198 protein-coding genes, 1 other RNA gene and 2 pseudogenes (2 of these 201 cut by a window edge) are annotated in these 230,686 nt (G+C 36.0%); 121 read left to right on the top strand and 80 right to left on the bottom strand.

The window, feature by feature from the left end; translation table 11 throughout:
• From rplO to BW936_RS06270, 18 genes are all read left to right on the top strand, one after another.
• Positions 1 to 223 carry the final stretch of a 50S ribosomal protein L15 gene (gene rplO, locus BW936_RS06185; protein WP_076547395.1) on the top strand. Its footprint begins 230 nt before the window's first position, so the window shows 223 of its 453 coding nt (coding positions 231–453); its start codon lies off the left edge, out of view; its stop codon occupies positions 221 to 223.
• A 14-nt stretch (positions 224 to 237) separates the two neighbouring features.
• Positions 238 to 1,581 carry a preprotein translocase subunit SecY gene (secY, locus tag BW936_RS06190; protein ID WP_076547396.1) on the top strand — a complete coding sequence of 448 codons (1,344 nt, stop codon included), beginning with the start codon at positions 238 to 240 and terminating at the stop codon, positions 1,579 to 1,581.
• A 3-nt stretch (positions 1,582 to 1,584) separates the two neighbouring features.
• Positions 1,585 to 1,800 (top strand): translation initiation factor IF-1, encoded by a 216-nt coding sequence (gene infA / locus BW936_RS06195; RefSeq protein WP_013305172.1) that lies wholly within the window; start codon positions 1,585 to 1,587, stop codon positions 1,798 to 1,800.
• A gap of 8 nt (positions 1,801 to 1,808) precedes the next feature.
• Positions 1,809 to 1,925: a type B 50S ribosomal protein L36 gene (ykgO, locus tag BW936_RS06200; protein WP_013305171.1), complete on the top strand. Its 117-nt coding sequence runs from the start codon at positions 1,809 to 1,811 to the stop codon at positions 1,923 to 1,925.
• A gap of 2 nt (positions 1,926 to 1,927) precedes the next feature.
• Positions 1,928 to 2,302 (top strand): 30S ribosomal protein S13, encoded by a 375-nt coding sequence (rpsM, locus tag BW936_RS06205; protein ID WP_036152167.1) that lies wholly within the window; start codon positions 1,928 to 1,930, stop codon positions 2,300 to 2,302.
• 9 nt (positions 2,303 to 2,311) lie between these two features.
• The gene (gene rpsK / locus BW936_RS06210; protein WP_027064807.1) at positions 2,312 to 2,704 is read left to right on the top strand and encodes a 30S ribosomal protein S11; all 393 of its coding nucleotides are present in this window, start codon (positions 2,312 to 2,314) and stop codon (positions 2,702 to 2,704) included.
• A gap of 85 nt (positions 2,705 to 2,789) precedes the next feature.
• A complete protein-coding gene (gene rpsD / locus BW936_RS06215; protein ID WP_076547397.1) occupies positions 2,790 to 3,395 on the top strand; it encodes a 30S ribosomal protein S4 in 606 nt (201 codons plus the stop codon).
• A gap of 17 nt (positions 3,396 to 3,412) precedes the next feature.
• Positions 3,413 to 4,405, top strand: coding sequence for a DNA-directed RNA polymerase subunit alpha (locus tag BW936_RS06220; protein WP_076547398.1), 993 nt, complete (start codon positions 3,413 to 3,415; stop codon positions 4,403 to 4,405).
• A 59-nt stretch (positions 4,406 to 4,464) separates the two neighbouring features.
• The gene (gene rplQ, locus BW936_RS06225) at positions 4,465 to 4,998 is read left to right on the top strand and encodes a 50S ribosomal protein L17 (RefSeq protein ID WP_076547399.1); all 534 of its coding nucleotides are present in this window, start codon (positions 4,465 to 4,467) and stop codon (positions 4,996 to 4,998) included.
• Between the two features lie 95 nt (positions 4,999 to 5,093).
• On the top strand, positions 5,094 to 6,221 hold the full coding sequence (carA, locus tag BW936_RS06230; protein WP_076547400.1) for a glutamine-hydrolyzing carbamoyl-phosphate synthase small subunit: 1,128 nt from the start codon (positions 5,094 to 5,096) through the stop codon (positions 6,219 to 6,221).
• 104 nt (positions 6,222 to 6,325) lie between these two features.
• Positions 6,326 to 7,618 carry a phosphopyruvate hydratase gene (gene eno, locus BW936_RS06235; protein WP_076547401.1) on the top strand — a complete coding sequence of 431 codons (1,293 nt, stop codon included), beginning with the start codon at positions 6,326 to 6,328 and terminating at the stop codon, positions 7,616 to 7,618.
• Between the two features lie 119 nt (positions 7,619 to 7,737).
• Positions 7,738 to 9,273 carry a glycogen synthase gene (locus tag BW936_RS06240; protein ID WP_076547402.1) on the top strand — a complete coding sequence of 512 codons (1,536 nt, stop codon included), beginning with the start codon at positions 7,738 to 7,740 and terminating at the stop codon, positions 9,271 to 9,273.
• A 114-nt stretch (positions 9,274 to 9,387) separates the two neighbouring features.
• Positions 9,388 to 10,674, top strand: coding sequence for a citrate synthase (locus BW936_RS06245; protein WP_076547403.1), 1,287 nt, complete (start codon positions 9,388 to 9,390; stop codon positions 10,672 to 10,674).
• Positions 10,675 to 10,769: 95 nt separating this feature from the next.
• Positions 10,770 to 11,684: a dimethylarginine dimethylaminohydrolase family protein gene (locus tag BW936_RS06250; RefSeq protein WP_076547404.1), complete on the top strand. Its 915-nt coding sequence runs from the start codon at positions 10,770 to 10,772 to the stop codon at positions 11,682 to 11,684.
• A 38-nt stretch (positions 11,685 to 11,722) separates the two neighbouring features.
• Positions 11,723 to 12,652, top strand: coding sequence for a citrulline utilization hydrolase CtlX (gene ctlX, locus BW936_RS06255; RefSeq protein ID WP_076547405.1), 930 nt, complete (start codon positions 11,723 to 11,725; stop codon positions 12,650 to 12,652).
• 107 nt (positions 12,653 to 12,759) lie between these two features.
• The gene (locus tag BW936_RS06260; RefSeq protein WP_076547406.1) at positions 12,760 to 13,362 is read left to right on the top strand and encodes a hypothetical protein; all 603 of its coding nucleotides are present in this window, start codon (positions 12,760 to 12,762) and stop codon (positions 13,360 to 13,362) included.
• Between the two features lie 9 nt (positions 13,363 to 13,371).
• Positions 13,372 to 13,863: a (2Fe-2S)-binding protein gene (locus BW936_RS06265; RefSeq protein WP_076547407.1), complete on the top strand. Its 492-nt coding sequence runs from the start codon at positions 13,372 to 13,374 to the stop codon at positions 13,861 to 13,863.
• Between the two features lie 3 nt (positions 13,864 to 13,866).
• The gene (locus BW936_RS06270; protein WP_076547408.1) at positions 13,867 to 16,047 is read left to right on the top strand and encodes a xanthine dehydrogenase family protein molybdopterin-binding subunit; all 2,181 of its coding nucleotides are present in this window, start codon (positions 13,867 to 13,869) and stop codon (positions 16,045 to 16,047) included.
• Here the strand turns inward: BW936_RS06270 and BW936_RS06275 are convergent.
• The 3 genes from BW936_RS06275 to BW936_RS06285 all read right to left on the bottom strand — a co-directional run bounded on the left by BW936_RS06275 (position 16,044) and on the right by BW936_RS06285 (position 18,885).
• Positions 16,044 to 16,910: a lysophospholipid acyltransferase family protein gene (locus BW936_RS06275; protein ID WP_159439002.1), complete on the bottom strand. Its 867-nt coding sequence runs from the start codon at positions 16,908 to 16,910 to the stop codon at positions 16,044 to 16,046. The genes BW936_RS06270 and BW936_RS06275 overlap by 4 nt on opposite strands.
• Before the next feature lie 119 nt (positions 16,911 to 17,029).
• Positions 17,030 to 18,463, bottom strand: a complete 1,434-nt coding sequence (locus tag BW936_RS06280; RefSeq protein ID WP_076547410.1) for an SDR family oxidoreductase — start codon at positions 18,461 to 18,463, stop codon at positions 17,030 to 17,032.
• Positions 18,460 to 18,885 (bottom strand): hypothetical protein, encoded by a 426-nt coding sequence (locus BW936_RS06285; protein WP_076547411.1) that lies wholly within the window; start codon positions 18,883 to 18,885, stop codon positions 18,460 to 18,462. The genes BW936_RS06280 and BW936_RS06285 overlap by 4 nt, the downstream gene beginning before the upstream one ends.
• 116 nt (positions 18,886 to 19,001) lie before the next feature.
• Between BW936_RS06285 and argS the strand changes: the two genes are divergently transcribed.
• Complete coding sequence (argS, locus tag BW936_RS06290; RefSeq protein WP_076547412.1) at positions 19,002 to 20,783, top strand: arginine--tRNA ligase; 1,782 nt, start codon at positions 19,002 to 19,004, stop codon at positions 20,781 to 20,783.
• 2 nt (positions 20,784 to 20,785) lie between these two features.
• On the opposite strand, the gene BW936_RS06295 is transcribed toward argS, so the two are convergent.
• From BW936_RS06295 to BW936_RS06305, 3 genes are all read right to left on the bottom strand, one after another.
• The gene (locus BW936_RS06295; RefSeq protein WP_076547413.1) at positions 20,786 to 23,305 is read right to left on the bottom strand and encodes a TonB-dependent receptor; all 2,520 of its coding nucleotides are present in this window, start codon (positions 23,303 to 23,305) and stop codon (positions 20,786 to 20,788) included.
• A complete protein-coding gene (locus BW936_RS06300; protein ID WP_076547414.1) occupies positions 23,286 to 24,197 on the bottom strand; it encodes a FecR family protein in 912 nt (303 codons plus the stop codon). The genes BW936_RS06295 and BW936_RS06300 overlap by 20 nt, the downstream gene beginning before the upstream one ends.
• Before the next feature lie 128 nt (positions 24,198 to 24,325).
• The gene (locus BW936_RS06305; RefSeq protein ID WP_076547415.1) at positions 24,326 to 24,838 is read right to left on the bottom strand and encodes an RNA polymerase sigma factor; all 513 of its coding nucleotides are present in this window, start codon (positions 24,836 to 24,838) and stop codon (positions 24,326 to 24,328) included.
• A 106-nt stretch (positions 24,839 to 24,944) separates the two neighbouring features.
• Here BW936_RS06305 and BW936_RS06310 point away from each other — a divergent pair, with 106 nt between their 5' ends.
• The 3 genes from BW936_RS06310 to BW936_RS06320 all read left to right on the top strand — a co-directional run bounded on the left by BW936_RS06310 (position 24,945) and on the right by BW936_RS06320 (position 29,204).
• Entirely contained in the window at positions 24,945 to 26,717 is a 1,773-nt protein-coding gene (locus tag BW936_RS06310) for a hypothetical protein (RefSeq protein ID WP_076547416.1), read from the top strand.
• 232 nt (positions 26,718 to 26,949) lie between these two features.
• Positions 26,950 to 28,287, top strand: a complete 1,338-nt coding sequence (gene ffh, locus BW936_RS06315) for a signal recognition particle protein (RefSeq protein WP_076547417.1) — start codon at positions 26,950 to 26,952, stop codon at positions 28,285 to 28,287.
• Between the two features lie 32 nt (positions 28,288 to 28,319).
• The gene (locus tag BW936_RS06320; protein WP_076547418.1) at positions 28,320 to 29,204 is read left to right on the top strand and encodes a bifunctional 5,10-methylenetetrahydrofolate dehydrogenase/5,10-methenyltetrahydrofolate cyclohydrolase; all 885 of its coding nucleotides are present in this window, start codon (positions 28,320 to 28,322) and stop codon (positions 29,202 to 29,204) included.
• A gap of 50 nt (positions 29,205 to 29,254) precedes the next feature.
• On the opposite strand, the gene BW936_RS19605 is transcribed toward BW936_RS06320, so the two are convergent.
• Positions 29,255 to 29,401 (bottom strand): hypothetical protein, encoded by a 147-nt coding sequence (locus BW936_RS19605; protein WP_159439003.1) that lies wholly within the window; start codon positions 29,399 to 29,401, stop codon positions 29,255 to 29,257.
• A 114-nt stretch (positions 29,402 to 29,515) separates the two neighbouring features.
• Here BW936_RS19605 and BW936_RS06325 point away from each other — a divergent pair, with 114 nt between their 5' ends.
• Both BW936_RS06325 and BW936_RS06330 read left to right on the top strand, forming a co-directional pair.
• Positions 29,516 to 31,246: an alpha/beta hydrolase-fold protein gene (locus BW936_RS06325; RefSeq protein WP_076547419.1), complete on the top strand. Its 1,731-nt coding sequence runs from the start codon at positions 29,516 to 29,518 to the stop codon at positions 31,244 to 31,246.
• Positions 31,247 to 31,383: 137 nt separating this feature from the next.
• Positions 31,384 to 32,355 (top strand): aldo/keto reductase, encoded by a 972-nt coding sequence (locus BW936_RS06330; protein ID WP_076547420.1) that lies wholly within the window; start codon positions 31,384 to 31,386, stop codon positions 32,353 to 32,355.
• 87 nt (positions 32,356 to 32,442) lie between these two features.
• On the opposite strand, the gene BW936_RS06335 is transcribed toward BW936_RS06330, so the two are convergent.
• From BW936_RS06335 to BW936_RS06355, 5 genes are all read right to left on the bottom strand, one after another.
• Positions 32,443 to 32,868: a VOC family protein gene (locus BW936_RS06335; RefSeq protein ID WP_076547421.1), complete on the bottom strand. Its 426-nt coding sequence runs from the start codon at positions 32,866 to 32,868 to the stop codon at positions 32,443 to 32,445.
• A gap of 2 nt (positions 32,869 to 32,870) precedes the next feature.
• On the bottom strand, positions 32,871 to 33,122 hold the full coding sequence (locus BW936_RS06340; RefSeq protein ID WP_076547422.1) for a DUF7218 family protein: 252 nt from the start codon (positions 33,120 to 33,122) through the stop codon (positions 32,871 to 32,873).
• A gap of 57 nt (positions 33,123 to 33,179) precedes the next feature.
• On the bottom strand, positions 33,180 to 34,019 hold the full coding sequence (locus BW936_RS06345) for an alpha/beta fold hydrolase (protein WP_076547423.1): 840 nt from the start codon (positions 34,017 to 34,019) through the stop codon (positions 33,180 to 33,182).
• A gap of 66 nt (positions 34,020 to 34,085) precedes the next feature.
• Positions 34,086 to 34,643: a hypothetical protein gene (locus BW936_RS06350; RefSeq protein WP_076547424.1), complete on the bottom strand. Its 558-nt coding sequence runs from the start codon at positions 34,641 to 34,643 to the stop codon at positions 34,086 to 34,088.
• A gap of 4 nt (positions 34,644 to 34,647) precedes the next feature.
• Complete coding sequence (locus tag BW936_RS06355) at positions 34,648 to 36,153, bottom strand: helicase HerA-like domain-containing protein (RefSeq protein ID WP_076547425.1); 1,506 nt, start codon at positions 36,151 to 36,153, stop codon at positions 34,648 to 34,650.
• A 171-nt stretch (positions 36,154 to 36,324) separates the two neighbouring features.
• Here BW936_RS06355 and BW936_RS06360 point away from each other — a divergent pair, with 171 nt between their 5' ends.
• Positions 36,325 to 36,957 carry a 7-carboxy-7-deazaguanine synthase QueE gene (locus tag BW936_RS06360; RefSeq protein ID WP_076547426.1) on the top strand — a complete coding sequence of 211 codons (633 nt, stop codon included), beginning with the start codon at positions 36,325 to 36,327 and terminating at the stop codon, positions 36,955 to 36,957.
• A 12-nt stretch (positions 36,958 to 36,969) separates the two neighbouring features.
• Here BW936_RS06360 and BW936_RS06365 read toward each other — a convergent pair whose 3' ends face one another.
• Complete coding sequence (locus tag BW936_RS06365; RefSeq protein WP_076547427.1) at positions 36,970 to 37,881, bottom strand: hypothetical protein; 912 nt, start codon at positions 37,879 to 37,881, stop codon at positions 36,970 to 36,972.
• Positions 37,882 to 37,926: 45 nt separating this feature from the next.
• Positions 37,927 to 38,640 (bottom strand): class I SAM-dependent methyltransferase, encoded by a 714-nt coding sequence (locus BW936_RS06370; protein WP_076547428.1) that lies wholly within the window; start codon positions 38,638 to 38,640, stop codon positions 37,927 to 37,929.
• A 75-nt stretch (positions 38,641 to 38,715) separates the two neighbouring features.
• On the opposite strand from BW936_RS06370, the gene BW936_RS06375 reads away from it, so the two are divergent.
• The 4 genes from BW936_RS06375 to BW936_RS06390 all read left to right on the top strand — a co-directional run bounded on the left by BW936_RS06375 (position 38,716) and on the right by BW936_RS06390 (position 42,076).
• A complete protein-coding gene (locus BW936_RS06375) occupies positions 38,716 to 39,207 on the top strand; it encodes a YkgJ family cysteine cluster protein (RefSeq protein WP_076547429.1) in 492 nt (163 codons plus the stop codon).
• A gap of 24 nt (positions 39,208 to 39,231) precedes the next feature.
• Entirely contained in the window at positions 39,232 to 39,957 is a 726-nt protein-coding gene (locus BW936_RS06380; RefSeq protein WP_262493992.1) for a tRNA-uridine aminocarboxypropyltransferase, read from the top strand.
• A 387-nt stretch (positions 39,958 to 40,344) separates the two neighbouring features.
• Positions 40,345 to 40,899, top strand: coding sequence for an ASCH domain-containing protein (locus BW936_RS06385; RefSeq protein WP_084181990.1), 555 nt, complete (start codon positions 40,345 to 40,347; stop codon positions 40,897 to 40,899).
• Positions 40,900 to 41,203: 304 nt separating this feature from the next.
• Positions 41,204 to 42,076: a sterol desaturase family protein gene (locus BW936_RS06390; RefSeq protein ID WP_076547431.1), complete on the top strand. Its 873-nt coding sequence runs from the start codon at positions 41,204 to 41,206 to the stop codon at positions 42,074 to 42,076.
• Here the strand turns inward: BW936_RS06390 and BW936_RS06395 are convergent.
• Positions 42,065 to 43,300 (bottom strand): exo-beta-N-acetylmuramidase NamZ family protein, encoded by a 1,236-nt coding sequence (locus BW936_RS06395; RefSeq protein ID WP_076547974.1) that lies wholly within the window; start codon positions 43,298 to 43,300, stop codon positions 42,065 to 42,067. The two genes, BW936_RS06390 and BW936_RS06395, sit on opposite strands and share 12 nt — an antisense overlap.
• A 3-nt stretch (positions 43,301 to 43,303) precedes the next feature.
• On the opposite strand from BW936_RS06395, the gene BW936_RS06400 reads away from it, so the two are divergent.
• Positions 43,304 to 44,545 carry an ABC transporter permease gene (locus tag BW936_RS06400; protein ID WP_076547432.1) on the top strand — a complete coding sequence of 414 codons (1,242 nt, stop codon included), beginning with the start codon at positions 43,304 to 43,306 and terminating at the stop codon, positions 44,543 to 44,545.
• Positions 44,546 to 44,562: 17 nt separating this feature from the next.
• On the opposite strand, the gene BW936_RS06405 is transcribed toward BW936_RS06400, so the two are convergent.
• Positions 44,563 to 44,856 carry a type II toxin-antitoxin system RelE/ParE family toxin gene (locus tag BW936_RS06405; RefSeq protein ID WP_076547433.1) on the bottom strand — a complete coding sequence of 98 codons (294 nt, stop codon included), beginning with the start codon at positions 44,854 to 44,856 and terminating at the stop codon, positions 44,563 to 44,565.
• On the bottom strand, positions 44,843 to 45,085 hold the full coding sequence (locus BW936_RS06410) for a type II toxin-antitoxin system ParD family antitoxin (RefSeq protein ID WP_076547975.1): 243 nt from the start codon (positions 45,083 to 45,085) through the stop codon (positions 44,843 to 44,845). The genes BW936_RS06405 and BW936_RS06410 overlap by 14 nt, the downstream gene beginning before the upstream one ends.
• A 132-nt stretch (positions 45,086 to 45,217) precedes the next feature.
• Between BW936_RS06410 and BW936_RS06415 the strand changes: the two genes are divergently transcribed.
• From BW936_RS06415 to BW936_RS06440, 6 genes are all read left to right on the top strand, one after another.
• Complete coding sequence (locus BW936_RS06415) at positions 45,218 to 46,513, top strand: M20/M25/M40 family metallo-hydrolase (RefSeq protein ID WP_076547434.1); 1,296 nt, start codon at positions 45,218 to 45,220, stop codon at positions 46,511 to 46,513.
• Complete coding sequence (locus BW936_RS06420; protein WP_076547435.1) at positions 46,506 to 47,291, top strand: aldose epimerase family protein; 786 nt, start codon at positions 46,506 to 46,508, stop codon at positions 47,289 to 47,291. Before BW936_RS06415 ends, BW936_RS06420 begins: the two co-directional genes overlap by 8 nt.
• 27 nt (positions 47,292 to 47,318) lie before the next feature.
• On the top strand, positions 47,319 to 48,092 hold the full coding sequence (locus tag BW936_RS06425; RefSeq protein ID WP_076547436.1) for an SOS response-associated peptidase: 774 nt from the start codon (positions 47,319 to 47,321) through the stop codon (positions 48,090 to 48,092).
• A 3-nt stretch (positions 48,093 to 48,095) separates the two neighbouring features.
• On the top strand, positions 48,096 to 48,440 hold the full coding sequence (locus tag BW936_RS06430) for a TfoX/Sxy family protein (RefSeq protein WP_076547437.1): 345 nt from the start codon (positions 48,096 to 48,098) through the stop codon (positions 48,438 to 48,440).
• A gap of 55 nt (positions 48,441 to 48,495) precedes the next feature.
• Positions 48,496 to 50,232: a SulP family inorganic anion transporter gene (locus BW936_RS06435; RefSeq protein WP_076547438.1), complete on the top strand. Its 1,737-nt coding sequence runs from the start codon at positions 48,496 to 48,498 to the stop codon at positions 50,230 to 50,232.
• Between the two features lie 71 nt (positions 50,233 to 50,303).
• Positions 50,304 to 51,713: an MBL fold metallo-hydrolase gene (locus BW936_RS06440; protein ID WP_076547439.1), complete on the top strand. Its 1,410-nt coding sequence runs from the start codon at positions 50,304 to 50,306 to the stop codon at positions 51,711 to 51,713.
• A gap of 9 nt (positions 51,714 to 51,722) precedes the next feature.
• Here BW936_RS06440 and BW936_RS06445 read toward each other — a convergent pair whose 3' ends face one another.
• Both BW936_RS06445 and BW936_RS06455 read right to left on the bottom strand, forming a co-directional pair.
• Positions 51,723 to 53,087 (bottom strand): exonuclease domain-containing protein, encoded by a 1,365-nt coding sequence (locus BW936_RS06445; protein WP_076547440.1) that lies wholly within the window; start codon positions 53,085 to 53,087, stop codon positions 51,723 to 51,725.
• A 1,139-nt stretch (positions 53,088 to 54,226) separates the two neighbouring features.
• The gene (locus BW936_RS06455) at positions 54,227 to 54,457 is read right to left on the bottom strand and encodes a hypothetical protein (RefSeq protein ID WP_076547444.1); all 231 of its coding nucleotides are present in this window, start codon (positions 54,455 to 54,457) and stop codon (positions 54,227 to 54,229) included.
• A 225-nt stretch (positions 54,458 to 54,682) separates the two neighbouring features.
• Between BW936_RS06455 and BW936_RS06460 the strand changes: the two genes are divergently transcribed.
• From BW936_RS06460 to BW936_RS06495, 8 genes are all read left to right on the top strand, one after another.
• Positions 54,683 to 56,476 (top strand): alkaline phosphatase, encoded by a 1,794-nt coding sequence (locus BW936_RS06460; RefSeq protein ID WP_076547445.1) that lies wholly within the window; start codon positions 54,683 to 54,685, stop codon positions 56,474 to 56,476.
• Between the two features lie 100 nt (positions 56,477 to 56,576).
• Positions 56,577 to 57,140, top strand: a complete 564-nt coding sequence (locus tag BW936_RS06465) for an RNA polymerase sigma-70 factor (RefSeq protein WP_076547447.1) — start codon at positions 56,577 to 56,579, stop codon at positions 57,138 to 57,140.
• Positions 57,141 to 57,241: 101 nt separating this feature from the next.
• Positions 57,242 to 58,207 (top strand): FecR family protein, encoded by a 966-nt coding sequence (locus BW936_RS06470; protein ID WP_076547448.1) that lies wholly within the window; start codon positions 57,242 to 57,244, stop codon positions 58,205 to 58,207.
• A 204-nt stretch (positions 58,208 to 58,411) separates the two neighbouring features.
• Positions 58,412 to 61,633, top strand: coding sequence for a SusC/RagA family TonB-linked outer membrane protein (locus BW936_RS06475; RefSeq protein ID WP_244156170.1), 3,222 nt, complete (start codon positions 58,412 to 58,414; stop codon positions 61,631 to 61,633).
• A gap of 17 nt (positions 61,634 to 61,650) precedes the next feature.
• Positions 61,651 to 63,408: a RagB/SusD family nutrient uptake outer membrane protein gene (locus BW936_RS06480; protein ID WP_076547452.1), complete on the top strand. Its 1,758-nt coding sequence runs from the start codon at positions 61,651 to 61,653 to the stop codon at positions 63,406 to 63,408.
• Positions 63,409 to 63,935: 527 nt separating this feature from the next.
• Positions 63,936 to 65,228: a DUF5690 family protein gene (locus BW936_RS06485; protein WP_244156171.1), complete on the top strand. Its 1,293-nt coding sequence runs from the start codon at positions 63,936 to 63,938 to the stop codon at positions 65,226 to 65,228.
• Positions 65,221 to 66,378, top strand: coding sequence for a TIGR03364 family FAD-dependent oxidoreductase (locus BW936_RS06490; protein WP_076547454.1), 1,158 nt, complete (start codon positions 65,221 to 65,223; stop codon positions 66,376 to 66,378). Before BW936_RS06485 ends, BW936_RS06490 begins: the two co-directional genes overlap by 8 nt.
• Before the next feature lies 1 nt (position 66,379).
• The gene (locus BW936_RS06495; protein WP_076547455.1) at positions 66,380 to 67,063 is read left to right on the top strand and encodes a phosphonatase-like hydrolase; all 684 of its coding nucleotides are present in this window, start codon (positions 66,380 to 66,382) and stop codon (positions 67,061 to 67,063) included.
• A 91-nt stretch (positions 67,064 to 67,154) separates the two neighbouring features.
• On the opposite strand, the gene BW936_RS06500 is transcribed toward BW936_RS06495, so the two are convergent.
• On the bottom strand, positions 67,155 to 67,721 hold the full coding sequence (locus BW936_RS06500) for a helix-turn-helix domain-containing protein (RefSeq protein ID WP_076547457.1): 567 nt from the start codon (positions 67,719 to 67,721) through the stop codon (positions 67,155 to 67,157).
• A 258-nt stretch (positions 67,722 to 67,979) separates the two neighbouring features.
• Between BW936_RS06500 and BW936_RS06505 the strand changes: the two genes are divergently transcribed.
• Genes BW936_RS06505 through BW936_RS06530 form a run of 6 tightly spaced genes read left to right on the top strand, consistent with a single transcriptional unit; the run spans position 67,980 to position 78,467 of the window.
• Positions 67,980 to 71,159, top strand: coding sequence for a SusC/RagA family TonB-linked outer membrane protein (locus tag BW936_RS06505; protein ID WP_076547459.1), 3,180 nt, complete (start codon positions 67,980 to 67,982; stop codon positions 71,157 to 71,159).
• 30 nt (positions 71,160 to 71,189) lie between these two features.
• On the top strand, positions 71,190 to 72,743 hold the full coding sequence (locus BW936_RS06510; RefSeq protein ID WP_076547461.1) for a SusD/RagB family nutrient-binding outer membrane lipoprotein: 1,554 nt from the start codon (positions 71,190 to 71,192) through the stop codon (positions 72,741 to 72,743).
• Positions 72,706 to 74,400 (top strand): alkaline phosphatase family protein, encoded by a 1,695-nt coding sequence (locus BW936_RS06515; RefSeq protein WP_159439004.1) that lies wholly within the window; start codon positions 72,706 to 72,708, stop codon positions 74,398 to 74,400. Before BW936_RS06510 ends, BW936_RS06515 begins: the two co-directional genes overlap by 38 nt.
• A 22-nt stretch (positions 74,401 to 74,422) precedes the next feature.
• Complete coding sequence (gene pbfA, locus BW936_RS06520; protein ID WP_076547977.1) at positions 74,423 to 75,781, top strand: (R)-1-hydroxy-2-aminoethylphosphonate ammonia-lyase; 1,359 nt, start codon at positions 74,423 to 74,425, stop codon at positions 75,779 to 75,781.
• 6 nt (positions 75,782 to 75,787) lie between these two features.
• A complete protein-coding gene (locus BW936_RS06525; protein ID WP_076547464.1) occupies positions 75,788 to 77,374 on the top strand; it encodes a purple acid phosphatase family protein in 1,587 nt (528 codons plus the stop codon).
• Positions 77,375 to 77,381: 7 nt separating this feature from the next.
• On the top strand, positions 77,382 to 78,467 hold the full coding sequence (locus tag BW936_RS06530; RefSeq protein ID WP_076547465.1) for an alkaline phosphatase family protein: 1,086 nt from the start codon (positions 77,382 to 77,384) through the stop codon (positions 78,465 to 78,467).
• 188 nt (positions 78,468 to 78,655) lie between these two features.
• Here BW936_RS06530 and BW936_RS06535 read toward each other — a convergent pair whose 3' ends face one another.
• A complete protein-coding gene (locus tag BW936_RS06535) occupies positions 78,656 to 79,267 on the bottom strand; it encodes an SIMPL domain-containing protein (RefSeq protein WP_076547467.1) in 612 nt (203 codons plus the stop codon).
• A 441-nt stretch (positions 79,268 to 79,708) separates the two neighbouring features.
• Between BW936_RS06535 and BW936_RS06540 the strand changes: the two genes are divergently transcribed.
• Complete coding sequence (locus tag BW936_RS06540) at positions 79,709 to 80,113, top strand: response regulator (protein ID WP_076547469.1); 405 nt, start codon at positions 79,709 to 79,711, stop codon at positions 80,111 to 80,113.
• Between the two features lie 62 nt (positions 80,114 to 80,175).
• On the opposite strand, the gene BW936_RS06545 is transcribed toward BW936_RS06540, so the two are convergent.
• Together BW936_RS06545 and BW936_RS06550 are read right to left on the bottom strand one after the other, a co-directional pair.
• Complete coding sequence (locus BW936_RS06545; RefSeq protein ID WP_076547471.1) at positions 80,176 to 80,568, bottom strand: hypothetical protein; 393 nt, start codon at positions 80,566 to 80,568, stop codon at positions 80,176 to 80,178.
• Between the two features lie 117 nt (positions 80,569 to 80,685).
• Complete coding sequence (locus tag BW936_RS06550) at positions 80,686 to 83,199, bottom strand: leucine-rich repeat domain-containing protein (protein WP_076547472.1); 2,514 nt, start codon at positions 83,197 to 83,199, stop codon at positions 80,686 to 80,688.
• Between the two features lie 258 nt (positions 83,200 to 83,457).
• Between BW936_RS06550 and BW936_RS06555 the strand changes: the two genes are divergently transcribed.
• The 5 genes from BW936_RS06555 to BW936_RS06575 all read left to right on the top strand — a co-directional run bounded on the left by BW936_RS06555 (position 83,458) and on the right by BW936_RS06575 (position 92,679).
• Positions 83,458 to 88,452, top strand: a complete 4,995-nt coding sequence (locus BW936_RS06555) for a DUF4132 domain-containing protein (RefSeq protein WP_076547474.1) — start codon at positions 83,458 to 83,460, stop codon at positions 88,450 to 88,452.
• A 120-nt stretch (positions 88,453 to 88,572) separates the two neighbouring features.
• Positions 88,573 to 88,986: a hypothetical protein gene (locus BW936_RS06560; protein ID WP_084181992.1), complete on the top strand. Its 414-nt coding sequence runs from the start codon at positions 88,573 to 88,575 to the stop codon at positions 88,984 to 88,986.
• Positions 88,987 to 89,055: 69 nt separating this feature from the next.
• The gene (locus tag BW936_RS06565; protein ID WP_244156172.1) at positions 89,056 to 89,418 is read left to right on the top strand and encodes a hypothetical protein; all 363 of its coding nucleotides are present in this window, start codon (positions 89,056 to 89,058) and stop codon (positions 89,416 to 89,418) included.
• Between the two features lie 93 nt (positions 89,419 to 89,511).
• On the top strand, positions 89,512 to 91,902 hold the full coding sequence (locus BW936_RS06570; protein ID WP_076547475.1) for a leucine-rich repeat domain-containing protein: 2,391 nt from the start codon (positions 89,512 to 89,514) through the stop codon (positions 91,900 to 91,902).
• Positions 91,903 to 91,989: 87 nt separating this feature from the next.
• Positions 91,990 to 92,679, top strand: coding sequence for a hypothetical protein (locus BW936_RS06575; protein WP_076547477.1), 690 nt, complete (start codon positions 91,990 to 91,992; stop codon positions 92,677 to 92,679).
• Positions 92,680 to 92,750: 71 nt separating this feature from the next.
• Here the strand turns inward: BW936_RS06575 and BW936_RS06580 are convergent, their stop codons facing one another.
• Complete coding sequence (locus tag BW936_RS06580; RefSeq protein WP_076547478.1) at positions 92,751 to 93,146, bottom strand: hypothetical protein; 396 nt, start codon at positions 93,144 to 93,146, stop codon at positions 92,751 to 92,753.
• A gap of 153 nt (positions 93,147 to 93,299) precedes the next feature.
• Here BW936_RS06580 and BW936_RS06585 point away from each other — a divergent pair, with 153 nt between their 5' ends.
• Positions 93,300 to 94,292 (top strand): hypothetical protein, encoded by a 993-nt coding sequence (locus BW936_RS06585; protein ID WP_076547480.1) that lies wholly within the window; start codon positions 93,300 to 93,302, stop codon positions 94,290 to 94,292.
• 12 nt (positions 94,293 to 94,304) lie between these two features.
• On the opposite strand, the gene BW936_RS06590 is transcribed toward BW936_RS06585, so the two are convergent.
• The 9 genes from BW936_RS06590 to BW936_RS06630 form a co-directional block, all read right to left on the bottom strand.
• Positions 94,305 to 94,940 (bottom strand): response regulator transcription factor, encoded by a 636-nt coding sequence (locus tag BW936_RS06590; protein WP_076547482.1) that lies wholly within the window; start codon positions 94,938 to 94,940, stop codon positions 94,305 to 94,307.
• Between the two features lie 5 nt (positions 94,941 to 94,945).
• Positions 94,946 to 96,913, bottom strand: a complete 1,968-nt coding sequence (locus BW936_RS06595) for a tetratricopeptide repeat-containing sensor histidine kinase (protein ID WP_076547483.1) — start codon at positions 96,911 to 96,913, stop codon at positions 94,946 to 94,948.
• 25 nt (positions 96,914 to 96,938) lie between these two features.
• Complete coding sequence (locus tag BW936_RS06600; protein WP_143744058.1) at positions 96,939 to 99,188, bottom strand: tetratricopeptide repeat protein; 2,250 nt, start codon at positions 99,186 to 99,188, stop codon at positions 96,939 to 96,941.
• Positions 99,185 to 99,844, bottom strand: coding sequence for a DUF1266 domain-containing protein (locus BW936_RS06605; RefSeq protein WP_076547486.1), 660 nt, complete (start codon positions 99,842 to 99,844; stop codon positions 99,185 to 99,187). Before BW936_RS06605 ends, BW936_RS06600 begins: the two co-directional genes overlap by 4 nt.
• 3 nt (positions 99,845 to 99,847) lie before the next feature.
• Positions 99,848 to 102,322, bottom strand: a complete 2,475-nt coding sequence (locus BW936_RS06610; protein WP_076547488.1) for a hypothetical protein — start codon at positions 102,320 to 102,322, stop codon at positions 99,848 to 99,850.
• A 68-nt stretch (positions 102,323 to 102,390) separates the two neighbouring features.
• The gene (locus tag BW936_RS06615; RefSeq protein WP_076547490.1) at positions 102,391 to 103,446 is read right to left on the bottom strand and encodes an SMI1/KNR4 family protein; all 1,056 of its coding nucleotides are present in this window, start codon (positions 103,444 to 103,446) and stop codon (positions 102,391 to 102,393) included.
• Between the two features lie 114 nt (positions 103,447 to 103,560).
• On the bottom strand, positions 103,561 to 104,694 hold the full coding sequence (locus BW936_RS06620; protein WP_076547491.1) for an adenylosuccinate synthetase: 1,134 nt from the start codon (positions 104,692 to 104,694) through the stop codon (positions 103,561 to 103,563).
• Positions 104,695 to 105,552 carry a hypothetical protein gene (locus tag BW936_RS06625; RefSeq protein WP_076547492.1) on the bottom strand — a complete coding sequence of 286 codons (858 nt, stop codon included), beginning with the start codon at positions 105,550 to 105,552 and terminating at the stop codon, positions 104,695 to 104,697.
• Positions 105,553 to 105,554: 2 nt separating this feature from the next.
• Positions 105,555 to 105,905, bottom strand: a complete 351-nt coding sequence (locus tag BW936_RS06630) for a hypothetical protein (RefSeq protein WP_076547494.1) — start codon at positions 105,903 to 105,905, stop codon at positions 105,555 to 105,557.
• Positions 105,906 to 106,121: 216 nt separating this feature from the next.
• On the opposite strand from BW936_RS06630, the gene BW936_RS06635 reads away from it, so the two are divergent.
• The 6 genes from BW936_RS06635 to BW936_RS06660 all read left to right on the top strand — a co-directional run bounded on the left by BW936_RS06635 (position 106,122) and on the right by BW936_RS06660 (position 112,727).
• Complete coding sequence (locus BW936_RS06635) at positions 106,122 to 106,565, top strand: SMI1/KNR4 family protein (RefSeq protein WP_076547495.1); 444 nt, start codon at positions 106,122 to 106,124, stop codon at positions 106,563 to 106,565.
• 20 nt (positions 106,566 to 106,585) lie between these two features.
• The gene (locus tag BW936_RS06640) at positions 106,586 to 107,491 is read left to right on the top strand and encodes a DUF6892 domain-containing protein (protein WP_076547497.1); all 906 of its coding nucleotides are present in this window, start codon (positions 106,586 to 106,588) and stop codon (positions 107,489 to 107,491) included.
• Between the two features lie 391 nt (positions 107,492 to 107,882).
• Positions 107,883 to 109,709 carry a hypothetical protein gene (locus BW936_RS06645; RefSeq protein ID WP_244156173.1) on the top strand — a complete coding sequence of 609 codons (1,827 nt, stop codon included), beginning with the start codon at positions 107,883 to 107,885 and terminating at the stop codon, positions 109,707 to 109,709.
• Between the two features lie 335 nt (positions 109,710 to 110,044).
• On the top strand, positions 110,045 to 110,686 hold the full coding sequence (locus BW936_RS06650) for a hypothetical protein (RefSeq protein WP_076547980.1): 642 nt from the start codon (positions 110,045 to 110,047) through the stop codon (positions 110,684 to 110,686).
• Positions 110,687 to 110,735: 49 nt separating this feature from the next.
• Entirely contained in the window at positions 110,736 to 111,977 is a 1,242-nt protein-coding gene (locus tag BW936_RS06655; RefSeq protein WP_076547501.1) for a hypothetical protein, read from the top strand.
• Between the two features lie 9 nt (positions 111,978 to 111,986).
• Positions 111,987 to 112,727: a DUF1963 domain-containing protein gene (locus tag BW936_RS06660; RefSeq protein WP_076547513.1), complete on the top strand. Its 741-nt coding sequence runs from the start codon at positions 111,987 to 111,989 to the stop codon at positions 112,725 to 112,727.
• Between the two features lie 537 nt (positions 112,728 to 113,264).
• Here BW936_RS06660 and BW936_RS06665 read toward each other — a convergent pair.
• The 10 genes from BW936_RS06665 to BW936_RS06710 form a co-directional block, all read right to left on the bottom strand.
• On the bottom strand, positions 113,265 to 114,347 hold the full coding sequence (locus BW936_RS06665; RefSeq protein ID WP_076547518.1) for a Gfo/Idh/MocA family protein: 1,083 nt from the start codon (positions 114,345 to 114,347) through the stop codon (positions 113,265 to 113,267).
• Between the two features lie 52 nt (positions 114,348 to 114,399).
• Positions 114,400 to 115,620, bottom strand: a complete 1,221-nt coding sequence (locus BW936_RS06670) for a nucleoside permease (protein WP_076547520.1) — start codon at positions 115,618 to 115,620, stop codon at positions 114,400 to 114,402.
• A gap of 156 nt (positions 115,621 to 115,776) precedes the next feature.
• A complete protein-coding gene (locus BW936_RS06675; RefSeq protein ID WP_076547521.1) occupies positions 115,777 to 116,130 on the bottom strand; it encodes an MlrC C-terminal domain-containing protein in 354 nt (117 codons plus the stop codon).
• Positions 116,131 to 116,161: 31 nt separating this feature from the next.
• A complete protein-coding gene (locus BW936_RS06680; RefSeq protein ID WP_076547522.1) occupies positions 116,162 to 116,641 on the bottom strand; it encodes a 3-keto-disaccharide hydrolase in 480 nt (159 codons plus the stop codon).
• Positions 116,642 to 116,673: 32 nt separating this feature from the next.
• Entirely contained in the window at positions 116,674 to 117,609 is a 936-nt protein-coding gene (locus BW936_RS06685) for a formylglycine-generating enzyme family protein (protein ID WP_159439005.1), read from the bottom strand.
• 186 nt (positions 117,610 to 117,795) lie between these two features.
• Complete coding sequence (locus BW936_RS06690) at positions 117,796 to 118,566, bottom strand: 3-keto-disaccharide hydrolase (RefSeq protein ID WP_076547526.1); 771 nt, start codon at positions 118,564 to 118,566, stop codon at positions 117,796 to 117,798.
• Positions 118,567 to 118,724: 158 nt separating this feature from the next.
• Entirely contained in the window at positions 118,725 to 120,029 is a 1,305-nt protein-coding gene (locus tag BW936_RS06695) for a Gfo/Idh/MocA family protein (RefSeq protein ID WP_076547528.1), read from the bottom strand.
• A 5-nt stretch (positions 120,030 to 120,034) separates the two neighbouring features.
• Positions 120,035 to 121,606, bottom strand: coding sequence for a RagB/SusD family nutrient uptake outer membrane protein (locus BW936_RS06700; RefSeq protein WP_076547530.1), 1,572 nt, complete (start codon positions 121,604 to 121,606; stop codon positions 120,035 to 120,037).
• A 17-nt stretch (positions 121,607 to 121,623) separates the two neighbouring features.
• Complete coding sequence (locus BW936_RS06705) at positions 121,624 to 125,001, bottom strand: SusC/RagA family TonB-linked outer membrane protein (protein WP_208611109.1); 3,378 nt, start codon at positions 124,999 to 125,001, stop codon at positions 121,624 to 121,626.
• Between the two features lie 103 nt (positions 125,002 to 125,104).
• The gene (locus tag BW936_RS06710) at positions 125,105 to 126,244 is read right to left on the bottom strand and encodes a FecR family protein (RefSeq protein WP_076547531.1); all 1,140 of its coding nucleotides are present in this window, start codon (positions 126,242 to 126,244) and stop codon (positions 125,105 to 125,107) included.
• Between the two features lie 182 nt (positions 126,245 to 126,426).
• Here BW936_RS06710 and BW936_RS06715 point away from each other — a divergent pair, with 182 nt between their 5' ends.
• Together BW936_RS06715 and BW936_RS06720 are read left to right on the top strand one after the other, a co-directional pair.
• Entirely contained in the window at positions 126,427 to 126,975 is a 549-nt protein-coding gene (locus BW936_RS06715; protein WP_076547533.1) for a sigma-70 family RNA polymerase sigma factor, read from the top strand.
• Between the two features lie 959 nt (positions 126,976 to 127,934).
• Positions 127,935 to 129,197, top strand: coding sequence for a sulfatase family protein (locus BW936_RS06720; protein ID WP_076547535.1), 1,263 nt, complete (start codon positions 127,935 to 127,937; stop codon positions 129,195 to 129,197).
• Positions 129,198 to 129,763: 566 nt separating this feature from the next.
• Here the strand turns inward: BW936_RS06720 and ssrA are convergent.
• Positions 129,764 to 130,163: a transfer-messenger RNA gene (gene ssrA / locus BW936_RS06725) on the bottom strand.
• Positions 130,164 to 130,327: 164 nt separating this feature from the next.
• Between ssrA and BW936_RS06730 the strand changes: the two genes are divergently transcribed.
• The gene (locus tag BW936_RS06730) at positions 130,328 to 131,533 is read left to right on the top strand and encodes an NAD(P)-dependent oxidoreductase (RefSeq protein ID WP_076547537.1); all 1,206 of its coding nucleotides are present in this window, start codon (positions 130,328 to 130,330) and stop codon (positions 131,531 to 131,533) included.
• 14 nt (positions 131,534 to 131,547) lie between these two features.
• On the opposite strand, the gene BW936_RS06735 is transcribed toward BW936_RS06730, so the two are convergent.
• The 10 genes from BW936_RS06735 to BW936_RS06780 form a co-directional block, all read right to left on the bottom strand.
• Entirely contained in the window at positions 131,548 to 131,940 is a 393-nt protein-coding gene (locus tag BW936_RS06735) for a ribosomal maturation YjgA family protein (RefSeq protein WP_076547539.1), read from the bottom strand.
• An 11-nt stretch (positions 131,941 to 131,951) separates the two neighbouring features.
• The gene (locus BW936_RS19445) at positions 131,952 to 132,248 is read right to left on the bottom strand and encodes a hypothetical protein (protein WP_143744061.1); all 297 of its coding nucleotides are present in this window, start codon (positions 132,246 to 132,248) and stop codon (positions 131,952 to 131,954) included.
• Entirely contained in the window at positions 132,245 to 133,645 is a 1,401-nt protein-coding gene (locus BW936_RS06740) for a DUF4153 domain-containing protein (RefSeq protein WP_084181995.1), read from the bottom strand. Before BW936_RS06740 ends, BW936_RS19445 begins: the two co-directional genes overlap by 4 nt.
• Before the next feature lie 127 nt (positions 133,646 to 133,772).
• On the bottom strand, positions 133,773 to 134,225 hold the full coding sequence (locus BW936_RS06745; protein WP_076547543.1) for a hypothetical protein: 453 nt from the start codon (positions 134,223 to 134,225) through the stop codon (positions 133,773 to 133,775).
• A gap of 54 nt (positions 134,226 to 134,279) precedes the next feature.
• Positions 134,280 to 134,570, bottom strand: coding sequence for a winged helix-turn-helix domain-containing protein (locus BW936_RS06750; RefSeq protein ID WP_058103726.1), 291 nt, complete (start codon positions 134,568 to 134,570; stop codon positions 134,280 to 134,282).
• A 21-nt stretch (positions 134,571 to 134,591) separates the two neighbouring features.
• Positions 134,592 to 135,227, bottom strand: a complete 636-nt coding sequence (locus BW936_RS06755; RefSeq protein WP_076547545.1) for a hypothetical protein — start codon at positions 135,225 to 135,227, stop codon at positions 134,592 to 134,594.
• 225 nt (positions 135,228 to 135,452) lie between these two features.
• Positions 135,453 to 137,015: a PepSY-associated TM helix domain-containing protein gene (locus BW936_RS06760; protein ID WP_076547549.1), complete on the bottom strand. Its 1,563-nt coding sequence runs from the start codon at positions 137,013 to 137,015 to the stop codon at positions 135,453 to 135,455.
• Positions 137,015 to 137,314: a hypothetical protein gene (locus tag BW936_RS06765; RefSeq protein ID WP_076547550.1), complete on the bottom strand. Its 300-nt coding sequence runs from the start codon at positions 137,312 to 137,314 to the stop codon at positions 137,015 to 137,017. Before BW936_RS06765 ends, BW936_RS06760 begins: the two co-directional genes overlap by 1 nt.
• A gap of 343 nt (positions 137,315 to 137,657) precedes the next feature.
• A complete protein-coding gene (locus BW936_RS06775; RefSeq protein WP_076547554.1) occupies positions 137,658 to 138,377 on the bottom strand; it encodes a DUF4198 domain-containing protein in 720 nt (239 codons plus the stop codon).
• Positions 138,378 to 138,463: 86 nt separating this feature from the next.
• On the bottom strand, positions 138,464 to 140,797 hold the full coding sequence (locus BW936_RS06780; protein ID WP_076547556.1) for a TonB-dependent receptor: 2,334 nt from the start codon (positions 140,795 to 140,797) through the stop codon (positions 138,464 to 138,466).
• Positions 140,798 to 140,877: 80 nt separating this feature from the next.
• On the opposite strand from BW936_RS06780, the gene BW936_RS06785 reads away from it, so the two are divergent.
• The gene (locus tag BW936_RS06785) at positions 140,878 to 141,870 is read left to right on the top strand and encodes a helix-turn-helix domain-containing protein (protein ID WP_076547558.1); all 993 of its coding nucleotides are present in this window, start codon (positions 140,878 to 140,880) and stop codon (positions 141,868 to 141,870) included.
• Between the two features lie 5 nt (positions 141,871 to 141,875).
• Here the strand turns inward: BW936_RS06785 and BW936_RS06790 are convergent, their stop codons facing one another.
• Positions 141,876 to 142,790 (bottom strand): phospholipase A, encoded by a 915-nt coding sequence (locus BW936_RS06790; RefSeq protein ID WP_076547560.1) that lies wholly within the window; start codon positions 142,788 to 142,790, stop codon positions 141,876 to 141,878.
• A gap of 86 nt (positions 142,791 to 142,876) precedes the next feature.
• Here BW936_RS06790 and BW936_RS06795 point away from each other — a divergent pair, with 86 nt between their 5' ends.
• On the top strand, positions 142,877 to 143,257 hold the full coding sequence (locus tag BW936_RS06795) for a DUF1801 domain-containing protein (RefSeq protein WP_076547562.1): 381 nt from the start codon (positions 142,877 to 142,879) through the stop codon (positions 143,255 to 143,257).
• Here the strand turns inward: BW936_RS06795 and kdsA are convergent.
• The gene (gene kdsA, locus BW936_RS06800; RefSeq protein ID WP_076547566.1) at positions 143,254 to 144,072 is read right to left on the bottom strand and encodes a 3-deoxy-8-phosphooctulonate synthase; all 819 of its coding nucleotides are present in this window, start codon (positions 144,070 to 144,072) and stop codon (positions 143,254 to 143,256) included. The genes BW936_RS06795 and kdsA overlap by 4 nt on opposite strands.
• An 83-nt stretch (positions 144,073 to 144,155) precedes the next feature.
• Between kdsA and BW936_RS06805 the strand changes: the two genes are divergently transcribed.
• The 7 genes from BW936_RS06805 (at position 144,156) to BW936_RS06835 (ending at position 150,008) form a co-directional block, all read left to right on the top strand.
• Complete coding sequence (locus tag BW936_RS06805; RefSeq protein WP_076547568.1) at positions 144,156 to 144,722, top strand: hypothetical protein; 567 nt, start codon at positions 144,156 to 144,158, stop codon at positions 144,720 to 144,722.
• Between the two features lie 89 nt (positions 144,723 to 144,811).
• Positions 144,812 to 145,396 carry a hypothetical protein gene (locus BW936_RS06810; protein WP_076547569.1) on the top strand — a complete coding sequence of 195 codons (585 nt, stop codon included), beginning with the start codon at positions 144,812 to 144,814 and terminating at the stop codon, positions 145,394 to 145,396.
• A gap of 49 nt (positions 145,397 to 145,445) precedes the next feature.
• Positions 145,446 to 145,691 carry a hypothetical protein gene (locus BW936_RS06815; protein ID WP_076547571.1) on the top strand — a complete coding sequence of 82 codons (246 nt, stop codon included), beginning with the start codon at positions 145,446 to 145,448 and terminating at the stop codon, positions 145,689 to 145,691.
• Between the two features lie 114 nt (positions 145,692 to 145,805).
• Positions 145,806 to 145,994 carry a hypothetical protein gene (locus tag BW936_RS06820; protein ID WP_076547573.1) on the top strand — a complete coding sequence of 63 codons (189 nt, stop codon included), beginning with the start codon at positions 145,806 to 145,808 and terminating at the stop codon, positions 145,992 to 145,994.
• Between the two features lie 104 nt (positions 145,995 to 146,098).
• The gene (gene typA, locus BW936_RS06825; RefSeq protein WP_076547576.1) at positions 146,099 to 147,901 is read left to right on the top strand and encodes a translational GTPase TypA; all 1,803 of its coding nucleotides are present in this window, start codon (positions 146,099 to 146,101) and stop codon (positions 147,899 to 147,901) included.
• Positions 147,902 to 148,285: 384 nt separating this feature from the next.
• Positions 148,286 to 149,074 (top strand): SDR family NAD(P)-dependent oxidoreductase, encoded by a 789-nt coding sequence (locus tag BW936_RS06830; protein ID WP_076547578.1) that lies wholly within the window; start codon positions 148,286 to 148,288, stop codon positions 149,072 to 149,074.
• Between the two features lie 34 nt (positions 149,075 to 149,108).
• On the top strand, positions 149,109 to 150,008 hold the full coding sequence (locus BW936_RS06835; RefSeq protein WP_076547579.1) for a DUF6503 family protein: 900 nt from the start codon (positions 149,109 to 149,111) through the stop codon (positions 150,006 to 150,008).
• A gap of 74 nt (positions 150,009 to 150,082) precedes the next feature.
• Here BW936_RS06835 and ppgK read toward each other — a convergent pair whose 3' ends face one another.
• Positions 150,083 to 150,832 (bottom strand): polyphosphate--glucose phosphotransferase, encoded by a 750-nt coding sequence (gene ppgK, locus BW936_RS06840; RefSeq protein ID WP_076547580.1) that lies wholly within the window; start codon positions 150,830 to 150,832, stop codon positions 150,083 to 150,085.
• Positions 150,833 to 150,975: 143 nt separating this feature from the next.
• On the bottom strand, positions 150,976 to 151,281 hold the full coding sequence (locus tag BW936_RS06845; protein WP_076547583.1) for a hypothetical protein: 306 nt from the start codon (positions 151,279 to 151,281) through the stop codon (positions 150,976 to 150,978).
• Positions 151,282 to 151,891: 610 nt separating this feature from the next.
• Between BW936_RS06845 and BW936_RS20110 the strand changes: the two genes are divergently transcribed.
• The 11 genes from BW936_RS20110 (at position 151,892) to BW936_RS06900 (ending at position 159,683) form a co-directional block, all read left to right on the top strand.
• Complete coding sequence (locus BW936_RS20110) at positions 151,892 to 152,098, top strand: hypothetical protein (RefSeq protein ID WP_076547585.1); 207 nt, start codon at positions 151,892 to 151,894, stop codon at positions 152,096 to 152,098.
• A 90-nt stretch (positions 152,099 to 152,188) separates the two neighbouring features.
• On the top strand, positions 152,189 to 152,752 hold the full coding sequence (locus BW936_RS06855; RefSeq protein ID WP_076547587.1) for a TetR/AcrR family transcriptional regulator: 564 nt from the start codon (positions 152,189 to 152,191) through the stop codon (positions 152,750 to 152,752).
• Positions 152,753 to 152,827: 75 nt separating this feature from the next.
• Positions 152,828 to 153,376 carry a carboxymuconolactone decarboxylase family protein gene (locus BW936_RS06860; protein ID WP_076547589.1) on the top strand — a complete coding sequence of 183 codons (549 nt, stop codon included), beginning with the start codon at positions 152,828 to 152,830 and terminating at the stop codon, positions 153,374 to 153,376.
• 217 nt (positions 153,377 to 153,593) lie between these two features.
• On the top strand, positions 153,594 to 154,586 hold the full coding sequence (gap, locus tag BW936_RS06865; RefSeq protein ID WP_076547591.1) for a type I glyceraldehyde-3-phosphate dehydrogenase: 993 nt from the start codon (positions 153,594 to 153,596) through the stop codon (positions 154,584 to 154,586).
• A 71-nt stretch (positions 154,587 to 154,657) separates the two neighbouring features.
• Positions 154,658 to 154,972, top strand: coding sequence for an EthD family reductase (locus tag BW936_RS06870; RefSeq protein WP_076547594.1), 315 nt, complete (start codon positions 154,658 to 154,660; stop codon positions 154,970 to 154,972).
• A gap of 67 nt (positions 154,973 to 155,039) precedes the next feature.
• Complete coding sequence (locus tag BW936_RS06875; RefSeq protein ID WP_076547982.1) at positions 155,040 to 155,708, top strand: hypothetical protein; 669 nt, start codon at positions 155,040 to 155,042, stop codon at positions 155,706 to 155,708.
• A gap of 54 nt (positions 155,709 to 155,762) precedes the next feature.
• Positions 155,763 to 156,410 carry a DsbA family oxidoreductase gene (locus BW936_RS06880; protein ID WP_076547596.1) on the top strand — a complete coding sequence of 216 codons (648 nt, stop codon included), beginning with the start codon at positions 155,763 to 155,765 and terminating at the stop codon, positions 156,408 to 156,410.
• A gap of 18 nt (positions 156,411 to 156,428) precedes the next feature.
• A complete protein-coding gene (locus BW936_RS06885) occupies positions 156,429 to 157,091 on the top strand; it encodes a peroxiredoxin-like family protein (protein ID WP_076547598.1) in 663 nt (220 codons plus the stop codon).
• A 31-nt stretch (positions 157,092 to 157,122) separates the two neighbouring features.
• Positions 157,123 to 157,473, top strand: a complete 351-nt coding sequence (locus BW936_RS06890; RefSeq protein WP_076547600.1) for a DoxX family protein — start codon at positions 157,123 to 157,125, stop codon at positions 157,471 to 157,473.
• Between the two features lie 24 nt (positions 157,474 to 157,497).
• Complete coding sequence (locus BW936_RS06895) at positions 157,498 to 158,211, top strand: haloacid dehalogenase type II (RefSeq protein WP_076547602.1); 714 nt, start codon at positions 157,498 to 157,500, stop codon at positions 158,209 to 158,211.
• 719 nt (positions 158,212 to 158,930) lie between these two features.
• Positions 158,931 to 159,683 carry a DUF4184 family protein gene (locus BW936_RS06900; RefSeq protein WP_076547603.1) on the top strand — a complete coding sequence of 251 codons (753 nt, stop codon included), beginning with the start codon at positions 158,931 to 158,933 and terminating at the stop codon, positions 159,681 to 159,683.
• A gap of 90 nt (positions 159,684 to 159,773) precedes the next feature.
• Here the strand turns inward: BW936_RS06900 and BW936_RS20220 are convergent.
• Positions 159,774 to 160,058: pseudogene (locus BW936_RS20220) on the bottom strand (IS1182 family transposase); the annotation flags it as partial.
• 198 nt (positions 160,059 to 160,256) lie between these two features.
• Between BW936_RS20220 and BW936_RS06910 the strand changes: the two are divergent.
• The 13 genes from BW936_RS06910 to BW936_RS06975 all read left to right on the top strand — a co-directional run bounded on the left by BW936_RS06910 (position 160,257) and on the right by BW936_RS06975 (position 174,114).
• Positions 160,257 to 161,015: a glycoside hydrolase family 16 protein gene (locus tag BW936_RS06910; RefSeq protein ID WP_076547604.1), complete on the top strand. Its 759-nt coding sequence runs from the start codon at positions 160,257 to 160,259 to the stop codon at positions 161,013 to 161,015.
• An 844-nt stretch (positions 161,016 to 161,859) separates the two neighbouring features.
• Positions 161,860 to 162,846: a phosphotransferase gene (locus BW936_RS06915; protein ID WP_076547605.1), complete on the top strand. Its 987-nt coding sequence runs from the start codon at positions 161,860 to 161,862 to the stop codon at positions 162,844 to 162,846.
• A 281-nt stretch (positions 162,847 to 163,127) separates the two neighbouring features.
• A complete protein-coding gene (locus BW936_RS06920; RefSeq protein WP_076547607.1) occupies positions 163,128 to 164,012 on the top strand; it encodes a LysR substrate-binding domain-containing protein in 885 nt (294 codons plus the stop codon).
• Between the two features lie 76 nt (positions 164,013 to 164,088).
• A complete protein-coding gene (locus BW936_RS06925; RefSeq protein ID WP_076547609.1) occupies positions 164,089 to 165,009 on the top strand; it encodes a YeiH family protein in 921 nt (306 codons plus the stop codon).
• A 358-nt stretch (positions 165,010 to 165,367) separates the two neighbouring features.
• Positions 165,368 to 165,799, top strand: coding sequence for a response regulator transcription factor (locus BW936_RS06930; protein ID WP_076547611.1), 432 nt, complete (start codon positions 165,368 to 165,370; stop codon positions 165,797 to 165,799).
• 111 nt (positions 165,800 to 165,910) lie between these two features.
• Positions 165,911 to 166,441, top strand: a complete 531-nt coding sequence (locus BW936_RS06935; RefSeq protein WP_076547612.1) for a DUF4199 domain-containing protein — start codon at positions 165,911 to 165,913, stop codon at positions 166,439 to 166,441.
• A 3-nt stretch (positions 166,442 to 166,444) separates the two neighbouring features.
• Complete coding sequence (locus tag BW936_RS06940) at positions 166,445 to 166,777, top strand: DUF1801 domain-containing protein (RefSeq protein ID WP_076547613.1); 333 nt, start codon at positions 166,445 to 166,447, stop codon at positions 166,775 to 166,777.
• Between the two features lie 428 nt (positions 166,778 to 167,205).
• Positions 167,206 to 167,889, top strand: coding sequence for a leucine-rich repeat domain-containing protein (locus tag BW936_RS06945; protein WP_143744062.1), 684 nt, complete (start codon positions 167,206 to 167,208; stop codon positions 167,887 to 167,889).
• A gap of 233 nt (positions 167,890 to 168,122) precedes the next feature.
• Positions 168,123 to 168,623, top strand: a complete 501-nt coding sequence (locus BW936_RS06950) for a hypothetical protein (protein ID WP_076547615.1) — start codon at positions 168,123 to 168,125, stop codon at positions 168,621 to 168,623.
• Positions 168,624 to 168,808: 185 nt separating this feature from the next.
• Positions 168,809 to 169,264: a PaaI family thioesterase gene (locus tag BW936_RS06955; protein WP_394333573.1), complete on the top strand. Its 456-nt coding sequence runs from the start codon at positions 168,809 to 168,811 to the stop codon at positions 169,262 to 169,264.
• A gap of 319 nt (positions 169,265 to 169,583) precedes the next feature.
• Entirely contained in the window at positions 169,584 to 171,854 is a 2,271-nt protein-coding gene (locus tag BW936_RS06960; protein ID WP_159439006.1) for an ATP-binding protein, read from the top strand.
• 111 nt (positions 171,855 to 171,965) lie between these two features.
• Positions 171,966 to 172,514 (top strand): GNAT family N-acetyltransferase, encoded by a 549-nt coding sequence (locus BW936_RS06965; protein WP_076547618.1) that lies wholly within the window; start codon positions 171,966 to 171,968, stop codon positions 172,512 to 172,514.
• A 691-nt stretch (positions 172,515 to 173,205) separates the two neighbouring features.
• Positions 173,206 to 174,114: an NAD(P)/FAD-dependent oxidoreductase gene (locus tag BW936_RS06975; protein WP_076547619.1), complete on the top strand. Its 909-nt coding sequence runs from the start codon at positions 173,206 to 173,208 to the stop codon at positions 174,112 to 174,114.
• A 14-nt stretch (positions 174,115 to 174,128) separates the two neighbouring features.
• Here the strand turns inward: BW936_RS06975 and BW936_RS06980 are convergent, their stop codons facing one another.
• The gene (locus BW936_RS06980) at positions 174,129 to 174,593 is read right to left on the bottom strand and encodes an Lrp/AsnC family transcriptional regulator (RefSeq protein ID WP_076547983.1); all 465 of its coding nucleotides are present in this window, start codon (positions 174,591 to 174,593) and stop codon (positions 174,129 to 174,131) included.
• A gap of 154 nt (positions 174,594 to 174,747) precedes the next feature.
• Here BW936_RS06980 and metE point away from each other — a divergent pair.
• Together metE and BW936_RS06990 are read left to right on the top strand one after the other, a co-directional pair.
• Positions 174,748 to 177,052 (top strand): annotated as a pseudogene (metE, locus tag BW936_RS06985) (5-methyltetrahydropteroyltriglutamate--homocysteine S-methyltransferase).
• 234 nt (positions 177,053 to 177,286) lie between these two features.
• Entirely contained in the window at positions 177,287 to 177,670 is a 384-nt protein-coding gene (locus tag BW936_RS06990; RefSeq protein ID WP_076547620.1) for a VOC family protein, read from the top strand.
• Between the two features lie 60 nt (positions 177,671 to 177,730).
• Here the strand turns inward: BW936_RS06990 and BW936_RS06995 are convergent, their stop codons facing one another.
• Together BW936_RS06995 and BW936_RS07000 are read right to left on the bottom strand one after the other, a co-directional pair.
• A complete protein-coding gene (locus BW936_RS06995; RefSeq protein WP_076547621.1) occupies positions 177,731 to 179,077 on the bottom strand; it encodes a Gfo/Idh/MocA family protein in 1,347 nt (448 codons plus the stop codon).
• A 25-nt stretch (positions 179,078 to 179,102) separates the two neighbouring features.
• Positions 179,103 to 180,077, bottom strand: coding sequence for a formylglycine-generating enzyme family protein (locus BW936_RS07000; RefSeq protein ID WP_076547622.1), 975 nt, complete (start codon positions 180,075 to 180,077; stop codon positions 179,103 to 179,105).
• A 460-nt stretch (positions 180,078 to 180,537) separates the two neighbouring features.
• Here BW936_RS07000 and BW936_RS07005 point away from each other — a divergent pair, with 460 nt between their 5' ends.
• From BW936_RS07005 to BW936_RS07020, 4 genes are all read left to right on the top strand, one after another.
• Complete coding sequence (locus BW936_RS07005; RefSeq protein ID WP_076547984.1) at positions 180,538 to 183,165, top strand: MGH1-like glycoside hydrolase domain-containing protein; 2,628 nt, start codon at positions 180,538 to 180,540, stop codon at positions 183,163 to 183,165.
• A gap of 427 nt (positions 183,166 to 183,592) precedes the next feature.
• Entirely contained in the window at positions 183,593 to 184,654 is a 1,062-nt protein-coding gene (locus BW936_RS07010) for a pyridoxal-phosphate dependent enzyme (RefSeq protein WP_076547623.1), read from the top strand.
• A gap of 7 nt (positions 184,655 to 184,661) precedes the next feature.
• Complete coding sequence (locus tag BW936_RS07015) at positions 184,662 to 185,735, top strand: N-acetyltransferase DgcN family protein (RefSeq protein WP_076547624.1); 1,074 nt, start codon at positions 184,662 to 184,664, stop codon at positions 185,733 to 185,735.
• A complete protein-coding gene (locus BW936_RS07020) occupies positions 185,732 to 186,799 on the top strand; it encodes a mandelate racemase/muconate lactonizing enzyme family protein (RefSeq protein ID WP_076547625.1) in 1,068 nt (355 codons plus the stop codon). Before BW936_RS07015 ends, BW936_RS07020 begins: the two co-directional genes overlap by 4 nt.
• A 10-nt stretch (positions 186,800 to 186,809) precedes the next feature.
• On the opposite strand, the gene BW936_RS07025 is transcribed toward BW936_RS07020, so the two are convergent.
• The 3 genes from BW936_RS07025 to BW936_RS07035 all read right to left on the bottom strand — a co-directional run bounded on the left by BW936_RS07025 (position 186,810) and on the right by BW936_RS07035 (position 190,697).
• Positions 186,810 to 189,437, bottom strand: coding sequence for an MGH1-like glycoside hydrolase domain-containing protein (locus BW936_RS07025; RefSeq protein ID WP_076547626.1), 2,628 nt, complete (start codon positions 189,435 to 189,437; stop codon positions 186,810 to 186,812).
• 87 nt (positions 189,438 to 189,524) lie between these two features.
• Entirely contained in the window at positions 189,525 to 189,887 is a 363-nt protein-coding gene (locus tag BW936_RS07030; protein ID WP_317042883.1) for an SRPBCC family protein, read from the bottom strand.
• Between the two features lie 126 nt (positions 189,888 to 190,013).
• The gene (locus tag BW936_RS07035) at positions 190,014 to 190,697 is read right to left on the bottom strand and encodes a cell division ATP-binding protein FtsE (RefSeq protein WP_076547628.1); all 684 of its coding nucleotides are present in this window, start codon (positions 190,695 to 190,697) and stop codon (positions 190,014 to 190,016) included.
• A gap of 154 nt (positions 190,698 to 190,851) precedes the next feature.
• Here BW936_RS07035 and BW936_RS07040 point away from each other — a divergent pair, with 154 nt between their 5' ends.
• The 3 genes from BW936_RS07040 to BW936_RS07050 all read left to right on the top strand — a co-directional run bounded on the left by BW936_RS07040 (position 190,852) and on the right by BW936_RS07050 (position 196,883).
• The gene (locus tag BW936_RS07040; RefSeq protein ID WP_076547629.1) at positions 190,852 to 193,869 is read left to right on the top strand and encodes a tetratricopeptide repeat protein; all 3,018 of its coding nucleotides are present in this window, start codon (positions 190,852 to 190,854) and stop codon (positions 193,867 to 193,869) included.
• Positions 193,870 to 193,899: 30 nt separating this feature from the next.
• Positions 193,900 to 195,654 (top strand): TonB-dependent receptor, encoded by a 1,755-nt coding sequence (locus BW936_RS07045; RefSeq protein ID WP_076547630.1) that lies wholly within the window; start codon positions 193,900 to 193,902, stop codon positions 195,652 to 195,654.
• A gap of 122 nt (positions 195,655 to 195,776) precedes the next feature.
• The gene (locus BW936_RS07050) at positions 195,777 to 196,883 is read left to right on the top strand and encodes an OmpA family protein (RefSeq protein WP_084181998.1); all 1,107 of its coding nucleotides are present in this window, start codon (positions 195,777 to 195,779) and stop codon (positions 196,881 to 196,883) included.
• Here the strand turns inward: BW936_RS07050 and BW936_RS07055 are convergent.
• Positions 196,880 to 197,662 (bottom strand): NIPSNAP family protein, encoded by a 783-nt coding sequence (locus BW936_RS07055; RefSeq protein ID WP_076547632.1) that lies wholly within the window; start codon positions 197,660 to 197,662, stop codon positions 196,880 to 196,882. The two genes, BW936_RS07050 and BW936_RS07055, sit on opposite strands and share 4 nt — an antisense overlap.
• Before the next feature lie 84 nt (positions 197,663 to 197,746).
• On the opposite strand from BW936_RS07055, the gene BW936_RS07060 reads away from it, so the two are divergent.
• The 4 genes from BW936_RS07060 (at position 197,747) to BW936_RS07075 (ending at position 203,539) form a co-directional block, all read left to right on the top strand.
• Positions 197,747 to 199,048 (top strand): MFS transporter, encoded by a 1,302-nt coding sequence (locus BW936_RS07060; protein ID WP_076547633.1) that lies wholly within the window; start codon positions 197,747 to 197,749, stop codon positions 199,046 to 199,048.
• A gap of 79 nt (positions 199,049 to 199,127) precedes the next feature.
• Positions 199,128 to 199,889, top strand: coding sequence for an NYN domain-containing protein (locus BW936_RS07065; protein ID WP_076547634.1), 762 nt, complete (start codon positions 199,128 to 199,130; stop codon positions 199,887 to 199,889).
• 76 nt (positions 199,890 to 199,965) lie between these two features.
• Positions 199,966 to 201,783, top strand: a complete 1,818-nt coding sequence (locus BW936_RS07070; RefSeq protein ID WP_076547635.1) for a DUF885 domain-containing protein — start codon at positions 199,966 to 199,968, stop codon at positions 201,781 to 201,783.
• Between the two features lie 130 nt (positions 201,784 to 201,913).
• Complete coding sequence (locus BW936_RS07075; protein WP_394333574.1) at positions 201,914 to 203,539, top strand: amidohydrolase; 1,626 nt, start codon at positions 201,914 to 201,916, stop codon at positions 203,537 to 203,539.
• Between the two features lie 61 nt (positions 203,540 to 203,600).
• On the opposite strand, the gene BW936_RS07080 is transcribed toward BW936_RS07075, so the two are convergent.
• Positions 203,601 to 204,140: a DUF2911 domain-containing protein gene (locus BW936_RS07080; protein ID WP_076547637.1), complete on the bottom strand. Its 540-nt coding sequence runs from the start codon at positions 204,138 to 204,140 to the stop codon at positions 203,601 to 203,603.
• Positions 204,141 to 204,388: 248 nt separating this feature from the next.
• On the opposite strand from BW936_RS07080, the gene asnB reads away from it, so the two are divergent.
• The gene (asnB, locus tag BW936_RS07085; protein WP_076547638.1) at positions 204,389 to 206,062 is read left to right on the top strand and encodes an asparagine synthase B; all 1,674 of its coding nucleotides are present in this window, start codon (positions 204,389 to 204,391) and stop codon (positions 206,060 to 206,062) included.
• A gap of 79 nt (positions 206,063 to 206,141) precedes the next feature.
• Here the strand turns inward: asnB and BW936_RS07090 are convergent, their stop codons facing one another.
• Complete coding sequence (locus tag BW936_RS07090) at positions 206,142 to 206,327, bottom strand: CsbD family protein (RefSeq protein ID WP_076547639.1); 186 nt, start codon at positions 206,325 to 206,327, stop codon at positions 206,142 to 206,144.
• 386 nt (positions 206,328 to 206,713) lie between these two features.
• Between BW936_RS07090 and gyrB the strand changes: the two genes are divergently transcribed.
• Entirely contained in the window at positions 206,714 to 208,654 is a 1,941-nt protein-coding gene (gyrB, locus tag BW936_RS07095) for a DNA topoisomerase (ATP-hydrolyzing) subunit B (protein ID WP_076547640.1), read from the top strand.
• Between the two features lie 399 nt (positions 208,655 to 209,053).
• On the opposite strand, the gene BW936_RS07100 is transcribed toward gyrB, so the two are convergent.
• On the bottom strand, positions 209,054 to 209,431 hold the full coding sequence (locus BW936_RS07100; protein ID WP_076547641.1) for a hypothetical protein: 378 nt from the start codon (positions 209,429 to 209,431) through the stop codon (positions 209,054 to 209,056).
• 290 nt (positions 209,432 to 209,721) lie between these two features.
• Between BW936_RS07100 and BW936_RS07105 the strand changes: the two genes are divergently transcribed.
• The 3 genes from BW936_RS07105 to secDF all read left to right on the top strand — a co-directional run bounded on the left by BW936_RS07105 (position 209,722) and on the right by secDF (position 214,499).
• Positions 209,722 to 210,648 (top strand): malate dehydrogenase, encoded by a 927-nt coding sequence (locus BW936_RS07105; RefSeq protein ID WP_076547642.1) that lies wholly within the window; start codon positions 209,722 to 209,724, stop codon positions 210,646 to 210,648.
• Between the two features lie 136 nt (positions 210,649 to 210,784).
• The gene (locus BW936_RS07110; RefSeq protein WP_076547643.1) at positions 210,785 to 211,402 is read left to right on the top strand and encodes a hypothetical protein; all 618 of its coding nucleotides are present in this window, start codon (positions 210,785 to 210,787) and stop codon (positions 211,400 to 211,402) included.
• A gap of 109 nt (positions 211,403 to 211,511) precedes the next feature.
• Complete coding sequence (secDF, locus tag BW936_RS07115) at positions 211,512 to 214,499, top strand: protein translocase subunit SecDF (RefSeq protein ID WP_076547644.1); 2,988 nt, start codon at positions 211,512 to 211,514, stop codon at positions 214,497 to 214,499.
• Positions 214,500 to 214,569: 70 nt separating this feature from the next.
• Here secDF and BW936_RS07120 read toward each other — a convergent pair whose 3' ends face one another.
• From BW936_RS07120 to exaC, 7 genes are all read right to left on the bottom strand, one after another.
• Positions 214,570 to 215,796, bottom strand: coding sequence for an ATP-binding cassette domain-containing protein (locus BW936_RS07120; protein WP_076547645.1), 1,227 nt, complete (start codon positions 215,794 to 215,796; stop codon positions 214,570 to 214,572).
• Positions 215,797 to 216,318, bottom strand: coding sequence for a GNAT family N-acetyltransferase (locus tag BW936_RS07125; protein WP_076547646.1), 522 nt, complete (start codon positions 216,316 to 216,318; stop codon positions 215,797 to 215,799).
• Between the two features lie 30 nt (positions 216,319 to 216,348).
• Positions 216,349 to 216,840, bottom strand: a complete 492-nt coding sequence (locus tag BW936_RS07130) for a DUF192 domain-containing protein (RefSeq protein WP_317042879.1) — start codon at positions 216,838 to 216,840, stop codon at positions 216,349 to 216,351.
• A gap of 2 nt (positions 216,841 to 216,842) precedes the next feature.
• Positions 216,843 to 217,805, bottom strand: a complete 963-nt coding sequence (gene lgt, locus BW936_RS07135) for a prolipoprotein diacylglyceryl transferase (RefSeq protein ID WP_076547648.1) — start codon at positions 217,803 to 217,805, stop codon at positions 216,843 to 216,845.
• Between the two features lie 270 nt (positions 217,806 to 218,075).
• Positions 218,076 to 218,309, bottom strand: a complete 234-nt coding sequence (gene yidD, locus BW936_RS07140; RefSeq protein WP_394333575.1) for a membrane protein insertion efficiency factor YidD — start codon at positions 218,307 to 218,309, stop codon at positions 218,076 to 218,078.
• A 101-nt stretch (positions 218,310 to 218,410) separates the two neighbouring features.
• On the bottom strand, positions 218,411 to 218,785 hold the full coding sequence (locus BW936_RS07145; RefSeq protein WP_076547650.1) for a DUF779 domain-containing protein: 375 nt from the start codon (positions 218,783 to 218,785) through the stop codon (positions 218,411 to 218,413).
• Between the two features lie 12 nt (positions 218,786 to 218,797).
• Positions 218,798 to 220,321, bottom strand: coding sequence for an acetaldehyde dehydrogenase ExaC (gene exaC, locus BW936_RS07150; RefSeq protein ID WP_076547651.1), 1,524 nt, complete (start codon positions 220,319 to 220,321; stop codon positions 218,798 to 218,800).
• 193 nt (positions 220,322 to 220,514) lie between these two features.
• Between exaC and BW936_RS07155 the strand changes: the two genes are divergently transcribed.
• Positions 220,515 to 221,438: an AraC family transcriptional regulator gene (locus BW936_RS07155; protein WP_244156176.1), complete on the top strand. Its 924-nt coding sequence runs from the start codon at positions 220,515 to 220,517 to the stop codon at positions 221,436 to 221,438.
• Here BW936_RS07155 and cysS read toward each other — a convergent pair.
• Positions 221,435 to 222,913: a cysteine--tRNA ligase gene (cysS, locus tag BW936_RS07160; RefSeq protein ID WP_076547652.1), complete on the bottom strand. Its 1,479-nt coding sequence runs from the start codon at positions 222,911 to 222,913 to the stop codon at positions 221,435 to 221,437. The genes BW936_RS07155 and cysS overlap by 4 nt on opposite strands.
• A gap of 14 nt (positions 222,914 to 222,927) precedes the next feature.
• Positions 222,928 to 223,608 (bottom strand): GTP cyclohydrolase I FolE, encoded by a 681-nt coding sequence (folE, locus tag BW936_RS07165; protein WP_076547653.1) that lies wholly within the window; start codon positions 223,606 to 223,608, stop codon positions 222,928 to 222,930.
• Between the two features lie 134 nt (positions 223,609 to 223,742).
• Here folE and BW936_RS07170 point away from each other — a divergent pair, with 134 nt between their 5' ends.
• Both BW936_RS07170 and BW936_RS07175 read left to right on the top strand, forming a co-directional pair.
• Positions 223,743 to 225,545: a T9SS type B sorting domain-containing protein gene (locus tag BW936_RS07170; RefSeq protein ID WP_076547654.1), complete on the top strand. Its 1,803-nt coding sequence runs from the start codon at positions 223,743 to 223,745 to the stop codon at positions 225,543 to 225,545.
• Positions 225,546 to 225,668: 123 nt separating this feature from the next.
• Entirely contained in the window at positions 225,669 to 227,105 is a 1,437-nt protein-coding gene (locus BW936_RS07175; RefSeq protein WP_076547655.1) for a T9SS type B sorting domain-containing protein, read from the top strand.
• A 56-nt stretch (positions 227,106 to 227,161) separates the two neighbouring features.
• Here BW936_RS07175 and BW936_RS07180 read toward each other — a convergent pair whose 3' ends face one another.
• Positions 227,162 to 228,667: an OmpP1/FadL family transporter gene (locus BW936_RS07180; RefSeq protein WP_076547656.1), complete on the bottom strand. Its 1,506-nt coding sequence runs from the start codon at positions 228,665 to 228,667 to the stop codon at positions 227,162 to 227,164.
• Between the two features lie 32 nt (positions 228,668 to 228,699).
• Positions 228,700 to 229,995: a hypothetical protein gene (locus BW936_RS19455; RefSeq protein WP_143744063.1), complete on the bottom strand. Its 1,296-nt coding sequence runs from the start codon at positions 229,993 to 229,995 to the stop codon at positions 228,700 to 228,702.
• A 96-nt stretch (positions 229,996 to 230,091) separates the two neighbouring features.
• Here BW936_RS19455 and proS point away from each other — a divergent pair, with 96 nt between their 5' ends.
• A protein-coding gene (gene proS / locus BW936_RS07195; protein ID WP_076547659.1) for a proline--tRNA ligase crosses the window boundary here: on the top strand, positions 230,092 to 230,686 show its beginning. 881 nt of this gene lie beyond the right edge of the window; the window shows 595 of its 1,476 coding nt (coding positions 1–595); the start codon lies at positions 230,092 to 230,094; its stop codon lies off the right edge, out of view.

Consider the following 230,686-nt stretch of genomic DNA (forward strand, 5'->3'; position numbering starts at 1 on the left):
TATCAATTTAGAGAAGTTACAAGAACTTGTGGATAATAAAGTTGTAACCAATGAAGTGTCTTTGGATCTTTTGATTGAAAATGGTTTAGTTGGTAAAAACGATTTAGTGAAAATTTTAGGAAATGGCGAATTAAAAGCAGCTCTTAAAATATCAGTACATAAATTTACAGCATCAGCCAAAGCAGCTATTGAAGCGGCAGGTGGAGAAGCAATAAGTTTGTAAGCATAAACAACAGCATGAAGAATTTTATTGATACAATATCCAATATTTGGAAGATAGAAGAACTAAGAAATAGAATTCTTATTACATTAGGTCTTTTATTGGTTTACCGTTTTGGTTGTCAAATTGTACTTCCGGGTATAGATTCAACACAATTAGGTGGGTTAACAGATAGTACAGATCAAGGTATTTTTGGTCTTTTAAATGCATTTACAGGAGGGGCGTTTGCTAATGCTTCTGTTTTTGCATTAGGTATCATGCCTTATATATCTGCATCTATTGTAGTTCAGTTAATGGGTATTGCAATTCCTTATCTTCAGAAGTTACAAAAAGAAGGAGAAAGCGGTCGTAAGACTATCAATCAAATTACTAGATGGTTGACCATTGGTATTTGTATTGTTCAGGCACCTGCTTATTTGTATGGGTTAGAGGCGTTTGGTGTTAGAGATAGTGCTTTCTTATTAGGAAAAGGTTTGGACTTCATGGTTCCTGCAGTTATTATACTGGTTACAGGTACTGTGTTTGCTATGTGGTTGGGTGAAAAAATTACTGATAAAGGTATTGGTAACGGTATTTCACTTTTAATCATGATTGGTATAATTGCGACAATGCCTCAATCTTTTGTTCAAGAATTTATATCTAGAACTACGGATAATAATGGTGGTCTAATGTTTATTTTAATAGAAGTTATTGTTTGGTTCTTGGTGATATTGGCTTGTATACTGTTGGTAATGGCTACAAGACAAATTCCTGTGCAATATGCTAGAAGAACCGCTTCTGGTGGGTATGAGAAAAACATCATGGGGTCAAGACAATATATTCCATTAAAGTTAAACGCTTCTGGGGTTATGCCAATAATCTTTGCGCAAGCTATTATGTTTGTACCAGGGATGATAGGTGGTGCTTTTGATGATACTGCATTTGGACAATGGATGCAAGTTCAGTTTAGTGACATCTTTGGATGGGCATATAATTTATTGTTTGCATTATTGATTATAATATTCACCTATTTTTATACTGCCATAACGGTACCTACCAATAAGATGGCAGATGACCTTAAAAGAAGTGGTGGTTTTATCCCTGGAATTCGTCCAGGAAAAGAAACTGGAGATTATTTAGATAAGATTATGTCTTTAATAACGTTACCTGGATCTATTTTCTTAGCTTTGCTGGCTATTTTACCGGCAATAGTGGTAAAGTTGATGGATGTTCAAGCTGGATGGGCGTTATTTTATGGTGGTACTTCCCTTTTAATTATGGTTGGTGTTGCTATTGATACAGTGCAACAAGTTAATTCCTATTTGTTGAATAGACATTATGATGGTTTAATGAAAACCGGTAAAAATAGAAAAGTAGCATAATTTATGGCTAAGCAGGCAGCAATAGAACAAGATGGATCTATCATTGAAGCATTATCAAATGCAATGTTTCGTGTAGAGTTGGAGAACGGACATGTGGTAACAGCGCATATATCAGGTAAGATGCGTATGCACTATATTAAACTATTACCTGGAGATAAGGTTAAATTGGAGATGAGTCCTTATGACCTTACTAAAGCAAGAATTACATATAGATACTAAGATACAAGATGAAAGTAAGAGCATCAGTTAAGAAGAGAAGTGCCGACTGCAAGATTGTTCGCAGAAAAGGCAGGTTGTACGTAATCAACAAAAAGAATCCTAGATTTAAACAAAGACAAGGGTAATTATGGCAAGAATCGCAGGTATAGATATACCAAAACAAAAGAGAGGTGTAATCGCCTTGACCTATATTTTCGGAATAGGAAGAAGTAGGTCACAAGAAATATTAAGTAAAGCCCAAGTTAGCGAAGATACTAAGGTTTCTGATTGGAACGATGATGAAATAGGTCGTATCAGGGAAGCTGTTTCTGAATTTACCATTGAAGGTGAATTACGTTCAGAGACTCAGTTGAACATTAAGCGTTTGATGGATATAGGCTGTTATAGAGGTATTCGTCATAGGTCAGGTTTGCCTTTAAGAGGTCAACGTACCAAGAACAACTCTAGAACTAGAAAAGGAAAGCGTAAAACAGTTGCTAACAAGAAGAAAGCAACTAAATAATAATTAGGTATGGCAAAGGCAAGTACTAAAGTTACCAAGAAACGTAAGGTTATAGTTGATTCTGTTGGTGAGGCGCACATCAGTGCATCTTTCAACAACATCATTATCTCTTTGACAAATAAAAAAGGAGATGTTATTTCTTGGTCATCAGCCGGTAAATTAGGTTTTAGAGGTTCTAAGAAAAATACACCTTATGCTGCGCAAGTTGCTGCAGAAGATTGTTCTAAAGTTGCGCATGAAGCAGGTTTAAGAAAAGTTAAGGTTTATGTAAAAGGTCCAGGTAACGGAAGAGAATCTGCAATCAGATCTTTACACAATGCGGGTATCGAAGTAACAGAGATTATCGATGTTACTCCAATGCCACATAATGGATGTAGACCTCCTAAAAGAAGAAGAGTTTAATTAATATTATATTTCACCGAAAGTGTAGTTACGATTATCGAAGGATAAGCCTTAATTCATAATCTCACTTTCAAATTAAAAGAAAATGGCAAGATATACAGGACCAAAATCAAAAATCGCACGTAAATTCGGCGAAGCAATTTTCGGAGATGATAAATCTTTCGAAAAAAAGAATTACCCTCCAGGGCAACACGGTAACAACAGAAGAAGAGGTAAGAAATCAGAGTATTCTGTTCAGTTGATGGAGAAGCAAAAGGCTAAATATACTTACGGTATTCTAGAAAAGCAATTTAGAAACTTATTTCAAACTGCGAAAAGAAAAGAAGGTGTTGCTGGTGAGATCTTACTTCAATTATGTGAATCTCGTTTAGATAACGTTGTTTTTAGAATGGGTATTTCTCCAACTAGAAGCGGTGCAAGACAGTTAGTATCTCACAGACACATTACGGTTAATGGAGAGTTGGTAAATATACCTTCTTACTCATTAAAAGCAGGAGATGTTGTTGGTGTTAGAGAGAAATCTAAATCATTACAAAGTATACAAGATTCATTAGCTGCTAGTAGTGCAGTTTATGAATGGATTTCTTGGAACAGTGAAAAGAAGGAAGGTACTTATGTTACTATTCCAGAAAGATTGCAGATTCCAGAAAATATCAAAGAACAATTAATCGTGGAGTTATACTCTAAATAAACAATACCGATCCAATTATGGCATTATTTAATTTTCAGAAACCCGATAAAGTAATAATGATCGATTCCTCTGATTTCGAAGGGAAGTTCGAATTTCGCCCTTTGGAACCTGGTTATGGATTAACTGTTGGGAATGCATTAAGAAGAGTATTGCTTTCTTCTTTAGAAGGTCATGCAATAACTTCGGTTAGGATTGATAAAGTAGAGCATGAATTTTCTACTATACCTGGCGTTGTTGAAGATGTAACAGAGATTATATTAAACTTGAAACAAGTACGTTTCAAAAAGCAAATAGAAGATTCTGAAGCGGAAGTTGTTTCAATTTCTGTAAGTGGTAAGAATCAGTTGACTGCTGGTGATTTTCAAAAGTTTATTTCTGGATATCAAGTTTTGAATCCAGATTTAGTTCTTTGTAATATGGATGCTAAAGTTAGCATCAATATGGAGATAACTATTGAAAAAGGTAGGGGTTATGTTCCTGCAGAGGAAAATAGAAAATCTGGTGCGCCATTAGGTACAATAGCTGTTGATTCTATTTTTACACCTATTAAGAATGTAAAATATAGTATTGAAAACTTTCGTGTAGAGCAAAAAACTGATTATGAAAAATTAGTTTTTGAAATATCTTCAGATGGTTCAATCCATCCAAAAGATGCTTTGACTGAAGCAGCAAAAGTTCTTATTCATCACTTTATGTTATTCTCTGATGAGCGTATAACACTAGAAGCTGATGAGATTGCTCAAACAGAGACTTATGATGAAGAGTCTTTACATATGAGACAATTATTGAAAACTAAATTAGTTGATATGGACCTTTCTGTTCGTGCACTAAACTGTTTAAAAGCTGCTGAAGTGGATACTTTAGGAGATTTGGTTTCTTTCAATAAGAACGATTTAATGAAGTTTAGAAACTTTGGTAAAAAATCTTTAACTGAACTTGAAGAACTTGTAATTAACAAAGGATTAAGTTTTGGTATGGATTTATCAAAATACAAATTAGATAAAGATTAAATAATCATATTTTGCTCCTCGTTCTAACGAGTTTGGTAGCAAGATGATAAAATTAAAATATGAGACACGGTAAAAAAATTAATCATTTAGGTAGAAAGACTGCCCATAGAAAAGCAATGTTAGCAAACATGGCTTGTTCTTTGATTGAGCACAAAAGAATCAATACAACAGTTGCAAAAGCTAAAGCTTTAAAGCAATTTATTGAGCCTTTGATTACGAAATCAAAAGCAGAAAATAATGTTAGTGCTGAAAAAGGTACTCATAACAGACGTATTGTTTTTAAAAACCTTCGTGATAAATATGCTGTAACAGAATTGTTTAGTGTTGTATCTGAAAAAGTTGCAGATAGACCAGGTGGTTATACTAGAATTATCAAATTAGGTAATCGTTTAGGTGATAATGCTGATATGGCAATGATAGAATTGGTTGATTTCAACGAATTGTACAATGCTGGGAAGCCTAAGAAAAAATCTACGAGAAGAAGTAGAAGGTCAGGTGGTGGTGATGCAACTGCAGTTTCTGCTGAGAAAGAAACTAAAGTTGAAGAGGCTCAACCAGAAACAGAAGCTAAGATTGATGATTCTAAGGAATAACATTGTCAATAAATATTAATAATGAAAAAGGATAAGCTTTGTAGCTTATCCTTTTTTTTATGTTTTTTTGTGAACGAATAAATTATAAGACTAAAATGAAATATCAGGCAAAGAGAAAAGCTATAATATTACTTGCAGACGGTACTATCTTTTATGGGAAATCTGTAGGGGATAAAGAAGGTACCGCCTTTGGAGAGGTATGCTTCAATACTGGGATGACGGGTTATCAAGAGATATTTACAGATCCATCTTATTTTGGACAAATAATGGTGACCACTAATGCACATATTGGTAACTACGGTGTTAATAAAGGTGAAATTGAATCTGAATCAATAAAAATTTCTGGGTTGGTCTGTAGAAATTTTAGTTATGAGTATTCTAGACCTTTGGCAGATGATAGTTTGCAAGGGTTTTTAGATAAGAATGATTTGTTTGCAATTTCTGATGTGGATACACGTGCCTTGGTAAGTTATATTAGGGATAATGGAGCAATGAATGCTGTAATTTCTACGGATATTGAAGATATTGAGGGGTTAAAAAAGAAACTAAGTGAAGTGCCAAGCATGAAAGGGTTAGAGCTGGCATCAAAAGTGTCTACAAATGAACCATATTTTGCTGGAGATAAAACTGCTACTTATAAAATAGCAGCACTTGATATTGGTATAAAAAAGAATATTTTAAGAAATTTGGTAAAACGTGGAGCATACGTAAAAGTCTTTCCTTATAACAGTAGTTTTGAGGAAATGTCTTCTTGGGAGCCTGATGCATTCTTTATATCAAATGGTCCAGGTGATCCAGAACCATTGATTGATGCCATTTCTGCGGTTAAGAAAATGATACGAACAGATAAGCCTCTTTTTGGAATTTGCTTAGGACATCAAGTTTTAGCATTGGCTAACGGTGTATCAACCTATAAAATGCATAACGGTCATAGAGGTATAAATCATCCTGTATTAAATTTAATAACGGGTAAAGGAGAAATTACCTCTCAAAACCATGGTTTTGCTATTAATAGGGAAGAAGCAGAGGCTAATAGTACCTTAGAGATTACGCATACACATCTTAATGATAAGACCGTAGCTGGTATTCGTATGAAAGATAAAAATGTGTTTTCTGTACAATATCATCCAGAAGCAAGTCCTGGTCCACATGATGCAGATTATCTTTTTGATGATTTTTTCAATTTAATTGAAAAAAGTTCGAAACTTAACGAAATAGTTTAAATAAACATTATTTAATATGGAAATGTAGGTATTGAAAGAGGTAGTTAAAAGCCTGCTTTTGTATCTTTACTTTTTAAACAAACAACTAATAAAAAAGAATTAAAATGAGTATTATATTAAATGTTCACGCAAGGCAAATATTAGATTCTAGAGGAAACCCAACTGTTGAAGTAGATGTAGTTACAGAGAATGGTGTTATGGGTAGAGCTGCTGTTCCTTCTGGAGCTTCTACTGGTGAGCATGAAGCTGTTGAATTACGTGATGGTGGTAAGACTTTCATGGGTAAAGGCGTAAGTAAAGCTGTTGATAACGTAAACAGCATTATTGCAGAGGAAATTTTAGGAATGAGTGTATTTGATCAAAATCTTTTAGATCAAACCATGATAGATTTAGATGGTACGCCAAACAAATCTAAATTAGGGGCTAATGCTATATTAGGTGTTTCTTTAGCTGCTGCAAAGGCCGCTGCGAATGAATTAGGTCTTTCTTTGTTTAGATATATTGGTGGTGTTAGTGCAAATACCTTACCTGTTCCAATGATGAATATTATTAATGGTGGTTCTCATTCAGATGCGCCAATCGCATTTCAGGAATTCATGGTAATGCCCGTTAAAGCAAAAAGCTTTACACACGCTATGCAAATGGGGACAGAGATTTTCCATAACCTTAAAAAAGTATTGCATGATCGTGGTCTTAGTACCGCGGTTGGTGATGAAGGTGGATTTGCACCAAACCTTGCCGGTGGTACTGAGGATGCTTTAGATACTATTGCAAAAGCGGTTAAAAACGCAGGTTATACTTTAGGGGATGATGTCATGATTGCATTGGACTGTGCTGCTGCTGAATTTTTTGTTGATGGTAAATATGACTATACGAAGTTTGAAGGTGAATCTGGTGTAATTAGAACATCTGAAGAGCAAGCTCAATATTTAGCTGATTTAAGTGCAAAATACCCTATTATCTCTATAGAAGACGGTATGGATGAAAACGATTGGGATGGTTGGAAATCTTTGACCGATAAAATTGGAGATAAAGTGCAATTGGTAGGTGATGATTTGTTTGTTACAAACGTTGAACGTCTTTCTACAGGTATTGAAAAAGGTATCGCAAATTCAATTTTGATCAAGGTAAATCAAATTGGTACTTTGACAGAGACAATTGCAGCTGTTAATATGGCTAAAAATGCAGGTTATACATCAGTAATGTCTCACCGTTCTGGAGAGACGGAAGATAATACTATTGCTGATTTAGCCGTAGCTTTAAATACCGGTCAAATTAAAACTGGTTCCGCTTCACGATCAGATCGTATGGCTAAATACAACCAATTACTTCGTATAGAAGAAGAATTAGGAAGTACAGCTTACTATCCACAAGAAAAAGCTTTTAAATTAGGTTAATTCTTAACTAGAATAATTGATTAAGCCTTTCTTTCAAGAAAGGCTTTTTTTTTTGGCACACTTCAAAACTTTAACTATCTTTTAGGAATAAACCAACACTAAATTCTCGTTGTTAGCATATGAATAATTTCCTTTTTGTTTCCGCAGAGAATGACGCCATTCCTGATTGTAAAGCTGGTGGCATGGGTGACGTGGTCAGAGACGTACCTAGAGAGATATCGAAACGAGAAGATAGAGTGCACGTCATTGTGCCTTCGTATAATAGACTTCATAAAAACGGAATCTTTAAAACCAAACTTGAATTTAGCCTTAGAGGTATACCATATACAGCAGAATTATATGAAGTGATACCTAAGAGAGTTGATAAGAACATAACCCATTATGTAATTCATCATCCGGAAATTACCGAAGGAGGTATAGCGCATATTTATCACGATGACCCTACAGAACCATTTTATAATGATTTTGTAAAATTTATTATTTTTTGCACGGCTACAGCAGAGGCTATTAAGGTTGGTGCTTTTGGCGATTTAGATATTGTGCATATGCATGATTGGCACTCAGCAGCGCTGTTATTCATTAAAACATATCATCCAAGTTATCAAGATTTGAAAAAGATGCGCTACGTGTATACTATTCATAATCTGGCCATACAGGGCATTCGACCTTTCTATAATAACTATGCTTCTGTCAATCATTGGTTTCCAGAAATACAATTGGATCACAACGCTTTAATGGACTCTCGATATCAAGACTGTATTAATTTAATGGCTGTAGGTATTAGATTTGCAGATGCAGTTCATACGGTTTCTCCATCTTACAAAGAAGATGTCCTTTTACCTAGTAGAAGACCAGAGTTTATAGGAGGAGAAAGTTTAGAAGAAGACCTCATTAGGGCAAATAATGAAGGTAGGCTTTTCGGTATTTTAAATGCCAGTAACTATGGCAATGTGAGAGAGGCGGAAAAAGGATATTTATATAGGAATACCGTTAAAGCTATTTTTAGATGGCTTCAAGAAAATTCAAAGAAGTATAAGGCTGATTTTCTTGCCCATACAGGTGAGAAGATTATGCAGTTTGTAGGTAACAGACCAAAATTTATAGTGTCTAGTGTAGCTAGGCTAACAGAACAGAAATTCTATTTCCTAAAACGATCTCCTGAAGCTTTTGAAGAAATGTTGGCTAGATTAAATGAGATAGACGGTATATTTATTCTATTAGGAACCGGAGATCCTGATTATGAGGAATTTTTTCGTCATATGAGCTATCATCATAAAAACTTTGTGTTCACTAACGGGCAATCAGAAGATCTGATAGATTCTATGTATTTAGAAACAGATTTGTATTTTATGCCTAGCTTATTTGAGCCGTGTGGTATTAGTCAAATGTTGGCTATGAGAAATGGTAATCCATGTTTGGTTCATCATACAGGAGGTTTAAAAGATACTGTTAAACATTTGAAAACTGGTTTTGCTTTTAGTGGAGATACTTATGATGAACAAATAAAAAATATGGTCAAAAGTTTTGATGAAGCTTTGACAATTTGGGAAACGGATAAACCTACTTGGAAAAAGATAAAGGCAAATGCAAAAAAGGCTCGTTTTACTTGGGAAAAATCTCTAGACGCGTATTATGAGTCATTATATCTGTTGTAATGAGCCTATTTCATGGTACTTATTGTTAATTTTACCCCAAACAGATTTTTGAAATTGTTAAAACAATACTGTTTTGTTAACTTTACGAGAAGTATTTAAAACGTAAACATAAAAATGTCAGATAAAGCTATTTTAGAATATAATGGTGAAAAATATGAGTTTCCTGTAATTAAGGGAACCGAAAATGAACTTGCAATCGATATCAAATCTTTGCGTTCAGTTACCAAAGGGATAATTACTATTGATCCAGGTTTTAAGAACACAGGCTCATGTGAGAGTGCTATTACTTTTTTAGATGGCGAGAAAGGTATTTTACGTTATAGAGGTTATTCAATAGAAGAGTTAGCAGAGAAAGCAGATTTCTTAGAAGTAGCTTATGCATTGATATTTGGAGACTTACCGAACGAAGAACAGTTAGCAAAGTTCCATAAAGATATAAAAGATGAATCTCATGTAGATGAGGAGATGAAAAAGATTTTGGACGGATTTCCAAAGTCAGCACACCCAATGGGCGTATTGTCTTCTTTGACCAGTGCGTTGATCGCTTTTAACCCCTCAACTGTCGATGTTGGTTCAGAAGAAGCAATGTACAAAGCAATTGTGCGTATTTTAGCTAAATTTCCAGTGCTTGTTGCTTGGACGTTAAGAAAAAAGAAAGGTCTTCCGTTAGATTATGGTGATGATAATTTGGGGTATGTAGAGAATATTCATAAAATGATGTTCAAACGTCCTAATCAAGATTATAAAAAGAACAAAGTTGTTATTGAGGCGCTAGATAAATTATTGATTCTACACGCTGATCATGAGCAAAATTGTTCTACCAGTACTGTTCGTATAGTAGGATCTTCTCATGCTGGATTATTTGCATCTTTATCTGCGGGTATTTCTGCACTTTGGGGACCACTACATGGTGGTGCTAACCAAGCCGTATTAGAAATGCTTGAAGCCATTGAAGCGGATGGTGGAGATACTAAAAAATACATGGCAAAAGCTAAAGACAAGTCAGATCCTTTTAGATTAATGGGCTTCGGACATAGAGTTTATAAAAACTTTGATCCACGTGCCAAGATTATCAAAGTAGCTGCTGATGAAGTACTGGCAGATTTAGGTATAGACGATCCTATTTTGGAAATTGCAAAGGGACTAGAGAAAGAAGCACTAGAGGATCCTTACTTTGTGGATAGAAAATTATATCCTAATGTAGATTTCTATTCTGGTATTATTTATAGAGCTTTAGGTATACCTACAGAAATGTTTACAGTAATGTTTGCTTTAGGAAGATTACCTGGGTGGATAGCACAATGGAGAGAAATGAGATTAAATGGAGAGCCAATTGGTAGACCTAGACAGGTTTATGTTGGTGAAAATTTAAGGTCTTTTGTCGAACTGGACAAAAGGTAGATTGCTACCATTAATAAAAAAACAAAAAAGCTCTTTTAATTTTAAAGGAGCTTTTTTTTTGTGCCAAATTTAAATGCAGATTTTAAAACATACATATGTTACAATTAAATGTTAATGATGAAATTTCACCTTTAAAAGCAGTTGTTTTGGGTATAGCCAAAAGTTCTGGGCCAACACCTACGCTAGAAGAGGCTTATGATCCCAAATCAAAGGAACATATTAAAGCTGGTACATACCCTACCGAAGCTGATATGATTGCTGAAATGGAGGCTTTTAGGAAAGTCTTTGAAAAGTATAATGTTAAAGTTTTCAGACCCGAAGTTCTTGAAGATTGTAATCAGATTTTTACTAGGGATATTGCTTTTGTAATTGAAGATAAATTGATCAAAGCCAATATATTGCCTGATCGTGAGAAAGAAGTGGAAGCAATTTTGCATGTGTTGGATAAAATAGATGATGGTAACATTCTAACTCCGCCTGAAGATGTTCATGTAGAAGGTGGTGATGTGATGCCTTGGAACGATTATATTTTTGTAGGCACATATTCCGCAGCAGATTACCCAACATATATTACGGCAAGAACTAACAAAGCTGCTGTTGAATATTTAACAAAACAATTTCCACAAAAAACCATTAAGTCTTTTGAGTTACGCAAGTCTAACACTGTGGCTCAGGACAATGCCTTACATTTAGATTGCTGTTTTCAACCTTTAGGAAAAGGAAAAGCAATCATACATAAAAACGGATTTTTAGTAGCCGAAGAATACCAATGGTTGGTAGATTTTTTCGGGAAGGAAAATGTTTTCGAAATTGATGCGCAAGAAATGTATCACATGTACAGTAATGTTTTTTCCATTTCACCAGATGTAGTAGTTTCTGAAAAAAGCTTTACACGTTTAAATAATTGGTTGCGAGAACAAGGGTTTACGGTAGAAGAAATTCCGTATGCTGAAATATCAAAACAAGAAGGTTTACTGCGCTGTAGTACGTTACCCTTGATCAGGGCATAATTTATAAATCAACTAACCACAATTTAATTAGTACCCCTATGCAAATAACAAATACAATACTGATGATTCGCCCGGTGTCATTTAGAATGAATGAACAGACCGCTGTCAATAACTACTTTATGGAAGATATTGATATGAAGAATCAAGAAATAAATCAGAAAGCTCAAGAGGAGTTCGATGCATTTGTATCCGTATTGAAAAATAAAGGAGTAAATGTTATTGTTGTTCAGGATACCAAAGAACCTGATACGCCAGATAGTATTTTTCCTAATAATTGGATTTCTTTTCACGCCAATGGTACGGTAGGTGTTTACCCAATGTTTGCAGAGAATAGAAGAAATGAGCGTAGAGAAGATATCTTGGACGTCTTAGAAAAGAATAATTTTAAAATAAAAGATGTTATTGACTATACGTCTGCTGAAGATGAAGAATTGTACCTAGAAGGTACAGGTAGTATTCTTATAGATAGGGTAAATAAGAAAGCCTATTGCGCTCTTTCTGAACGCGCAGCAGAAGATTTGTTTATCGAGTTTTGTGAAGATTTCGATTTCTTTCCCGTAATCTTTACGGCAAACCAATCTGTAGATGGTAAAAGGCTACCTATTTATCATACTAATGTAATGATGGCTCTGGCAGAAACTTTTGTGGTGATTTGTACAGATGCTATCGATGATAAAAAGGAAAGAAAAAATGTTTTAGACCATCTTAAAAAAGATGGGAAAGAAATAATAGCCATTACAGAGCAACAAATGCATCATTTTGCAGGCAATATGCTTCAAGTCTTGGGTGGTGCTGATAAGAGGTATATGGTAATGAGCTCAGCGGCCTACGGTAGTTTAACTCCAAAACAGATTGCCCAAATTGAAAATCACTGTGCTATTCTACATAGCTCATTACATACTATAGAAACTTGCGGTGGTGGTAGTGCTCGCTGTATGATGGCAGAAGTGTTTCTTCCAAAGAGCTGAATAAATAACTACCCTGTTAGGATAATATATGTTAATGGGATACCATTTTTGTGAAGTATTCGCTATCTTCAAAGAGCTTAGGTGTTTTTATACCTTTTAAAATCTCAATGAAGTTACAACCAATTTATATTTTTTTAGCAATATCTGTTGTGGGCTTGCTGTTTGCATGGGCAAATACTCCTAAGATTTCAACTTATGAAATTGTAGCAAAGGAATCTCAAAATTCTAATGATGATTATGATAAGATGATGGATGTACTTACCCATCCACGTTGTATGAATTGTCATCCTAGTGATCACATTCCTAAACAAGGTGATGATAGTCATCCCCATTATTTTGGTATGGCAAGGGGAGAAGATGACCACGGGTTTGAGGCAACTAATTGTAATACCTGTCATCAATCTGAAAATAATTTAAATTCAGGTGTTCCCGGTGCACCGCATTGGGCTTTGGCACCTGCCTCTATGGCTTGGGAGGGATTAACAAGAGCAGAAATCGCAGAACGCCTATTGGACAAAAGTACAAATGGTAACAGAAGCCACAAAGAACTGGTAGAGCATATGACCGAAGATGACCTGGTGCTATGGGCTTGGGAACCGGGTATTCATGCAAATGGAGAACAACGAACGTTGCCTCCGGTTTCAAAAGAAGATTTCAAGAAAGCTGTTGAAAATTGGTTTGCTAACGGAGCGGTTATCCCTTCTAAATAATAAAACTATATGGAAATTTCTTTAACTGTAAACGGTGTTCTTAAAACCGTTGCTGTAACAGATGTAAACACACCCTTACTATGGATTGTTAGAGATACTTTAGGCCTAAAGGGGACCAAATTTGGTTGCGGGAAAGCGGCTTGCGGGGCATGTACGTTGCATGTAGATGGTGAAGCGGTACGCTCATGTTCCTTCCCTGTGAAATTTGCAGAAGGTAAGGAAGTGACTACAATTGAAGGTTTGGGAAATAGAGATAACCCGCATCCTGTTCAGCAAGCATGGATAGCGGAAATTGTACCACAATGTGGCTATTGTCAACCTGGTTTTATGATGGCAACCGCTGCACTTTTAAATAAAGTGCCTAACCCTACAGATGAAGATATTGATAAGAATATTATTAATGTATGTCGGTGCGGTACGTATTACCGTATGAGAAAAGCCATACATAAAGCAGCTGATTTGCAATTAAATAGAGAAAGTAACGAATCAAAAGAATTGTAGATCATGGCTGATAAAGAGAATGGTTCAAAAAAGGTATCTAGACGTAAGTTTCTAGTAAGAGGTGGTTTGGGTACTATAGGTGTAGTTGCTATTGGTGCGTATATTTTTAGAAACCCAATTCGTAGAGAATTGTTGGGTTTTGCAAATTCGGTTGAAGCACCATTTACGGATAATACCGATAGACCCATGGTGTGGTTTGAGGTGACTGCTAACAATGAGATACTATTGCATTCTCCTAAAATGGAAATGGGACAGGGGACATTTACCGGAATTGCTCAAATGGCTGCAGATGAATTGTCTGTTTCTATGAGCCAGATTAAAGTTGTACATGCCGCTTCATCTACCGGTAACGTTGATAGTTTTGCCACGGGAGGTAGTACTTCAATTTCTGGATTATGGAAACCGCTTAGAGAACTCGCCGCAATGCTTAGGGTAATGTTAATTAAAGAAGCTGCTCTTAAAATGGATATTGGTAGCGATGAACTTTTAGTTAAAGACGGAGTTATATCCGGCAATGGAAAAATGCTGACTTATGCGCAAGCTGCTGAGGGAGTTGAGAATTGGGAAGTGCCAGATGTTCCTGCTTTAAAGGATAAAAAAGATTATAAATATATTGGTCAACCAGTACCTAGAGTAGATTTAGATGCTAAGGTTTATGGTGATCCAATTTTTGGCATGGATGCAGAAATGTCGGATATGCTTTATGGTGCGGTGGTAAGACCTACTAAAATTGGTTCAACTTTTGTCAGCGCAGATACTTCTGCAGCAGAAAATATGCCCGGTGTAGTTAAAATTATAGTCGAGGAAGATTTTGTAGGTGTGGTTGCAAGCTCAATGTTAGAAGCAGAGAAAGCAAAAGATGCTATAGTTGTTACTTGGGATAGTTACAATAGTTTAGATACATCTACCATTAAAAAAATGATGACCGTTGGTAACGGAAATTCTACAACAATACAGAAAAACGGTGAAGCCTTCAGGGAAGATGATGATTTTGAAAGCCTAGAGTTTAGAAGTCCTATTGGGGCACATGCTCAAATTGAACCTAATGGTGTAGTGGCTTCTGTAGAAGGTGACAGTGCCATCATAAAAATTTCAACACAAGTTGTAAGCATTACTAGAAAAGAGGTTGCAAAACGTTTAAATTTAGATACTGAAAAAGTGAATATTGTACCAACTTACTTAGGCGGTGGTTTTGGTAGAAGGTTACATACTCCCCATGCCGTACAAGCAGCTGTGATGTCTAAAGCAGTGGGTAAACCAGTAAAATATTTTTTTAGTAGAAAAGAAGAATTTCAGCATGATATGTTTCGCCCGCCAACACATCATGTTATTAAAGGTAAATTGAATAGTGAGGGGTATTTAGATACGCTAGAACATGAATTTGTGAGTGGTGATGTTGCTACTGATTCGGCATTAATACCTAATGCGTTGACTAACGTTTTAGGTGCAGATGTAGGTGCTATTCGGGGTGGATTTATTCAATACACGGCTATTCCAAATTTTAAAACGGTGTATTGGCATGTAGTTTTGCCTTTTGCAACCAGTTGGTGGCGTAGTTTGGGTTTGTTGGCAAACACATTTGTTATGGAAAGTTTTATAGATGAAATGGCGATAAAGGCTAGTAAAAATGCGGTAGATTTTAGATTGCAACAAATAGGAGAGGAGCCAATTGATATACGCTTAAAAAATGTGATTAAGGCTGCAGCCAAAAAAGCAAATTACCATGAAGAAGTCGTTAATGGTCGTGCTATGGGTTTTGCTGCTTCTATAGATGCGAATACACCTTGTGCACAGGTGGCTGAGGTTTCCATCGTTGCCAATGAGATTAAAGTACATAAAGTTACGGTTGCCTTAGATCCTGGTTTGGCGGTTAATCCTGATCAGATTCGTGCGCAATGCGAAGGTTGTGTGATCATGGGAATGAGTGCTGTACTCTACGAACAGATGTTCGTGGAAGACGGTGAATTAATACCAACCATATACGGCCCTTACCAAATGGCTTTGATGAAGAACGCTCCTAAAGTAATTGATGTGGTGTTACTGCAAGGTAAAGATACTCCCGGAGCAGTAGGAGAACCTCCGTTAGGACCTATTGGCGCAGCAATAGCAAATGCAGTTAGAAGATTGACAGGTGAACGTCTCACGGAACTACCTTTGAAAATATCAAGAGCGAGTAAACTTTAATAAGTGATGCCATCTCTTTTCCACCTTTTATGGGTCCATAAGTATAGTTCAGGATACTTTTCAATGATTTCCTCTAGTTTATGGGCATACATATCAATAATATGCTGTTCGTTCAATGTAGCGGTTTGGTTCACAATTTTTTCAAAGAAAAGTTCATAAGTACCTCTTTTAATTTTCTTTAAATATGGGAGGAATATTACTGAATCTGTCTTTTTCGCTATTTTAGCGGCACCAGTGAAAAATGAGGTTTGTTGATTAAAAAAAACTGTTTGCTGCTTACCTGATTTTCCTAACGGACTTTGGTCACCAATAACACAGTTCATTGATACAATGTTGTTATTTTTAAGATGAAGTAAATGACGATAACCTTCATTGCTTGGTATACAATGTACATTAAAACGTTCTCGCATTAAAATGAACAAGTCATTGAAATAGCTGTTGGATAATGGTTTGTATAAAGTGTTGCAGTTTACATCTAAAAAAAGAGGCACAGTAGTTAACCATTCCCAATTGCCTTGATGCGCCGTATAGAGCATTACATTCTCATGATTTTTTAAATGATTCGTTAATTTGGATAAATTATTGATTTTAAACCTGTTTTGAATTTCACTTGGTTTTATGGTCAATAATTTAATAGCCTCAAAAAACATGTCGCAAAAATGCTTGTAAAATTTTTTGGAAATGGTATTGATTTCTTTTTTGGTCTTATTTGGGAAAGCAACATTTAAATTTTTACGAACCACCTTTTTTCGGTAACCAAGTATGTAATAAGTTAAATAGAAAGTTAGGTCAGATATAATATATAAGAGCCAAAAAGGCAGCACTGACAATACATAGAAAGGGAAAAAACGTAAATACTTCATAATCATCATTTTTAGGAATCGGAGTTAGATTGTGCCTAAATAATTTCACAATAGTAGTCGTGAAAATGAAATGATGATTACTCTAAAAAATAAAAAAATGGCTTTTTACCAAATAGTGTTTAATTGGTAATGGTTTTAGCAATATTCTTGATCATGCCGCCAAAAATGAAATAGTGGAACGGCACAATGCTATACCAATATAACCTACCTCGTAATCCACGTGGTCTAAAAGTTGCAGTTTGGTGTAACACATTGTTCTCATCAATTTTAAATTCTAACCAAGCCTCGCCCGGTAGTTTCATTTCAGCAAATAGCAGTAGTCGTTTTGCTTTTTTATCTGCCAATAGCACGCGCCAAAAATCTAAAGAGTCGCCTGCGTTTATTTTATGAGCATGTGTTCTTCCGCGTCGTAAGCCAACACCGCCAGAAAGCTTATCTAAAAACCCGCGTATTTTCCAGAGCCAATTGCCGTAATACCATCCGGTTTCACCGCCAATGCTCCAAATGCGTTCTAATACCTCATTAGGATTCGAGATTTTAAGTTGTTTGTAATCTTTCAGAATACCATATTTAGGTACTTGTATATGTTTTTCTAGGTTGTCAACAAACCTACCGCTGATCATACTGTCTTTCCAGCTACTGACCACTAAATTTTGTTCAATCTTTTTAAAGGCTAAATCAATGGCTTCTTTATAGGTGTGTGGTTCAATACCCAGTATTTCTTGTAATCTAGTATCCTTGGCAATTACTTCGATCTTCATACTGTCTACCAGATTCAATGCCAACTTGTATGATGTAGAAGTAACAAAATAAAGCCAATAGGAGGATAATTTCGGAGTCATAACGGGTACGGTCCAAATCCAGTTTTTAAATCCTCTGACTTCGGCATACTTATGCAGCATTTCTTTATAAGTGAGTACATTTGGTCCGGCAATATCGAAAGAATCGTTATACGTTTTATCGTTCCCTAATACTCCAGTTAAAAATGTAATGACATCACGTATGGCAATAGGTTGCGTTTTGGTCAATACCCATTTAGGTGTAATCATCACAGGTAGTTTTTCACACAAGTCGCGAATAATTTCAAATGATGAACTACCGGAGCCTACAATGATTCCGGCTCTTAAAACCGACAAGTTAAAATTACCTTGGTAAAGAATATCCTCCACATTTTTACGGGACTGTAAATGCTTTGAAAGATTTTCATCATTGACGATTCCGCTTAAATATACCACTTGCTTAATCTGAGTTTTGGAAACATAGGTATTGAAATTCTCAGCGGTTTTCGCCTCCATGTTATCAAAGTCCTGCGTTGATGAACTCATGGAGTGAATTAGAAAATAAGCGGCATCAATATCTTTGGGAACCACATTTTCTTTGGGTTCTTCTAGAAAGTCAATTTCAATGACTTCTATTTGTTGCCTGGTTTCTTTATCTACTGACAGTCGGGTTTCATCACGTACTGTGCAAACTATCTCATGCCCCATTTTTAAAAGCTGCGGTAAAAGTCTCATACCTATATAACCATTGGCACCTGTGAGCAGTATTTTCATAGATCTTCAATTGATGTTGGTGCATTATCTGCTTTATAGCTAAGTATTTTTTTAAAGAATTTTTGCACTGCTTTGGTATCAGATTCCACTTTTATAAAATGATGGTCTTTATAAATAGAATATACAGATGCTTCGCCTTTATACATAGAAAGTTTGTAGTAGGGTATTACCAAAGCGTATGATTCTAACAAAGACCTAAACCCAACTATGATTCCCTTTGGGCGCATTTCAATATTGCAAGTGTCCCTATTATTGTCTAAAATCAGCAAATTTCTTATTTCAATACTTGTTTCGGTAATCATAAGTTTTGGAGAGCCAATACCGTTTAAAGCCCATCTTTCCTTTAAAGCAAAAGGCTTACCTACTTCGGCGTCAATTTTTCTTGAAACCTCCTTGTTATTATACGATACGTTTACAAGCATGATAAAATTTGTTGCGCAGTTTTTATTAAAGTTAACGAAATGCTGAATGAATGCCGCATCTGTTCACCTTAAAGCATAAAAAATGATTAATTTTGCAGCCTTAATTAAACATTTTGGTGAATATTCAAGAGGTACTATCAGATAAAGTAAAAGAAGCGGTAAAATCTATTTTTGACAAGGAATTGCCAATTGTAGAATTTCAGCCTACACGTAAAGATTTTGAAGGGGATATCACGATTGTGGTTTTTCCAATGTTGCGTGTTGTTAAGGGGAACCCTGTTCAAATTGGTGAGCAAATTGGTGCATACCTGGAAGCCCATGTAGATGCTGTTGCTGGCTTTAATGTAATCAAAGGATTCTTGAATATCGTTATCAACGATGGGTTCTATTTAGATTTTTTCAATTCAATTTCTTCAGTAAAAAATTATGGATTTGTAAAGGAGTCTGATGATGCCGTAATGGTAGAGTATTCTTCACCAAATACGAACAAACCATTGCACTTAGGTCATATTCGTAATAACTTATTAGGTTATTCTGTAGCTGAAATTTTAAAGGCATCAGGTAAAAAAGTCTACAAGACCCAGATTATTAATGACCGTGGAATTCATATTTGTAAAAGTATGGTGGCTTGGCAGAAATTTGGAAACGGAGAAACGCCAGGATCTACAGGGTTAAAAGGAGATAAGCTAGTTGGTAATTATTATGTTGCTTTTGATAAGGCATATAAAGAGCAAATAGCGGAATTGGTTGCCAAGGGTACAGAACAGAAAGTTGCTGAAAAAGAAGCGCCACTTTTATTGGAAGCACAAGAAATGCTTTTGAAATGGGAGTCTGGTGATGAAGAGACTGTAGCGCTTTGGAAAACCATGAACGGATGGGTGTATAAAGGTTTTGAAGTGACTTATAAAAATTTAGGAGTTGATTTTGATACCCTGTACTATGAAAGTGATACTTACCTTTTAGGGAAAGATGTTGTTGCGGAAGGATTAAAAAAAGGTGTTTTCTTTAAAAAAGAAGACGGCAGTGTTTGGATAGATTTAACCGAAGACGGATTGGATGAGAAAATTGTGCTTCGTTCAGACGGTACTGCGGTTTATATGACCCAAGATATTGGTACTGCCATACAACGTGTAAAAGACCACCCAGATGTCAGCGGAATGGTGTACACGGTTGGTAATGAGCAAGATTACCACTTTAAAGTATTGTTCTTAATACTACAAAAACTTGGTTTTTCTTGGTCTAACAAACTACACCACCTAAGTTATGGTATGGTAGATTTGCCTAGCGGAAAAATGAAAAGTAGAGAAGGTACTGTGGTAGACGCCGATGATCTTATGGCTGATATGACACAAACTGCTGCAAATATCTCAGAAGAGTTAGGTAAGCTTGATGATTATAATGAAGAAGAAAAGCAATCGCTTTATCAAATGATCGGTTTAGGGGCTTTAAAATATTACATATTAAAAGTAGATCCTAAAAAACGAATTTTGTTCGATCCTGAAGAATCTGTGGATTTTCAAGGAAATACGGGTCCGTTTATTCAATATACCTATGCACGTATTCAGTCTATCTTAAGAAAGGCAGAAAGTATGGGGATTGATACTTCTAACGATGCCAAGGTTACGGAATTACACGCGAAAGAAAAGGAATTGATCAAGCAACTACAGTTGTTCCCAGATACCATTCAATTGGCTGCGGATAATTATAGTCCGGCATTGATTGCGAATTATACTTATGATTTGGTGAAGGAATTTAATTCGTTCTACCAACAAGTCTCTATTTTAGGTGAGGCAGATGATGAGAAGAAAGTTCTACGTGTGTTGTTGTCTAGGAAAGTAGCTGAGGTTATACAAGATGCCTTCAAATTATTAGGTGTTGAGGTGCCTGAACGTATGTAATTCTAAAAATTGATTCGTACGCTGGCATTGGGCGTAATACCTAATGATAAGCGTTCAATAGTTTTAATGGTATTATCATTTTGTAACCTGTAATAGGTATTTAAAGTGTTGCGTCTATTGGTGAAATTCAATATTGATACTCCAAAAACAGCGTTCATGGTATCGCCCATTTTCAGCGTGTAATTTGCAGATGCATCTGCCCTAAAATATTCTGGTAGTCTACTGCTATTTGGGTTTTCGTAATTTATTTCAGTAGGGAAAACAGTTTCATTTATAGGATCATTTTCATCTGGTCGGGTAAATGGTTTTCCAGATTTGTAATTTATACCCATTCCTATTTTAAGGTCTCCAACGGTATAGTTTCCCGCAAGGGTCATAGCATGTCTAACATCTAAGTTGTTCGGAAATATGGCTGGATCTAAAACATCAAATGTATAGTCATTTTTGTTGAAGGTATAACTCAGCCAAGCACTATAGTCGTTATTCTTTGTATTAATTAAAAACTCGGCTCCCTTAACTGCGTAAGATCCGATTTCACCATCAAATTGATTCTGATTTTGGAAACCTTGGGTGTATACATTGATTCCATTTACTTCTTTGTAAAAAGCATCTATGCCTACATATAATCTATTGGTATCATAATTAAAACCAATAGATCCCTGCTTGCTTTTTGTAATGGGTAGCGCATCGCCATCAGAAAGTATCCATCGTCTTTTTTCAATGCCTAGAAAGTTCTGTTCCAAATCTATAATCTGATTGGTAACCTGACTTTTAAATTCCCCCAATACTTCGGTTTTAAAATTAGACAGCAGTTCATAGCTGATGTTCATACGAGGTTCAAAAATGTACTCTTGAAATGTATCTAGATTTTCTATATAGTTCAAACGACCACCAATAAACCCATTTAGTTTCTCATCTTTTGAGCTATAGGCAATCTCACTAAATAAACCATGTTTACGTATAACTCCTTTTATATTACTGACAAATGGTGGCTGATTGACATTTGTTGTATTTTGAATTCCTGTTTCGGTAAATTCATAACCGTTCATCCAATCAAGGTTCTGTCTTAATGTGTAGTTTGTGGTTAATTTTAAATTTGATTCTTTAACTAGGTTGTTTTGTTCTAGCTGCTGAGCATCATTGTTAGATATAGATAATGCATCCAAATCGTACTGGGTGTAGTAGAAGCTTAGTTGAGATGTCAGGTCATCTGTCCATTCGCTTTGTAATTCTCCACCAATTGAAAAATTATCTTGATTCAGATTACTTCTATTTGGAGCAAGGGTGTCATTGGTAGTTTCCAAATAATTAAGGTTATTGCTCATGTTAATTAAGCTAACACTCGCTTTCTGATATGGATTAATTTCATACATATACTTTGCTGTGAAATCATAGAAATAGAATTCACTCTCGCTATTTACTTCGGTATCTTGAAATGCCTTTTCTGAGAAGGTAGTGTACGTGGGCGTGTTTAAAAAATCGGTGTATGATCTACGGGCAGATACTTGCAATGCCATGTTTGCTTGAATAGGAATTTCACCAAAAACATCGCCTGAGATTAAATTGAATCCGCCACCGCCATTAAAATTTAGTGGTAAATCCTTGGAGGTTTGCATACTTAATGTGCCACTAACACCACCACTATACATAGCAGATGTGCCGTTTTTTATGATGGTTACTTTTTCTGTTACATACGGATTGAATGCTGATATTAACCCGAAGAAATGTCCGGTTTGGTACATTTTAATACCGTCCCATAGAATTAGGTTTTGGTCATTTGTGCCACCTCGTATATTGATGTCAGATACCGTTTCATCAACACTCTTAATTCCCGGCAAAGCCTGTACAGTCTGCAGAATATCTGGTTCGCTTACTCCAGGAAGAATTCCGAATTCCGCGGGACTCAATTCAAAACCTGCGTTGTTAAGTTTATTTAATCCTGTGGTTAGAAACTGCGTTACAATTACTTCATCTAACTCTTGGTAGCTGAGCGCCATGGCAATGGTTTGGCATTCGGAAGTTTTTGAAAGTTTTTTTGCTTCAATAAAAATGGCCTTATACCCAAGGTGTTTTATGTATACTAATGAATTTATGGGGACATTATTAAAGTTGAAAGAACCGTTTTCATCTGTAATTCCAGAAAGGTTAGATTCATATATTTCAACAGTAGCGCCGGGTATATTGTTTTCTTCAAAGTTATCAAGCACATTACCACAGATAGAGATAGTGGTGGTTTTGGTTAGGGTGTAGTAACGATCATTCAATTTGTCAATGGTAATACCTGCAATATTGCCTAGTTCGTTCAGAATATCGTTAAGAACATTGGATGTTGGTTTTGTGATGTAGACCAAATCAACATCGGCATCGGCATAAGAGAATTTTACATCAAATTTAGATTCTAGTTCAGATAAGAAATCGCGAAGCAAAGTACTGTCTTTTGCTGTGGTTTGGGCATAGCTATCCCCACTGAAAATCAGTATAAAACATATAGTGATAAAAGTATTAAGGTGCTTTTTCAGCATAGAACAGCACTTTGTTCCCATCTAAGTTAAACTTAATTTGTAAAGGGACGCTTATACTTTTAAGGGCAAGATCTAAATTTTCATTACTGAATGATCCTGTAAAAAGTTGCGCGGTATCAATATCTTTTGCGGTAACGGCAACATTGAATTGTCGTTGCAATTCATCTAAGACATAATGTAGTGGAATACTTGTAAAAGAACTCTCTTTAGACAACCAAGAAGGTTTGCCATCTACGATAGCTTTAGATACGGTGCTTTTTCCATTCATTGCAAGCAATGAATTCCCTGCAGGTAGTTTGGTTTCTTCACCGTTGATAGTGACACTTACCAAACCTTCAAAACAGGTGACTTCAAAATAATCTTTCCTTGTTTCTACATTAAACTGAGTTCCTAATACGGTAACCCATCCTTCGGCTGTTTCTACGGTGAATTTTTTTCCTTTGGCTACTTTAAAATAAGCTTCTCCTTTAAGATCTACATTTCTATTGGAGTCCCATTTTTTCTTCTTAAATGCCAGTTCAGATTCGGCATTCAAGATAACTTCTGAGGTATCTGGTAGGGTGATTGATTTGTTCTCGGCGTACTCTGTTGTATAAGATTCGTTCAATGTATTCAAATAAAAGAACGAGGCGGTAAGCAATACGGCAATTACTGCAGCCACGCGAAGAAACTTCTTGAACGGTGAAAGTATAAATACCTTTGTGTCGTCTACGGTCTTCGTTTGCTCAATAGATTCCCATGCTTTATCCATATCAAACTCAGGAGATTCTAACTGTGCCGCTGACTCCTTAATTTTCTGATATGTTTCATAAGCTTCCGATTTCTTGAACTCCGCCAATTCAGCTTCCGTCAATTCATCATTAAGCCATTTTGCTAAGTAATTGTCTTGCATGTTTTTAGCTTTGTATTAGTATAACAACTATGTAGAGGAATACCCTACTTTATTATTTAAGTATTAAGTATTATTTTAATTTCCAACAACCAACAACCAACAACCAACAACCAACAACCAACAACCAACTATATCCCATCAATCTGCTCTCTTAAACTTTTCAGTGCCAAATGCATCCTTTTTTCTATAGCTTTTACGCTTACACCTTCCATTTCTGCGATTTCGGCATATTTTTTTCCATCGATTCTATTTAATAGAAAAGTAGTGCGCTGATTTTCTGGTAAACTGTTTAATGCGTTATCTAATTTTTCCTTGAACTGATTTTCCTCCATGATAAATTCTGGAGACTCATTTGTAGTTTTTAAAGTACTATCTGCATATTTTAATCGTACTTTTTCCGCCTTAATAACATTCAGGTATAGGTTATTGGCAACCGTATATAAATAGGACTTTGCTTTTTCTGGTTGCACCTTGGCGCAATTCTCCCATAGCTTCACAAATGCTTCTTGTACGGCATCGTTTGCTTTTTCTTCATTACCAAATTTGTAATAAATATAATTGAAGATGGTTTTAGACGTTTCGTTAAAAACCCCTTTATATACCTGCTCTTCGCATACATTTATTTGAAGGTCATCTTTCAATAGATTGCTTTTTGTCAAAGATATTTGAAAAAAAATAAAAAAGAAGGTAGGGTATTTTTAAAGTGAGTTGTTTTAGGATTGTAATAACAAACGATACCAGGTCATTATGAAAAATTTTTTTAAAAATGTAATGTATGTTAGCCTATTAACTGTTGCGCTGAGTTTTACAGCTTGCCAAGATGAGATCGAGGAAATTAATAATGGTGAAGAGCCTACGGCAATTGCAGCTAATTCTACAACCGTAGATTTAATACAACGAACAAGTTCTAATGATGGTTCTTGTGATAATATCGTTGATGGTACCAGTTGTTATCAAATTAACTTTCCATACACGGTTAAGGTAAACGGAATAACGCTTACCATTGAATCTGAAGATGATATTGATGAAATAGAAGCTATTTTTGATAGTGTAGAGGAAGATGAAAATCTATTGGATATTATTTTTCCTATAACTATTACCGCAGGAGATTTTTCTGAAGTTACTATAAACGGAATGGATGAATTACGCTCCTTGGCTGCAGATTGTAAAGAAGGTGGAGAGGATGATGATATAGAATGTATAGATTTTGTATATCCTATGACGATATTCACCTTTAATGTGAACTTGGAGCAGACCAGTACTGTTAAGGTAACAAGTGATCGAGAGCTACGTTTGTTTTTTAAAGATTTAGGAGATGATGGTTTAATAAGTTTTGATTTTCCAGTGACTTTAGAATTGCATGATCAAACTACCATCGAAGTAGAAAGCAATCAAGAATTGGCAATTGCTATTGAGAACGCTAAAGATGATTGTGATGAAGATGACGACGACGATTATAATGATGATGATTTTGACCAAGATGAGTTAAATGAAGAATTGATCGCGTGTGTATGGTTTGTTACAGAACTTAAAAGAGAAAATAAAGACCAGACTCCTCAATTCGTAAACTATATTCTAAACTTTAAAGAAGATGGTACCGTAGTAACTGGTTTTGCAGGAGCTACAACGGTTGAAGGTACGTGGAGTACTACCGTTGGTGATGATGGTGCGCAACTTACCATGGAATTTGATGCATCTACCGAGTTTAACCTAGAGTGGAACGTAAATGACCTAGGAGATGATAAAATTAAATTATACAATGGCAATGGTAACCGTATAGTAATGAAGCAATTATGTGATGAAGATTTACCGGAGTTAACCATAGAAAGTATAGGTGATATTTTAAGAGATTGTTCTTGGGTCATTAAAAGGGTGAAGAATAGCGGAGAGCAAATCAATAGATTGTTAGGTGATGAGTTCCAGTTTCAGGAGGGTGGCGTAATAACACTTACCAACAGTGCTTCGGTTTCTGAAGGCACATGGGAAATTACATCCAATACACAAGGTCGTTTTGTGGTAGTCATTACCATAGGTGATGAAGATGCCGTAAGTTTTGAGTGGTTGTTGAGCGATTTAAAGGATAACATTGTAAGGCTCAATGTAGAAGAATCCTTCTATGAATTAGTAATCGTTAAACAATGTAATGATGATGACGATGAAGAGGAGGATATCACATTCCTTAAAAACATTTTTAATAATACGGTATGGAATGTTGCTTTGTTCTCGGAGAACGATGATGAGTCTACAGACCTGTATGTGAACGATACTTTTTATTTGGCAAATGACGGTACTTTAGAAATAAGAAATCCTAATGGAGCGGTGTTAAGTAATGGCGCTTGGTTGGTATATAGAAATGTATTTAGTGGAAAATTAGAAATGCTTATTTCTTTGGAGTTAGGTAGTAACTATTACCCATTTGCAAATGATTATCAGATTTTAGAGATAGATGAAACAAGAATAGCGCTTAAACACGAAAACGACACGGGTTTATATGATCATTTGGTTTTAGAAAGAGCGTAAAAGTAAAACATCCAGAAATATACCGTTGACAGTAAAGAGTTGGGCCTCGTTGGCGGTATTGATGGAGGTTTTAGTTCAGGAGTTTATGAAAATATAATTCCTTTTTTGCCCCACAAGCATCATTAGAGCATCCATTTTTAGTGGATGCTCTTTTGTTTTGTTTATTTTCTAGCACTTGCTACGAATTTTACATTGATATTATTAAATTTGTAACCCCTTAAAAAAGAAAAGAATGTTCGATAATTTAAGCGATAAGCTAGATAAGGCTTTACATGTACTAAAAGGACATGGTCAGATTACAGAAATTAATGTTGCAGAGACTACCAAAGAAGTACGCCGAGCCTTGTTGGATGCGGATGTTAACTTTAAGATAGCCAAAGAATTTACCAATAGGGTAAAAGAAAAGGCGCTGGGGCAAGATGTATTAACAACGTTACAACCTGGTCAGTTAATGGTCAAGATTGTAAAAGATGAGCTTACCCAATTAATGGGTGGTGAATCTGAAGGTATTAATCTATCCGGTAATCCATCGGTGATATTAATGTCCGGTTTACAGGGGTCTGGTAAAACTACCTTTTCTGGTAAGCTTGCTAATTTTCTAAAAACAAAAAAAACTAAGAAACCGTTACTGGTTGCCTGTGATGTATATCGCCCGGCGGCAATAGATCAATTACACGTAGTTGGTGATCAAATAGGGGTTGAAGTTTTTTCAGATAGGGGAAACACCGATCCAGTAGCTATTTCTAAAGCTGGTATAGCACATGCAAAGGCAAACGGACATAATGTGGTCATCATTGATACCGCTGGTCGTTTAGCTGTTGACGAGGCTATGATGGATGAAATTTCTGATATCCATAAAGCTATTCAACCACAAGAAACCTTGTTCGTAGTGGATTCTATGACAGGTCAAGATGCTGTGAATACGGCAAAAGCCTTTAACGATATCTTGAATTTTGATGGGGTAATCTTAACCAAATTAGATGGTGATACCCGTGGTGGTGCCGCTATTTCTATTAAATCTGTGGTAGATAAACCCATTAAATTTATTGGTACCGGTGAGAAGATGGAAGCTATCGATGTTTTCTATCCGTCACGTATGGCAGACCGTATTTTGGGTATGGGTGATGTAATCTCACTTGTTGAAAGAGCTCAAGAGCAGTTTGATGAAGAGGAAGCAAGAAAGATACAAAAGAAGATAGCCAAGAATAAATTCGGATTCGATGATTTCCTGAGTCAAATTCAGCAGATCAAGAAGATGGGTAATATGAAAGACCTTATGGGGATGATTCCTGGCGCAGGAAAAGCTTTAAAAGGTTTGGATATTGATGATGATGCCTTTAAGCATATTGAAGCGATTATCTATTCAATGACCCCAGAAGAACGTTCTACGCCTTCTAAATTAAATGCAAGTAGAAAAAAACGTATTGCAAAAGGTTCTGGTAGGGAAGTTCAAGAAATCAATCAGCTTTTAAAGCAGTTTGATCAAATGAGCAAAATGATGAAAATGATGCAAGGCGGTGGCGGTAAGAAGATGATGCAGATGATGGGCGCCATGAAAGGAATGAAATAACAAGCCAACAACACAACTTAAAAAGAAGCGGTATGGAATTATTGGATGGTAAAAAAGTGTCCAACGAAATAAAAGAAGAAATCAAGGCAGAGGTTGCCAAGATGAAAGAACGAGGAGAAAAAGTACCACACTTGGCAGCAATTATTGTTGGTAGTGATGGTGCTAGTTTAACCTATGTAGGTAGTAAGGTGCGTTCTTGTGAACGTGTAGGTTTTGAATCTAGTCTAATTCAAATGCCTAGTACCACTTCTGAACAAGAATTATTGAAGAAGATCAAAGAGTTGAACGTTGATGATGATATTGACGGTTTCATTGTTCAATTGCCGTTACCTGAGCAAATAGATACCCAAAAGGTGATTATGGCCGTAGACCCAGATAAGGATGTGGACGGATTTCACCCTACCAACTTCGGTAAAATGGCTTTGGATATGAGTACCTTTATTCCTGCTACACCGTTTGGTATTCTTGAATTATTGGAGCGTTATAAGGTAGACACAAAAGGTAAACATACCGTAGTTATTGGTCGTAGTCATATTGTGGGTAGGCCCATGAGTATTTTAATGGGAAGAAGAGGTTGGCCAGGTAACTCTACCGTAACTTTGACCCATAGTCAAACTAAAAACATTACACAGATTATATCACAAGCAGATATTGTGATTTCTGCATTGGGAGTGCCAAAATTCTTAAAAGCGGAAATGGTAAAAGATGATGCCGTTGTTATAGATGTGGGTATTACTAGAGTACCAGACGAGACTAGAGAAAAAGGATATTATATTACCGGTGATGTTGATTTTGAAAATGTAAGCAAAAAAGCATCATACATTACCCCCGTTCCTGGTGGGGTAGGTCCTATGACCATTGCAATGTTATTGAAAAATACATTGTTGGCTCGTGAGAGACATAGAAGTAGAAACTAGTATATTATAAAATTTATGAAAAGCCTTGCAATAGTATTGCGGGGCTTTTTTTATGCTGGTAGTTTTTTAATTGCTACTCCGGTTTCGGTAGTGTCATTAGGTGTTAAGATGTCTATGTCATTGCTGTCGTCATAATCGCAACTTGTTATTGCCGTTATAAAACTCCCTATTAAAAAAGCGTATAATAATTTTTTCATAACATTGGTTTTACAGTCTGTTCTAGATGGACGTGTATATAAAACGTTGAAATTATAGTCTTGGTATTTGATGTGATTATAGAATACTGTACCTTTTGTGAAAGATTTATTCTTATGAGAAAAATTCTATGTGTTCTGGTGTGTGTAGTTTTTGTAGTAGGTTGTGAACAGCCCAAGCTAGAGCATAAGTTTACAATTGGTGTAAGCTATTCCGCTGAGGTAGATTCTTTAGCTAAAGATGGTCGTTTGCTGCTTATGCTTTCTACTGATGATAGTGATGAACCAAGGTTTCAGATTAATGACGGACTCAATACCCAACTAATATTTGGTATGAATGTGGAGAATTGGGCTAAAGATTCTATAATCACTTTTGTTGATTCCGTTTTTGGCTATCCATATGAAAGCTTAAAAAATGTACCACCGGGAGAATATAATGTTCAGGCGCTTTTAAATGTGTATGAAACTTTTAATTTGTCTACCGGGCATACGGTAAAGCTACCTATGGATAATGGCGAGGGACAGCAATGGCAAAAATCACCGGGTAATTTATATAGCAAACCATTTAAAATTAGAGTAGCCAGTAACGGATTTGAAAATGTGTCGGTTAATTTAGATCAAGTAATTCCGCCAATTGAGGAACCAAAAGATACGGAATGGATAAAACATGTAAAGGTAAAGTCTGAAAAGCTCTCTGAGTTCTGGGGAAGAGATATTTACTTGGGCGCTCATGTGTTATTACCAAAAGGATTTGAAGAACATCCGGAAGCTAAGTATCCGCTGATGGTTTTTCACGGACATTTTCCTTCTAATTTTGGCGGATTTAGAACTACACCGCCAGATCCTAATATGAAACCGGAGTATTCTGAACGTTTTAGTTTAGAAGGTTATAATGTTATGGAACAACAAGAAGCTTATGACTTTTATAAACGATGGAACGAACCGGATTTTCCTCGTTTCATTATAATTGAAATTCAGCATCCAACACCCTATTATGATGATTCTTATGCAGTGAATTCCGCTAGTCAAGGTCCGTATGGTGATGCTATTACCTATGAACTGATACCTAAAATAGAAAAACAGTTCAGAGGAATGGGAGAGGGGTGGTCTCGTTTTCTTTACGGCGGATCAACCGGTGGTTGGGAAGCTCTGGCAGTACAAGTGAAATACCCAGATGAATACAATGGTTGCTTTGCGGCATGCCCAGACCCTATAGATTTTAGAGTATATACCTTAACGAATATCTACGAAGATGAAAATGCTTACTTCTATAAGAGTGCGCATAAAACATTAGAAGTGCCATCGCATCGAAATTACCTAGGTCAAATACAATCTACCTTAAAACAAGGAAATCATTTAGAATTGGTGTTGGGAGATAAATCTAGGTCAGGGCAACAATGGGATATTTGGGAAGCGACTTATTCGCCACAAGGCGATGATGGTTATCCCGTAAGAATTTGGGATAAAAAGACAGGAGATATTGATCATGAGGTGGCAGAGTATTGGAAAGAGAATTTTGATTTAAGACATATTCTTGAACGCGATTGGGATAAGTTGGGTGATAATCTAAAAGGTAAAATTCATATTTATTGCGGTGATATGGATAATTACTATTTAAATAATGCTGTCTACCTGATGGAAGATTTCTTGGAAAGTACGACAGATCCTTATTATGAGGGAGAAGTGAAATATGGAGATAGAGACGAACATTGTTGGAACGGAGATCCAGATCAACCCAACGCCATTACACGTTTAAGATACAATAGTATGTACGTGCCTAAGATTATGGAACGTATAGAAAAAAGTGCACCTAAAGGGGCAGATTTAACGAGTTGGAGGTATAAGTAATACTAATTGTTTAGTCAAAAGATGAGTGTCACTTCGAGCGAATTTTGAGGTGTAAAAATTAGTGTCGAGAAGGGTCTAAGTATACAATGCTGCTTGTCGCTATTAAAATATATATAATAATTATAGGATAAAATTTAATGAAATACAGAAGATTTGGAAGAACAGATTGGCAAGTAAGTGAAGTAGGATACGGAATGTGGGGAATGGCTGGTTGGACGGCTAGTGACGATGCCCAATCTGCAAAATCATTAGACTTGGCAGTTGAAAACGGAGTCAATTTTTTTGATACCGCTTGGGGTTATGGAGAAGGTCATAGTGAAGAGTTGCTTGGAGAGTTGGTGAAAAGACATCCTTCTAAAAAGTTGTATACGGCTAGTAAAATTCCGCCAAAAAACTTTCAATGGCCGGCAAAGCCAGAGTATGCTTTTGAGGACTCTTATCCTACAGAACATATTATGGAATACACCCATAAGACACTAAAGAATTTAGGGTTGGAGCAAATTGACCTCATGCAATTTCATACATGGGATGATGTTTGGAGCGGCAGAGAAGAATGGCAACGCGCTATTGAAGATTTAAAGACTTCAGGTAAAGTAGCTGCAATGGGCATTAGCATGAACCGTTGGGAGCCTGAAAATGGAATCAAAGCCCTAAAAACAGGATTGCTAGATGCTGTACAGGTCATTTACAACATATTTGACCAAGCGCCAGTAGATAACTTGTTTCCGCTTTGTAATGAGCTGGATATTGCAACCATAGCTCGTGTGCCTTTTGATGAAGGTACATTGACAGGAACTATGACGAAAGAAACTACCTTCCCCGAAGGCGATTGGCGTGGTACTTATTTTGTGCCAGAAAATTTAATTTCTTCGGTAGAACATGCCGATGCTTTAAGACCGTTAATTCCTGAAGGAATGACCATGGCAGAAATGGCACTTCGTTTTATTCTAATGAATGATAATGTAGCAACAACAATACCTGGTATGCGTAAGCAACGTAATGTATTGGCAAATACTGCCACCAGTGATGGTAAATTATTATCTAATGAACTGTATGAAGAATTGAAAAAGCACCGTTGGGATAGAGTGCCAACTTCTTGGTCGCAGTAATTGTATTTTTAATAGAAATTAATTTAATTAAAAACCATCAGTATACATTTTTGTTGATGGTTTTTACATATACAGTGTTGAGCATAGTTACTTCGCAAACAACTGACCCATATCTTTAAAAGCTTTAAACTCTAGAGCATTCCCGGCGGGATCATAGAAAAACATGGTAGCTTGTTCGCCCACTTTACCTTCAAAACGTACATAGGGTTCAATAGCGAATTTGACACCTTTCGATTTCAGCTCCTCTGAAAAACTTTGAAAAACATCCCAAGTTAAAACTACTCCGTAATGCGGTACGGGAACATCATGACCATCAACGGGATTATGGTGCACACTTTCGGTCTCCGATTTAGGTTTGTAATGTATCACCAATTGATGTCCGAATAAATTGAAATCTACCCAGTGGTCACTACTACGACCTTCTTCACAGTTTAAAATATCTCTGTAAAAAGTTCTGCATTCCGCTAAATTATGAACAGGAATGGCAATGTGGAAAGGTGTTATGTTTTGCATAATCAGTTATTTCTTAATGCTGAAATTAACTCTTTTTTGTTCATTTTAGAACGGCCGTCTATGCCAATTTCCTTAGCTTGGTCATAAAGTTCTTTTTTGGTTCTTTCTTCATAGGTAGAAGCTTTACCGCCTTTCTTTCCCGCATCTTTAGTATTTGCAATACGTGCAGCTTTTTCCTTACTGTAACCTTTGTCTACTAAGGCTTCGTATTGTTCTTCATTCTCTATTTGTGGTATATTATTTGACTTTGCCATTTTTATTTTAAAATTAAATAAAAAGTGACCTTTGGACGTGCTGTATGCAATTAGAAATTATCCTTCTAAAAAAGAAATGATCTTGTCATTTACGTCATCTTGGTGCATGGAGTGTCCTAGCCCTTCCGTACTTACAAATTCGCTTCCTTTCCAATGTTTATGTACATCAACCGAGGCATGATACGGAGCAATCTGATCATATTTGTCATGAAAGAGCAATCCTTTTTTCAGGTTGGTCTGAACAAATTTGGAACTCGAAAATTCTTCTACCGTGAATTGAAATTTGTTGTACACTAAGTTTTGTAGCGCTGTTAAAACTTTGTCATTGAAGCCTAGCAAGTTCTTATAATGGGTAAGTATTTCATGAAACTCTGAAGGTGAACCTATAGTCACTATTCTATCTATAGTTTTGTTAGGGTGAATAGATTCGTTATACAAAACGGTCATACCACCCATTGAATGTCCTATAACAGTTGTGGGTCTGTATTTAGTCAATATTTGATCTACAGTTTTTGCATATAGTGGCACATGTAGCATTTCGCCGGTAGAATAACCGTGAGCAGGGGCATCAAAGGCAATAATATTGTAATCTGCCTCTTGTAATTTTTCTATGAGTTTATGCCAACGCCAAGTATTACTCTCCCAACCGTGAACAAGTAATATGGTTTCTTTATTTCCAGGCCAGTGGTATACTTGAATATCATTTTCATCCATAGATAAAACCTCTAATTTGGCATTATCTAAAAAGGTCTTTTGATTAGATAGCACACGACCTTTTCTAACCTTTGTAAAGACTAAAAAAGCTTTTTTGGCAGCTTTCCCTGGTGAAAACCACACAAGAAAGTTGAGATAGCGTCCAATTAATTTAGGGATGAGTTTTTGAAGGAATACCGGCACCTGCTAAAATTTATAGTGTATAAAGATGTTGTCTTTAGGAAATGTATTTTAAAGTGTTTAAAAATATTAATCCCAACCGATCATCATATATTTCACTTTTGCCGCATCTGGTATCTGAACTTCTTCAATTTTATTATTGGCATTATACCTAAGACTTTCAGGTAGCTCCTTTTTATCTATAGTAAAATATATGTCGCTGTCTTTTAATAGTACCACCACATTGTTCAATGAGGTAATGATCTTTTTAATAGGGTAGTTTTCGCGAATATCTTTAAAAGTACTCATTGTAGAAATACCCTTGTCGGTCACAAATCTATCATCGTTGATCAATATGTTCTGTATGGTGGCAATGCTATCGTTATTAGGAGTTAGCGTTAAAAGTAAATTGCCGGCTCCTTTTTCAAAAATTCTGATTTTACTGGCTCCATTTCCAATTTTAAGTTTAACGGTATCTTGAACTACGGAATCTTTTGCAAAAATTAATTCTATATCTCGGGCTAAACTTTCTTTGGATAATTTGCCAATTTGATCACCGGATATTTCAAAACCTTCGTTTGTCTCGCCAGCACAATTAATTAGTAATCCGCAACATAAAATCAGTAAAAGGGTGTATTTTAATTTCATAATCCTATCTCATCACTTTTTTTAATACTCCAAGTACTCCCCGTATAAAAGTAGCACTCGTTAACACTTTAATTACCGGGTTTTGTCTAGTACTTGCTCTGCTAGATGTTTTTCTTGCAGCCGGTTTACTTTTTTCTTTTTCAGCTAATTTCTCTGCCGTCTCTATTTTCTCGGTTAAAATTTCATAGGCACTTTCCCTATCTATGATTTCACCATATTTCTTTACCAATGAAGAATTGTTAATGACTTCGGCCAGTTCTTTTTGGGTCAGTACATCCATGCGGCTCATTGGTGCACGTAACAATGTAGCGGCTAAGGGTGTGGGTCTTCCTTTTTCATCTAAGGCAGATATTAAAGCCTCACCAATACCTAAAGATGTAAGTACTTCTTTAGTGTCATAGTATTTAGATTCAGGATAGTTTTCGGCAGTTAATTTAATTGCTTTTCTATCTCTGGCGGTAAAAGCCCTTAGCGCATGTTGTACTTTTAAGCCTAATTGTGATAAAACGTCATTTGGTACATCTGTTGGATTTTGGGTTACAAAATACAAACCTATACCTTTTGAACGAATCAGTTTAACAATACTTTCTATTTGATCTAATAATGCTCTTGAAGCTTCTTTAAAAATAAGGTGTGCTTCATCTATAAATAATATCAATTCTGGCTGGTCACTATCACCCTGTTCTGGGAAGGTGTCATATATTTCTGCTAACAAGCTTAACATAAATGTAGAAAATAATTTAGGTCTGTCTTGAATATCTGTCAATCGTAAAATATTAATATAACCTCTACCTTTTTCATCGATACGGGTGAGATCGTTAACATCAAAAGACTTTTCTCCAAAGAACAACTCCGCACCCTGTTGTTCCAGTTCTATAATTTTTCTAAGAATCGCACCGGTAGAGCTTGTAGAGATTCTACCATATTCTTTAGTGAATTCCGCTTTGCCTGTTCCGGTAGCGTATTGTAGTACTTTTTTGAAATCTTTTAAATCTAGCAAAGGCATTTTTTGGTCATCGCAGTATTTGAATATTACAGATACAATACCAGATTGTGTGTTTGAAAGATCAAGAATACGTGACAATAAAACAGGACCAAATTCAGAGACCGTAGCTCTCAACTTTACACCATCTTGTTCAGATAATGAAAGTATTTCTACAGGAAAGCTACTTGCCTTAAAAGGGAAACCAATTTTTGCATGACGTTCATCAATTTTTACGTGACCGGGGCTAGGTTGTGCCAGACCGCTTAAATCACCCTTTAAATCCATCAACAGAACAGGAATACCTTTGTCAGATAGATTTTCTGCCAATACCTGTAGTGTCTTTGTTTTACCCGTACCTGTAGCACCCGCAATGAGTCCGTGTCTGTTTAATGTTTTTAGAGGAATTTTTACAAAAGCATCTTTTACGGCTTCGCCATTAAGCATTGCTGCCCCCATATTTATATAGTCTCCTTTCGTGGAATATCCTTTTTCTATATGGTCAAAAAAATCTTCTGTAGCGGACATTTAATGTATTTTCGATAAAAATAGGGGATTTTTAAGCAAACCAAAAGACTAGGCCAGCTTTAAATATCACTATTTTTTAACATTTAATGTGCGAACAGTGTTGGCTTGAATACAGAATTTACCGCTATGTACTTCTTATAGAATTTGTGAACTAAAACGTATCTTTGCCAAATGAAAAATGAGGAGGTATTGGAGAAAGTAAATAAAGGGACGTATTTACCCTTAATGGAAGAGTTCTACACCATACAGGGTGAAGGCTTTCATAAAGGAACTGCAGCTTACTTTATTCGTGTTGGTGGGTGTGACGTTGGTTGCCATTGGTGCGATGTTAAAGAGAGTTGGAATGCAGAAACGCATCCGCCTACTGCAATTGAACAAATTGTAGATAATGCAGCCAAGTATTCTGATACTATTGTTATTACCGGTGGTGAGCCTTTAATGTGGGATATGAACCCCATTACAAAAGCCTTAAAGGATAAAGGCTTAAAAACCCATATAGAAACTTCAGGAGCCTATACGCTTTCTGGAGATTGGGATTGGATCTGTCTTTCCCCTAAAAAGAACAAATTACCTGAAGGCCGTATCTACGATGAAGCACATGAGCTTAAAGTTATTGTTTATAACAAACACGATTTAATTTTTGCAGAGGAACAAGCTGCAAAAACTAATGCTGATTGTATTTTATATTTACAACCAGAATGGAGTGTTAGCGATAAGGTAGTGCCTATGATCGTAGATTATGTAATGAACAACCCTAAATGGAAAGTATCATTACAAACGCATAAGTATTTGAATATTCCTTAAGATATTTAAATATTAGTTTCTTCCGCCGTTTGCGCGGATATCCAATAAACATTCTGCATCAAGACGTACTGTTGTTCCGCCTTTTGCCGTATTTTTCTGTAGTAGTTTTAAAACTGTTGCACCAGAAAGTGTGCAACCAGAGGTTATACCGGCTTCATATTGGGCAAGGGAATTTGAACGAATAGATTTTCCTGAAGAACCGCCAAACTGTAATTCTGCACGCATTAAGCAGCCAGCTTGGTTGCAATGATTATCAGGAACTAATTTTCCGTCTTCGTTTTCAGATTCAGACTGGTGGTCGTTGACCATTTCAGTGCCTAAATCTACAAGACCAAATAGGTGGCCAAATTCATGATTTAAAGTTGTTGTTTCTACATCTTCTACAGCAACAGATGAACTTAGGTCTGCTAGTTCCCTAATCGTTACTTCATGAATAACCATTGATGTGTTTCGGTAAACTGCACCTAAAGTAACCAAGCCGCCATCAAGATCGTCGCCTTCCGCTGGTGCATCTGAAAAATATATGTAAATCGCCAAGGTACTACCAGAATTAAAAACAGTTCTGTTTTTGGTTTCTAGGTCGGCAATTTCCTCCAGAGTCAATTCATCTTCAGAAGGGCTGGATAATTCGTTATACACCAATTCAATCTCTTCCTTAAACGTAAGTTCTTTAAGGTAGTCTGTAAATTGAACCATAGCAGATTCCGTAGGTTTAAAGCCGTTTACATAGGCAATTTCTATCAAAAGCTTATCATAAGTCTCATTAGAAAGGAGGTCTTTGGCTGAGTCTCCGGTAGCCAGTAAATTGGCACTTTTGTCAATCTTTGTTTCTGAGTTTTCATTGTCAGAATCAGAAGAACTTTTGGAGCAAGAAATGGCAAATGCCATCATTCCTAATAACAATAAACTTTTAAAATTATGCATATTATATATTTTGTCTAGATGGATAACGCAAAAAAAGTGGACCTATTACTTCATATGGGTCAATCTTGCTAAATAGTCGTAATGTTCGCCTTCCATTACAAGCTCACATGTTAAATTACTGTAGTTTGCTGCCCTTTGCAAGGTATTGTAATCTACGTACAACCATGGAAAAGTTTTGCTTTTTTCTTTTTTATATACCATGCTAAAGCTAACCTCTCCATAATAATTTACGTTATCTGGAATCCAATAACCACCATCTTCGTCATCTTCGAACATGTAAATAATATCGCTAGAATCAAGAAGTATTTGGCCGCTGTCTTTTAAGAGCGATTTTAATTTGGTAAAGAATGGTTCTAATCCGTCTAGCGTGCCTGCCAATCCTACACCGTTCATTAAAATTAGAATAGTATCAAATTGTTCCCCTTCGTAATCAAGGAGCTCAGAGTGTACGGTGTTTTTGAGTCCGCGTAACGAACTGACTTCAATAGCACCTTTTGATGCATCTAAAGCAGTGACCATAAGACCTTTTTCTTGTAAGTACAGCCCATGGCTACCAGCACCACAACCAACATCTAGTACGTTGTCTTTACACAATTGTAACGCTTTTTGCTCTAGTTTGGGCATTTCTTTAAAACTCCTGAACATATAGGGTAACGGTAAAACATCATCTTCTTGAAGTGATGAATGCGTAGTGATATCTTCGGTGTAATTTCCGTTTTGATAATCTATAAGTGCCGTACCTAAAATGTCCTTGTTCAAAATTCTTGTATTTCTAGTTGCAAAAGTCTCGCTTTTTGGTGCTACTTCGCTAGTTTTGAAGAATTAATTTTACACATGGAAGAGGTTTTACGAGAATTGCCACAAAAGGCAAAGGAAAAACATAACGAGAATAAAAAGTTCTTTGTCAAGCTACGTAAGAAGCCGCCAAAGAATCTGGACTATATTATGCAAGAACTCCATGAAGCGGAATTTGAACGTACTGATTGTTTAACCTGTGCCAATTGCTGCAAAACTACAGGGCCGCTTTTTACCAATGCAGATGTGGAGCGTATTTCAAAGTCGTTTCGAATGAAACCACAGAAATTCATTGAAAATTATTTACGTATTGATGAGGAGAACGATTATGTGTTGCAGCAGACGCCATGTACTTTTTTAGGAACCGATAATTACTGTTCTATCTATGACGTACGCCCAAAAGCGTGTCGCGAGTTTCCGCATACAGACCGAAAGAAATTTCAACAAATTAGTAACCTTACCTTAAAAAATGTAGCTATTTGCCCAGCTGCTTTTAATATTGTGGAGGAAATGAAGAAGTTGATAAAGTAGATAGGAAAATAAAAGTAATTCATAGTGCAAGTCGAAATAAATAATCCAAGAGTACAATGTTACAAATGCATGCGGCCTTCAAGTACCTGTATTTGTAAACACATTAGTACCGTTATGACCAATATGCGTTTCAACATTTTGATGCACCCAAAAGAATACAAGAAAGAAAGGAATGGGACTGGATATATGACGAATCTTCAGCTTGAAAATTCAGAGATAATAGTGGGTGTCGATTTTAGTAATAATGAGCGCGTCAATGAAATATTGAACGATGAGAAAAGTAATTCTTTCTTACTCTATCCTGGTAAAACTAGTTTTAATCTATCTCAGAGAAAAGGGTATGAAATGGAAGCTTTTCTGGGAAAGCAGGCTAACATTTTCATTCTTGATGGTACATGGCCTTGCGCCCGTAAGATGCTTAAGCTAAGTGCGAACTTGCAAAAATTAAGTAGAATAAGTTTTGATAATAGTATAGCATCAAAATTTATAATCAAGCAGCAACCAGTAGCGCTATGCCTTAGTACTATTGAATCTGTTTATACAGTATTGAACTTGTTGAATAATGGTGGATTAGAAAATTGTAATACGACGGACTTCCTAGTCCCTTTTGAAAAGATGATTGAACATCAACTCGATTATATTTTAAATCCCAATAGTAAAAACTACAACTCAACTGCGAGCAAAGAAATTCTTCCCAAGAAAATGTATAAAACGAATACAGAGAGAAATGTTGTTTTTGAATTGGAATAGGCGGGAGTGATGAGGTGAAAGTTTATATTGTCAATATTGCTTTCCATCTGACTTTGTTTTCAGGAATGAATTCATTTTTGGATACTATTTTATTTGCTTTTGTTGTGATATTATTCGTATTAAATTTGTTTTTTATTTTTTTAAAAAAAACCGAATAAACATAATGAAGTTTATTAATTCTTGTTCTGGTGATATTAGTAGCATTCTTTACAGAAAAGATAAAGTTAGGCTCACTTGCGGTAAAACCCCAAGAACATACTGCAAAAGGGAGACTGAAATGAAGAATTGAAAAATGGAAATAGAAGTTGGATGTATAAGTAATTAAGTTTTCATATTAATCAATGTATTTTTATATAGGTCAAAAACGATTTTTAATCACAATTTATCATGAGATACCTATCCATTTTACTTATTTTAATATTCATTAGCTGCCAGAACGAACCTAAGAAAGAAGTAGTGACAGAAAATGACATTGACACATCGGTCTATGAAATTTGGGATGGGTATATAAAATCTAATCCTGACATTAAAAATAAGGACTTGCCAGAATCTTGGTTTTTTCATGATAATAAAGCAGATGCGGATAGGTTGGCAGAATTGACTGTTAGGGGCAAAAAGAAAGGAACCACTTCTGGTTTGTATAAGTGGTATATTGAAGCAGAAGCAGATTTGCCCCATGTAGGCACCAATCATATAATTACGGATTTTGAAGGTAAAGCAAAGGCAATAATCAAAATCACAAATGTAGATACTATTCCTTTCAATCAAATGACAGAATCTTTGGCGATATTAGATATGGGAGTGGATGATGACCCTCTTCAAAAATGGCGAAAAGCACATTGGAACTTCTTTAAAAGAGTAATGACGGAGAATGGTGAAGAGCCTTCGGAAGAGATGCTTGTTGTTTTTGAGAGGTTTGAAACTGTTTGGATAGTAAAATAAGTATAATTTTCGTTCAAGAGTTTATAAAAATCTAAATTCTATAGAAGTAAACCCGGTATCCTTATGACTAAAAACCAGAGATTACCTATCCTTAAATTTATACATAGTAAGCAATAAATTCCAGGTTTATTTTTTTAAAAGCAGTTTATGTAGGTTTTAGAATGATAAAAATTTACTACATTAGTTAATTAATTGTTAAATTAATAAAATTATCTTTTTTTTCTATAAATATATTATAATGTGATGTGTAAGGCGTTTTTTTTTTTTTTTTTCACAGTTTAAACTTGCTTAATTCAAATTATTGATGGAACAGATCATAACATATTTTGAATCGATCCCTGCAACGCACAGATCGGTGATTTTAGTTGGTGGAATTACATTTTTTTGGATATTGGAAGGTATCGTTCCTCTGTTTAACGGTAGCTATAATAAATGGAAACACTCGGTTCCTAATTTCTTTTTTACCCTTACTACCATTGTTATTAATTTTCCATTAGCATTTTTGTTATTAAAAACATCTGATTGGGCGGTGGCCAATGATTTTGGTATCATTAATTGGTTGCCGGAAATGCCATTATGGGCTTATGTGTTTTTGGGAGTAGCGCTATTAGATCTAATAGGAGCTTATTTGGCGCATTTGGTAGAGCACCGTGTAAAGCCATTGTGGATGGTGCATTTGGTACACCATACCGATCATAACGTAGATACTACTACTGCAAATAGGCATCATCCGTTAGAAAGCATCATCCGCTATATATTTACCTTGGTAGGTGTTATTGTGGTAGGTGCGCCTGTGGGTATAATTATGTTGTACCAAAGCGTATCGGTAGTATTATCGCAATTTAATCATGCCAATATTAAATTACCTAAAGAAGTAGATAAGGCTATTAGCTATGTGCTAATTTCTCCGGATATGCATAAAGTGCATCACCATTATGTATTACCATATACAGATAGTAATTACGGAAATATCTTCTCTTGGTGGGATCGTATATTTGGCACGTATATGCATTTAGATAGAGATAAAATAGTTTACGGTGTAGACACTTTCCCTGATGAGGTGGCGAATGGTCAAATAAGTTCTCTTTTAAAATATCCTTTCGTGGGCTATAGAAAACCAACAACCAATGGAAGTGATCTTACGGATATTGTAAATGATCAACCTTTAGTAAAGTAGGTACTTTGCTCTAATTTTTTTGAATTTTTCAATGTCTTCTTGCCAAGTCGCTTTTATTTCGGCATTGGTGGCGCCGGCTTCAATTTGCTTTTGAAGTCGATTATTGCCTGCATGCTTGGTAAACCCGCTAGTTAAAAAGAATTTACTTTTATCTACTGAATTGGTATAGGCATCTATAATATAGTCCATAGTAACCTCATTCATTCTTTCCATTTTAGTTAAGTCTTTTCCATAGCACAATTTCCCTTCTTCCTTTGGGTGTTTAGAACCAAAATTGGGTTCAGGTGTATAGGTGAAGTCATACACGTTTGAATCTAAAAATGAAGCCCCATAGCGTTGAAACTGAAATTCAGTACCACGACCGGCGTTGATGTTCGTGCCTTCAAACATTCCTAAGCTAGGGTATAGCGTAATTGAAGTGTCATTTGGTAAATTTGGTGAAGGACGAATGGGTAGGCTATAAAACATTTCATGTGTCCAGTTTTCTAAAGGAATTACGGTCAAATCTACCTTTTTGGCACCTTCTAGCCATAGTTCATCATTGATCATATTGGCATATTCACCAATGGTCATTCCGTATACTAGAGGAATTTCGGTCATCCCTAGAAAAGAAGTGTTTGAAGGTTCCATAGTAGGCCCGTCAATATAGTGTCCGTTTGGGTTTGGTCTGTCTAAAAGGATAACAGGAATTCCTTTTTCGGCACAGGCTTCCATCACCAATTGCATGGTAGAGATATAGGTGTAAAAACGAACGCCCACATCTTGTATATCGAACAACACCAAATCTAAACCTTCTAATTGCTCTTGACTGGGTTTTCTGTTTTTACCGTGTAACGATATAAGGTCTAATCCTGTTTTTATATCAGTACTGTTTTTTACATGCTCACCTGCATCAAAATCACCTCTAAAGCCATGTTCTGGTGCAAATACCTGCTTAATGTCTATGTCTAATGATAACAATGAATCTACCAAATGTGTATGTCCTTCTGTTTTAAAAATGACACTGGTTTGGTTGGCGACAACGGCTATTTTCTTTCCTTTTAAAAGAGGTAGATAAACTTCCGTTTGGTTAGCGGCAACTATAATCTCTTTTGTTATTTGCGCTATTTGAGGTTTTTTGGTCGGTGTTGTAGCAATAGCTTCCGCTTTGGTTTTGTTTCCGCAGGTAGCCAATACCAAAAACCATAATAAAACTGTACTTTTGAAATAGGATAAAAATAACATCATTTGAATCTAGAATATTTTATCGCCAAACGGCTTATAAAGGGTAAGGAGCATAAAATTAGTATATCCGCACCAATAATAAAAATAGCTATTGCAGCAATTGCGATCGGTGTGGTCATGATGTTGATTGCCATTGCTACGGGTTTGGGCCTTAAAGAGAAAATCCGTGAAAAGATTACCGCTTTTAATGGTCATGTACAAATCTATAATTACGATAATAATAATTCTGAAGTATCTGTAGTGCCGGTGAGCACGCAGCAAGAATTTTATCCAGATTTTAATATGGTCGATGGTATTGTGCATATACAAGCTGTGGCCACCAAGGCAGGTATTATACGTACCGAAGAAACTTTTGAGGGCATTATTGCCAAGGGTGTTGGCGAAGAATATAATTGGGAGCCTTTCAAGGAATTTTTAATAGATGGCGTTTTACCTGATTATACAGGAGAGTTAAATTCTGAAGTGCTTATTTCTAGAATAATGGCAAACCGTCTCAACTTAAAAGTGGGAGATTCTTTCTTTACCTTTTTCTTGCGGGATGCTGCCGCGGATAAAATCCCTAACCAAAGGAAATTTAACATTACCGGTATTTATGATAGTGGGTTCGAAGAAATTGACGGGCTCTATATATTCACAGACATACGCCACATTCAGCGTATGAATAAATGGAAAGATACCGAAGTGGGTAATTTTGAAATCTTCTTGAACAGTTTTGATGATATTGATCAAAAAGCGAATGAAATTTATGGTGAAACGGTAGCTAGTTTAGATACCAAAACCATAAAAGACAAGTACTACAAGATCTTTGAGTGGGTAGGTTTGTTCGATTTTAATATTGCCCTGATCATAGGTATTATGATTATCGTAGGTGGTATTAATATGATTACCGCTTTGCTGGTTTTAATTTTAGAACGTACTCCAATGATCGGTATTTTAAAAGCACTGGGCAGTACCAATTGGAGTATTAGAAAAGTGTTTTTGTACAACGCAGCTTATCTAATTGCAGTTGGGTTGTTCTGGGGAAATCTTATTGGACTTGGTATTATTTTTATTCAGGAGAAGTTTCGGGTATTTAAATTCCCGAACCCTAAGGAATATTATATTGAATACATACCCGTAAGCATCGATCTTTGGACCATTCTACTATTAAATGCGGGTGTATTGTTACTATGTTTATTGATGTTGTTGATTCCGTCATATATAATTACGAGAATAACACCGGTAAAAGCTATTCGGTTCGAGTAGTGAAATAAGTGGTTTAATTATAGGTGCTCGATAAAATTCATTCGCTTTCCAAGAACTCTTAATACATAGATTTCATTTCCATTTTCGAAATGATAAAAGATGACATGGGCTTTATAATTATAAAATTTTAACCCGTTGGCTATGGTAGAAGCATCTTTTGCCAATGTAGGTCTGTCGGATAATTCAATTAAAAAGTTTTCTAATTCTTGCAAGTAAGAGGTTGCAGGCGATTGCCCGAAAAATTTAATTCCATATTTATAGATGGCAATTAAATCATGTTGCGCTTTTGTAGATAAATTATAGTTTGCCATTATCTACTTGCTCAATAATATTACTGATTTTTAATGAACTTCTTCCGCTTTGTAAGCCTTCATCAATGGCACTTTTTAGTTCGGCTAATTTCATATTTTCCTGTTGATCTTTTCTAACTAAATCACGAATATATTCGCTGTCATTGGTGTAATCGCCACTTTCAACTTTTAACTTTATCCAATTGTCTTGCTGGTCGGTAAAGGTTATAGATTTTCGTATCGTTGCCATAATCATTGCTTTTGGTGCAATATAGTAATTATTAGCACCACATTTTATATTGCTCTTGAGCTTAACATAGTAAGTGGTTTATTCTGGTTATAAATTAAGTGTTTTTGGTAAATTTGATGTAAAACAGACCACATGCATCAAAAGTTACTACTTGCCCTTATGGCTGTGTTTTTATTGACCGGTGTCAATGCACAGAGACTTTCAAGAAATGAGAAAAAGATGGTAAAATCCATCGAAAATAATAATGCCGAAGCGATAACTTTTTTAGAAAAAGTAGTAAATATCAATAGCGGTACTTTAAATCTAAAAGGTGTTGAAATGGTAGGAAAAGAATTTGCTACTGCTTTTGGAGATATTGGTTTTGAAACCACATGGATTCCCATGCCCGAAGAAATGAATAGAGCGGGACATTTATTTGCAGAAATAAAAGGCACAAAGGGTAAGAGGTTATTATTGATCGGTCATTTAGATACGGTTTTTGAAGAGGATAGTCCATTTCAAACTTTTGAGATGGTCAACGATTCTATTGCTCACGCGCCCGGTGGCAATGATATGAAAGGTGGAGATGTAATTGTACTTTATGCGTTGAAGGCATTACGAGAAAACGGATTGTTAGATGATGCTCAAATTATTGTTGCCTATACTGGAGACGAAGAAAGTGCTGGTAGTCCTTTATCAAAAAGTAGATATGATTTAATCGAGGCGGCAAAACGCAGCGATATTGGTTTGGGCTTTGAAAACTCAACCGGCTTCAATTATGCCACCGTTGCCCGTAGAGGTTCCTCTGGTTGGAAAGTAGAGGTAGCGGGCAAAAGAGCGCACTCTTCCGGTATATTTAGCGAAGACACTGGTGCAGGTGCCATTTTTGAAATGTCCAGAATCTTAAACGGATTTTATACAGATGTAAAAGGAGAAGATTTATTGACCTTTAATCCCGGTACTTTAGTGGGGGGAACTTTTGTTGAATTTGATGAAATGACCAGTAAGGGAAGTGTGTTTGGCAAGACCAATGTAGTAGCGCAAAAAGCTGAGGTTCGTGGCGGATTACGATTTATATCTGAAGAACAAAAAGAACGCGCTCGTGATAATATGAGGAACATCGTTGCAGATAATTTACCACATACATCTGCTGTGGTTACTTTTAGGGATAGTTACCCTGCCATGCAACCTACAGAAGGCAACAAGGCATTGCTGACAAAACTGAATAAGGTAAGTTTAGATTTAAGTCAAGGTGAAGTTATAGCTTATGATCCTGGTAAAAGAGGTGCGGCAGATACTTCTTTTGTGGCGGAATATGTAGATTGTCTAGATGGTTTAGGTACTATGGGATCTAACGCTCACACACCTGAAGAAACGGTAAATCTAAATACCATAGAAGCATTGACGAAAAGAACGGCACTATTAATTTATAGATTGATAAATGAGTAATATAAAAACATTAAAAGCAGGAGACCATCAAGTTAAAATAGAAGCAGGCGAGCTAGTAGGGTACCAAGTTTCTGGTCATGAGTATATGCATAAAAAGGGGAACCCTGGCTGGCGTAACGTAGATACGGAAATGTTTCCGTTGATAGGGCCAACCAACGAAGCGGATTTTAAAGTGAACACCCCAAAAGGATTTGCAACGCAAGATCAACATGGTCTTTTACGTGAAATGGATTATGTGTTGGCGGATAGCAGTAAAAGTAAAGCGGTTTTTTCTAAAAAATACCTTGCAAATACAGAAGTGCTGAATTCCAAGTTTCCGGCCAAATCTACTGCTGAAAAATTAAGTTGGCCCTACGATTTCGAGTTTGTAAAAACTTTTGAATTGATAGATAACTCATTAGAAATTACATTTTCCATTTCTGGTGAAGAAGGTATGCCGTTTATGTTAGGCTATCATCCTGCATTTATGCTACACACCAAAGATGCTGTGATATCAACAGGCAATCAAGATATAACCATTCCTGAAGTAATGGCAGTAGGTAATAGAGCATTGCAAATACCAAAAACAGATAGTATTACGTTAAAGGATGAAAAATCAATTCAAATAACCTCTGAAGGTTTTAGTCACTTTATGCTTTGGACAGAGGTGCCAAATATGGTCTGTATAGAACCAATCACTTTTTATCCGTATGCCGTAGCACAAGAAAATTTGGCGGAAGGTTTTACGGTTTTAAAAGATGAACCTGCAATATTTAAGGTGGTGTTAAAGTCTTTGTAAGTAAGGTTTATAGCCAAAATAGGGTGTATGTGTTATGATGTAAAAACCAGCTTAGAGGCGCAGTTGAAAAGGGCAAAACGGAATCAAGATTTAAAAGCGATCGAAGAGATTGTTGAAAAATTGGGGCCGTTGACCAATTTACCGCTTCACCATGCGTCTGGGTTTTCGCATCCAGAAGTGTTGGTGTATACCAATGAAGACCCATTTTATCCTATTGTCGCCACTTGGGGGTTGATTCCCTATTGGGTGAATACGGTTGAGCAACAAAAGAAAATTTGGAACAGTACCTTAAACGCACGGGTAGAAACTATTTTTGAGAAACCCGCTTTTAGAGCTGCCGCCAATGAGAGACGTTGCATTCTTTATGTGGACGGTTTTTACGAGCATCATCATTTTAATAAGAATACCTATCCATTTTTTATTCATCGAAAAGATAAACAACCTTTAGCGTTGGCTGCATTATGGTCTAAATGGATACACCCTGAACATGGCGGTACCATGAATTCTTTTTCAATTGTAACCACTACAGGTAATGGTATGATGGCTAAAATTCATAACAATCCTAAATTGCAAGAACCGCGTATGCCATTAATGCTCTCTAAAGATATGGAAGAGCAGTGGTTATCTCAAAACGTCGACTTTGAAAAGGAATTGCCTGCGCTGTTCAATACAGATAATAATGTAGAATTACAGGCACATACGGTGGGTAAACTACGCGGTAAAACCTATGGGGGCAATATCGCTTCAATTTCAGATGAAGTAGTTTATACAGAATTGGAGTCAGAAGAACTTAATTTTTGATCTATGGCATATAGCGAGTATTTAGTAGATAGGGTAAGACTTCGCTTAAAAGGCAAAGGCGAATTGGAGGAGAAGAAAATGATGGGCGGACTCATTTTTATGGTCAATGGTAAAATGTGCATTGGTATCATGTTCAATAAAAAAAGCAAAGAAGATAAATTGATGGTACGCGTCGGTCAACTCAACTATGAAGAACTGCTAAATAAGCCAGGTAGCAAACCAATGGACTTTACGGGTAAACCTTTACGTGGTTTTTTGTTTGTTGGTCCTGACGGATTTGACACTGAAGATGATCTAGATTTTTGGGTAAACAAAGCTTTGGAATTCAACCAACTGATAAATGCATAAAGTAATGATTTTAAAATCTGCTTTCCATGCCCTTTAGAATGATTAAATTTACCAAGTGAAAAACATATTCCCTTTTTTGATATGGGTTTCAACCTATAAAAAAGCTTACTTCATAAAAGATTTGTTAGCTGGTCTTACCGTGGGTATAGTATTGGTGCCACAAGGCATGGCGTATGCAATGATTGCGGGGCTTCCGCCGGTTCACGGACTTTACGCCTCATTATTACCTATACTTATATATGCCTTTTTAGGTACCTCAAGGATAATAGCTGTTGGTCCTGTTGCAATGGATTCGCTATTGGTAGCTGTTGGTTTAGGAACGTTGACAATTACAGGTGTAGAAAATTACATTGCAATGGTTGTTTTACTCACCTTAATGGTGGGTGTAATTCAGTTTATTCTAGGTGTGTTTCGCATGGGGTTTTTGGTCAATTTTCTTTCTAAACCGGTCATTAGTGGTTTTACCTCAGCGGCAGCGATAATTATTGTTCTAAGTCAGCTGAAGCATCTGTTAGGTGTTTCTGTAGCAGGAAGTAATAAAATCTACGAGACCGTATTTAACCTCTTTGCTAAACTAGGCGAAATCAATGGGGTAGATTTTAGTATTGGTTTGGTTGGTATAGGTTTATTATTGGGTTTTAAAAAATGGAGCAGAAATATACCCGGAATTTTGATAATAGTAGTGTTGGGAATATTGGCTGTATATTTATTTCAGCTAGATGTTTATGGCATTAAACTGGTAGGTGAGGTTTCTAGCGGATTTCCGTCTTTTATAATGCCAACATTAGAAGTTCAAGACCTGAAGTTATTGGCGCCAATTGCCATTGCATTAGCATTGGTGGGGTATTTAGAAGCTATTTCTATTGGTAAGGCTATTGAAGATAAAACGGGTGAAGATACTATAGATGCCAATCAAGAATTAATAGCTATCGGTTCTTCAAATATTGTAGGGTCTTTTTTTCAAGGCTATCCGGTAACGGCAAGTTTTTCTAGATCGGCAATTAGTTATGAAGCTGGTACCAAAACCAATTTATCGGCAATTTTCAGTGTTATTCTCGTTGTATTGACCTTATTGTTTTTAACCCCCTTATTTCAATATTTGCCCAATGCTATTTTAGCAAGCATCATTATGGTATCAGTGGTGAAACTTATAGATATAGCGTACTTTAAATATCTATGGCTTAATCGAAAAGATGAGTTCGTTATTATGCTGATTACGTTTGTAATAACGCTGTTTGTAGGTATTACGTTAGGTATTCTAATAGGTGTTTTGTGTTCTTTATTGTTGATGGTGTATAGAACATCCAAACCACATTTTGTAGAGATAGGCAATATAGGGAACTCTGATTATTACAAAAATGTTATTCGTTTTGCAGATGAGGTGGTGGTGCGTAAGGATCTATTGATCGTTAGATTTGATTCGCAATTGTATTTTGGTAATTCTGCTTTTTTTAAAAAGCAGTTATTAAAGCATATTAGGTCAAAAGGACCTCAGTTAAAAGGTATTATTTTGAATGCGGAATCTATCAATTATATAGATGCTACTGCGGCAGATATGCTGACAAAATTAATACATGATATCCGTGAAAGAGGGCTTCAGTTCTACATTGCAGGAGCTATTGGTCCTACGCGAGATATCATTTTTAATACGGGAATCATTAAAGAATTGCAGCGAGAATTTTTGTTTGTAAAAACGAAAGAAGCCGTAGATTTTTTTGATGACCCTAATGAGGTATCATTACTAGCGGCAAAAGTAGCTTACGAAAATAGTAGAATGGCAAAAATGAAATAAAGCCAATAAGAAATAATTCTTGTATCTTAAAGGTACATAAGCAGATTAAAATAAGTATTAAATAGAGACGTATGAACATAGAACAGATATATACAGGTTGTTTGGCTCAAGGAGCATATTATATTGAGAGTGATGGTGAAGTGGCAATAATTGATCCGTTAAGAGAGGTGAGTCCGTATGTGAAAAGAGCTGAAAACGATAATGCCAAAATCAAGTATATATTTGAAACCCATTTTCATGCAGATTTTGTTAGTGGTCATGTAACCCTATCAAAAGAAACCGGAGCTCCTATTATCTACGGTCCAACAGCAAACCCAACTTTTGATGCTATTATAGCCCAGGACGGACAAGAATTTAAATTGGGTAAAATTACTTTTAAAGTGCTTCATACACCTGGGCATACTATGGAAAGTACAACTTATTTATTGCGTGATGAAAATGGTAAAGACCATGCAATTTTCTCTGGTGACACCTTGTTTTTAGGTGATGTAGGTAGACCGGATCTAGCACAGAAATCTGCAGATATGACCCAAGAGCAATTAGCAGGTACTTTGTTTGATAGTTTACGTACTAAAATAATGCCTCTGGCTGATGATATTACCGTATACCCAGCGCATGGTGCCGGTTCTGCATGTGGTAAGAATATGATGAAGGAAACAGTGGATACCTTAGGCAATCAGAAAAATATGAATTATGCTCTTAGGGCAGATATGACCAAAGAGGAGTTTGTAAAAGAGGTAACCGATGGTTTATTACCACCACCAAAATATTTTCCTTTAAACGTAAAGATGAATAAGGAGGGGTATGAGGATATTGACGATGTGCTTAGTCGTGGTAATGTTGAATTATCTCCAGATGAATTTGAAAAAGCGGCAAATGATACCGAAGCTTTGGTATTGGATGTAAGACACCAAGATGAATTTGTAAAAGGTCATATTCCGAGATCAATTTTTATAGGTCTTAATGGTGATTTTGCTCCTTGGGTGGGCGATTTAATTGCCGATACCAAACAACCATTATTATTGGTAATTCCAGAAGGTAAAGAGGAGGAAGCCGTTACCAGATTGTCTCGGGTAGGTTTTGATGCCGCCATAGGATATTTAAAAGGCGGAATTGATGCTTGGAAGGCGGCAGGCAAAGAGATAGATCAAATAGCTTCTATTACTTCATCTGAAGCCAAAGACCTAATCGATAAAGGTAATGTTGGTATTTTTGATGTTCGTAAAGATGGAGAATACCAAAGTGAACATTTGGTAGGTGCCGTTCATACTCCTTTGAGCGAACTGAATAAACATTTGTCTGAATTTCCTGATAAGGGAGAATTTTTAGTGCATTGTGCTGGCGGATATCGTTCTGTAATAGCATCGTCAATTTTGAAAAGTAGAGGAATTCACAATCTAATTGATGTAAAAGGCGGATATGGAGCACTTAAAAATGAAGATTTAGAGAAGACAGATTTCGTTTGTCCTACAACCTTATAACCACTTCAATTATAATGCAAATATAGCTGTAGGATTTTTTCTTATATAGCTTTCTACAATACGCTGGGTTTCCAGCGTATTTTTTTGTGGTGTAATGAACATCTCTAAGTCCGCCATATCTTCAATGGCTACTTCGGTAGGAGCAAATCCGTAACCGGCATAATTATTCTCTCTAATAACCACAAATCCGTTTTCATCTAAAGTTCTTCCATTGGTTTTTATAACCATAGTAGCGGCAACGTCTTTTATACTTTGTAATGCTTCTTGAACCCGTTGGTTGTATGCTGCTACCATTTCTAGGTCAGAACAAATACCAATACATTGTTTTATTTTATAGTGAGAACAAACGGCCACATTTTCTTGTAGATGGCAATACTTGGGGCAAAGCTCAAAAGTGCTGCAAAGGGTTTCTAAATATTGTCGGGCTTCGGTAGGACTATAGCAAATAGCAACCGGATTAGGTGTAGCCTTTATTTTATTGAACGCAAGGTGTATAATGCCGTTGCGGTCTTCATAAGTGAAAATTCCGTATTGCTGAATAGATCGTTTTTGTGCACTATTGTATTTAGGGTAGTGGTGTTTAATTTCTGCGGATTCTTTTAGTAAGGCAATAAGCTCATTACCGGTTTCCTCAAAATCTAGAGATGCCGTTTCGGCACAAAGGGTGATTTCTTTTGTTTTTTTATCATAAAAATGACCTAGCACTCTTTTTTTAATGTTCTTGGCTTTTCCCACATAAATAATTTTCCCTTTCTGATCTTTAAAATAATAAACGCCTGCTGTGGTAGGGAGTTTTAGATATTCCTCTTTTGGTAATCCAGGAGGTAAGGTAGCTTCTTGAGATTTTGAATTCAAGAACTGTTTAAAAACGGTATCGGCATTTTCAGCCCTCAATAATTTATGAAATAATAGAACGGTAGCGTGGGCATCGCCTCTGGCACGGTGTCTGTCGGTTAAGGGTATACCTAATGCGGCGGTTAATTTTCCTAAACTGTAAGAATTATAGCCAGGTAATAACTTTCTTGATAAACGTACGGTGCATAATTTCTTTCTAGAGAAATCATGGCCTAGTAGTTTAAACTCGTTTTTGATGACATTGTAGTCAAAATTAACACTGTGCGCTACAAATATGGTGTCTTTGGTAATCTCTATAATCTGCGGAATCAGTTCTTCTAGTAGTGGAGCATCCCGTACCATATCATTGTCTATTCCTGTGAGACCGGTAATAAAAGCTGGTATTTCACATTCCGGATTTACTAAAGATGTAAACTCATCTATGACTTCATGACCGTTATATTTGAATACGGAAATTTCAGTAATACGATTACCTTTTATGCCGTTTCCGGTAGTTTCTATGTCAATTATCGTGTACAAAAAGAGAAGAATATAATTAGAGCTGCAAAGTTAGTAGAAAATGCAATACTAAATGGGTGTCCTCTTTGGGTTTAGGTTTTAAGAAGAAAGAATTGTTATTGAAGAGTATGTTAATAAAAAAAAGAAGTTATTCTTAATAAAAAATGGTAATAAAAGAAGAGTGTTCTATTTCAATGTTGAAAGGAACTGATTATGGTTTCAAACGCTTAATTAATAATAAGCGAATGTATTGATGAATTGTTGAAAATAACAATCAGGTCTAGAAAAATTAGAGGAAAGATGTCTTATTTGTGTTCAGTGGGGTCGATATTGTTCTTGGTAGTTGTGTTAAAATTATTGTCAGGTAATGTATTGTTGTTTAGCATGTTGTGTGTTATTGTTTTTGATGTATTATTACGTACAACATAGTCTGAAACAAGATCACAGTCCTTCCCGCAAGAAGATAAACTAAATAAAAAAATAATTGCAGATGCAGAGGCGAAAAAGGCTTTGGTAAGGTGAATTTTCATGTAGAGGTCAATAAATATTATCTGGCTGTTTTGTTAGCGCTTTTCGAAAATATTTAAACTTTATTCGTTAACGATGAAAAGTTTATTTTATTCGATGAAATGCATCAAAATGTTATCAACATGTAGTGTTGATAACAAATGCAATTATGTTGATTAATATATGAACTTATGTAGTATATAATGATGTTTGAATTTATATAGAATAAAGAAAATTAAGCGCTTTATTTTCGTTGCTATTTTATTTTCGTTAATTCTAATTGAGAATTTCTATTATAAGATTGGTCAATGCATATAAGGTTTGGTCATTACCTAAATCTCTTTGACTTTGGTATGTATGATGAAATTTTTAATTGCCTAGCATCTAAACAATACCCGATTATGCTTGTTTGTTACTTGGTGAATGTGGGTGTGGTGTGCGATACGTATTTACAAAAAAATAATTTTCGAAATATTACAATGAATTTAAAGTTACCTTGATGTTAGGGTAAACTTGAACTGCATAAAAGAATGCATCTTTGTAGCGAGTTTAGAGTAAGTTTGAGTTAGTTGAATAACCGATATATTGTTAAAATGTATCGGTTTTTTTAATCCAAGTATTTGGCAAAAAGTAGTTGTAGGTATGACGAAATTCTAAAGCGTTACTTTAATTTCGTTGATCTTAAAAACTTGAATCCTCAAAAGGTTTTGAAAAATACGAACTATTTTTTCTTGGTTGTTTTCAGGTATACGACCTCCTATAATCCAATTTTTCTTAGCGAACTTAGTGCTTTCCAAATTAAACTCAGACATTAATAGCTGTAATGCTTCTTCTCGAGTTTCGTCGTTCATTTTACTGAACATTTGTTTGATATTTTCGGTCATTGGTGGTTATGGTAGATGATCAAAAATAAATAAAAAAGTGTTTCAATCAGATAAAATTTGTAAATAGATATCAGTAAATTGACAACAACTTAATCTTTAATTCACTTTAATTTAAATTTAAATTGATTTTTAGATAGCATATTTGTGGTCCGTAGAAACCTTTAATAGTAAAATAATACTTGAAGCTTTTTACACTTAATTTTCCATTTTTAAAATAATTAATTTATGAGATTTTCAAAATTTACAATAGCTTGTTTGCTGGTTATTGGAGTCTATTCAGGTTTTTCGCAAGAGTATAAAGTACATTCTCATAATGATTACCAGCAAAATATTCCATTATGGAAAGCACTGGGTGCTGAGGTGAATTCTATTGAAGTAGATGTTTTTTACGAAAACGGAAAATTAATGGTAGCTCACGAATTAGATGAAATTCAAGAATATAGAACATTAGAACGTTTGTATTTGGATCCCTTGAAAGAAGTGTTGCAGTTAGATTTAATTGCTAATAGATCTTTGCAATTAATGATAGATGTAAAGACAAATGCCTATACAACAATTGATGCTATCGTTGAGGTCTTGAAGAAATACCCTTTAATAACCAATAGTACTAATGTTAGAATTGTGGTCTCCGGTAATAGACCTAAGGTTGAAGAGTATGTTAATTATCCTGATTATATATTTTTTGACTATCAAAGTTTGCAACCAGTTACCGATACTAAATCGTTGGACAAAATTGCAATGGTTAGCCTGAGTTTTAAAAAATATTCGCAGTGGAACGGAAAGGGAAGATTGACTGCCAAGGATTATAAAAATGTTGCTGAGGTTATAGAGAAGGCGCACGAACTTAATAAACCTTTTCGTTTTTGGGCAACCCCAGACTCTAAATCAGCTTGGAAAGCTTTTGCAAATATGGGTGTAGATTATATTAATACAGATATGCCCAATAAATGTGTAACTTATCTTTCTTCGTTAAAGGATAGGGTGGTAAGCAATACTGTTTTTTCAGAAGTATATACCCCAACTTTTAAATCTGATCAGACACAACGTACTCCAAAAAACATAATTTTAATGATCGGTGATGGTAACGGTTTAACACAGATGTCATCGGCAATTTTGGCAAATAATGGAGCATTATCCTTGACCCAGCTTAAAAGTATAGGGTTAATTAAAACGCAATCTGCCGACGACTTCACAACCGATTCGGCCGGTGCGGGAACGGCGATCGCTACGGGAGAAAAAACCAATAATAGGGCAATTGGTACAGATATAAACGGTGAAGCAATTCCAAATTTAACAGAAATACTTACTGAAAATGGTTTTAATACGGGGATCGTTACCACTGATGAAATCACTGGAGCTACACCTTCTTCTTTTTTTGCACACCAAACAGATAGAGGTATGGTAAAAGAGATTGCTTTAGATTTGCATGATGCTGCATTAAAACTATTTATCTCGCAACCTACTCATACGGTCCATAGAATTGAAGATGCAGGTTTTGTTATGAAATCTGATATCAGTACTGTAGGTTCTAGCACAGATAAAAAAGTAGGAGCGTGGTTTCATAAATCTACAGAGAAGAAAGCGGAATTAAATGTTTCCAAATTGGCTATAGCTTCTAAAAACGCAATATCCTTTTTAGATAAAAAAGAAAAACCTTTTTTCTTGCTGTTAGAAGGGGCTAAAATTGACAGTTATGGTCATGCAAACGATATTAAAGGTGTTGTACAAGAAAGTATATCTTTTGACAAAGCAATTACCGAAGTATTAAAATTCGCCGATGCTGATAAAAATACACTAGTCATAATTACAGCAGATCATGAAACAGGTGGGTTGACCATACCACAAGGTAATGTAGGAAATCACGAAATTGAGGCAGACTTTACTACCCATGACCACACCGGTGTCATGGTTCCTGTTTTTGCATATGGACCAATGTCACAAGAGTTTCAGGGGGTTTATGAGAACAATGAAATATTCTTAAAATTACTGAACATAATGAAGATATCTACAAAAAAATAAAGACAAAACTATTAAATTGATAATTTTTTATAAGTATATTTTGTCATATGTTTATAGAACTGTAAAACTTCTATAATTAATTTATATGTTTTTGTAGTAGATGAATAAGAAAAATATAGACAATAGTGTTATTGGAGATCTGGTTGTTCGTGTTAAGGAATCAGATCAGAAGGCTTTTAATACATTGTTTGAAATTTTGTGGGAGCCAATGTATTCATATGCATGTTCTATACTCATGAATAACAATCTTGCTAAAGATATAGTACAGGACATCTGGATTGATTTTTGGCAGCGAAGAAACCAACATGATATTAAATATCTGAAGTCCTATCTATTCAAGGCAGTTCGCTATCGCTGTTACAATCATTTAAGAGACAATAAATTCAATAAAATACAATTAGAAGTAGCTTATAAGGTATCAATTGCCTCGGCAATTGATCAAAACAATGATGCTATTGAATTGTCTGGTAAGATTAATACAATTATTTCCAAGCTTCCCAGAAGGTGCCAAGTCATATTTAGGTTAAGTCGTATTAATAATATAGATAATAAGGAGATAGCCAATAGACTTGACATATCTCAACGTTCCGTAGAAAACCAAATATCTGTTGCTTTACGAAAACTCCGTAAAGAATTGGCATTGGCTCGAACGCTCTTTTTTTAAAGTTAATACTAAGGGTATTTTTTGTTAAGAAATCATTAATAGCACATTTTTTATGTGCGTACCACATCATTTTTGGTACTTAAAATTGTAATGAAACTATAATGACCGAAAAAGAAGTAAAAATACTAATGGCGAAGTACCTAAAAGGTACAATTACTGTCAAAGAGGAAAAACTCTTAGAAAAGTTCGATGCTTCTTTAATTCTTGAAAACGAGAAAAGTGTATTTAAAGGCGATGCACATAAAAAACAATTGAGTCAAAAAATGTTGAGTCGAATTAAAAATCAACAACATAAGAAGTCTGTAAGACCTTGGCTTAGAATTGCAGCATCTGTAGCAATTGTTATAAATATAGGTGCATTGGTATATTACACGTTGGCTAGCGACGACAAAAATCCCCAAACCATGTCTTACATTGTAAAAAGTACGGATTGGGGAAAACGGATGGACTTTATCTTGGCAGATGGTACCGAGGTAAAATTAAATTCAGGTAGTACCATATCTTTCCCTGAATCATTTGAGGGTAATACTAGAGAGGTGAAACTTGTTGGGGAGGCTTTTTTCAATGTTGCTAAAAATACTAAGAAACCCTTTATAATCAAGTCTGGAAATTTAAGTACAACAGTGTTAGGTACTTCTTTTAATATAAACGCTTACCCTACTAGTGATAATATATCGGTTACCGTTGCAACGGGTAAAGTACAGATAGGAGCAAAGAGTACCACCGTTTTACTACACCCAAATGAACAAGGTGTCTTTCATAAAAAATCTGACAGTATCTCAAAAAAAGAAGTCAACAGTGATGATTTAATTAACTGGAAAAAAGGTATTCTAAAGTTTGATGATATAGGAATAAAAGATGCGCTAACGGTGATTGAGAAATGGTACGGAGTCACTTTTACTTTTAAAGATGATCAGCGTTTAGATTGTCATATTACCGCTTCTTTCGATAGTGCCACATTATCTAATGTTTTGGAAAGTATAAGCTATGTGAAAAAAGGATTGTCCTTTGAATATTTAGAGGATAACGACATCTTGATCAAAGGTAAATGTATAGATAAGAACTAATTAAACTGAGATGAATAAATGATGTAAAAACTTAAAAAAAGAGACAGCCTGTAACACTTTGGCGAGCTAAAACAGACTGTCATGTATTCAACAATTATTATTAATAACAACCATTAAATATTATGTAAAATTATGAATTTGCTAACTATTAAACAATTTATCAAGTTGACATTCAATACGTTTTGTCTCCTTTTAATCATGGCGATGCTGAACCCCATTCTTGCAGCTGACCTTAGGGGCCAAAAACTAGAAAATTATAAAGTGGATATTGCTGTTAAAGGCGCTTCTGTATTAGATATTTTAAGCGATATCGAAAGCCAGACAGATTTTAAGTTCGTCTATGACCGTAAAGTAGGTAAGTTAAAGAATACCTATGATATTACCCATGAAGGTGTGTCTTTACGTTCGGTTTTAGAACTCATGGCCAAAGATGCCAACCTCTCATTTAAAAGGTTGAACAAAACAATTTCTATAACTGTGAAGCCCAAAGTGTATAAAAGGGTTGTAGAGGTTGAGTTTCTTACCATAACCGGTACGGTAACAGATGCTGCCGGTATTCCTTTGGTGGGCGCTACAGTCTTGGAGAAAGGAACGTTAAATGGGGTAACTACGGATTTTGACGGTAATTTTACTTTAGAAGCCAAAAGCGATGCCATACTTGAGGTCTCTTATTTAGGGTTTACCACCAAGGAGGTTGCAGTACAAGGGCAAACATCGATTACCATACAACTGGTAGAAGATGCTACACAGTTAGATGATGTTGTGGTTGTTGGGTATGGTACACAAAAACGATCAGATGTTACGGGTTCTATAGCATCGGTTAAAAGTGAAAACTTTAATAAAGGGGTGGTTGCCAATCCTGGGCAATTGTTGCAAGGTAAAGTTGCCGGTGTTAATATTACTTCGGTAAGCGGTGAGCCTGGCGCTTCGCAAAATATCGTTATTCGTGGTATTGGTAGTTTTAGATCGGGTACATCACCTTTGTTCGTAATTGACGGCTTTGTTATTGATAACACCTCTACTGGTGTGGCATCTAATCCATTAAACTTCATAAACCCGCAAGATATAGAATCGATGGATGTGTTAAAAGATGCTTCTGCTGCAGCTATTTATGGGGCGCGTGCGGCAAACGGAGTAATCGTAATTACTACTAAGAAAGGAAAAACCGGAAAAACAGAAATGAATGTTTCGGTTTCAACCGCTTTTGTATCCTTGGCAAATAAAATAGATGTGTTTTCTGCAGATGAATTTAGAAGACAAGTTCCTGCTGTCGGTGGCACATTACTTGACGGTGGAGCAAATACGGACTGGCAAGATGAGTTGACACAAACGGGGATTTCTAAAAATGTAAACTTTTCAATGAGCGGTGGTGCATCAGATAAATTCAACTACTATGCTTCTGTGGGGGTGGACGATCAAGAAGGTACCTTTGCCAATAGTTCTTTGAAAAGATACTCCGGTCGTTTAAACTTGAATCAAAAAGCTTTGGATGGCAAGTTAAATGTAGATTTTAACTTATCGGCTACCAGAACATTGAATAACAGGCCTGATGCTGGTGCAACCGTTACAGATATGCTAGAGTTAAACCCTACCATACCACTTTATACCAATGGCTCTCCAACCTTGTTGAACGATAATAGATTAAATCCTTTAGTTCGTAATCAACTTTATGGTGATGAGTCTAATAGTAACCGTATTCTAGCAAATATTGCACCCTCTGTAGAAATTATTGAAGGACTTACGTATAAACTGAATTTGGGCGTAGATTATTCTTCTACAAATAGAGATCAACAACGTGCGCCATATGCATTACTTGAAGATTTAAACCAAGGTTATTTGAACACTTGGATCACAACCAACCAAAATACCCAAGTAGATAATACATTGACCTATACTTTTGAAAAAAATGATCATGAAGCAACGGTTTTAGTGGGGCATTCATACCAAGAGGTGTTTTTTCAGCAAAAGAAATTTGAATTGGAAAGCTTTGCAGATAATGGTATAGATCCAAGATATCAAGATCAGATCAGTAGTCAGGAATATGCCACTAACTTGAACGCTACGGCAGAGAAGAATGAACTACAGTCTTTCTTTGGGAGGGTAAATTACGGTTATCAAGACAAGTATTTGCTGACGGCTACAATGCGTGCCGATGGTTCTTCTAAATTTGGAGCCAACAATAAATACGGCTATTTTCCTTCTGTTGCTTTAGGTTGGAATATTAGTAAAGAAAACTTCTTGGCAGAAGATACCTTCGTTAACAACTTAAAACTTCGTGCAAGCTGGGGACAAACCGGTAGTCAAGAGGGTATAGATAACAAGGTGTCCTTGGCAAGTTATATAGACAGTAAAAGTGACAACGACACCTATCCTTTAAATGATAGCGCTACCACTTTAGACGGTTATCCTTTTGGTACAGTACCTGCACGTACGGCAAACCCCAATCTAAAATGGGAAGTTGCTACGCAAACCAATATCGGATTAGATTTCGGTTTCCTGAACAACAAGATTACGGGTACTCTTGATTATTTTAATAAAATAACAACAGACGTAGTTTTATTTGCAAATAGAGTGGATCCTATTCAGCCAACTGAAAAAATATGGACCAATTTAGAAGACTTGGAAATTCATAATTCTGGTGTAGAATTAGCATTGGATTATAGAACTATGATCGGTTCAGATTTCTCGTTCAACATTGGTGGTAATGCCACTTTTATAAGTAACGAGGTAACTGATTCTCCTTTTGCTATTATTACTACGGGTGCCGCACAAGGTGGAGGTCAAACCGGTGCAACGATCAATGGTTATTTAAATAATGAAGCTATTGGTACTTTCTATATGAAAGAGTTTATAGGTATTGGTGAAGATGGATTAAACCAATATAGAGATGTAAACGGAGATGGCGAAATTTTAGATGATGATCGTATTGCGGCTGGTAGTGCTTTGCCTGATTTTACCTATGCGTTCTACTTGAATTTCGATTATAAGAATTTTGATTTAGGATTTAATTTTAATGGCGTATCTGGAAATAAAATTTATAACCATACGGCTATGTCGTCTTTCTCAAAAGGTCAATTGAGTAGAAATTTGAATACCACCAATTTTGCTGTTCAATTTCCAAATGAAGATGTCAGTAACTCTAACGAAGTGTCTACGCGTTACTTAGAAGATGGTGCATACCTTAAGTTGAACAATGCTACTTTGGGGTATAATCTTTTAGCTAGTAAAATTGGCTTGGACAATTATGTAAATGATATTCGTTTTACGTTGACCGGTCAAAATTTATTTACGATTACCGATTACACTGGATATAGTCCAGAGGTAAATACCGGTAGTGAAATAGATGGTGTTCAAACCTTCGGTATCGATAGGTATACTTACCCTAATTCCAGAACAATCTTGTTTGGCTTAAATGTATCCTTTTAAAAAAAAATAGTTTCAAAATGAAAAATAAACTCATCATAACAACCTTGTTCCTAGCTGCTTTTTTAACATGGAGCTGTACGGATCTAGAAGAAGAATTATTGGACGAATCATTAACCGGTGCCCAGGCAGAAGTTATTAGCGGGGCAATTGCACCTGCATATGGCTATATTTCTTGGACGTGGAGGCATACCAATTATTATGGTTTACAATTAATACCATCAGATGAAGCTACATTGCCTTATCGTGGTGGTACAGATTGGTTTGATGGCGGTAAGTTTTTGGCGGCACATAGTCATAATTTTACACCAACAAATGACTTGATTTCCAGTGGGTGGAACGAGCTTACCACTAATATTTCAAGAACATTGGCGGCAATTGAAGTATTGACACCTTTAGCGGATGAAGGAGATGCCCAAGCTGCGGGCGCTTTGTATGAAATGAAAGCCTTAAGAGCGTATTTGAATATGTTATTGTTAGATAGCTGGGGAATTGTACTAAAGAAAGAATCATCAGAAGAACTTTCTGAAGTATTAAGAACGCAAGAGGCTATTGATTACATTGAAGCCGAATTGTTATCTGTAGTAGATGTTATCAATGATGATAAAGGTCCGGGTAGAATTACACAGTCTGCCGTATATGGATTTCTTGCAAGACTGAACCTGAACGCTGCTGTGTATCGCGATCCCTACGGAACTCCTAATTTTACACAGGCAGATATGGATCAGGTAATTTCATATACCAATAGCATTATTAATTCTGGAAACTTCTCATTATCACCTGAATATTTTGAATTGTTCAATGATGAAAACAACTCAAATCCTGAATTGATTTTTGCTCTAGATCAACGTGGCGTATTAACAAGAGAGCATAGCCGTTGGGCATATTGGTCTATTGCCGGATCTATGTTTCCAAGGCCAGAATGGCCAAGCGCCGATGGTACTGACGGGCCAGCGGTTACTTCAGATTTTTATCAAACATGGGTAGATGCCTACGGAGATGTGGATCCTGCAGAAGCAGATGCCCGTTTTTATCAAAGAAACACCCTTGTGCCAGCTGCTCAATTAAAAGATTTAGAAGGACGAGAGAAATTATTGGAAACCGAAACAGAAGATAGTTTTTACTGTGTTAAAGATGTTGATTTTGAAATGGATAGAGGTATCCTTCGTGGAATTCAATGGGGCCCTCGCAAAGGTGATGATGGTCAGTTTTTAACTTGTGATGATGGTACGGTCAAAATATTGCCGATAAAGCAAATAAAAGGGAACGGTCCTGCAAGAGATATAGGTTATGTAGATCATACCTTAGAAGTTGATTTTTCCAATGAAGGTTCATTACATAATACAGGCTATAGAGCGTCTAAATATCAATTTAGCCATACCTCGCCAAACGGGAACGGTAACAGTAGTGTTGATCTGGTATTGATGAGATTAGCGGAAATCTACCTAATGAGGGCAGAAGCCAAATTAAGAAATGGTGATAACGCAGGTGCTTTGGTAGATGTAAATACGGTAAGAACATCAAGAACGGCGCGCCCTGATCAAACTCCGGCTCCATTAACAGCTGTAGACGCTGATATTGTATTTCGTGAACGTGGATTTGAATTGTATTGGGAAGGTTTTAGAAGAGGAGATCAAATCCGTTTTGGAAAGTATGAAGATACTTGGACAGACAAAACCGATACGGATGTGGACCATAGATTATTTCCAATACCACAAAGTGCTGTTGATGGTGCTTCAGGTATAGATGGTTTCTTAGAACAGAACCAAGGGTACTAATCAAATAATTTTAATAATTTAGAAACGGCAAGAAATTATATTCTTGCCGTTTTTTTTATATAAAAGTAGTTGCTATAATGTAAGGGTATGATCTACATGGCATCTGTTTTCTGATTTTCTTTCTAAGTATATTTCTTGTTTTTTTAAATCAGTTTACCATTATCTCAGAAATGCAATTTATAGATATATAGTTTGAAAGAGAAGGTTTAAATAAATTTTTTCAGTGAAAATTATTTTGTTTTTTCAAATCGCCATAAACGATACTGAAAAAGAAGAATTACACTTAAAAGGCCTGGTAATAAGAATAACGACTCAAGTATTCCGGTAGATAATGTTAAGGCTAAAGTCAGTGAATTTTAACGTAGATTTAAAGTAAGGGATATGAGTTTTGAAAATCGACTTATAAAACAAAGGGTTAACCTAATCTACGCTTTTTTATAACCATCTAATAACATCTAAAAAGTTACAAATAGTAAATAATTTTAGATTTTTGACCTAATAATTTACTATTAGTAAACAAATATTAGGTGTTTAAAGTTTCTAAAATAAATATGTTGGTACTTCTAAATGGAGCTTTAGCTTCATTTGGTCTCTATTTTTGTATGTATGCTTTTAGAAAACCTTTTTCCGTAGCCACTTTTGATGGTGAAATGGTATATGGTATAGACTATAAGATACTTCTTATTCTAGCTCAAGTTATTGGTTATATGCTATCTAAATTTGGCGGTATTAGGATAGTTTCAGGTTTAAAAGCCCAGAATAGAGTTGCGTATTTAACCACTATGATCTTATTCGCAGAGTTGACGCTCATTTTATTTGGACTACTGCCTAAACCTTATAATTTCATCCTCTTTTTCTTTAATGGACTTTCTTTAGGAATGATTTGGGGAATTACATTCTCTTACCTGGAGGGTAGAAAAATGACCGAAATACTAGGTATCATCTTGTGTTCAAGCTTTATAGTATCTAGCGGAGCCGTAAAATCTGTTGGGTTATGGTTAATGAAAACGTATACCATTTCAGAATTTTGGATGCCCGCCGCAACAGGTGCTGTGTTTTTACTGCCATTTTTTATCTGTCTCTATTTTTTAAAAAAGCTACCAGCTCCTACAGCAGAAGATATACAACTTAGAAAAAAAAGAAAACCCATGTGCGCAGCGGACAGAAAGCAAGTCTTAAAACGATTTTCATTTCCTATGCTAATTTTGGTGGTGTTTTATACGGCACTAACTGCTTTACGGGATTTTAGGGATAATTTCTCCAGAGAGTTGTGGGATAGTGTGGGATTCTCGGGAGATGCTTCTATTTATACCCTGTCAGAACTCCCTATTGCAATTTTAGTACTCTTAATATTAGGCTTGTTTGGTGTGGTAAAAGGTAATTTTAAAGCATTTATAGGTTTTCATTACCTCTTAATTTTAGCAAGTATGCTCATAGGTGTTTCTACATTTTTGTTTCAACAAGGTGTCTTATCTCCTGTATATTGGATGATACTTATAGGTTTTGGTCTCTATGCCTGCTATGTACCTTTTAATTGCATATTTTTTGATAGAATGATAGCTGCTTTTAAGATTGAAGGTAATGCCGGTTATCTCATTTATATAGCAGATTCCTTTGGTTACCTTGGTAGTATGGCGGTATTGCTCTACAAGAATTTTGGACAATCAAATAGCTCTTGGCTCCAGTTTTTTATGGGCTCAATATATTGCATTGCTTTTTTAGGGGTAGGTATTTCTATGATATCAATGGTATATTTTCAAAAGAAATATAAAACCCAGAATTCTAATATAGATTTTAAAATACCGATAGTAAATGGCTGATTTAGATTATGATGTAGTAGTAGTAGGTGGAGGTGTGTTGGGAACCTTTCATGCCTATCATGCTATGAAAAAAGGACTTAGAGTTGCACTGTTAGAACAGGATAACATGCCTAAGAGTGCAACTGTTCGCAATTTTGGACAAGTAGTGCCTTCAGGTATGAATACCAAATGGCAAGAGTACGGTCGTAAAAGCTTGAAAACATACAAGAAAATACACGCTAAATTTGATATTACGGTACGGCAAGAAGGTTCTATTTATTTAGCAAGTGATGATGAAGAAGTTCAGTTAATTGAAGAGTTACGCGAAATCAATCGCGCCAATGATTATACTTCAATATTGTTTACAAAGTCAGAATGTCTTAGTAAATACCCAGGACTAAATGAGAAATATGTAAAAGCAGGTTTATTTTTTCCTGAAGAAATTACCGTTGAGCCACGAACTATGATCGGGCGCATGCATAAATACTTGAAGAAGAAAGGAGTTAGTATCTTTTACAGGGCAAAAGTTATTGAGTGTAATGCGCTAAGTAATCAAGTTAGTACGCAGTTAGCTAATGGTAGAATGTTATTATCATCAAAAGTGATCATCTGTAACGGTAATGATTTTAAAACATTATATCCGCAATTGTTTGCAATGAGTGATCTAGAGATTTCTAAGCTGCAAATGATGAAAACAAAACCACAGGGTAATTATAAGATTAGTGGGTCAATTTTAACAGGGCTCTCCATTAGGCGTTATGAAGCATTTGCCGAGTGTCCGTCCTACTTAAAAATAAAATCCAGAGAACCGCTGGATAGCCTTGAAAAGAAATGGGGTGTGCATATTTTATTTAAGCAGGCTATGGATGGTGGTGTAATACTGGGCGACTCTCATGAATATGCAGCTGCCGAAAATATAGATGACTTAGGTTTTGATCTCAATATGGAGATTGATAACCTGATGATCGACAAAGCAAAAGAGATATTTCAATTACCAACTTATGAGATCGATCAACGCTGGTTTGGTATGTACTCCCAATGTAAAAATTCAGATATTTTTGAAAAAACTATAGATGAGAATATTCATATTGTCACTGGTATTGGTGGTAAAGGTATGACAGGTAGTGCAGGTTTTGCAAAACATAATATAAATCAACTTTTTAACATTTAACATGCATACAATTAAATTAGCCGTATTTGATATGGCAGGTACGGTTGTCAACGAGGACAATGTCGTGTATAAAACACTCCAAAAAGCCATTAATGAACGTGGGTTTCAAGTAAGCCTAGATTTTGTTTTAGAACATGGTGCCGGTAAAGAGAAACATCAAGCAATTAAGGATATCATAGCTGCCGATATTGGTACTGTAGATGCGGCTATGCCAGCTTCTATTTTCAAGGATTTTAAAAAACTATTGATTACAGCCTATAATGACCTAAAGGTTACTAGTTATGATGGAGTAGCGGAATTGCTGTATACTTTAAGGAATAAGGGGATTAAAGTAGCCCTCAATACCGGTTATGATACTAGCACCGCTCAATTGTTGCTTGATAAAATGAATTGGAATGTGGGAAAAGAATATGATGTGCTTGTTACGGCAGATGATGTTGTTCTGGGTAGGCCCAATCCAGATATGATCGTGGAAGCTATGAGGAAATTAAATGTGCAACAACAGGAGTTTGTATTAAAAGCAGGGGATTCTATCATTGATATTGAAGAGGGGAAAAATGCCAATTGCGGTGTAACTATAGGTGTTACAACAGGTGCGCATACCCGTGAACAATTGTTGAGCGCTCACCCTACATATGTATTAGATAGTTTGACCGGTTTAATGGACTTAATTACCTATGGTTAATTGTATAAATAAAATTAGCTAAATATTTTTGAAATCATAAGCTATTGAGAACCATAGGTATTCCTAAGGTTCTCGATATTTTATTTAAGAACTAAATAAAGAAGTACAATACCAGCATGGTAGCTGTGCTATTACTTCTATTTTCGGGTACATGGGCAATTCTGCCATCAAAGAAAATAGAATCTCCTTCCTTGATAAGAACTTCTTCTTCTCCTATAAGGTAGTAGCATTCTCCAGAAAGCATATATTTAAATTCATAAGCATCCGTTATTACTTTCTCTCTTTTAGAGTTTGGGTGCACGTGAAGTAAAACTGCTTCAAAACCAATACTGTTCAGTTGCTTTCCGAAAATATAGGAATATGAAAACCCAACGGCATCATCTTCTTTTTCAATCAATGTATTGTCCTCTTTTCGCGAAACTATAAAGTTAACTCCGTTAGATTGTGGTAGTCCGCCAAAGAAATCCGTTACCTCCACATCCAAAGAACTTATAATTTTTAAAAGAACGGGCAAGGAAGGTATTGTTCTTCCGTTTTCTATTCTAGAGATAAGCCCAGATGTTACTCCGGCTCGCATGGCAATTTCACTAATTGTCAATTTTCCGTTTTTACGAATCTCTTTAATCCGTTTTCCTATTCCAATAAGGTAATCATCCATTCATACGTGTTCTCCTACAAACATAATGAAAAATAAAATTTATTGGATTATAGTTTATTGAGCTGCGCTGAACATTGATTTTCACGGGACTTAACATAAAACTTACGTTTTGCATATTTGTAAATAATATTTAGCTAACTTTTAGCTAACTTTTCACTTATAATGGTTGCAATTGCTTAATATTTATAAGTAGATTCATTCAGTTTTCATTTAGATATTTGCCAAACTAACAAACAAAAGTTTACAAATACGAATAAAATGAAAAGAACATTACTTATTACAATGGTTGCTGTTTTGGCAAGTTTTGTAGCACATTCCCAATCTGTTTTTACAGGGGTCGTGTTAGATGAAAACCAAGTTCCACTGCCCGGCGCAACCGTAGTAGTGAAAGGAACAACGAACGGAGTTGCCACAGATTTTGATGGTAATTTTAAAATTGAATTAAAAAATTCAAACGAGATTTTAGTGATATCTTATATAGGATACATTAAACAAGAATTTGAAACAGCCAATAAGCGTACCGGGAGTTTTTCTTTACAACCAGATTCACAGCAATTAGATGAGGTTGTGGTAACGGCATTAGGTATTGAAAGGGAAAAGAAGTCTTTAGGGTATGCTTCTCAAGAGTTGGATAACGATGAGGTTGTTCAGGCGAGAGAACCAAACCTTTTGAACAGTATGTCAGGTAAAGTTGCCGGTTTGCAAATTACCAACAGCCCTACAGGGTTGGGTGGTTCTGCCCGAATTTCTATACGTGGCGATGCTTCTTTGAACATTAATGGTAACTCGCCATTGTTTATTGTAGATGGTACACCTATTAGTAATGAAATTGTTGGCTCTAGCGGATCGGGTACGCAAAGTGTAGATTATGGTAATGGTGCTGCAGAAATAAATCCGCAGGATATTGAATCTATTAACGTATTAAAAGGTCCGGCTGCTGCCGCACTGTACGGGTCAAGAGCTGCGAACGGTGCCATAATTATTACTACCAAGAAAGGAACATCTCAGAGTAGTAAATTGGGAGTGTCCTTCAATACTGGTATTACTATTGAAAATGTATTGATGTTGCCAGATTGGCAAAATGAATACGGTCAAGGGAACAACCAACAGTTCTCTTTTGTAGATGGAAGTGGGTCTGGTATTGCCGATGGTGTTGATGAAAGTTGGGGACCAAGATTGGATACGGGGCTTATGATTGCGCAATTTGATTCTCCAAGAACAGACGGTACTCGTGGTGGTGATACTTTTGTAAGTGATGCCGATATAATTCCAACCCCTTGGGTATCTCAACCTGATAATACAAAAGATTTCTTTGAAACCGGTATTACCAAGACCAACAGCATCGCTATTTCTAAAAGTGGCGAAATGGGCAACATGCGTTTGTCTTTTCAGAATTTAGATCAAGAAGGGACGTTGCCCAATACAGATCTAAGAAGAAATACTTTAAGCTTTTCTGGTACCATGAACGTATCGGATAAAGTGAAGGTAAATGCCAATATGAATTATGTAAAAACCGATAGTGATAACAGGCCTGCGGTTGGCTATGGTACTGAAAGTATTATGTATCTATTTATTTGGTATGGCCGTCAATTGAATACCAACAACCTTAGAGATTACTGGCAACCAGATTTAGAGAGTACACAGCAGTTCAACTACAACTACAATTACCATGACAACCCTTACTTTACCATGTATGAAAATACAAATGCGCAAGATAAGGACCGTATGTTCGGTAATGTGAGCCTTACCTATGACATCAGCGAAAACTGGAAGTTATTACTACGTAGCGGGCGCGATTTCTATAGGGATTTTAGAGTTCGTAAAAGAGCTTTTAGTACACAGCGTTTTCCATTTGGAACCTACCAAGAGGATAATATTTTCTTTGAAGAAAGTAACTCTGATTTCTTATTAAGTTATGATAAGGACTTTGGTGAAAAGTTCAATTTAAATGTCTCTGCTGGTGGAAACCAATTACGTCAAAAGCAAGATTTTACTAAAAGTGTTGCACCACAATTAATTAATCCTGGGGTGTACTCTTTTAACAATAGTAGACAGGCGGTACAGGTAAGTTCTAACAATAGCGAAAAGCGCATCAACAGTTTATATGGGTATGCACGATTTAGTTATGACAATGTATTGTTTATGGATGTTACCGGTAGAAATGACTGGTCTAGTACATTGCCAGAAGGGAACAACTCTTATTTCTATCCGTCGGTAACACTAAGTGGTATCGCAAGTGATATGTTCCATATGCCAGACTGGGTAACTTTTGCGAAAGTAAGGGCTGCTTATGCTGAAGTAGGTAATGATACCGATGCATATAGATTACGTAGCTTTTACCAAAATGAGACTCCGTTCGATGGTTCTACGCCAATTTTAACGGAATCTTCTTTGATACCGAATGCTGATTTGAAACCGGAGATTACGGGTTCTTATGAATTTGGTTTAGACCTGCGATTTTTACAAAGCAGAATCAATTTAGACCTTACGTATTACGATAGTTCTACAAAAAATCAAATTATCAATATTAGTACTGATATCGCTAGTGGTTATAGCAGTCAGCTGATCAATGCCGGTGAAGTACGTAACTACGGTTTTGAGGCTATTGCGAACTTTGTTCCTGTACTTACAGATAATTTTAAATGGAGCTCTACTTTCAATTTTGCTAGTAATAAAAGTGAAGTGACCGATTTAGGCGATGATATTCAGTTTACTTTGACCGAAGCGAACGGGGCATATATTCAAGCGCGTGAAGGTGGGTCTATCAGTGCTATCTACGGTAGAGGTTTTCAAAGGGTAGAAGATGAGAACAGTGAATATTTTGGTCAAATGATCATTAACAACCAAGGTATTCCTGAGCGTACCGATGATTTGGTATACCAAGGTGATTATGCGCCAGATTTCACTCTGGGAATGCAGAATACGTTCAAGTATAAGAATATCGATTTAGGTTTCTTGATCGATACCAGACAAGGTGGTATCGTAGTTTCTAGAACAAAAACCATTGGTAGTACTTCTGGTCAACTACAGGAAACAGTAGAAGGAAGGGAAACAGGAATCGTAGCGGAAGGTGTTGTAAACACCGGTACTTCAGAGAGTCCCAATTATGTGCCAAATACCTTAAATGTAGATGCTAGGACATATAACAACAGATACTACGAAAGAGATAATGTTGAAGCGGCAAAGTATGATGCCTCTTACACTAAACTTCGTGAGGTTTCTTTAGGGTATTCTTTCCCACAGAAAATGATCAACCAACTTCCTATTACCAATGCAAGAATTTCTGTAACGGGTAGAAATTTGATTTTATGGACAGATAATCCGCATTTTGACCCTGAAACTGTTGGGGTATCTGGTGGCACGCTTCAACCGGGTATTGAGAATATGTCTTACCCTAGTTCACGTTCGTTTACCTTAAATATACAGGTTAATTTCTAAGAGTAGAAGAAACTATAAAATAAAGAAATCATGAAAAAAATACTATTATTTATATGTTCCTTGGTACTGGCAATTAGCTGTACCGAAGATTTTGAAACCATCAATGTCAACCCAAATTACCCTGCTTCTGCAGCTCCAGGCTTATTATTACCGGGTGTACAAAGAGAAATGGCCTACAATTGGGGCGGTCAAGGTTGGGAAGAAGGTTTTACCGTGGTGCAATATGGGGCAAGACTTCAATTTACCAGTGGAGATACTTATAACTGGTCTCCTTCTGGTGATCCTTATAATGACGCATATGCATCCTTACGTGATGTAGAAAATATTATTAAGGATACGGAGGCTAACGAAAATGCACAGAATTATTACGGCGTTGCCTTGGTAATGAAATCTTGGATCTATTCTTATGTTACTGATGCTTACGGAGATGTACCTTATTCTGAGGCTACCATGGGTATTGAAAATGGTAATGTAACCCCTGCTTTTGATGCACAAAGTGCTATTTATGCAGGTATTTTGGAAGATTTGGAAACTGCAAATACGGTTTTGACCAATGCCGATAATATCTCTGGTGATATCTTTTACGATGGCGATATTGCAAAATGGAGAAAGTTTGCAAACTCGTTAAGACTTCGTCTGCTAATGAGAATCAGTGATGTGGATAATGCAACTGCCGTTGCAGGAATGACCCAAATTACAAGTAATCCAACTGCGTATCCAATTTTTGAGAGCAATGAGGATATGGCTTTCGTGGAATGGAATTCTGATAACCCACAACCAAAATATGAAACCCGTAGTGGTAGTTTTGATGAGGTTCGATTAAGCCAAACTTTAGAAACTCGTTTAAAAGATTTGAACGATAATAGGTTGTATGTTTTTGCACAGCCTACTACAGCTTCTGAAAAGGGAATTTTCTCTGAAGATTTTGATGATTACGTTGGTATGCCTAACGGATTGGATGATGAGGCTGCATTAGGCTACAGTCCGTCTGGAAACCCAGATGAGTCTGGATCTAACTTCATTTCTAGGTTGGGCATATTGCTAGGTTGTAGAGCATGTAATCCAGAAGAAGCTTCTGCTACAGCTTCGCATACCATAATCATGAGTTATTCTGAATTACAGTTTATTTTGGCGGAAGCGGCAGAAAGAGGATTTATCTCTTCTGGTGATGCGGCAATGTATTATGAAAACGGAATTAGAGCTTCTTTTACATATTACACTGAAAGAGTTGCTGCTGGCGGATGGTCAGATATTGCGAATGCCATGCAGGCTACAGATTTAGATGGGTATGTTGCTCAGGCGGATGTTGCACTTACTGGTGCAACGGATGATAACTTGGCTAAAATTGCCCTTCAAAAATGGATCTCTCTTTTCTACACAGGTTTTGAAGGATGGTCAGATTGGAGAAGAACGGGTATGCCAGAGGTTGTTCCTGGTCCTGATGCTGTAAACGATGGTAGGGTGCCGGTACGTTTTCAATATCCTAATGCTGTGAAATCTACGAACAACGAAAACTATAATGCCGCTGTTCAAAGTATGGGTGCAGATGATATTAATACCAAACTTTGGTGGGATGTTGATTAAGCAAAAGGTTAAAAAATACACCTTAATTATTGTACTGACCATAGGGATGATCTCCCTATGGTCTTGTAATTATGAGAGGCAAGATAAAATGGGTGCTGCAGACACCCATGTGGTAGTCATCGGTTTTGATGGTTTAAGCCCGGACGGACTCCAAAATGCACATACGCCTACTTTTGACAAATTGATCAGCGAAGGAGCTTCAACAATGCATGCCAGGGCAGTTTTGCCTACAAGTTCCAGTACTAATTGGGCATCCATGATTATGGGGGCGGGTCCTGAACAGCATGGCATTACTTCCAATTCTTGGGAGAAAGATAATTTAGTTTTACCGGCAGTGACGCAGAGCGAACCGTTTTTATTTCCTAGTATTTTTCATTTGATACGTGAACAACGAAAATCGGAGAAAATCGGAGCCATTTATCATTGGGGCGGTTTTGGTCGGTTATTTGAAAAAAGTGCCGTTGATTTTAACGAAAATTCGGCTACGGAAGAAGAGACTGCAGTGAGTGCTAGTAGTTATATTAAAGTGAAAAATCCGCTTTTTACCTTCATTCATTTTGATCATATAGATCATGCAGGTCATGAATTTGGGCACGGAACAAAAGAATACTATGCCTCAGTGGAAAAAGGAGATTCGCTATTGGCGAAAGTAATGAAAGCCATTGCCGAGTCAGATTTGGCGGGTAATACCATGGTAGTTGTCAGTTCTGATCATGGCGGTACAGGTAAAGGTCATGGTGGTGAATCTTTAGATGAGGTTGAAATTCCTTTTATTCTTTGGGGTAAGGGCATTAAAAAGAACTATCAAATTAAATACCCGGTGTATCAATATGATAATGCCGCTACCGTTGCACATGCCTTAAATATTAAGACGCCACGTGCTTGGATCGGCAAACCGGTTTTAGAAGCTTTTGAAGGGGAGAAGGTAGCAGATGATTATCCCGTTCTGGTACCATTGAAAAAACCAGAATTACAAAATCCTGCAAAAGGTTATGCTGCTGATGGCGGATTGTATACTGATTTCGCAGAACTAATTTTAAAGAACCCGAATACAAAGGGTGAAATAAAGTACACATTAGATGGTAGTATGCCAAAATCTGATGCTGATACCTTTAGGGCAACAAAGCTACTTAAAGAAAATACAGTGGTAAAAAGCGCTGTTTTTGTAGATGGAAAATTAAGTAGTGCGGTTAGTGAAGCGTATTTCAGAATAAAACCAAATACACATCAAGCACCTATTTCTTATGAAGTCTTTCATTTGGATAACCTGTCGTTTATTCCATCTATCGGTAATAGAAAACCAGATGCTACAGGTGCCGTATTCGAGTTTTCATCGGAAGAAGTGCGTCAACATATTCAATCGAATACACTGTTCCGGTTTAAAAGTATACTTGAAATATCTACGGATGACAACTATAATTTTGCCACAAGATCAGATGATGGCAGTCAGTTGTTTATTGATGGTGATTTGGTGGTAGATAACGATGGTGACCACGGCGTAAGAACAAAAAATGGAAGCATTGCACTTGAAAAAGGAAATCATACCGTTGAAGTCCTTTGGTTTAATGGTGGTGGTGACGGCTGGTTAGATGTGTATGTGAAAAGTGATGAAATACCCAATCAGATTTTATCGACCAATCTTTTAAGAAAGAACTAGAAGCATACAACATATGACCCTAATGAAGCAGGAACAAGATAGATTACAGAACAAGCGTACCGAAGGCGATATTAATCTGACGGCAGCGAGGAAAGAATGGCATGAAAGCATTACCGATCTTAAAACTTTAAAGCTTTTGGAAAAAGATGCGCGCTACTTTTTTCACCAAGCACTATCTACACCTTGTTTAGATGTGCTTGGTAGTTGTAAAGGAGCGCATATTGAGAATATATCAGGTACAAAGTACCTAGATTTTCATGGTAACAATGTGCATCAATTGGGCTTTTCGCATCCAAAATTGGTGCAGGGCTTAATGGAGCAATTACAAGGGTTATCTTTTTCTACACGACGATATACCAATGAACCTGCTATAAAATTTGCAGAGAAACTTACCTCTTTACTTCCTTCAGATTTAAATAGGGTTTTAATGACCCCAAATGGTAGTTCTGCAATTGGTATAGCGTTGAAATTGGCACGTGCCATTACCGGAAAATTCAAAGTAGTTTCTTTTTGGGATTCTTTTCATGGTGCTTCTTTAGATGCTATTAGCGTTGGTGGTGAAGCCGTTTTTCGTGAATATATGGGGCCTATGATGCCGGGTGTAGAACGTATTCCGCCACCGGTAACCTATCGTGGAATTTTTGAGGGCAATGAAGCCAAATGTTTAGAACATTTAGAATATGTATTTGCCAAAGAAGGCGATATTGGAGCCTTTATTGCAGAAACCGTACGAAATACCGATGTGCAATTACCTTCGATGGAATTTTGGCAAGAGGCACGTGCCTTATGCGATAAATATGGTGTGGTTCTTATTTTAGACGAAATTCCTATTGCCCTGGGTAGAACAGGGAAAATGTTCGCTTTTGAGCATTACGGTATTGAGCCTGATATTCTTTGCTTGGGCAAAGGATTGGGAGGTGGTATCTTTCCGCAAGCGGCTATTGTTACCCGCGACCGCTATAATAAATTTCCTGACATATCCTTAGGACACTATACCCATGAAAAGAGTCCGCTTGGCGCTATGGCGGCATTGACCACCTTAGAAATTCTGGAGCAGGAGAAAATCCTTCACAAAGTGGCGGGAGATTCGTTGATCATGTGCACGGCCATGACCATTTTAAAAGAGAAGTATGAACTGGTTGGTGATGTTCGTGGTCGTGGACTATTATGGGGTATTGAATTGGTGACCGATAGGGATACAAAAGAAAAAGCAGTGCAGCAAGCCGAGAAAGTGATGTACGACTGTCTTAAAAACGGATTAAGCTTTAAGGTATCTGCCGGTAATGTACTTCAATTGGCACCTGCACTGACTATTTCTAGAAAAGAATTAAAAGAAGCTTTACTAATTTTAGAAAATGCGCTAGATAGCGTGAATGATTAGACACTTATGAAAACAATTAAATTAAATGTGATGGTTGCCCTTTTGTGGGGAGTTGTTATGCATGCCCAAGAAAAGGCAACTTTTTTAGTTCAGCCTTATTTGCAAGATGCCAACCCTACTGAAATGACCATTATGTGGGAGACTTCTTTGGGAGAGGAAAGTATGGTAGAATATGGTACTTCACCAAAATTAGGAAAAAGAGCAAGAGGAATTGCCTATGATATCAACTTCAATGAATCTCGTGTTCATGAAGTGAAAATTACCGGACTGAAACGATTTACCGAGTATTACTATAAGGTGAAAACCGGTAAGTTAGTATCCAATATTTATCAATTTAAGACACCACCGTTTGCCAGTGATAACGAGTCATTCCATCTTTTGGCGATGAGCGATATGCAAAAGGACCATCAGAATCCAGATAAATTCAGTGAAATAGTTAATAAAGGTGTACTTCCTTTTTTAAAGTCGGAATATGGAAATGAAGTTCCTGATGATTTGGCAATGGTTTTGATTCCAGGAGATTTGGTAGAGAACGGAGCAAAATATGAACAGTGGCAAAATGATTTCTTTGATCCAGCACAACGTCTTTTTTCTGAAGTTCCCGTGTATCCTGTATTGGGAAATCATGAGCGAAATTCTAGCTATTATTTCAAGTATTTTAGCCTGCCAAAGAATGGTACACCTGCTTATGCTGAACATTGGTGGTATAAGGATTATGGCAACACGAGAATCATTGGGCTAAATTCTAATGAGGGTTATCGTGATAGCAGAGAACAATTTACATGGTTAAATTCGTTACTTGAAGAAACGGCAACGAATGAGGAAATCGATTTTGTATTTGCACAGCTACATCATCCGCATAAATCAGAATTATGGATTCCCGGTGAAGAGGAGACCTCTGGTAAAGTGGTGAAAATGTTAGAAGCGTTCACGACCAAAACCGGTAAACCCAGTTTACACTTTTTTGGTCATACGCATGGGTATTCTAGAGGTCAATCTAAAGATCATAAACACTTATGGATCAATGTAGCCACTGCCGGTGGCGCTATTGATAATTGGGGAGAATTTGAAGGCAGGGATTATGATGAATTTAGTGTAACCCAAGATGAATATGGCTTTGTAATGGTTGAGGTAGACGGTAATAAGAACAACCCAAAATTCACCATCAAAAGAATTAGCCGTGGTAATGAGCATGTGTTCAGGGAAAATGAAAAGACCGATGAAATTACTATTTATGCCAACGCGCATAAACCAGAAACTCCGCTAGTGGTTTCACCCAAAGATGAAATTGCTTTTACGGGTGGTCTTTTAATGGCACAAGCGTTCAATAGTTCATTTGATAATGCCTATCATGCAGCATCTCATTGGCAAATATCCAAAACAAAAGATTTTGGTATATTGGTGTTAGATAGCTGGAAACAGTCGGAAAACTGGTACTATTTAGAAAATCGTCAAAAAGAAGATGACTTAACTGATGAGCCTACTGGAAGATTACAACCAAATACCGATTATTTTTGGCGAGTACGTTATCGTGACCAACATTTAAATTGGAGCGATTGGTCGCAAATACAAACCTTTAAAACTAAAAACTAAACCACTTATGAAACTACTTTTAAGAACCTTATTGTTACTATTACTTCTAGCTTCAACCCAAGTTATAGCTCAAGAAGCTAAAAATTCAAATGTATTTTTAATTACTTTGGATGGCGTGCGTTGGCAAGACGTTTTTACGGGCGTTGATATGAATTTGTTAAATAGCGACTATACCCATAATAAAGATGAGCTAACTAAAAAGTTTGTTGGAAAATCTAAGAATGAAAATAGAAAAATGTTAATGCCTTTTTTTTGGAACACCATAGCTGAAGAAGGGCAACTGTACGGTAATAGAAATAAAGGAAGTAAAGTTAATCTCACTAATACGATGTTGTTTTCATACCCTGGATACAATGAAATATTATCGGGTAAGGCAGACGATGCCAACATAGATAGTAACGATAAAAATTATAATGAGAATGTTACCGTTCTAGAAGTGGCAAATAAATCGGAAACTTTTAAGGATAGGGTAGCCGCATTTGCTAGCTGGGACGTATTCCCTTTCATAATTAATGATAAAAGAAGCGGTGTGCCGGTTAATGCCGGTTATATGGATGCTGTTGGAGTTTTGAATGAAAAAGAAAAGTTTTTGAATGAGATTCAACGTCAGGCACCCATTGTTTGGGAAAGTGTTCGTTTAGATGTTTTTACACATCACTTTGCGAAAGAGTACATAAAGAAAAATCATCCGAAACTAGTGTATGTTTCTTATGGTGAAACCGATGATTTTGCACATGATGGACAATTTGATTTCTACATGAAGTCTTTGCTAAATACAGATGCATTCATTGCTGATTTATGGAACTATGTACAGAATGATGATTTTTATAAAGACAATACTTATTTTATTATTACCACAGATCACGGTAGGGGAGAAGGTGTGCAAGAAGATTCAAAATGGACCGGTCACGGTAGCAACGTAAAAGGAGCTGAACATACTTGGATAGCAATTTTAGGGCCAAATATAGAGGCAAGTGGAGAAGCAAGCGAAGGACAATTATTTACAGATCAGATTGCACCAACAGTAGCTAAGATTTTAAATTTGAAAATAGATAGTAGAAATATGCCTGCAAAACCCATTAGCCTCAAATAATTTTTGACTTGAAATAAAGTCAAAAGGAAATTATAAATTGATTTTAGCTTTGGCTATAGTGTCAGTTAACCATAGTAAAAACCGATACCTTGATTTTTAAGGTGTCGGTTTTTTATTGAGGTAAATTTGTTGAAATAAAAAGGCTGATTATTTAATAATCAGCCTTTAAAATTTGTAGAATATTGTTCTTAATTCATCTTGTAAACTACGTTTATGCTAAAAAGTTCAGTGTAATCAATATAATAGCTTACCCAATCTTCATTTTGGTTTGGACTACTGCTAATAGATATAATGTTACCAACCTCTGTACCTATAGCTTTACATAAAGTTGTGGCATGTGCTTTTGCATTTTTTAATGCAGCGTCTAGAGCAATTTTACTGTTTTTTGAAGATATAGACTGTTTTACTTGAAATTGTAATTGAACGCCTAGTAGATTCGTTTTCATTAATTTCATAGCAACATCTTTAGATTCTGTTACATAATATAGGATTGTACCGTCACGTTGGTATCCTGAAGAAAAATATTCCATTTCTTTTTCTTCAAATTTAGAAGTGTTAATACCCAATTCTTTTAATTCCGCAAAGTACTGTTTTCTTAATTGAGCTAAGTTTTCAATTCGAGTATCGGCATAGTACACCTGATCCATACTCAATGTGGCTTTAATTCTATATTTTTCAATTGATTTTTCTATTGGTGCAGAACCGGTTACGGTCACTGTTCTTTCCTTTTGATTGGTTTGCGCTTGAGCGGAAGTAAATCCAATAAGGATAAATAGTAAAATTAGGGAGCATTTTTTCATTCGTAATTCTGTTTAAAGTTTATCAAATTTATGGTATTTAGGTTGTAAAATAGGTGTGATTTAAAGGTTAAAAATGAAACTTTTAAGGCTTTTATTAATAGGCTTCAGTCTTAAATTTTATAAGATACTTTGGTGCTGTAGTTTATATTGTTGTTACCTAATTCTGTATTTTTTATTTCTAAGGGCTACTGTCTTTAAAACGGTAATATTTGTTTTTTTCGTCATTTAAGTAGAGTTCTTTCTAGAAGAGATGTGTAATGAAACATCCATTTACAATCTTATGTACGTTAGTATTTGTTGATTTTTTATAACTATCTAGTTTATGGTGTTTTAAGTAGAAATGATTAGTATTTGTAGAAATTTTTTTGTAAGTTTTACCTTGTTAATAAAAAATTAAAAATGTTATAATAGATAGAGTGAGTTAACGAAAATTAAATTGATATGAAATTAGACACAGTTTGCATTATAGATGACGACCCCATTTGTGTTTATGGCACTAAAATTCTTTTAAATCACAATAATTTTGTGAGTGCTAATATTCTCGTGTATGAAGATGGTGACGAAGCCTTATCAAATTTAACCTCTCAATTGAATAAAGGTCAACGAATGCCCGATATTATTTTGTTAGATTTAAATATGCCCGTTATGGACGGTTGGGGGTTTTTAGAGAAATTCTCGAAACTACCTATTGTAAATAAACCTCAAATTTATATCGTTAGTTCTCATTTTGGCGCCAATGAAATTGAAAAAGCAAAAAAGTATGAATTGGTGCAAGATTTTATAGTTAAGCCCTTAATTGCTAAAAATCTTAATGATATAATAGCTATGGCTAAAATTGCAGTGTAAAGAAGCGTGTTAGTCCACACTATGGGTAGTGTTTTTTAAATAGGTCGATTAATTAATAAGTATCAGCCTTTTTTTACTTCCTCTAATTCATCCATGATAAATTCAATATTGATAACATTGGCTTTATGGTAACTGACCAGCCTATTAAAAGACATCATGTAACCCAAACCGTTTAATGCTTCATTATTCTTTTTTTGTTGGGTAATCTCATTAAGGTTCTCCGTAATTTCATTTATAATGGAATCAATGGTATTCCCTGGGTTTATGTGTAATGAACGTAGCATTTCTGCAACGCTTTCTTCATTTTTTGCACTAAAATTGATATAATCTTTAATAGCTTGCTGTCTGCGCTCGCTTAAAAAACTAACATCACTATTTTCAAAATATTGATGAACCTGTTTGTTAATTGCATACAAGTTGCTCAATTCTTTTCCCAATAACACTTCTTTGTCCATGTCTATTCATTTTAAAATTCATCATAATATAATTTTAAAATAGATTGAGTATTGATGCAAATGCGAGTTATTATGTCTCAAAAATTAAATAATTCGCGCTATTTAGCATTGAACAAATCACAACTGAAACGGGGCAAGTTTATCCTTATCATCAAAATAACGTTGTGGAGCTAACTTATTCTGTAGCGGTTCGTATATCTCAAACTTCATATTGCTGCCAGAAAATTTAGAGGTCCAGTAGATGAACTTATCCAGGTTGAGATTTCTAAATTTATCTGATACACGCTCTTCAAAATTACATCCTGTGATACTTAGAACTTTCAATTGTTTTAGAGCCGCTAATTCTGTTGGCAACGTATGTTGCGTAAAGCCTTCAACACCTAATACACGGAGGGAGTTCATTTTGCCAATCCATTTTGGAATTTCTCTTTTGCTGTATTTACCGCTGATGAGAAGGGTGTATAAGTTTAAGGTTGCTAGAGCTTCTGGGTAGCGTTTCATTTCTTTGGAGATATGTTCTAACCAAAGATATTTTAAGGTCTTCCATCGCGTAACAGCTTCAACGGCATTATAGTCAAAATCATCACAGAAATTTACTTTAAAGGCTTCTATTTTTTGACCCTCTAAGGCAGATATGTTTTGAACATCACAGCTGTAGAATTCTAGAATTTTTAGCTTATCTAAACTAACTTTTGGAAAGTCACTAATTCCCGTGCAATCTCTGAGTTCTAGATGTTCAAGATTTGGGGTTTGCTCCAATACCGATTGTAATGCAGCGCTATCTCCCTTGTAATTATTGAGTTGCAGTGATTTTAATGTTGAGTTTTTATATCCAGAAAGTCCCTCGCAGAATTCTGGTTTGTCTTCTGGAAACTCAACAAACAGCTGTTCTAGATTAGGACATGTTTTTAGCAGTTCAGCAATATTTGTAGCGGGACCGGTATATTCATATTTCTTAATGTTTTTCGGATTTTTAAGAAACCCAAAACCTAATTCATCTGTTATATACGAGTTGTTTTTACCCAAGTCCATCTGTTTGGCATCCATAATATCATAAAATGCTTTTAAGTCATTTATGGAAGTATTTTCCACATATACATGACTTGCTGAGCGCTTTGTTTTTCCAGGGTTAATACCCTTTAAACCTTTTATCGTCAGCTGTTCTGTATGTTTTGGTAGCGCATCTGTGTTTAATTCCAAATGATTCTCAAACTGAACAGCGAATTGTTTTAGCTTTCCAATTTTAGAAAGTGCGGCAGGTATAATAGCCGAACTAGGCTCTTCGTCCACGCGTGTAGCATACGAAGTGTTTTTGTAAATAGTAATGGTTTCTAAAGTGTCCAATTCATTTATCCCATCAAAAATCCAATCTAAATTGGGCTCTAATTTATAGGTGATGTTGGCTAAATTTTTAAAAGCTGCCAAGGTCTTTGTATGGGTTGTTTCTGGAGCGTCACAGTCAATAGAAATAGTTGTCAATTCAGGAAAAAAATCGGCATTTTCTAAGACATAAGTAAGCAATTTGGGTGTGTCTAAAACCAACTCTTTTCGTGTTGATTTCGTGGTCATTGGTGCAATGTCTACATTACGATTGCCGATTTTTGTCACCAAATCTGGTTTCGACTCAAATCCAAAAAAGAAATCGGAAGAAATAGTTGCAATTTTGGGTGCTATAAGTTCAAACAACTGTAACTCGGGCATTGTTTCAAACCCTGTGGGCAAGGTTTCTAAACTGTCTGAAACTACCTTGAATTTTTCTAGTTTAGGTAGGCTTGTCATTTCCTTTGGTAATACAGTAAGCTCATCCAAACCGAACAAATCTATCTTTTTCAATGTGGATGGAAATACAACTTCAGATAAATCTTCTACTCCTGTATTTTGCAGGCTTAGCACTTTTAAACTTGTGAGGTCTGAGAACCAATTGAAATCTTTTAAATGGGTATTGCCATCATTGCCTCCAAAAGAGTAATCGCCTTTAAAGGTAAACTCTTCTAAAACTTTCAATTTAGATATTGAAGCAGGTACATGCTTTAAAAATGGCATGGTAAGCTTCATTTTCTTCAAGTTTTTTAGGATGCCTAATTCATCGGGCAATTGCTCAAAGTCCGCCTTAATTTCCAATTCTTCTAAACTCGTCAATTCCGGTAAATTCTCTAGAATTGGGTTATATGCATTCCCTTCATTTTGTAGAGAGATTTCTAGTTTTTGAATTCCGTTGAATCTGCCTAAAATTATTGGGTGTTCAACCAAACGATCTAAAAAGCCTTTGGTGAAATTAAATAGTCCTAATTCAGATTCTTTAAATAATAACGAGTGTAGTTTAAATAGGTCTAATTCATCAGAAAGTAGTCCGTATTCCAATAGAGCAATCAATCTGGAATCTACAGATTTCACACCTCCTTTTTGACTTATTTTTTTTCGGCTCTTAAATGCCGCCTGTAAATACGTTGGTGCTTGTTTTTTTATAATGTTGGTACACTCCATTCTAATGACTTTGTCTGCCGTAGTTTTTGCAATGACAAAAATTTCATAATAAAAATCTTCAGGATAGTTTTTACATCCTTTAATAGCTTCAAAAGAGGCATCAATTTCAAAAAAATCAAATAGGGGATTGTCTGTAGTATTCGGCATAACAACAAATGAAATTTAGAAGTACAAAGTTTACTAAAAACTGCCGCATTTTTGTCACTACATTCCGTGATATTAAAAATCAAAAGAATCACGTAGATAAAAATATCACCAAATTCCGTTAGAAAGAAAAGTTGAAATCCGGCTACCTTGCCATAAATTATCTGAAACTATAAAATAACATTGGACAGCATAAGTTTATATGGTATTACATGTTTCAAATCAATTTTTCAGAACAAAAAGCATAAAGAATAGCATCATATGATTCCAGTAGAAGAAGCTCATAAATATATAGGTAAACATCAAAAACCCGCAGTAGACCGTTTTGAATTCCGTCCATTTTCTCAACCGTATAGAAGGCTGGGACAAATTCTTGGAAGAATAAAAAAGGAGGAGTATACATACTATGATATAAATGACTTCATTAGCGAGTTTAAGGATCCTCTAATCATAAACCCATGGGCAACGGAAGAAGGTATGCGTTTGGGTATGCAATTATTTGGTTTGGTACAGGCACCGTATTTAGCGGCCATGTGGGATTTTATTAATACCATGCCCTACCAAAGAAGTTATGGTCGTAAAGCATTTAGGTCTAAACCCAGTGAAGATATTTTACAGAATAAGCTTACTATATTCAGTAATTTTTTAAGCGCTAGCCGTTCTGGTTTTTGCGGACTCACCTTACAAGAACATTTTCAATACAGCACATATTACCCACATTCTAACAGTGTTTTTTTAGCTATTGTTTTGCAGAATAGTGGTGATATGTTCAATGAATTATTGGATGATATTATTCAAGGCGAAGATGAAATTGGTGGTGTAAGTCAAGATATAATCAAAGCTTTATTACTGTCGGAAGATGAAAGGCATTGGGAGATGGTCGGTAAATTATTATTGGCGGCACAGCGTCAAGAAGGCTTACGACAGTCCATTCTGGAATCAATGGATGAAGCCGGTCTCCAGTCTTTAAAATACATGATTAATGTGGTGCTGGAGAACGACCTTACGCGTTTCAGTAGTGTGGTGCGTGCGGTAAATACCTGGTTTGGGTTAAATTGGGATGCGCCTAAGAAATCAGTCATTAATCGTATTTTAGAATTGGCACATTCGCTTATTCTAAACTTAAAGGAAGTGGATACGCTTTTGAAGAGCAAAGATAATATTGAGGTGCTGGTAGCATTATGGTCCATTGGTATTTTAGATGTGGATAAAGCCAATGCCAAAGCCTTGGATATCGTGTATTCTTCAGCTGATAGAAATAAGAAAATTCTAGCGCTTTACTTTATGAGTAAAACGGATCGTACCAACGATTCTTTGGTAGATTATTTCATGAAAGAATTAGGTAAAGATTATGCGCTAGACCATTGGATGGGGGTAAACTTGCCGGAAATGCAATTAGAGAATGATACTTTTATAAAACTGTTCGAGGTTGCAAAAACAGTTGGTGATAAAGGAAAAACATATGAAAGCAAGATTTTCTCTTGGTGGAGTTTTACCCCTAGTTCCCAATATTTTTATCATATCTTGTTGCATGGAGCTACGGAACAGCAACTGGAACTTATAGCGAATGATTTAGATGTGTTGCCATCAGAATTTAGGGAGAACTATATTCGTAAAGTTTTTCCGGTACACTACAGTTATGCGTTTCAACACTATAAAACCGATGAGAAAAAGGTAAAGCTAGACTATGATAAATACTCATGGCGTAGGGCGTTGGCAAGAAAGGCGGTGTACAATAGAAATGAGTGTGTTATGGCAACTGGACTCAACATTTTCCGTAAGATGTATTTGTATGATACAGATTTGGAGATTGCCGAAGATTTGCTGAAACGCAAGGGTAAAAGTATGCGTACCGCAGTAATTCAACTACTGGTCAGTTTGCCTAATGATGATGTAAAAACAAGTGCCACCAATCTGGTAACGGCAAAGAGCGTGGACCAACGCTTGGCAGGTTTGGAGATACTGACCATTTTAGATGCCGATAATAGATATCCAGATTTTGTTGAAGCACAAGTGGCATCTTATAATGAGCGACCTAAAATCACTAAAAACGAACAGATTCTTTTAAATAAGTTCATTAAAAATAAAGAGGAGTACAATTTCAGCAATGGCTTTGGGGCTATCGATTATGACAATCTAAGTGCCCTGTACCAACCACAACCACGCTTTGAAAGTACATCTAGTTTCCTGGATAAACTGGGTATTAAAAGCTCAATATCTTCAGACTTTAAGTTTAAAGATATCATAGATATCGATAAGATTATAACTACCTTAAATGCCTTAATCGATTTAGTTGCCGAAAATGGTAATTATGAATACCAGATGGAGGGTTATCAAGGGGAAAACAATACCACCTTCATTAACAGAGGGCTTCATGATATCAAAAGGTTAGATGAGCATGCAACGGCACAAGACCATTTGCACAATCTGCCTTTGTCAAATATTTGGGTGGCATGGTACGAGATAAGCAAACTGAACGATTTTGAAATGAGTGCCGCAATTCGCTTTTTAAAATATAAAAGTTATCCCTTTGGGCAGTATGAAGAATTGGTGCCTTTTATGAAGCAGTTTTTCCCAGATTTAACCGGTCTAAATGTCAATAGCGAAGAAAATTATTATACCAAAATAAGAACTTACAGGACTATTTTAAAACGTCTTTTTAAAGTATATGCGGATAGAAGTACTATTGTCTCCTATAAATTAGATGTCTTTGAAGATATGGTCGCTACCTTCCCAGAAAGGTTAAGGTATACTAAGTTTCAATTAAGCGGATATCATTATTCCATTACCGCTAACTGGGCGCATATTATAACGTCATTTTCAGGTGAATTAAGTGTAAGCGAAATTGCATTACTTAGCAATGAGGACTTAAAAAGGTATTGGGACCTTCATATGTTTTTAGTGGCGCAAGACCTTGGTCACCCAGATCCGGTTACAGATGTAAAGGAAATGACCAAAGAAAGAAGAAAGACGGGAAATCTTAATTTTCCCGATATTGATATCACTTTGAGATTGTATAAAGAAGGATTGATAAATGATGATGACCTTCTTTTCCAAGCCTTGTATTCTAACGAGCTCATGACCATCATTGATGGTGGTTCTAACTATAGATTCCGTAGGAGTACTATTGCAGAAAATCCAGTACCTAAACATGTGTTTTTGCCTTTAAAAACAAACCTGTTAGAAACCGAATTGGAACGTGGTGATTTGGTAACACCGGCAACAAATTTTATTTTTCCTATACATACCGTAGAAGGCGTAGACTATGTATTTAAGGTCTTACAACGTTTAGGTAAAGATACTTTTGAGCGTGGTTACAGCTATTACGGCAATAGTAAAAAATCGTTGTTCAGTTCTATTTTAAAGAAAACTGCATTTAAGGAAACTGAAAGTTATGCAGATTTTGTAGCACTTGCAGACGAGCATAAAATATCTAAAAAACGTCTGATAGAAGTTGCCTGCTATGCCACGCAATGGGCGGGCGTTATAGGTGAGTATTTAGGATTGGAAAAACTGGAAGATGCCGTTTGGTGGTTCCAAGCCCACGCCTCTGATTATATGAGTAGCGAGAAAGAAACCATTATTTCTAGGTATTCCAACATTCCAAAGTCCGACTTTTCATTGGGTGCCATAGATATCGATTGGTTCAATAAAGTGTATGGCAGTTTAGGCAAAGCCAACTGGAAAATATTGCATGATGCCGCTAAATATATTACCGATGGTAATGGGCACAGATTGGTGAAATTATACTCTAGCGTAATGTTAGGCGAGGTGAAAATTACCGAGACCTTAAAGAAGATAAAAGATAAACGAGACAAAGATTATGTACGTGCCTTAGGGTTGATTCCGTTAAGTAAAACCGTACCGGAAAAAGATTTGTTGAAGCGTTATAACCTGCTGCAAGATTTCTTAAAAGAAAGCAAGCAGTTTGGGGCGCAACGCCAAGAAAGTGAAAAGGCAGCGGTAGAAATTGCATTAGATAACTTGTCTAGAAATGCGGGCTACCAAGACCGCGTGCGTTTCAGTTGGGCAATGGAGGCGAAAGCTACACAAGCCATTATGGAAAATGCGGTATTGACTATTGATGATACAGAAATTGCTTTGGTCATCAACGATCTAGGCAAAACGGAAATCAAAATCACCAAAGGTGAAAAAGCCTTAAAATCTATTCCTGCAAAACTGAGAAAAGACAAGCAGGTCATCGCACTTAAAGAGAACAAAACCTATTTGTCTAGGCAGTATAGCAGAACCCGTTTATCGTTAGAAAATGCAATGGTGAACGAAGATATGTTTACCGCTTTTGAGATTCATAACATGATGCTGCATCCTATCGTAAAAGTGATGTTGAGCAAGTTGGTGCTGTTCGCTCCAGAAAAGGAAATCTCAGGTTTTTATACCGATGGTAGCCTTAGTGATGTATCTGGCAAAATCCATAAACTGCAAGAAGAAGACGAGTTGGTCATTGCCCATGCATCACATTTATACACAGCGGTGGAGTGGGATGTGTACCAAAAACACCTTTTCGCCGAGCGTTTGGTACAGCCTTTCAAGCAAGTGTTCAGAGAGTTATATTTGCTCACCGAAGATGAGCGTGAGCACAGCAATAGGTCAGAACGTTACCAAGGGCACCAAATTCAACCCAAGCAAACCGTGGCATTGTTAAGAGGTCGCGGTTGGACGGTAAGTAGGGACGAAGGCTTACAAAAAGTGTATCACAAACGCGGCTTCATCGCCACCATGTATGCCATGGCAGACTGGTATTCGCCGTCAGAGGTAGAGGCGCCAACGCTAGAGGAAGTGTGTTTTCATTCTATAGAAACACACGAGCGTATTCCGCTGACCGAGGTTCCGTCCGTAGTGTTTAGTGAAATCATGCGAGATATGGACCTTGTGGTGAGTGTTGCCCATGTAGGTGGCGTAGATCCGGAGGCAAGCCATAGCACCATGCAAATGCGCGCTGCCTTAGCCGAAGAATCCGCAAAATTGTTCAAACTCAATAATATTACGGTCAAAGAGCGCCACATATTTATACAGGGCACGCTGGGCGAGTACAGTATACATTTGGGTAGTGGTCAGGTGAGTAAAAAAGGCTTGTCATTGTCCATCATTCCCGTACACAGTCAGCACAGAGGGCGCATGTTTTTACCCTTCGTTGACGACGACCCAAAATCTGCGGAAATCATTTCAAAAATGAAGTTGCTATCAGAAGATAATAAAATACAAGATCCAACAATTTTGGCACAGATAAACAGCTAGTAGTACATTATATGGGCGTTACCCCACTTAGGTGGGGTCGGGCTTTTGTTGCAAGTCCGCGTGCTATCGCACTGTGGGCTTTCCACGACAATCCCTAACGCAAAAACAAGACAAAAACCAATGGAAATCACATTACAGCTAAAAAGACTGGGCAAAAAAAAGGTAAAACAAGTGCCTTTTACCTTAGAAGAAACTCCACAAAATCTAGAAGAACTTTTAATCGGTTGCGTAAAAAATCAGGTAGCGGCTTTCAACAAAAAAAGAACGGAAGTCAATGTGGTCGGTTTTTTAAGTCCCGCAGAAATTCAAGACCAAGCACAAAGCGGAAAAGTAGATTTTGGCGATTTGGCAAATAAAGACCTAGCCGATGAACAAAAAGCAATTGGCAATGTATTGCTCGCCTTTAAAGATGGACTCTTCGTTGTATTCATAGATGATGATGAGGTAACCGATTTAAAAGCACCCATAGAACTCAACTCAGAAAGTGTTATCGCCTTTATCCGCATGACATTTTTAGTAGGTACGTACTGGTAAAATGCGGAAATGCCTGCAAGGCATAATCTACCTACAGCACACAAACAAATAACTAAAACACATACAATTTTGACATATTTAGACCCAAGTATCAATAGTGAGGTACAGAATTTAATGATAGACGTTTTTGAAGCTATCAAAACATCACAAGAAACAACGCTTAGCGTTACCGAACTATTGGCTACGCAAAGCATCCTAGAGAACATTTTTGAAATGGTAAAAACCACCGGTTTTTACAATGAAGATGAAAACTTTAAACTGGTAAAAGCCATGAATATGGATATCGATGGTGAAAATGCCGAAGAAGCTCTGTTCAACAGTTGGGGCAGTATGGTGAAGACCATAAACACGGCTGCATCGCAAGAAGAATTCAATGCTAAATTTGCTTTGTTCGTGCCCATTATTTTAAAAAGAATGACGGCTATAAATTAAGGAGCGGAATAGTCATTCAATTAAATAGCACCATTTTTTTTACTTATATCGGAAGAGATTTAATAGCTGCCTTCTTACTTTTTTACGCATATTATGGAATTCAATAAAAATTACCTTTCCACCTATTATAAGCATATACAAACGGATGATAATTTCCCTGAAGCTTTTCTCTATGAGCTTTTTCTAGTGGGCAAAATGACCAGGGACAAGGAAACCGTTAATGAAATTGCTGAATACATAGAAAAATACGGTACGGTAGAAATTAATGCTGCTTTTAAGACTAGAAGTAAGTTACCGGAAAAGGGAGATGACAGTGAAAAAATACTAAACTCATTTATCAGTTTCACTTTAAAAGACCCGCTATTTCCATTAGGTAAATTATATGCCAAGCTAGGCTTTTTACAGGTTTTTGTGAATGAAACCCTTGCAGAGAAGTTAGAAGAGCAACCTGAAGTAATTCAAAGATTTGAGGGAATAGAAAAACTCATAATTGAAATCGATTTGCAAGACAACATTTTAGAGCAATTTTGCAATATTAAAACAATCAAAAGCCTAGAAATAGAAGGTAGTTACCAAATATTGCCCGAAACTATTGGGGGTTTGGAAAACTTGGAGGAACTAGAATTGGATCTGGAACATTTACAGCAGCTTCCCATTAGCTTCTTCAATTTAAAATCCCTAAAAGAATTTTCGTTGACGCTAAGTATAAAGGAAGGTGAGCAGCCTTTTGCATTACCTAATAGGTTTCATAAGCTTACGAAATTGGTTGAATTAAATTTTTATGACGCGGCTCTTGAAGATATTTCAGAACTTTTGTTTCCTGAAAACATAAAGGAAATAGGGTTTTATCGCCTAAAAAACATCAAAAAAATACCGAAATCCATTGTTTCGCTCAATAAATTGGAAAAATTATCGATTTTCGATTGTGCAGATGTAGTAGAATTACCATCCGCAGAATTAATGTTGCATAATCTATGGATGTTGCGGTTGCAAAAACTTCCGCAGATTCATTGTGTTGAAGATAAGTATCTGTTTTTACCAAATATTAGGTCTGTGCGGTTAGATGAAAATGTTCAGATTAGTAATGGAAATACTGTTTTTGAAAATACAGAATTATCAATTTCAAACATTTCTTTACTGGAATATGTATTGAACCATCCTGAAAATTTTCCAAAGTTAAAAAAATTGAAGGTTACTGAGTTATATGATTTTTCAAGCATAACCGTGGGCTTGGAACAATTAAAATCATTGGAAAGTATTGAAGTGTTTCAGTTGAAAAACAGCGAAATCCTATGGCGACATTTGGGTAAATGTTCTCAATTATCACATATAAAAATTGTACATGCAGATGTAGAAACACTACCAGAAGATTTAAGAAATATAGAGAGCTTAGCAGTTTTGGAAATAAGTGATTGTTCTAATTTGGTACTGTATACGAACAGCCTGCCTGCTAGAATTAATGACTTTAAAATTATGGGAATTAAGGAACTTGTTTCGGGTAACCGGCTTATTAGGACAGAGCGGACGTATTTAGATAGCGTACCGATACAAGATTTAAAGAACTTTTTTGGTCATTTTGTTGTTTCAAAATTACTATGGTCTATAACTGGTGGTGAACAGTTTTCTGAAGAAGACTTAACACAGTATTTGCCAGAACCTGAAAAGCTTAAAGAGCTAAAATCTTATGGCACAACAGCTCACTTTCAAGATGTTTTAAAGTACTGTGCCAAATTGGAGAGCTTGTGTTTAGCGAACAATAATCAGAGTAATTTGCCAATAAATAGCTATCCTGCCAAACAATTAAAGGAGTTAAAATTAAAGTTATATAACGCAGGAAACTTGGAAGTTATTTTGGGTAATACACCTAATTTAAAAACCATATTTCTAGAACATTATAGGGTTGCCAATTCTTTTCCTGAGGTGAGATTGAACCAATTAGAAAATTTACATGTTTCTAGAAGTTCTTTGGCAACTTTTGAACCGTTAGAAGCCCCTGCGCTTAAAAACTTTAGTCTTTCATTGTGCTATGATTTTAATATGGAAGGGTATGAAAAGTTAGCCAAGTTTACTAGGTTAAAAAAAATACACTTTAATGGTATACATGATGATGTAGACAATGTTCCCGAGAATATAACATCCCTTGACCTTACGGAATTAAACCTTGGTTATCATATGAAGGCAGTTCCAGAATACCTAAAAAAGCTACAAAATCTAGAGACGTTGTATGTAGATAATATAGATTTTGATCACCTGCCAACTTGGATTGCGGATTTACCTAAGCTTACGCGTTTAAGTATTGACGGGTGTTCATTTAAGCATAGTGTTCCTGAATATTTTCAGAAATTAAAATTGAAAGAGCTCAAGTATTACATTTCAAAATTTAAAGGTAGCAATATGTCTCCTGAGAAATATAAATTTTTAATTACACCTGGTTATACTATCTTGAAAAAGGAGTTTAGTAATCATGTGAATACATACTTCTAATGGAGTAAGTATATAATATCACTGAAAACGGGTAGTAATTTTAGCGCTATACGATCCATCTTTGCTGTTTTAAATTAAAACAGAATTATGGATTTTAAGACAATGCTGCAGCTACCTGTACTAGAAATTTCTCAGGTGCTCAAAACCCTTCAAGGAATAGCGAACGAAGAACGAAATAAGGAAAAACCCCAAATGCCTAACGTGTCAATCAGCACCAGTACGGGTCATGTATCTGGATATTTTATTAATTATGACACGGAAAAAAATATCGTATTACTTGGTAATTGGTACGACCACAAAGCAGATTTGCAATATGTAGAATTGCATTCCATTGCTTCTATTTCGCTAGGGAATATAAATAATTACCTATACCAATTTTCAGATGGTGCTATACCATTCGTACCAAATGAAGATGAAGTGCCGACCCTACTTCAATTAAAAAAGGAAATCCGAGATCTGGAGCAATCAGCGGAAAAGATGTTGGGAAAAGCAGTAGCGATTAATTATGCGTACGAGGAAAAGCCAGAAGATTTAGAAAAGTACTATGCCACTAAAATAATCTCAATTTTAAAGGGTACATTGATGTCGATAGCCGCTGATCCCCTTGCTAAAGAAGCATTTATCAATGCGATAAACGAGCTTTCATTTAGACAGTGTGAGGAAAATAAAGTAAGCCTTGAAAATGGTAATCTTTCTATATCCTTAGACCTTTCTAAAGGTTTAAAAACTGTTGCGTCAATAAACAAACTACAAGATCTTATAGAGAAATGCTTGTAGATAAAATACAAGATTTAAATAAATAAAAAAGGAAAGCCATAACGGCTTTCCTTTTTTGTAACAACATATTCTTAAAGATTGTTCTCTAAGAATTCTCTAATAACCAAATCAGAGAAATATCCGCTGTGGTGACCTCCCCAGCATGCTGTTAGTGAGAATACGCCATCTGCTATTTTTAGTTCTTTTTTGTCTTCTGCACCTTCATTGGCAATGCAGTATACCTCAATGCTATTAATGCTTTCTGCGATAGCTTCTTTTCCTAAATCGTCAGAACATACTTCTTTAAAAGCATCTGTAACACGCTGTAAACATACGCTTGGTACAAATTTTATGTAATCCATTTCAAAGGTGTCCCAGTTAATGTTTACAGGTAATTCTTTACCTACTATTTCATTAATTTCTTTTTGGTAATCCCCTACATATTGTTCTTCAATTGCCTTAGCAGCTCTTTTTTCTTGTAATCCCATTATGAATGTTTTTAGATGTAATTTTGAATACTTCAAAGGTATTTTAAGGCATTAGTTTTGAAGCACCCCTTTTAAGTGAAAAGTAAAACTCACGGAATTCCGTGAGGTGTAGGGCAGCCAATCGTGCTAACTTTACTTTATAAAATTTCAGGTATGAAAACATTGATTATAATAGGAGTTTTGCTTGTGCTATTTGTCATTTTTGTAAACAATTTTTCGCGTTTTATGGGCGGATTATCAACGAATAAGGCTGCTGAGAATTTGGAGCAATACTTAGAAAAAGAGCACAATGGCGAGCTTGGTTTTAGAGAACTGAATCGGTTTTTTAATGCAGCTACCATGAATCCTAATATGTTTACCGTAGTTATCTTTCATAAAGAAATACCTGAAATTGAGTTCTACTGCCATGTCAACCCAAAGGAAATATTGGAGAACGATACCTTATCGTATTATGGAACGGAAAACTTGAAAATTGCGGACCTCTACAAAAGAGAACGCAAACGCTATGAAACGCGACAAAAAGTGAAAATCGATTTTATAAATGAAATTCCTGAAATCAATTTTGAGAACGATAGGTTTGAAATTTTTGTTCCTGGGGAAATAGTAACAGCTGCTTTACATGATTTAATAGATAGGTTTGTAGCAAGGTTGAACAGCTCTTATGAGGAGTTGGATATTCCCTACACCATGTCTTTGTTCATCAGGACCGAAGCTCACCCCGAAGGATATATTGATATTCCGTTAGAGAGTATGGAAGGTCAATGGTATCCACAAATGTTTATGCTTTCGCCAAAAATGAGCTATTTTGATACTATAGAAAATAAGATAAAAGAGCGTGTACAGACCGATTTGGATACCTCATATCCTAATTATGAAATAGACGATAATTATCGGAAAATCATTTTGGATAAAACCAGTTTGTCAAAAATTGCTTGGGTACAATACCTGAACGATACAACGATAGATAATGATGAAAACGAGACGTGGCAAAATCCTTTAACCGGACTCTATGTTACCTATTACGATATAGATACGGGGCATTTGTATTTTGGCGAAATGATATCTCAGGAAAACGATAAAATTTCCTATGATGAGACTTTAGAACTTATTAAATTACGTGTAGAGGCAGAAGGGATTCAAATGTAAAAGTGGTTGGGTTTAGTCGAACAATCCAGATTCTATAGCATATTTTACTGCTCCAGTAGTCGTTTTTGAAGCTGTTTTTAAAAGAATGTTCTTTCTGTGCGTTTCAACCGTATTGACAGATATAAATAGTTTTTCTGATATTTCTTTAGAAGTCAGTTCGTCTGCCAATAGTGAGAGTACTTCTTTTTCCCTTGGGGAAAGCTCAATATTCTTATACTTTTTACGCTCAAAAATACTTTCCATATAACGCTGTTTAATCACTTCGGAAAAGTATTGTTCTCCATCTAAAACGGTGCGCACTGCCTTTTGTAATTCTTCTTTACTGGTGAATTTTGGCACAAAACCGTCAGCACCTTTTTGAATGACCTTGTGCACCGTTCTGTGATTATCCAACATGCTTAGCATGATAATTTTTACCGTGCTATGCTTCTTTTTTATCTCGGTCAGCAATTCAATGCCGTCCATTTTTGGCATATTGATATCACTGATAATCAATCCAATTTTAAACTGCTTTAGTAGCCGCACTACCTGTTTTCCTTCTGTAGCAAGGTGCACTTCTCCAATCTCGGGCATATCGCCTAAAATGGTATTAATACCCTCTAAAAACATTAAATGGTCGTCTGCTATAATGATGTTCGTTTTCTTCACAATGTCTATTTTAAAGGAATGTCTATGGTCATAGAAGTTCCGCTACTGGCACTACTGTCAATGTCTAAAGAACCTTTCATTTTCTGTAAACGCTCTTTAATATTTCGCAGTCCTATGCCTTGTTTTTTATGTTCTTGGAAGCCTTTTCCGTTATCGTTGACCACAATATTCAAATGGTCCTCGTGCTTGGTAAGTTGCACATCTGCATTGGTGGCTTCTGCATGTTTTAGAATATTATTGACCAATTCTTGTACCACGCGATAGACATCTGCAAGAAGTGCATCGGGCAATTGATTAATGGCTTCCTCTGGATAGAAAAATGTTTGAATATCTATAGTGGCACTCTCAGATATCTGGTCAATAAAATCGCCCAAAAAATTAGTGAACCCCAATGAAGCAAAAGCTGGCGGGTGTAATTGATGGGAGAGTCCGCGAACATCTGTACACGCATTATTGATTGCCGTTAATATTCTTTTGGTCTGCGGTTTTTCTTGTAGGTCTTCCACATAATGCTCAAATGCAATTTTAATACCTGCCAAATCGCTACCGATACCATCGTGAATTTCACGCGCTAATCGTGCACGCTCCTCATCCTGACCTTGCTGATATTTTTCTACCGCAGACAATCTATAATCTTTGATCATCTGGTTTATTTTCTGGTCGGCATTTTCTTCTCGCTGCATGCTCAGTTCTTGCTGTACTTTTAAACGCTTAAAATATTGGTAGCGTAGAATAAGCAGTGAAATCAGGACCAATACAAACCCAGCTATAAAAGCATTTCTAATAATGAGTTGCCTTTTTACGGTTAGTTCTGCCTTTTGCAGTTCGGCTTCGCCCAGTTTTTGCTCCTTTTCAAGTAAATCTATCCGGGTCTCCTTTAACTGAGTTTCATAGCGCTCTTGCAATTCGGCAACGTATTTTTCTTTGTCCAAAGAGTTTTGGGAGGATAGGGTATTAACTCCTTTTTCGTAAAATTTTAAAGCGCGCTTGTAATCGCCTTCATCTTGGTATAGTTGGGAAAGGTTTTTGTAAATGTCAGATTTGTATTGTCTGATGGACTGTTCTTCGCCCATCTCCAAAGCTTGTTCAAAATAGGAAATGGCTTGTTTGGTATGCCCTAGCTTACTTTCGCATAAACCAAGGTCATTTAAAATAATGACCATATCTGATTTAAAATCGACTTCTTTTAAAAGGGACAAGGTTTTTTTTAGTGAAACAACCGCTTCTTTATACTTGTTTTCTTTCACCAACATCTGTGAAAAATTCATGTTGATATAGGCAATGACCGCTTTGTTTCCTTCTTTTTCACGATACGCTAATACCGTATTAAAATGTTCGCGAGCGGCATCATATTTACCTTGTTCTTTTAGAATACTCGCGTAATTGAATAGGGTAACAAGAACGCCATCATCATCACCCAACTCTCGGTATAGGTCTGCGGCACGATCTAAATTTTCGGTTGCTTTTTTATACTCCTTTTGTAAAACGTATAACGTAGCTATATTTTGGTACGCATTGGCTTCTTGCTGGGTATCGTCCATTTTTTCGGCATACCGTAAACACTCCAAAAAGCTTTCCATAGCCTTCGGGTAATTGCCAAGGTTCTTATAGCCCAACGCCAAAATATTATAGCTTGCCGCCAAACCGTTTTCCATTTCAAGCTCTTTGAGCAATGTTATGGTTTTTTGAGTTTCACTGACCGCAGTTTTATAATCGCCCGAAATATTACCCAAGTTCGCTAGTGCATAATGCGCTCTAATGGTATGAATTTTTAGCCCTAATTTTTTACTTTCTACAAGCCATTTTTGCGCAGCTTCCTTTGCTAATATGGGTTGCGAATACACGTTTTTTTGATAAACGTATGAAAGCGAATCAATTAGCGGGTTTTCATCTTTGTTTTGAGACCAACAATTCGTGTGAAACCCTAAAAACAGGAAGACGATGAGAATTTTATGTAGTGTAATTACCTTCATTTAAGAATGGGCAAAATTACCACCTTTAAGCGAAATGGGCAGCCTTAATACGCATTTTCATTTCCTTTAATTCTTCTTGTTCTTCCGGGTATAGTTCAAAATTTAATCGTGCTAGGTTTTCCATGAGGTTGTGCTGTAAGAAAAGATTTTCTTCGCTTTGCGATTTTGCCAAATCTTGCTGCTCCCTCAGTTGATTTTCAATAGGATTGTCCCTACTTAAAAGCATGGAAACATATTTATTATACCCACTCATGTCTTCCAATGCTTTGGCGTTGTTTTTTAAAGTGTGCAACAGGTAATTGAAATCTTTCGGGAATTCGATAAACGCACGTTCCGGATAGCTTTTTAATACATTTAAAAGGGCTGCGTAGGCTTCTAGGTGTCGTTGTTCATCATTCAGTATATTGGCGTATATATAATCCGTTTTAAACTCTCGCGCTTCTGGAACTTCTTTTCTTATGGTTTCGCAAATGGTGAGGCTCAGTGAATTTTTAAAGCCTTCTTGTGCACATGTTAACGCTAGTTTAAGATAGATAGCTTTATTAACTGATTTTGATGCCGCTACCATTAATGATTCTGCTGCTGCCGTATGGTTGTCTAACATCCAATAGATTAAACCGTTGTTTCTGAAATCTTCAAAAGTTTCCGGTTGTTGATTTATGTTTGCTTCCGTTACATCTTGTAAATCTTCTGGTTTTTCAAGTAAAAAATCATAAAAACAAATCCATTGAAAAATAGGATAAAGTTCCTCTACCAGTTTCCCCTGTTCGTGATTATAAATGGCGTATTTGTAGCATTCCTCATATTCGCCTTGTTCAAAAATAGTTTCAACGGCAAGGTTGGTAGTGTTAAAATAGTCGTCGTCACCATCAACGTAGTAATTGATTTCTGCTTGCTGGTCTATGAAATACTGGGTATAGTTTCGTTTTCTTTTATTGATGACCATACGGTAGTGGTGCATCCACGGAGCGTAGGAGCGGGAGTGTAGTGGAAAATCTTGAAGCGCTTCGTTCAGTACTACCAATGCTTCATCATCTCGGTGGAATTTAAACAAAGCCCTTGCCTTGAAAAACAAGGATTTTAATGTGGGCGTATGTCTTATGTGAAATTGCTTTACAGTATCTAAAACGCCCTGGTAACTTTCAATTCTGTTGTTCAGTTCAATTAAATACAGCAAATAATTATCCATGGTGAGTCCGTTTCTAAACGCCTCATGGTAGATAGCCCCAGCTTCTTGATTTTTATCTTCGCTCTTCAGGGTCATTGCCTTTAGGTTTAACAACAACGGATTTTTCTCGTTGAGTGCTAGGCCGCGTTTCAGACAAATTGCTATAGCATTTTTATTATTGGAATAAAAATAGGCAGCATTCCCCAACAATAAATAATGGTGCTGTGCCAGTTGCCAACCCGAATTTGTAAGTGCCTGCATATAGGCTTTATATTCGGAAAAGTTGGTAAAATCGGTTTGCGGGAATTCCGGTTGCTGCGGTGCTTTTAATATTTGCGGTACCAATTCGTATATCATAAATGCCTTGGCATAATCTGCCAGAACATTACGGGTAAGGTCCGTTAATTCAACGGATTTCCATTCGCTGTTCCATTGCTCAATAATTTCAACCGATCGGTTTTCCCAAATAGCAACCTGAATATACGTGAGGTGTTTACTTTTTTTATCTAAACGTGTGTCTAACTGAAGTCCTTTTAAAACATCAAGATTATGGGTTGCAGAGGCTAAATCCAGTAATTCATAACAGTCCGCTTCTTCGCTTGATGTTACTAAATCATCTAGTTGTGCCGATTCAATTTCCCAAAGTAAAAATCGGGCTTCGGTAGTGGCAGGGTAGCACTCCAACACATATTTTAACACGGCAATGGCTTCGGTATATCGCTTTTCTACTTGTAATTTTAAGGCGTAGTGTATATGCAAGGTTTCATTATACGGATATGCTTGCAACGCCTTTTCATAAACCGATTCCGGACACGTGTTGTGATAGCTGCAGATGTATTCATAGTCAGAAGCCAATACTTGACCAACCTGCTCAAGCGCTTCTACATAGGAATGCATCACCTCTATATTCACCTGTTCAAAGGCACCCATATACAACATGAAAAATCGGTAATACCGTGCATTATCCTTAGGATATTTATACCCCAGTACATCAAGATTATCTTGTATAGCCGTAATAATCGGATTTAATTCGGCATATTTTTTAGCTATTAAAAGCGCATGGGCTTCTTCTATATGTTGTAAAACTTCTTGTCTTGTTAAGCTCATATGTTCCATTCTTTAAAGCTATCGGCATGGTGAATATTCAATCGTTGGTAGCATTCCCAAAGGGTTTCGGTACCTGGAAATTTACTGATGTCCGGTTCGGCGGCACCTCTCATAAATTCATTGCCAATACACACATTACGGTGAAATTCGTCCCAACTCGAAAAAGTTTTTTTCAATCTTGTATTAACGTCTTCCAAGCGCATTGCTATTTCTTCGGATTTTATATAACCTAAGGCACCGCCTATGCGCATTAGAAAAATGTAATAGGCAAATTCATAGCCGTACAGCTTTTCATTTTTGAGACTAAAACGGTACCTCCACACCAATTTATAGGCGTTTTTCGTTGACGGATTTTGTAAGGCATTATACTTGGTTTCAAAAGTGTTTGTGGTTTCGCTACGTAGCTCCATTGCCAGTTTCTCAAAAGCATTGGAAGCCATTTCACCGGTTTCGTAGCGGTGTAAACTGTTACGAAGGTGTACGCCAGAATGTATGCCGTGCAACTTGGCAATACGCTCTACATTTTTCAATTGCAAGTGGTCTTCAATATCAAATCCGTACCAACTGTTTAAATCCGCTTTTTTATAATTGTTCATCAAAACCAAGGCAGATAGGTTGAGCCAGTCTTGGATTTTAGGTGTGATTTCTACTGTCATTCTTTATGCTTTTAAGTCGTTAACCACCTGCAATAAAGCAGTTGTTAAGTTTTCTGGATAGGCTCCAGAATTTGCCATCGCCTTTAATCCCATTTCGTATGAACTTGCCATTTTGCTGCCTTTTGCCAATTTCACGAATAGACTTCGGCACAAGTTGCCGTAAGTTTCTAAAGGGGTTTCAGGTGCTAAATCTTTATCGAGCAAGGTCATGTAAAGAGCTTGTATAAACTTTGCTTCAGTGGCAGATGTTTCCGCTAACCAAGTTTTAAATTCGGATATGTTGGTGTCTAAAACTTCAAGTAGTTTACTATCGCATGCTCCTTCGGTTTTATAATTTTCTAGGTTGTGTAAGACCGCATCGGCATACTTAGGATCGAACGCCACTGCTGAAAAATCAAATTCCGATGTCTGTAGCTGTTCAATAAGTACCGCTTTCTCAGATTTTGGTTCTACTTCTTTATGGTGGTCATGGAATTTATGAACTGCATCTTGTAATGTTTTACGATGCGCAAAGTGTGCTTTACTATAGATGTACATATTGTTTGCTGTTTCTTTTGCAAGGTTGTATTCCATTAATTCTATTAGGAAGTCCTCTAGGTAGTTTTCAATATCCGTTTGGATGGATTGAAATAATGTGTTGGAATCAGCTTTCTGCTTGCTCTTTTTATGAAAATCAAAAAGATGCAATAAAGCCTTGTTCACAAAAGATGTGACATTTTCATCCAGTTCATTAAGGTAAGCGGCACTGCGTCTACCTTGTGTGTTCAGCATATGCGGTACCCAAACCGATTCGCTGCCCAAGCTATAGTAGTAGTCGCTTAAGAAATTATACCAGCTTTGCAGGAGACCCAAAAACAAAGGGCGGCTTTCGTTAACATACTGTAATTGCGCATAATCATTACACAAGGTCAATACACTGTTGTCAATATTTTTTAATGCCCAAATTTTATTGACACGAGTAAAATTATTGGTTTCTGCGAATAGTTCCGCTAAAGTTTTAACGAGTAGGGGAAGGCTATCTTTTCTGATTTCTTGGGTTGCTTGTTTGGCGGAATATGCCATTTTTTCTAGATAAGCGAATATAACCTCTTGATTTTCAGAATTGAAAAGCGTTGGTAAAGATTCTCGTGCATCGTAAAAAGTTAGAATCAAAAACTGATTTAGAGGGTCAGATATGTTTGATGACTCAAGATCTGAAATCCATTTAGTCCGGTTATTACTGATTTGAAATATTTCTGTTATAAGATATTCACCTGTTAGCTGAACGTCTTCATTTCCTATCCGAACCACCGGAAGTTTTCCGTCTGAATTCATTTTTAGAAATCTTGAAAATAAGCCGTTGTATAGTTCAATCTGGTCTGGAATTCCTGTTCTGTGATTACATTTCTCAAACCAAAACGCAATAAATTCTACGGGAAGAACTGCAGCACTTTCTTCCTCTAGAATATGCTTACCAAACTTTTGAAAGGCTTCCGTATAAGAATTACTACCTCTATCGGCTTTTAACCAATCTAAAAATCTGTGGTAGCATTGGTCAATCTGTATTTGCGGAATGTTTTTGTCTCTATGGTTGAAAAGAAGCACATCGCCGGCATCCCATTCTTTCTTGCCTAATGCGGTGATTAAAGGAAATATTCCTTCTACGGTCTGTAGGTTTAAAAAGGCAAAACCTTCTTCTTCCATAAAGATAAACCGTTCGCTCAACGCCTTGTGAGCTGCATATACAAGTTCAATATTGCCATTGTAAAAAGTAGCCAGTTCTTCACTGAGCCAAGGTAGCATTACATGATAAGCTCCGGGTAAGCGTACGCGCCCAACGGGTAGTACTTTATGAATGGCGGTTATCAATTGATGCCAATCTCCTTCAAAGAAATGCTGAACAAAATCGTTATTTATCTTAAAGGGATATGTTGAAAATTTCCCCTCTGAATTTTGAACGGAATAGGTGCCATTGAGAATCTCATGAGTAATACAGTTCTGAATGATAAAATCTGTACCCACATAATCTTGAATATCAAAAACACGCTGAATCAAAAAGCTGGTTATGATAAATGAAGCGGAAGATTCGCTATGTACCAATGCGTCTAAAACATTAAAAACTTGGGTTCTCTCTTTCTCAGAAATTGCTTCACCTTGCAGGTAACTAAGACTGAAGTATAGAAATTGAGTCAGTTTTTCACAGCTTTTTTTATCGGGATAAAATCCGTTTTCTAAAAGTGGTAACCATGAGATTACGAATGCTACTCCTTCTTTTTCATCAGCGTAAACTGCTGGATGGTAAAAGATTTGTTGCGCCAGTTCTTCGGTGAAAACAGCTTCATTGTTTTCATGGTCAATGCTGTTTTTTACATCTTTAAATACTTCGGTATTTTGGCATTCTTGTAATTCTAAAATCTGTAACAAAGCCTTAGCTGTAGGAGCTTCTAGCTGCTTGGTTTCTAATTTAGGAATTATTGTGTTTTTGAAAATTTCGGACATGTACTTTAATGTTCTGATAATTTGTAAATTGATTTAGGCTGCAGTTTGATGTTCTGTTCATGTACGAATTATTCACTTCTGAACCATTCATAATCTTCAATATCACCTTCATCATCCATCAACTGTTCTAAAAATAGTTCTAGACTATCAGCTTGTATGTAGCCAATTTCTTGGTCAGCCCCAAAGCGGATGATTTGTCCTGCGGTACCCTTGGTATTTGGAGCAAAATCGAATGCCAAAAAATTACCGTTCTGCATATCGAAAAACGGAATCCAATACGGCGTAGTGTACATCAATAGCGTTTTGCCTTCGTTGGTACTGTAGGTATCGAGCAATTCCTTTTGCGTCCAATCGTTATATACCCATTGCCAATCTTTCCATTCTTGAAAAATTTTCTCGGCACCCATAATCGCTGAGTTCTGAACGCCGTTATGTAAGGTTAAAAATTCTTTTATGATAGTAGGGAATGGATATCCGGCTGCTGCCTCAAACTCCGCATAAATAGCATCATTGTTTTTTGGCGGAATAATGGTGAGTTCTTTCGAGTGTATCAATTGTACAAATTGTTGCACTACCTTTTCAAAATTACTTTTAGCCTCTAACTGAATGAACGGAGCAATGAAATCTGCTTTTTCTTTTGCCAGTTTTTCAGCGATGAATGCATTGGGGATATGATCAGAAATAAATGCACCGGTGTTTTTGAAAACCTGGTCGTTTTTAAAGTTGGAGATAGGCTGACTGCTAAAAGAATTGGCTCCAAAAAAATATACTTTTGAGGTGATGGTTTCTTTTCTATTCGTTCTTTCATCAACAACCGTGAACCATTCTTTGAATAGCGATGTGTTTTCTATTTCAGCCGTAAAAACTTCTTTGCCTTCCAAAAAAGCAATGCCGTAGAATTTAGAACTGGATATGTCTTCGGGAGTTAGAAAAAGTAGCTTTATTACTTCCTTGTCAGAAGCTTCTTTAAATGCATCTAACAACGCATCGCAAAACGTAAAACTATTGTCAATATCTTCTGGGTCTTCTAACGGTGGTAGGGTGTTGACTGGTATCACATTAAAATGAAAATCATCCCATTTCATCTGTTCCACATTATCTGAAAACGCAATTCTATTTCTCATCCTCACTTATTTATTGATGCTGCTAAGGTACCTGAGAATAATGGAGAGGTTATCCCCGAAAAGGGTGATTTTAAATTTTAGAACAGGAATTTAAGTGATGTCGTAGTTGAAATTTTATATAGTTAATTGCGTAATAAACTTGCGCATAGGTCCGTAACTACCGTGCACCGATGAAAAATTGGGAGTTAACTTTTGAATTAAATTAGCAGGTGAAAAATCTGGCAGTTGATCTAAGCAGGTAATCATCAAATTCTTTTCTATGAGTAGATTTTGATGGTGAATAGCATCACATTGTAACGCATAATTCAGTAATTCTGCATCTAAAGCCTTGGTTCTAAATTCACCTTGAAATTCGTTGGTTTCATTCGCCTCGTTATCGTTGTTTTTAAGCGTAACCGATTGAGTTTCGGACATGGGTCCGTTGCCGTGCCGGGTTTGATAACATCGGGTTACATAGAAAATACGCACACCCACATTATTATCAAAATGGTCTGTAATTAGCTGAATGGCATTTTTAGAGGTCGTGTAGCTCCAGGTGGTATGCGGGTGAAAACCATGTTGTGTATCTAAAAGAATACCTTGGCTACCCTCAAAAATAAAATGTTCAAATTTTGTAACTATTTTTTGAAAAGGTGCTAATTGATAGTATGGTTTAATAGCTGAACACGTTTTTATAAAATAGTCTTCGTCATAAGCGTTGAGTTCGTTGAAATAATAATCTTGAACGCTTTTGGGTTGGTGTGACAGCTTGGTTTCGTAGTACGATCGTATACTTTTTAATCGCTGCTTTATGACCCAACTGAACTGTAAATCGGTAGCATAGAAGTAAACTTCTTCTTTGTTTCTAGCGATCGTAGTGCCAAAACCCAGACCACAAGAACCGTGATTTTGCTGTTTTTCCAATGCCCTGTTATAGGCAATGTCATACATGGTGGTTATCATTGCCAATGGATGAAAAAACAATTGCGGCTTGTAGTCTTTTAGAAAGTTACCTTCTTGTAAAATGGCAGGTGGAAATACCGTAGTATGTTCCGTGTAAAAGGTAGGAACGCCTACAAGGGTACCCGAACCAAAATTACTAAAGGTATGTGTAAGCGCATCTGTAGTAACGGTGTGCCCAATTTGGTGACCGCCAGAAAACCGCACAATGATACTTTTTTCAGGCTGTTGCGATGCTAGAAAATCGGTCGTTAGTCCTTTTCCCGCATCGCCAAAACCTAAATCTATAACTATACTACATTGCTGCATTTATAACATATCTTCTACTTCGGTATCGGCAATGCCGGAAGTATTGTTAGCCGTAGTTGGTTTATGATGTTGAATCACTATTTCCGCTATACGTTTGGCTACTTTTTTATAGTCGGGCATCACAATAAAATGCTCACCAAGCAATTCTTTCCAGTTACCTTTTCTACTTGGAGATTTGGACCATTCACTATGCTCTAGATGCATATGAAAAACATTATATTTTTCTTGAGCTTCATTGATTATTGCCTCTGTGGTAATGGTCTCGGCTTCCTCTGCGGCTGTGTATTTTTTTATGATTTCTGCGGGAATTGTAGGGAAAACCGGTTCATCGCCAATGGTAAATAAAAAGCCTTTCTGCTTTCTTTTTTCCCAACAATCTATAGAAGTATGGCGTGCCGCAAATAAATGCGCCAAGTTATAACCTTCTTGATTGTTGCCGCCACCGCCGCCTTCTAGGTATACACGGGTTAACCAACGGTCTAGCAATTCTGCAGAAGATTCAAACTGCCCTACTTGCAACGGTGCATGGTCATAAACGAAATCTCCTATACCAAGAAAAAGCACTTGTGGATGTTCTATACCGGCTTCCATTAAAGAACCGATTAAATCTGGTAAAGCCTCTTTTACAATGTGTTCTGGTACAAAGCCCATACTGCCCGTTACATCAAGACCTACAATGATGGAAACGGTTTCTGGATGTTCTTTTGAATCTCTAGACTCCCTAACGATTACCTTGGTTGGGTCCATTTCCGGGTCTATTTGTGAAGCCGTAAATATCTCCTCTCGTGATTTGTTGCTGTAATCTTTTGATGTTCTAAGTTTTGAATACGCTTCGTGACTAAATCTTCCTCCTCCCATAATTACAGTTCATTTATTTGTCCGCCGAACAAATACGCATAGCGCTTCTTTGCCAGTTCTAATTTAATTTCCAGATTTCTAATTTTTATCGACATCTCTAAATCTTTGGCAACATAGTCCTTTGCGTCAAAATCTGAAGCCAATACCAAACTGTTTGCATCTGTGGGGCTCATATCTAACATATTTTCCTGCTCGCGTTTTAATCGTTTTAAAGACAGCGCCAAGTCTTCGGTTTCGCGCTTGTACATTAACTGTGCATCTTCGGCAATGGCACTGGCACGGTCGTCTCTAATTTTTTCGTTGTTACGCTTTAACGATTCTAAAAAAGCGGCATTCGTAATTTTGTCTTCCATGAAAATTTCTTTGGGACAAAGCTATGTTGAACACTGATTTTCTATATCCCTGAAAAGGGTGATTTTAAGTTTTGGCGCAGCAAATTTATTTTGGTTGCTAGCTGTTGTAGAAAAGAGTTAATTACAATATCACGGAAAACGGTTAGTAAAACTTTAAGCCTTACACGCATCTTTGTAGTTTACTTTTACATCCTATCAAAACAATTAAGCATTATTATGAAATTGGAAATGAGCGCAACTTTTCAGCAAGAATTACCAATTAAATACCTTAAATTTTTAGAGGAGAATTCTAACGGTGTACGATTAAAAAATAACAGTCGTTGGGATAAACGTATATGGCATCTAATGGGTAAGGAAGCTCTTTTGAAAAAAAGGAAAATGAGTGGCGTTGGTGAAGCTGCCAATTATGAATGTTTAAAATTATACACCACGGTTCAACAAGAAGTAGGGATGGAGTTCACTGCGCCCTCTACTCATTTTCGCTCTGTAAAGTTAGAGCGTGTAGCCAAAGGTTTTGTAATTGGTCATGAAAATGGCGATTACCTATATTTAGACCCGGAATGTAAGTTTACGGTTTGGGCATATTACCATGATGGGGGCGAGGTGGCCTTAATTTCAAAATCCTTTACCCAACTTTTAAGAACGCAGAAACCTTTATAATATAATAATTACAAATACTTATGGTTCACATAGAATTTTCTTCGGATAGTTTTCAAATCAATTCCGTTGCAGTGCAGTTTCCTGTTTCAATAGGAGCATTAAAGGAGATTATCTCCCCGGAATGTAGAGAACATAAAGGAAAGAATAACACACTTTTTGTTTGGGATGATTTAGGGATTATCGCGTATACTTCTAATGGAGAACTAGTAAATTCCCTAGGGTTTGAATTAGAAATTTCAACCTATGATTTTAGTCCTAAAGCAGTCTTTAGCGGTACATTCAATTTCAGTGGTGAAGATATTATTGAGTACTATAAAACGCATGAAAATGAACGGGTGATAACATTTAAAGGTGATGATTCTGGCGCCTTGGTGCAAAACGGATTAAGTGCTTGGTTTAGCGTGAGGAAGGATGTTATTCAAGCTATTGAAGTAAGTCTTTACAAACCTTATGTGCGTGGTGAAGGCATTGCAGCAGATAAGTACACGATTAAGCCGATAGATGAAGAAGAGATTGAGTTTGTGGATTTCGGATTCAAGCTTTCCATCATTGAAGAGTTGATGTACATGAAAGGACTGTTGAAACCGAAATTCGATTTGTACGAGTTTGCAGATTGGTATAAAGGTCGTGAAATAGATATTGATGAAGAGGGTTATGAGCCCATAGCCGAAGTGACCCAATATTTTAAAGATTTACCTATCCCTAAACGGTTGGCTCCGGAGATTACTGAAATCTATCAAGATGGGGGCAATGATATTTATATGAATCTATCACCTTTTTCCGGCGGTGCAGTAGAATATTGGGATATTGAATGCAGCGATGATATTAAACATTTTCCCAATTTAAAGAAAGCCACCTTGTGTTATGCACAAGAACCTATTTGTGACGAACTCATTATTCTTGGTGTTGATGCCGAGTGGATATAATCGGTCGTGTAACTACCAAAAACAAAGCATTTTTTTGTTTTTAGCGATCAATATATGGTGAGAATAGTGTATTAAGAAACGTCTTAAATGAAGTTAATACTAAAGATCAAGGTAGTTTTCTGATTTTTTTTAAAAGAATAGAGGTCAACTTGCTGTTAATTACATTTAGATTGAAAAATAGCATTGCGTTTTCACTTTATCAAAGAATCTGTTCATAGCACTATTTGGCTACTACTCATCGCAAAAGTATCAATTGACAACAATTAAGAAACTAGTAATTGGTTTAACTGTACATTTGGTTGAAAACACACCAATTACATATTCATAATTTAGATTAATGAGGTTGATATCATCTTTTAAAATACTGGTAATAACTCCAATTTTATTTTTAATGCTTCTATCAGAAGCTACAATTAACAAGGAAAGGGTTTCTTATACTGACAAACCGGAATCAGAAATTAGTGCCAACTTTTATCAATCAAATGTAGATACTGATGGGGATGGAATAAGTGATGATATAGATGAAGATGATGATAATGATGGTATTCCAGATTTATATGAGGATGGGTGTGAAATAAATACAGCCTTTGGATCCCCTACTTCTAGTCTAGCGACAACCAACTATGTTACTTCAATATATACGAACTACGGTGGTTTTTGGAATTCATCTTCCTCTTCTATTAATCCAACACCTTTTGATAATGTCTCTGAACTTTTGGCTTTTCAAGTGGGCAGTAGAACTTATGCCACGGGCATTGGAGGATCTTACATGATAGATACTAATGGCAACGGGCTTTATGATGTAATGGATACAGATGGTAATGGTATTGGCGATGTATCGGTAGAAGAAACCTCATGGACAGCTTTAAGACCAGTAACAAAAATAAAGTCTGGTATTCGTTTAGAAGGTAGGGCGTTAGATGGCAGTACTTCAAATGCATTAGGTCCACAGCTAACTACAGATGGTATTCCATTTAATCCATATCTATATGAAGGCGAAAGAGGGCTTGATATGGGCTATGCTATAGCTAATATAGACAATGCTTGGTACTTTCGTTTGGGAGGGGCAAGTTCAGCTGCTTATGGAGATGGGGAAATGGATATCTTATTAACTCAAGGTGCACAATTGGGAAATGGCTCTAACTATAATAGATTGCACTTGCTTGATGAGGACGGAAACTATTTAGGTAACGGTGTCGAAATTAATTGGAACAATACCCCTGTTGTCGGTAATTCTTTGGTGGATCAGTACAATGCTGACGATACTGTTAGTGGAAAAAACGCGAAAAAGAACATACGTCTGGCAGCAGTGGAATTAGCTGAATTTGGTTTGACCACAGCAGAAAGGTCTAGAGCGGTAATATTTCGTTTAGAAATTTCAGCGAACGCAGATCCTATATTTTTTGTAGTGAACGATAAAAGTTTTATTACTAGCTGTGCACAAATGGATACAGATGGTGATGGAGTAATCAATAGTTTAGATCTTGATAGTGATAATGATGGAATTTATGATGGGGTTGAGGCAGGCCACGGTCTTGCACTGTCCGCAGGGAAATTGACCGGAGCTGTAGGTACTGATGGTATTGTAAATGCTTTACAAGCCGTAGGGCAATTTGATAATGGTACTGTTAATTACGAAATAGCAGATTCGGATAATGATAATATACTAGATTTTTTATCGTCAGATAGTGACGCGGATGGATGTAATGATGTTCAAGAAGCAGGATTCTTAGATGGTGATTTTGATGGTTATTTAGGTGTTTCTCCACTTACAACTGATTCATGGGGGGTAGTAACTGGACAAAGTGGTTATACACCGCCAAGAGATGAAGATAATAATAGTGTAGCAGATTATATGCAAAAGGGATCAGCACCCCAAATTATGGTAGGTCCTCAAAATACTATAGCTTTTGATGGAAGTGTAGGTGAGATTAGTGTATCAGCATCAGATACAACAGAATATCAATGGCAAGTAAGTACAGATAATGGAATGAATTTTTCAAATATCATTGCATCTGAAATCTATTCGGGAGTTCAAACCAATACATTGGTTATCAATAAACCTGACCTGGAGTACGACGGTCTCTTATATCGAGTAGAATTATCAAATAAAACATTTACCTGCTCTACCGTTACTTCTGAATCGGCACTGTTGAATATAAGAGTTAAAACGGTTATAACAAATAAGAAGATAACCTACAGGGCAATAAAAGAATAGTCTGTGGCTATAGTAAATAAATGCATGTAAGGTATGGTCAACCGTATATATTAAACCTCTTTTAGTTTAGCTGAGTGTGTAAAGAGAGAGAAATATGAGGGATTTATGAAGAATTTTAAACAGTAATTTAATTTTGAAATAATCATTTTATAGGTAGTCATAGGTTACAGCTGCAAAAAGTAAAAAAGTACGTTATAATCAACGTACTTTTTTTGTTTAAGATGTGTAGAGAAAAGTAATGATAGGAATCTAGTATACTAAGAATTCATTGGTTTCAGGGATATATGAAAACCATGTTATGTATACATTTGATACCTATTATAACAGAAAAAATTATGGGTTTAGAAATTACAAGCGGAATGTTGGCAGAGTTTAAAGGCAGTGAGCCTGAAGCCTATGAAACTTATAAAAAAATCTTTCAGAATATCAATGTTGTTCTTGCTGCAAATAATTTAGAACCGCATAATGAACCTGAGGAGATGGAAAATGAAGCCTTGCAATTTGGCGGTTTTCCTTATAGTTTTTTGCACCATTTAAGACGATTTCTAGCACATGTCTGGGAGAATGAAGGCGACGAGAATTGGAAGCCTAAGCCTTTTTCTCCAAATGAAGACCCTGGCGTAGATTCAATTTTAGAAGATCACTATTCGTATATGGAAAGTCACTTGCTGACCCATTCAGATGCCGAGGGATTTTACCTTCCAGTAAAAATGCCAGAGGTGCTTTTTGATATCGAAGAAGCGCGTGTACCCGGTGCCATGATCGGTTCATCTTACAGCTTGCTTGAAGAACTAAAAGGGCTGACCAAGCATTTGGGTATTGAGTTAGATGACAACAATGATATTATGAACATTCAGCAGTTAAATGAAATAATACAGAAAAATGGCGATTTCTGGATTGAAATTTTAGTATGTGCATCACTAATTGACGCTGCTAAATTTAGTATCAATAACCATACAGCTATTCTTTTTAATTAAAAAATGACGTGCTCAAATCCATACTTAAAAAATTAAAAAAAAATCGGGAATGAATAGTGATGATATCAGAAAAGAATGGAATTCTAAAGGAAGCAAATATGCTTCTGATGTTAATAAAATGGTTGAATTTGGCGAAACTAATGGATGGGATAATTGGAAAGGAGAAGAGCCTAAGGATGAAAGAGACCATTTGTCAGATGTGGTTTTTCAATTATTGAAGGATGCCAATAAAAACAATACTGTTGATGCATTTCGAACAGACTTTCCGCCTGCACATTCACCAATGGTGAAGTTCATGCAAGAGAAAGCCCAAAGTATTCAGCAATTACATTTTATAGATGAACAGAAGATTGTGTTCTTGGTGGGTAAGGGACATCAGAAAAGACAGGCATATCTTCTTAAAGATAGTGAAACTATAGAACTTGATGCATCAATTGATGCCATAGGAAAATCTAAACGAGAAAATGTTTTTGCCATTGTTTCGAACAATACTATAGTAACCACCCAAGGTTGGGAAGGTGAAATTATGGCAACATTTAACTTAGATGAAGCAAAGAATTTAGGAATCACGGAATTAATTCCTTTTAATGACGGGCAAAAAATCCTCCTGATAACTTCTGACGGTATTTTCATAATTACACAAGATACCGAGAAAATGATTCACCCATTGCCTGATCCAGAAGATGAGGAATGGGAACCTTATATTGATATGGAAAATGCTACCATTTCTAATGATAACAAATATATTGTAGTTGGCGACCAGTGTAGTGACCATAGGGTACTAGACCAAAATGGAACTATGATAGGTGAAATTGGTCCGCAATCATCTTACCCAGATTTTTGTCTTTTTTCAAAAGATGATAGCCAACTCATTACAAATTCATGTCACTTTTATAACGGAGTAACTATAGGCGTTGCAGCTTCTGATCTTCAAAATATTGAAATTCCCGCATACGAAGAAAGTGAGCAGTATACCATTATAGATGAAGAAATGAGGGTTTATTGTGGTATAGCAACTTCTAAATACTACATTTTAGGAGATGCCTTTGGATATATTAGAGCTATTGATGCAAAAGGGAACTGTATTTGGAGATACTTTTTGGGGTCTAGTATAAGCGGAATTACCATTTCTGATGATGAAAAAACGTTATGGGTAGGCTCATCATCGGGTATGTTGCATAAACTGCAGCTCAATAACGGACTTAGAGATGACCATACTATTGGTACAGGAAAGCACTACGAAGAATTCAGGTTGGTCATTTGGAAAGATGAACCAATTTTAAAGTGGTAATAGCAGATTATGGATATTAGAGATTTTAATGAGATTGTAATTGGAGGAAAATATGATTTGGACCAGAAGGAGACCTTTTTAAGGTCCATCATGCTGCCAGCCATAGCCATTAACCAAGCAACGGTTTTTGATGAAAAGGGAATAAGCAAGTATGGTGGCAATCCACTTGTTCCAGACAATTTTGAATGGCCCAAACATGAATTTGGTGATTATAGGTTCATAGCGCAATTTCATCTAAGTGAAATACCACCTGGTGATCATCATCTTCCAAAGAAAGGTTTGCTAAGCATATTTGTAGCTTATGATGATGAGAATACCGTGGCTTGGACAGATGATAATTATGCGAAGGTTTTCTATTTTGAAAATGTAGAGGACTTAAAACCTTATGATAACCCTAACTTCCCTGATAAGTATACGCTAGATGTGGTTTTTAAACAAGAAGTAGATATCCCTTTTAAGCCAGAGTTATACCCAACCAAAGGACTCAACAAAAAGCAAATGAATTATATCTGTTCTAAGGTGTTAGAACAGACTGATAAAAAATATGAAAGCTATATATTAGGCTATCCCTTTTATAATTCATTAGATGCTGATCCAAGGGAAAATGATGATTGGACCTCATTATTAACCTTGCGTTATCAATCTGGTTTTGGGCTATATTGGAACGATCGAGGATATTTAATGCTTTTTATAGAAAAAGAGAAACTGGCAAAAGGTGATTTCTCTAATATTAAGTCTAATGCGGGGTAGTAGGGTGTTTTTTGTGAAGCTTATAAGGGTTAACTTTTGGCAATTGGTTATAATTTAAGCTCCGTTAACGTGAAAGGTTGTTTTATGATAAAATGCACTAATAACAACAGAGACCTACGAGTTTTTTGAAGGAACCTATAATATTGCAAAGTTGCAATCCATTTGTGCTTAACCGTAGAGCTATTAGTTTCTAGTTTTCTTATCCGATTAAATACATGGCAGTTAAGTGTATGTATTATTTTATCTTTTAATTGTAAATGGCATTTTATTTATATCATTACTTCCATCTAGAATTCTAGTTTAAAAAAACTTTCTTTTTATTTTGAAAGCTCAGAAAGCATGACACGTTTTAGTTGATTTAAAATGTAATGAATGCCCCGAGGTATGCTTCTATTTTAGTTTTTAAAGTTTAAAGACCTATTTTATAATTCTCTACGGGGCAAGTCTTAGGTAAATTCACTCAGTAACTTAATTATAAAATATATCAAGATAGGTTTTAGATTTTTTTAAATTAAGTATGATGATATTCCCAAAAAATCATAAATCAATAGATTTCTTTTTACGAATGGATTCATCACAGGCAAAAGCAATACGCAAGCTATTCACAGCGTCTTTAAGATGGATATTTAAGTCTGTATTTTCCTTTATAGCCCTAAAAAAATATTGTTGTTCCCTTTTACATAATTCTTGATGGTCGGGTTCGTCTTCTAGGTTAATTATTGAATCTACTTGTTTAAATTGATTATTCTCATCTATTTCTGCGCAGTGATAGCGTATTGTTTCGGTATTTGTATGAGACTCTACTGAATCTGATTTTCCGATTGCAGATCCATTTTTTGTAACTATGGATGCAGACCCTTTAGGACCAAATACATCTTTGATGAAAAATGCTGTTTCACTTATCATTGGTCCCCATCCAGCTTCGTACCAACCTACGGAGCCATCTTCAAAACGAATTTGTAGTTGACCGTAATTATAATTCCACTCGGGAATATCTTTAGTCAACCTAGCTCCAATTGCATTTACTTGGACAGGCTTGGAATTTGTCATTTGGCACATTACATCAATGTAATGAACACCACAATCGACTATGGGACTGAGGCTCTTCATTAGATTTCGATGTACATTCCACATTTCACCCTTACTTTGTTGATTCAAATTCATGCGCATTACCAAAGGCTTACCTAAATTTTGGCTCAATTCTACAAATCGCTGCCATGATGGGTGATGTCTTAGAATATATCCAACAACAACTTTTTTTTCTGTTTGCATTGCTTTTTGGACAATTCTCTCTGCACCTGCTACCGTATCTGCTAGTGGTTTTTCTATAAAAACATCGCAATCGTTGTCAAGGGCCTTAATGGCGAACTTTTCATGTGTGTCCGGATATGTTGATATACATACGGCATCTGGCTTGGTTGCTTTCAATGCATCTTCGTAATCATTGAATAACGCATATTTATTATCCAATTTTTCATTCAATATATTTTTACTCTTTCCTTTGGATACCAAACCACAAATTGTGAATTCTTTTAAATTGTGATAGGCTATAGCATGCGATGTACCCATATTTCCACATCCAACTACTAAGACTCGAATTGGTTTTTTAGAATTTATCATAATTTTTTTAATTTTCAATTAAATTTAAAGACAGACAGATGTTTAAAAAAAACTATTCTGTTTGATGTATTTTTACTATTGGCTGAACCTTGTTTTCTTTGAATAGAATCATAAATAAAATTGCCGTAATTATAGCAATTGCCGCAGGTACTAACCAGATAAATTGCCAGTCATAATTTATAGTGGAGTTTTTACTAGATGTAAACATGTTGGTTACCCACCCAGAAACATAAGAACCTATTAACATTCCTACTCCATAGGTTGCAAATGTAATTAATCCTTGTGCTGCATTTCTGAAAGACTTACCCGCTTTTTTGGCTATATAAATTTGTCCGGATACAAAAAAGAAATCGTAGCATATACCATGTAGAATTATTGCTGTATATAGAATCCAATTATCATTAAACTCCAAAGAAAAGGCAAAAAATAGGTATCTAATTGCCCAGGCTATCATTCCGGCAAGCATAACTTTTTTCAAGCCAAGTTTTCTAAATGCAAAAGGCATTAGTAATAAGAACAAAAATTCTGAAACTTGCCCCAGGGTCATTTTTCCAGCTGCGTTATCAAAACCTATATCGTTTAGAAAGGGATTGGCAAAGCTATAATAAAAGGCAAGAGGGATACAGATAATAATTGAGCTTATGAAAAATATAACAAACGATTTATCTTTAAATAGGATAAGTGCATCTAAACCTAAAATTGAAGATAGACTATTTTGTTTACCCTTTGGTGGGGTATTTGGTAAAAAGAGGCATAGCGTCGCCAACAATATTGAGCATACAGCCGCTATTTGAAACGTTAGATAAGATGCCTCCAATTCCATGAAGCCGACTAATAACCCTGCTGTAATCCAACCTAAGGTTCCAAATACTCTTATTAGGGGAAACTCTTTATCCGGGTCGGTCATTTGAGAGAATGATATGGAATTCGCAAGTGAAATTGTAGGCATGTATAGGAGCGTATATAGAAGAATTAACCACCAGAAATTTTGAAAATTATCTGTAAAACTAATCAAGTAAAGTGAGATGCCGCCAAACAAATGTAACGTAGCTAAAACGTTTTTTGCAGAGAAATACCGATCTGCAACCAAGCCTATGAAAAAGGGAGATAGAATTGCCGCTATCGATAAATTGGCATAAGCTGCGCCTACCTGTGTAGCGCCAACTTTCAATGAACTTAACAGATAAGTGCCCATGGTAACATACCATGCCCCCCAAACAAAATATTCTAATAGCATTAAAGCGGACAATTTTATTCGGAGCGATTTTTTCATTGGAAGAGTCGATGTTTTATTTTAAGTATTCTCGGGTTATTTTACTGTAATGACTATATGCAGAAGGAATAAATTCATAGGAAGTAGGTGTGAATCCAGCTTTTGCGTATAGCTCTATTTGTTGGTTGTCAAAAGGAACCATGGGTCTATTTACTCTTATATAGGCAAACTTTTTAAATTTTGATCAACTTCTATTGTCATTAGTGCCATAATCCAATCTTTGCGCATATTATAAAGGTCAGGGAGCAAATAGCCTATTTTGGCTTCAATAATATCAGTTTTTAGGAGGTACGGACCTAAATCCCCAAAGTTGGGTTTTCTATTATGATTATAAGAGACTATTAGCCTTGTATTAATGGTTCTAAATACTACTGCACTTTCTGCAATATTATCTATAGATGATTTGTTAATCTTAATGGATGGTACGAAACGAGAATCTATTTCAATACCTAGATAATTGCCAATTTTTATGAATACTCCTATAGCATTAGCCTTCTCCAATTTTCCCATCTTTAAGTTCGACCATTTTTTAACCATTTAATCAATTGTTTACAGTATTACCATTAGTTTCAGTTCGCATGTGGTTCCAAGCTGTTGGTTTAAGATGTTTTTCGTCTTCAGGATATGGTTTTGTTAGAAAGTCTTTGCCGGCAACAGTGGATCGGTAAATACCCTCAATATGTTGTTTAGGAGGGGTTACTTCTATTTGCCATCCACGTTTGGAAGTACCATTGTTACTTCCAGCATGTGGACGTATGAAAATCCCGCTTTTGCTATTTTTCTCAAGTTTATAGTCAAGATTTAAAATAAAATTCTTATAAATTCTCTTAGTGGATAGGTATCCGTATTTTGCTTCAGGACCATTTTCGCAAACCAGTTTGCCACCGTCAACATACCAAAATTCGCTGCCGGGTTTTGTCCGGCCAGATAAATCTTTACCGTTAAAAATATCCGTAGCTTCTTGTGAATAAATTGTAGTGTAGCTTAGTAAAATAATTAAAACAAATAGTGATATTCCCATACTTTATTTTTCTATGGTTTAATATGAGATTTTCAGAAATCGTCCATTACGGAAAGCCAATATTTTTCTATTTCCTGTTTAGAAGGTGTTTCTTTAGGTCTTACTAAACGAAACCCAATGAAGGGGGCATCGGTCAGCCACCAGATGCTTTTTGGCATTTGAGGGTCACGTTGTTTCCATTTTTTTGAGGAAGCATGCCTATTTGCGGACCGAAGGTCTTCAGGAGAATTCATCCAAGAGCCGCCACGTACCGATCGAGGATAAAGTTTGGTTGGCTTAAAAAGAGGGTTGTTAGCAGGATTTCCTTGTAAAATTTCAAAATAATTTTCTTTGTATTCATCCATGGTCCACTCTGCTACATTGCCATGCATATCATAAAGACCGTAGGTATTGGGTAGTTTGGTTCCGACTTTGTGATACTTTTCATTACTATTTGCTTTATACCAAGCATATTTGTCCAATTGACTTGTGTCATCACCAAAATGAAATGCCGTTGTAGAACCTGAACGGCAGGCATATTCCCATTCCGCTTCGGTAGGAAGTCTATAAAAGTTTCCGGTCTTGGCAAATAGCCATTTTGCATACATAGCGGCAGAATACTGGGTCATATTAATAGCAGGAAACCCTTCTTTACCCATACCGAAGCTCATATCAACATACATTGGGGTTGCCGTAGCTACACCATCTACATCCACTTTAGAACCGTCCTTAAGAGTGATAGTTCTATTGGTAATGTTTTGGGGGTTTTCATCTAGAAATTGATTGTATTGTTCCCAAGTTATTTCATGAACACCCATCCAAAAAGAATTTACTTTGACCTTTCGCTTAGGTCCTTCATCAGAGTTTCGTCCCTTTTCAGTACTTGAACTTCCCATGTAGAATGTTCCCCCTTGTATTGGAGCCATTTTTATTTGAATATCTGAGTCGGGAATTTGTTCTGTATACGGGAGAAATTCAGTATCGACCATTTTTGTGTATTGGCTTGCGCTAATAAGAAATAAGCATACAGTCAATATGCTTATAAGCCGTTTGTGATATTGCATTGGTAATAATCGTTTTTGTTAATTGTATAATATTTAGGTTTTTACATTCCTTCAATGAAAATAGAACTCAAGTGTAGATAAGGAAAAGGTAATTGAGACTTAACTTGTAATCTATTTTAATTCTGGAGCAATTTGGTCTATAGATATTACACTTGGAGGAAGTTCGGTAACCTTTAAATTTCGAAAATGTATTTCAGCTCCTTCTGATTCCAGGCATAAGTAGCCTTTTTTTTGTGATGATTTTGCAAGACCATTTACGAATTTTCCATTTACAGCAAGCTTTACCACACCGTCAACACATACTACGTCATACGTATTCCAAATACCTTTCCCTTTTGCACGATTTTCAATGGATTTACTTCTTTCTCCTCTAGGGTTATCGGGAATTGTTGTTACCCCACCTACACCAAAAAGTTCACCATGTACATAGGCAATCGGAGGTTTTTTTCCATCTTGTAGATTGAGATTTACCCAGTCTAATTCCAACATTTGTATTTCAAGGCCATCGGGTAAATTTTGACCTTCTTTTGGGTTTGCACTGCTCCAGGCAAATATTCCAGAATTTCCTCCTGCTTCCATGTGTCTCCATTCTACATGTAGAATAAAGTTTTCATACTGTTTTTCAGATCGTACAACTCCTATTGGCATGCCTTTACACACCAAGGTGCCATCATTTTGAACAGACCATGTTTTTTCGTTAGTATTCACATTTTTCCATTTTATAGTTTCGGCCTCAACTGAATTTGGAGCGTAGAGGTCTTTCATTTCGGTCACAGAACCAAATTCAAAACTAAAATCGTCAGTTTGTGCACTAATTTCAGTAACAACGATTGATGCTAAAGCAAAGGCAATTCGTAATCCTAATTTATTTATATATTTCATAGTTATTTTTAATAATTCGTGTCAGAAACGGTTATTGAATTTAAGATAGAGGGTAGTAAGTCAATCTATGTGTAGATTAGACGCCCAAAAAATCAATTGAATTTTTGAGCATACTCCTAGATGAATCAACTATTTCACTGTAACCTATAATTTTATGATTAGATAAATTTGGTTTTGCCAGGTACGGCTATTTCAGGTCCTTCAAACTTTAGATTCCAGTCGTAAGAATCGGGTCCTAATATTTCAGTTGAATTTAATGCGTCCTCCCAGGTTATCGTCTGGCCTGTATAAGCGGCCATTCTTCCCATAATACCCATAAGTGTGCTGTTGGCACTAAGTTCTCCATCATTTATACCAGAATCTTCTCGAATGGATTTGAAGAGTGCATCATGTTCCGACTGATACATGTTATTGACTTCACCATCGTATTTCCAAGGGTTTCTGCCTGTAATCTCATGGCGGTTTCCTTCATAAAAAGCATTACCTAAAGACCCATTGATTTCGACTGCATTTTTTGAAGACCCTCCACGTTGTTGTCTTGTAAAACAGTATCCTTTTATATCATTAGCATAGTTATATTCCATTGCAAAATGGTCAAATATGTTTCCATATTTCTTGTCGGTACGCCATTGTCTTCCCCCCGTAGCGGTCACTGACAAGGGCATTTTCTCACCTAATGCCCAGGTTATCATATCTAAACTATGTACAAACATTTCTACAATAAAATCGCCTGACAACCAATTTTGATAATACCAGTTTCTAAGTTGGTATTCCATGTCGGTCCATTCTGGTTGTCTACCCTTAAACCATAGTTCTCCACCGTTTCTAGTTGATGAGATCGATTTTATATCTCCTATGGCACCATCTAAAACTTTTCCATACAATGCCTGTTTTTGAAGGTCGTATCTAAAACAATAACCAGAAACTAAAGACAGATTTTTATTTTTAGCTTTTTTCGCAGCCTCCAGTACTTTTCGAACACCCGGTGCATCTACTGCTACTGACTTTTCATAAAAGACATGTTTTCCAGCATCTACAGCAGCTGTTAAGTGATTAGGTCTGAAGCCAGGAGGAGTCGCAAGAAGTACGACATCTACTCCAGAATCGATAAGTTTTTTATAAGCATCAAAACCTACGAACTGTCGCGCTTTATCAACTTTTATACGCTTGCCGTGAGCTTTTTTTAATAAATTCAACGAACTTGTAAGTCTATCTTCGAAAGCGTCTGCCATGGCATGTAATACCACATCCGGGTCTGCGTTCAGCGCTTGTACAGCTGCGCCTGTACCCCGGCCTCCACAACCGACCAATCCTACTTTGAGTTGTTTCTTTATGGTGCCGCTAAAACTATTAGCTAAACCAATGGGCATATGAATTGATCCAGTACTGAAAAGAGCAGCAGCTCCTGCCTTTTTAATGAATCCTCTACGAGTGTCTTTGGTAATAATTGATTTGTCTTTCATATTTTTTAATTTGTGTATCCGGGGTTTTGTGTTATTACATCGTTTATGTCCATTTCCTTTTGTGGAACAGGCCAACAGTAATCGCGAGCTGGATTGAATTTGGCAACCTGCCCATAGTCTAATGTTTCCCATTCACCTGAATTTTCGTTGAGGTAAAGCATACCCTCAAGAAGACCAACCTTTGCTTCGCCAAGTTCCCATCTATTAAGGTCGTATAGCCGAAGACCTTCAAAAGCTAGTTCCTTGACGCGTTCATCACGAACTATTTGCCGGAGTTCTGACTGTGTTTTCCCTTCGGTAATAGCTGGCATTTCTACTGTTGGTCGTTGTCTTATAGCATTAATGGCATCATAAACGGAAGTATCAATTTCATTAAGCTCAATTTTAGATTCTGCATACATTAACAATACATCGGCATACCTAATCAATATCATATTTATATCACCTAAGTCTGGGTTCTGCACAAATGTTTCGTAATCCACCCATTTTTTCAGATTATAACCATATATAGTAGCCCACTCACTACCACTAACTCGGTCGGGAGTGCTGCTGTAAGGCCAAGAATTATAAGTGTTGTTGCCAATGGTCTGTCCGGTATAATATACATTAAAAGCCCATCGAGGGTCTTTGTTCTCATAGGGGTCATCTGGGTTGACAGGTCCGATATATTCGTATTTCTCAAAAAGCCCCATCATAGGTTCAACGGTAGAATTACCACCGATAGATGCAGCTGAATATCCAAAGTTGTTGTAGACATTCCCTCCGACGGCATATTGCCTATCAAATATTATTTCCGATGAATTCTGCCCTGCAGACTGAAAAAGCGCTTCGTAATCAGGGTACAAGCTATAAACTCCTAAATTAATTACGGCTAAAGAAGCATCTCTGGCCAGTTCATATTTGTTATTACGAATGGCTACCCTTGCTTTAGTGGCTAAAGCAGCGCCATGTGTAACTCTACCAAGATTATCATTGTTGTAACTCATAGGCAATGCCTCACTATTAATAATATTTTCTAATTCATTTAGTACAAAATCTACGATTTCTTCCTTGGAGTTAGTAGGGCGCTGGTCATTAACATCAAGAGGTTCTAGGATTAAGGGGGCATTACACCAAAGACTGGAAAGCTGCATATAATAATATGCTCTTAAGAATTGAGCTTCGGCTTTTAATCTTGCCATAACATTTGGGTCGCCCTCTTCTACACGACTTATATTCGCTAGAACGTCATTAGCCTTTCGAATACCGCGATAGTATCTTTCCCATATTCCGGTGATTGTGGAATTTGACGGATCTATTTCACCAAGGCGTACGTCATTAAAAGTAGGGATATTTGAGGCAGATCTAAAGCCTATATCAGTAATGCCATCTAGTTCTATAACAGATTGGGGGTTGTCAAGCTCATTGTAAATAGCGTTAACGGCTAAAATAGCATCGCTTTCAGTCCTCCAATAAACCGTCTCTGAAACCGCACCGGTAGGTTCAATATCTAGTCCTTCGTCTAGTCCTTCAGTACACCCTAAGAATAGAGCTAAGACCATTAATAGTAATCCTTTTAATATATCTAAATTTTTCATAATATTTTATTTATTTCTTAAAATACCACGTTAAGACCAACACTTATTGTTTTTGTATGAGGAAAGAACTGACTTCTTCCTCTAGGAGTTTCTGGATCAAATAACTTTTGAGCAGTTATCGTGAGCATATTTTCTCCAGAAATGTATAATCTAAATTTTGAAAAAATATCTTGCCTAAAAGTGTAGCCTAGCTGAAAATTCTTTAGTCTAGCGTATTTGCTGTTTATTAGCCAAAAATCTGATTTGACGATATTCCATGAGTTCCCCGATGTGACCAAAGGCCAATCACCATTTGGGTTTCTTTCAGGGTGATATGTGCGTTCTGCCATTTCTTTGTGAACGAAGTTTTGAAAAACTGGACCTTCAGGTATTGAGCCATCCAACAAATGTTGCTTTTTAAGTACACCTTGCCAAAACATTGAGAAATCGAAACCTTTAAATGAAGCATCGAACCGTAAGCCGAATTCATACCTTGGATCCTCATTACCAATGATGACCTGATCACCTCCCGGAGCAATGGATTGTGTAATTTGACCATCTCCATTTACATCTTCATAAATGATGTCTCCTGTTCCCACATTTGGGTTGATGGTCGCTGGATATTCAGCCAAATCTTCATTGGTTCTATATAGACCAGGAGATGTGAGGCCCCTTAAAGTATTGATTGAATGACCTTCTGTCCATATAGAAAAGTTGTCTGGAAAAAATGGACCAGCACCATTTAAATCCTCAATTTGATTAATAACATCGGTAAAGTTTAACCCTATTGAATAATTGAAGCCATCTGGTTTAAAGACACTTTGGTAATTAATACCTATTTCATAACCATTGTTCGAAACCGCCGCGGCATTCTGTACTGGGGGGTTAACGCCAATGGTGCTAGATATAGGTAAGTCAAGTAAGATGTCATCCGTGTATTTCCAGAAATATTCGGCGACCAATGATAATCTGTTATTCAAAAAAGAGGCATCAAGACCTATGTTAGTCATGGTTGAGGTTTCCCAAGTGATATTTGGATTTCCAGCAGTTCTTATAGCAGAACCGGATACTACATTTCCACCAAACTGATAACCTTGATTTAAATCGTAAGTACTCCTAAAACGGTTTAGTCCAATGTTTTGGTTGCCCAATTGCCCCCATGATGCTCTTAGTTTGATATTGCTGATAAAAGTGTCTTCTACCAAATCTTCAATAAAAGCTTCGTTTGTTATGTTCCAACCCGCAGAAATAGAAGGAAAGATGCCCCATCGGTTACCATCACCAAACCTTGAAGAGCCATCATACCTTATATTACCTTGAATGAGATATTTATCGTTGAACGAATAGTTCAATCTACCAAAAAAGGACCTAAGTCTCCATTCTTGATTATAGCCACTGATTCTTTGATTATCAACCGCACCCGCATTTAAATCTCTTAGATTATTATTAAAGAAATTTTGTCGACTTGCTACAACATTCTTGAATTTGTTATGAATTTCTTCGTAACCAACAAGTGTCTCTACATCATGATTGTCAAATTGTTTATCATAATTAAGATATAGTCTTTGGCTAAGCTCTCTTCTAGTGTTTTCGGTTTCTGAGAGTTCGTTAGTTGCAAACCAACCTGATACAGCGACAGGTTTATCCGTGACATAGTTTTTCATACCTGCTAGGCTATTCATGAAATGAGAAGTAGACTGATTATCAATTTTATAGGTTACATTACCTTCCAGAGATAAGTCTTCCATTATCTTATATTCGAAACCTCCTTGGGCAACAACATCATCGGAAAGTCTATTGGTTTCGCCTTCATTGGCCATAGCATGCGGGTTCCAATAGCCAGAGACCAAATCGTATGTGCCATCAGGATATTCCATGACTACATTTCTATTAATGTGAAGTAGACCTTGAATGATTTGTGACCCGGCAACACCACTCCCGTTTATAGCATGGCCTGGACCGGAAAAATTACCATTACGGTACAAAAGTCCTAATTTGAACGTTAACTTCTCACTGGCAAACATATCTGCATTGATTAGCATGGTAGTTCTTTTGTTATTGAAATTTTGAATAATGCCATCGGAATCATTATAGTTTAATGATGCAAATATTCTACCTCTTTCGTTTCCACTGGAGATAGAAAACGCATGTTGTTGCATGAGCGCACTTTTGTTGAATATTCCATCTTCCCAATTGGCCCAAGGAAATTCGTAAGGTTTTGTACCTGCTATAGCATTTTCAATGTATTCCTCAGAATAAGTGGGAGTACCTCCTGCATTTACCTGAGCTTCATTTTCCAGTCTTAACCATGATTCGGTATCAGCTTTCTCTGGAAAAAAACTAGGGTTCTGAACCCCTACAAAAGCATCATATGTAATTGTGATACCTTTTGCCGTACCTCTTTTTGTGGTTACCAATATTACTCCGTTGGCCGCTCTTGAGCCATAAATTGAAGCAGATGCAGCATCTTTTAATATTGAAATAGATTCTATATTTTGCGGTTCTACCGAACCTAAAGACTGTTCAACCCCATCAATTAAGATCAGTGGATTTGAGTTGTTTAAAGTCCCAATGCCTCTAATTCTAATGTTTACATCCTCTACTCCTGGCGATCCTCCTTTGTTTTGAATAGTCAAGCCTGGAGATTGACCCTGCAAGGTAGTTGCAGCACTGGTAACGGGTCTTTGAGTAAGACCTTCCCCGTCAACTGAACTTATGGCTCCAGTAACTTTGGCTCTACTTTGTGTGCCATAACCTACTAATATAACTTCTTCTAAGCTGGCAGCATTAGCAGACATAATTATTGATAGATTTGACTGACTGGCAATAGCTACTTCTTGAGTAGAGAATCCGATGTATGAAATTACCAATATGGCATCTTGGTTTACTGTAATAGAAAAGTTTCCGTCGAAATCTGTCTGAGTGCCATTCGTTGATTCTTTTTCAAGAATGTTTGCTCCTGGTAGGGGTCGACCATCTGAATCCTTAACAATTCCCGTAACTTGCTGCTGTACTTCTTTTACGTTTGAAACCATCACATTGGGAGTGTATTTACTTGTTTTTGCCTCTGAATTTTTATTAGTTAATATTATTTGCCTATTTAGCGTATGATAATCAATGTTAGTGTCGTTGAATAGAATTTCAAGAACTTGATCGATTCTACTTTTTATTACATGTATTGTAACTTTGCGTTGCAAATCCAGCTTATCGCTCTCATACATAAATCTAAATTCTGTAGTAGTTTCAATTTCATTTAATACTTCTTTAAGGGTGACATTATCAAAATCTAAACTAATAAAGGTATTTTGATTATATGTGTTTGCATATATATTACATAATGAAATTAATAGAATTAGAACGGAGAGTTTAGTTTTTGTACAAGGCTTTTGGGAAAACCCGGTCAATAATTTGCTCATTTGGTTTTTTTTATACTTAGTTTGGATAATTATGAATAATAGTATAATTGGTGATTTATGTGAAAATTTAACCGCATTTGTAGATTTAATGCATAGATTCTTTTTAACTTATGAATATAATCCCATCTACAATTTTGTAAGTAAAAGGTTGAATTTTCATCAATGACTTTAAGATATCTTCTATACTTTCAATGTTTACATTTAGATTGGCGTTCAGCATTTTTGAGGCAAGTTCTTTATTATTGTTTTTGATAATGATATTGTATCTACGTTCCAGTTTTTGTGATATTTTACTAAAAGGTTCATCTCTGAATATTAGTTCTCCTGTAATCCATCCAGTATATATTTCTACATCAACCTCCTCAATTGTTGTATTATGATTGGTTTTATTCCAGCTCCCTTGGTTTCCTGGTTTTAAAATGGTACTTTGATTAGGGTAATAAGAATTGGTCATATCTACTGATCCTTCGATAAGGACAGTATTGATTTCTTTATCTTCAGGGTACGATGTTATATTAAACTCTGTACCAAGTACCTCTACTCCAACGGCATCGGCATTTACGATGAATGGATGTTGCGTGTCTTTGGCTACTTTAAAGTAAGCTTCACCTTTAATATATACCTCCCTTTTTATGCCTTTTAAAAATTTGATTGGATATTTTATCGTAGTTCCTGAATTTAGGTGTACGAAGGTGCCATCAGATAACTCGATATTGAAAATTTTCCCAAGAGGTACTTGTAGTTCATTGAATATGACTTCATCAATCTCAGAATTTGGGTAATACCGTATAGTATTGTGTCTTTGCAGACCTATCGGTTTCCCGTTAAAAGAAATATTTCTTTTAACGTCGGTTTCATCAATGGAAGTGGTATTAGTATTGTCTACTCTTAATGTTATAGAATTTTCAGAAGATTCATAAGTTGGTAATACGTACTTTTCTTTTTGAAACATAAAAAAGGCGGAAATTATCCCGATAAATATTGCTGCATATTTCAGAGCCGATTTCATAACAAGAGTGGATTGGGTTTCCTTTTTGGTTATTTCAGCTTTTATTGTTGTCCAATCTTTAGAAGTGTCAACCTTATTTAATAGAAGAAAAGACTCATTTAACAAGCCTTTATTATAAAGCTCATATATAATCTGCTTATCGTCATCGGAAAGTTTCTTTAGGTCTTCTGAATCCAACTTACCTTTCATTTTAAGATGCTCTAAAGCCAATTTTAATTGCTTTTCGTTTGACATTTTTAACGTTTATTTTTTTAAGTCGTGTAAATACTGTTTTAGGGTGACAGATAATTTAACTTTTTAACAATAAAAAATAAATATTCGTGCTTTATATGTGTGTTTAAATATAAATAGATAGGTTTATCATTGAATTAATGAGGAATTATTTAATTTTCTATAAATTAAAATCAACAGGTATAATGAATTTACAGCCGTTAAATGTAGAAGATTTAGAGTTTTTTTTTAGAGAGAACTATGCTTATTTATGCTTAGTTTCTTTAACTATTGTTAAGGATTCAGATGTTTCTAAGGATATCGTACAAGATTTTTTTATATCTTATTGGGAGAGAAGAAATCGTGTTAATCTAACAGTTTCTTTTAAAGCGTATTCTGTAAGAGCTATTAAAAATTTAAGCCAGCAACATTTGAGAAATATTATAAAAGAAGAATCTTTCATTCAAGAATTAGCTTACAATAGGAATATTGATCAAGAGGATATTAAAGATTCCAGCAATATACCGGTACTGTATGATATGGTGAATAAATTGCCTAAAAAAAGAAGAGAAATTTTCATATCTTATGTAGTCTATGGGCAAAGTTATGCTGAAATAGCAGAAGTTAATAATATTTCTGTGAATACAGTGAAGACACAGATGAAGCGTGCTTATCGTTTTCTAAGAACAGAAACTAATCCTGATATTCTATATTTAATATTCATAATTTTCCTTAAATATTATGAAAATCAATAGGGTTTTTAATTACAATAATTTTATAGTTTAAGGTTGTGGATAAAGAGTAGGGTTTTGAATAATTTTGTCTAACCTGTAAAGCGGTTAGTTTATAATTTATGATGTTTTTTGTGGAATAGCGGTTAGGGTAGTGATGTCATATGAAGAACCTAGCTACGATAGGGGCTATTTAAGGTTTTTAATAATGTTCCAAAGTACATGTAAATAGAAGAGTAGTAATAATGGTTTTTATACGTTTAAACTTATTATATTTAGGGAGATGTCATGAAGGAGCTGTCCAAATTTGTAAAAGAACCAAGAAAAGAAGTTAGCCCAACAAAGGTCAGGAGTGACATTTACTATAACAGGTAAAACAAAATAGGGTGAAGTTAATCTTAACCTTTAGATAATTGATCAGGTACCAAAAATGTTTGGACATCAATTAAATCCTGCAAGGTTATAAGAACTTGAAAAGAGATGAGCTATAGTATATTATAGATTTTCTTGCTATAGTTTGCTACAGAAGAAACCATTGGTCTATGCGAATTTATGTATAATTAAACACCAATCTATAACATAAGGTTGAATTGATTTTTTTTCCAAAATGAGTCATTAAACAGTTACAGGATTCAGGGGAAATCAAGTTTGTTGGTCACCTTTACCACAAGGAGAATTAGTTCTTAATCTAACGTGAAGTCCTGTTTGGAATAGGTGTTATGATATGTGGTAAGGATGTTGGCTGTCAAATTTAATTCATTTAATTGGTAGAAATAGGCAGGTCTTTATTCTTAAGGAAATTAAATGGTGCCATCTTGAGATGATCGTACATAAATTGAATATCTGCCAAATAAATTATAGGTACTCAGTTATCTCAACAAGTGGTAATGTTATGTACTAGAATTGCTAACGTATAAAATAATAGATAAAAGATGCTTAAATTGAACAGCTTTGTTCTTATTCAACTACGAATCATATTTTTTATGTGGCTCAGTTGCCACATAGCCCTATCACAGGAAAAGCCGAATATTATTTTGATAATGGCAGATGATCTTGGATATGAAACTTTAAGCGTAAATGGTGGTAGTAGTTATAGTACCCCAAATTTGGACCAATTAGCTCTAGGGGGAATGAGGTTTGATCAATGCTATGCAACACCTTTGTGCACTCCTTCACGTGTTCAAATTATGACCGGGAAGTACAATAACCGTAATTATATTGGGTTTGGTTTATTGGATCCCTCTGAAAAAACTTTTGGACATTATCTTCAAGACGCCGGGTATGAGAATTTGGTAGTGGGCAAATGGCAATTACTTGGTAATTCGGTACAACAAAAATTAGCGGGTAATAGAGCAGGGACCACTCCAGAAAAAGCTGGTTTTGATGATTATTGCCTTTGGCAGATCAATACGCTTGGGTCAAGATATAAAGATCCCACCCTAAGTTCAAAAGAAGGAGGTGTAGAAACTCATACAGGTAAATATGGACCTGATATATTTGTGGAAAAGATATTTACATTTATAGAGAAAAATAAGAATGATCCTTTTTTTATCTACTACCCTATGGTGCTGGCACATGATCCTTTTGTACCAACACCAAGTAACCCTGAATTTTTAAATTTTGACGCTAAATCCGGTACAAATGACCCAAAATATTTTGGAGAAATGGTTGCTTATATGGACCATATTGTTGGTAAACTTGTGCAGAAGGTGGATGACATGGGGATACGGGAGAATACTTTGATATTGTTTGTTGGTGATAATGGAACTGACCGTGACGTTGCATCTAGATTTAAAGGAAGTTTGGTGCAAGGAAAAAAAGGATATACCACTAATGCCGGAACCCATGTTCCATTAATCGCCAATTGGCCACGAAAGATTGCTGCAGGCATGGTCAATAAAAACTTGATCGACTTTACCGATTTCTTGCCTACACTTTTACAGGTTGCCAATGTAAAAGAAAAGAAGTCTATGGCTCTAGATGGGGTTAGTTTTTATCCTCAATTGTTGGGTGATAATTCTGATATTAGGGAATGGGTGTTTTGCCACTATGACCCCAATTGGGGGAAATTTAAACCTCAAAGTTATGTTCAGAATAAAAAATGGAAGCTTTATGATAATGGTGATTTTTTTAATTTAGAACAAGATAAATTGGAAAAGAACCCTATAGATATTTCAAGTGTTACGAGAGAAATAGATGCTATTGTAGATAAATTTAAAAATGTGTTGAATACCTATAATAAATAGGTTGAGGTCGTATTTGAAGTGTAACTTTGTTTTAATCTGAAGTAGATTAAATTGAGCAATTTCTTGATTTTCGTGTTGTAATGAAACATTACTGTACACTATGAAAAAATCAACTTTTTGTTTTCATTTAGTTTGCCAATTAATGCGTATTCACCAGAGAGAAAAAAAGAAGTTACTATGTCATATTTATTATGGCCAATAATCTTATCACCATAGCGGTATCATTATATGAAAATATAGTAATAATATACCACTTGGTACTAATCAACTACTAAAGAAAGGTTTTTTAAGCATATCTGTAGTTTATCATGATGAGAAAAATAGAACTTGGACGAATGATGATTATGCAAAGGTTTTACATTTTGATGATGTTGACGACTTAAAGCCATATGAAAACCCTGATTTTTAGGATGAGTATACAGAAGGTGGTTTTATTTTGTAGCGCCGGAGACGACCTTGTGTGAATGAAAGGTCTAGTAGATCTTTTTAGCAACGTGCGAGCTGAAGCGTTGGGATTCGAATCCCGCAGGTATAACGAAAAAAACCACCCGGAGGGTGGTTTTTATTAGTGGAGCCGGAGGGATTCGAACCCTCGTCCAAACAAGCAATTAAAATGCTTTCTACATGCTTAGAATCTGATTAATTTTCGATGTGTACCTGACCAGAAACCGCCTAATACACACTTATCTTCTTAAGATTTTGGTGGTGTCGCCAAAGTGAGCGGACACCCTTATGTTGATTTTTCTGGTGCTCCTATAAGAATCGCCATCAACAAGGGCTATTCAGGAACATCTCGCTTCCCTACCTTGTAGGGACGAGGCTAATCTTACTATAATTCAGATTAAGCGGCAAGAGCGTAATTGTTTTCGCCAATTAAAAGTGTGAAAAATGAGATTAACGAGCTGTTTCCCAGCGCTCGACATGCTTACATTCCAACTGGTCTCGCTGTCAAAACCGGTCGGCCCCAATATGTAAATGAACTTTAATGTTAAATTTTAGCGTTATCAATAAGCTAATAAATAACTGGTAGCAAAGCTAATAAAACTTTAGCAACCACTATAATTTTTATTTTGACCTAAGCCAAGTGTTTCTAATTGTATAATTTAGTACAATATTTATACCAAACCCATATGAAGTTCGGAATCATTAGAGAACGTAAGAATCCGCCAGATAAGCGTGTTGTTCTATCGCCTAAAGCATGTCAAAAAGTCCTGAATACACATTCTAAAGCAGAAATTATTGTAGAGCCCTCCCCAATTAGGGCTTATACAGACGCAGATTATCAAGATTTTGGAATCACCGTGGCAGATGAAATGAATGATTGCGAGGTGTTGTTAGGCGTTAAAGAAGTGCCTATTGATGCCTTGATTCCTAATAAAAAGTACTTTTTCTTTTCTCATACCATTAAAAAGCAACCTTATAATAGAGACTTGCTTCGTGCTATTTTAGATAAGAATATTGAAATGTACGATCATGAGGTAATTACCAACAAAAAAGAACAACGTGTTGTTGCTTTTGGTAGATATGCCGGTATTGTAGGTGCATATAACGGATTTCGCGCATACGGACTCAAATACGATGCTTTCAAACTACCAAAAGCAAATGACCTGACTAATCAACAAGCTTTAATAAACGAACTTAAAAAAATCAAGCTCCCAAATATAAAGGTATTGCTTACCGGCAAAGGTAGAGTAGGTAATGGGTCTAGGGAAATGTTGGTCGGTATGGGTATGCGCAGGGTTAATGTTACCGAATATTTAGAGCAAACATTTAATGAACCCGTGTATTGCCAAATAGATGCGGGAGAATACAATAAGCGTAAGGATGGTGTACGTGGTAATAAAGCTGATTTTTTCGCAAATCCAGAAGAATACAAATCCAACTTTGTTAGGTTTGCCAAGGTGACCGATTTCTATATTGCGGGTCATTTCTACGGACAAGGAGCTCCTTATTTGTTTACTAGGGAAGATGCTAAGGACAAAGATTTTAAAATTAAAGTAGTTGCAGATATAAGCTGTGATATTGACGGACCGGTAGCTTCTACCATAAAACCATCTACCATAGCCGATCCCATTTATGGTTATGACCCAACAACGGAGTCTGAAATAGATTTTAAAAATGCAGATGCCATTGCGGTTATGGCGGTAGATAATTTACCGTGCGAATTGCCAAGAGACTCTAGTGAAGGTTTTGGTGAGGCTTTTATAAAAAATGTAATTCCTGCTTTCTTCAATAATGATAAAGACGGAGTTCTGGAAAGAGCGCGAATGACCAAAAACGGGAAGTTGACAGAGCGTTATGCATATCTACAGGATTATGTTGATGGTAAAGAATAGCTAAACCTTTCATATTAGTTTATAGGTTGTTTCAGCAAGAATCGGTTTTTGATTTCTAAACTTGTTACCGTAAGTATACCCAGAGTGTATGCCAATAAATCTTGAATGCTGAAATAGTTTCCGAAAATTAAATTTGCCCATTTAGAATGTTCAAGTCCAAAAAAACTTAACATGGTGGTGAGCTGTAAAAATTCTATGGCATATGCTATTAGTAATGTGACAAGGCCAATGGCAATGTCACTTGCCTTTACGAAGGATTTAAAAAAGAAAAACATGAGAATAACTACTAAGTAGTCTCCGAACGTGTGTCTAATGAACCCTGATTTTAAGAATATGGCAATCAAGATTTCGATTGCTAGCAGTACAAGAAAGTATATAAAATAGATACGGTTGAATTTGAATTTCATATGTTGACTATTTAATCGTTTATAAAATAGAGGTATAGCATACTTATTGGGCAGTTCAAAATCAGTAAGATAAGTGTCATGGTATGCTCTTGTATATCCTTAGAATACCTAAGCACATTTACCAAAATAATAATCAACGCTATACAGGTAAGGATGATATAGCTCAGATATAGCATAATACCTATACCTGTAGTGAACTCGGTTTCTGGTATTAAGGCAATACACAGCAGTAAAGTTGAGAGTAGAAAATAAAATGAAACTACTCTAACAATTCTTCGGTTCCATTTATGTTTAAATAAGAATATCATTTTAAGTAGTTTTGCACGAGCTGAACTAATGTATATTCTTGCCACGCTTTTTCTGATTGTAGGTTGATATATTCTTCGTGTTTTTCTAGAACACTAATTTTCAAATCATAGTTTACGCCCTTTTTTTTTGCGTAATTGTATAACTGAATGCTATTGGTGTCTCCCAAATCCAAGAGGTAATGAATATCAGGGTTTTCAAGTGTGTTTAAATTAAAATAGGTAATAGTTCTATCCCACGGTACTGCAGCACTGATTACCAAAAGGGTAAATACCGTAGCAATATTAGTACGCACCAAATAGATTAAACTTTTTATCTCTGCTACCTTTATATAAGCTGTTATTAATCCGGTAAGGGTAAGTAGTAGGTATACGAATACACCAATACGTTTATAGGTAAGACCTAAGGCTTCAATATAGGTGAAGTTCTTGTAAGATGTAAAAACGAGTAGTATAATGTTTAAGGAGATCCAAACATAGGTAAGCGTTTTTATTTGCGTATTCTCTTTATAAAAATTGAGGTTTCCTCTAAAGAAATAAAGAATTAATATAATGGCCAGTACTATAGAGAACATTAGCGCATACACCCCTTGGTGCACAGAAGCCGAATATTCTGCATTGGAAATATCAGTATTTTGAAAAAGATAAATTCCGTCTGTTACTAAAAAGAATACCAGTAAAAAATTAAGGGCTATAAAGATAATGGAGCCTAAGGTGTGTTCACTTTCTAACTGCTTTTTTTGACCTATAATTTCTATTTCGGTCGGAGTATTCAATTCGTTTTTCTGTGATGCATCGACGGCTATTAATTCTTTTGCATCTAATGGGCGTAGTATATTTAGAAATATAACATAACCCAGAAATGTAAAGAATACCCATGATATGCTGATAAAATCAAAATTGATTTGATCCACAAGATTACCAAAAACGGGATTCGCATTTTTGTACAGCGCAGCGAAAACAATGAGTAATATACCTGCAAAAAAGCCGCCTTTTAAACGATTAAGTAATTTTGGTGATGTCTCCTTTTTTACATCTTTTTCTTCTACTGAATTTTGTCTTTGAATGAAATTCGCAATACTTGCTATTAGTAGGTTCATGAAGCCTAAAAGCCAAGTAAGGTATAATGAAGTTTGGTTAGAAATAGATTTGCCCACATAGACCATTAATGCCATAAAATGAACAAATATGGTAAACCCAGTAGGATTGATCAATACAAAAATGGAAGTAAGAACGTAGGTGAGGGCGTAAACCCAAGAAGTAGAACGTTTAGCCTTTAGCGTAGAAATAAGTACGACTACCAATATAGATATTAAGAATAAATTTAGACCGAAGCTCTTGCTGTAAAATAGTAGGTTAAAGGCTAGGGCGGATAAGAGTGATTTTATGTGAACATTCATAATATGATGTATTTAAAAAGTTATTAATGATTTGATTTTTACTAAAGCTAGTAGGAGATAAAAACCCATAACTAGCTTTATAGTTGGGTAAAGTTTGGTGATTTTAGTTGTGTTTGAATTCATATGTTTAAGGAATTAAAAATGTTGACTTTATTCGTGCTGTGGGCTGATGCAACAGTTTTTGAAAATCTAATTGATGAAAGGGTAAGGCTGATTTTCCGCAAGAATATTTTGATTGGAAATACATCCAATACTCCGGATACAGTATAGCGCCTATTAATATGACCGTAAATAAGTAAAGACTTCTTTTTCCATTTCCCATTAAATAAAATTGCATGCTTATTTCATCTGGTACCGTAATTCCGGTTCCTGTGAGTACATGAAATACATCATGACTTTCTAATTTTTCTTGCAACTGAAAACTGTTGGCGGTTAAAAACTTTCCCATATGATAACCTAAAGAGTTACTTGGGTACTTTTTTAATTCTTCTGCATTGAACTGCCAAGCTTCATTTTTCTTGAAGTATTGATAAGGCGTAACGCTCCAATTATATAATTTTTCTAAAATGGTCGTTCTCATGATTTATATTTTAAAAGTACTTTGAAATTCAAAGTAAAATGATAAAAAAATATACTATTTACCTATTAGTTTTTCTAAAGCATTAATGTGCTTTTTAAACTGTGCTTTACCCAATTTGGTTGCTGAATAACGTGTGTTAGGTTTTCTGCCAATAAACTGTTTTTCAACCTTTATGTATTCTTCCTTTTCAAGTGCTTTAGTGTGGCTGGCTAAATTGCCGTCTGTTGCACCCAATAACTCTTTCAACATTTTAAAGTCGGCATAATCGTTGACCATTAGTATAGACATAATGCCCAAACGTATTCGGTGGTCAAAAGCTTTGTTTATATTATCAATTAAACTCATATATCTATAACTAGGCTGATCTTAATTTCTGTCGTACTTGTAATACATTAAAGAACCGTAAAGAATGTGGCAAACGCCAAAACCTAGAGCCCAAAAATACAACCCATATCCTATAAATTGAGTGCTAATTATGCCGATTGCTATAAATGCCAAACCCATATAACGAACATCGCCCATCGTATATTTACTGGCATTTACACAGGCCAGACCATAAAATATAAGTGTTGCAGGTGCCACTAGACCTGCTGCTCCTTGCTGCATCAATACTAAGCAGAAAAGACCCCCCACAATTAACGGTATAGCAAAATTGAACACCAGTCTCTTACTAGTGCTGTCCCAAATTTTCTCGCCGCTTTTTTTAGATTTTTTCAAGGTCATAACGAACCCGGTAATTACTGCTGCCACCAAAACGGCAATAGCAATTAACGTTAGGTCGCTAACAGTATCTGAACCCCAAAGTGATGAAGACTTACCAGAAAAATTTTCATAGTTGGAAGCTGAGGTATCTTTTAGTTTAACATAAGCAAAGCCTGCACCAATTAATGCATAGATTCCGGCAAGTACTCCAGAGAGTCCGCTTAATGAAATAAATCGTGAAGAACGATTCATAATATTTTTGATTTCGGTAATATCGTTTAGATACTTATTCGCCTCCATATTAAAGTACTTTGAAATTCAAAGTTAAATTAAATTTTTGATTCTGAACTAATTTAGTTGAAAAAAATAATTTATAATTTGGTATCTTGTTATAAAATGAAGATTGAAACCTATTAATTTATAAGTCAAGATATAGCATAGAAACAATGGTTTCTATCAATCTATAGAAATAATGACAATTATATTTACGGTGTAATAAGGGAATTTAAAATTCAAATACCTTTGCTAGTTTTTTGGATTAGATTTCTTTTCGGTCACATTTAATTTACCAACAATAAGTAATCCCATAACACTTAGTACAACCCAGAATATATCAATAAAAAGAATTTGGTAATAGCCTTTTGTATAGCATACCCAAATCCAGTTGCCGGTACAAACACCGTTAACAATAGGAATTGTTAGACCAATAATACTTCCGGAGAGTAGGGTGTATTTATTGGTAAAATAATTGTTCTTTTTTAGAATGAACAAGAAGGTTAAGATTAACCAACCAATAAAGTAAAACTTATACAACAAACTCATTCCCGCAGGGTTAATTACTTGCACTAGAACAAATGAAAGTGCGGTTATTGGGTAAAGACTTAAGCAAATGGCTAAATAATAGCGAACCACAGCTTCGTTGAACTTCTTTTTCTTGGGTGGTATGTTTTTCTTATTTCTTGCCGTAAGCCAAATGAGTACTCCGCTTAATATTACAAAGCATCCTATTAACCCTAATATAAAGGAGATGATGCGTAATCCGTATCCACCGTAATCACCTAAATGAAGCCTGTAAAATATTCCCTTTACAGCATCTAAATACGATGTTTTTTTAGTAGGATCTTTAACACTGTGAATGCTATTGTTAGCAGCATTGAATATGGTGTAACCGTATCCATTAATTTTATCCTTATAATCTACATTTCCGCTTACCGATACATGCATACCTGTATCTCCATAATTGAAAATATGCACTTCATTAACTTTAAACCCGTTCCAGTTGTCTTTCACCTGTTGTACCAATGCGTTAATGCTTACAGTATTTTCTAATGGCGTATTTTGAAATTCAAATTCTGGATGTGAGTATTCTAGATCTTGGTACAGTTTTTTATTGTCTCCATCGTATAACGCCAAAACTGCTGGTGCAACTAAAAGTGCTTTCAACATAAAGAAAGTTCCTGTAACGGCATAAACGAATTGAAACGGAAAGCCGATTACCCCCAATGCCGTATGCGCATCTGTCCATACTGTTTTTAGCTTGGCCATAGGTCTAAAAACATAAAAATTAGAAATAATTTTATCCCAATGAACTATAATACCTGTAATTAAGGCGAAGAGGAAAAAGAAAGCAACAAAACCTGATAAATAATACCCGAAAGGGTGAGGTAGCTGAGCAAAGAAATGTAGCCTATATAAAAATTCGCCTAAAGAATATGAGCTTACATAATCTGTGGTAGTTTTGTCTTTCGTATTCAGATAGTAAAAAGAACGAGCAGCTTTTTCTTTAGAAAGTAGGGTGTCTTTAGATGCGCCTAAATTCACTCCAATATGCTGCTCGTTATAATAATGCTTAAACTCAATATCTCTGCTATAAAGATTTTTATCGTTAGACATTTCTAGAAACGTCTTATCAAAATCTAACTGTATTTCATCTGGAGTTTCTACGGTATGCCCACGTTCCCAATTTGCAATTTCGTCTCTAAAAAATGCAAATGAACCTGTAAAAAATATAATGTATAGGGCAACACTTATAACAATGCCACTGACCGTGTGTAAATGAAACAAAATATTGTACGTTCTTTTACTCATTATAAAAGTGGGTTTAATGTTTTACCATAGAATATGATTATTGCGAGAATAATGGATGACAGGATATAAATAGCCCAAATTTTCCAACCATTTTTAGCAAGAAATGCTACGATCATTAAACCGCACCAAAGTATGATAGCACTATAGGTGCTAGTGATAATTACATTTAAATGATTAAACCAACTTGCAATGGCCAAATGAAATAGAGTAGAAACCATAAAACCGCCTAGAAAGGCTGCGGTTATTTTAGAAAAACGTGGCCAGAAAGACGCGTTTAGATATTTTGTGTTAGCGGGCATATTAAAATAATAAAAATTCTACTAGGAAAATGAATAAAGCGGTGGGTATAATAGTTTTATAGGTGATGAGATGCAATGGTTGTAAAAGAATAACTAAGCTTGCTATGGTCATTAAATTGATTAAAAAAGTAAAAACACCTGAACCCCAACCAAATTGGTATATAGTTAGGGAACAGGTAAAAAGTAGCAAGATAAAACCTAAAGAATTTGCTAGAATACTTTGTTGTTGGCACCAGTTTTCAATTTTTAAATGTGTAGGTATCTTTTGTCTTTTTGTGGTGGCATAACAAAAATAAAAACCTGTAAAAGTTAATAGAAGAATAAGGGTGATCATTGGTTATGGTTAATTGTTAATACAATAAGTGGCACAATGCCAGGTAAACTCATAGTCTTTACCATTATAAATACCGGGAATACGTTCTTCGTAAATTGTTTCCATGGTATATTTGGTATTCCAAGGCAATGAAAAGCTTATTTCGCCATTTTGATCTGTCTCTAGCGTTTTACTCCACAAGTCTGAAACATATATTTTAAACTCATTTTTAGCCAACGGTTTGCCTTTGAAGAGTACTTGAAGTTTTATTTTATCAGGAGTATTTGCCAGTTCTTTAATGACAATACCATCTTCATTCAGGGTTTTTGTATCATTTGTTTTATTGCCAACCTGAACCATTGCGGTAGATTGGTAATGTGTTTTGAAAATACCAAAATCCCATTTAGTATAATCCAGGACTTCAATATTGTCATTGTTTAAAGCAACTGTATATGTTCCATTGGTTTTTGGGGTAAAGTGGGCTACATAAAAGTTTTCTTTTGGTGTGGTCTTTAATACTGATTTTGTGCCATCTGGATGAATAACCCACAAATTGAACTTTGAAACAGATGGGTAGCTTTCTCCTTTTACTTTTTCAATGACCCCATGGGTATATTCACCAAAATAGACCCTAACCTCCTGTTTTTTCTCTAATTTACCCGTACGGGCTGTTTCAAGCCATAGGTAATGGGCAAACATTGGCGATACGGTAAATACCAATAAGGCGAGTGTAATGATTATTCTTTTCATAATTTTTTTATTTTAAGGTTACACCCTCAGTAAAACTGAGGGATAACCCATTGGAACTAACTCAACAAAAATTGTTTATAATACTCTTAGAAATTATAGGTTACTGTTACCCTACCATTGATGCCTGGCTCAGATTGCCAGTATATGTATGCTTTGCTAATAGAGCCAGAATATAGATATTTGTCTAAAAGGTTATTGACATTTAATTGTATTCTCAACTTATTATTACTCCAAGACAAGGCACTATCTAACCTAAAATAGTCTGGCAAAAAAGAATTGTTGTCCGCTCCCAATGACCAAGTAGAACGGTCTATTTGATATTGATAACCTAATGAACCACCAAAGCCTTGTAATTTAGAGTCGTCAGCGAATTTGTAATTTAACCAACCATTGGTAACGTGCTTTGCATGCCCAGATATGCGTTGACCAATATTTTCTGGATCGGTATCCTCTGTAATTTCAACATGGGTATTGGCGTAGTTCAGAATAACATTTAATTCTGGAGTAATTTCGCCTTGTACATCGAACTCTATACCTTTAGATTGTATTTCTCCCAATTGTACAGAGAAATTGGGGTTCTCAGGATCGGAAACCAACACGTTTTGTTTGGTAATTTGGTAGGCACCTAAAGATGTTCTTAATCTGCCATTGAAAAAGCTCTTTTTTAAACCTCCTTCTATATCATTTGCGTCTACAGGATCAAAAGCTTCTCCGGTGAAACTAACACCACTCTGCCCAATGAATGAACGATCGTATAGTCCGTATGCGGTTAAGGTGGGTAGTATATCTACACTAAGACCAATACGCGGGGTAATCTTTGAATCTGTTTCGTCTTTACCTCTTGTGAACAGGTGAGTGTATCTCCCTGCAAGTGTTAAGCGGGCCCTGTCATTGAAAAAACCAATTTCATCTTGTAGGTATAAGGAGCGGTTGATATTACCGTAAATATAATTGTCATCTCTATATTGAACAGGAACAGACTTGTTGAATACGGGGAATTCAGTGTTACCGTATACGGGATTGTAAATATTAAAGGGCTGTTCAATGTCTATTAGTCCACGCTGCCCAAAATCTGCCCTATACTCCTTTTGGCTATAATCAAATCCACCCAGTAATTTGTGATTGATACTACCAGTTTTTAATGCTCCCGAAATATAACTTTGTACATATTTCCCAACGGATAAAGCATCCCAATTTGTGACCATTCTAACGGCATCGCCATTCTCTTCTATAGACCCTATCCAACTAGAGTTTCCTTCTTGATTATAACGAATGGAAGCAAATTTAGTTTCCCAGCTCCAATCATTATTGAAATCATGTTTAATGGTAGATAGAAAAGTAACCTCCTGTATGTCTGATGCAGGGTAATTGGTGTCGGTAAATTTAAAGTCTCTGTCCAAACTACCAAATTCATCACCTTTAGGTGCAAAAACATAAGCAGCACCCATATAGCTTTCTGCTTGTTGAACGTTCAATTCTGTGGTTATAGATGTTTTCTGAGACAGTTTATAGGTAAGGGCGGGAGCAAAACCATAGCGCTCAGCGTCTTCATTTCCTCTATGGCTATCAGATGTTTGGTACATAGCGTTAAAACGGTATAATAATTTTCCATTTTCGGTCGCTTTGCCACCAAGATCTAATGTTGCACGGTAATTGTCAAAACTACCCGCTATCAAAGATACTTGACGTATGGTTTTCTCAGTTGGTTTTTTGGTTACCACATTGTAGAACCCGCCAGGTTCACCGGCAGACATCATAAAGCCTGCTGGTCCTTTTACAAATTCTATTTGGTCTACAAATGCCATATCTTCAGATAATGGTCCCCATGAATCTTGCACGTTAAAACCATTTCTAAAGGCGGGCAATCTAAAACCTCTCATATGTACCCTAGCAAAGTTGCCCCAGTGGTTTAGCATTGTAACACCAGATACGTTTCTAATGACGCCATCCATAATGCTGGTTGCTTGTTGGTCTTGGAGTAGCTCGCTACTTATAATTTGTATGTTTTGTGGAAGTTTGGCTACTTCTGTTTTAAGGCGCAATGAAGAAGAGGGTGTTTTAACGGCATATTTATTATGATGCCCTTTAACGACTACTTCGTTCAATTGTTCACTTTTTTCTGGTAACGAAATTGTGTGTAGAACAGTTACTTCATTTGCCGCTACGATTGCTTTAATTTGTTTGGTGTCATGACCCATAATGGAGAATGTTAGGGTGTATGTTCCTGTGGCAAGATTTGTGATTTCAAATTTACCTTTAGCATTGGTTGTGGTGCCTAAACTGGTATGGGAAATGGTAATGTTTACATTTGATAACGGATTATTATTTTGGTCAATAACCAGGCCGGACACGCCACCAGACTGCGCATACGTGAAAGCTGAGCATAGTAGTAAGAGTAGTGCGGAGTAAAGATTCTTCATGAAATATTTGTTATTTTTAATTAGTCTAAATAAGTTTGATGCAAATTTAGGACCTTGTCTTGGATAAGAAATGACGTGAAATGGTAAAAAAAAGACGCAGTTTTACAGATACGCAGAGGGTTGACTTATCTGGGTCAAAAGAAAAATTGTATAGTGAAATTGCAGATTGTATTAAGGTAGATAAAGACGATGTCCTAGAACACAAGGTGTATCGTATAAAGGAACGTTATGGCCAAGGCACTATAGATGAAATTGAGTTTGAAGATGTCATCATAACAACATTATTTTTAAGGCTGAAGGCGGATGTGGTCTTAAAACAAAAACTAATGGTAGATTTTGTACAACTTGCCTTTTTGATAGAAGGGGAACGTGTAGTATCTGTTGCCAATTGTGAGGATATTTTTCTTGCCAACGGTGATTCTTATATGGCGAATATTAAATCGTTTCATGGTACATCTAAGATTACCGGAAATAAAACCTACAAAGAAATTAAGGTGAGACTGTCTGCTGCATTTTTGTCCAAACACGGTTTCATCAATGGTCTTAAGTTAAAGGGGCTTGTAGATGATAATTTGGTAATGCCCATTACCAATGAAATGATGGCAATTTTAGAATCGTTTGAAAAATTAAACTATGAAGGAACAGCAAGACTTATTTTTTTAAAGGCGAAGGTTTTTGAAATGTTGGCAATTCAAGTATCTAACTACAAAAATGAGCATCATAAAAATACGCTCCAAAACAAACATAGTATAAAAAAACTACTGTGTATTCAGAAGCGAATTAATGAAAATTTAGGAGTTAATTATTCCGTGGCGGATCTGGCTAAAGAGGTTGGTATGAACAAAACGGTATTGAATAGGGAGTTTTTGAGGATATTTGGCCTTACCGTTCATGAATATAGCATCAATAAAAAAATAGAAAAAGCAAAGTACCTGTTGTTAAATACAGATATGCCCATTTACGAAATTGCTGAGCTGATCGGTTATAAGAATGCCACTCATTTCTCTGCCGCGTTCAAACGCCAAGAAGGGACTACACCTAAAAAGTTCAAAACCAGTGTTTCATTACTTTGAATATACTAGTTGATCAAAGAGACGCCAATACCCAATGTAGTTTGGCGGTGGTTATAGTCAATTAAGGTTTCTCCATATCCGTCAAAAAATTGTACTAGGCCATTGAAGTTTTTGTAAATAGGAAAGGACCAGTTCAATTGTAAACTCCCTCTACTTTTATCCCCTAAATTTAGGGAATGCCGCGCAATAGCCCTAAATCGTTGTCTGCCTAAATCATAGGTAACATCGGCTTCACCACGCCCTATATAATCAGAAATATTCTCGTTATCGTCAATTTTACTTCCTAAACGTAACCATGGTTTTAGCATTACCTGCCAATTGCCACGCTCAAAACCGGCATGAAGGGCAATGCGGTTCCAACTTCTAGAAATAGGGTCAGACTGTCCGTTAGATTCATGAATAATAGAAATACCTACCATTTTTGCATCAAATCCAAAAATTGGAAATTTAATTGGAAAATTGGCTATAATTTCTGGCTTGTAATTTAATTCACGAAAAGGTCTTGATCGCTCCGTGTTATAAATTTGCCAATAGGCCGTCTGCGAATAGCCCATCCAAAGATCCATGTGACCATTGAACATATTATGAAAGATCTTGGTTTTTAAGCTGACCTGAAATTTTGCTTCTACAGCATTTAGGCTATTAGGTTCGTCTAGAACTTTATCTGAATTTTCAGCAACGGGGTATTCATTTGGATTTGTAGAGTATTTAGCAGCTGTGATGTAAATTGGTTTATATGAGGAAAGTATAAACGTGCCACGGTGGTGTTCATCGTCTAACTCCCACAATTGGGTCAAGCTCTTACTGTTGTTGAAGTACCAATTATCATCATCATCATCATCACCATTATTTTGAGAGAAAGAGGTTGTAATGGTAATAATGGATAGCGCAAATAGTAAGCTTATTGTTTTTAATGGCATAGTTGAATCTTGAAAAGACAAAATTATATCTTTGATAAGAATTTATAAACGTATTTGCGTGATATATTAATGCAATTAAAATAGTTATGAAGCCAGCAGAGGATTACATTTTTAATCAACCGGAACCGTACAGAGGAATTTTAATGCATTTACAGATGATGATCGAAACCACTTTGCCAGAGGTTGAACTGAAATTTAAATGGAATATTCCCTGCTTTTATATGGGAAAATCTCCTATTTGTTATTTGAATGCATCGCACAAAAAGCAGTTTGTAGATATCGCTTTTTGGAACTCTGCTCATCTTACAAAACATTTGAACGTACTAATTTCTGAAAACAGAAAAGTAGTACGTTCATTACGTTATAGTACCCTTGAAGATATTGATAACGATATTCTGGTAGATGTTTTACAGGATGCTTTTGCTGTTCGTAAAAATGGGTTTTATAAGCAAAATGACTTAAATTAAAACTCATTAACAACAGCTCTCAACGCCACTAGATCTGTCAATAGCTTTTTCATCAATCCTAGATCCAACATATTGGCACCGTCACTCTTTGCATTGGCACAATCAAAATGTGTTTCAATGAAGAGTCCGTCGACACCTGCAGCAACACCTGCACGTGCCATAGTACCAATTAAAGCCGGTCTACCACCCGTTACGCCAGAAGTCTGGTTTGGTTGTTGTAAAGAATGTGTTACATCTAAAACCACGGGCGCAAATTGCTTCATGGTAGGTACGCCTCTAAAATCTACGATCATATCTTGGTAACCGAACATGGTTCCACGATCGGTTATGATCGCTTGCTCGTTTCCTGTTTCGCTAACTTTATTTACGGCATGCTTCATACTTTCAGGACTCATAAACTGTCCTTTTTTAATATTGACCGTTTTTCCCGTTTCAGCGGCCGCAACTATTAAATCTGTTTGGCGGGCTAAAAATGCAGGTATTTGAAGAACATCTACATACTCAGCAGCCATGGTGGCATCTTGTTCTGTATGTATATCGGTAACTGTTGGTACCTTAAAGGTTTCTGAAACTTTACGTAAAATCTTCAATGCTTTTTCATCTCCAATACCCGTAAATGAATCTAACCTACTACGGTTTGCTTTTTTAAAACTTCCTTTAAATACATAAGGGATTTTAAGCTCGTCAGTTAGGGTAATGATATGTTCTGCAATGCGCATAGCCATGTCTTCACCTTCAATGGCACAGGGTCCGGAAAGAAGAAAAAAATTAGTACTGTCCGTATGTTTTATTTGAGGTATAAGAGATAAGTTCATTCGTCGAATATTTTTAAACAAAGATACTATTTTAAGAAGCTTACTGTTCTATTAGAACACGATTATCGAAACCCCAAATCGAAATGAAAATCAATTCCTCTTTAATTATTTTATGGCTCTTATTATTTGCTTGCAATGCGCATGCCCAATTTGGTAAAAATTGTGAACTGAGACAGGTGAAAATCAATCTTATAAATCCTGGGGTGGAATATGAAATGGCACTAGGTACCAATACCACTTTAGATATTAAAGCGGGAATTCAAGTAGCTTTAGATCCTCTTCTGCCAAATGTGTATAGTGAATTTGGAGTGTTTCCTGCTGTTGCCGGTCAATATCGTTACTACTATAATTTTGAAAAACGTCAGCGTAAAAGAAAACAGATCTATGGTAACTCTGCAAATTATGTAGCACCTGCGGTGGCTGTCTTCTTTCCGGGTTCACGAACTATTGCCAATGAGAATGTAGAAGGTGCTTTTGGTTATGCCGGTTTGGTGACAGGCATTCAGCGCAGTTATGATTCTGGTTTTAACTTTTCGGTAGATATTGGTGCGGCGTATTATGACGGGCAATTTGAAGGCGGAATTTATCCGGTGGCCAATTTAAGTATTGGTTTTATCATTAGTGAAAAAAGATGGTGCATAGGTCGTTAATAATGTATTAATTTTCTTAATATTTCTATAAATCAAGTGCTTACCTTTCTTTAATCATGTAGTTTTAGTTGTAACATCAATCTAACTACATGAAAAAAATTACACTGATTCTTCTATTTTTATCGGTAACGGCAGCACATACCCAAATTAGGAATTTCTCGGAAAAAGGCAACGGACTTGTTAATCTAGAGCGGCATCAATTTACCATCAACTTACTGGGGCCGGGTATTAGATATGAACTGGGGCTTTTTAAAAATCTTAGTGCATCAACTAGTTTTACACCAGCTTTTGCAAGATACCAAGAAGGCTTTGCATTGGGCTATGCCTGGCATACCAGAATTAGATATTACCATAATTTTCAGGAACGATTAGATAGTAATAAGAATGTGGTTGGCAACTCTGCAAACTATATTGGTCCTGCGCGTAGTGTTTTCTGGGAACCGGTTCAATTTACCGATAATATCAATGACGGAAATACAGATTATGCTTTTGCGTTTTATGGCGCAGTATACGGTTTACAACGTACCAATAGAAAGGGATTCAGTATTAATGCCGAAGTAGGGTATGGCTATTTTGACTCCAAAACTCTAGATAGTGGTCATGGCTTTCTGATAAATTTAAATTTTGGATGGGTAGCTACAAAAAGAAAATCTACCAAACCTACTTTTGATTAACATGGTCTGATGTTTGTTGTATTTCAGAATAATCAAACCAAACTACATCATGAAAAAAATAATTTTTCTATCCGTTATTCTTTTATCTGTTTTCAATATAACGGCACAATCTGGGAAATTAGTAGAAGACGGACTCTTTAAGGTCAATGCGTTGTTGCCTGGCGTTTCTTATGAGGTGGGAGTAGGCGAGAGAACTGCTATAAACGCAGAGGCTATTATAGGTTTTGCACTAAGAGGAACTTCTAATGTAGAAACCGAATTTGGATTGTATCTAGGTTTTGCAGCAGATTTTTGATATTATAATAATTTTGATAGAAGACATAAAAAGGGAAAGAACATTACAGGCAACACTGGTAACTACTTCAGTTTTTTAAATCAATTTCAATTTAGAACCCCCATTATTGGTGATTTGGATTACGCATCAGATTACTATTATAACGCTGCGTTAGTATATGGTTTACAGCGTACTTACAAGAAGGGATTCTATTTTAGCTTGGCTTTTGGGCCAGGTGTTTTTGTAAATGAGTTCAGTACAGATATGGGCATTTTAATAGGTGCTAGACTAGGTTGGGTGGTCAATGGTAGAAAAAAGCGGTGATTTTATCACGGAACTCTCTCAATATCAATAAGATAAAAATAACATAACTTTAAGTGTCGCTATTGTTATTTAAAGTATCTTTGCACGCTTAAATAAGACCATTTATGTCCACTACTACAAAGAATATTGCGATTATTGCGCACGTTGACCACGGTAAAACCACCTTGGTAGACAAAATAATGTACCACTGTAGCTTATTTCGTGAGAATGAGAATACAGGTGATTTAATTTTGGATAATAACGATCTGGAAAGAGAACGTGGTATTACCATTACTTCCAAGAACGTTTCCGTTATATATAAGGATACTAAGATAAATATTATAGATACCCCTGGTCACGCCGATTTTGGTGGTGAAGTTGAACGTGTATTGAACATGGCAGATGGTGTGTTGCTATTGGTAGATGCTTTTGAGGGACCTATGCCACAAACACGTTTTGTACTTCAAAAAGCGATCGATCTTGGTTTAAAACCTTGCTTGGTAATCAATAAAGTTGATAAGGAAAACTGTACTCCAGAAGAAGTACATGAAAAAGTTTTCGATTTAATGTTTGAGCTAGGTGCTGAAGAATGGCAGTTAGACTTCCCTACAGTATACGGTTCTGCAAAGAACAACTGGATGAGCGAAGATTGGAAAAACGAAACAGAGAACATTGAGCCATTATTAGATATGGTTATTGAGCATATTCCTACTTTTGAACCAAAAGAAGGGAACACTCAAATGTTGATTACATCTTTAGATTTCTCTTCATTTACCGGTAGAATTGCTATAGGTAGATTACAAAGAGGTTCCTTAAAAGAAAATCAACAAATTTCTTTGGTTAAACGCGATGGTTCTATCGTAAAATCAAAAATCAAAGAATTGTACGTTTTTGAAGGTCTTGGCCGTAAGAAAGTACAAGAAGTTGAAACGGGAGATATCTGTGCACTAGTTGGTGTTGAAGGTTTTGAAATTGGTGATACGGTTGCTGATTTTGAAAATCCTGAAGCATTGAAGACCATTGCAATTGATGAGCCTACTATGAGCATGTTGTTTACGATCAACGATAGTCCGTTCTTTGGTAAAGATGGTAAGTTCGTTACCTCTCGTCATATCAATGACAGACTTCAGAAAGAATTGGAAAAGAACTTGGCGTTACGTGTAAACGAAACAGATAGTGCAGATAAGTTTTTAGTATTTGGTCGTGGTGTATTACACCTTTCGGTTTTAATAGAAACTATGCGTCGTGAAGGATACGAATTGCAAATTGGTCAGCCACAAGTAATCATCAAAGAGATCGATGGTGTAAAATGTGAGCCGGTTGAAGCTTTAACTATAGATTTACCAGAAACTGTCTCAGGTAAAGCTGTTGAAATGGTTTCTATGCGTAAGGGTGAAATGACCAGTATGGAGGCTAAAGGTGAACGTATGATTTGTGAGTTTATAATTCCTTCTAGAGGTATTATAGGTCTTCGTAACCAATTGTTGACTGCTACGGCTGGTGAGGCTATTATGGCACACCGTTTCTTGGAATACCAACCTATGAAAGGAGATATTCCACAAAGACAAAATGGTTCTTTGGTTTCTATGGAAACAGGTAAGGCAATTCCTTATTCTATTGATAAGTTACAAGATAGAGGTAAGTTCTTTGTTGATCCGGGCGAAGATATCTACGAAGGTCAGGTTATTGGTGAGAACTCTCGTGGAGACGACATGACGGTGAACATTACTAAAACCAAAAAATTATCTAACGTACGTTCTTCTGGTGCAGATGATAAAGCTAAGATTGTTCCTGCAATCAAGTTTTCATTAGAAGAGGCATTAGAGTATATTCAGAAAGATGAGTATGTTGAGGTTACTCCAAAGCATTTGCGTCTGCGTAAAATCTACTTAACGGAGAATGACCGTAAGCGTAATAAAATAGCATAAGTAGTAATTCCTTTTTAGGCACATTTGTACTCGATAATGGAGATATAAATGCTTAGACGCTTGTGTGGAAATATTAATTATGTTTTCAATTCAATATTTTACAGGTCTGCCACAAGGATCTCTGCTTTAAAATGTTAAAGCCACCTTATTAAGGTGGCTTTTTTAATGAAACACAATTTCTGCCAAATTTTTAACTAACGCAATTGCACATTATTGGGTTGTTTTAGTTGAAATTAAGGAGTGTTTACTAAGAAAAACGCAAAATTTTAAGATAGATATTCGCACTTCCTTAATAATGTATTCATCTAATAGTTTTCTTCGTTTCTAGGCTGAATTTTATCTAATTTAAAGTAGAATTTAAAATCAACTCAAACGAATACTATTATGCAACTAAAAGGAAAAAATGTACTCATTACCGGAGGTACCCGTGGTATTGGAAAATGTATGGTTCAGTACCTAATTACACATGGTGTAAGCCATATAGCGGTAATTGCTCGTGATAAAAAAAATCTCAAAGATCTTTCATTAGAATACCCAGAGGTCAACTTTATCAGAATTGCGGGAGATATTGCAAATATTCAAGTTTTACGTGATGCTGCGGCGCGCATAGAAGATAAGTGGGGTCATCTAGATATATTGATCAATAATGCAGGTATCGTTGCTGCCGGTCCTTTAGAAGATATACAAGATGAAGATTTATACGATCAAGTTGCGGTAAATTTAACGGCGGTAATGTTGTTGACTAAATATTGTATTCCTCTTTTAAAATTCTCTGAAGAAGCTTACATTTTAAATATTTCATCAGGGTTAGGTTTAATTGGGATGCCTTTCTATGCGGTCTATGGTAGTACTAAGGCGGCTATTCGTCAGTTTTCAGATTCTATGAGACGAGAATTAGCGCCTTTTAGTGTATCCGTTACCTGTGCTTTTCCAACAGCTACCGATACTGAAATGATGCAAAAATTTAAAGGAAGAAAAATGGATGCGCCTGAGTATGTCGCTGAGCGATCTTTAGAAGGGTTATTTAATAAAGAGATTCAAGTTATTTTTGGAGGAGAAGAACGACTGATTGAAAATACGTTGAATTTTGAGGCACCAGAAGAATTGGACAAGAAGGTGGCCCAGAATTATGAGGAAAGGAAAACGGCCAGTTTGGATCATAAGGCCGTATAGTCTTAACTGGGAAATCAACAAACGGAAAACAGCTATGAAATTATTTTACAAACTTTCACTTTTATCAGTATTTGCAGTTATTATATCGTGTAAAGAAACTCCAAAATCAATTAATATGGCTACTGAAGATGTAGTTGCTGAAACCAATGTCATCTCTTATCCAGATTCTTGGGTGAATTCACGAGTAGAAAAAGCGAAAGAAAGATTGCATACTTCTGTAGCAGGAAAGATTATTTGGAAGGCGATGGAAGCTCATGGAGGTTTGGATACTTGGTTTGCAAACGGACCCATTACTTTTCGTTTCAACTATCAACCTTTAAATGGTAAAACGGCAAGGGATAGTTACCAAACTGTAGACACGTGGAAAAATAGGTCTGTACATACAAGTGCAACTGATAGTACTGCCAAATTTGGTTGGACAGGTGAACAAGCTTGGATGAAGGCTAAAGACAGTACAGCCTTTGCCTATGACACTAAATTCTGGGCGTTAACACCATTGTGGTTTGTTGGTCATCCGTTTGTGTTGAGTGGGGAAGGAGTCAATCTGGAACTGTTAAAACCTACCACTTTTAAAGAGAAAGAGTATGCTGTTGTTAAAGTTACTTTTGATGCCGGTACCGGTGATGCGCCAGATGATTATTATATTCTGTATGTGAATAAGGAAACTAGCAAAATAGCAGTAATGAGATACATTGTTTCGTATCCTGAATATTTTAAGGATGGAGGTCATGCTCCAGAAAAATTCACCGAATTTATTGGAGAGCAAGTGGTAGATGGTATTACCATGCCAGGCGGATTTAAAACCTACTGGACGGAGAAAGACAACCAGCCGGGAGAATACATTACCAAAATTGATTTCACCAATGTATCTTTTAATTTAGAGTTACCAAAAGGCTTTTTCAATGCTCCAGAGGGTGCTCAAATTTTAAACTAATTGATGTCTGTTAGGCACCATAAAAAAATCCCAAAGTTCTCTTTGGGATTTTTTTTATGATTTATGACAATGCTTTACGGCTTACTTTTTTTGTATTGTGCTGCAACGGCTGCGCCTATAATACCAGCATGATTTTGAAGTTTTGCGGGTATTACCTTGGTGTCGATTTTAATTTTCGATTTAAACTCATCAAAATCTTTTGAAGCACCACCGCCAAGAATAATTAAATCTGGAGAAACGATCAGTTCAACATATTCTAAAAATGTGTTGAATCTTTTGCCCCACTTCTTGTATGATAGTCCTTCACGATCTTTTGCAGACCCGGCTGTCCACTTTTCAATTTTAGAATATCCTTTATACGGAATTTGGCCTAGTTCAAAATTAGGAATTAATCTGCCATCTAAAAATGCACCGCTACCTAAACCGGTCCCTATGGTAATCATGACTACAAGCCCTTTTTTTCCTTTACCAATTCCATAATTCATAGTAGCATAACCAGCAGCATCTGCATCGTTAATAACGGTAAAATCGAGTCCGGTTTTCTTTTCCAATAATTGCTCTACATTAACACCTAACCAGCTTTTATCAAGATTGCCCGTGGCTTTACAGACTCCGTTCTTAATTATAGTAGGAAAGCCACAGCCCACTTTGCCCTTGTAGTCAAAGTGATCCACAATTTTAGCAATAACATCGGTCATTGCTTCTGGTGTTCTTGGTATGGGAGTGGGTATTCGAAAACGTTCAGAAATCATTTCTCCGGTTTCAGAATTAACTAACGCTCCTTTAATTCCAGAGCCACCTACATCAATACCAAGTAAAGTCATTTTATATTTTGTTATGAATTACAAAGAAACGAAAAAGATTCGGCTCTTTGAAGTGAGATTGCCCGCAGACCGTTTTGTTGAATACAATTGCTAAACTCAAGGCATAAAAAAAGGACCTTTTTTAGGTCCTTTGTGTCTTTTTACTATTCTGGCATAAGTAAATCTGTAATCGTACTTACTTGAATTTCTTCATCATCTTCATCTAATTCAGAATCTACCGTAAAAGTAATAGTGAACTGACTGCCAACAAACTTTTCACTGGTTAAATCATATTTTTCACTTACTTCCTTGGTTACCTTCGTAAATTCCGTGTTGTAACCTTCATCATCAGAAAATACATAAGCGCCGTCAATATAACCCTCGTAAGTACCATTCATGGTACTGGTTTCTTGCCCAAAAGAAGTAATAGAAGAAACGGCTACGAACAATACAATAAAAAGTGATTTCATTTTTTTTTCTGTTTAAGTTTTTAACGATTTTTTTTTGTCCGGCTTTCAAACTTTTTATGGCTTGAAAAGTTGATACAAATGAAATCTAATTTGTTGAATAACGATTAATTTTATCATTTTATTATGATAGTTTTCTTTAATTATAAATAACTGTAGGTCAGTTGGCTGCTTTTATTTTGTGCTAATAAAATATTTCTCCATTAAAGTATATGATGGCTATTGAATAGTTGTGAGGGTGGTAAGCTAAGGTGTGTTGTAATAAAAAATCGGATAAGCTCTAAGATCAAGACTTAAACTTGGTCTGTAATTTTTCTACAGTAGCTGAAGAATTTCTAAAAAGGGACGGTAAATTGGTATGCCCAATTAGCTTGCCAAACGGATTATATTAATTTAAAAACAGTACCAATATAGTTAGGGTGGTATAAGATGGTATTACCAGTTTAAAAATGGTGCGGATTTGATTTGGATTGTGACACCTACGCCAAATATGGAACAAATAGCGCATATGGTAAATAGAATTATAGCCGTAGTGCCTAATGCAAAGTGGGTCTATCATAATTCTCCCTCCTTTAACTGAATCTTAACTTTTCGTGGTTAGGCGTATGAGGAAATGCTTACAGAAAGAGAAAACATGGCAGAATACGATAGAGATAATTTAATGGACGAAGCCTATGATACCTCGGCATTAGCATTCCGTGCAGATTTGAAGATTAGAAGTTTTCAAGTAGATGGAGCAAGGGGAGCTGGTATTTTCCAGCACTTGATGATATCACCTACTTATTATACTACAGTGTTGCAGATGAGTGATTTAACCTAAGATTGTTTGGTGTGCGGAAAGTATTAAATCAAAGTTAAATATTTTTACATATCAAAGCACTTGCTTAGTTTTGTAATGTAATTAGAGTTCATGGCACGTAAAAAACAATATAACGAAACTGAAGTCATAGAAAAGGCCATGCGCCTGTTCTGGCGCAATGGCTATGAAAGTACATCGGTTCGTATGTTGGAAAAGGAAATGGGTATCAACCAATTCTCTATCTATGCCAGTTTTAAGAATAAAGAGGGGGTGTTTTTAGAAAGTATTAAACTGTATAATGCTCAAATTAAATCCATCACCAATACCTTAGAAAAATCTAATAATGGGGTACAGGGTATTAAAGAATATTTTCTTGATTTTTTGGACTTCTCCAGAGAGGGCGCAATTTTTAAGGGATGCCTGGTAACCAATACGGTGAATGAAATAAAAGAAGATACTAATCCTGTTATCATGGCGGCATTAAAACGTTTTTCTTTAACTATTAGGGCATTGTTTGTAAGGAATCTAAAACAAGACGACCAAAGGGATGTACAAGCAATAGAAGCTCAGGCAGACTATTTAATGAACGCGCTGTTAGGCTTGTCTATTTCTTCTAAAGTATTTAATGAAGAGCAATTAAAAGCCATTATTAAAATTACGTTTTTACACTTATAACATTTTTTTTAATCAATAACTAAGCAGTTGCTTAGTTTTAACATAACTATAATAATTACTAAAAAGACAACTATTATGACAACTTTAAAAATACACGACATTGCATCTGCACCAGAGGATAGCAAAGCATTATTAGAAAATTCTAACAAAGCTTATGGAATGATTCCGGGGCTTCACGGTGTTTTAGCATCATCTCCACAAATTCTACAAGCATACCAAACCTTACATGAATTATTTACTCAATCTTCATTTAACGAAGAGGAGTTGACAGTGGTTTGGCAAACAATAAACGTAGAGCATGCATGTCATTACTGTGTGCCGGCACATACAGGTATTGCTAAAATGATGAAGATTGATGACAATATTACTGAGGCTTTGCGTAATGAGACGCCTTTGGCAGATGCAAAACTAGAAGCACTACGTACGTTTACTTTGAGTATGGTTCGTAACCGGGGTAACGTAAGTCAAGAAGATTTAGATTCCTTTTATGCCGCTGGTTATGGTGAAGCACAAGTATTGGATATTATTTTAGGATTATCCCAGAAGGTAATTAGTAACTATACAAACCATATTGCAAATACTCCGGTAGATGACGCTTTCAAAAAATTTGAATGGTCTAAATAAGTTGGATTCCCGGTTCCCCCGTTGAAACCTTGGGTTGAGTGTGATAAGCCTCCTGCTTTTGGGCAGAAGGCTTATAATTAACAAAACCCTAATACAAATTAATGGGCTAAATAAATTGTAATTAGTATGTTGTAGTAGACTATCCTTAATGACAGCTTCGAACCAAATGCAGTATTCAATTAAGGACTCTTGAACTAAAACACTTAAAATCTAAGAAATGAAAAAAATAGCAATAAATGGAATGGGGCGCATAGGTCGCGCTTCTTTAAAAGTAATTTTGGATACTCCAGAGTTAGACTTAGTAGCGGTAAATGATATTGTATCTATTGAAAATATAGCTTATTTATTAAAGTATGATTCGGTTTATGGTATTTATGAAAAAGAAGTTTCTCATGATGAAGGAAACTTGATTATAGACGGAAAAAAAATTCAATACAACTCGCAGCGCAACCCTGAAGATTTACCTTGGGCAGCACACAAAATTGATGTAGTTGTTGAAAGTACCGGTTTCTTTACCAAGAGTGAAGATGCCAAAAAACATATTAAGGCAGGTGCCAAATCGGTAATTATATCCGCTCCAACAAAGAGTGAAGATATACCAACGGTAGTACATGGTGTAAATACCGATGCCGGAGAAACCAATATTTTCTCCTGTGCCAGTTGTACTACCAATAATATTAGTCCCGTGGTAGAAGTATTGGGGCGTAGGGTAGGAATTAAAAAAGCGATTATGACCACGGTACACGCCTATACCGCATCTCAAGGCATTGTAGATGCGCCTTCTCCAAAGAATATGAGAATGGGTCGTGCAGGTGCGGCCAATATTGTTCCTACATCAACAGGTGCGGCAATTGCAACGACCAAAGCGTTACCAGAATTTGCCGGTAAGTTTGATGGTGTTGCGCTACGTGTACCAATTCCGGTAGGATCAATGTCAGATTTAACTTTTGTTACAGAACGCGAAGTAACTCCCGAAGAAATTAATGCAATATTTAAGGAAGAAGCGGCAACGGAAAGGTATAAAAATATTTTGGACACTACAGATCAGCCTTTGGTTTCATCGGATATTGTAAAGAATCCGCATGCATCTACTGTTGATTTGGGTATGACCAGAGTGGTAGATGGAGATTTGTTAAAAGTGATGACCTGGTATGATAATGAATGGGGATTCACCAATCAAATGATCCGTCAAATTTTAGCAGAAAACTAAATTAAATGAGGTAGTTAATCTTGATTTATAAGAATAGTTATCTTTTTTCATCAACTTAAAAAACGTATAAAATGATTAAAGTATCCGTAATGTACCCGAACAGCGAAGGTGTAAAGTTCGATGCAGAGTATTATAAAAACACACACTTGCCAATGGTTCAAAAACTAGTGGGCAGTGCATTGAAAGAATTGGAATTGGATTTGGGTGTTGGCGGTAGAGCGCCAGGTGAGGCTGCGCCATACATAGCCATTGCTCATTTAAAGTTTGACGATGTGGCTTCTTTTCAAGCAGCCTTTGGACCACATGCGGCAACTTTTGCAGATGATGTAAAGAATTATACCAATGTACAGGGTCAAATTCAGATTAGCGACTTGGTATCCTTCTAAACCAATTGTAAATCAGTATAATTAGATTCCTGGTAATTGGTGTTAATTAGCAGTTGAAATAATGCATATGGAACATACAGATGTATCTATTGATAAATTGGCACAACAGTGTTTCCGTGCGGTTTTTAGAACACATACGGATAAACCTGGTTTTCATTATTTTAATTTAGGAAAGAATAGAACACCGTTAGAATTTAGAACTATACTAACGGAGCTAAAAAGGGAACTGTCAAAATTGAGCGAAACTAACTTTGGTAAAAAATTAAGTTACCATTGGTTGGTACGTTTTGATCAGCAGGTAAATACTCCTTTTCATGTAGATAATGCAGCACATCAATCTTTTCTTCTACTAGGTTACGAGCCTAGCGTAATAGAGAGTGAATTGCATATTGCGGATTATCATGCATTTGCAAAAGAAAATGATAGGGGGTCAAAAGAGTATATAACCAATTTCACTCCGGTATTTAAAGGGAACGAATCACTTTTGGAGCCATTTACAACGAAATTAAAGGCCTTTGATAAAGAAGCATATCACATTGTGATCATGAATAACAGTTCCCCTACGCTGCCGGCAGAAACCTTAGGCGTATATCATAAGGCGGTTATTGTGGAGCAGGATCTTAATAAAAATAGGATCGTGAATTCCATGGTGTTGAACATGTCATCCGAAGAAAGAAATAGTGAAGATTTAACAAGAGAAGAGAACTATCTAAATACTATTGCTATTAGTAAATAATAGTAGCGGGAATTTAGTAGTGACAAAAACATATGGACCGTTAAGAAAATAACTATGAGTAAAAACATAAAAATAGATATCGTATCTGATGTAGTATGCCCGTGGTGTGCTATAGGGTACAAACGTTTGGAGAAAGCAATTACGGAACTTGGGATTCAAGATCAAGTGGAGATCGAATGGCAACCGTTTGAACTGAACCCTGGTATGCCGCCGGAAGGACAAAATATAACCGAGCATATTTCAGAGAAATATGGTTCTACCCTAGAGCAACAACAAGCGTCTCAACAGAACATGACCGAGATAGGCGAGGAGCTTGGTTTTACATTCGATTATTTTGATGAAATGCGTATGGCTAATACATTCGATGCACATGTATTATTAGAATATGCTAAAGAATTTGACAAGCAGACCGAACTGAAATTACGATTGATGAATTCGTTTTTTGGTGAGCGAAAAGATGTATCTGACAGAGATATATTAAAAGAAGCTTTACTAGCTGTAGGGTTAAATGCAGACGAAGCTTTGGCTAGGTTAGAAAATGAAGAAGCACGTTTTAACGTAAGAAACAAACAAGGCGAGTGGAAAAATATGGGGGTCAATTCTGTACCTACTATTGTATTTAACATGAAAAGTGCGGTTACCGGAGCACAGCCTGTTGATACTTTTAAACAAATACTTGGAGAACTCATTGCGGAGAAATAACATATAAACCTGTCTATTATGAATACTACAAATAAAGGTGAACTAGATGCACTATTAGCCGTAAAACGTCATGAAGCAGCAGCGAAATTTACTAAAGAGAAAAAGCAGATTTATGCAGAGGGTATTTCAAGTGTTTCCGGATCGGGAGTATTGGAAAATGCATTGAATAAAGGTCAAAAAACACCTAATTTCACTTTAAAAAATGCCTTGGGAAAATGGGTTTTGTTATATGATGAGTTAAAAAACGGACCAGTAGTTTTAACGTGGTATAGAGGTGGTTGGTGTCCGTATTGTAACATTACACTACACTATTTACAAGAAAAATTACCTCAAATTCAAAAAGCGGGTGCCACCTTGATCGCGCTTACACCAGAGTTGCCAGATAATTCTTTATCCACCTCAGAAAAGAACAACTTAGAATTTACCGTGCTTAGTGATGTTGGTAATGTGGTTGGTAAAAAATTTGGAGTAGTTTATACCTTAACTGACGATGTAGCTTCTATGTACGAAGCTGGCTTTGGTTTAAGTGAAGTAAATGGTGACCATCATAATGAACTGCCATTAGCTGCAACTTACGTGATAGATACCAACGCGGTAGTACAATTTGCATTTTTAAATGCCGATTATACAGAGAGAGCGGAAGTATCAGAAATAGTATCGGTTTTAAACACATTAGCGTAAAAACCACCTAATCAATTAATTATCAATAAATATGAAAACAAACAAAATCATTTATTACGTTGCCACGGGTATTTTTACCTTGGTAATGCTATTCTCTGCAGGAATGTATTTTTTTAATCATGAATATATAAAAGCGGCATTTACCAGTTTGGGCTACCCAACCTATTTAATTTATCCGTATGCTACGGCTAAGTTGGTAGGGCTGTTTGCCATTTGGAATCCTAAGTTTCATGTGATAAAAGAATGGGCGTATGCTGCATTTTTCTTTGCGGTTACTTTAGCATTCTTTGCTCATGTTATGGTAAGCGATGGCGAACAAATGGCAGCTGTAATTGCTTGGGTAGCACTGGTGGTTTCTTATATTTATAGTAAAAGGATATAAAATCAAGAACCTAAAAGAAGCACTATGAATACTACAACTAAACATGAAAATTCAAAAGCGATACGACCTAAAGTGTCGTTCTTTGATGTTAACGAAACGCTTTTAGATCTTACCAAAGTTCAAAAGAAAGTAGGTGAAGCTTTAGGCGGAAGAGAAGATTTACTTTTCCTTTGGTTTACGACCATGTTGCAGTATTCATTAGTGACTTCGGCTAGTGACCAATACAAACCTTTTGGACATATTGGTGCTGCCGCATTACAGATGGTAGCGGCAAATCATGGTATAAAATTAACGGAGGAATACGCCCGTGAAACCATTTCTGTGGCCATGGGTAGTTTGCCGGCCCACCCAGAAGTAAAAGCCGCACTTACCCAATTGAAAAATGACGGATACAAATTAGTAGCCTTCACCAATTCATCTAAAGACGGATTAATAAAGCAATTTGAATATGCCGGATTAACCGATTACTTTGATGATATGCGTAGCGTAGAGGGAACAGGCAAGTTCAAACCCTTTACGGAAACCTATGCATGGGGAGCAAAACAAATGGGAGTAGAACTCCAGGAATGTATGCTCATTGCAGCCCATGGTTGGGATGTTGCCGGGGCGCTGTGGGCAGGTTGGCGCGCAGCGTTTATTAGTAGACCTGGGCAACAGGAATACCCGTTAGCGCCAAGAACAGAAATTGTAGCGTCTAACTTAAAAAAAGCAGCAGATATTTTGGTGGCCTACAGCTAAACAAACCGATTATGTCAATTTTTAATTAAAAACATTTTAGGCATCTCCTATATTAAAGAACATTATTTGTTGCCCTAATTGCTACGCGCTAACTTCTTGTTGGAAAGAGAAAGTCCCAAAGACCTTATTCGTTTAAAAGATGAATATAATTCTAAGTAATTGATTTGTATATAGGTAAGAGAGTTGTAAATAAAAATGTAAACAAAGGTTCAGTACCTTTAAGTGACAAGGAAAAATCTAGAACAAAGGTAGCGAATGCGCCAAGGTAAATGGCAATGTGAAGAGCATAGATCGACGCGTTTAGCATTTATGTGAACAAAGAGTGCGAAAATTTAAAAGAGAAAGCTTCTAGTCTATCTAAAGTTATGAAAACACCGCCCAATAGGCATAGTGATAAAAAGAACAAGAAGACACTTTTAGATACTTTAGAAAAAGCGCGTACCAAGTAGAACGGTACTTTGACGAACACATCGCAAGCCATAGGTAAATTACAATTATTACATGACGTTGCCACTGAGGTGGTAAAAGCTTTAAAAGTAGTTGTCTCCCTTAATTCATTTGATGTAATCAATAATCAAATATTTTATAAACTTGGGTAACTATTGAGTTTTATAGATTATTGTATCTTTCTTTGTTACAAGCTCAATTACACATATTTGTGAGTTACCACCAATTATAAAAGACGACACCAAAACAAATAAACGAACAGACAAAAAGAAATGCCATTTACATTTTCACACCCATCAATAGTTTTACCGTTGACATTTTTGCCTCGAAAATGGTTCTCGTTGACTGGACTTGTAATCGGCAGTTTGACACCTGATTTTGAGTATTTTTTAAGAATGAGAATTAAGAGCAATTACAGCCATTCAATAGACGGACTTTTTTGGTTCGACTTGCCTCTTGGACTTCTACTTGCGTTTATGTTTCACAATATTGTTCGTGACAGTCTATTCGACAACTTGCCGACCTTTTTAAAATCACGATTTTCAACTTTTAAACAGTTTGACTGGAACGAACATTTTAAAAGAAATTGGTTTGTAGTCTTAATTTCAATTTTGATTGGAGCCGCTTCTCACATTTTCTGGGACAGTTTTACTCACGACCACGGTTATTTTGTGCAGACAATTCCGACATTACAAAACTCGATTGACTTTTTAGGCAGACAAATTCCAATCCTGAAAATATTGCAACACAGTTCGACTTTACTCGGTGGACTTGTAATTGCCTTTGCCATTTTTAAACTGCCGACAAACAAGAGCGAAAACGAAAAAATAAATCTAAAATATTGGGTAATTTTAGCAGGACTTACTTTGACAATTATTGCAGTAAGACTTCTAAGCGGACTTGAATTGAAACAATACGGAAACGTGATAGTGACAGCAATTTCCGCTGGACTTATTTCATTAACAATAACGCCTTTGCTGATAAAGAAAAATGAAAAAACTGGTGGTAACAAAGAACTGAGGTAAAAAACAAATAAATTCTTCCTTAATCTGAGACAATAGTATTCTAGGCTCATAGATTCAAAAAACAGATTCTTGAGCTTTTTTTATGCCAAGTTAAAAGCTGAACCTAAATTTTAGGTGCAGTAGAAAAAGGTTTTTTGCGTATTGAACCATACTTTTTATAAATAATGGTAAGGCAAGTTTTCCCGCCCCGCTTTTCGGGCGTTTGTTCTCGAATTTTAGGTACTTCTTGAGATTATAGGTGATCGCGGACAGGTGCATGACCTTGTTCGCCTGTGCGAGTCCGATCGTATTTATTTTTCGCATTCCCATGAACTGGGTCAAGGTGCCGAATACCGTACTTTAACGCTTACCCTTCATATAGTGCCCCTGTGGACTCACCAGTAAAACCGAAAGATCTGTGTATATTTATAATGTCGCTAAATCTTAAGGATTTAGCTTTGGAAAAGAAAAAATAAAACTAAACAATAAGCTCTAGCTAAGTCGCCAGTCATAAATGAAAAGTTTCTTTACTTATGCACTACACTTAGCCAGAACATTGTGCAGCATTAAAAAACTATAAATTAAATTTTAAAAATGAGAATAATAGTATTGATAATAGGGCTATTTGGATTACAAGTAATTAACGGTCAAACACCTGAGCATATTTTAAAAAACTATAATTTAATCTGGAGTGATGATTTTAATGGCACTACTATAGATTCTCTAAAATGGAGTTATAGGGCTACCGGAAGTAAGCGTCAGTTCGGTATTGTTAAAGAAGAGAACTCATATTTGGATGGTAACGGAAAATTAATCATTGAAGTATCAAAAAACGATTCCATCCATCAAATTGGGCAAATTGGCACACAAGACAAGTTTTTAACGAAATATGGATATTTTGAATGTAGCGCAAAAATGAATAAAGAGCTTGGTCCTCATGTGGCTTTCTGGCTTCAATCACCATATATCCAAAAAGAGAAAAATAATCCAAAAAAATATGGAACCGAAATAGATATATTTGAGTATCATACTAATGGAGGTACTAATTATGTCTATCATAACTTACATTGGAATGGTTATGGAGAACATCATAAAAGTGTAGGTGAAAAAATACAGATAGATCATATTGATGAGGGGTTTCATACATTTGGACTTGAATGGACAAAAGACGAGTATATTTTTTATGTAGACGGTAAGGAAACCTGGAGAACGACTGAAGCAATATCTCATATCGCCGAATACATCATCCTAAGTGCAGAATTAAGTGGCTGGGGAGGTGATTTTGCAAAATCAAATTTCCCTGATCAAGTTATTTTCGATTATGTGAAAGTATATAAAAAAGCGGCCAATTGAGCAGGCAGCCATGAGTGCTAAAAAGCCCCGTATGTCTCTTACATCACCGTACGTACGGGGTTTGTGACGGTGGTTCGTTATATCAGAACTTTATGTTAAGTTAGTACAAAGACATACGCTGACAACTCCTTTTCTTAGGTGGTTTTCAGTAATAGAAGCACCTGGTATAGGGTTTGGACAATTGCTCACCGTCCCATTGGTGTTCTGTTCCAAGCATACACTTGATCCTGTTTTTTTCCTAAACCAATGAAATTTTACGTTTGCACCTTGGTTTCTTCTTGTGTCCTATACAGTAAGATTGTTAATGGCGCATCCATTCCTTTATCATTCTATGAGCTTGTAACAAAACTTAAATAAGACCACCAAATCTATATACTTTTGACTTCCACCATAATTGCCTTTTATTTAATCTTAACGAAAATGTAGGGTCAGGAATTTCTTTACGCGTCTGTAAAAGTTATTCTCGGGTACATGATCGCTAAGTTGAAAAATGAAGAATAGTTTTTATCCTTAAGTCAAAAAAACAACTGTAACAATGATTGATTTTTTGCATTTGTCTTAGCGGCAATAAATATTGATATCCCATATCCCCACAAAGTTGACGCTTTTACTTTGTACTCAATCTCATTTTTTGTCTAATATTTTTAAAAAGCATAGTTGTATTTTTAGTAAATATGCGTAATTCTGTAGGATAGATTACCGTCTTCAATAATGATATATAGTCATTGTTGACATAGAGCGCTTTCTTATGGTCACTTAAATAACTATTCTCAATGTAGAAAAATGACGGACCGTTACACAGATTAAAATAATGAACCTTAATTAGACCAACAATTAGAAAAAAATGACAGTATTACCAGTTAGCGCAAGTACTATTTCAGAGAAAGCTTTGGGCGAGTTTGTAAAAGAAAAATACGCACTTAACAAAAATTACGACTGTACATTATTTAGGACAGGAATGAACCATACCTATTTTCTTGCGAACAGCGATACCAAATATGTTGCGAGAGTTTACAGTCATAATTGGAGGACAAAATCTGAAATTACCGAAGAGTTAAAAGTTCTAAAGCTATTGAGTGAGAATAAGGTAAGTGTTTCTTTTCCTATTCAAGATAAACATGGAAAATTCATACAGACGATTAATGCACCGGAGGGTGTTAGATACGTTGTCCTTTTTTCCTTTGCAAAAGGAGAAAAAATACGGTTTATAGATAAAGAAACATGTTTTTTGATAGGAACTTTAATGGCTAAGATTCATAACCTTACTTTAGATAGCACTATTGAACGAATTTTTTATGACCAAGAATCCCTACTAAAATTACCGTTTGAACATTTGAAACAATTTTTTCCTGAGGAATTATCGGAAATGCAATTCATTAAACATATAGATGATTTTTTTGACAAAACAGATTTTGAAAATGTTAGAAAAGGAGTTGTCCACATGGATCTTTGGTACGATAACATGGCCGTGACCAATGAAAGAGAAATTACTTTTTTTGATTTTGATTTTTGTGGAAACGGTGCTCAAATTTTAGATGTCGGCTATTTTTGTAAACAACTATTTCATATTGAAACCGACAAGAAAGTGTACCAACTGAAAATGAAATATTTTTTAGATGGCTACCAAAGTATTAGACGTTTAACCGATAAAGAACTGAAATTGATTCCTAAAGCAGGTCTAGCGGTTTTTGTTTTTTATCTGGGTGTTCAAGCACAACGGTTTGATTGGTCTAATATCTTTTTATCTGAAAATTATCTAAAAATGTTCTATATAGGTAAACTTAAATCGTGGATCCAATATAATAATATAGAAAAAAGTAGTAGTAAGTAATAAAAAATCAATTCTATCTTCTTCTTATCTTTATTGGTTTTAATAAAAAGCTTAAAAACATTTGTAAATGGTAATTTAACTACTAAACCGTAGCGCATAATATGTAGAACTGGTTGCAAGATTTTAGAGTGCTTACCACAATTTTACATAATTCTCTCATAGCTTTTATTCGTTTAATTGCACAATTGGGTATAACGGTCTTATTTTAAATCACGTTATGGTTCTCTTTTTTCTATCTAAATTTATATGTTCAAACTAATGAAACCCCTTTTTAATAGCTAATGAAAACCAAGTTACATATATTCAAAATTGTTGCCAAGCACTTAAGTTTTACAAAGGCTGCTGAACAGTTATATATTTCACAACCTGCAATTTCAAAGGCAATTAAAAATTTAGAGCAAGAATATGAGACCACTTTTTTTGTTAGAAAAAGAAACACCATTGAATTAACGATTGAAGGAAAATCATTTCTTATATATGTAAATAAAATATTGTCTATTTATGCTGAAATGGACGAGCAGTTTTTACATAAAAATGACATTTTCCCAAAATTCATAAATTTTGGAGTAAGTACAACCTTGTCTAATTATGTTATACCTAAGGTGATTGCGAAGTTTAGAACGCAGTTTCCACAAACCAAATTGAATATCATTAGCGATAACTCTGAGAATGTTGAAAATTTAATTTTATCAGAGGAGATTGATTTTGGAATTACGGAAGGAAACTTTTCTAATCCCAAATTAAATTTCGAAAAATTTATAAAAGATGAAATTGTACTTGTTACAAGTGTTCATAATACTTCGTTTAAAAAAGGGAGTGTGGATATAAAAACGCTACAAAAAATTCCGATGATAGCACGTGAGAAAGGTTCAGGAACAAGAGAAATTATTGATGCATTTTTAATGGATAATAATATATCTAAACTAACCGGAGTTGTAACATTGAACAGTACAGAGGCTATTAAAAACTATCTATATAATTCAACTGATTATGCACTTCTTTCAATACATGCCATTAACGATGACTTAATAAATAACAAGCTCAAAGTTATAGATATTAAAGGCTTAAGTATTGAGAGGTGGTTTTATTTTGTAAAAAGAACAGGTTACCTCTCAAGGTCTTTAAATAATTTTGAGAAGTTTATTCGGCTTAACTATAACTTTTAGTTATCCTATATAGCATTTTAATTTGCTTATAAGTTATTTTTCAAATCTACTTTTGTATCAAATAATACGAAGTGATATGAAAGATATATTTTCAAAACTAACCTACTTTCTTATAATCATTATGGTGCTTTTGGGAGTTATAAATAGTCCTATAGCATTATTACTTGGATTCGTGTATACCCTTATTTTTAACAATCCCTTTAAAGAATATAGCCGTATTGCCATTCAATATTTTTTGAAAATTTCAGTGATAGGATTAGGATTTGGAATGTTTATCAAAGAAACCTTAGCAACAAGTAAAGAAGGATTAAGCATAACGATCTATTCAATAGTATTAACGGTATCCTTAGGTTTACTTTTGACAAGGATTTTGAAATTGGATCTAAAACTAGGTCACCTAATCACCTCTGGAACCGCCATTTGTGGCGGTAGTGCAATAGCCGCAATTTCCCCTGTAATTAAAGCTAGAGGTAATACTATAAGTCTTGCTTTAGGTATCGTATTTCTATTAAACGCTATAGCATTGTTTGTGTTTCCGGCGGTTGGGTATTATTTAAACTTAACACAAGAACAATTTGGTTTGTGGTGTGCTATTGCAATACATGATACAAGTTCTGTAGTTGGTGCTGCTTTGGGGTACGGAGAAGAAGCATTAAGAATAGCTACGACAGTAAAACTTTCTAGAACGTTGTGGATTATACCTTTATCAATTTTGTCTATGTTTCTTTTTAAAACTAAAGGGGAAAAAATCAAGATTCCTTATTTTATAATTTTGTTTATGATTGCCATACTAATAAATAGTTGTCATATACTACCTAAACCAACTACAGTTTTAATTGTTTTATTGTCTAAACGATTATTAGTAATAACCCTATTTCTGGTAGGTTCAAATATTTCTATAAGTGATTTGAAATCTACAGGATTTAAACCCATTCTATTAGCACTAATTTTGTGGATGTTCATTTCATCTTTTTCATTACTATATATAATGAGCTAGGTTAATTATCTATGAAGGCTAATACCAATTAAGCTTTTTCCTGCTCTGTGACTATACTAACTCTAGTATCTGAAACCTTGAACTTTTTCTTCATAATACAGTATTGTACGTTTTATCTTAGGGCATTTGTTGCTACAGTAATGGTTTAATTATTAAATAAAAGTGTAGGCAAAAAGCTTCGGGTATTTGTGTAAAGATGATAAGTAGATACGGCGCTAATAGTTTACTGTCTATAAAAAAACAACAATCAAATTAATAATCTCTAAAGGATTGCAATTATCTTTAAAGTGAAAAACGCCCAGTATGTACTTTAATGTCCCTTTTTTAAACCTATATGCTATAATTCTAATTTTAGGACATGAAGGTTAAAAAATCAAGCAAGAGAAAAATACAGATAGAGAATACTCATCTCTTTTTAATTGGACTTACTGTCCTAATTGTGATTTGTGTGTTGATTTTTAATGTAGTCTATTTTTCAAGTTATTACGGTATAGCGCAAATTGATTATATTAATTCCTTATTTCTTGTGCCTCTTATTCTTTTCATATTTTCATTCGGTATTTTTATTGAACAAAACAAACAAAAAGAAAGACCCAAAAAAATTGACACTTTTAATCTTACCTCTAAAGAAAAAGAAGTCACCACAATGATTTTAGAAAAAAAGAAAAATAAAGAAATTGCAAATGAGTTGTATGTAGAACTTTCTACAATTAAAACACACATAAATAATATTTACAAAAAAGTAGAAGTGAAAAACCGAAAAGAATTATTTGAAAAAATGAATGGCTAAGTTGTACAATTAGTAAGGGCTAATAAAAATCCACCCCTTTTTCCACCCAATATGACTAGGAGATTACATCATGTAATTTCAAATTTGTCGAATAATTTTAAAAATAAATTAATGAGTAAACAAACAGTGTATTCGGTAACGTCAGGTTTTTTAATTGCATTAGCAGGGACCTTGCTTATGCTTACGTTATTATCGCTACACCTTGTTGGACCAGAATCTGTAAAGAATGATAAATTGATGATTGGCGGAACCATTTTATTCATTTCTCTTTACGTTTTCCTTCTTTTTGGTATTTATAGCAGTATGGTATATGCTAAAAAAATTGCCCAAAAACTAACCTTTAAAAAAGCATTTATTACCGGACTTATAGTAAGTTTTGCAACTGCATTTTTTTCTGTTTTATTTACATTATTGTTTTATGAAATAATATACCCAAACTATAATGCGGATATGACTGTTATTTTGACAGAAAAATTATCAAATCAAAACTTGAGAGAAGCAGAGATGATTGAAAAAATCAATGAACAGACAAAGTATTATAGCACGGCAATGCAAGCACAATTCTCATTTGTTGGAAATTTAATTACCGGAATTGCATTTTCTCTGCTATTAAGTTTATTCCTTAAATCAAAAAAGAATTAAAAAATGATTGAAGAAGTTAATGGGTATATAGAAAACTCAACCGATAACAATAAAGAGGTGTTAAATGTTTTAAGAGCTTTGATCTATGAGTTAGTTCCTAGTGTAAATGAACAATATAAGTGGAGTAGACCCGTATATGCTACAGAAAAGGATTTTTGCTATTTAAAGACCACAAAAAAAGCGGTTACCTTGGGTTTCTTTGAGTTTGGCAAGATAAAAACCAATTGTCATTTAATAGAAGGAACAGGTAAAACTATGAGACATATTAAAATAAAAAATGTAGAGGAAATAGAGAAGTTTGACATTAATAAAATGATAAAGGAAGTATTAAAATAATACTAAAGTGTAATGGCTAATTAAGGAGAAGATATTGTAATTCTTTTTAAGATAGTACAATTCTGCGTTCAACCTTCATAGGCTTAAAGCTTAAGTTTTTGAATTTATCTTCTTTTTCAATTACGATATCAAGAAGCATAAGTTTTATAAAAACTAGGGCTAATTTTAATTGTGATAATAGATTGTTTTAGTATAGCATCAATATCATACTCAATCAACTCATGTAAAATAGATGTAGATACTTGGTTATCAGTTGTTTTTAAAGGTTGAACAAGATTGTCTTTTTGGTATTTATTGGTTGGCTTTAAGAGTTAAAATGTATATTTTGAGTAGTTTGTGTGTAAATTTGAATGATAAAATAATCATACAAATACATTGAAGAATTTATAATGATCCATGGTCTTAAAACATCTAATTGTTCAGAGAAAATGTTGAATTATAAACATTTAATTTATAGCGTCATTATTTTTTTAATGATGTGTTCTTGCAGTAATGAGCAGGTAGACATACCAGATATTAATTTTAAGAATGCCTTGTTATATTCAAATTGTATAGATACTAATGGGGATGGAAAAGGTGACAGTGATGCGGATACAAACAATGACAATCAAATACAATTAAGCGAAATTAAAAATCTTGAATTTCTAGATGTTAGTTCAAAAAATATAATATCACTTCAAGGAATTGATAATTTTACAAAATTGAAGTATTTAGATTGTTATAAAAATGAACTAGTACATTTAGATGTAACAAAGAATACAAACCTGGAAGTATTATTTTGTTTTGATAATAAATTAATACAATTAGATGTATCTAAAAATACAAATCTTATTGAATTAGGGTGCCGCGGAAATAAATTAACAAGTCTTGATCTTAGTCAAAACAAAAAACTTAGAATTGTTTATTGTTACAAAAATAATTTAACGACTTTGAATGTTAAAAATGGAAACAATGCTAACATGAGTACCATGTGGGCTTTTGATAATCCGCACCTTTTCTCTATTGCAGTTAACGATAAGAATACTGATTTTCCTTTATGTGATAGGGAAGATTACTCGGGCTGGTGTAAAGATGTTATTGCTTCATATAGTACAGAAACCAGTTTAAGATAGATAGTATATTACTGAAGTAGTTTGGCTTCCTCCCTTATTTAGGTGCCGTTCATAATCAACTATTTTATGTACTCCTGATAAAGGAAATGACTTTTCATTATACACTTAAAGTAATATAAAAACAATAGCTACTTGTTAGTAAACCCTACTTGCTTTTTTATATAACTTAGCACCTTGTCCTGCCTGCTTGTAACCATAGGTTTGATTTATACACTTTAAAAATAGATGAACTAATGAATAACCCTTTTAAGATCTTGTTTTTACTAATTTTTATACTTGTAAACCATTTGGCTTGGTCCCAAGAAAATTTTAGGGAAATCTCGTTAGTTACCAACGTATTTGAAGCCTTAAAAGAGCAAAACGAAGATAAACTTTTAAAGTGCTTGCCGTCTAAAGAGGATATTGCTTATATAATTCCAGTTTTAAGAGAAGCACAACCAAACTCAGTTATTCCTGAAATAGATAAAATTATCGCAAATTTTAAAATGGCAGCAACAAAGAATTTTAAACATATAATCACAAGAGGGAATTCTTTTAATATCACGTGGGAAAATATGGTATTGGAAAAAGTGGAATATGAGGCTAATCATGACCCAAACGTACAAATAGAGAGAGGAAACATAACATTGGTATGTACTAGCGGCGATAAAAAATTTTTAATAGTTTTAAAGAAGTCTTATAAAATACATGACACATGGCTATTAATGGATAGAATGAAATTTACACTGTTGTAATTGGTTGTTATTTGTTTGACTTCCTATTCTTAATGATATTTACAAATCAAAGCCTATTGAGCTTGCTTTGAAGGTTGTGTTCTTAAAAAAAAATAAGCATGTCGGTTTACCAGAAATTCCTCCAAATTGGTTCTAAATTCTTTTCAAAAAATCAACTTTTAAAGTATGGTTTTAATCTCTCTCCCATGTATAGGAGAAGCACGGCGAAAATCATTGATATTTCGGTAGATTTATTGAGGATTACAATAAAGTTGCCTATTAGTTGGAAGAATAAAAATTATGTAAATTCTATTTTTGGCGGTAGTATGTTTGCGGCTGTAGACCCAATTCCTATGGTACAATTAATGAATTTAATTGGGGACGATTATGTAGTTTGGGATAAATCTGCCGAGATAAAATTCAAAAGACCGGCAAAGGAGCATCTGTATGCAGAATTTAATTTTTCAATAAAAGAGCTTGAAGAAATAAAAGCTAAAGTAGCACAGCATAAGGAGTGTGAATTTTTAAAAACTACCCAGCTCACCAACATAGATAAAAGCCAGGTTTTCTGCGAAGTGCACAAAACAATTTATGTAGCTGATAAAGAGTTTTATAAAGAGAAGCGGAAAAAAGCTAAGATGAAAAAAGCTAAGTTAAATTAGAGGTAACATGTACTAACCTATTGGTAATGTATCCTTTTATTTAAATAGATATTGATTGTAAACTGTGAATGGTACATCAGAAACTTTGGGAGAGAATCTATTTTTGAAACTATTGTTAGGCGCTATAAGAATGTTCAAATAAATACGGAATTAAGCTACTAGTTATATTTTAGTTTAAGTGGGTGAAACGAATAGGTATTGCGTTAAAATTCAATTAATTTTTTCTAAAGATTACTTGATGTTGTAATGTTAAAATGAGGTATATTCATTCCTTGAAATTTTAATGATAGGTAATACCCCTTTTAACCTGATACTAAAGATGGCAAGCGTATTTTCTAGAGATACTATAAAGAAATTAAAGTCGCATATTGCTTCTACAAAGACCTATATTATATTATTGGTACTGGCAATAATGTTGTTGTTATATACCGTAACCGTAGGCTACAAGCAAGTAAATAGACTTCATAAAACGGGAGATTTGGTTTCACATACACTAGAGGTGCAACGAACCATTATTGAGCTTTCAAATAAATTTTTAGAGGTAGAAGCTATCCAGCTTAAAAAACTTTTTCAAGAAGAAGAAAGTAATCTCTCTGCCATTATCGTAACAGAAATGAGTCAGTCGTTAGATAGGTTGAAAACGCTCACCGATGATAACGAGGCGCAGCAAGAACGTGTAAAAGCTTTAGAACTTCTACGTGATAGAATTAAGAATGAGATAGATACTACTAGTGTAGTAGACAGCAGCAATGTTGTTGATAGTTTGGTAGCAAAGGACAGTATAGTAATAAACTTTTCAGAAATACCCTATATACGTAATCAGCGAATTTCCAAAATTGTAGCAGAATCTCAGGGTATAAAAGATAGAATGCTGTCTGAAGAGAATTATTTAATGATTGCCCGTAAAGAAGAATATACATCACAATCGTTCCTAACACCCATGTCATCCTTATTGGTAGCACTAACAGCTTTGAGTATTTTCTTAATCGGCTTTATAAGCATCTACAAACAGAAAGGTGAAATTGAAGAGGTAAATAGCCAAGTTTTTATTCAAAACAAAAAATTACAGGAAACAGAAGAGTTTTTAAAGGGAGTGTATAAAAGCTCAAACAATGTAATTAGCCATTTTGAACCTATTTTAGATGCAGAAAATGATATCATTGATTTTCAATTTAAGTATACCTCTAATGCCATAGAGAAAGTCACAGGTTCAGAACAAGATGATATCATTGGTGGTTCGCTTTTAGAAATATACCCCATGGTACTGGACAATGGGCTTTTTGCATTAATGAAAGATTGTTTTTTAAGCGGTAACACACAAGAACACGAGAGCATCTACACTTTTGAAGGTCAAAATAAATATATATACAATACTATTGTAAAATCTGCTAACGGAATTACCAACACTGCTTGGGATACTACAAAAGTTAAAGAAGCAGAAAAAAATCTTCAAAAATTGAATGAAGACCTAAGTCTACAAAATACTATTTTTAAAGAGGCTGAAAATGTAGCGGGTGTTGGTAGTTTTATATGGTATTTAGATGACGGTAGTGCCATTGTTTCTGATAATTTTTATAGAATTCTAGGGGTTGAACCTAATAGCTTTGAGGTTACGTTCAATAATTACAAAGAATTTGTACATCCAGAGGATGTTACCGTTCTGGAATCGTTAAAGGGTCATGAAAAAAAGAAAGGCGCCTCTACCGTTTTGGCTTATAGAGTTTTTACTAAAGAAAATGGGGTAAAACATTTGGACCTAAAAGGAAGGTATATCGAAATAGATAATAGACCGGTATCTGTAGGTATAGTACAGGACATCACCAGCCGTGTAGAAAAAGATAGGGCGCTTATTGATAGTTATGAGAAATTAAAACTTAGTAATGAAGAGCTAGAATCCTTTAACAGGGTAGCCAGTCATGATTTGCAAGAACCCTTACGTAAAATACAAATGTTTATTTCTAGAATAGAAGACGAGGGTGAAGAAAGTATGCCCGATGGAATTCAAAAGTATTTTGCCAAGATCAAATCCGGCACTTTTAGAATGCGAGAATTAATACAGAACTTACTATCATATTCTAGAATTGATAAACTCAATACCAAATTTGAGGATGTTTCATTAGGTGAGGCGCTTGGTAAGGTTGAAGAAGAATTATCACAGCTTATTAAGGATACCAATACGGTAATCTCTTATGAAAATTTACCAATTATTCTGGGTATTCCATTTAAGATTGAACAACTCTGCACAAACCTTATAAGTAATTCTATTAAGTATAGAAAAAGTGGTGTTGCTCCACAAATTTCTGTCACCTCTAAAAAGCTTAGAAGTGCTCAAATAGCAGAAAACTTTAGTAAAAATGCAGCGTATTACTATCAGATATCTTTTATAGATAACGGTATTGGGTTTGAACCTGAATTTGCAACTAATATTTTTGAGGTATTTCAAAGACTACATTCTAAAACCGAATATTCGGGTACAGGCATCGGACTTTCTATCTGTAAAAAGATTGTTGAAAAGCACAATGGTCATATACATGCAATTGGTAAAAAAGATAAGGGCTCTACATTTGTAATTTATCTACCTGCAAACTAAACTATATATGGATGATTTCTTAAATGATGCAATATAGATGTATCCGTGTTTATTAGGTGGAAGCATAATGCGAAGAAAAAGTTATTTTTAAACATTAAGTAAACTTAAGGCATGAATAAACTTGCAATACAAACCGATAGATTAGAATTAAGGCTAATTGAAATGGTAGATTTAAAAGTTATTCACCAATTACATTGCATTCCAGAAACCGATGAATTCAATACACTTGGTATTCCAGAAAGTATAGAAGAGACAAGGCAAATTATAGAGCCGTGGATCAAAGCCAATAATACACGTGAAATAACAAATTATACTTTCGCCATTCAACATAAAGCGGATGATAAATTTATTGGTCTTTTCGGTTTACGCTTGGGAGCCAAAAAATATAAACGGGCAGAAATTTGGTATAAGCTAGATATCGGTTACTGGAACAAAGGTCTTGCTACGGAAGTGGTTAAAGAAGTTTTGAATTACGGATTTAATGTGCTTGGCCTTCATCGTATAGAAGCGGGCTGCGCAGTAGCTAATTTGGGGTCTGCAAAAGTGATGGAAAAAGTAGGGATGACCCAAGAAGGTCGAAAAAGACAAATACTACCTTTAAAATCCGGGTGGTCAGATAGTTTTGAATATGCCATATTAGAAAGTGATGTGCGCCATTGAAATAGTTTTTATTGAGCTTATAAATGAATTTCTAACAGTAGAATTCCTGTTCATGGTTTATTTATTGCCCAGGTAATTATTGCTTGATGATTACTATTTAGAAAACGGATAAGATGGTTAGATTAAAGTATAAAGCATCAAAAAAATTAAGAACAGTCTTTACAGGTTTTAGATAGCACACAGGTTACTTGTGCCAACTGGTATTCCTTAGAAAGAGCAAAGTGAACCGGAATGTATAAATAGTCTATGGTAACACATTTCTCACATCTAAAATAAAAATGGTGAGGTAATACTTTTACTGCATCACATGTTGTATAAATGGCAAAACACTGCCTGCCATTGTCAGCCATTTTTTTATGTAAAATACCTTCTTCGCAATAACGGTTTAGTAGTAGCCCTGTTAATTTCGCTTTTTATTTTTTCGTCAATGCCATTCTTACTGATGGCTTTACCAGAAGATTCTAAAACAGAAAAGATGAAAGCTTTTATTACTGTATTTTTTTTTCGGTCATATAAAAGCATTTTTCTAATGCAACTTAGTTGCATTAGAGTAATTTGTTTATATATTTGCCGAGAGTTCTTAAAGCAATTCTGTTGAAGTAACGAATTTGAAAGAGTTAAACCTAATGCCATTTTAATTGACAGAACTATTTTGAATAGTTCATTCTAATCTACTTAACAATAAAAGAAAATGCAGACAACAAACAATTTTGACGTAATCATAGTAGGTGGTAGTTATGCTGGTTTAGCAGCGGCGATGTCTTTAGGAAGGTCGTTAAGAAAAGTGTTGGTAATTGATAGTGGTAAGCCCTGCAATAGACAAACACCACATTCACATAATTTTTTAACCCAAGATGGTAAAACGCCCTACGAAATTAGAGAGATAGCAAAAACTCAAGTTTTGGCATATAAGACAGTAAGCTTCATAGAAGACAAAGCAGATAGTGGTTTTAAAAATGAAGATACATTTTTTATTAGTACGGAAACCGGAGCAACGTTTAGCGCGAAAAAAGTAGTTTTTGCAACCGGGATAAAAGATATTATGCCCAATATTAAAGGTTTTGCTGAATGTTGGGGTATTTCTGTGGTTCATTGCCCATATTGTCACGGGTATGAGATTAGACATAAAAAGACGGGTATTATTGCAAATGGAGAGCGTGCTTACCATTTGGCACCAATGGTAAATAACCTCACCAAAGATATTTGTATGTTAACCAATGAACCAGCTACTTTTTCTTCAGAACAATTGAGCAAGTTAAGAGAAAATAATTTAGCTATAGTAGAAAAGAAAATTGTTGAGGTTGAGCACGAGAACGGATCTGTAAATACTATTGTTTTTGAAGATGGAAGTAAAGAAAAATATGATGCACTCTATGCTGCCTTACCTTTTGTGCAACATAGTGATATACCTGTTAACTTGGGTTGTGAACTAAATGAGGAAGGCTACATACAGGTTAATGCTATGTACCAGACAACCGTTGAAGGTGTTTTTGCTTGTGGAGATAATGCAATTAAGATGCGTTCATTGGCAAACTCCATAGCATCTGGTACTATGGTAGGTGCCGTTGTAAATATGGAATTGGCAAAAGAACAGTTTTGAACGAATCTGAAATTCTATTGTAGGGGAATGGCGTATGAATGTTTTATGGTGCCTATTACAAATGTACTGTGTGCACTGCCTATATTTTGTATGGCTCCTAGATCATTTATTACAAAGGTTTGGTAATGCTTCATGTCTTTAACGATGATTTTAAGTAAAAAATCATAATCCCCAGAAATATTATAACACTCTGTTACTTCTTTGAGTGAAATAATATCTTTTACAAATTTATTACCTATTTTTTTGGTGTGCTCTTTTAAAGTGATATTACAGAAAACGGTAAGCGTTCGCCCAACTTTTTCAGCTTCTATAATGGCTACATATTTCTTTATAATTTCATTTTTCTCTAGTCGTTTTATACGTTCATAAACAGGAGTAGGTGATAAATTTACTTTTTGTGCAATTTCTTTTGTAGTTAGTTTTCCGTTTTCTTGAAGTATTTCTAACAGTTTCCAATCGGTAGCATCTAAATTATTCATAGGTAGTTTTTCTTTTTCAGGGCTAAAATGCATCACTTTAAAGTGGTATCATCTGTATTTGTTTTCAAAAATAGCTATATCATCTTAATATACTATCTAATTTAGATAATATGTTCATTATAAATAGTTTTGTTGGAAATTAAAACTTCATCAAATGAAAACAATTGTATTAGGTTATCCTAGGGTTGAGGAGAAAAGAGAACTTAAAAAAGCAACGGAGAAATTTTGTAAAAATGATATTTCTGAAGATGATTTATCTGCTATTATGCGAGGGTTGAGAAAAAAAACATGGCAAACGCAACAAGATCAAGGTATTGATTTTATTTCTACAAATGACTTTTCGTTGTATGATCAGGTTTGGGATATGTGTATTACCTTAGGTTGTATTCCTGATAGGTTTAAAAATTTAGACGCACTTCAGCAGTATTTTGCAATGGCTAGAGGTTATCAAGACAATGACATAGATGTTACCGCTATGGAAATGACAAAATGGTTTGATACCAACTATCATTATATAGTTCCTGAATTGGTTAAAAAAACAGTCCTTTAGTCTAAATTCAAATAAAATAATCAATGAAATAAAAGAGGCTTCAAAGCTGGGGATATCATCTAAGCCGGTAATTATTGGACCTGTAACTTTCTTGCTTTTAGGAAAGGAAAATGAAGAGGGGTTCAATAGATTAGAGTTGCTAGATGCAATACTGCCTATCTACCAACAGTTAATTTTAGATATAGATAAGCAAGGTGTAGAATTCCTTCAAATTGATGAGCCAATTTTAGCAACAGATCTTACAGTGGTAGAACAACAGGCTATAAAACGTTCGTATGATTATTTCTCTACCATTAAAGTTGGTTTAAAGTATATATTGGCCAACTATTTTGATGGTTATGGTAAGAATCTGGAACTTGCATTAAAGCTACCTATACATGTTTTGCATATAGACGTTGTGCGTTGTTCTTTGCAGTTAGACGATATTTTAGAAACCAATTTGTTGGGGGACAAGGTACTTTCTTTAGGTGTTGTCGATGGACGAAATATTTGGATAAACGATTTTGAAAAGTCACTTCAATTAATTCAAAAAGCGCAAGCTAAATTACCGGACGATCAAATTTGGCTAGGGACGTCATGTTCATTGCTTCATGTGCCATATGATCTAGATTTAGAGGTGAATAATACACAATTAAATAACGAAGTAAAACAGTGGTTGGCATTTGCAAAACAGAAACTACAGGAGATTACAGTTTTAAAACAATTGGTCGTTAATGGTAAGAATGATGAGACTGTAGCACTTTTTATAAAAAATAAGAGCGCTAATGAGAATAGAAAACTATCTACCTTAATCCATAATAACGCCGTAAAGCAACGTGTAGCTAATCTTACACTTGCAGATAGTGAAAGAACATCTCAGTTTTCAATACGTCAAGAATTACAGCATAAAGCGCTTAAACTTCCGCTTTTTCCAACCACTACTATTGGTTCTTTTCCACAGACAAAAGAGGTGAGGCAAACACGTGCTAAATTTAAAAAAGGGGAAGTAACGCAAGAAGCATACGATGCTTTTATTCAACAAGAAACAGAAGAAACCATTCGCTTTGAAGAAGAGGTTGATCTTGATGTTTTGGTGCATGGTGAATTTGAACGTAATGATATGGTGGAGTATTTTGGTGAACAACTAGAAGGCTTATTGTTTACAAAATTTGGATGGGTACAAAGTTATGGTACCCGTTGTGTAAAACCACCAATAATATTCGGGGACGTTTCTAGGTCAGAACCTATGACCGTAAGGTGGTCTTCATATGCCCAATCAATTACCAAAAAGCATGTAAAAGGTATGCTTACCGGACCTGTAACCATATTGCAATGGTCATTTGTCAGGAACGATCAGCCTAGGTCGGTAACCTGCAATCAAATTGCACTGGCCATACGTGATGAGGTTCGTGATCTGGAACATGCAGGGGTAAAGATTATTCAAATTGACGAACCTGCATTAAGAGAAGGTTTGCCGTTAAGAAAAGAAGATTGGAAAACCTATTTAGATTGGGCGGTAAATGCTTTTAAGATTTCAGCAAGTGCCGTTAAGGATGAAACTCAAATTCATACCCATATGTGTTATGCGGAGTTTAATGATATCATAGAAAGTATTGCCCATATGGATGCTGATGTAATTACCATAGAAACATCACGCTCAGAAATGGAACTGCTAAAAGCATTTGTAGATTTTGAATATCCAAATGAAATAGGTCCTGGTGTTTATGATATACATTCTCCTAGAGTACCTTCACGAGCAGAAATTGAATATTTATTAGATAAGGCTTCCAGTCTTTTTCCTTATAAAAATATTTGGGTGAATCCTGATTGTGGATTAAAAACTAGAGATTGGCCAGAAACAAAATCAGCACTTAAAAATTTAGTGGCATCGGCAATTAGCATGCGAGAAAAAGTAGGTTCTACGGTTTAATCAGCAATAGTTGCTTATAGGTCATATCCAATTTAAATGGTAGCATTTAAAACAGCTTGAATGAAAATTTAAGCTGTTTTTTTTTTGGTTTAAATAGCTTTTCTTTATTTGTTATTTTACGTTTACTACAAATCTTAGTGTAGCTGTTTTTTTAGACTTTAGTAGATGTTGTTTTAAGTGGGGTTATTTTTATAACCTCCTTGAAAAGAATTTGATAAAAAATGAATCTATAACATGAATTTAAACCAAGTAACCGTACCGTCTCTCAATGTTACAAAATCAATATCATTTTATAAAAAATTAGGATTACAGTTAATAGTGAAATCACTACCTAACTATGCAAGATTTGAGTGTCCTGACGGGACTTCCACTTTTTCTATTCACCTGGTAGATGAATTACCGGATGGAGCTGGTATCTATGTATATTTTGAATGTGAAGATCTAGATGAGCAAGTAACATTATTGAAGAGCAACGGATTGCAATTTGATCAAGAGCCTAAAAATGAAAGATGGCTGTGGAGAGAGGCAAGATTAAAAGATCTTGATGGTAACCAACTTATTTTATTTTATGGTGGTAAGAATAGGTTAAATCCACCGTGGCGTTTAGAAGAGAAGTAAAAAAAATCCCGATAGTAGTTGTAAACTTCTATCGGGATTTTGCTTTTGTGTAAATTTATTTTAGCTCAAAACCTTGGTTACTCCTGGAGTAGGAATAGGATAAGAACCATCTGGTCCTGGTACACTTGGTGGTGTAGAGTCCCAAGTAATTTCACTTGGCATCAATAATTTCTCAGAAGCCAAAGCGTCTTCCCAAGTAATCACTTTACCAGAATAGGTGGCCATACGTCCCATAATAGCAGTTAGTGTACTTTTAGCTCCATTTTCTGCATCACTTATGACTTCGTTGTTTCTAATTGAAGCAAACAATTTGTTGTGTTCTACTTGATATGGATTTGGGTCGTTTCTGTTACGGTAATCAAACAGCTTTTCTCCATCTAAACCTGTAATGCTTGCTGCACCGGCATCTCTCATATCAATACTGCCCTTTGTACCTTGAAAATTTTCGCCGACCTTAGACCAAGTGCCCGGTTGATGGCGACATTGACTTGAAATAACCGCACCACTTGGGTATTTGAATTCTACAAAGTGATGGTCAAAAATTTCACCGTGGTCTTTTCCTGTTCGTACCAATCTACCGCCCATGCCTTGCGCAGAAATAGGATATTCTCCTAAAAACCAGTTAGCAATATCAATGTTGTGTATGTGTTGTTCTAAAATATGGTCACCGCACAACCAGTTAAAATAATACCAGTTTCGCATTTGGTATTCTAATTCTGTCTGTCCCGGTTTTCTTGGGCGTACCCAAACACCTCCACTGTTCCAGTACACTTGCCCAGATACAATTTTACCAACTTCACCTTGTTTAATTTTATCGGCTATGGCAATGTAGTTGTTTTGGTAATGACGTTGCAGACCTACAACAACATTTAGTTTTTTCTCTTTAGCAATCTTAGCCATTTCTAAGACCTTTCTAATACCAGGAGCATCTGTTGCCACCGGTTTTTCCATAAATACATGCTTACCGGCATTTATGGCATATTCAAAATGATAAGGTCTAAAACCTGGTGGTGTTGCTAGTATTACCACATCTGCCTGGTCAATTGCTTTTTTGTAAGCATCAAGACCTACGTACTTATGCTTGTCCTTTACGTTAACTTTCTTAGTGCCTTTAAATTCCTTTTGTAGGTTAAGTAGGCTTTTGTCCAGTTGATCTTGAAAAGCATCGGCCATGGCAACTAATTCTACATTGTCATCGGCTTTTAGCGCTTGGTTAGCGGCACCGCTACCACGGCCACCACAACCTACTACGGCTACTTTTAATTTTTTATTGTTAAATACGTTTGCCATAGCGCTCATTTCTAATCCTGGCAATAGCATTCCAGCACCTACTAGGGCAGTGTTTCTGCAAAAATCTCTTCTAGATTTTTCGGTGGCAATCTTGTTTTTGTTGTTGGAGTTTGACATGTTATTTGATTTAAAATACCTGGAACTAATCGCCCCAGTAATTGTTGATTTCTTGTTCATTGGGTACCTTAGGATCGCGGACGATTCTAAACCCTACAAATGGAGCATCGGTATTCCACCATTTGCTTTTAGGAAATTGTGGGTCTCTCATTTTCCAATTTTCATTAGACCCCAAACGAGCGGCACTTCTTAAGTACTCCGGATCATCATCATAGGAGCCTCCCCTAACCGATCGCGGGTAGGTAGAATGAGTAAATTCTACTGGAGATGTAGTTTTCTTTTTTCTAGATTCATAGATTTCTGGTAAGTAATGGTCTATGGTCCACTCCGCTACATTTCCGTGCATATCATATAAACCCCAAGGGTTTGGTTGTTTTAACCCCACTTTGTGGTAACTGTTATCGCTATTTTCATAGTACCAGGCATAATCTTTGAGCTGGCTTGGGTCATCTCCAAAAGAATACGCCGTTGTTGTTCCTGCTCGGGCACTATATTCCCATTCAGCTTCTGTAGGTAACCTATAAAAATGCCCTGTTTTGGCAGAAAGCCATTTACAAAATTGAGAAGCGGCATATTGGGTAACGTTAGCTACCGGTAAACCTTCACTGGTACCCATACCCAAACTCATATCAACGTAAGGTATAGTGGCACCGGAAATTGCATCTACTTCTACGTTAATATCTTTTGCCTTGTTATTTTTATCGACATTATCTATTTCTCTATTCACGAATAAATTATAGATTTCCCAGGTTATCTCATATTTCGAAATCCAAAATTCATCTAGTGATACTGAATGCGCCGGACCTTCATCATCATTTCTTTTTTTAGCGGTTTTTTCACTTCCCATGGTAAAAGAACCTTTGGGTATGGCTACCATTTCTATTTGTAGCGTAGAACCATTTATGGTCTCAGTGAAATTTTTTGATTTTTCCTGCTGTGCATTTACTGAGTTTATTAGTAAAAAGCAGGCAAGCGGTAGTATTGTTCTAACAAAATTCATGAGCTAAATATATAGCTTTTTGTGAAGAAACTTCATGTGGTAAAGTAAGATTCTAATGTGTTTTTGTGATAAAACTTGCGAACGGATTCCTTTTTTTAATTGATTTATGCCCTGAGGTACCATGGAAATTAGGGTTTTACCACTATTATCAATAGAACAAGTAAAATCGTTAAATAATTGAATATTTATAACAAATTGTTGCAAAATAATATGGTGTCTTAATATTGGCCGTTGCGATTTATATAGAATAATGAAACTAAATTTAACAAGTTGTCAGAGTACTTGGCTTTATTATAATGAATGAATAATACTATGCATTTCATGACTATCTTCCTCATTGTTATACTTTAACTAATAGTATTTTTAGCATTGTATCTAAGTCTGGTATTACATTTGCAATAGTTTTAAATTGCAGTGGCTTAATTAGGTGTTGAATAAAAGTAAAATAGAAAAAGACTTTATGGTCCGTAAAAATGCAGAGGAAGAAAGATTAACCGTTGAGGATAATTATAAAAATTGGAAAAGATGGGGGCCTTATTTAGCAGAGCGTCAATGGGGAACGGTAAGGGAAGATTATAGTCCAGAGGGTCATGCATGGAGTTTTATAGGTCATGATAAGGCACGCAGTAATGCCTACAGATGGGGAGAAGAAGGTATTGGTGGATTTTGCGACTCTAGAGAAATTCTATGTCTGGCTCCAGCTTTCTGGAACGGAAAAGATGCTATTTTAAAAGAACGCTTGTTCGGGCTAACCAATGACGAAGGTAATCATGGTGAAGATGTAAAGGAACTTTATTTTCATCAAGTATCTACACCTACACATTCGTATGCCAAATATTTATATAAATACCCTCATAAAAAGTTTCCATATACAGAGCTGGTTAGAAAAAATAGAAGTAGAAATCGAGAAGATGCAGAATATGAAATTCTAGATACCAAAGCTTTTGACAACAACACCTATTTTGACTGTTTTATTGAATACGCTAAAGCAGATGTAGGTGATATTTTAATGAAAGTAACGGTAATTAATAGAGGTCCCAGAGCTGCAAATATACACGTATTGCCACATTTGTGGTTTCGTAATTTTTGGAAGCATAATAATAGGTTTGAAAGACCAGAAATGAAAGCTATTTCAAAGGGTGCGGTACAGTCTCGTAGCACTAGAAATGGTCGCTATTACTTTTATCACGAAGATGGAGAGCAACTTTTTTGTGAGAACGAAACCAATAATCAACGCATTTACGGGGTACCTAATGAAGTTGAATATGTAAAAGATGGCATAAACAATCATGTTATAGATGGCCAACTAACGGTAAATCCGGCTAAAAAAGGTTCTAAATTTGCTGTTTGGCATAAACTTCGCCTTAAATCGGGAGAGGAAAAAACAATTAAAGTCCGTCTAAGTAAAAAGAAACTTGCTGATCCTTGGGGTAATTATGATAGTATTTTTGAAAAAAGAATTCAAGAGTGTGAAGAATTTTATGGTGATATCTTAAAGAAAGAACTTCCTGTTCAACAACAGGCAATTGCCAAAAAAGCTTTTTCTGGGTTATTGTGGACCAAGCAGTTCTACTATTATGATGTGTATAAATGGTTGTTTGGCGGTCCGGGGGAATCCAAGCCTTACAGAAAAGATTCTAGAAACAAGCATTGGGAGCACCTGACCAACAGGCATGTTATTTCAATGCCGGATAAGTGGGAATACCCGTGGTATGCTGCTTGGGATCTTGCGTTTCATATGGCTTCTTTTGTAGAAATAGATCCTTATTTTGCTAAAGAGCAATTGCTATTGGTGCTGAAGGAAAGTTATATGCATCCTAACGGACAGATACCTGCTTACGAATGGAATTTTAGTGATGTGAATCCTCCTGTACATTCATGGGCGGTATGGACGGTTTATGAGAAGGATAAAAAACGCAGCGGAAAAGGGGATTTTAACTTTTTAGAAAAGGCATATCAAAAACTGTTGGTCAACTTTACATGGTGGGTCAACCAAAAGGATAAAAGCGGTACCAACCTTTTTGAAGGCGGATTCTTGGGCTTGGATAATATTGGAGTTTTTGATCGTAACCATATGCCAGAAGGGGTAACTCGTATGCAACAGGCAGATGCTACCAGTTGGATGGCCATGTTTACCTTGAATATGTTACGAATGTCATTAGAACTGGCAACCATAAATCCGAATTATGAAGATAGTGTGGCTAAATTCTTTAGGCATTTCTTGAATATTGCCTGGGCAATGCACCATATTGGTCAAAAGGATATTTCCCTATGGGATGACGAGGATAACTTTTACTATGATGTAGTTGAAATGGCAGATGGTAAGACGGATCGTTTAAAGGTGAGGTCTTTAGTGGGGATTATACCGCTATTTGCTGTAGAAATTATTCATAAAGAGCTTTTTGATGAGCTTAAAAATTTTAAGGTCAGAGCTGCAGAAATTGTAAGGACCAGACCAGACTTGGCTTCTTTGATTTCTAATATTGAAGAATTTAATGTTGATGGTAACTACCTGTTCTCCATAATGCGTGGGTTTAGGTTAGAGAAACTTTTGTTTCGTTTATTAGACGAGAAAGAATTTTTATCTGATTACGGTATCCGATCGCTCTCAAAATATCATGAAGAGCATCCGTATGTTTTTCAACATAATGGACATCACCAAATATCGTATGAATCTGGGGAGAGTCAGTCAAACATGTTCGGCGGTAATTCTAATTGGCGTGGACCAATTTGGTTGCCTTTAAATTATATGATTGTGCAATCGCTCCGTAAATACTACTCGTATTATGGTAAGCAATATGTATATGAATTTCCAACAGGCTCAGGTGAAAAACTGAACTTGAACGAGATTGCCAATGAGATTTCTAAAAGGTTGATAAAACTGTTTGAGCCTAATGAAGACGGTAAGTTTGTGTACCACTCAGAAGATGTACAGAGCGTATTTACCAAAAATGAGCATTTTAAAGAGGAGCATTTCTTTTATGAGTTTTTTGATGGTGATTCAGGGAAGGGTCTTGGAGCTTCTCACCAAACCGGTTGGACAGCCTTAATTGCGAATTTAATTATGGAGCTGGAGGAAAATAGTTAACGTAGACTTTTGTAAAATTTAATAAGGCGAGGTGTGAAAACACCTCGTTTTTTGTTTTAGGATATTTTTAATTATTCAAAGCTTTGTGTATCGTTTAATACTTACGTAAAGACGGTGTTTTGTTTCTAAATTTCAAATCGTAAGACTAACTGATTTTATTTGATTTACCCTCTTTTAAAAATCTATTTAGTATTTCATATGCCATGAATTCGTTAAATGTTAATTTTTGTCTTTTTGTATAATTATAAAAGTGCCGTAAAAGCACTGTGTAGCCCGGTATAGTGTAAAATGCTGTGTTAAAATTTGCAATAATTTTAGAATATAGTCTACCTATGCATCCCTTTTTTAAAAGGGTATATGAGTTAAAAATTACTATTAAAAAATCAATTAAATAGCTGTATCTTAAAAGTAGAAAATATGCAAACCAATGAATCTTAAAGATGGGGTAAAAACTGCTGAAAATAAGGTGTCTACAGAGGCACGTAGGCTCAGTGTTATGGTTAAGGATATTAGCAAATCTTTGGTTGATCGTTTAGAATGTTTTGAAGATATTGTAAGTTTAGAGGTTGGCGATACGGGCTTACACAGGGCCAAGACTTTAGAGCGTGAGTTTAATGTGCGTCAGCTATACCTTAAATATGAAGGTGACAACCCTACCGGTACACAAAAAGACCGTATTGCTTTTGCACAATTGTATGATGCCCTTCGTCGCGAATTTAAGGTAGTAAGTTTGGCTACTTGTGGTAATTATGGTGTAGCAATGGCTTTGGCTTCAGATTTGGCAGGTATTGAATGTAAAATTTACATTCCAGAAAGTTATCATACCGATCGGGATATTGAAATGCAAGACTTGGGTGCAGAGATCATTCGTATTTCTGGTAGCTACGAAGATGTGGTTACCGAGAGTTCAAGGTTAGCAGCAGAACATGGTTGGTATGATGCCAACCCAGGTGGGGCAAATACTCCGCTACAAATATCTGCCTATGCGCAAATTGCACAAGAGATTTTTGAAGATTTGGGCGATGCTCCTAAATACTGTGCTATCCCTGTTTCTAACGGAACGTTGTTTGCCGGAATATATAGGGGATTTGTTAACCTGTACAAAAGAGGAAAAACATCACGTATTCCTAAAATGATTGCAGCATCATCTTCCCATAAAAATCCGATTGTGGAGTCGTTTTTGCAAAATCTAGATCACTGTAAAGACTTGAATCCTACAGCAATAAAAGAAACAAAATATAACGAGCCATTAATTAATTGGCATAGCTTTGATGGTGAAGAGGCGCTGTATGCTTTAAAAGAATCTGAAGGAGAAGCTTTTAATATCAGTGATAAAAAACTAAAAGAGATGACTTCTCTTTTACATAAAAAGGAAGGTTTTCGAATTTTACCTGCTTCTACGGCCGGTTTGATCGGACTCCTGGAATTAGACGAAAAAATGAATTTTGAGCCCGACCGATTTGTGGCAGTGCTCACTGCAAAAAAATAATATAAAAATGAAAACAGTTATTGATGGTAAGGCGTTGGTGTATTGTGAGGGTGCATTTAACACACCCAACGGTAAAACGGCACATGGGCTCGTTCGCTTTACCGAGCGTTATAAAGTGGTTGGTGTTCTAGATGCTACATATGCAGGTAAAGATGCCGGCGATGTTTTAGATGGTAAACCGAACGAAATTCCGGTTTTTAAAGATTTAGAAGCTGCCATTGTTGCTCTTACAGCTAGCGATAATTTGCCAAGTTATTTGGTGATCGGGCTTGCCCCTGACGGTGGTAGATTGCCACAAGTTGCAAAAGCTACTATAAAAGCTGCGTTGCAACAAGGCTGGAACGTGGATAGTGGCTTACATGATTTCTTGACCAATGACCCTGAACTTATGGCTTTGGCAAAAGAGAAAAATGTAACCATAAGGGATATTAGAAAAACACCTAACCGTGATCAATTACACTTTTTTACGGGAGATATAGAGAAAGTAGATTGTTTAAAATTAGCGGTTCTAGGAACGGATTCCGCTTTGGGAAAACGTACTACGGCTTGGATATTGGTACATGCCTTCAGAAATGCCGGTAAAAATGCGGAAATGATCGGTACGGGCCAAACAGGTTGGATGCAGGGAGCAAAATATAGTATGGTGATGGATAGCTGTATTAATGATTTCGTCTCTGGTGAAATTGAACATGCCGTTGTCAGTGCCTACAAAAATGAAAATCCTGATGTTATTGTGATTGAAGGGCAGGGGAGTTTAATGAACCCTGCATATCCTGGCGGATTTGAAATATTAGCGGCGGGCAGACCTGATTATGTGATTCTACAACACGCTCCAAAACGTATGGAGTATGACGGATTTCCAGGCTACAAAATGCATTCTTTGGCAGAGCAGATAAATGCTATTCAAGTAATTTCCGGTAAAGAAGTAATTGCAATAACGGTAAATCATGAGGGAATGGAGAAAAGTGAAATTCTTGATGTTTGTAAAGCAATTACCTTAGAAACCAAATTACCCGCTTTTGATGTGCTAGAATATGGGGCAGATGATTTAGTTGCACTTTTAATGTCGAAATTGAAATGAAAATAACGAATATTTCTTTTGAGCGTTTGGATCTTAAACTCTCTGAACCTTATACCATTGCTTATGAGACCATTGATCGCACCAGTAATTTTATTTTAAAGGTTGAAACCGATAGTAAAATTGTGGGTTATGGCTGTGCAGCACCAGATCCTGTAGTTACAAACGAGTGGCCCAATGATGTTGCAGATGCTATTAAAAATACAATTGTACCTTATTTAATAGGTAAAGATCCGTTTACGTATGCGCTGCTTTTGCTAGAGTTAAAACAATTGTTAGGTAAACGTTCATCGGCTTTGGCAATGGTAGATTTGGCGTTGTTCGATATCATGTCAAAGAAAGCTGAGGTGCCTTTGTATAAATTTTTGGGCGGATATCGCAATCACATGGCTACCAGTATTACTATTGGTATTATGGGGGTTGATGAGACTTTGTTGAAAGCGACTGAATTTGTGAATCAAGGCTTCTCTATTTTAAAAATTAAAGGGGGTGCCAATTTGGAAGAAGATATCGCCAAAATGCGAAAGATTCATGAAAAGTATCCGAATATCGAATTACGGTTCGATGGTAATCAAGGGTATTCGGTAAAAGAATCTGTTGCTTTCGTTAAAGCTACTGCGGCAATTGGTGTAGAAATTTTTGAACAACCTACAAAAGTTGAGGCAGAAGAACGATTGGGCGAAGTTATGAATCAGGTAGATGTTCCTGTAATGGCAGACGAGAGTTTAAAGACATTGACCGATGCTTTTCGTTTGGCACAGAATGAACGTGTAGATATGGTGAATATCAAGCTACAAAAAGTAGGTGGTATTTGGGTTGGTATGCATATTAATTCCGTTGCAAAAGCTGCAAATTTAGACGCTATGGTGGGTTGTATCGATGAATGCGGATTGGGTATTGCAGCGGGACTCCATTTTGCCTTGTCAAGACCAAACATAAAATATGCCGATTTAGACGGACATTTAGATATCATTGACGACCCCTACCATTCTATTTTTAGATTGGAAAAGGGAATCTTATATCCGACCGAAAAACACGGATTGGGCTTCTCAGAGTCGGATATGTAAATTACTCTCTTTAATCTTCTAATTGCTCAATAAGGTTGGCTACCAATGCTGTCCAACCGGTTTGGTGCGATGCTCCTAAACCACGACCGTTTTCTCCATGAAAATATTCGTAGAATAATACCAAGTCCTTAAAATTAGGGTCTTGGTAATATTTTTCGTAGTTCTTATTGATGGCTCTATTGCCTTTTTCATCTTTCTCGAACATGTGAATTAGGCGTTTACTCAACTCGTCGCTCACTTGTTTTAGATTAAGTAGTTTTGAGCTTCCCGTTGGGTATTCAAAAAGAAAATCATTACCATCGTACCATTGGTATTCTCGTAGTGCCTGTATGAATAAATAGTTCATAGGCATCCAAATAGGTCCACGCCAGTTAGAATTACCACCAAATAAAGAAACGGTAGATTCTGCAGGTTCATAATCAATGGAATAATCAATACCGTCAATATGAATCTGATATGCTTTTTCATGCACTTTTGATAAGGATCGAATACCATAATCACTCAGAAATTCGTCCTCGTCTAAAAGAGCAGTAACCAATTTTTGCATGCGGTCTTTTGGCACCAAAGACAATAATAGATCGCCATCTGCTTCAAATTGTTGGATCACCTCGTATTTCAAATTATCTCTACGGTATTTTTTAAACCAAAGAACACTGGCCTTGAATTTTGGAAACTTATGTAGTACACTTTTCTTAATGGTCAATACGGCTGCCAATGATAACATACCGGCAATGGATCGTACTTTAATAGTAGTAGATTCGCCATTAGGTAATGTCAAGCGATCATAGAAAAAGCCTTCGACATCGTCCCAAGTGTTGGCTTTATCGGTATCCATTTTGTTCAGTGCTTCTGCTATGAATATAAAATGACCGAAATACTTCGTTGCCATATCTTCATAAGAATCGTCATGTTCGGCGATACGTAAACTTATTTCTAGCATATTAAGGCTGTACATCGCCATCCAAGCGGTACCATCAACTTGGTCTAAAGAACCACCACCTGGTACACCATGACTACGGTCAAAAACTCCGATATTATCCAAGCCTAAGAATCCGCCTTGAAAAACATTGTTGTCATTTCTGTCCAAACGGTTCACCCACCAGTTGAAATTCAAATTCAATTTATTGAACATTCGTTTTAAGAACTTAATATCTGGTAGGCCGGTTATCTTTTTGTCCGTTCCATAAATTTGCAAAGTTGCCCATGCCTGAACTGGCGGATTCACATCACTAAAATTCCATTCGTAGGCAGGTATTTGTCCGTTAGGCGCCATGTACCATTCTTTGGTAAAAAGCAAAAGTTGGTCTTTGGCAAATTCGGGATCAATAGAGGCGAAAGATGCACAATGAAAAGCAGAATCCCAAGCGGCATACCAAGGATATTCCCATGCATCTGGCATGGATAAAATATCGTGATTGCGCAATGTTTTCCATTGGCTATTGCGCCCATTTAATCTTTCTTTTGGTGGGGGAGAAGTTTTGTAATCTCCTTCTAACCATTTTTCAACTTCATAATTGTAGTATTGCTTCGTCCAAAGTAAACCTGCAAAGGCTTGTTTTAAAATAGCCTTTCTGTCATCGGTAGCTTTTGGGGCTATTTCGTTATAAAACTGGGCACATTCTTCTTGTCGCGCTTTAAAAATGGCATCAAAATCGGAGAAAGGGGTCTCAAGGGTTTCTTCGGTCAAACGAAGTTGGAAAGTTTTAGATTCGCCACCACCAATAATTTCTTGGTATAGCGGCGCAAATTTGGTACCCGAATTATTCTTCGTCGCCAACTCAAAATCATTGTTACAAATCGCATTATTGAACAGATCTTTTTTAAACGGATGGTCATTCTTTTCCTGATATACCGTTTCTCTATTGGTTTCGTTTTCGGTAAAGAATAAGTGTGCCGTTTTTTGAAAATAGAGATTATAATTGCCCACATAAGGGTGATCAATATGTACGAACGGATTGTCCTTGGTTCCTTTTTGAGTGATGACCGGTTTTTTAGAAATCTTTTTAAAAGACCAATTATTACGCATCACCATTTGTGGTAACAAAGTAATAGGTGCCGCTTGGCTGTTCCTATTGGTGATGGTGATTTTTATAAGAATATCGGTCTCATTTCCTTTTGCATATTCGGTACTGACATCAAAATAGGTGTTGTCATCAAAAATACCGGTATCTAATAACTCGTATTCCAACTCTTTCCGATTCCGTTTTTGATTCTCGGCTATGAGTTCATTGTACGGATATGGTTTCTGAGAATATTTGTACAAGTACTTCATGTACGAGTGCGACGGTGTGTTTTCTAAATAGTAATACAGCTCTTTTACATCTTCACCATGATTACCTTGCGGACCTGTTAAGCCAAAAAGCCGCTCCTTAATTATAGGGTCTTTACTGTTCCATAAACCAATGCTGAAACACATATTGCAATAACGATCACTGATACCTGCTAGACCATCTTCTCCCCAACGAAAAGCGCGACTTCTAGCATGGTCATGCGGAAAATAGTTCCAAGCATCGCCACCGGCACTATAATCTTCACGTACCGTTCCCCATTGACGTTCACTTAAATATGGACCCCATTTTAGCCAATCTTTTTCTTCTTTTTGTTGTTGGGCTAAACGGATTTTTTCAGGGTTTTTCATGGAATGTTTTTTATAGCTGTGTGCAAATTACCTTACGTTTTGTACTTATTTTTTAATTAAAAAAAAGCGTTAGTAGTTACGGAAACATCAGTTTTGTAGTATTTGTTTCCACTTGTCAGATTCAGCAAATTCTTTAATAGTAAAGTTTCGTTTTGCTAATAAATCTGTCATATACTTCTTTAAGAATAAGCTATCCGCAATTTTTCCTAAAAAGCCTAATGGAAATTGGTAATCAAAATAGTCTGTCATCAACGTGCCATTTGGTTGATTTTCAAAATGATGTTCATGTTTAAAACTTTTAAAAGCACCTTTTATCATTTCGTCAGAAAAGTAATTAGGGTGTTCAAATTCTGTAATTTTAGTTGTGAGATTTTGATTAATACCAAAATGTCTAGCTCGCCAAGTAACCCATTCGTTTAATCCAATGAGTCCGTTTGTAACACCAGCTATAGCTTTTTCATCGGTTTATTCTGTAGAAATTTTATGAAGGTCGATACTTCGTGATAAGTCAAATACTACTTCCTTTTTTGCATTTATTTCCGTTTTAAGTACAATCCTTGGCATGAGTAATTATATTTAAACCGCCCTCTGCACCACCTCAAACACCTTATTGGCATCGCACTTAATGGTTTTTGATGGGAATTTTAAAATCAACGCATAATCGTGTGTGGCCATCAAAATGGTTCTACCAGATTTGTTGATTTCCTGTAAAACCTTCATGACTTCTACGCTGGTTTGTGGATCAAGGTTTCCGGTAGGCTCATCGGCAATAATTAGTTCTGGGTCATTTAATAATGCTCTTGCAATGGCAATACGTTGTTGTTCTCCGCCAGAAAGTTCGTGAGGAAATTTAAAACCTTTGGTTTTCATGCCTACTTTTTCAAGAACATTAGAAACTTGAGCATTCATTTTTGCCTTATCCGTCCAACCAGTTGCCTTTAAAACAAAGAACATATTCTGGTTGATGTTACGGTCTGGCAGTAGTTTAAAATCTTGGAAAACAATACCCAATTTTCTGCGTAAAAACGGAATGTCTTTTTCCTTTAAGGTTTTTAAATCGAATTCAACCACATGACCTTCACCTTTTTGCAATGGTAAATCGCCATATAGTGTTTTCATAAAGCTACTTTTACCGCTACCGGTCTTACCAATGAGGTATACAAATTCCCCTTTGGCAATTTGTAAACTCACTTCGCTCAATACCAGGCTCTCTTTTTGAAAAATAGCCGCATCCTTAAGTTCTAAAACAATCTCTTCCATAACGCAAATGTTGTTATAAAAGTAATAAGTTCCTTTTGATATTTGTGAACCCTTTTCAAAATCTTTTCTTTTGTGTGGGTATTATACATACTTAGGTACAATTTTTGCCGTTATCACATGTGATAACGGTAATTCTAAATAGTAACAGAACACTATGCTTAAAAAATTCACCGCTTTTATTCCTATGGTATTCGGTTTGGTCGCTTTGACCAATGCCCAAGAGACGAAAATCTATACCCACGAACAGAAAGCATTTCAAGACGCCCTAGCGCTTTACAACAACGAACAATACCGAGCGGCACAGACCATTTTTGAAAAGGTCAAAGTGTCTGCCAAAGACGAGGAAACCGCTGCAAATAGTGCTTACTATGCTGCCAATGCGGCAGTACGCCTAAACCAGACGGGTGCAGACCGATTGATGGAAGATTTTGTGGAAAAATATCCTACTTCTACCAAACGTAATTCTGCCTTTGCAGATGTGGCAGAGTATTATTTTCAGACCGGGAAATATCCGTACGCTTTAAAATGGTACAATAAGGTAGATCAGCGTTCCCTTTCTCGTGACGAGATGGATAAGTTCAACTTCAATTATGGCTACTCTTTATTCTCATCACGCAAAACGAAAGAGGCTGAAAAATACTTGGAAAAAGTTGCCAATTCACCGGTGTACGGTTCTCAGGCAAAATATTATTTAGGCTATATTTCATATCAACAAGATGATTATGAAACGGCTAATCAGCGTTTTGATCAAATTACGGATCAAGATGTTTTGGAAGAGAAGCTAAGCTATTATCAGGCAGATATGAATTTTAAGCTTGGTAAATTCCAAGAAGCAATTGCCCTGGCAAAAAAACAACTGCCAAAATCTGACCGTCGTGAAGTATCGGAACTGAATAAGATAATCGGCGAGAGCTATTTCAATCTAAAACAATACGAAAATGCAATTCCGTATTTAACGGAATACAAGGGTAAAGGTGGTAAATGGAGCAATACCGATTATTACTATTTAGGGTATGCCTATTACAAGGGCGGCGATTATGCCAATGCCATTGCGCAGTTCAATAAAATTATTGGTGGTACCAATAGCGTGGCACAAAATGCATACTACCATTTGGCAGAATGTTATTTGAAGTTGGATAAAAAGCAGGAGGCTTTAAATGCCTTTCGTAATGCCTCGCAAATGGATTACAGTGCCAAAATTCAAAAAGATGCATTCCTAAATTATGCGCGTTTAAGTTATGAAGTGGGTAATGCCTATGAGCCGGTTCCGCAGGTAATTACCAATTACTTAAAGACCTATCCTAAAGATGAGCACCAAGAAGAGATGCAGACGTTGTTGGTAGATTCATACATCACTTCAAAAAACTTTGAAGGTGCCATGAAGTTACTGGAAGAGAATAAAAATTACGCCAGTAAATCCGTATATCAAAAAGTAGCCTATTATAGAGGTATCGAACTTTTTATGGAGGGCGATTATAATGCAGCTTCAGAGAATTTCGCGAAATCGTTAAGTAGTGCCGAGGATATGCTTTTTAAAGCTCGTGCAGATTATTGGAAAGCAGAATCCGATTATCTATCCAATCGTTTTGATGATGCCGTTGCAGGGTATACGGCGTTCAAGAATAATTCATCCGCAAAAAATACAGAAATGTATGCTGATGTGGATTATAACCTGGCATATGGTTACTTTAAACAAAAAAAATATACAGATGCCATTACCTACTTCAATGCATTCACAGCTAACGGAAATACAGCGGTTGAAAAGTTACATGATGGTTATTTGAGATTAGGCGATAGCTACTATGCAACTAGTAAATATTGGCCGGCAATAGAAACCTATAATAAAGCATTAGCTTTAACTGGACCAGAAAAGGATTACGCCTTTTACCAAAAAGCCATGAGTTATGGTTATGTGGATAGAAGTGCAAGCAAAATTGAAAACCTAGAGGAATTTGTAAGCCAATACCCAAGATCAAGTTTTAAAGATGATGCCTTATTTGAATTAGGGAATACGTATGTTTCTCAAGGTCAAGAAAGCAAAGGTCTAGAAGCTTATGATCGTTTGATCAGTGAGTATAGAGGTAGTTCTTTGGTACCGCAAGCTTTAATGAGACAGGGTCTGGTAAATTATAATGCCGCAAGAAACGAAGCTGCTTTGGTGAAGTTTAAAACCGTAGTTCGCGATTTTCCAAAAACGCAAGAAGCCATACAAGCGGTTGCTACGGCAAAATTAGTTTATGTAGATATGGGGCAGGTAAACGAATATGCCGAGTGGGTACGTACGCTCGATTTTGTTGAGGTAACCGATTCAGAATTGGATAATGCCACTTTTGATGCCGCACAAAAGCAGAATTTAGAAGGTAATGTAGATGCCGCTATCAAAGGATACAAAAATTATGTGCAGCAATTCCCAACAGGCTTACATGCCGTAGATGCCAACTTTAGCTTAGCACAATTGTACTTTGGAAAAGGGGATAAGGAAGCTGCTTTACCTTATTACAAGTATGTAGCCGATAGAAGCACGAGCGAATATGCAGAACAGGCATTAACACGTGTTTGTGAGGTGTATATTTCTAAGGATGACTACCAAATTGCCTTGCCATATTTATTGAAATTAGAAAATCAGGCAAATATTCAGCAGAACAGGACTTTTGCACGTTCTAATTTGATGAAAGGGTATTACAAGCAAAAGAACTACCCCAAGACCTTGGAATATGCAGACAAAGTATTGTCTACTTCAAATATTGACAATAGAATTAAGAGTGATGCGCATATTATGATCGCAAGATCGGCTATTGCTACCAATGACGAAGCAAAAGCAAAATCTGCCTATGCTGAAGTATTGAAAATTGCATCTGGGGCAACAGCGGCAGAAGCTTTGTATTACAATGCTTATTTTGAGAATAAAGACGGATTGTATGAGAACTCTAATATTGCGGTTCAGAAATTAGCGAAAGACTATGCTGCATATAAAGAATGGGGCGGTAAAGGTTTGGTGCTTATGGCTAAAAACTACTATGCTTTAAATGATGCCTACCAGGCAACCTATATTTTGGAAAGCGTAATAACAAACTTTACGCAATACCCTGAAATTGTTGCCGAGGCAAGAGCAGAGCTGGCCATTATAAAATCTAAAGAGGCGAAAAGTAACTCATCGGTAGATCCTAATTAAAAAATCACGTACACCAGAAAAAGAACACTTATGTACAACAAACATATATTTACGCTTATATTTTTAACGTTTGGCTTTCAAATTGTTTCTGCTCAAGAAGAAGAGGAGAAAGACTTGGGTACGGAAACCGTAACAGTAACCAAGGCCTATACGCCAACCGTTTCAGATGCTTTCAAAATTAAATCGGTTCCCAATATGAACGATTCTATTGAACTGCAGAAAAAACCAATTAACTATAGCATTTTTTCTGTACCCGTAGCATCAACCTTTACGCCTTCTAAAGGAACGGCATCTAAAGTAGAGCGCTTACCGCCACCTGTATTGTATAATTCTTATGCTTCTTTGGGTGCGGGGCTATATGGTAATGTATTGGGAGAATTTTACACGAGTAGATCCCTCAATAGAGATGAGAATTTTGATGTTGGGTTTAACCATTTATCCTCTCGGGGGGGTATAGATGGGGTAGAGCTGAACGATACTTTTTATGATACCAGGTTAGATGCTTCTTACGCCAAGCGTGATCGCGATTTAGATTGGGGCGCGGCAATTGGACTTCAACATCAATTATATAATTGGTACGGAATTGAACCAGGAGTATTTAGTGCAACTGTGCTTGATGGTATTGACGAACGTCAAAATTATTATATGGGCGAAGTTAATGGGCACATTAATATGGAAGATTCTTTCTTTAAAAGAGCCGATTTAAAATACCGTAGATTTTTTGATGCCGTAAGTTCAGGGGAAAATAGAGCTATTTTGAATACAGGTTTTGAGTTTCCGCTAAATGAAGAGGTGTTTAATGCTAATGTAAATGTGGATTATGTTGGAGGTACCTTTGAGAATGCCGATTTGAATAGTAGTACCAATGATGCCGGAATTTCTTATGGGAATTTACAAGTTGGCGTTACCCCGTCTTTATCTATGCTACGTGATGATTTTTCATTGAATTTGGGCGTGAATTTGGTATACGGAATGGATTTGGAGAATAGTGAAAGTAACTTTTATATCTATCCTGCCGTAACAGCATCATACAGATTATTGGATGAAACGGTAATTGCTTATGGTGGAGTAACGGGGGAGCTGAAACAAAATTCATACTATGATTTTGTTGAGGGGAATCCGTATGTATCTCCAACATTGAATATTGCGCCAACAGATAGTCAGTACAATGCCTATGTGGGTTTTAAAGGTCAGTTGTTGCCTAATTTGAGTTATAATGTAAAAGGGTCTTATTCCGCTGAGAACAATAGACCGTTGTATACGTTAAACCCTAGAAACGATTTCAGGTCAGATGATAAAGGGTATTATTATGGTAATTCGTTCGGCTTGTTCTATGATGATATAAAGACCTTGGGAATTTTTGGGGAGTTGAATGTAGATGTAAACCGTAATTTTACAGCGGGTGTAAATGTTGAGGTGTATGATTACAATACAGAAACAGGAAACCCAGCATGGAATCTTCCTAACTTAAAAGCATCGTTGTTCATGGATTATCAGATTGGAGAGAAATGGTATGCAGGTGCTAACCTGTTCTATGTGGGCGAGAGAGAAGATTATTCCACTTCGGTGGTATTGGATACTGCGCCAAGCGATTTTCCTGCAACGCTAATTACCTTAGATGGTTATTTTGATGCCAATGCACATGTTGGTTATCGTTATACGGATCAGTGGTCTTTCTTTATTAAAGGAGCAAACCTTTCTAATAACGAGTACCAGCGTTGGTCTAATTTCCAAGTTCAGGGAATTCAGATTTTGGGAGGAGCAACCTATAAGTTCGACTTCTAGAATTTTTAAACACATTTTAAAGAATACAAAAGCCCCACTCATTTTTGAGTGGGGCTTTTGTGTTTAATTCAATTCCTCCATTTTATAGGATTTCAGTATTTTAGAGATTCTGTACAAAGTCCATGTTTACTAAAATACTTCATTTTGGAACTATAACTACGCTGATGATTTGTGTGTGTTTTTATGGATTTGGACAAAATTTAGTGCTGAATCCAAGCTTTGAAAATTATAGGCAGTGTCCCGTTACTTTAGGCAATCTAGACAAAGATGTGATAGACTGGAATATGCCCACGTTGGGATCAACAGATTATTTCAATGGATGTAGCACGGTTATGGGGACTCCTGAAAATTTTAATGGAAAGCAATCCGCTAATTTCGGCGTAGGTTATGTGGGGTTTTACATGTATGCACCAAATGATTATCGTGAGTATATTCAGGGAGAATTAAGTACAACTTTACAGAAAGGAGAACACTACGTGGTTTCTTTTTATGTGAGTTTGGCTGAGCGGTCAGATTTTGCGATGAAGGAATTTGGCATCCGGTTTACGGAGTATCCTGTTGAGGTAAAGACAAGCAAAGTATTATCTGGATTGCACTTTTCTAAATTACTGGGCAATACATCTGCAGTACTAGAAATATCCTATTCCAACTATTATTCCGATGAGATAAAATGGGTAAAGCTGACAACGGAGTTTGAAGCCACAGGCACAGAAAATTATATGATTATCGGCAACTTTAAAAACAATAAACGCACACAGAAGTATCAGACCAAAAGAAAAATTACCAAAGGTTCATACTACTATCTAGATATGGTTTCCGTACGTATTGTGAAATCTAAACTTCAAAATACTGCTGTCATACAAAAAAAGGAATATGCCTTAGATAGCATTCATGTTTTTAAAAATGTCTACTTCAATACTAATAAGGCTGATATTAGAGGAAATCATCAGCAAGAAATGGAATTATTACTATCATATTTAACCATAAATCCGGCTATTGAAATCCAAATATTAGGGCATACAGATGATGTCGGTTCTAACCCTTTTAATCAAAAATTGTCTGAAAGACGAGCAAAAGAAGTGGTGAGGTATTTGACGAAAAATGGCATTCAAAAAAATAGAATTTCGTCACAAGGTTTTGGCAGTTCAAAACCTATAGCTACTAATAACACAGAAGCCGGCAGATTTCTCAACCGGCGTGTAGAGTTTGTGTTGAGCAAACCAGACTAGTAATCTGAATACTCCGTTGGGTATAATAGGTAAATATCTGCATGGCTTACCGTGTTTTGATATTTATCCATCACAGAAATTTTCTTCCATGTATCAGATGTTCCAAAATCTTTCCAAAGAGCATTCCTTTTTTTCATGTTCGTAAATGTGGTCATGTACATAAGGTTGGGCATTTTATCACCGGATATTACATCGGCATAGAAAACGGCATTAAATCCTAGGTTTTCAAAAAGCTCCACTTCACCCCCTTCGTTGAACATATCTACTTTTCTGCGGTACATGGCTTCCGTTGGTCCTTCGTAGCTTCTTAATTCATAAACCCTATCTGCTCGTTCACCTTTAACTTTACTAGGTTTCATATTTGGCATATCTGTGAAGGCACGTAGCAATACTGAACTAATTCTTTCATATGGTTTTTTGTCATGTGTGGCATGTATATAATCTGCCCCAGCGGAAAGGTGCGTTTTATCTACCGCTAACATGGCTTCTAGGTTCTCAAAGGTCGCAAGAGTTTGAAAGGGTATTAATACATAAATTTTATCACTGATTTTAAATTTATCTGGTCTAACCTTAAAAACGCCAATGTTTTCAATACCCATTCTTTTTAATGCAGGTAAATAGGCATTTTTTAAATAATCATCTACCATGTTCTCCTGAGTATTATTTTTTATGGTATACGTTTTTAGTTCATAGTATTCTTTTTCTTGCGCAAGGCAAGAGAAAGAAGAGATTACCATGCTGAACATTAGGAGCATGGGCAAAGAGAATCTTTTCTTCATAAATTCTGAATTTGTTTTTAGATTAACAAGTTAATGATAAAATGAGTGAGGGCTATACTGTACTTTTGTACCAGCACAATTTCTATGGCCAGTATTTTTCAAAAACCGCTTATTGACCCTGCTAAGAGTCCTATTTTCTATGGCTACGTAATTTTGGTTATAGGAACCATTGGTATCTATTGCAGTATTCCGGGTCAGACCATTGGGGTATCTGTTTTTACGGACCCGGTGAAAGATGCTTTGGGGTTGTCTCGGAATCAATTTAGTAATGCCTATATGATCGGTACTATTGTAAGTTCTTTGGTCATAGGTAGGGCAGGTGTTTGGTTTGATACGTATGGAGCGCGTTATGTGGCTTTCTTTGCTGCTATCTCTTTAGGGGTAACCTTGTTTTTGTGTTCATGGTCTGCAATTATGAGTGCGTATATAAAAGAACTTTTGTCCGTAGATACATGGATGATACCTTTTGCATTAATGACGGTTTTATTCTTTATGCTGCGTTTTGCAGGACAGGGTGTTTTGACCATGGCATCTAGAAATGTCATCATGATTTGGTTTGATAAAAATAGAGGTAAAGTCAACTCTTTTAGTAGTGTAGCGCTTTCTTTTGGGTTCTCTTCTTCTCCACTTTGGGTAAATGCCCTTATTGAAGGGTATGGCTGGGAAAATACTTGGCAGATTTTAGCAATAGGATTACTGATCTTTAGTGTGTTTATTTATACCTTTTATAAAATTTCACCAGAAAAGCACGGCTTGTTACCAGATGGCGCTTCGTCATTATCTTCTGAAGAGGAAGAGAAAGTATTGCCTAAGCAATTCACTCTAGATGAAGCAAAGAAAGAGAGAGCGTTTTGGATGTACGGATTAACACTTGCCTTCAACAGCTTCTTTATTACGGGGCTGACATTTCATGTTGTTTCAATTTTTACGCATGAAGGTTTTGTAAAAGAAGATGCCATAGCTATCTTTTTACCTGGATCTGTTGTTGCTGTTACGGTTTCTACCATTTTCAACTTTCTGAGTGATTACCTTCCTTTAAAATTGTATTTGTATTTAATGTTGCTGGGCGGATTTTTGGCATCCTTAGGTTTTTTATTTCTATCCACGGCTGCCGGAGTACCTATGTTAATTGCGGGGTTTGGAATTCTGGGCGGTTTCTTTGCCGTACTAAATGCAGTTGCCTGGCCCCGATTTTTTGGCAGGGCACATTTAGGAAGCATTACAGGAAAAATTATGAGCTTTTTAATTTTAGGGAGTGCCTTGGCGCCAAGTATTTTCAGTCTTTGTCTCTCTACTTTTGGGTCTTACCAAATGGTGGGCTATTTGGGTCTGGCATTTTTGGTGTTTCTGGCAGTCGGTTCTATAAAGGCGAATAATCCGCAGTAAAAAATTCATTTTTAACTTTATTGCTTAACATCTTGCTGTTCAAATAGAAATCAATCTATCTTTGCACAAAACACTACAAATGGACTTAAATTTAGCAGTATTAATAGATGGCGATAACATTCCGTCTGCCTATGTAAAGGAAATGATGGAGGAGATTGCTAAATATGGTAACCCTACCATTAAGCGTATTTATGGCGATTGGACCAACCCAAGATTAGGGAAATGGAAAAATGTATTGCTTGAAAATGCTATTACGCCTATTCAACAATACGGCTATACCCAAGGGAAAAACGCAACCGACTCTGCCATGATTATCGATGCTATGGATGTACTTTATTCTGGTAAGGTAAACGGATTCTGTATTGTTAGTAGTGATAGTGATTTTACGCGTTTAGCGACACGACTTAGAGAAGCAGGTATGCAAGTCTTTGGTATTGGGGAGCGCAAAACCCCAAATCCGTTCATTGTTGCCTGTGATAAATTTATTTACATAGAAATTCTTAAAAGTAGAAGTGAGGAGGAAACTGAAGATACCACCAGTAAAACTCCCGCAGAAAAGAATACTGTTGATAAAATAACTCCAAAGGCATTACGCTTTATAGCTACGACAATTGATGATGTTGCCGATGATGATGGCTGGGCGTTTTTGGGTGATGTTGGTAGTTTATTGCAGAAGAAGCAGCCAAATTTTGATTCTCGTAACTACGGATTTCAAAAGTTGACGCCGTTGATCAATTCCATTCCGCATTTTGAAATTGAACGCAGAGAAGACTCCAAAGGACGAAAAAAGCTCATTTTTGTAAAAATTAAGGAAAAGAATACTTCAAAATCAAAAAAGTAAACCCGCTTCATTTTCATTAAAATTGCTTTAGACCAGTCATATTTGTTTTGTATTTTTCAATATAAATTCTAATCCTATGATTCGTACGCTTTGGTTTTTGATATGCATTCTTGTATTTAATTCGTGTAAAGAATCTTCTAAACGGGAGGTAGCTGTTGATAAAAAGCCAATAGAAGCGATTTTTACCGAATTCTATGAATTCAAGAAAAGTATAAATCCGATAGAAGCAACAAAGGCTGGGTATTCCAAGTATAACGATACTATTGCTAATTATATTTCTGATGATTACATTTTACATTTAAAGGATCGCTATACCTATTTCTTACAAGAATTAGGTAAATACGATGCTACACAAGTAAGTGCTGAGGACTACATGAGTATGCGTGTTATGGAGTGGGACTGTGCCGTGAAATTAGAAGGGGTAATGAACCCTATGGTTACGGTAGCATCACCCATTTATGATCTACCCAGTTTTGAGTTGATGCCACTTTTTCAAATTCAATCCTTGCACTTGTATGTGGCACAATTGGCTGGTGGAACCAGTGTACAACCTTTTAATAGTATTAAAGATTATACCAATTGGCTGAGTAGATTAGAGGATTACCTTGCATTTCTGGATACGTCAATAGAAAATATGAAAATTGGTATGGATAAAGGTGTTGTCCTACCAAAAGTACTTACATTGAAAATGCTACCTCAAGTTCGGGCTTTTGTAGATGTTCCATTAGAAGAAAACCTGTTCTTTCAACCTATTATGAATTTCCCGGATGGTTTATCTGATGCGGACATGGATATCCTAAAAAGCGATTATGAAGATTTTATTCAAAAAAAACTGACTCCTAAATATGTTGAGTTAAATCAGTTTTTAACCCATGAATATGTACCGGCTTGCAGAGATACTGACGGATTATTGAACTTGCCCAATGGAAAGGATACGTATCAGTATTTAATCAAATTGCATACGACTACAAACATGACCGCAGATGAAATTCATGAGTTGGGATTGTCTGAAGTGGCTCGTATTTCTAAAGAGATGGAAACGGTTAAGAATGAAATAGGATTTAAAGGTGATTTAAAATCCTTCTTCAGTTCACTTCGTAATAAAAAGGAATTGATGCCTTTTTCCAAACCAGAAGAGGTAATCGAAAATTTTAATGCTATAAATGATCGTATTGCGTTGCGTATAGATTCGTTATTTGCCTTGACCCCAAAAGCCGGCTTCAATGTACGTAGAACCGAAGCTTTTAGAGAAGCATCTGCAAGTGCGGAATATGTACCAGGATCAAAAGATGGATCAAGAGCCGGAATTTTTTATATACCCATAACTAATGTTAAATCGTACAATAGGGTGCATGATGAAGCTTTATTTTTGCATGAAGCCATACCCGGGCACCATTTTCAATTGAGCTTGCAGCAAGAGAATAATGACCTGCCAGAATTTTTACATCCCGAAAGTATGGGTGTTTTTGTTGAAGGTTGGGCGTTGTATGCAGAATCTTTAGGTAAAGAATTGGGTGTTTATACAGACCCTTATCAGTATTTTGGCATGTTGAGCATGGAGATGCACCGCGCAATTAGGCTTGTGGTAGATACAGGTATTCATGCAAAAGGATGGTCACGGGAAAAAGCCATTCAATATTCATTGGATAATGAGGCAGAATCAGAAGAAAGTATCATTGCTGAAATTGAAAGATATATGGCTACCCCGGGGCAGGCACTATCCTATAAAATAGGTCAGCTTAAAATCAGGGAACTAAGAACTAAAGCAGAAAATGCCTTAGGTGAGCAGTTTAATATTAGAGCATTTCATAGTCAAATATTGGATTCTGGTAGTTTACCTTTAGTATTGTTAGAAGAAAAAATAAATAGGTGGATTGTGGGTCCGTCTAAATAGTTCCGGGAATTTGCTAACTGCTTGGGAAATAAAGATTTAAAACTTTCCAGAAAAATACTTAGTTTTCAATATTATTTAATGTGGGTGGTATGACTTTACTGTCCATATTTTGCTAACTAACTATTTTATTGTGAAAAAATTACTTCCTGTATTACTCGTATTATTATCTGGTTGCGAACTCATGAAAGAGAAGGTAGACTTGGTAATCGTGAATGCCAAAGTCTATACCGTAGACGACACATTTTCTAAGGCACAGGCATTTGCCGTACAAGATGGCAGATTTATTGCTGTGGGTACCACAGATGAAATAAGGGATGAGTATACTTCTGATCATTTGATCGATGCCGATGGTAGAGCAATTACCCCTGGTTTAATAGATGCGCATTGTCATTTTTATGGATTGGGACTTACCCAACAATTGGTAGATTTAGTAGGAACTAAAAGTTTTGAAGAAGTATTGGAACGCGTTAAATCATTTCATACTGCCAACCCAAAAACATTTCTAAGGGGTAGGGGTTGGGATCAGAATGATTGGGAAATAAAGGAATTCCCGACAAAAACAGAGTTGGATGTACTTTTTCCTGACATACCTGTGGCATTGGAACGTGTAGATGGCCACGCTTATTTGGTCAACCAAAAAGCTTTGGATATGGCCGGTATTGACTGGAGCACCAAAGTGGAAGGTGGCGAGATTTTGAAGAAATGGGCAAATGGCTATGCCGGTATTACCGGGGTTTTAATAGATAATCCCATGTCACTTATAGATAGTATAATGCCTTTACCTACTTTAGAGGATAGGGTTAAAGCCTTAAAAGATGCAGAACGTATTAGTTTAAATAATGGACTAACCACCGTAAATGATGCAGGATTAGATCGAAATACCATTGAGCTAATAGACAGTTTACAACAGGCAGGTGAATTATCTATTAGGGTCTATGCCATGATTAGTAATAATAAAGAAGAGGTGGATTATTTCATAAACAAAGGACCAATTAAAACAGACCTATTAAACGTGCGATCGGTAAAGGTATATGGTGATGGTGCGTTAGGTTCTAGAGGTGCTGTCATGAAAAAAGCATATAGCGATTTACCTAATCATTTTGGAGCAATGATTACGCCTGTCGCCGATATTGAAGCTTTGGCGGAAAAACTTGCAAACTCAGCATATCAAATGAATACGCATGCCATTGGTGACTCTGCCAATATTGCCGTGCTAAGAGCGTATAAAAAAGTATTGAAAGGTAAAGGTGATAGACGTTGGAAAATTGAACATGCACAAGTATTGACCGAAGATGATTTTGACTATTTTGAAGATGGTATTATCCCCTCTGTACAACCTACTCACGCTACCAGTGATATGTATTGGGCAGAAGAACGTTTGGGAGAAAGGGTAAAAGGAGCCTATGCCTACAAAACGCTATTGGATAAAGCAGGTACTATAGCATTGGGAACAGATTTTCCTGTGGAAGATGTGAGTCCGTTTTTAACCTTCTACGCAGCGGTTGCAAGACAAGATACTAGCGGTTACCCCAAAGGAGGATTTCAAATGGAGGAAGCTTTATCCAGAGAAGAAACATTAAAAGGAATGACCATATGGGCCGCCTATTCAAATTTTGAAGAAGATGAGAAAGGTAGTATAGAACCAGGTAAGTTTGCAGATTTTGTTATCTATGATAAAGATATCATGACCGTCCCTGTAGCTGACATACCAACTATTCGTGCAGAACAGACGTTTATAGGCGGTGTGGTTCGGTAAAAAATGGTTAAAAAAAAGCCTAGGTCAATGACCTAGGCTTTTAAATATATTGGATTTTGTACTACAAAGTAATAGGAACTGCAACTCTCGTTTTGTCCCAGCCCATAACTAAATGAGCACCATCTTTGGTGTCTTTGAAAGCGATAGAAAACTCTTCAAGTGAAGCATTTTCAGAACCGTTAGGTACTGTTATGCGGGCAACATCTGAAGCTTGGTCATAAAAATAAGAACCCCATTGGTTCAATTTTTTGTTTAAGATAACTGTCCACTCATCTGCACCTGGTATAGTGAATAAAGAGTATGTTCCAGCTTTAATAGCTTTACCTCCGAACAAAACATCTTTATAGAATGTAATTTCAGGAGCTTCGTTGGCGCCTGTTCTCCATACTTTTCCCGTAGGGGCTAATTCTTCCATAGAACGACCTTTTAATTGTGGTCTTCCGTAAATGATACGAACAGCTTTTTCAGACACTTTGTAATCTGAAGGGTAAGTAGCCATATCCATAGGGCTTTTGTCTATTCCGGAGAATTCTTGGGCAGTTACGGTTGAAGTTAAAATTAAGGCCAACATTAAGGCGGTTAGTGTAAATACTTTTTTCATAATAATTGTTTTGTTTTTACTAGGTCATAAAACTAAGTAGTTCCTTACATTCCCATTAATAAAAAGAAGTTAATTTTTTTTAATAGTTACATTCCATCAGGTATTAAACTGTAAAATGATAAAAATGGTGTAAAATATAACCAATATTTAATTTTTGAGTTTAAATGTGTAAGCATAATTGTAATTTATGTTTGTTAATTGAAACAATGAATCGATATTTGTATTCGAAATGATATAATAATTAGATTATGTGTGGAATAGTATGTGCATTTGATGTGAAGGAAAGTACCGAGGTACTTAGACCTCAGCTTTTAGAAATGTCAAAGAAAATAAGACATAGAGGTCCAGACTGGAGTGGAATCTATGCAGATGATAAAGCAATTCTGGCGCACGAGCGTTTGGCTATTGTAGATCCAGCTTCTGGAAAACAACCTTTATTGAGTCCTAATGGTAAATTGATATTGGCCGCTAACGGTGAAATATATAATCATAGAGAATTACGTAAGCAGTTTGACGGTAAGTATGACTTTAAAACAGCATCTGATTGCGAGGTTATTTTGGCGCTATATCAAGAAAAAGGAGTAGATTTTTTAGATGATTTGAACGGTATATTTGGTTTTACTATTTATGATGCCGATAAAGATGAATATTTTGTGGCTCGTGACCATATGGGAATTATTCCTTTATATATGGGTTGGGATAAAAACGGTACATTCTATGTAGCATCAGAATTAAAAGCATTAGAAGGTACATGCACGAAAATTGAATTATTTCCTCCTGGACATTATTTACATAGCTCTGACGGTGAATTAAAAAAATGGTACACTAGAGATTGGATGGAGTATGATGCGGTTAAGGACAACGAAACTAGCATTCAAGAAGTAAAAGAAGCTTTAGAAGCGGCGGTTCATAGACAGTTAATGTCTGATGTACCTTATGGTGTATTGTTATCAGGGGGCTTAGATTCTTCTGTAACTTCGGCAATTGCAAAGAAATATGCACAAAAACGTATTGAAAGTGGTGATACTACAGATGCTTGGTACCCACAATTGCACTCTTTCTCTGTGGGTCTAGAGGGTTCACCAGATTTAGCTGCGGCAAAAAGGGTAGCAGATCATATCGGTACCGTGCACCACGAGATTAAATTTACTATTCAAGAAGGTTTAGATGCGGTTAAAGATGTTATCTATAACATAGAAACGTATGATATTACCACCATTCGTTCTTCTACACCAATGTATTTAATGGCACGTGTTATTAAGTCTATGGGTATTAAGATGGTATTGTCCGGTGAAGGTGCGGATGAATTGTTTGGAGGCTATTTATATTTTCATAAAGCACCAAATGCACAAGAGTTTCATGAAGAAACCGTACGTAAATTAGATAAGCTTCATATGTACGATTGTTTACGAGCTAATAAAAGTTTAGCCGCTTGGGGGATAGAAGGTCGTGTACCATTCTTAGACAAGGAATTTATGGATGTTGCCATGCGTATTAACCCGCAGGATAAAATGATCAATGGCGAACGTATGGAGAAATGGGTGGTTCGTAAGGCATTTGAAGATATGATACCGGAAAGCGTAGCGTGGAGGCAAAAAGAACAGTTTAGTGACGGTGTTGGTTACAGTTGGATCGATACCTTAAAAGAATTGGTCGATAAAGAAATAACAGATGAGCAAATTAAGAATGCGGCATTTCGTTTTCCTATCAACACACCGTTGAATAAGGAGGAGTATTACTATAGAACTATTTTTGAAGGACATTTTCCTAGTGATGCTGCGGCATTGAGTGTGCCACAAGAAGCAAGTGTAGCTTGTAGTACGGCAACAGCTTTAGAATGGGATGAGGCGTTTAAGAATATGAATGACCCGTCTGGTAGAGCAATTGCTAATGTTCATGATGAAGCATATGTTAAACAATAGGGTTTGAATTAGTCATTATATCTATTGTAAAACCCCGTCTATTATGTAGACGGGGTTACTTTTTTTAAACGAACAAAGATTAAATATCATTGATCATCTTTCTTAGTTTCTCTTTAGATTCTCCAGTTTTTTCTTGGATTCTTCCTAATAGTTCGTCAGATTTACCTTCTGCGTAGGTAAGATCATCTTCGGTAAGGTTACCATATTGTTGTTTTAATTTTCCTTTGGCTATATTCCACTTTCCTTTAAATTGTTCCTCGTTCATAATAGATTATTTTAAGATTATGACTCTAAATTAACATTCATATCTAAAGTAAATCTTAATATTTCCCTATAAACAGCAATAGCGCAAATAATCAGTTTTATCCCGTTAATTTCAGCTACAAAAGGTTAGCATTGCGCCAATAATAATGTAAATTTTGATACGATCATAGCTGTTTTGCCCAGTATTAGATTAGATGAGGTGTTCAGTTTGTGCACTTCCATTTAGGGCTGGTTTATAATTTGTAGTGCTATTTAATGCTTGATGGTTAATTTTCCACAATCATTGTTGATAACTTGCTTTTGTCCAATGCTTAAAAGGCTATATTTTATGGGGTATTGCGTATATTTGTAAGATTGCAAAATTTGAAGTAAAACAACCTTAATTTTATGAGCGAAGAAGCAAATAAGAAAAATTATTCGGCAGATAGTATTCAGGCCTTAGAGGGTATGGAGCATGTACGTATGCGTCCATCCATGTATATAGGTGATGTTGGGGTCCGTGGTTTGCACCATTTGGTATATGAAGTAGTGGATAACTCTATTGATGAGGCTATGGGTGGTCATTGCGATACCATTAGCGTAATCATAAACGAAGATAACTCCATTACCACAAAGGATAACGGTAGGGGTATTCCTGTTGATCTGCATAAAAAAGAAGGTGTATCTGCATTACAGGTTGTAATGACCAAAATTGGTGCAGGTGGTAAATTCGATAAAGATTCTTATAAGGTTTCTGGTGGTCTTCACGGTGTAGGTGTTTCTTGTGTAAATGCATTGTCTGATCATTTATCGGCAACGGTATATAGGGAAGGTGTTATTTGGCAACAAGAATACTCTAGAGGTAAGGCTTTGTATCCTGTAAAGAGAATAGGAGAAACTACAGAGAGAGGTACAGAGGTAACCTTTCATCCAGATGATACCATATTCACTCAATCTATAGAATATAGTTACGAAACGTTGGCAAATAGAATGCGTGAGCTTTCTTTCTTGAACAAAGGAGTGACTATTAGTATTACAGATAAGCGTCAGAAAGATGAAAAAGGAGAATATGTTGGAGAAACATTCTTTTCTAATGAAGGTTTAAAGGAATTTGTCAAGTTTTTAGATGGTAACCGTGAGTCTTTGATAGAAGGGGTTATTGCTATGGAAGGGGAAAAGAATGATATTCCTGTAGAAGTGGCTATGATCTATAATACGAGTTATACGGAGAACCTACATTCTTATGTAAATAATATTAATACACATGAAGGTGGTACGCATTTATCAGGATTTAGAAGAGGTTTAACTTCTACCCTAAAGAAATATGCGGATGCTTCTGGAATGTTAGATAAATTAAAGTTTGAAATTCAAGGAGATGATTTCCGTGAAGGTTTAACGGCAATTGTGTCGGTTAAAGTATCGGAACCTCAGTTTGAAGGTCAGACGAAAACGAAATTAGGCAACCGAGAGGTTTCTTCGGCAGTAAGTCAGGCGGTGTCTGAAATGCTGACAAATTATTTAGAAGAGCATCCAGACGATGCTAAAACTATTGTTCAAAAAGTAATTCTTGCAGCACAAGCTAGACATGCGGCTTCAAAAGCTCGTGAAATGGTTCAGCGTAAGAATGTAATGAGTGGAGGTGGTTTGCCCGGTAAATTATCGGATTGTTCTGAGCAGGATCCTGAAAAATGTGAAATATTCCTTGTAGAGGGAGATTCGGCAGGTGGTACTGCAAAAATGGGACGTGATCGTAATTTTCAGGCGATTCTACCATTAAGAGGTAAGATTTTGAACGTTGAGAAAGCTATGCAACATAAAGTTTTTGAAAACGAAGAAATCAAGAATATGTATACTGCTTTGGGAGTAACCATTGGTACCGAAGAGGATAGTAAAGCTTTAAATCTGGATAAACTAAGATATCATAAGGTGGTCATCATGTGTGATGCCGATGTTGATGGTAGCCATATCGAAACCTTAATATTGACCTTCTTCTTCCGTTACATGAGAGAATTGGTAGAGCAAGGATATATTTATATTGCTACACCTCCTTTATACTTAGTAAAAAAAGGACAGAAAAAGAGATATGCTTGGAGTGATAAAGAGCGAGACGAAATTGCAGATAGCTATAGTGGGGGAGTAAGTATTCAACGTTATAAAGGTCTTGGTGAAATGAACGCCGAGCAACTGTGGGATACTACTATGAATCCGGAGTTTAGAACATTGCGTCAAATACAAATAGACAATGCTACTGAAACTGATCGTGTTTTCTCAATGCTTATGGGTGATGAAGTACCACCAAGAAGAGAGTTTATAGAGAAAAATGCTGTTTATGCAAACATTGACACATAGAAAATATCAATTACATAACAAAAACCTGCGCCTACAGCGCAGGTTTTTTAGTTTTAGATAAAATTGAAACTACGAAGATTCTTTTTCAATTACTTATAATGTATATGGTGTAACCGGTAATTTTGGTATTAAACTAAAATTAGGTTTCTTTAGGCGGTATGGCGAGTAGGGTTTAGGGGCGTTTAATACCGTAACAGTTGGTATGAACTTAGGTTTTAAATAAACTGGAAATGATAAAAGTATAGTAGGTAGTAGAGGAGTAATAAAATAGTATTCAAGTTGATCTAAAGCTAGGTTTTAGACATTAGCTTACTTGAATTTCAGGCACCAAGATGTATTTAAAAAAGACTGCCCAGATCCCTCCGGACAGCCTTTTTCCCATGGCCCTGTTAAAATTGTTTATTCTCTTGTAGCCAATGTAGCTCCATCTTTCTTTTCAAGATAGAAACCATGTTCAATTTCTTGAATGGTAATTACATTGTTGGGTTTGCCGTTAAGACCTTTGTACTCAATAGTATAAGTGTTGCCTTGTTTGGACCAGTTGAAATCAGTTTTTAAGGTAATGGTGGTTCCTTTAATTTCATGATACCTTCCTAGGAAAACATCATTGAATATCCATTCTTGACGAATAGTTTGTTTTGCCGAGTTTTCAGGGGTAAAGTTTTTAGATTGTGACCAAATCCCTATGATAGGGTCGGTGTTATGTTCTATACGAGAACAGTTCGCAAGAAACACAATAGCACATATAGCTAACAAAGAGAGGAACTTCTTAGTCATAAGTAGGTTAATTTAATTTTGGATTTGGGATCCACAGTATTTAACGTGACTAATTTTGGGTTATTATTTTAATTCGATGTACGGTCACTTTTTGGCCACTTCTTCGTTAAAGCGCATTATTTTTTAACAAAATGTGCATTTTATCGATGTTTTCAAAGCCTTTTCATCCCAATTAAATCAATCCCTCCATAGCATAATTCGTCAATAAATACCTATTTTTGGAACAGAAATTCAATAAACATAAAGTGGACATTCCATTTTGTATATAATAATTCATAAAATAGAAATAAATGAAAGTTACAGTTGTAGGTGCTGGTGCAGTAGGTGCTAGTTGTGCAGAATACATTGCCATTAAAGATTTTGCTTCAGAAGTCGTTATTTTAGATATTAAAGAAGGTTATGCTGAAGGTAAGGCAATGGATTTAATGCAAACTGCATCGTTGAACGGATTCGATACTAAAATTACAGGTAGTACAAGTGATTATGCTAAGACAGCAGATAGCCATATTGCTGTGATTACTTCTGGTATTCCAAGAAAACCAGGTATGACAAGAGAAGAGTTGATAGGTATTAATGCAGGTATCGTTAAAACCGTTTCTAGTAATTTATTAGAGCATTCACCTAACGTTATCATAATAGTAGTTAGTAACCCAATGGATACTATGACCTATTTAGTTCATAAAACTACTGGTTTGCCTAAAAATAGGATTATTGGTATGGGCGGTGCTTTAGATAGCGCGCGTTTTAAGTATCGTTTGGCAGAAGCTATGGAAGCTCCTATTTCTGATATTGACGGTATGGTAATAGGTGGTCATAGTGATAAAGGTATGGTGCCTTTAACTTCTCATGCCACAAGAAACAGTATTCGTGTATCTGAATTTTTATCTGATGAAAGATTAGAGCAAGTTGCTGCCGATACTAAAGTTGGTGGTGCTACTTTAACAGGATTGTTAGGTACAAGTGCATGGTATGCTCCAGGTGCTGCAGTTTCTGCTTTAGTTCAAGCTATCGCGTGTGATCAAAAGAAAATGTTCCCTTGTTCTACAATGCTAGAAGGAGAATATGGTTTAAATGATATCTGTATAGGTGTACCGGTAATCTTAGGAAAAAATGGAATTGAAAAAATAGTGGATATTCCTTTAAGTGATGCAGAAAAAGCAAAAATGCAGGAAAGTGCAGAGGGTGTTACTAAAACTAATGGTCTATTAGAGTTATAATTAGACTTTTTAATTCATAAAATAAACCCTCTATGGCTAGGCTATAGAGGGTTTGTTTATATAAGAAGATAGGCTTCAGGTACATATATTGTAGAAAATATACTACCTAGCATTTTTTTATTTTTATATTTGCCGCATGAATGCAAAATGGTGCGTAAGTACTTTATTTATTATTCTAGCCTTAATAGGGCTAAGTCAAGAGCAACTGAAAGCTTCTAATCAGCAGATTGTATTACAATTTGTAAATGTAGAAGTAGCTTCGGAAGCTGCTCATGATGAGATTTTGGCAGTAATCACCAAGAAATTGGAAATTTTAGGTGTTGATGATGTCAAAATCATTGAAAATGACGGTACGCAATTAAGTATTCGTTATTACAGCGATGTTGATGCGCTTAGTGTTAAGGAATTTCTTTCTAACGAAAATCAATCGGCATCCAGCAATGAAGAGGAGTTTCCTTTAGATTATCCAAAAGAACAACTTCCGGAAACGTATAATTTAGTAGTATCTGATCTGCATCAACAAGCGGATACCGGGGTTATTTTAAACGCGACTCTTGTTGCGGTTCAAAAGCAAAATTCTAAAAAAATAACTGACCCGGTATTTTTGCCGTTTAGTAATGCCGTAGTTTTGGGACCAGATGCCATTGTTGAGGTAGCTCTTAAAATCAATACAACTATTGCGATTACAATAGATAACACTTCACAAATAATTCCAGAAGTAAGGGCAGGACCTTGCACATGGGGAAATAGCTAATTTCCGATATCATATACTAAGTAGCATAATTACTTTTTGTAAAAGTAAGCTACCCTGGTTTTTACCATACAAACGATCATAATCAACATAAATTAAATAAACTATTAAAATGCAAAACAAAGGACTTATAAAGCTGTTTGCTTTATTATTTGGGTTAGTTAGTATTTACCAGCTATCCTATACTTTCGTAACTAGTAAAGTAGAAAAAGAAGCGAACACTTTCGCTGCTAGCCGTATATCTGAATCTGAAGAAGGATATGTATCTAAAAGAGAAGTGGCAGCTGCTAGCTATCTTGACTCTATTGGTAATAATCCTGTATTAGGATATACTAATTACAATGAAGCTAAAAAGAAAGAACTGAACAAAGGTCTTGACCTTAAAGGAGGTATCAACGTTACCTTACAGATTTCTATTAAGGATATCCTTAAAGGATTGGCCAATAACACCAAAAGCCCAGTATTCAATAAAGCGTTAGCAGATGCAGATGCTGCGGCAAGTAATAGCGATGACACGTATATCGATTTGTTTTTTGAAGCTTTCGATAATATCAAAGGAGATACTAAATTAGCTTCACCAGAGATCTTCGCTAACAAAGGTCTTAGTGATGAAATTAACTTTCAAATGTCTGATGATGAGGTGAAGCCTATCATCCGTAGAAAAATAGATGAATCTATCGTTTCTGCTTTTGAGGTATTAAGAGAGCGTATAGATGGTTTTGGTGTAACACAGCCAAACATTCAAAGAGAAGGTAACTCTGGTCGTATTTTGGTTGAATTACCAGGTGCTAGAGATATTGCTCGTGCACAAGATCTTTTATCAAGTACTGCCCAATTAGAATTTTGGGAAACCTACAAGCAAAGTAATACTAGCTTTAGTACGTTCCTTATTCAAGCGAACGAGAAATTAAAAACGATTGTTGAGGTTAAGCAACCAGAACAAATCAAAGAAGAGTCTGAATTAGATTCTTTATTATCTGACGTTTCTGCTGATTCTTTAGATTTAGCGGCACAGGTAAATCCATTATACGAGTTGTTGATTCCTGCAAACCCGGGATCAAACGCCATGTTCCGTGCTGCAATTAAGGATACGGCAACTATTGGTTCTTACTTAAGAATGCCGGAAATTAGAAGGTTGTTGCCTGCTGATATTCAGTTTACAAAATTTGTGTGGGAAAGACCCTCTACAGAAGATACTGAAGTTATCGATTTATATGCGTTAAAATCTAACCGCGATGGTACACCAAGAATTAGTGGTGATGTAGTAAGTGATGCTAGAGCAGATTTCGATCAGTTCAGTAAGCCTGCTGTATCCATGACTATGAATACTAAGGGTGCTAAAGAATGGGAAAAATTAACAGGAGATGCTTACACGAATCAGACTGGTATTGCTATTGTTTTAGATAACAAAGTATATACTGCTCCTGGTGTTTCTTCTGGTCCTATATCTGGTGGTCGATCAGAAATTACGGGTGACTTTACCGTAAACGAAACAAAAGATATTTCTAACGTTCTTAGGGCTGGTAAACTTCCTGCTTCTGCTGAAATCATTCAATCAGAAATTGTTGGTCCTTCATTGGGTCAAGAAGCTATTGATAGTGGTTTTATGTCTTTCTTAATCGCTTTTGTAATCGTTCTTTTATGGATGGTTGCTTACTACGGTAAAGCTGGTGTATTTGCTGATATCGCTTTAATGTTGAACATCTTATTGATTTTTGGTGTATTAACGAGCTTAAATGCGGTATTGACTTTACCAGGGATTGCCGGTATTGTTTTAACACTTGGTATGTCTGTCGATGCTAACGTACTGATCTTTGAGCGTATTAAAGAAGAGTTGGCAAAAGGTAAGGGTAAGAGCCAAGCTGTAGCTGATGGTTTTGGTAATGCATTGTCTTCTATTTTAGATGCGAACATTACAACAGGTTTAACTGCGGTAATCTTATTTATTTTTGGATCAGGTCCAATTAAAGGTTTCGCAACTACTTTGCTTATTGGTATTATAACATCTTTATTTACAGCAATATTCATCACTCGTTTGTTAATTGACTGGTATATTAGTGGAAAAGGTAGAAGTTTGGATTTCTCTACTGGTATCACTAAAAACCTTTTCAAGGGAATTAATGTTGATTTCTTGGCGAAGAGAAAAATTGCTTACGTCATATCTGGAATTTTAATAGCAGTTGGTTTATTCTCATTGTTAGCAGGCCCAGGATTACAAAAAGGGGTAGATTTTATTGGTGGACGTTCCTATACGGTTCGTTTTGAGCATCCTGTTAATCCTTCTGAAATTACATCAGAATTGAATACTGTGTTTGGCAGCGGAACAAATGTGAAAACATATGGTGAGTCTAACCAAGTAAAAATTACAACTCCTTATAAGGTAGATGTAGAAGGTATTGAAGTGGATACTGAAATTCAAGATAAACTATATACTTCGCTTCAAAAGTACTTGCCAGATGGTTTTAGTAAAGAGGCCTTTGTATTAGGTGGTGTTGATGAAGAAGCAGTTGGTATTTTGGCATCTGTAAAGGTTGGACCAACAATTGCGGATGATATTCAGAAAAATGCATTCTTGGCCATTTTAGGATCATTACTTGTAGTGTTTCTTTATATCTTACTTAGATTTAGAAGATGGCAATTCTCATTGGGTGCTGTTACGGCAGTATTCCATGATGTATTGATCGTACTAGGTGTATTCTCAATATTCGGTAAACTTATGCCATTTAACATGGAAATTGATCAAGCGTTTATTGCGGCAATACTAACCGTAATTGGTTACTCGCTGAATGATACCGTGGTAGTATTTGACCGTATTCGTGAAACTTTAGCTGAACGTGGCTGGAAAGGTGGTTCTAATATTAATTTTGCTATTAATACTACCTTAAGTAGAACATTGAATACCTCATTAACTACATTGGTCGTATTATTGGCAATCTTTATTTTTGGAGGTGAGTCTTTAAGAGGATTTATGTTTGCAATGATCGTTGGTGTGGTTATTGGTACCTACTCATCTGTATTTATTGCAACACCTGTAATGTTCGATGCATTGAGCAAGAATGTTACTTCTGGTGACGCTAAGCCAAGTGCTGAAGTAGAATAAATTTATAATTAACTCAAGTAAAAGGGCCGCTCATTTCTGAGCGGCCCTTTGTTTTTATAAGGCTTTCTTTTTATTTTATAATACCAGATGAACCATTTTTACCAGGTATAAGGTTTAAAGTCCGTTTCGGTTTTAGACCTTTTTCTTTTCTATGCGAAACGAAAATGATGGCGGTATCTGTTTCATTAGCGAACTTATTGACCAAGGCAACTAATAATCCGGCGGACTCATCATCCATACCTGCCGTGGGTTCATCTAAGATTAGAATTGGAGGTCTTTTGACAATGGCACGCGCGGTCATCACCAATCGTTGTTGACCGGTTGATAAAGTATTGAAATAGGTATGCTTTAAATCTTGTAAATTTAATAGAGTAAGCCATTGATTAACGATTCTTTTTTGCAACTCTGTTGGTATGGTGTAAAGCCCTACGGAGTCCGTTAAGCCAGAAATGAGCATATGTTCTATAGAATGCCTGCCATGAAATTTAAGTGTCATTGCCGGTGCGTAATAGCCAATTTTCTTTTTAATGTCCCACACACTTTCTCCGCTTCCCTTTTTATTCCCGAACAAATATATTTCTTGACCATATGCTTTTGGATTGTCACCAAATATCATGGAAAGCATAGTGGATTTACCACTGCCGTTTGCACCAGAAAGTTGCCAGAAATCGCCCTTCTTTACCGTCCAATTAATTGTGTTCAATATTTGTTTCTCACCATAGGAAATACTTACCTCCTTAAAGTCGATTAAGGTATCATCTAGGTTGGTAAAAGGCGTTGTGGATGCGGGAATATGTATGGAGTTAAATACTTCTTTAATTTCACTTTCATTAATTACAGCATCGTTTATAACCGAAAATTTATTTTTTTTAATACTACCAAAATGGTCAATAAATGAAAGGGTGTCTTCCTTTCTGCTGGCCAATTGAATAAAAGTAATGTCTTTGGAATGTTCTTGTAATATAGACTTCAGTGCTGATTGAAAAGCAATATCTAAATTATCAAAGGGATTATCTAGAATTATGTAATCTGGTTTTTCGTTCAACAAGTAATGAAGAAGTGCTCTTTTTTGTTCTCCACTAGACATGGTTTCTAGCGCTTGATGTTCAGAGCTAATGATTTTTTTGTCGTGCTTATCTTCCTCGTCAATAAGTTTGTCCAAGGTGAAAGCAGAAAATAAGCTGCCGGTTTTATCTTTGAATTCTTTAAGGTCAACAGGTATTCTACCATGTTGAAAATCTTTAATGAAACCTTTCTTGTCAGAATTGTTATCTAAATATATTACCCAATGATTCATTTATGCATCTATTCTAAAAATATGAACTTCGTTGTTATGGTAGGTGGTTGTGAAATCTAAAAACATGCCGTTTTTTAAAGCTGTTTTCTGCGAAGGAACATTGTTAACCTGTATGATAGAAATTAAACTCTTGGTCCAACCTTCTTGAAAAGCTATTTGTTTGCACTTTTGGGCCGCTTCAAAAGCAAAACCTTGTCGCCAATATTTGGGTAGTATGGAATAGCCTATTTCAAATTCTTTCTTGCCAGCTACTTCTTGAAGCAGCACTCCGCAAAGACCCACAAATGTATTTGTGTTCTTTAGAAACAGGGCATTCATGCCGCCCAAATTTTTAGCATAGCGCTCAAATATTCTATTAAATTGTTGTTGGCAGGCTTCTTTAGGATTTTTTGGTAATCCTACCCAATATTGGCTACTTAATGGTTCTTCATGAAAGGGTAGCCAATTTTCAAAATCTGATGGCTGTACTTCTTTAAAAAGTAAGCGTTCAGATTCTTCATTGAATAATACATACTCTGGCATTATGCTATACTAAAATATAAAGTGCAGTAATTATTTTCTGCTAAAACTAATACTGTCACCAACAGATAGTCCCAATTCTTGTGTTAGACCACCGTTGACTTCCAAAACATATTTAATAGGAACTTGAGATGATAGACCAGCTTCATTTAGTGGTTGCGCATTTTCTTGAAAACTAGCAATTTTTAAATCTTCTTTTATATAGATGATATCTAGAGGAAACTCTGTGTTCTTCATGTAAAAAGAGTGTATTCTCTCATCAGGAAAAATAAATAACATCCCTTGATTGGCATCCATTCCCTTGCGGTACATGAGTCCCGTTTGTGTTTCGTAATCTGTTTCTGCAAATTCAATATTAAAATTTGTCTTTACGGTATTACTCGCATTTAAAAAGATGGTTAAATCTCCTTCATAGGTAAAATTTATGCTTTGAGTGGCAATAGTATTTTTTGATGCTTCTTTACAGGAAAAAAGTAGCAGTGCTACGACCATTATAAAAATTGAATTTGTATGTGTCGTCTTCAATATTATATAGTTTTTGTCTTTCTGAACATGAAGTAGAACCCTATAAGAATAAAAGGAATACTTAACCATTGACCGGTTGAAAGTAAACCTAAAGATTCTTCAAAACCACCTTGACTTTTCTTAACGAATTCAGCAAAGAAACGAACCGTCCATAATAACACAAAGAACAACCCAAATAGGTAACCAGGCTTATTCTTCTTGTCAGTCTTCCAGTACAGGAAATACAATAGAACAAAGATGCAAAGGTAGCCTATACCTTCGTATAATTGTGCTGGGTGACGGTATGGTATTTCAGCTAAATACTGAGAAAATTGTGGGTTATTTTCTATGGCTGCATATGCGGCATTAACAGTTTTTTCTTGTGTAATGCCCAATGCTTTTGATGGATGCAAGTCGTCTGAATCACGAATGAATTTTGTAGCGAAAATGAAATTTTCATCTACCACTTTTCCGTTGATTTCAGAATTGAAAAAATTACCTAAACGTACGCAAAAGCAACCGATTGCTACAGGTATGGTCATTCTGTCAAATATCCAAAGCATTTTAAATTCCGGATATTTTCTAGTGTACAGATACGTACCGATAATAATACCGATAGTTGCGCCGTGACTAGCTAAACCTGCGAAACCCGTAAATTCATAACCACTTATTAAGCCAAATAATAAACTACCAGATGCACTTTCGCGAACGGGAATTAAAATTTCTATAAGATGGTTAGCGTAGTAAGCCCAGTCATAAAAGAATACATGACCTAATCTTGCCCCAAGCATAGTGCTTAAAACGGTGTATATAAAAAGGGAATCTAATTGCTCAACTGATTTTTTTTCGTTGAGGAATATCTTTTTCATTATATACCAACCTAAAGCAAAAGCGGTGATCCATAGAAGATTGTAGTACTTTATTTGTATGAATCCGATGTTGAAAAGTGTCTCATTCGGATTCCAAGTAATTCCTAAAAAATGCATGTGTTGAATTTTGAAAGGCTAAGATAATAAAATAGAAATCTACCTAGGCTTTAGAATGTGGAAATTGGTTTTGGTATAGGTTAAAAGAGCGTTAAGATTATAGATTATACATTAAGTGAAATATAGAATAGAATAGAATAGAATACGGAGTATAGAAAATAGGTGTTAGAAAAAGAAAAACTTAGTTATTTGACTATATCATAAGTTTATGAGCAACTGAACTTTTAATTGTAACCAGCCTTAATTTGCGAATTTGAATTTGAACTTTACTTAAGGAACAGGGTCGTATCCTTTTCCACCCCAAGGGTTGCAGCTGAAGATTCGTTTGGTCGCCATCCATCCTCCTTTAAACAAACCATGTTTTTTTAATGCTTCAAGTGTATACTGAGAGCAAGTAGGGGAGTACCTACATGTAGCTGGGGTATAAGGGGAAATTGCTACTTGGTACAACCGAACTAGAAATACGAAGGGAGCAATAAGAATTTTTTTTAATGAGATTTTCACGATGATAAATTGATAGTACAAATTTACCATAAAATGGCTAACTACATAAAATTAGAAGTCCGGATGAGTTGCATCCGGACTTCTATTAAAATGGTTTCTGTTTAGGCACCTATTCTTATGGGTTCTAGATGTTCTGCCTCTTCTTCAGAATACAATCTAGATTTTATTAAAAATCGAAGTCCTAACGGAATCTCCAAGGAAAAACTAGAACCAATGCCAGGTACTACATCAACCGTTAGTTGGGTGTGTTTCCAATATTCAAATTGATCTCTAGACATATGAAAATCGCATCCTTCTATACTGCCTAGCCAAACATCATTGGCATCTAGCATTAAATCGCCTTTTTCAAAACACATGGGCGATGAGCCATCACAACAGCCACCACTTTGGTGAAACATAAGTTCGCCATGCTTGTCTTTCAGCTGAGCAATGATTTCAGCCGCTTTTTCGGTTACCAATACTCTTTTTGTTTTCATCGTAATTCGTTTCTAAAAGAATCCCATTTTTTTCTTATCATAAGAGATAAGCATGTTTTTGGTTTGGCGGTAATGTGCCAACATCATTTTATGGTTTTCCCTTCCTATACCAGATTTTTTATAGCCACCAAAAGGAGCATGAGCAGGGTATAAATGATAACAATTTACCCAAACTCTACCTGCCTTAATAGCTCTGGAAATTTGATAAGCTTGGTGCGTATCGCGCGTCCACACGCCGGCGCCTAAACCATACAAAGTGTCATTGGCAATTTCTATAGCTTCGGCTTCATCTTTAAAAGTGGTAACACAAAGTACAGGTCCAAAAATCTCTTCTTGGAAAACGCGCATTTTGTTATTTCCTTTTAAAATAGTGGGTTCTACATAGTAACCACCTTCCAAGCCTTCGTTATATGCTTGTGAACCACCAGTTAGTACCTCACAGCCTTCCTCTTTTCCTATTTTTATGTAACTAAGAATTTTCTCGAACTGATCGTTTGATGCTTGAGCACCCATCATGGTGTTAGGGTCTAACGGGTGCCCCATTTTAATCGCCTTGGTACGTTCTATTACACGTTCTATAAACTTGTCATAAATACTTTCTTGAACTAGCATACGTGACGGACAAGTACAAACCTCGCCTTGGTTTAAAGCAAACATATTGGCGCCTTCTAGGCATTTGTCAAAGAATTCATCATCGGCATCCATAATGCTCTCAAAGAATACATTCGGAGATTTACCGCCAAGTTCTAAGGTAACGGGAGTAATATTTTTAGATGCATATTGCATAATTAATTGCCCTGTAGTAGTTTCCCCGGTAAAGGCAATTTTATCAATTCTTGGACTAGAAGCTAATGGTTTACCTGCTTCGGCACCAAATCCGTTGACAACATTTAAAACACCGTTTGGTAGAATACCTTCAATAATTTCCATCAAAATTAAAATACCAACAGGAGTTTGTTCGGCAGGTTTTAAAACTACACAGTTACCGGCAGCCAACGCTGGAGCCAGTTTCCAAGTAGCCATTAATAGGGGAAAATTCCATGGAATAATTTGACCAACAACACCCAATGGTTCTGTAACATTTAAAGCCACTGTATTAGAATCCAATTCACTGACAGAGCCTTCTTCTGCTCTAATGACCCCTGCAAAATATCTAAAGTGATCTACTGCTAAAGGTAAATCTGCAGCACGGGTTTCGCGAATTGCTTTACCATTGTCCCACGTTTCTGCCCTGGCCAATACCTCAAGATTCTGTTCTATTTTATCGGCAATCTTTAAAAGCATATTGCTTCTTTCCGTCGCAGGTGACGTATTCCATGAGGGTGCTGCTTCCCAGGCGGCGTCAATGGCTTTGTCAATATCCTCGGCTGTGGATCTTGGTATTTTTGTAAATGATTTTCCGTCTACCGGAGAGATATTGTCAAAATATTCTCCTTTACTTGGTGCCACCCATTTTCCACCAATAAAATTTTCATATTGATTTTTGAATTTAGGTTTTTGCAGTACGTCTTTTTCTACAGTTGCTGTTGTGCTCATAACATATGATTTAAGTTAATAATGGAAGTTCAATCGTCTCAGGTATGCCAAAACGATTTTAAATGTACTTCTCATATACTCAAATCATCTGACGGATTATATGAATAATATGAACTATTCTATCATAAATTCATTTTATGATTTTTTTAAGCATATAATTTTGTAAATTTCTTAAAGTAAAATCAAAATAGTTGTGATTCAGTTAACTGATAATTTCTTTAATGGACGGCGATTGGAGACCATGGTCGAAAACCAAACCTCTTATACAATGAACAATGCTGCTATGCATGTTTTTGAAACACATGAGAAAGCAGCGAGTGTATTATTGCAGTTTGAGCAACCTGTTTTGGCAAGTATGATACAGGGAAAGAAGATTATGCACTTACGTGATTATGAATCTTTTGATTTTTTACCGGGCGAGTCCTTGGTTTTACCGGCAAATGAGGGAATGTGTATTGATTTTCCCGAAGCCATGGCTAAGAACCCTACCAGATGTTTGGCTATGGCTATTTCTGAAGATAAAATCAATAAGGTATTACAGTTCATGAACGAGAATATGCCCAAGAGTTCTAAAGAGGCATGGGGACTAATGGACTATAATTTTCATTTTGTAAATGACAGGGGCATATTTCAAATTATTCAACGACTATTGTTCTTATTTTCTGAAGATCACCCGTCTAAAGACTTTTTTGTGGATAATATGTTGCGTGAACTTATTATTCGCATTTTACAAACGAACGAGCGTAAAATATATAGTAATGCCACATTATCCATTAAAAAGGAGAGTAGGCTTACCGAGGTTATACGTTATATAAGAGATAATGTGCATAAATCACTAGATGTAAATAGTCTTAGTAAGATAGCGTGTATGAGTCCGTCGCATTTTTATAGAACCTTTAAATTAGAGCTTGGTATTTCTCCGGTAGCGTTTATAAACAACGAGCGCATAAAATTAGCCGTAGGTTTGTTGCAAGACCCTAAACGAAGCATAAAAGATGTATATCTTGATTGCGGATTTGAAAGTAGGTCTTACTTCAACAGGGTCTTTAAAACAAGGCAACATTTGGCACCCGGCGCATACCAGTCTAAGATTCAAAAAGCTACATATTTGGATTAAAGGCTATATGTAGTGCCTTCTTTACCATCTTTTAATTGAATACCTAGCGCTGCCAATTGGTCACGTATTTGGTCAGATGTGGCAAAATCTTTATTTTCCCTTGCTGATTTACGTAATTCGATCAATAATTCTACAACTCCTCCTAATTTTTCGGTATCGGCATCAGAACTACTTTTGTTCTCTAAACCTAAAACATCAAATACAAAACCGTGTAAAGTGTCTTCTAATTCTAGTTTGTCTTCTGCGGTAACAGATTCAGTACCTTCTTTAATGAGGTTAATATGCTTAACGGCATCAAACAATTTTGCAATTAAGATAGGAGTATTAAAATCATCGTTCATGGCAGCATAACAAGATGATTTCCAAGCGGCAATATCAAAACCGGTTGTTTTTCCGGTATTTAATGATTTTAAGCTGTTAATGGCTTCCATTAATTTATTGAAACCTTTTTCAGAAGCTAATAATGCATCATTACTCATGTCTAAAATACTGGTGTAATGTGCTTGCATCATAAAGAAACGCACCATAGATGGAGAGAAAGGCTTACTTAAAATCTCGTTTTCACCTGAAAATATTTCTCCTGGAAGAATGCTGTTTCCGGTAGATTTTGCCATTTTTCTTCCGTTCAAGGTCAGCATGTTGGCATGTAACCAATAGTTAACTGGGCTTTGGCCATTGCACGCTTCGGCCTGGGCAATTTCACATTCGTGGTGTGGAAATTTAAGATCCATTCCGCCTCCGTGAATATCAAAGGTCTCGCCCAAATATTTTGTACTCATAGCGGTACACTCTAAATGCCATCCAGGGAATCCATCGCCCCACGGTGAAGGCCAGCGCATAATATGTTGTGGTTCCGCTTTCTTCCACAAAGCAAAATCTTGTGGATTGTGCTTGTCGTCTTGGGCGGCTAGATCACGTGTGTTGGCAATCATGTCTTCAAGCTTACGCCCGCTTAGTTTACCGTACTCGTGATCTTGGTTGAATTTGGCGACATCAAAATATACGGAACCATTGGTTTCATACGCATATCCTTTTTCAAGTATATCCTTTATAATTTCAATCTGCTCTATTATATGACCGGTTGCCGTAGGCTCAATACTTGGAGGTAAGAAATTGAATTTCTCTAAAATATTATGGAAATCTACCGTATAACGTTGTACGACTTCCATAGGCTCTAATTTTTCTAAGCGTGCCTTTTTTGCAATTTTATCTTCGCCATCTTCAGCATCATCTACCAAATGACCCGCATCTGTAATATTACGAACATAGCGTACTTTGTAACCAAGATGTCTAAAGTATCTGAAGATCATATCAAAAGACATGAAAGTTCTGCAGTTTCCTAAATGCACATTGCTATACACGGTAGGTCCACAAACGTACATGCCTATGTGGCCTTCGTTAATGGGTTTGAAAACTTCTTTTTTTCCGGTGAGGGAATTATATACTTTGATTTCTTGACTTTCGTACAACTGCATGAAGCTATTTGCTATTAAAAATGGGTATCTAAATTAAGGTAGTTCAAAAACTCGCGGCGTACCAATTCTTCTTTGAATTTACCGCCATACTCCGCAGTTACAGTGCTACTTTCAATATCACGAATTCCTCTAGAATTTACACAAAGGTGTTTTGCATCTATTACACAGGCAACATCTTCAGTACCTAATGCTTTTTGTAGTTCTCTTACGATTTGAATATTTAAACGCTCTTGAACTTGAGGACGTTTAGCATAATAATCAACTATACGGTTCATTTTAGAAAGACCTACAACGGTACCGTTAGAGATATAGGCAACATGAGCGCGACCTACAATAGGTAGTAAATGATGTTCGCAAGTAGAATATAATGTGATGTTCTTTTCCACTAGCATTTCGCCATACTTGTACTTATTATCAAAAGTAGAAGCTTTAGGTTTTTTACTAGGGTTTAAACCACCAAATATTTCGTTTACGTACATTTTAGCAACTCTATTTGGAGTTCCTTTTAAGCTGTCATCGGTTAAATCTAAACCTAACGTAAGCATGATTTCACGTACATTTTCTCGAATGCGTTCAATCTTTTCGGCATCATCCAGATCAAAGGCGTCTGAACGTAATGGAGTATCTTCTGATGTGGAAATATGATCGTTTCCTAATTCATCAAATTGATTTTCCAGTGTATCCTCAATTTTCATTTTATCAATCTTTTAGAAGCTGCAAAGATATACATTATGTGCCACTTTATAACTAATTACGGGCATTACACAACATTAATTAGTAGTAGCGTTAAGGACTAGTTAATTTTATTTTTTCAAATTAGACGGCGGCAATGACCAAGTATGGTACATCTATTTTATTAATTTGCTTTTTTGGCATCTTCACTTGTTTTTCACAAGTATCTGCAGATTGTGCCAATGCTGTGCCTATTTGCCGTAATACTCCGGTTAATGGGGGTACTAATGGGTACGGAATAGACGATTTTAATGGAGCTTCTGTCTCAGGATGTATTAAGCAGGGTAGTGGTACTATAGAAACAAATTCTGCGTGGTATAGGTTTAAGATCGGTGAAACAGGTCAATTAGGTTTTAATATTGGATACGATTCTAGTGAAGATTGGGATTTTGCCCTATATAAAACTAGTAATTGTGCTACTTTAGGAGAGCCTGTTAGGTGTAACTATTTTGATAATTCTGATAATAGTAGTTATATAGGAATAGGTGAGGATCCTACGGGTATAGACAATATACAATATGATGATTGGTTAAATGTAGAGCCGGGAGAGGAATACTTCTTAATGATCAATAATTACAGTAATAATAATTCTGGATTTTCTATTCAGTTTTCCGGAAATATATTTGTGGAGTTTCCAAATAGTGCATTAGATTGTGATATTATAGACAATTTATTGGGTCCGCCGGTTGTTTCTTGTGATAACCAAACAGTGGTTCTGGATGCAACAACGCTAGATGCTCTGGATTATGAATGGTACTTAGATGCTGGTGCCGGTTACCAACGTATACCGGGTGAAAGTGACCCAGAACTTTCTATAGCAGTTTCTGGCATGTATCGTGTTATGGTGGTTAGACCACTAGGGAATAATTTAATTAGTGAGGTCCAAGTTGCTTATGCGCCTTCTCCTGAAACATTTAGCTTAGAGGATGAAACTGCTTGTTTGGACGGTACGGCTATAGCTTTAAATGAAAAAGATGCAGAGGCTTTAGGAGGACAAAGTTCAATGGAGTTCCGTGTATCTTATCATGAAAGTTTTGAAGATGCTATTGATGGAGCAAACGCACTTTCTAAAGAATTTATACCAACACAGGTTTTACAAACTATATATGTACGAACAACATCTATAGAAAACTCAATGTGTTTTGATGCTTCTGAAACTTTTGATATGAACGGAATAGAACTTCCTGTCTTGGATATTGAAAATGAAGTATTTGTTTGTGGAGAAGAATCCGTTGTAACTATAGGGCAACACTCACCCAATGCTAATTTTACATATGAATGGAGTTCAGGTCAAACATCTTCTTTGATAACTGTCTCGGAGCCTGGTGTTTATGTGTTGTCTGTAACGAACAGGACAGGTGTAATACAGTGTGTTACCGTACGTTCGGTTACCGTAGTTTTTTCCAATCCTCCGGTAATTTCAGATATTTCCATAGCATATAACGATGACGCTTCTAATGTGGTTACTGTTTTCTTGGAAGAGAATGGCAATTTTGAGTTTCAAGTAGATAATGATACGCCACAGAATAGTGGAGTATTCAATAATTTATTCCCTGGGGAGCATACCATTACTGTGCGGGATCTACATGGTTGTGGTTCAGATACTCGAGATATTGTAGTAGTTGGTTTTCCAAAGTTCTTTACTCCTAATGGAGATAATGTAAATGATACTTGGAATGTAGACGGGTTGTCAGTTTTAGATAATCCTGTAATAACAATTTATGATCGTTATGGCAAATTGCTTCACCAACTATTTGAGAATTCTGATGGTTGGGACGGTTCTCTTAATGGAGTGTTATTACCGGAATCTGACTATTGGTTTAAACTTTCCTATACCAATTCATTAGGGGAGAGCACAAATGCATCTTACCTTAATAATCACTTTACTTTAAAGCGCTAAGATTAATAATTAAGCTATACAAGTGTATTTTATCGATTAAACGCCAATATCTCCGTTATAAGATACTAAAGTTTATCATGTGTAGTTATTATATACATCACGTTTACTAATAGTTACACTTTTATGAGAACACTTCTTTGTTCTATATGTTGTTTATTTTTTTTCTATTGGAATGTCACTGCGCAGAATTCAGCCGATTGTAGAACGGCTATTCCTGTTTGTGCCGATCAACCTATTATGGGTGTTGCAGGAGGAACAGGGGATGTAGATGACTTTGACCCAGACGTAATACTACAAACTGGATGTTTGGAAAAAGGGAGTCTGTCTTCCGCAAATATTGAATTTAATACTTCATGGTTTGTCTTTAGGGCGGGAACTGGCGGTCAAGTGGGTTTTGATATTGAAGCCTTGCCTTCAACTGGTTCTGCACCAACTGCAGAATGGGATTTTGCGGTGTATGGGCCAGATGTTGATTGTGCCGATATTAGTAATGGTACAGCGCAGCCTATTCGTTGTAATTATGAAGTGAACGATACCAATTTTACTGGATTAGGAGTCAACCCAGAAAGTGGGGAAGAGGGGCGTGCATCTTTAACGGGTTGCCAAAATACATATGATGCGTATTTGGATGTTATACCTGGAGAGATTTACTACATACTGATAAATAATTTTGCCGATAATTTTACAGGTGATCCAGAACCATTTATGTTAACCTTTACCGGAAATTCAGTGAATAACGATCAAGATACTGCCTTAGATTGTACGTTGAGAGATGAGTTCTTAGGCTTGGATATTGTTGCCTGTGAGGGCGATGATCCTATTACTATTAGCGCATTGAATTCACCTGCGGGGGCAGATATAGCTAATGTAGAATGGACGGTAGATTATGAAGATGATGGTGTTATTGATGATACGCTTACCGGTTCTGGTGATTTTGGTGGTGAATTAGAGGTGATTAGTCCCAATTCTGGGCGTTATTTCGCCGTAATTACTACCATTAGTGGAGCACCGCCAACAGTAGCTGATGATAGCGGTGTTTTGATAACTTTTTTCGGCACTCCTATTTTAGATCGAGTAGAAACATTGGATACCAACCTCTCTATTGATCCAGATCAAAACAATGTCGAGTTTTTTGTAGAGGGGGATGGAGACTATGAATACGCAATTAATAATGGTGTTTTTCAGGATAGTTCTATATTCATGAATGTACCTCCAGGAATAAATACGGTAATTATAAATGATAAAAATGGCTGTGGAATTACAGATCCCATTGAATTTTTAGTAGTAGGTTATCCTAAATTCTTTACCCCAAATGGAGACAGTATTAATGATGATTGGAATGTGAAGGGAATAGAGACCTTAAGTGATCCCGTTGTATTTATTTTTGATAGATACGGTAAGTTATTAAAGCAATTAGGGCCTACAGATGCATGGGACGGTACCTTTAACGGTCAACAAATGCCATCTACGGATTACTGGTTTAGGTTTGAATATGGCGAAATGGAAGACAACCTTTTAGTAGCTAAAACTCGAAAAACACATTTTTCATTAAAGAGATAGACAAAAAAAGAGGAGCATTTAGTTCCTCTTTTTTATATGTGTATTTACAATTGAGCTTAAAAATTAATCGTGTAACTTAAAGTAGCATTTGTAAAGCTTCTATCAATCATTGCAGGTGTGGTAATACCGGCATTAAAAAGTGTTTCGCTCACATCTTGTTGAGAACGGCTAAGTGCAAAATCTAATTTACTACCGCCAAAGTTATAGCCGATACCACCAGATATGGCATTTAGATCGCCAATGGTATTGCCGTTTGCATACGGACTCTGTTCAAAGCGGTATCCTGCTCTTAGGCTTACTTGTTGTATTCTATATTCGCCACCTAGTCTAAATGTAGAAACAGTGCCTAAGTCACTTGAAATTTGCGAGTTTACCGTTTCAAAACTTGGATCGTTGGTAGGGCGTAATTCTGATTGTGAGAAATCTTGATAACCATAATCAAAACTTAACAAGCCATCTTTTGCGAATATTACAGCTAAACTACCAGTAAGTTTGCTTGGAGTTTTTACCGTGTACTTTTCATAAAGATTCACAATATTAAAGTTGATGAAATTAATGTCTTCATCGGCTAGGTCAGAATTAATACGTTGAGAAGTATTATCCTCTAAGCGGTACCACGTTGGGGATTGGTAACTACCGCCCAAACGTACGTGGTCGTTTAGTTTAGCAATAGCCCCTAATGTAAAAGAAAAACCATTGCCCTCTGTTTCTAGGTAATTGTCGAACGTTGTTCGTTTTATTTCAGAATTTGGCTCGTAACCATCTTCCGTAAACTGGTCATATTGCGTGTATAAAATACTGTGGAAGTTTAAAGAGGCTCCTAAATAAAGGTTTTCTTTATATTGAGAAGCTACATTAATGGTAAATTTACTATTATGTCCTGTTGTTCTTCTTAAAAAGTCTTGATCAACAACATCGTAAATAGAGTTGCTAATGTAATTGGTGTTGTTGTCATCTTCAGTTTCTGGGTCGAGGATGCCTCCATAATACCCTAAGAATGTTTGTTGGTTTCTGAAACCTTGATTAGCGCCAATATCTAAGTAGGCTTCTTCTAAAAACTCACCATCTTGTAATAGAACAGATCCAAAAGGTGTACCTCCTGCATATTCTAGAAAATAGGTATCTATACCTTGGTCGCTGCTTCCGGAGACATTATATTCATTGTCGAAATTATTTACAAGGTCATAATTAAAAGCCAAGGTAAATTTTTTCCAATCAGAATTAGAATCAGTATTTTTAAATACAAATGCGCCACCCATTTGATTCAATTCAATAGTATTATCCTTTGTAATTAAAGCATCGCCAAAATAACGGGCATCATTGTTCGTATGATAGTTGGATCCTGTAATTGTGAATAGGCTATTGTTAAAAACCGCTGAACCTGCTGGATTAATGTTTAAAGACGATAAGTCGCCACCGAGTGCGCCAAAAGCTCCGCCCATGGCTTGAAAACGTGCAGTACCTTGTAAGTTTTCGGTACCATAACGTAAAGCTTCATTTATATTTTGTGCATTACTAATTACACATGCCATTAGTACTACGAAAGTTAAATATCTTTTCATATTAATGTTTCAATTTTGATAAATGTATGATTTTAGTTTCTTCTACTACTGCTACTTCTTGATGAACCGGAAGATCTAGTTGAAGACCCGCTGCTAGAACTTCTAGAGCTGCTTCCTGAGCTTTTATAAGAGCTACCACTAGAACTCCTTCTTCCTGAGCTGTAGTTGCTACTCCTAGAACTGTTTCCGGAGCTACGGTAAGACCTGGTGCTTGTGCCGCTTGAGCTTCTGCCTGAAGAATAGCTTCTAGAGCTGCTTCTGGAATTTCTGTATGTGGAAGTTCTTGGAACTGAAACCCTGCTGCTTGATTTTGCCGTACCAGAACTATAGGTTCTAGGACTGCTATTGTATTTTCTTGAAGAACTATTACTGTACCTAGGTGTAGCCCTAGTACTTCTACTTGTTCTATAAGCCCTGTTTTGATCAACACCTATTGTTCTTCTCGTGCTAGAATTACCGGAGTATGTTCTTGATCTATTTGTATTTGCAGATCTTCTAGCTGTTGTTGATCTGCTAGTAGTGCTTCTGTATCTAGATGAATTGCCTCTTGTATTTATATTAGACCGACTTCTTGCTGGTGTTGAGGAAAGTCTACTATTATTAGATGTTTGTCTTGTGTAATTTCCTCTTCTAGAGTTGTTCAGGGCAAAACTTCTGTTAGAGTACCTATTATTGCGGTGGTAGTACCTGTTGCCGTAACCATATCTAGGGTAAGGGTGATTCCATCCAAATCCTATGCTTGCATACCCAAAACCTATACCTGCATATCCAAATCCGAAACTTGAATATCCCCAGTTGTTCCATCTGTTCCATCCCCAAGGTTGACCCCAGCCGTAACCATAATATCCGGCATAGCCAATATTGTTCCAACCCCATCCATAAGGATTGCCATAACCCCAGTTGTTCCATCCATTATTGTGAATATGAATACTGACATTAGCATTGTTTCCGCCCCAATTGCCATAACCTTCATAATCATTTGCGGTAGCGTAATAATCTGTTAATTGATCTTCGGGAATTTCTGTACCTAAATTATTGCTAGAATAAGAATCTACATCGGTAAATATTTCTTCATCCAATATTTCGCCATATTGACTGGCTTTTTCGCCAAAATAGTCCTTATAAGTGTTCGGTTCCGTATTGTTTTGTGTGTAATTTTTCTGTTCAGGTCTTCTTTCTACCGTTTTAGGCATGTCATCAGAAGAGTAGATACCGTCATTATCATAATAAGAAGATTGTTGGTAAGAGCCACAAGATGTTACAAAAACAGCAAGTGTTACTAATATTATAGTGTTTTGAAGCTTGTTATGGAGTAAAGAATATATCATCAGACCAAAATTATATTGTTGAACATATTAAAAATAACTAGTTTTACCCAATTATTATATAGTAATATTCACAAAATTTGTGCCAAAGTCCAGATAATGAGTAAAAATTTGACGAAAAGAAGCGAGGATTATTCCAAGTGGTATAATGAATTAGTGGTTAAGGCAGATTTAGCCGAAAACTCTGGTGTAAGAGGTTGTATGGTCATAAAGCCATATGGTTATGGTATTTGGGAGAAAATGCAAGCCGGTTTAGATAAGATGTTTAAAGAGACTGGTCATGAGAATGCCTATTTTCCATTATTTATACCAAAATCATATTTAAGTAAAGAGGCAAGTCATGTAGAAGGGTTTGCAAAAGAATGTGCCGTAGTTACACATTATAGATTGAAAAATGCGGAAGATGGAAGCGGAATTGTTGTTGATCCAGAAGCTAAACTAGAAGAGGAGCTCATTGTTAGACCTACCTCAGAAACCATTATTTGGGATACCTATAGAAAATGGATTCAGTCTTACAGAGATTTACCATTGCTTATCAATCAATGGGCTAATGTAGTTCGTTGGGAAATGCGTACAAGATTGTTCTTAAGAACGGCTGAATTCTTATGGCAAGAGGGGCACACGGCTCATGCAACCGAAAAAGAAGCCATTGAAGAAGCGGAACAAATGATGAACGTTTATGCGGATTTTGCAG

The organism is Maribacter ulvicola, assembly GCF_900155985.1.
Classification (GTDB): Bacteria; Bacteroidota; Bacteroidia; order Flavobacteriales; family Flavobacteriaceae; genus Maribacter; species Maribacter ulvicola.

Excerpts from the sequence above, each read along its gene's own strand:
- BW936_RS06560 (WP_084181992.1), top strand. The coding sequence starts at position 88,573 with ATGGAAATCACATTACAGCTAAAAAGACTGGGCAAAAAAAAGGTAAAA.
- BW936_RS07045 (WP_076547630.1), top strand. The coding sequence starts at position 193,900 with ATGTACAACAAACATATATTTACGCTTATATTTTTAACGTTTGGCTTT.
- BW936_RS06615 (WP_076547490.1), bottom strand. The coding sequence starts at position 103,446 with ATGAGAAATAGAATTGCGTTTTCAGATAATGTGGAACAGATGAAATGG.
- BW936_RS07020 (WP_076547625.1), top strand. The coding sequence starts at position 185,732 with ATGAAAATAACGAATATTTCTTTTGAGCGTTTGGATCTTAAACTCTCT.
- BW936_RS06980 (WP_076547983.1), bottom strand. The coding sequence starts at position 174,593 with ATGAATAATTTAGATGCTACCGATTGGAAACTGTTAGAAATACTTCAA.
- BW936_RS06760 (WP_076547549.1), bottom strand. The coding sequence starts at position 137,015 with ATGAGTAAAAGAACGTACAATATTTTGTTTCATTTACACACGGTCAGT.
- pbfA (WP_076547977.1), top strand. The coding sequence starts at position 74,423 with ATGAAGCAGGAACAAGATAGATTACAGAACAAGCGTACCGAAGGCGAT.
- BW936_RS06240 (WP_076547402.1), top strand. The coding sequence starts at position 7,738 with ATGAATAATTTCCTTTTTGTTTCCGCAGAGAATGACGCCATTCCTGAT.
- BW936_RS06775 (WP_076547554.1), bottom strand. The coding sequence starts at position 138,377 with ATGAAAAGAATAATCATTACACTCGCCTTATTGGTATTTACCGTATCG.
- BW936_RS06700 (WP_076547530.1), bottom strand. The coding sequence starts at position 121,606 with ATGAAAAATTTAGATATATTAAAAGGATTACTATTAATGGTCTTAGCT.
- BW936_RS06720 (WP_076547535.1), top strand. The coding sequence starts at position 127,935 with ATGTGGCTCAGTTGCCACATAGCCCTATCACAGGAAAAGCCGAATATT.
- BW936_RS07175 (WP_076547655.1), top strand. The coding sequence starts at position 225,669 with ATGAGAACACTTCTTTGTTCTATATGTTGTTTATTTTTTTTCTATTGG.
- BW936_RS07065 (WP_076547634.1), top strand. The coding sequence starts at position 199,128 with ATGGACTTAAATTTAGCAGTATTAATAGATGGCGATAACATTCCGTCT.
- BW936_RS20110 (WP_076547585.1), top strand. The coding sequence starts at position 151,892 with ATGCTTACAGAAAGAGAAAACATGGCAGAATACGATAGAGATAATTTA.
- BW936_RS07110 (WP_076547643.1), top strand. The coding sequence starts at position 210,785 with ATGAATGCAAAATGGTGCGTAAGTACTTTATTTATTATTCTAGCCTTA.
- BW936_RS06815 (WP_076547571.1), top strand. The coding sequence starts at position 145,446 with ATGAAAAAAATAATTTTTCTATCCGTTATTCTTTTATCTGTTTTCAAT.
- BW936_RS06660 (WP_076547513.1), top strand. The coding sequence starts at position 111,987 with ATGGATATTAGAGATTTTAATGAGATTGTAATTGGAGGAAAATATGAT.
- ppgK (WP_076547580.1), bottom strand. The coding sequence starts at position 150,832 with ATGACTTTACTTGGTATTGATGTAGGTGGCTCTGGAATTAAAGGAGCG.
- BW936_RS06735 (WP_076547539.1), bottom strand. The coding sequence starts at position 131,940 with ATGAAATTCAAATTCAACCGTATCTATTTTATATACTTTCTTGTACTG.
- BW936_RS07050 (WP_084181998.1), top strand. The coding sequence starts at position 195,777 with ATGTTTACTAAAATACTTCATTTTGGAACTATAACTACGCTGATGATT.
- BW936_RS06790 (WP_076547560.1), bottom strand. The coding sequence starts at position 142,790 with ATGCCATTAAAAACAATAAGCTTACTATTTGCGCTATCCATTATTACC.
- BW936_RS06925 (WP_076547609.1), top strand. The coding sequence starts at position 164,089 with ATGAAAGATATATTTTCAAAACTAACCTACTTTCTTATAATCATTATG.
- BW936_RS07100 (WP_076547641.1), bottom strand. The coding sequence starts at position 209,431 with ATGACTAAGAAGTTCCTCTCTTTGTTAGCTATATGTGCTATTGTGTTT.
- BW936_RS06630 (WP_076547494.1), bottom strand. The coding sequence starts at position 105,905 with ATGGAAGACAAAATTACGAATGCCGCTTTTTTAGAATCGTTAAAGCGT.
- carA (WP_076547400.1), top strand. The coding sequence starts at position 5,094 with ATGAAATATCAGGCAAAGAGAAAAGCTATAATATTACTTGCAGACGGT.
- BW936_RS06405 (WP_076547433.1), bottom strand. The coding sequence starts at position 44,856 with ATGGCAAACTATAATTTATCTACAAAAGCGCAACATGATTTAATTGCC.
- BW936_RS06750 (WP_058103726.1), bottom strand. The coding sequence starts at position 134,570 with ATGAGTTTAATTGATAATATAAACAAAGCTTTTGACCACCGAATACGT.
- BW936_RS06810 (WP_076547569.1), top strand. The coding sequence starts at position 144,812 with ATGAAAAAAATTACACTGATTCTTCTATTTTTATCGGTAACGGCAGCA.
- BW936_RS06330 (WP_076547420.1), top strand. The coding sequence starts at position 31,384 with ATGAAATACAGAAGATTTGGAAGAACAGATTGGCAAGTAAGTGAAGTA.
- ctlX (WP_076547405.1), top strand. The coding sequence starts at position 11,723 with ATGCAAATAACAAATACAATACTGATGATTCGCCCGGTGTCATTTAGA.
- BW936_RS06575 (WP_076547477.1), top strand. The coding sequence starts at position 91,990 with ATGGATTTTAAGACAATGCTGCAGCTACCTGTACTAGAAATTTCTCAG.
- BW936_RS06685 (WP_159439005.1), bottom strand. The coding sequence starts at position 117,609 with ATGGTCGATACTGAATTTCTCCCGTATACAGAACAAATTCCCGACTCA.
- BW936_RS19605 (WP_159439003.1), bottom strand. The coding sequence starts at position 29,401 with ATGAAAAAATTATTATACGCTTTTTTAATAGGGAGTTTTATAACGGCA.
- BW936_RS06730 (WP_076547537.1), top strand. The coding sequence starts at position 130,328 with ATGAAGTTCGGAATCATTAGAGAACGTAAGAATCCGCCAGATAAGCGT.
- BW936_RS19445 (WP_143744061.1), bottom strand. The coding sequence starts at position 132,248 with ATGATATTCTTATTTAAACATAAATGGAACCGAAGAATTGTTAGAGTA.
- BW936_RS06690 (WP_076547526.1), bottom strand. The coding sequence starts at position 118,566 with ATGAAATATATAAATAAATTAGGATTACGAATTGCCTTTGCTTTAGCA.
- gap (WP_076547591.1), top strand. The coding sequence starts at position 153,594 with ATGAAAAAAATAGCAATAAATGGAATGGGGCGCATAGGTCGCGCTTCT.
- BW936_RS06945 (WP_143744062.1), top strand. The coding sequence starts at position 167,206 with ATGTTGAATTATAAACATTTAATTTATAGCGTCATTATTTTTTTAATG.
- BW936_RS06295 (WP_076547413.1), bottom strand. The coding sequence starts at position 23,305 with ATGCTGAAAAAGCACCTTAATACTTTTATCACTATATGTTTTATACTG.
- BW936_RS06880 (WP_076547596.1), top strand. The coding sequence starts at position 155,763 with ATGAGTAAAAACATAAAAATAGATATCGTATCTGATGTAGTATGCCCG.
- BW936_RS07005 (WP_076547984.1), top strand. The coding sequence starts at position 180,538 with ATGGTCCGTAAAAATGCAGAGGAAGAAAGATTAACCGTTGAGGATAAT.
- BW936_RS06595 (WP_076547483.1), bottom strand. The coding sequence starts at position 96,913 with ATGAAGGTAATTACACTACATAAAATTCTCATCGTCTTCCTGTTTTTA.
- BW936_RS06635 (WP_076547495.1), top strand. The coding sequence starts at position 106,122 with ATGAAATTGGAAATGAGCGCAACTTTTCAGCAAGAATTACCAATTAAA.
- BW936_RS06875 (WP_076547982.1), top strand. The coding sequence starts at position 155,040 with ATGGAACATACAGATGTATCTATTGATAAATTGGCACAACAGTGTTTC.
- BW936_RS06550 (WP_076547472.1), bottom strand. The coding sequence starts at position 83,199 with ATGCCGAATACTACAGACAATCCCCTATTTGATTTTTTTGAAATTGAT.
- BW936_RS06275 (WP_159439002.1), bottom strand. The coding sequence starts at position 16,910 with ATGAAGTATTTACGTTTTTTCCCTTTCTATGTATTGTCAGTGCTGCCT.
- BW936_RS06355 (WP_076547425.1), bottom strand. The coding sequence starts at position 36,153 with ATGTCCGCTACAGAAGATTTTTTTGACCATATAGAAAAAGGATATTCC.
- BW936_RS06250 (WP_076547404.1), top strand. The coding sequence starts at position 10,770 with ATGTTACAATTAAATGTTAATGATGAAATTTCACCTTTAAAAGCAGTT.
- BW936_RS06975 (WP_076547619.1), top strand. The coding sequence starts at position 173,206 with ATGCAGACAACAAACAATTTTGACGTAATCATAGTAGGTGGTAGTTAT.
- BW936_RS06415 (WP_076547434.1), top strand. The coding sequence starts at position 45,218 with ATGCATCAAAAGTTACTACTTGCCCTTATGGCTGTGTTTTTATTGACC.
- BW936_RS06715 (WP_076547533.1), top strand. The coding sequence starts at position 126,427 with ATGAATTTACAGCCGTTAAATGTAGAAGATTTAGAGTTTTTTTTTAGA.
- BW936_RS06740 (WP_084181995.1), bottom strand. The coding sequence starts at position 133,645 with ATGAATGTTCACATAAAATCACTCTTATCCGCCCTAGCCTTTAACCTA.
- folE (WP_076547653.1), bottom strand. The coding sequence starts at position 223,608 with ATGAAAATTGAGGATACACTGGAAAATCAATTTGATGAATTAGGAAAC.
- BW936_RS06655 (WP_076547501.1), top strand. The coding sequence starts at position 110,736 with ATGAATAGTGATGATATCAGAAAAGAATGGAATTCTAAAGGAAGCAAA.
- BW936_RS06465 (WP_076547447.1), top strand. The coding sequence starts at position 56,577 with ATGAATAAGAAAAATATAGACAATAGTGTTATTGGAGATCTGGTTGTT.
- BW936_RS06540 (WP_076547469.1), top strand. The coding sequence starts at position 79,709 with ATGAAATTAGACACAGTTTGCATTATAGATGACGACCCCATTTGTGTT.
- BW936_RS06640 (WP_076547497.1), top strand. The coding sequence starts at position 106,586 with ATGGTTCACATAGAATTTTCTTCGGATAGTTTTCAAATCAATTCCGTT.
- rplQ (WP_076547399.1), top strand. The coding sequence starts at position 4,465 with ATGAGACACGGTAAAAAAATTAATCATTTAGGTAGAAAGACTGCCCAT.
- BW936_RS06745 (WP_076547543.1), bottom strand. The coding sequence starts at position 134,225 with ATGAGAACGACCATTTTAGAAAAATTATATAATTGGAGCGTTACGCCT.
- BW936_RS06410 (WP_076547975.1), bottom strand. The coding sequence starts at position 45,085 with ATGGCAACGATACGAAAATCTATAACCTTTACCGACCAGCAAGACAAT.
- BW936_RS06680 (WP_076547522.1), bottom strand. The coding sequence starts at position 116,641 with ATGGGAATATCACTATTTGTTTTAATTATTTTACTAAGCTACACTACA.
- rpsK (WP_027064807.1), top strand. The coding sequence starts at position 2,312 with ATGGCAAAGGCAAGTACTAAAGTTACCAAGAAACGTAAGGTTATAGTT.
- BW936_RS07120 (WP_076547645.1), bottom strand. The coding sequence starts at position 215,796 with ATGAATCATTGGGTAATATATTTAGATAACAATTCTGACAAGAAAGGT.
- BW936_RS06510 (WP_076547461.1), top strand. The coding sequence starts at position 71,190 with ATGAAAAAAATACTATTATTTATATGTTCCTTGGTACTGGCAATTAGC.
- BW936_RS06990 (WP_076547620.1), top strand. The coding sequence starts at position 177,287 with ATGAATTTAAACCAAGTAACCGTACCGTCTCTCAATGTTACAAAATCA.
- BW936_RS07025 (WP_076547626.1), bottom strand. The coding sequence starts at position 189,437 with ATGAAAAACCCTGAAAAAATCCGTTTAGCCCAACAACAAAAAGAAGAA.
- BW936_RS06955 (WP_394333573.1), top strand. The coding sequence starts at position 168,809 with ATGTATAGGAGAAGCACGGCGAAAATCATTGATATTTCGGTAGATTTA.
- BW936_RS06270 (WP_076547408.1), top strand. The coding sequence starts at position 13,867 with ATGGCTGATAAAGAGAATGGTTCAAAAAAGGTATCTAGACGTAAGTTT.
- BW936_RS06325 (WP_076547419.1), top strand. The coding sequence starts at position 29,516 with ATGAGAAAAATTCTATGTGTTCTGGTGTGTGTAGTTTTTGTAGTAGGT.
- BW936_RS06765 (WP_076547550.1), bottom strand. The coding sequence starts at position 137,314 with ATGCCCGCTAACACAAAATATCTAAACGCGTCTTTCTGGCCACGTTTT.
- BW936_RS06340 (WP_076547422.1), bottom strand. The coding sequence starts at position 33,122 with ATGGCAAAGTCAAATAATATACCACAAATAGAGAATGAAGAACAATAC.
- lgt (WP_076547648.1), bottom strand. The coding sequence starts at position 217,805 with ATGCATTTTTTAGGAATTACTTGGAATCCGAATGAGACACTTTTCAAC.
- BW936_RS06915 (WP_076547605.1), top strand. The coding sequence starts at position 161,860 with ATGACAGTATTACCAGTTAGCGCAAGTACTATTTCAGAGAAAGCTTTG.
- BW936_RS06910 (WP_076547604.1), top strand. The coding sequence starts at position 160,257 with ATGAGAATAATAGTATTGATAATAGGGCTATTTGGATTACAAGTAATT.
- BW936_RS06375 (WP_076547429.1), top strand. The coding sequence starts at position 38,716 with ATGGAAGAGGTTTTACGAGAATTGCCACAAAAGGCAAAGGAAAAACAT.
- BW936_RS19455 (WP_143744063.1), bottom strand. The coding sequence starts at position 229,995 with ATGATATATTCTTTACTCCATAACAAGCTTCAAAACACTATAATATTA.
- BW936_RS06805 (WP_076547568.1), top strand. The coding sequence starts at position 144,156 with ATGAAAATCAATTCCTCTTTAATTATTTTATGGCTCTTATTATTTGCT.
- infA (WP_013305172.1), top strand. The coding sequence starts at position 1,585 with ATGGCTAAGCAGGCAGCAATAGAACAAGATGGATCTATCATTGAAGCA.
- gyrB (WP_076547640.1), top strand. The coding sequence starts at position 206,714 with ATGAGCGAAGAAGCAAATAAGAAAAATTATTCGGCAGATAGTATTCAG.
- asnB (WP_076547638.1), top strand. The coding sequence starts at position 204,389 with ATGTGTGGAATAGTATGTGCATTTGATGTGAAGGAAAGTACCGAGGTA.
- BW936_RS06350 (WP_076547424.1), bottom strand. The coding sequence starts at position 34,643 with ATGAAATTAAAATACACCCTTTTACTGATTTTATGTTGCGGATTACTA.
- BW936_RS06440 (WP_076547439.1), top strand. The coding sequence starts at position 50,304 with ATGAACATAGAACAGATATATACAGGTTGTTTGGCTCAAGGAGCATAT.
- rpsD (WP_076547397.1), top strand. The coding sequence starts at position 2,790 with ATGGCAAGATATACAGGACCAAAATCAAAAATCGCACGTAAATTCGGC.
- BW936_RS06885 (WP_076547598.1), top strand. The coding sequence starts at position 156,429 with ATGAATACTACAAATAAAGGTGAACTAGATGCACTATTAGCCGTAAAA.
- BW936_RS06545 (WP_076547471.1), bottom strand. The coding sequence starts at position 80,568 with ATGGACAAAGAAGTGTTATTGGGAAAAGAATTGAGCAACTTGTATGCA.
- BW936_RS06920 (WP_076547607.1), top strand. The coding sequence starts at position 163,128 with ATGAAAACCAAGTTACATATATTCAAAATTGTTGCCAAGCACTTAAGT.
- BW936_RS06570 (WP_076547475.1), top strand. The coding sequence starts at position 89,512 with ATGGAATTCAATAAAAATTACCTTTCCACCTATTATAAGCATATACAA.
- BW936_RS07105 (WP_076547642.1), top strand. The coding sequence starts at position 209,722 with ATGAAAGTTACAGTTGTAGGTGCTGGTGCAGTAGGTGCTAGTTGTGCA.
- BW936_RS06965 (WP_076547618.1), top strand. The coding sequence starts at position 171,966 with ATGAATAAACTTGCAATACAAACCGATAGATTAGAATTAAGGCTAATT.
- BW936_RS06395 (WP_076547974.1), bottom strand. The coding sequence starts at position 43,300 with ATGTTATTTTTATCCTATTTCAAAAGTACAGTTTTATTATGGTTTTTG.
- BW936_RS07180 (WP_076547656.1), bottom strand. The coding sequence starts at position 228,667 with ATGAAAAGATATTTAACTTTCGTAGTACTAATGGCATGTGTAATTAGT.
- BW936_RS06335 (WP_076547421.1), bottom strand. The coding sequence starts at position 32,868 with ATGCAAAACATAACACCTTTCCACATTGCCATTCCTGTTCATAATTTA.
- BW936_RS06430 (WP_076547437.1), top strand. The coding sequence starts at position 48,096 with ATGGCATATAGCGAGTATTTAGTAGATAGGGTAAGACTTCGCTTAAAA.
- BW936_RS06530 (WP_076547465.1), top strand. The coding sequence starts at position 77,382 with ATGAAACTACTTTTAAGAACCTTATTGTTACTATTACTTCTAGCTTCA.
- BW936_RS06580 (WP_076547478.1), bottom strand. The coding sequence starts at position 93,146 with ATGGGATTACAAGAAAAAAGAGCTGCTAAGGCAATTGAAGAACAATAT.
- BW936_RS06585 (WP_076547480.1), top strand. The coding sequence starts at position 93,300 with ATGAAAACATTGATTATAATAGGAGTTTTGCTTGTGCTATTTGTCATT.
- BW936_RS06265 (WP_076547407.1), top strand. The coding sequence starts at position 13,372 with ATGGAAATTTCTTTAACTGTAAACGGTGTTCTTAAAACCGTTGCTGTA.
- BW936_RS06280 (WP_076547410.1), bottom strand. The coding sequence starts at position 18,463 with ATGAAAATACTGCTCACAGGTGCCAATGGTTATATAGGTATGAGACTT.
- BW936_RS07040 (WP_076547629.1), top strand. The coding sequence starts at position 190,852 with ATGCTTAAAAAATTCACCGCTTTTATTCCTATGGTATTCGGTTTGGTC.
- BW936_RS06835 (WP_076547579.1), top strand. The coding sequence starts at position 149,109 with ATGAAATTATTTTACAAACTTTCACTTTTATCAGTATTTGCAGTTATT.
- BW936_RS06665 (WP_076547518.1), bottom strand. The coding sequence starts at position 114,347 with ATGATAAATTCTAAAAAACCAATTCGAGTCTTAGTAGTTGGATGTGGA.
- BW936_RS06365 (WP_076547427.1), bottom strand. The coding sequence starts at position 37,881 with ATGCATAATTTTAAAAGTTTATTGTTATTAGGAATGATGGCATTTGCC.
- BW936_RS06940 (WP_076547613.1), top strand. The coding sequence starts at position 166,445 with ATGATTGAAGAAGTTAATGGGTATATAGAAAACTCAACCGATAACAAT.
- BW936_RS07010 (WP_076547623.1), top strand. The coding sequence starts at position 183,593 with ATGAATCTTAAAGATGGGGTAAAAACTGCTGAAAATAAGGTGTCTACA.
- BW936_RS06895 (WP_076547602.1), top strand. The coding sequence starts at position 157,498 with ATGAATACTACAACTAAACATGAAAATTCAAAAGCGATACGACCTAAA.
- cysS (WP_076547652.1), bottom strand. The coding sequence starts at position 222,913 with ATGCAGTTGTACGAAAGTCAAGAAATCAAAGTATATAATTCCCTCACC.
- BW936_RS06490 (WP_076547454.1), top strand. The coding sequence starts at position 65,221 with ATGGCTGATTTAGATTATGATGTAGTAGTAGTAGGTGGAGGTGTGTTG.
- BW936_RS06320 (WP_076547418.1), top strand. The coding sequence starts at position 28,320 with ATGGAATTATTGGATGGTAAAAAAGTGTCCAACGAAATAAAAGAAGAA.
- BW936_RS07170 (WP_076547654.1), top strand. The coding sequence starts at position 223,743 with ATGACCAAGTATGGTACATCTATTTTATTAATTTGCTTTTTTGGCATC.
- BW936_RS06620 (WP_076547491.1), bottom strand. The coding sequence starts at position 104,694 with ATGCAGCAATGTAGTATAGTTATAGATTTAGGTTTTGGCGATGCGGGA.
- BW936_RS07000 (WP_076547622.1), bottom strand. The coding sequence starts at position 180,077 with ATGAATTTTGTTAGAACAATACTACCGCTTGCCTGCTTTTTACTAATA.
- BW936_RS06995 (WP_076547621.1), bottom strand. The coding sequence starts at position 179,077 with ATGTCAAACTCCAACAACAAAAACAAGATTGCCACCGAAAAATCTAGA.
- BW936_RS06795 (WP_076547562.1), top strand. The coding sequence starts at position 142,877 with ATGAAGCCAGCAGAGGATTACATTTTTAATCAACCGGAACCGTACAGA.
- ffh (WP_076547417.1), top strand. The coding sequence starts at position 26,950 with ATGTTCGATAATTTAAGCGATAAGCTAGATAAGGCTTTACATGTACTA.
- typA (WP_076547576.1), top strand. The coding sequence starts at position 146,099 with ATGTCCACTACTACAAAGAATATTGCGATTATTGCGCACGTTGACCAC.
- BW936_RS06855 (WP_076547587.1), top strand. The coding sequence starts at position 152,189 with ATGGCACGTAAAAAACAATATAACGAAACTGAAGTCATAGAAAAGGCC.
- BW936_RS06900 (WP_076547603.1), top strand. The coding sequence starts at position 158,931 with ATGCCATTTACATTTTCACACCCATCAATAGTTTTACCGTTGACATTT.
- BW936_RS06360 (WP_076547426.1), top strand. The coding sequence starts at position 36,325 with ATGAAAAATGAGGAGGTATTGGAGAAAGTAAATAAAGGGACGTATTTA.
- BW936_RS07060 (WP_076547633.1), top strand. The coding sequence starts at position 197,747 with ATGGCCAGTATTTTTCAAAAACCGCTTATTGACCCTGCTAAGAGTCCT.
- BW936_RS06675 (WP_076547521.1), bottom strand. The coding sequence starts at position 116,130 with ATGGGAAAATTGGAGAAGGCTAATGCTATAGGAGTATTCATAAAAATT.
- BW936_RS06420 (WP_076547435.1), top strand. The coding sequence starts at position 46,506 with ATGAGTAATATAAAAACATTAAAAGCAGGAGACCATCAAGTTAAAATA.
- BW936_RS06455 (WP_076547444.1), bottom strand. The coding sequence starts at position 54,457 with ATGACCGAAAATATCAAACAAATGTTCAGTAAAATGAACGACGAAACT.
- eno (WP_076547401.1), top strand. The coding sequence starts at position 6,326 with ATGAGTATTATATTAAATGTTCACGCAAGGCAAATATTAGATTCTAGA.
- BW936_RS06480 (WP_076547452.1), top strand. The coding sequence starts at position 61,651 with ATGAAAAATAAACTCATCATAACAACCTTGTTCCTAGCTGCTTTTTTA.
- BW936_RS06555 (WP_076547474.1), top strand. The coding sequence starts at position 83,458 with ATGATTCCAGTAGAAGAAGCTCATAAATATATAGGTAAACATCAAAAA.
- BW936_RS06870 (WP_076547594.1), top strand. The coding sequence starts at position 154,658 with ATGATTAAAGTATCCGTAATGTACCCGAACAGCGAAGGTGTAAAGTTC.
- BW936_RS07145 (WP_076547650.1), bottom strand. The coding sequence starts at position 218,785 with ATGAAAACAAAAAGAGTATTGGTAACCGAAAAAGCGGCTGAAATCATT.
- BW936_RS06845 (WP_076547583.1), bottom strand. The coding sequence starts at position 151,281 with ATGAAATCACTTTTTATTGTATTGTTCGTAGCCGTTTCTTCTATTACT.
- secY (WP_076547396.1), top strand. The coding sequence starts at position 238 with ATGAAGAATTTTATTGATACAATATCCAATATTTGGAAGATAGAAGAA.
- BW936_RS06625 (WP_076547492.1), bottom strand. The coding sequence starts at position 105,552 with ATGGGAGGAGGAAGATTTAGTCACGAAGCGTATTCAAAACTTAGAACA.
- exaC (WP_076547651.1), bottom strand. The coding sequence starts at position 220,321 with ATGAGCACAACAGCAACTGTAGAAAAAGACGTACTGCAAAAACCTAAA.
- BW936_RS07125 (WP_076547646.1), bottom strand. The coding sequence starts at position 216,318 with ATGCCAGAGTATGTATTATTCAATGAAGAATCTGAACGCTTACTTTTT.
- BW936_RS07035 (WP_076547628.1), bottom strand. The coding sequence starts at position 190,697 with ATGGAAGAGATTGTTTTAGAACTTAAGGATGCGGCTATTTTTCAAAAA.
- BW936_RS06425 (WP_076547436.1), top strand. The coding sequence starts at position 47,319 with ATGTGTTATGATGTAAAAACCAGCTTAGAGGCGCAGTTGAAAAGGGCA.
- BW936_RS06475 (WP_244156170.1), top strand. The coding sequence starts at position 58,412 with ATGCTGAACCCCATTCTTGCAGCTGACCTTAGGGGCCAAAAACTAGAA.
- BW936_RS06610 (WP_076547488.1), bottom strand. The coding sequence starts at position 102,322 with ATGTCCGAAATTTTCAAAAACACAATAATTCCTAAATTAGAAACCAAG.
- BW936_RS06710 (WP_076547531.1), bottom strand. The coding sequence starts at position 126,244 with ATGTCAAACGAAAAGCAATTAAAATTGGCTTTAGAGCATCTTAAAATG.
- BW936_RS06460 (WP_076547445.1), top strand. The coding sequence starts at position 54,683 with ATGAGATTTTCAAAATTTACAATAGCTTGTTTGCTGGTTATTGGAGTC.
- BW936_RS07090 (WP_076547639.1), bottom strand. The coding sequence starts at position 206,327 with ATGAACGAGGAACAATTTAAAGGAAAGTGGAATATAGCCAAAGGAAAA.
- BW936_RS06470 (WP_076547448.1), top strand. The coding sequence starts at position 57,242 with ATGACCGAAAAAGAAGTAAAAATACTAATGGCGAAGTACCTAAAAGGT.
- BW936_RS06300 (WP_076547414.1), bottom strand. The coding sequence starts at position 24,197 with ATGCAAGACAATTACTTAGCAAAATGGCTTAATGATGAATTGACGGAA.
- BW936_RS06390 (WP_076547431.1), top strand. The coding sequence starts at position 41,204 with ATGGAACAGATCATAACATATTTTGAATCGATCCCTGCAACGCACAGA.
- BW936_RS06260 (WP_076547406.1), top strand. The coding sequence starts at position 12,760 with ATGAAGTTACAACCAATTTATATTTTTTTAGCAATATCTGTTGTGGGC.
- BW936_RS06780 (WP_076547556.1), bottom strand. The coding sequence starts at position 140,797 with ATGAAGAATCTTTACTCCGCACTACTCTTACTACTATGCTCAGCTTTC.
- BW936_RS06695 (WP_076547528.1), bottom strand. The coding sequence starts at position 120,029 with ATGAAAGACAAATCAATTATTACCAAAGACACTCGTAGAGGATTCATT.
- BW936_RS07070 (WP_076547635.1), top strand. The coding sequence starts at position 199,966 with ATGATTCGTACGCTTTGGTTTTTGATATGCATTCTTGTATTTAATTCG.
- BW936_RS06950 (WP_076547615.1), top strand. The coding sequence starts at position 168,123 with ATGAATAACCCTTTTAAGATCTTGTTTTTACTAATTTTTATACTTGTA.
- ykgO (WP_013305171.1), top strand. The coding sequence starts at position 1,809 with ATGAAAGTAAGAGCATCAGTTAAGAAGAGAAGTGCCGACTGCAAGATT.
- kdsA (WP_076547566.1), bottom strand. The coding sequence starts at position 144,072 with ATGAACTTATCTCTTATACCTCAAATAAAACATACGGACAGTACTAAT.
- BW936_RS06220 (WP_076547398.1), top strand. The coding sequence starts at position 3,413 with ATGGCATTATTTAATTTTCAGAAACCCGATAAAGTAATAATGATCGAT.
- BW936_RS06650 (WP_076547980.1), top strand. The coding sequence starts at position 110,045 with ATGGGTTTAGAAATTACAAGCGGAATGTTGGCAGAGTTTAAAGGCAGT.
- BW936_RS06935 (WP_076547612.1), top strand. The coding sequence starts at position 165,911 with ATGAGTAAACAAACAGTGTATTCGGTAACGTCAGGTTTTTTAATTGCA.
- BW936_RS06785 (WP_076547558.1), top strand. The coding sequence starts at position 140,878 with ATGGTAAAAAAAAGACGCAGTTTTACAGATACGCAGAGGGTTGACTTA.
- BW936_RS06670 (WP_076547520.1), bottom strand. The coding sequence starts at position 115,620 with ATGAAAAAATCGCTCCGAATAAAATTGTCCGCTTTAATGCTATTAGAA.
- BW936_RS06515 (WP_159439004.1), top strand. The coding sequence starts at position 72,706 with ATGATATTAATACCAAACTTTGGTGGGATGTTGATTAAGCAAAAGGTT.
- BW936_RS06495 (WP_076547455.1), top strand. The coding sequence starts at position 66,380 with ATGCATACAATTAAATTAGCCGTATTTGATATGGCAGGTACGGTTGTC.
- BW936_RS06310 (WP_076547416.1), top strand. The coding sequence starts at position 24,945 with ATGAAAAATTTTTTTAAAAATGTAATGTATGTTAGCCTATTAACTGTT.
- BW936_RS06830 (WP_076547578.1), top strand. The coding sequence starts at position 148,286 with ATGCAACTAAAAGGAAAAAATGTACTCATTACCGGAGGTACCCGTGGT.
- rpsM (WP_036152167.1), top strand. The coding sequence starts at position 1,928 with ATGGCAAGAATCGCAGGTATAGATATACCAAAACAAAAGAGAGGTGTA.
- BW936_RS06960 (WP_159439006.1), top strand. The coding sequence starts at position 169,584 with ATGGCAAGCGTATTTTCTAGAGATACTATAAAGAAATTAAAGTCGCAT.
- BW936_RS07080 (WP_076547637.1), bottom strand. The coding sequence starts at position 204,140 with ATGAAAAAAGTATTTACACTAACCGCCTTAATGTTGGCCTTAATTTTA.
- BW936_RS06755 (WP_076547545.1), bottom strand. The coding sequence starts at position 135,227 with ATGGAGGCGAATAAGTATCTAAACGATATTACCGAAATCAAAAATATT.
- BW936_RS06705 (WP_208611109.1), bottom strand. The coding sequence starts at position 125,001 with ATGAGCAAATTATTGACCGGGTTTTCCCAAAAGCCTTGTACAAAAACT.
- BW936_RS06645 (WP_244156173.1), top strand. The coding sequence starts at position 107,883 with ATGCTTCTATCAGAAGCTACAATTAACAAGGAAAGGGTTTCTTATACT.
- BW936_RS06285 (WP_076547411.1), bottom strand. The coding sequence starts at position 18,885 with ATGCTTGTAAACGTATCGTATAATAACAAGGAGGTTTCAAGAAAAATT.
- BW936_RS07015 (WP_076547624.1), top strand. The coding sequence starts at position 184,662 with ATGAAAACAGTTATTGATGGTAAGGCGTTGGTGTATTGTGAGGGTGCA.
- BW936_RS06930 (WP_076547611.1), top strand. The coding sequence starts at position 165,368 with ATGAAGGTTAAAAAATCAAGCAAGAGAAAAATACAGATAGAGAATACT.
- BW936_RS06500 (WP_076547457.1), bottom strand. The coding sequence starts at position 67,721 with ATGGATGATTACCTTATTGGAATAGGAAAACGGATTAAAGAGATTCGT.
- BW936_RS06525 (WP_076547464.1), top strand. The coding sequence starts at position 75,788 with ATGAAAACAATTAAATTAAATGTGATGGTTGCCCTTTTGTGGGGAGTT.
- BW936_RS06505 (WP_076547459.1), top strand. The coding sequence starts at position 67,980 with ATGAAAAGAACATTACTTATTACAATGGTTGCTGTTTTGGCAAGTTTT.
- BW936_RS06860 (WP_076547589.1), top strand. The coding sequence starts at position 152,828 with ATGACAACTTTAAAAATACACGACATTGCATCTGCACCAGAGGATAGC.
- BW936_RS06385 (WP_084181990.1), top strand. The coding sequence starts at position 40,345 with ATGAGATACCTATCCATTTTACTTATTTTAATATTCATTAGCTGCCAG.
- BW936_RS06605 (WP_076547486.1), bottom strand. The coding sequence starts at position 99,844 with ATGACAGTAGAAATCACACCTAAAATCCAAGACTGGCTCAACCTATCT.
- BW936_RS07055 (WP_076547632.1), bottom strand. The coding sequence starts at position 197,662 with ATGAAGAAAAGATTCTCTTTGCCCATGCTCCTAATGTTCAGCATGGTA.
- BW936_RS06245 (WP_076547403.1), top strand. The coding sequence starts at position 9,388 with ATGTCAGATAAAGCTATTTTAGAATATAATGGTGAAAAATATGAGTTT.
- BW936_RS06890 (WP_076547600.1), top strand. The coding sequence starts at position 157,123 with ATGAAAACAAACAAAATCATTTATTACGTTGCCACGGGTATTTTTACC.
- secDF (WP_076547644.1), top strand. The coding sequence starts at position 211,512 with ATGCAAAACAAAGGACTTATAAAGCTGTTTGCTTTATTATTTGGGTTA.
- BW936_RS06535 (WP_076547467.1), bottom strand. The coding sequence starts at position 79,267 with ATGAAAAAATGCTCCCTAATTTTACTATTTATCCTTATTGGATTTACT.
- BW936_RS06600 (WP_143744058.1), bottom strand. The coding sequence starts at position 99,188 with ATGAGCTTAACAAGACAAGAAGTTTTACAACATATAGAAGAAGCCCAT.